This is a genomic window from Methylacidimicrobium sp. B4 (assembly GCF_017310545.1).
Classification (GTDB): Bacteria; Verrucomicrobiota; Verrucomicrobiia; order Methylacidiphilales; family Methylacidiphilaceae; genus Methylacidimicrobium.
Map to the genome: position 1 here is coordinate 1291233 of NZ_CP066203.1, position 226942 is coordinate 1518174.

General features: G+C 63.0%; 197 protein-coding genes, 5 tRNA genes and 3 pseudogenes (2 of these 205 only partly in view). 97 read left to right on the plus strand and 108 right to left on the minus strand.

What is annotated here, in order from left to right; genetic code table 11:
- On the minus strand, window positions 1–793 hold the 5' portion of the coding sequence (locus MacB4_RS06260; protein WP_242529138.1) for a nodulation protein NfeD. It extends 602 nt beyond the left edge of the window; 793 of the gene's 1395 nt are visible here — the first part of the coding sequence; its start codon is at window positions 791–793; its stop codon lies off the left edge, out of view.
- Between the two features lie 214 nt (window positions 794–1007).
- Here MacB4_RS06260 and MacB4_RS06265 point away from each other — a divergent pair, with 214 nt between their 5' ends.
- Complete coding sequence (locus MacB4_RS06265) at window positions 1008–2507, plus strand: outer membrane beta-barrel protein (protein ID WP_242529139.1); 1500 nt, start codon at window positions 1008–1010, stop codon at window positions 2505–2507.
- Window positions 2508–2579: 72 nt separating this feature from the next.
- Here the strand turns inward: MacB4_RS06265 and MacB4_RS06270 are convergent, their stop codons facing one another.
- From MacB4_RS06270 to MacB4_RS06280, 3 genes are all read right to left on the minus strand, one after another.
- Window positions 2580–2912, minus strand: coding sequence for a hypothetical protein (locus tag MacB4_RS06270; RefSeq protein WP_206863046.1), 333 nt, complete (start codon window positions 2910–2912; stop codon window positions 2580–2582).
- A 76-nt stretch (window positions 2913–2988) separates the two neighbouring features.
- Window positions 2989–3984: a methionyl-tRNA formyltransferase gene (gene fmt, locus MacB4_RS06275; RefSeq protein WP_206863047.1), complete on the minus strand. Its 996-nt coding sequence runs from the start codon at window positions 3982–3984 to the stop codon at window positions 2989–2991.
- Between the two features lie 38 nt (window positions 3985–4022).
- On the minus strand, window positions 4023–4208 hold the full coding sequence (locus MacB4_RS06280) for a hypothetical protein (protein WP_206863048.1): 186 nt from the start codon (window positions 4206–4208) through the stop codon (window positions 4023–4025).
- Between the two features lie 213 nt (window positions 4209–4421).
- On the opposite strand from MacB4_RS06280, the gene MacB4_RS06285 reads away from it, so the two are divergent.
- Window positions 4422–5456 carry an L-threonylcarbamoyladenylate synthase gene (locus tag MacB4_RS06285; protein ID WP_206863049.1) on the plus strand — a complete coding sequence of 345 codons (1035 nt, stop codon included), beginning with the start codon at window positions 4422–4424 and terminating at the stop codon, window positions 5454–5456.
- On the opposite strand, the gene gyrA is transcribed toward MacB4_RS06285, so the two are convergent.
- The gene (gene gyrA, locus MacB4_RS06290; protein WP_206863050.1) at window positions 5420–8017 is read right to left on the minus strand and encodes a DNA gyrase subunit A; all 2598 of its coding nucleotides are present in this window, start codon (window positions 8015–8017) and stop codon (window positions 5420–5422) included. The two genes, MacB4_RS06285 and gyrA, sit on opposite strands and share 37 nt — an antisense overlap.
- A gap of 32 nt (window positions 8018–8049) precedes the next feature.
- Window positions 8050–10626 carry a DNA topoisomerase (ATP-hydrolyzing) subunit B gene (gyrB, locus tag MacB4_RS06295; RefSeq protein WP_206863051.1) on the minus strand — a complete coding sequence of 859 codons (2577 nt, stop codon included), beginning with the start codon at window positions 10624–10626 and terminating at the stop codon, window positions 8050–8052.
- A gap of 132 nt (window positions 10627–10758) precedes the next feature.
- Here gyrB and MacB4_RS06300 point away from each other — a divergent pair, with 132 nt between their 5' ends.
- The 8 genes from MacB4_RS06300 to MacB4_RS11245 all read left to right on the plus strand — a co-directional run bounded on the left by MacB4_RS06300 (window position 10759) and on the right by MacB4_RS11245 (window position 17157).
- Entirely contained in the window at window positions 10759–11514 is a 756-nt protein-coding gene (locus tag MacB4_RS06300; protein WP_370569345.1) for a response regulator transcription factor, read from the plus strand.
- Complete coding sequence (locus tag MacB4_RS06305; protein WP_206863052.1) at window positions 11511–12908, plus strand: cell wall metabolism sensor histidine kinase WalK; 1398 nt, start codon at window positions 11511–11513, stop codon at window positions 12906–12908. Before MacB4_RS06300 ends, MacB4_RS06305 begins: the two co-directional genes overlap by 4 nt.
- A gap of 232 nt (window positions 12909–13140) precedes the next feature.
- Window positions 13141–13722 (plus strand): AAA family ATPase, encoded by a 582-nt coding sequence (locus MacB4_RS06310; RefSeq protein WP_206863054.1) that lies wholly within the window; start codon window positions 13141–13143, stop codon window positions 13720–13722.
- 23 nt (window positions 13723–13745) lie between these two features.
- A complete protein-coding gene (locus MacB4_RS06315) occupies window positions 13746–14162 on the plus strand; it encodes a recombinase family protein (protein ID WP_242529140.1) in 417 nt (138 codons plus the stop codon).
- Window positions 14163–14230: 68 nt separating this feature from the next.
- Window positions 14231–16132, plus strand: a complete 1902-nt coding sequence (locus tag MacB4_RS11235; protein ID WP_242529141.1) for an IS200/IS605 family accessory protein TnpB-related protein — start codon at window positions 14231–14233, stop codon at window positions 16130–16132.
- Entirely contained in the window at window positions 16095–16571 is a 477-nt protein-coding gene (locus tag MacB4_RS06325; RefSeq protein WP_242529142.1) for an AAA family ATPase, read from the plus strand. The genes MacB4_RS11235 and MacB4_RS06325 overlap by 38 nt, the downstream gene beginning before the upstream one ends.
- Window positions 16564–16746 (plus strand): hypothetical protein, encoded by a 183-nt coding sequence (locus MacB4_RS11240; RefSeq protein WP_242529143.1) that lies wholly within the window; start codon window positions 16564–16566, stop codon window positions 16744–16746. The genes MacB4_RS06325 and MacB4_RS11240 overlap by 8 nt, the downstream gene beginning before the upstream one ends.
- A 102-nt stretch (window positions 16747–16848) precedes the next feature.
- Complete coding sequence (locus MacB4_RS11245; protein WP_242529144.1) at window positions 16849–17157, plus strand: DUF4276 family protein; 309 nt, start codon at window positions 16849–16851, stop codon at window positions 17155–17157.
- Between the two features lie 38 nt (window positions 17158–17195).
- Here the strand turns inward: MacB4_RS11245 and glmS are convergent, their stop codons facing one another.
- Window positions 17196–19043 (minus strand): glutamine--fructose-6-phosphate transaminase (isomerizing), encoded by a 1848-nt coding sequence (gene glmS / locus MacB4_RS06335; protein ID WP_206864969.1) that lies wholly within the window; start codon window positions 19041–19043, stop codon window positions 17196–17198.
- A gap of 46 nt (window positions 19044–19089) precedes the next feature.
- On the opposite strand from glmS, the gene MacB4_RS06340 reads away from it, so the two are divergent.
- From MacB4_RS06340 to der, 5 genes are all read left to right on the plus strand, one after another.
- A complete protein-coding gene (locus tag MacB4_RS06340) occupies window positions 19090–20397 on the plus strand; it encodes a glucose-1-phosphate adenylyltransferase (protein WP_206863055.1) in 1308 nt (435 codons plus the stop codon).
- 108 nt (window positions 20398–20505) lie between these two features.
- A complete protein-coding gene (amrB, locus tag MacB4_RS06345; RefSeq protein WP_206863056.1) occupies window positions 20506–21489 on the plus strand; it encodes an AmmeMemoRadiSam system protein B in 984 nt (327 codons plus the stop codon).
- Window positions 21486–22817, plus strand: coding sequence for a glutamate--tRNA ligase (gene gltX / locus MacB4_RS06350; RefSeq protein WP_206863057.1), 1332 nt, complete (start codon window positions 21486–21488; stop codon window positions 22815–22817). Before amrB ends, gltX begins: the two co-directional genes overlap by 4 nt.
- Entirely contained in the window at window positions 22814–23428 is a 615-nt protein-coding gene (locus MacB4_RS06355; RefSeq protein ID WP_206863058.1) for a CDP-alcohol phosphatidyltransferase family protein, read from the plus strand. Before gltX ends, MacB4_RS06355 begins: the two co-directional genes overlap by 4 nt.
- A gap of 12 nt (window positions 23429–23440) precedes the next feature.
- The gene (der, locus tag MacB4_RS06360; protein ID WP_206863059.1) at window positions 23441–24862 is read left to right on the plus strand and encodes a ribosome biogenesis GTPase Der; all 1422 of its coding nucleotides are present in this window, start codon (window positions 23441–23443) and stop codon (window positions 24860–24862) included.
- Here der and MacB4_RS06365 read toward each other — a convergent pair.
- Complete coding sequence (locus MacB4_RS06365) at window positions 24792–27170, minus strand: HAD-IC family P-type ATPase (RefSeq protein ID WP_206863061.1); 2379 nt, start codon at window positions 27168–27170, stop codon at window positions 24792–24794. The genes der and MacB4_RS06365 overlap by 71 nt on opposite strands.
- 148 nt (window positions 27171–27318) lie before the next feature.
- On the opposite strand from MacB4_RS06365, the gene phoU reads away from it, so the two are divergent.
- A complete protein-coding gene (gene phoU, locus MacB4_RS06370; RefSeq protein WP_206863064.1) occupies window positions 27319–27987 on the plus strand; it encodes a phosphate signaling complex protein PhoU in 669 nt (222 codons plus the stop codon).
- Window positions 27988–28644: 657 nt separating this feature from the next.
- Complete coding sequence (locus MacB4_RS06375; RefSeq protein WP_206863065.1) at window positions 28645–29688, plus strand: DUF2971 domain-containing protein; 1044 nt, start codon at window positions 28645–28647, stop codon at window positions 29686–29688.
- Window positions 29689–29863: 175 nt separating this feature from the next.
- Here MacB4_RS06375 and MacB4_RS06380 read toward each other — a convergent pair whose 3' ends face one another.
- The 3 genes and pseudogenes from MacB4_RS06380 to MacB4_RS11255 form a co-directional block, all read right to left on the minus strand.
- Window positions 29864–30169, minus strand: coding sequence for a DNA-binding transcriptional regulator (locus tag MacB4_RS06380; RefSeq protein WP_242529145.1), 306 nt, complete (start codon window positions 30167–30169; stop codon window positions 29864–29866).
- A gap of 88 nt (window positions 30170–30257) precedes the next feature.
- Window positions 30258–30383, minus strand: a pseudogene (locus MacB4_RS11250) (hypothetical protein); the annotation flags it as partial.
- Between the two features lie 22 nt (window positions 30384–30405).
- Window positions 30406–31140, minus strand: coding sequence for a class I SAM-dependent methyltransferase (locus MacB4_RS11255; protein WP_242529146.1), 735 nt, complete (start codon window positions 31138–31140; stop codon window positions 30406–30408).
- Window positions 31141–31474: 334 nt separating this feature from the next.
- Between MacB4_RS11255 and MacB4_RS06390 the strand changes: the two genes are divergently transcribed.
- Entirely contained in the window at window positions 31475–32641 is a 1167-nt protein-coding gene (locus tag MacB4_RS06390) for an IS256 family transposase (protein ID WP_206863067.1), read from the plus strand.
- 408 nt (window positions 32642–33049) lie between these two features.
- Here the strand turns inward: MacB4_RS06390 and MacB4_RS06395 are convergent, their stop codons facing one another.
- Window positions 33050–33319 carry a hypothetical protein gene (locus MacB4_RS06395; RefSeq protein ID WP_206863068.1) on the minus strand — a complete coding sequence of 90 codons (270 nt, stop codon included), beginning with the start codon at window positions 33317–33319 and terminating at the stop codon, window positions 33050–33052.
- A gap of 4 nt (window positions 33320–33323) precedes the next feature.
- Window positions 33324–33947 (minus strand): hypothetical protein, encoded by a 624-nt coding sequence (locus MacB4_RS06400; RefSeq protein WP_206863069.1) that lies wholly within the window; start codon window positions 33945–33947, stop codon window positions 33324–33326.
- A gap of 157 nt (window positions 33948–34104) precedes the next feature.
- Here MacB4_RS06400 and gcvT point away from each other — a divergent pair, with 157 nt between their 5' ends.
- The 6 genes from gcvT (at window position 34105) to MacB4_RS06430 (ending at window position 41731) form a co-directional block, all read left to right on the plus strand.
- Window positions 34105–35226, plus strand: coding sequence for a glycine cleavage system aminomethyltransferase GcvT (gene gcvT, locus MacB4_RS06405; RefSeq protein WP_206863070.1), 1122 nt, complete (start codon window positions 34105–34107; stop codon window positions 35224–35226).
- Complete coding sequence (gene gcvH, locus MacB4_RS06410) at window positions 35223–35621, plus strand: glycine cleavage system protein GcvH (protein ID WP_206863071.1); 399 nt, start codon at window positions 35223–35225, stop codon at window positions 35619–35621. Before gcvT ends, gcvH begins: the two co-directional genes overlap by 4 nt.
- Before the next feature lie 53 nt (window positions 35622–35674).
- Complete coding sequence (gene gcvP, locus MacB4_RS06415) at window positions 35675–38551, plus strand: aminomethyl-transferring glycine dehydrogenase (RefSeq protein WP_206863072.1); 2877 nt, start codon at window positions 35675–35677, stop codon at window positions 38549–38551.
- A gap of 208 nt (window positions 38552–38759) precedes the next feature.
- On the plus strand, window positions 38760–39749 hold the full coding sequence (locus MacB4_RS06420) for a lysylphosphatidylglycerol synthase transmembrane domain-containing protein (RefSeq protein WP_206863073.1): 990 nt from the start codon (window positions 38760–38762) through the stop codon (window positions 39747–39749).
- Between the two features lie 15 nt (window positions 39750–39764).
- Window positions 39765–41147 carry a CCA tRNA nucleotidyltransferase gene (locus tag MacB4_RS06425; RefSeq protein WP_242529147.1) on the plus strand — a complete coding sequence of 461 codons (1383 nt, stop codon included), beginning with the start codon at window positions 39765–39767 and terminating at the stop codon, window positions 41145–41147.
- Between the two features lie 278 nt (window positions 41148–41425).
- Window positions 41426–41731, plus strand: coding sequence for an HU family DNA-binding protein (locus tag MacB4_RS06430; RefSeq protein WP_206863075.1), 306 nt, complete (start codon window positions 41426–41428; stop codon window positions 41729–41731).
- A gap of 196 nt (window positions 41732–41927) precedes the next feature.
- Here MacB4_RS06430 and groL read toward each other — a convergent pair whose 3' ends face one another.
- The 6 genes from groL to MacB4_RS06460 form a co-directional block, all read right to left on the minus strand.
- Window positions 41928–43553: a chaperonin GroEL gene (gene groL / locus MacB4_RS06435; RefSeq protein WP_206863077.1), complete on the minus strand. Its 1626-nt coding sequence runs from the start codon at window positions 43551–43553 to the stop codon at window positions 41928–41930.
- Between the two features lie 51 nt (window positions 43554–43604).
- On the minus strand, window positions 43605–43898 hold the full coding sequence (gene groES / locus MacB4_RS06440; RefSeq protein WP_206863078.1) for a co-chaperone GroES: 294 nt from the start codon (window positions 43896–43898) through the stop codon (window positions 43605–43607).
- An 84-nt stretch (window positions 43899–43982) separates the two neighbouring features.
- On the minus strand, window positions 43983–45929 hold the full coding sequence (dnaK, locus tag MacB4_RS06445; protein ID WP_206863079.1) for a molecular chaperone DnaK: 1947 nt from the start codon (window positions 45927–45929) through the stop codon (window positions 43983–43985).
- A 122-nt stretch (window positions 45930–46051) separates the two neighbouring features.
- Window positions 46052–47506: a UDP-N-acetylmuramate:L-alanyl-gamma-D-glutamyl-meso-diaminopimelate ligase gene (mpl, locus tag MacB4_RS06450; RefSeq protein WP_255551649.1), complete on the minus strand. Its 1455-nt coding sequence runs from the start codon at window positions 47504–47506 to the stop codon at window positions 46052–46054.
- A gap of 14 nt (window positions 47507–47520) precedes the next feature.
- A complete protein-coding gene (locus MacB4_RS06455) occupies window positions 47521–48045 on the minus strand; it encodes a hypothetical protein (protein WP_206863080.1) in 525 nt (174 codons plus the stop codon).
- 222 nt (window positions 48046–48267) lie between these two features.
- A complete protein-coding gene (locus MacB4_RS06460; protein ID WP_255551650.1) occupies window positions 48268–48744 on the minus strand; it encodes a nucleoside deaminase in 477 nt (158 codons plus the stop codon).
- Window positions 48745–48928: 184 nt separating this feature from the next.
- On the opposite strand from MacB4_RS06460, the gene MacB4_RS06465 reads away from it, so the two are divergent.
- Window positions 48929–49822, plus strand: a complete 894-nt coding sequence (locus MacB4_RS06465) for a folate-binding protein YgfZ (RefSeq protein ID WP_206863082.1) — start codon at window positions 48929–48931, stop codon at window positions 49820–49822.
- A gap of 33 nt (window positions 49823–49855) precedes the next feature.
- Here the strand turns inward: MacB4_RS06465 and MacB4_RS06470 are convergent, their stop codons facing one another.
- From MacB4_RS06470 to MacB4_RS06500, 7 genes are all read right to left on the minus strand, one after another.
- Window positions 49856–50272 carry a hypothetical protein gene (locus MacB4_RS06470; protein ID WP_206863083.1) on the minus strand — a complete coding sequence of 139 codons (417 nt, stop codon included), beginning with the start codon at window positions 50270–50272 and terminating at the stop codon, window positions 49856–49858.
- A 37-nt stretch (window positions 50273–50309) separates the two neighbouring features.
- Entirely contained in the window at window positions 50310–50663 is a 354-nt protein-coding gene (locus MacB4_RS06475) for a tetratricopeptide repeat protein (RefSeq protein ID WP_206863084.1), read from the minus strand.
- A gap of 183 nt (window positions 50664–50846) precedes the next feature.
- Window positions 50847–52376 (minus strand): uroporphyrinogen-III C-methyltransferase, encoded by a 1530-nt coding sequence (cobA, locus tag MacB4_RS06480; protein WP_206863085.1) that lies wholly within the window; start codon window positions 52374–52376, stop codon window positions 50847–50849.
- Entirely contained in the window at window positions 52373–53308 is a 936-nt protein-coding gene (hemC, locus tag MacB4_RS06485) for a hydroxymethylbilane synthase (RefSeq protein ID WP_206863086.1), read from the minus strand. Before hemC ends, cobA begins: the two co-directional genes overlap by 4 nt.
- Entirely contained in the window at window positions 53305–54372 is a 1068-nt protein-coding gene (gene hemA / locus MacB4_RS06490) for a glutamyl-tRNA reductase (protein ID WP_206863087.1), read from the minus strand. The genes hemC and hemA overlap by 4 nt, the downstream gene beginning before the upstream one ends.
- A gap of 132 nt (window positions 54373–54504) precedes the next feature.
- A complete protein-coding gene (gene ccsA / locus MacB4_RS06495) occupies window positions 54505–55308 on the minus strand; it encodes a cytochrome c biogenesis protein CcsA (RefSeq protein WP_206863088.1) in 804 nt (267 codons plus the stop codon).
- Between the two features lie 18 nt (window positions 55309–55326).
- Window positions 55327–55788, minus strand: a complete 462-nt coding sequence (locus tag MacB4_RS06500) for a GatB/YqeY domain-containing protein (protein ID WP_206863089.1) — start codon at window positions 55786–55788, stop codon at window positions 55327–55329.
- Between the two features lie 58 nt (window positions 55789–55846).
- Here MacB4_RS06500 and MacB4_RS06505 point away from each other — a divergent pair, with 58 nt between their 5' ends.
- On the plus strand, window positions 55847–56965 hold the full coding sequence (locus tag MacB4_RS06505; RefSeq protein WP_206863090.1) for an LptF/LptG family permease: 1119 nt from the start codon (window positions 55847–55849) through the stop codon (window positions 56963–56965).
- A gap of 30 nt (window positions 56966–56995) precedes the next feature.
- On the opposite strand, the gene MacB4_RS06510 is transcribed toward MacB4_RS06505, so the two are convergent.
- From MacB4_RS06510 to MacB4_RS06520, 3 genes are read right to left on the minus strand one after another with little or no spacing between them, the layout of a single operon-like run.
- A complete protein-coding gene (locus MacB4_RS06510; protein WP_206863091.1) occupies window positions 56996–57292 on the minus strand; it encodes a hypothetical protein in 297 nt (98 codons plus the stop codon).
- Window positions 57293–57346: 54 nt separating this feature from the next.
- Window positions 57347–58450 (minus strand): Xaa-Pro peptidase family protein, encoded by a 1104-nt coding sequence (locus MacB4_RS06515; RefSeq protein ID WP_206863092.1) that lies wholly within the window; start codon window positions 58448–58450, stop codon window positions 57347–57349.
- A gap of 6 nt (window positions 58451–58456) precedes the next feature.
- Complete coding sequence (locus MacB4_RS06520) at window positions 58457–60163, minus strand: efflux transporter outer membrane subunit (RefSeq protein WP_206863093.1); 1707 nt, start codon at window positions 60161–60163, stop codon at window positions 58457–58459.
- 237 nt (window positions 60164–60400) lie between these two features.
- On the opposite strand from MacB4_RS06520, the gene uvrA reads away from it, so the two are divergent.
- The 6 genes from uvrA to MacB4_RS06550 all read left to right on the plus strand — a co-directional run bounded on the left by uvrA (window position 60401) and on the right by MacB4_RS06550 (window position 73251).
- Entirely contained in the window at window positions 60401–65959 is a 5559-nt protein-coding gene (gene uvrA, locus MacB4_RS06525; RefSeq protein ID WP_206863094.1) for an excinuclease ABC subunit UvrA, read from the plus strand.
- Between the two features lie 52 nt (window positions 65960–66011).
- A complete protein-coding gene (locus MacB4_RS06530; protein WP_206863095.1) occupies window positions 66012–67667 on the plus strand; it encodes an alpha-keto acid decarboxylase family protein in 1656 nt (551 codons plus the stop codon).
- A gap of 82 nt (window positions 67668–67749) precedes the next feature.
- A complete protein-coding gene (locus tag MacB4_RS06535) occupies window positions 67750–68436 on the plus strand; it encodes a response regulator transcription factor (RefSeq protein WP_206863096.1) in 687 nt (228 codons plus the stop codon).
- Window positions 68433–69398, plus strand: coding sequence for a HAMP domain-containing sensor histidine kinase (locus MacB4_RS06540; RefSeq protein WP_206863097.1), 966 nt, complete (start codon window positions 68433–68435; stop codon window positions 69396–69398). Before MacB4_RS06535 ends, MacB4_RS06540 begins: the two co-directional genes overlap by 4 nt.
- A gap of 240 nt (window positions 69399–69638) precedes the next feature.
- Window positions 69639–70367 carry an energy transducer TonB gene (locus MacB4_RS06545; protein WP_206863098.1) on the plus strand — a complete coding sequence of 243 codons (729 nt, stop codon included), beginning with the start codon at window positions 69639–69641 and terminating at the stop codon, window positions 70365–70367.
- 100 nt (window positions 70368–70467) lie between these two features.
- On the plus strand, window positions 70468–73251 hold the full coding sequence (locus MacB4_RS06550) for a TonB-dependent receptor (RefSeq protein ID WP_242529149.1): 2784 nt from the start codon (window positions 70468–70470) through the stop codon (window positions 73249–73251).
- Between the two features lie 55 nt (window positions 73252–73306).
- On the opposite strand, the gene MacB4_RS06555 is transcribed toward MacB4_RS06550, so the two are convergent.
- Window positions 73307–73867, minus strand: coding sequence for a hypothetical protein (locus tag MacB4_RS06555; RefSeq protein ID WP_206863099.1), 561 nt, complete (start codon window positions 73865–73867; stop codon window positions 73307–73309).
- An 11-nt stretch (window positions 73868–73878) separates the two neighbouring features.
- The gene (gene hpnE, locus MacB4_RS06560; protein WP_370569346.1) at window positions 73879–76185 is read right to left on the minus strand and encodes a hydroxysqualene dehydroxylase HpnE; all 2307 of its coding nucleotides are present in this window, start codon (window positions 76183–76185) and stop codon (window positions 73879–73881) included.
- A gap of 124 nt (window positions 76186–76309) precedes the next feature.
- Between hpnE and MacB4_RS06565 the strand changes: the two genes are divergently transcribed.
- From MacB4_RS06565 to MacB4_RS06575, 3 genes are all read left to right on the plus strand, one after another.
- The gene (locus MacB4_RS06565) at window positions 76310–77281 is read left to right on the plus strand and encodes a deoxyhypusine synthase family protein (protein WP_206863101.1); all 972 of its coding nucleotides are present in this window, start codon (window positions 76310–76312) and stop codon (window positions 77279–77281) included.
- Between the two features lie 23 nt (window positions 77282–77304).
- Window positions 77305–78591, plus strand: coding sequence for an MFS transporter (locus MacB4_RS06570; protein ID WP_206863102.1), 1287 nt, complete (start codon window positions 77305–77307; stop codon window positions 78589–78591).
- A gap of 340 nt (window positions 78592–78931) precedes the next feature.
- Window positions 78932–80083 carry a Re/Si-specific NAD(P)(+) transhydrogenase subunit alpha gene (locus MacB4_RS06575; RefSeq protein WP_206863103.1) on the plus strand — a complete coding sequence of 384 codons (1152 nt, stop codon included), beginning with the start codon at window positions 78932–78934 and terminating at the stop codon, window positions 80081–80083.
- Window positions 80084–80225: 142 nt separating this feature from the next.
- Here MacB4_RS06575 and MacB4_RS06580 read toward each other — a convergent pair whose 3' ends face one another.
- From MacB4_RS06580 to MacB4_RS06595, 4 genes are read right to left on the minus strand one after another with little or no spacing between them, the layout of a single operon-like run.
- The gene (locus MacB4_RS06580) at window positions 80226–81188 is read right to left on the minus strand and encodes an NADPH:quinone reductase (RefSeq protein ID WP_206863104.1); all 963 of its coding nucleotides are present in this window, start codon (window positions 81186–81188) and stop codon (window positions 80226–80228) included.
- Window positions 81185–81691: a molybdopterin adenylyltransferase gene (gene mog, locus MacB4_RS06585; RefSeq protein ID WP_206863105.1), complete on the minus strand. Its 507-nt coding sequence runs from the start codon at window positions 81689–81691 to the stop codon at window positions 81185–81187. Before mog ends, MacB4_RS06580 begins: the two co-directional genes overlap by 4 nt.
- Window positions 81688–82182 (minus strand): cyclic pyranopterin monophosphate synthase MoaC, encoded by a 495-nt coding sequence (gene moaC, locus MacB4_RS06590; RefSeq protein WP_206863106.1) that lies wholly within the window; start codon window positions 82180–82182, stop codon window positions 81688–81690. Before moaC ends, mog begins: the two co-directional genes overlap by 4 nt.
- Window positions 82179–83363, minus strand: a complete 1185-nt coding sequence (locus MacB4_RS06595; protein ID WP_206863107.1) for a molybdopterin molybdotransferase MoeA — start codon at window positions 83361–83363, stop codon at window positions 82179–82181. Before MacB4_RS06595 ends, moaC begins: the two co-directional genes overlap by 4 nt.
- 171 nt (window positions 83364–83534) lie before the next feature.
- On the opposite strand from MacB4_RS06595, the pseudogene prfB reads away from it, so the two are divergent.
- Window positions 83535–84596: pseudogene (gene prfB / locus MacB4_RS06600) on the plus strand (peptide chain release factor 2); the annotation flags it as partial.
- Between the two features lie 22 nt (window positions 84597–84618).
- Window positions 84619–86316, plus strand: a complete 1698-nt coding sequence (gene recN / locus MacB4_RS06605; protein WP_206863108.1) for a DNA repair protein RecN — start codon at window positions 84619–84621, stop codon at window positions 86314–86316.
- A 14-nt stretch (window positions 86317–86330) separates the two neighbouring features.
- Here the strand turns inward: recN and MacB4_RS06610 are convergent, their stop codons facing one another.
- The 5 genes from MacB4_RS06610 to MacB4_RS06630 are packed head-to-tail and all read right to left on the minus strand — an operon-like array spanning window position 86331 to window position 89733.
- Entirely contained in the window at window positions 86331–87455 is a 1125-nt protein-coding gene (locus tag MacB4_RS06610) for a VIT1/CCC1 transporter family protein (RefSeq protein WP_242529151.1), read from the minus strand.
- Between the two features lie 26 nt (window positions 87456–87481).
- Window positions 87482–88018 (minus strand): hypothetical protein, encoded by a 537-nt coding sequence (locus MacB4_RS06615; RefSeq protein ID WP_206863110.1) that lies wholly within the window; start codon window positions 88016–88018, stop codon window positions 87482–87484.
- Window positions 87951–88634 carry a hypothetical protein gene (locus MacB4_RS06620; RefSeq protein WP_206863111.1) on the minus strand — a complete coding sequence of 228 codons (684 nt, stop codon included), beginning with the start codon at window positions 88632–88634 and terminating at the stop codon, window positions 87951–87953. Before MacB4_RS06620 ends, MacB4_RS06615 begins: the two co-directional genes overlap by 68 nt.
- Before the next feature lie 53 nt (window positions 88635–88687).
- Window positions 88688–89464, minus strand: a complete 777-nt coding sequence (locus tag MacB4_RS06625) for a hypothetical protein (protein ID WP_206863112.1) — start codon at window positions 89462–89464, stop codon at window positions 88688–88690.
- A complete protein-coding gene (locus MacB4_RS06630) occupies window positions 89461–89733 on the minus strand; it encodes a polymer-forming cytoskeletal protein (protein ID WP_206863113.1) in 273 nt (90 codons plus the stop codon). Before MacB4_RS06630 ends, MacB4_RS06625 begins: the two co-directional genes overlap by 4 nt.
- 90 nt (window positions 89734–89823) lie before the next feature.
- Between MacB4_RS06630 and MacB4_RS06635 the strand changes: the two genes are divergently transcribed.
- A complete protein-coding gene (locus MacB4_RS06635) occupies window positions 89824–90906 on the plus strand; it encodes an acyl-protein synthetase (RefSeq protein WP_206863114.1) in 1083 nt (360 codons plus the stop codon).
- Window positions 90903–91985, plus strand: coding sequence for an acyl-CoA reductase (locus tag MacB4_RS06640; RefSeq protein ID WP_206863115.1), 1083 nt, complete (start codon window positions 90903–90905; stop codon window positions 91983–91985). The genes MacB4_RS06635 and MacB4_RS06640 overlap by 4 nt, the downstream gene beginning before the upstream one ends.
- Before the next feature lie 466 nt (window positions 91986–92451).
- On the opposite strand, the pseudogene MacB4_RS11380 reads toward MacB4_RS06640, so the two are convergent.
- The 5 genes and pseudogenes from MacB4_RS11380 to mutS form a co-directional block, all read right to left on the minus strand.
- Window positions 92452–93510 (minus strand): annotated as a pseudogene (locus MacB4_RS11380) (IS200/IS605 family accessory protein TnpB-related protein); the annotation flags it as partial.
- Window positions 93473–93631, minus strand: a complete 159-nt coding sequence (locus MacB4_RS11265) for a hypothetical protein (RefSeq protein WP_242529152.1) — start codon at window positions 93629–93631, stop codon at window positions 93473–93475. The gene MacB4_RS11265 and the pseudogene MacB4_RS11380, both read right to left, overlap by 38 nt.
- Window positions 93624–94025, minus strand: a complete 402-nt coding sequence (locus MacB4_RS06650; protein WP_242529153.1) for a recombinase family protein — start codon at window positions 94023–94025, stop codon at window positions 93624–93626. Before MacB4_RS06650 ends, MacB4_RS11265 begins: the two co-directional genes overlap by 8 nt.
- A 177-nt stretch (window positions 94026–94202) precedes the next feature.
- On the minus strand, window positions 94203–94628 hold the full coding sequence (gene hisI / locus MacB4_RS06655; RefSeq protein ID WP_206863116.1) for a phosphoribosyl-AMP cyclohydrolase: 426 nt from the start codon (window positions 94626–94628) through the stop codon (window positions 94203–94205).
- 80 nt (window positions 94629–94708) lie between these two features.
- Window positions 94709–97273: a DNA mismatch repair protein MutS gene (mutS, locus tag MacB4_RS06660; protein WP_206863117.1), complete on the minus strand. Its 2565-nt coding sequence runs from the start codon at window positions 97271–97273 to the stop codon at window positions 94709–94711.
- Window positions 97274–97302: 29 nt separating this feature from the next.
- Here mutS and MacB4_RS06665 point away from each other — a divergent pair, with 29 nt between their 5' ends.
- The gene (locus MacB4_RS06665) at window positions 97303–98097 is read left to right on the plus strand and encodes a thymidylate synthase (protein ID WP_206863118.1); all 795 of its coding nucleotides are present in this window, start codon (window positions 97303–97305) and stop codon (window positions 98095–98097) included.
- A 59-nt stretch (window positions 98098–98156) separates the two neighbouring features.
- On the opposite strand, the gene MacB4_RS06670 is transcribed toward MacB4_RS06665, so the two are convergent.
- Window positions 98157–99278 carry a carbohydrate kinase family protein gene (locus tag MacB4_RS06670; protein WP_206863119.1) on the minus strand — a complete coding sequence of 374 codons (1122 nt, stop codon included), beginning with the start codon at window positions 99276–99278 and terminating at the stop codon, window positions 98157–98159.
- A 152-nt stretch (window positions 99279–99430) separates the two neighbouring features.
- On the opposite strand from MacB4_RS06670, the gene MacB4_RS06675 reads away from it, so the two are divergent.
- The 5 genes from MacB4_RS06675 (at window position 99431) to MacB4_RS06695 (ending at window position 105253) form a co-directional block, all read left to right on the plus strand.
- Window positions 99431–99805: a DUF423 domain-containing protein gene (locus MacB4_RS06675; RefSeq protein WP_206863120.1), complete on the plus strand. Its 375-nt coding sequence runs from the start codon at window positions 99431–99433 to the stop codon at window positions 99803–99805.
- A gap of 77 nt (window positions 99806–99882) precedes the next feature.
- Window positions 99883–102489, plus strand: coding sequence for an ATP-dependent chaperone ClpB (gene clpB, locus MacB4_RS06680; RefSeq protein ID WP_206863121.1), 2607 nt, complete (start codon window positions 99883–99885; stop codon window positions 102487–102489).
- Window positions 102486–102836, plus strand: a complete 351-nt coding sequence (locus MacB4_RS06685; RefSeq protein WP_206863122.1) for a hypothetical protein — start codon at window positions 102486–102488, stop codon at window positions 102834–102836. The genes clpB and MacB4_RS06685 overlap by 4 nt, the downstream gene beginning before the upstream one ends.
- Complete coding sequence (locus MacB4_RS06690; protein ID WP_206863123.1) at window positions 102833–103837, plus strand: exopolyphosphatase; 1005 nt, start codon at window positions 102833–102835, stop codon at window positions 103835–103837. The genes MacB4_RS06685 and MacB4_RS06690 overlap by 4 nt, the downstream gene beginning before the upstream one ends.
- 24 nt (window positions 103838–103861) lie before the next feature.
- On the plus strand, window positions 103862–105253 hold the full coding sequence (locus MacB4_RS06695) for a glutamate decarboxylase (protein ID WP_206863124.1): 1392 nt from the start codon (window positions 103862–103864) through the stop codon (window positions 105251–105253).
- 67 nt (window positions 105254–105320) lie between these two features.
- On the opposite strand, the gene MacB4_RS06700 is transcribed toward MacB4_RS06695, so the two are convergent.
- From MacB4_RS06700 to MacB4_RS06710, 3 genes are all read right to left on the minus strand, one after another.
- Window positions 105321–105391: transfer RNA gene (locus MacB4_RS06700), tRNA-Gly, on the minus strand.
- A gap of 13 nt (window positions 105392–105404) precedes the next feature.
- A tRNA-Arg gene (locus MacB4_RS06705) sits at window positions 105405–105478 on the minus strand.
- 16 nt (window positions 105479–105494) lie between these two features.
- A complete protein-coding gene (locus tag MacB4_RS06710; protein WP_206863125.1) occupies window positions 105495–106208 on the minus strand; it encodes a lytic transglycosylase domain-containing protein in 714 nt (237 codons plus the stop codon).
- Window positions 106209–106318: 110 nt separating this feature from the next.
- Here MacB4_RS06710 and MacB4_RS06715 point away from each other — a divergent pair, with 110 nt between their 5' ends.
- The gene (locus MacB4_RS06715) at window positions 106319–108079 is read left to right on the plus strand and encodes a glycogen synthase (protein ID WP_206863126.1); all 1761 of its coding nucleotides are present in this window, start codon (window positions 106319–106321) and stop codon (window positions 108077–108079) included.
- Between the two features lie 90 nt (window positions 108080–108169).
- On the plus strand, window positions 108170–108742 hold the full coding sequence (locus MacB4_RS06720) for a peroxiredoxin (RefSeq protein ID WP_206863127.1): 573 nt from the start codon (window positions 108170–108172) through the stop codon (window positions 108740–108742).
- 18 nt (window positions 108743–108760) lie between these two features.
- Here MacB4_RS06720 and priA read toward each other — a convergent pair whose 3' ends face one another.
- Complete coding sequence (gene priA / locus MacB4_RS06725; protein ID WP_206863128.1) at window positions 108761–111145, minus strand: primosomal protein N'; 2385 nt, start codon at window positions 111143–111145, stop codon at window positions 108761–108763.
- A gap of 16 nt (window positions 111146–111161) precedes the next feature.
- On the opposite strand from priA, the gene mnmE reads away from it, so the two are divergent.
- Entirely contained in the window at window positions 111162–112490 is a 1329-nt protein-coding gene (gene mnmE / locus MacB4_RS06730) for a tRNA uridine-5-carboxymethylaminomethyl(34) synthesis GTPase MnmE (protein WP_206863129.1), read from the plus strand.
- A 158-nt stretch (window positions 112491–112648) separates the two neighbouring features.
- Complete coding sequence (locus tag MacB4_RS06735) at window positions 112649–113743, plus strand: RNA ligase (protein WP_206863130.1); 1095 nt, start codon at window positions 112649–112651, stop codon at window positions 113741–113743.
- On the opposite strand, the gene MacB4_RS06740 is transcribed toward MacB4_RS06735, so the two are convergent.
- A complete protein-coding gene (locus MacB4_RS06740; protein WP_206863131.1) occupies window positions 113690–114298 on the minus strand; it encodes an RNA ligase partner protein in 609 nt (202 codons plus the stop codon). The genes MacB4_RS06735 and MacB4_RS06740 overlap by 54 nt on opposite strands.
- A 118-nt stretch (window positions 114299–114416) precedes the next feature.
- Here MacB4_RS06740 and MacB4_RS06745 point away from each other — a divergent pair, with 118 nt between their 5' ends.
- Window positions 114417–115427 (plus strand): quinone-dependent dihydroorotate dehydrogenase, encoded by a 1011-nt coding sequence (locus MacB4_RS06745; RefSeq protein ID WP_206863132.1) that lies wholly within the window; start codon window positions 114417–114419, stop codon window positions 115425–115427.
- Here the strand turns inward: MacB4_RS06745 and MacB4_RS06750 are convergent.
- The 3 genes from MacB4_RS06750 to MacB4_RS06760 form a co-directional block, all read right to left on the minus strand.
- Window positions 115410–117533, minus strand: a complete 2124-nt coding sequence (locus tag MacB4_RS06750) for a thioredoxin domain-containing protein (RefSeq protein WP_206863133.1) — start codon at window positions 117531–117533, stop codon at window positions 115410–115412. The two genes, MacB4_RS06745 and MacB4_RS06750, sit on opposite strands and share 18 nt — an antisense overlap.
- Window positions 117530–118285, minus strand: a complete 756-nt coding sequence (locus tag MacB4_RS06755; RefSeq protein WP_370569347.1) for a metal-dependent hydrolase — start codon at window positions 118283–118285, stop codon at window positions 117530–117532. Before MacB4_RS06755 ends, MacB4_RS06750 begins: the two co-directional genes overlap by 4 nt.
- 84 nt (window positions 118286–118369) lie before the next feature.
- The gene (locus MacB4_RS06760) at window positions 118370–119536 is read right to left on the minus strand and encodes an IS256 family transposase (protein ID WP_206863134.1); all 1167 of its coding nucleotides are present in this window, start codon (window positions 119534–119536) and stop codon (window positions 118370–118372) included.
- 170 nt (window positions 119537–119706) lie between these two features.
- Here MacB4_RS06760 and MacB4_RS06765 point away from each other — a divergent pair, with 170 nt between their 5' ends.
- Window positions 119707–120249, plus strand: coding sequence for a pyridoxamine 5'-phosphate oxidase family protein (locus MacB4_RS06765; RefSeq protein ID WP_206863135.1), 543 nt, complete (start codon window positions 119707–119709; stop codon window positions 120247–120249).
- Window positions 120250–120256: 7 nt separating this feature from the next.
- Here MacB4_RS06765 and MacB4_RS06770 read toward each other — a convergent pair whose 3' ends face one another.
- The 5 genes from MacB4_RS06770 to MacB4_RS06790 are packed head-to-tail and all read right to left on the minus strand — an operon-like array spanning window position 120257 to window position 126891.
- A complete protein-coding gene (locus tag MacB4_RS06770) occupies window positions 120257–122737 on the minus strand; it encodes an LPS-assembly protein LptD (protein ID WP_242529154.1) in 2481 nt (826 codons plus the stop codon).
- A gap of 52 nt (window positions 122738–122789) precedes the next feature.
- The gene (locus MacB4_RS06775) at window positions 122790–123983 is read right to left on the minus strand and encodes a DegT/DnrJ/EryC1/StrS aminotransferase family protein (RefSeq protein ID WP_206863136.1); all 1194 of its coding nucleotides are present in this window, start codon (window positions 123981–123983) and stop codon (window positions 122790–122792) included.
- Complete coding sequence (gene rfbA / locus MacB4_RS06780; RefSeq protein WP_206863137.1) at window positions 123980–124882, minus strand: glucose-1-phosphate thymidylyltransferase RfbA; 903 nt, start codon at window positions 124880–124882, stop codon at window positions 123980–123982. Before rfbA ends, MacB4_RS06775 begins: the two co-directional genes overlap by 4 nt.
- A 1-nt stretch (window position 124883) precedes the next feature.
- On the minus strand, window positions 124884–125960 hold the full coding sequence (gene rfbB / locus MacB4_RS06785; protein ID WP_206864975.1) for a dTDP-glucose 4,6-dehydratase: 1077 nt from the start codon (window positions 125958–125960) through the stop codon (window positions 124884–124886).
- 16 nt (window positions 125961–125976) lie between these two features.
- On the minus strand, window positions 125977–126891 hold the full coding sequence (locus MacB4_RS06790; RefSeq protein ID WP_206863138.1) for a sugar nucleotide-binding protein: 915 nt from the start codon (window positions 126889–126891) through the stop codon (window positions 125977–125979).
- Between the two features lie 156 nt (window positions 126892–127047).
- Between MacB4_RS06790 and ychF the strand changes: the two genes are divergently transcribed.
- Together ychF and MacB4_RS06800 are read left to right on the plus strand one after the other, a co-directional pair.
- Window positions 127048–128151, plus strand: a complete 1104-nt coding sequence (ychF, locus tag MacB4_RS06795) for a redox-regulated ATPase YchF (protein ID WP_206863139.1) — start codon at window positions 127048–127050, stop codon at window positions 128149–128151.
- Window positions 128152–128195: 44 nt separating this feature from the next.
- Complete coding sequence (locus tag MacB4_RS06800; protein WP_242529155.1) at window positions 128196–128990, plus strand: L,D-transpeptidase family protein; 795 nt, start codon at window positions 128196–128198, stop codon at window positions 128988–128990.
- 4 nt (window positions 128991–128994) lie between these two features.
- Here the strand turns inward: MacB4_RS06800 and mutL are convergent, their stop codons facing one another.
- Window positions 128995–130785 carry a DNA mismatch repair endonuclease MutL gene (mutL, locus tag MacB4_RS06805; protein WP_206863141.1) on the minus strand — a complete coding sequence of 597 codons (1791 nt, stop codon included), beginning with the start codon at window positions 130783–130785 and terminating at the stop codon, window positions 128995–128997.
- 74 nt (window positions 130786–130859) lie between these two features.
- Between mutL and MacB4_RS06810 the strand changes: the two genes are divergently transcribed.
- A complete protein-coding gene (locus MacB4_RS06810; protein ID WP_206863142.1) occupies window positions 130860–131393 on the plus strand; it encodes a CAP domain-containing protein in 534 nt (177 codons plus the stop codon).
- 3 nt (window positions 131394–131396) lie between these two features.
- Here MacB4_RS06810 and MacB4_RS06815 read toward each other — a convergent pair whose 3' ends face one another.
- Window positions 131397–132269 (minus strand): ParB/RepB/Spo0J family partition protein, encoded by an 873-nt coding sequence (locus MacB4_RS06815; RefSeq protein ID WP_206863143.1) that lies wholly within the window; start codon window positions 132267–132269, stop codon window positions 131397–131399.
- 157 nt (window positions 132270–132426) lie between these two features.
- Here MacB4_RS06815 and MacB4_RS06820 point away from each other — a divergent pair.
- Window positions 132427–132498, plus strand: a tRNA-Val gene (locus tag MacB4_RS06820).
- 20 nt (window positions 132499–132518) lie between these two features.
- Here MacB4_RS06820 and MacB4_RS06825 read toward each other — a convergent pair.
- From MacB4_RS06825 to ppsA, 3 genes are read right to left on the minus strand one after another with little or no spacing between them, the layout of a single operon-like run.
- Entirely contained in the window at window positions 132519–133049 is a 531-nt protein-coding gene (locus MacB4_RS06825) for a PepSY domain-containing protein (protein WP_206863144.1), read from the minus strand.
- Window positions 133046–135841, minus strand: a complete 2796-nt coding sequence (locus MacB4_RS06830; RefSeq protein ID WP_206863145.1) for a bifunctional acetate--CoA ligase family protein/GNAT family N-acetyltransferase — start codon at window positions 135839–135841, stop codon at window positions 133046–133048. The genes MacB4_RS06825 and MacB4_RS06830 overlap by 4 nt, the downstream gene beginning before the upstream one ends.
- Window positions 135842–138289, minus strand: a complete 2448-nt coding sequence (gene ppsA / locus MacB4_RS06835) for a phosphoenolpyruvate synthase (RefSeq protein ID WP_206863146.1) — start codon at window positions 138287–138289, stop codon at window positions 135842–135844.
- 186 nt (window positions 138290–138475) lie between these two features.
- Here ppsA and MacB4_RS06840 point away from each other — a divergent pair, with 186 nt between their 5' ends.
- Window positions 138476–140650, plus strand: a complete 2175-nt coding sequence (locus MacB4_RS06840; RefSeq protein WP_206863147.1) for an AMP-binding protein — start codon at window positions 138476–138478, stop codon at window positions 140648–140650.
- Window positions 140651–140770: 120 nt separating this feature from the next.
- Here MacB4_RS06840 and MacB4_RS06845 read toward each other — a convergent pair whose 3' ends face one another.
- The 7 genes from MacB4_RS06845 to MacB4_RS06875 all read right to left on the minus strand — a co-directional run bounded on the left by MacB4_RS06845 (window position 140771) and on the right by MacB4_RS06875 (window position 149556).
- On the minus strand, window positions 140771–141409 hold the full coding sequence (locus MacB4_RS06845) for a hypothetical protein (RefSeq protein WP_206863148.1): 639 nt from the start codon (window positions 141407–141409) through the stop codon (window positions 140771–140773).
- Between the two features lie 209 nt (window positions 141410–141618).
- Entirely contained in the window at window positions 141619–142416 is a 798-nt protein-coding gene (locus MacB4_RS06850) for a hypothetical protein (protein ID WP_206863149.1), read from the minus strand.
- Between the two features lie 300 nt (window positions 142417–142716).
- Window positions 142717–144837 carry a glucans biosynthesis glucosyltransferase MdoH gene (gene mdoH, locus MacB4_RS06855; RefSeq protein ID WP_206863150.1) on the minus strand — a complete coding sequence of 707 codons (2121 nt, stop codon included), beginning with the start codon at window positions 144835–144837 and terminating at the stop codon, window positions 142717–142719.
- Between the two features lie 7 nt (window positions 144838–144844).
- Window positions 144845–145450, minus strand: a complete 606-nt coding sequence (locus tag MacB4_RS06860; protein WP_206863151.1) for a hypothetical protein — start codon at window positions 145448–145450, stop codon at window positions 144845–144847.
- A complete protein-coding gene (locus MacB4_RS06865; protein ID WP_206863152.1) occupies window positions 145426–147024 on the minus strand; it encodes a glucan biosynthesis protein in 1599 nt (532 codons plus the stop codon). The genes MacB4_RS06860 and MacB4_RS06865 overlap by 25 nt, the downstream gene beginning before the upstream one ends.
- An 86-nt stretch (window positions 147025–147110) precedes the next feature.
- A complete protein-coding gene (locus tag MacB4_RS06870) occupies window positions 147111–148337 on the minus strand; it encodes a class I SAM-dependent rRNA methyltransferase (protein WP_206863153.1) in 1227 nt (408 codons plus the stop codon).
- Between the two features lie 16 nt (window positions 148338–148353).
- Entirely contained in the window at window positions 148354–149556 is a 1203-nt protein-coding gene (locus MacB4_RS06875) for a KamA family radical SAM protein (protein ID WP_242529156.1), read from the minus strand.
- A gap of 269 nt (window positions 149557–149825) precedes the next feature.
- Between MacB4_RS06875 and MacB4_RS06880 the strand changes: the two genes are divergently transcribed.
- Window positions 149826–149908: transfer RNA gene (locus MacB4_RS06880), tRNA-Tyr, on the plus strand.
- A gap of 18 nt (window positions 149909–149926) precedes the next feature.
- On the opposite strand, the gene pssA is transcribed toward MacB4_RS06880, so the two are convergent.
- From pssA to nadA, 7 genes are all read right to left on the minus strand, one after another.
- A complete protein-coding gene (pssA, locus tag MacB4_RS06885) occupies window positions 149927–150748 on the minus strand; it encodes a CDP-diacylglycerol--serine O-phosphatidyltransferase (RefSeq protein WP_242529157.1) in 822 nt (273 codons plus the stop codon).
- Window positions 150745–151386, minus strand: a complete 642-nt coding sequence (locus MacB4_RS06890) for a phosphatidylserine decarboxylase family protein (RefSeq protein WP_206863155.1) — start codon at window positions 151384–151386, stop codon at window positions 150745–150747. The genes pssA and MacB4_RS06890 overlap by 4 nt, the downstream gene beginning before the upstream one ends.
- A 40-nt stretch (window positions 151387–151426) precedes the next feature.
- Entirely contained in the window at window positions 151427–152317 is an 891-nt protein-coding gene (locus tag MacB4_RS06895) for a phosphatidate cytidylyltransferase (RefSeq protein WP_206863156.1), read from the minus strand.
- On the minus strand, window positions 152314–153066 hold the full coding sequence (locus tag MacB4_RS06900; RefSeq protein ID WP_206863157.1) for an isoprenyl transferase: 753 nt from the start codon (window positions 153064–153066) through the stop codon (window positions 152314–152316). The genes MacB4_RS06895 and MacB4_RS06900 overlap by 4 nt, the downstream gene beginning before the upstream one ends.
- Window positions 153056–154324 (minus strand): adenylosuccinate synthase, encoded by a 1269-nt coding sequence (locus MacB4_RS06905; protein ID WP_206863158.1) that lies wholly within the window; start codon window positions 154322–154324, stop codon window positions 153056–153058. The genes MacB4_RS06900 and MacB4_RS06905 overlap by 11 nt, the downstream gene beginning before the upstream one ends.
- Window positions 154325–154342: 18 nt before the next feature.
- Entirely contained in the window at window positions 154343–155632 is a 1290-nt protein-coding gene (locus MacB4_RS06910) for a UDP-glucose/GDP-mannose dehydrogenase family protein (RefSeq protein WP_206863159.1), read from the minus strand.
- A 215-nt stretch (window positions 155633–155847) separates the two neighbouring features.
- Window positions 155848–156777 carry a quinolinate synthase NadA gene (gene nadA, locus MacB4_RS06915; RefSeq protein WP_206863160.1) on the minus strand — a complete coding sequence of 310 codons (930 nt, stop codon included), beginning with the start codon at window positions 156775–156777 and terminating at the stop codon, window positions 155848–155850.
- A gap of 216 nt (window positions 156778–156993) precedes the next feature.
- Here nadA and glnT point away from each other — a divergent pair, with 216 nt between their 5' ends.
- The 3 genes from glnT to MacB4_RS06930 are packed head-to-tail and all read left to right on the plus strand — an operon-like array spanning window position 156994 to window position 161335.
- Complete coding sequence (gene glnT / locus MacB4_RS06920; protein ID WP_242529159.1) at window positions 156994–158409, plus strand: type III glutamate--ammonia ligase; 1416 nt, start codon at window positions 156994–156996, stop codon at window positions 158407–158409.
- Entirely contained in the window at window positions 158393–159577 is a 1185-nt protein-coding gene (locus MacB4_RS06925) for a histidinol-phosphate transaminase (protein ID WP_206863161.1), read from the plus strand. Before glnT ends, MacB4_RS06925 begins: the two co-directional genes overlap by 17 nt.
- 9 nt (window positions 159578–159586) lie before the next feature.
- The gene (locus tag MacB4_RS06930) at window positions 159587–161335 is read left to right on the plus strand and encodes a GNA1162 family protein (RefSeq protein WP_206863162.1); all 1749 of its coding nucleotides are present in this window, start codon (window positions 159587–159589) and stop codon (window positions 161333–161335) included.
- 52 nt (window positions 161336–161387) lie between these two features.
- On the opposite strand, the gene MacB4_RS06935 is transcribed toward MacB4_RS06930, so the two are convergent.
- The 7 genes from MacB4_RS06935 to MacB4_RS06965 all read right to left on the minus strand — a co-directional run bounded on the left by MacB4_RS06935 (window position 161388) and on the right by MacB4_RS06965 (window position 168443).
- Window positions 161388–162797: a cell wall metabolism sensor histidine kinase WalK gene (locus tag MacB4_RS06935; RefSeq protein WP_206863163.1), complete on the minus strand. Its 1410-nt coding sequence runs from the start codon at window positions 162795–162797 to the stop codon at window positions 161388–161390.
- Entirely contained in the window at window positions 162794–163468 is a 675-nt protein-coding gene (locus tag MacB4_RS06940; RefSeq protein ID WP_206864977.1) for a response regulator transcription factor, read from the minus strand. Before MacB4_RS06940 ends, MacB4_RS06935 begins: the two co-directional genes overlap by 4 nt.
- Window positions 163469–163540: 72 nt before the next feature.
- Complete coding sequence (lspA, locus tag MacB4_RS06945; RefSeq protein WP_206863164.1) at window positions 163541–164107, minus strand: signal peptidase II; 567 nt, start codon at window positions 164105–164107, stop codon at window positions 163541–163543.
- Window positions 164104–164493: a hypothetical protein gene (locus tag MacB4_RS06950; protein ID WP_206863165.1), complete on the minus strand. Its 390-nt coding sequence runs from the start codon at window positions 164491–164493 to the stop codon at window positions 164104–164106. Before MacB4_RS06950 ends, lspA begins: the two co-directional genes overlap by 4 nt.
- Entirely contained in the window at window positions 164486–165586 is a 1101-nt protein-coding gene (dnaN, locus tag MacB4_RS06955; RefSeq protein ID WP_206863166.1) for a DNA polymerase III subunit beta, read from the minus strand. Before dnaN ends, MacB4_RS06950 begins: the two co-directional genes overlap by 8 nt.
- 215 nt (window positions 165587–165801) lie before the next feature.
- Complete coding sequence (gene dnaA, locus MacB4_RS06960) at window positions 165802–167121, minus strand: chromosomal replication initiator protein DnaA (RefSeq protein ID WP_242529160.1); 1320 nt, start codon at window positions 167119–167121, stop codon at window positions 165802–165804.
- Window positions 167122–167525: 404 nt separating this feature from the next.
- Entirely contained in the window at window positions 167526–168443 is a 918-nt protein-coding gene (locus MacB4_RS06965; protein ID WP_206863168.1) for a shikimate dehydrogenase, read from the minus strand.
- A 156-nt stretch (window positions 168444–168599) separates the two neighbouring features.
- Here MacB4_RS06965 and epsC point away from each other — a divergent pair, with 156 nt between their 5' ends.
- Window positions 168600–169487, plus strand: a complete 888-nt coding sequence (gene epsC, locus MacB4_RS06970) for a serine O-acetyltransferase EpsC (RefSeq protein ID WP_206864978.1) — start codon at window positions 168600–168602, stop codon at window positions 169485–169487.
- Window positions 169484–170620: a cysteine desulfurase family protein gene (locus MacB4_RS06975; protein WP_206863169.1), complete on the plus strand. Its 1137-nt coding sequence runs from the start codon at window positions 169484–169486 to the stop codon at window positions 170618–170620. The genes epsC and MacB4_RS06975 overlap by 4 nt, the downstream gene beginning before the upstream one ends.
- Here MacB4_RS06975 and MacB4_RS06980 read toward each other — a convergent pair.
- Window positions 170617–171720 (minus strand): complex I NDUFA9 subunit family protein, encoded by a 1104-nt coding sequence (locus tag MacB4_RS06980; RefSeq protein ID WP_206863170.1) that lies wholly within the window; start codon window positions 171718–171720, stop codon window positions 170617–170619. The genes MacB4_RS06975 and MacB4_RS06980 overlap by 4 nt on opposite strands.
- 261 nt (window positions 171721–171981) lie before the next feature.
- Between MacB4_RS06980 and MacB4_RS06985 the strand changes: the two genes are divergently transcribed.
- Window positions 171982–172602 carry a hypothetical protein gene (locus MacB4_RS06985; protein ID WP_206863171.1) on the plus strand — a complete coding sequence of 207 codons (621 nt, stop codon included), beginning with the start codon at window positions 171982–171984 and terminating at the stop codon, window positions 172600–172602.
- Between the two features lie 80 nt (window positions 172603–172682).
- Window positions 172683–173975 carry an N-acetylmuramoyl-L-alanine amidase gene (locus MacB4_RS06990; protein WP_206863172.1) on the plus strand — a complete coding sequence of 431 codons (1293 nt, stop codon included), beginning with the start codon at window positions 172683–172685 and terminating at the stop codon, window positions 173973–173975.
- 76 nt (window positions 173976–174051) lie between these two features.
- On the opposite strand, the gene sufT is transcribed toward MacB4_RS06990, so the two are convergent.
- From sufT to sufC, 4 genes are all read right to left on the minus strand, one after another.
- Window positions 174052–174600 carry a putative Fe-S cluster assembly protein SufT gene (gene sufT / locus MacB4_RS06995; RefSeq protein WP_206863173.1) on the minus strand — a complete coding sequence of 183 codons (549 nt, stop codon included), beginning with the start codon at window positions 174598–174600 and terminating at the stop codon, window positions 174052–174054.
- A 148-nt stretch (window positions 174601–174748) separates the two neighbouring features.
- Window positions 174749–176044, minus strand: coding sequence for a Fe-S cluster assembly protein SufD (gene sufD, locus MacB4_RS07000; RefSeq protein ID WP_206863174.1), 1296 nt, complete (start codon window positions 176042–176044; stop codon window positions 174749–174751).
- Window positions 176045–176064: 20 nt separating this feature from the next.
- Window positions 176065–177489: a Fe-S cluster assembly protein SufB gene (gene sufB, locus MacB4_RS07005; RefSeq protein ID WP_206863175.1), complete on the minus strand. Its 1425-nt coding sequence runs from the start codon at window positions 177487–177489 to the stop codon at window positions 176065–176067.
- A gap of 30 nt (window positions 177490–177519) precedes the next feature.
- Window positions 177520–178302, minus strand: a complete 783-nt coding sequence (gene sufC / locus MacB4_RS07010; RefSeq protein ID WP_206863176.1) for a Fe-S cluster assembly ATPase SufC — start codon at window positions 178300–178302, stop codon at window positions 177520–177522.
- Window positions 178303–178531: 229 nt separating this feature from the next.
- On the opposite strand from sufC, the gene MacB4_RS07015 reads away from it, so the two are divergent.
- Window positions 178532–178606: transfer RNA gene (locus MacB4_RS07015), tRNA-Pro, on the plus strand.
- Window positions 178607–178629: 23 nt separating this feature from the next.
- Here the strand turns inward: MacB4_RS07015 and MacB4_RS07020 are convergent.
- Both MacB4_RS07020 and MacB4_RS07025 read right to left on the minus strand, forming a co-directional pair.
- Entirely contained in the window at window positions 178630–179715 is a 1086-nt protein-coding gene (locus MacB4_RS07020) for an ATPase, T2SS/T4P/T4SS family (protein ID WP_206863177.1), read from the minus strand.
- Complete coding sequence (locus MacB4_RS07025; protein ID WP_206863178.1) at window positions 179712–181004, minus strand: ATPase, T2SS/T4P/T4SS family; 1293 nt, start codon at window positions 181002–181004, stop codon at window positions 179712–179714. Before MacB4_RS07025 ends, MacB4_RS07020 begins: the two co-directional genes overlap by 4 nt.
- Window positions 181005–181142: 138 nt before the next feature.
- Here MacB4_RS07025 and hisB point away from each other — a divergent pair, with 138 nt between their 5' ends.
- Window positions 181143–181754, plus strand: a complete 612-nt coding sequence (gene hisB / locus MacB4_RS07030) for an imidazoleglycerol-phosphate dehydratase HisB (protein WP_206863179.1) — start codon at window positions 181143–181145, stop codon at window positions 181752–181754.
- A gap of 24 nt (window positions 181755–181778) precedes the next feature.
- A complete protein-coding gene (locus MacB4_RS07035) occupies window positions 181779–182723 on the plus strand; it encodes a dihydropteroate synthase (RefSeq protein ID WP_206863180.1) in 945 nt (314 codons plus the stop codon).
- On the opposite strand, the gene ilvB is transcribed toward MacB4_RS07035, so the two are convergent.
- Window positions 182671–184500, minus strand: a complete 1830-nt coding sequence (gene ilvB / locus MacB4_RS07040) for a biosynthetic-type acetolactate synthase large subunit (RefSeq protein ID WP_242529161.1) — start codon at window positions 184498–184500, stop codon at window positions 182671–182673. The two genes, MacB4_RS07035 and ilvB, sit on opposite strands and share 53 nt — an antisense overlap.
- 184 nt (window positions 184501–184684) lie before the next feature.
- Between ilvB and rplM the strand changes: the two genes are divergently transcribed.
- The 7 genes from rplM to argF all read left to right on the plus strand — a co-directional run bounded on the left by rplM (window position 184685) and on the right by argF (window position 191098).
- A complete protein-coding gene (gene rplM / locus MacB4_RS07045) occupies window positions 184685–185116 on the plus strand; it encodes a 50S ribosomal protein L13 (RefSeq protein ID WP_206863181.1) in 432 nt (143 codons plus the stop codon).
- A gap of 7 nt (window positions 185117–185123) precedes the next feature.
- Entirely contained in the window at window positions 185124–185519 is a 396-nt protein-coding gene (gene rpsI / locus MacB4_RS07050; RefSeq protein WP_206863182.1) for a 30S ribosomal protein S9, read from the plus strand.
- Between the two features lie 68 nt (window positions 185520–185587).
- Complete coding sequence (gene argC / locus MacB4_RS07055) at window positions 185588–186619, plus strand: N-acetyl-gamma-glutamyl-phosphate reductase (protein WP_206863183.1); 1032 nt, start codon at window positions 185588–185590, stop codon at window positions 186617–186619.
- Window positions 186616–187827 carry a bifunctional glutamate N-acetyltransferase/amino-acid acetyltransferase ArgJ gene (gene argJ, locus MacB4_RS07060; RefSeq protein WP_206863184.1) on the plus strand — a complete coding sequence of 404 codons (1212 nt, stop codon included), beginning with the start codon at window positions 186616–186618 and terminating at the stop codon, window positions 187825–187827. Before argC ends, argJ begins: the two co-directional genes overlap by 4 nt.
- A 70-nt stretch (window positions 187828–187897) precedes the next feature.
- Window positions 187898–188764: an acetylglutamate kinase gene (gene argB / locus MacB4_RS07065; RefSeq protein WP_206863185.1), complete on the plus strand. Its 867-nt coding sequence runs from the start codon at window positions 187898–187900 to the stop codon at window positions 188762–188764.
- A gap of 46 nt (window positions 188765–188810) precedes the next feature.
- Complete coding sequence (locus MacB4_RS07070) at window positions 188811–190049, plus strand: aspartate aminotransferase family protein (protein ID WP_242529162.1); 1239 nt, start codon at window positions 188811–188813, stop codon at window positions 190047–190049.
- Window positions 190050–190189: 140 nt separating this feature from the next.
- Window positions 190190–191098, plus strand: a complete 909-nt coding sequence (gene argF, locus MacB4_RS07075) for an ornithine carbamoyltransferase (RefSeq protein WP_206863186.1) — start codon at window positions 190190–190192, stop codon at window positions 191096–191098.
- A 10-nt stretch (window positions 191099–191108) separates the two neighbouring features.
- Here the strand turns inward: argF and MacB4_RS07080 are convergent, their stop codons facing one another.
- On the minus strand, window positions 191109–191711 hold the full coding sequence (locus tag MacB4_RS07080; RefSeq protein ID WP_206863187.1) for a riboflavin synthase: 603 nt from the start codon (window positions 191709–191711) through the stop codon (window positions 191109–191111).
- A gap of 10 nt (window positions 191712–191721) precedes the next feature.
- Entirely contained in the window at window positions 191722–192456 is a 735-nt protein-coding gene (locus MacB4_RS07085) for an SDR family NAD(P)-dependent oxidoreductase (RefSeq protein WP_206863188.1), read from the minus strand.
- 38 nt (window positions 192457–192494) lie between these two features.
- On the opposite strand from MacB4_RS07085, the gene MacB4_RS07090 reads away from it, so the two are divergent.
- The gene (locus MacB4_RS07090) at window positions 192495–193499 is read left to right on the plus strand and encodes an L-histidine N(alpha)-methyltransferase (RefSeq protein WP_206863189.1); all 1005 of its coding nucleotides are present in this window, start codon (window positions 192495–192497) and stop codon (window positions 193497–193499) included.
- Here the strand turns inward: MacB4_RS07090 and MacB4_RS07095 are convergent.
- From MacB4_RS07095 to mnmG, 3 genes are all read right to left on the minus strand, one after another.
- A complete protein-coding gene (locus MacB4_RS07095; protein WP_206863190.1) occupies window positions 193421–195676 on the minus strand; it encodes a ComEC/Rec2 family competence protein in 2256 nt (751 codons plus the stop codon). The two genes, MacB4_RS07090 and MacB4_RS07095, sit on opposite strands and share 79 nt — an antisense overlap.
- 67 nt (window positions 195677–195743) lie before the next feature.
- On the minus strand, window positions 195744–196433 hold the full coding sequence (locus MacB4_RS07100; RefSeq protein ID WP_206863191.1) for a rhodanese-like domain-containing protein: 690 nt from the start codon (window positions 196431–196433) through the stop codon (window positions 195744–195746).
- A gap of 5 nt (window positions 196434–196438) precedes the next feature.
- Complete coding sequence (gene mnmG / locus MacB4_RS07105; protein WP_206863192.1) at window positions 196439–198334, minus strand: tRNA uridine-5-carboxymethylaminomethyl(34) synthesis enzyme MnmG; 1896 nt, start codon at window positions 198332–198334, stop codon at window positions 196439–196441.
- A 68-nt stretch (window positions 198335–198402) separates the two neighbouring features.
- Between mnmG and dnaB the strand changes: the two genes are divergently transcribed.
- The gene (gene dnaB, locus MacB4_RS07110) at window positions 198403–199809 is read left to right on the plus strand and encodes a replicative DNA helicase (RefSeq protein ID WP_206863193.1); all 1407 of its coding nucleotides are present in this window, start codon (window positions 198403–198405) and stop codon (window positions 199807–199809) included.
- 386 nt (window positions 199810–200195) lie between these two features.
- Entirely contained in the window at window positions 200196–201071 is an 876-nt protein-coding gene (locus MacB4_RS07115; protein ID WP_206863194.1) for a YihY/virulence factor BrkB family protein, read from the plus strand.
- A 39-nt stretch (window positions 201072–201110) separates the two neighbouring features.
- Here the strand turns inward: MacB4_RS07115 and MacB4_RS07120 are convergent, their stop codons facing one another.
- Together MacB4_RS07120 and MacB4_RS07125 are read right to left on the minus strand one after the other, a co-directional pair.
- On the minus strand, window positions 201111–201893 hold the full coding sequence (locus MacB4_RS07120; protein WP_206863195.1) for a thiazole synthase: 783 nt from the start codon (window positions 201891–201893) through the stop codon (window positions 201111–201113).
- Between the two features lie 174 nt (window positions 201894–202067).
- Window positions 202068–202919: a menaquinone biosynthesis family protein gene (locus MacB4_RS07125; RefSeq protein ID WP_206863196.1), complete on the minus strand. Its 852-nt coding sequence runs from the start codon at window positions 202917–202919 to the stop codon at window positions 202068–202070.
- A gap of 180 nt (window positions 202920–203099) precedes the next feature.
- On the opposite strand from MacB4_RS07125, the gene MacB4_RS07130 reads away from it, so the two are divergent.
- Entirely contained in the window at window positions 203100–204044 is a 945-nt protein-coding gene (locus tag MacB4_RS07130) for a histone deacetylase (protein WP_206863197.1), read from the plus strand.
- A 21-nt stretch (window positions 204045–204065) separates the two neighbouring features.
- Here MacB4_RS07130 and MacB4_RS07135 read toward each other — a convergent pair whose 3' ends face one another.
- From MacB4_RS07135 to nadC, 3 genes are read right to left on the minus strand one after another with little or no spacing between them, the layout of a single operon-like run.
- On the minus strand, window positions 204066–204623 hold the full coding sequence (locus tag MacB4_RS07135) for a cytochrome C (protein WP_242529164.1): 558 nt from the start codon (window positions 204621–204623) through the stop codon (window positions 204066–204068).
- 13 nt (window positions 204624–204636) lie between these two features.
- Complete coding sequence (gene thrB / locus MacB4_RS07140; protein ID WP_206863198.1) at window positions 204637–205533, minus strand: homoserine kinase; 897 nt, start codon at window positions 205531–205533, stop codon at window positions 204637–204639.
- A 52-nt stretch (window positions 205534–205585) separates the two neighbouring features.
- Entirely contained in the window at window positions 205586–206452 is an 867-nt protein-coding gene (gene nadC, locus MacB4_RS07145; protein WP_206863199.1) for a carboxylating nicotinate-nucleotide diphosphorylase, read from the minus strand.
- Between the two features lie 219 nt (window positions 206453–206671).
- Here nadC and MacB4_RS07150 point away from each other — a divergent pair, with 219 nt between their 5' ends.
- From MacB4_RS07150 to argH, 16 genes are all read left to right on the plus strand, one after another.
- The gene (locus MacB4_RS07150) at window positions 206672–207511 is read left to right on the plus strand and encodes a DUF4388 domain-containing protein (RefSeq protein ID WP_206863200.1); all 840 of its coding nucleotides are present in this window, start codon (window positions 206672–206674) and stop codon (window positions 207509–207511) included.
- Window positions 207504–208013 (plus strand): ATP/GTP-binding protein, encoded by a 510-nt coding sequence (locus MacB4_RS07155; RefSeq protein ID WP_206863201.1) that lies wholly within the window; start codon window positions 207504–207506, stop codon window positions 208011–208013. Before MacB4_RS07150 ends, MacB4_RS07155 begins: the two co-directional genes overlap by 8 nt.
- Window positions 208014–208160: 147 nt before the next feature.
- Window positions 208161–208532, plus strand: a complete 372-nt coding sequence (locus tag MacB4_RS07160; RefSeq protein ID WP_206863202.1) for a roadblock/LC7 domain-containing protein — start codon at window positions 208161–208163, stop codon at window positions 208530–208532.
- 92 nt (window positions 208533–208624) lie between these two features.
- Entirely contained in the window at window positions 208625–209212 is a 588-nt protein-coding gene (locus MacB4_RS07165) for a protoglobin domain-containing protein (protein ID WP_206863203.1), read from the plus strand.
- Between the two features lie 93 nt (window positions 209213–209305).
- Window positions 209306–210145, plus strand: a complete 840-nt coding sequence (locus MacB4_RS07170; protein ID WP_206863204.1) for a F0F1 ATP synthase subunit A — start codon at window positions 209306–209308, stop codon at window positions 210143–210145.
- Window positions 210146–210244: 99 nt separating this feature from the next.
- On the plus strand, window positions 210245–210436 hold the full coding sequence (locus tag MacB4_RS07175) for an ATPase (RefSeq protein WP_370568344.1): 192 nt from the start codon (window positions 210245–210247) through the stop codon (window positions 210434–210436).
- A 6-nt stretch (window positions 210437–210442) separates the two neighbouring features.
- On the plus strand, window positions 210443–210988 hold the full coding sequence (gene atpF / locus MacB4_RS07180) for a F0F1 ATP synthase subunit B (protein ID WP_206863205.1): 546 nt from the start codon (window positions 210443–210445) through the stop codon (window positions 210986–210988).
- A gap of 16 nt (window positions 210989–211004) precedes the next feature.
- Entirely contained in the window at window positions 211005–211397 is a 393-nt protein-coding gene (locus MacB4_RS07185) for a F0F1 ATP synthase subunit delta (RefSeq protein WP_206863206.1), read from the plus strand.
- Window positions 211398–211439: 42 nt separating this feature from the next.
- The gene (atpA, locus tag MacB4_RS07190; RefSeq protein ID WP_206863207.1) at window positions 211440–212990 is read left to right on the plus strand and encodes a F0F1 ATP synthase subunit alpha; all 1551 of its coding nucleotides are present in this window, start codon (window positions 211440–211442) and stop codon (window positions 212988–212990) included.
- Window positions 212991–213021: 31 nt separating this feature from the next.
- Window positions 213022–213888, plus strand: a complete 867-nt coding sequence (atpG, locus tag MacB4_RS07195; protein ID WP_206863208.1) for an ATP synthase F1 subunit gamma — start codon at window positions 213022–213024, stop codon at window positions 213886–213888.
- Between the two features lie 27 nt (window positions 213889–213915).
- Complete coding sequence (gene atpD, locus MacB4_RS07200; RefSeq protein ID WP_206863209.1) at window positions 213916–215328, plus strand: F0F1 ATP synthase subunit beta; 1413 nt, start codon at window positions 213916–213918, stop codon at window positions 215326–215328.
- A complete protein-coding gene (gene atpC, locus MacB4_RS07205; protein WP_206863210.1) occupies window positions 215325–215738 on the plus strand; it encodes an ATP synthase F1 subunit epsilon in 414 nt (137 codons plus the stop codon). Before atpD ends, atpC begins: the two co-directional genes overlap by 4 nt.
- Window positions 215739–215743: 5 nt before the next feature.
- Window positions 215744–216067 carry a DUF971 domain-containing protein gene (locus MacB4_RS07210; protein ID WP_242529165.1) on the plus strand — a complete coding sequence of 108 codons (324 nt, stop codon included), beginning with the start codon at window positions 215744–215746 and terminating at the stop codon, window positions 216065–216067.
- Window positions 216068–216197: 130 nt separating this feature from the next.
- On the plus strand, window positions 216198–217109 hold the full coding sequence (gene tilS, locus MacB4_RS07215) for a tRNA lysidine(34) synthetase TilS (RefSeq protein ID WP_206863211.1): 912 nt from the start codon (window positions 216198–216200) through the stop codon (window positions 217107–217109).
- Window positions 217088–217828, plus strand: coding sequence for a pseudouridine synthase (locus MacB4_RS07220; RefSeq protein ID WP_206863212.1), 741 nt, complete (start codon window positions 217088–217090; stop codon window positions 217826–217828). Before tilS ends, MacB4_RS07220 begins: the two co-directional genes overlap by 22 nt.
- On the plus strand, window positions 217825–219216 hold the full coding sequence (gene argH / locus MacB4_RS07225) for an argininosuccinate lyase (RefSeq protein WP_206863213.1): 1392 nt from the start codon (window positions 217825–217827) through the stop codon (window positions 219214–219216). Before MacB4_RS07220 ends, argH begins: the two co-directional genes overlap by 4 nt.
- 32 nt (window positions 219217–219248) lie before the next feature.
- Here the strand turns inward: argH and MacB4_RS07230 are convergent, their stop codons facing one another.
- Window positions 219249–220964 carry a cytochrome c biogenesis protein gene (locus MacB4_RS07230; protein WP_206863214.1) on the minus strand — a complete coding sequence of 572 codons (1716 nt, stop codon included), beginning with the start codon at window positions 220962–220964 and terminating at the stop codon, window positions 219249–219251.
- 182 nt (window positions 220965–221146) lie between these two features.
- On the opposite strand from MacB4_RS07230, the gene MacB4_RS07235 reads away from it, so the two are divergent.
- The 3 genes from MacB4_RS07235 (at window position 221147) to MacB4_RS07245 (ending at window position 223798) form a co-directional block, all read left to right on the plus strand.
- On the plus strand, window positions 221147–222406 hold the full coding sequence (locus MacB4_RS07235) for a bifunctional 3,4-dihydroxy-2-butanone-4-phosphate synthase/GTP cyclohydrolase II (RefSeq protein ID WP_206863215.1): 1260 nt from the start codon (window positions 221147–221149) through the stop codon (window positions 222404–222406).
- Window positions 222407–222494: 88 nt separating this feature from the next.
- Window positions 222495–223166, plus strand: a complete 672-nt coding sequence (locus MacB4_RS07240) for a hypothetical protein (protein ID WP_242529166.1) — start codon at window positions 222495–222497, stop codon at window positions 223164–223166.
- A complete protein-coding gene (locus MacB4_RS07245) occupies window positions 223154–223798 on the plus strand; it encodes a hypothetical protein (RefSeq protein WP_206863216.1) in 645 nt (214 codons plus the stop codon). The genes MacB4_RS07240 and MacB4_RS07245 overlap by 13 nt, the downstream gene beginning before the upstream one ends.
- Window positions 223799–223811: 13 nt before the next feature.
- Here the strand turns inward: MacB4_RS07245 and MacB4_RS07250 are convergent, their stop codons facing one another.
- The 4 genes from MacB4_RS07250 to MacB4_RS07265 all read right to left on the minus strand — a co-directional run.
- Window positions 223812–224120 carry a DUF1318 domain-containing protein gene (locus MacB4_RS07250; RefSeq protein WP_206863217.1) on the minus strand — a complete coding sequence of 103 codons (309 nt, stop codon included), beginning with the start codon at window positions 224118–224120 and terminating at the stop codon, window positions 223812–223814.
- Between the two features lie 224 nt (window positions 224121–224344).
- Window positions 224345–224872 (minus strand): NUDIX domain-containing protein, encoded by a 528-nt coding sequence (locus MacB4_RS07255; RefSeq protein WP_206863218.1) that lies wholly within the window; start codon window positions 224870–224872, stop codon window positions 224345–224347.
- Window positions 224873–225006: 134 nt separating this feature from the next.
- Window positions 225007–226554 carry a CHASE2 domain-containing protein gene (locus MacB4_RS07260; RefSeq protein WP_206863219.1) on the minus strand — a complete coding sequence of 516 codons (1548 nt, stop codon included), beginning with the start codon at window positions 226552–226554 and terminating at the stop codon, window positions 225007–225009.
- A protein-coding gene (locus MacB4_RS07265) for a J domain-containing protein (protein WP_206863220.1) crosses the window boundary here: on the minus strand, window positions 226523–226942 show its 3' portion. It continues 360 nt past the right edge of the window; 420 of the gene's 780 nt are visible here — the last part of the coding sequence; its start codon lies off the right edge, out of view; its stop codon occupies window positions 226523–226525. Before MacB4_RS07265 ends, MacB4_RS07260 begins: the two co-directional genes overlap by 32 nt.

Consider the following 226942-nt stretch of genomic DNA (forward strand, 5'->3'; position numbering starts at 1 on the left):
CCAAGAGCAGGCCAAGCCCCAGCAATAGTGGGCCTGCGGCCATCAGTCCGCGACCAAGGCGCTCGAAACCCGTGGGGCGCAGCTCCCGGAGCTGCTTGCCGCCGATCGTGCCCACCAGGCTCTGGAGATCCGCGACCGTTCCCTCCGACAACAGAGGTCGGGGAGGATTGCCGAAGCGGTGCCCCGCCTCGACGTCGGTCAGCGTCAGGACCTTTCCTTTCGGGAGAAGGGTGGCCCCGTCGATCACCAGGCCGCTTTCCCGATCGACCATGGCTTCAAAGACCGCCGGGGGATGGCCGTGACGCTGCGCCGTAGCCCGGACGAGAGCTTGGTAGGCCGAAAGAATCTTCTTCTCGTAGCTTTCGGGAAGCGGCTGAACCGACCCGCCTCCCGGAGCGACCAAGATCGGGGTGGCGGCACCGATGACCGAGCCGGGGGCCATATAAATATGGCGGGTGGCCGCCGCAAGGAAGGCGCCCGCCGAAAGCGCCTTGGGGTTGACGTAAGCGTAGGTCGCCTCCTGATTCGGGAAATGCTCGACGATCCGAATCGCCTCCTCCATGGCATCCGCCCGCCCGCCGGGGGTATCGAGGTCGAGCACCAGTGCAGAGGCTCCTTGGGCGACCGCTTCTTTCACCCCGCGACGGACGAGGTAGATGAGCGCTGGATCGATTTCGCCATGCACCGGGATCACGTAGACCAAGTGGTCCGCGAACGCCGAAGTCGCTTGGAGCAAGCCAGCGACAATCCAAGGGAGCTTCCAGGAGAGCCTTGATCGAACCCTACTCCACATAAGCTCTCCTTCACCTTCCGCCAATGATCTCCTGCCGTCAATCCCGGCCCCAAAGAGCATTGACACGCCCGCGCCTCTTGGGCCAGGCTTCTGGCGAAAGTCAGGATCCGATCGGGCGATGTCTACCGGCTTCGTTTCTCCGTGCAGGTCTGGCTCCTCGTCGAGAGAGGGCCATCCATTCCTCCCGTCAATCTGTGGGCTCGCCGCGCTTCTGTTGTGGATCGCACCCCCGCTTTCGGCGAGCGCGGCAACCGGCGGTTCCGATGCCTCGGGCGGAACGACCGATGCCAGCTCGCAGAGCTCGCAGGTAGCGGAGCTGATCAAGCGGTTGGAGGATCAGGGGATACCGGTACAGGCGAACACCAAGGGGATTGTCTTATCGGGGTATGTGGATGCGAGCTACACCTACAACGCGATCAACGCGCCATCGTTTAACCAGGTGCCTGGTTTTGCGGCGCCGGCGGGGTATGCGGGGCCGACCAATGCGGCGGGGCAGGCTTTAGGGTATCCGGCGATTCCGGGGCGGGAGCCGGTGGATGGGATTCCGGGCGGGGGCTTCAACATGAACGCCTTCAAGCTGGCCCTGGAGAAGCCGCTTACCGATGAGAACCGGTGGCAGGCGGGGTTTCGGGCGGATCTGATCGTGGGGCAGGATGCTTCGATTGGGGCTCCGGACACGATTGGGGGCTTGGGGACCAACGCCAGTTCGCTGGTGCTCTTCAACACCTCGAGCTTCTGGTTGGAGCAGGCCTACGTGGTCTTCCGGGTACCGGTGGGCAACGGGCTCGACATTCGGATTGGGAAGTTTGTCGATCCGGCGGGCTACGAGGTGGTGGAGCGGCCGGTGAACCTCGACTTCAGCTACGGGCTGCTCTTCAGCAATCTTTTGCCGACGACGCTCACGGGGATGCAGGCGATCTACCATTTTGACGACCAGTGGTCGACTCGCTTCGGGGTGGCCGACGGAGGCTTCGATGTCTCCCGTGGGGGCTACCTCTACAACGGTTATTTGAACAACACGATCGATAGCAACGATGCCTATCTGCTTTTTTGGAACGGGCAGTGGGAGGCCAAGGGGAAGAACGCGATCCTGAGCGCGACTGCGATGTACGGGTTCAACGGGGTCAATCCTCCGGGCTTCGGAGCCTCTCCGATCAATGGGGTAGCCCAGCCCTACGGCATCGCACAGGGGATTCGCGGAGAGGGGCCCTTCAACCAGAACAACGCCTTCTTCCTGGGCGATGTCTGGGGCTCCTGGGCCCCAAAGTTCGCCCACGACCGGCTCCTCCTGGGCTTCGAGTTGACCGGGGGCTTCTACAACAATGACGTGAGCTACGTCTCTCCCGCGGTCAGCGGATTGCCAATGGGCCTCTACAGCGGCCCCTCCAACTGGTATGGCGCCGCCCTCCACATGAAGTACCAGTTCAACTCGATCGTCAGCCTCTCCCAACGCGCCGAATGGATGCAGGCGGGCTGGAACAGCATCCTGGCCGGCCACAACGCCCCCACCGATATCTGGGAGTATACCGCCACCTTGGCCTTCGACCTCGCCGAGAACTTCATGATGCGGCTCGAAGGAAGAATCGACTGGGGCCTCGGTGTCATGGGCTACTACGGCTATCCCTACCAAGGCACTACCTCCCCAAGTGCCCTTCTCTACTCCGGCAACGGCCCCATCTTCCTCGGCGCCCTCGAATTCGTCTATAGCTACTAAGCGGGGGAACCAAGCGAGCCGGGCCCCTCGTTCCCCGCGAGAGCCACCGCCGCCCGGCTCTTTGGGTCTCGTTCAGAGGATCGCGTAGTGAGCCAGGATCGTGCCGTCTCTTGCCTTCCGCCATCGGATCAGGCCTAACGGCAGCCGTGCCCTTCCTTCTGGCGGCTCGTATCCGGAGACCAAGGGGTCCGCGTCCCCATGACCGAATTCCGGGAGCCATCGGATGTGGATCTCCCTCACGCGCCCGCTTTCGAGCGCCATGCGATTCCAAAGTGCATCGCCCAAGAGGCAGATGCCGTGCGATCCCGGCTCAAGGCACCGTGCGAGCTGCCCGGCGGACCGCTTGCGGGTTCGCAGCCCTCCCGCTTGTGCCGGCAGCTCCCAAGGGGTCCACAGCTCTTCCATACTCCCTCCGCCTCCAGTGCGGCAGAGGGTTTCTACGAGGAATTCGGCTCGCTCGGGACGGGTCGAGAGCCGCCCGTCAAGAAAGAGTTCCGCCAGCAGCACGATCATAGCCGACGGGGAGACCTTCTCCTCCGAATACCGACCCGACCGACAGCCGCATCCCCCGCGCAAATTCGGCCGCAGCCATCCGCCGCTTGCCTTCGAGCTGCACCTCGCGCAGCAAGAGACCCCCACTTCCCCCTGCGGCTACGAGGATCCCGTGCGAATCGATCCGTACGACCTCGCCCGGCCTCCCGGAAGCGCGAATCGATACGATGGCGCCGAAGATCTTCAGGATCCGCGCCTGTCCGCCGTCCCGAAGCGATGTGTAGGCGATCGGCCAGGGGTTCATCGCCCGAATGTGTGCGTGAATCTCCCACTTGTCCCGCGTCCAATCAATCTCCGCATCCTCCTTGCGCAACTTTCTCGCGTAGCTCGCTCGGGACGGGTCCTGCGGCACCCGTTCGGCAGCACCCGATTCCAGGCGGTCGAGCGCTTCCACAATGGCCCGGGACCCCAGTTTCGCCAATCGTTGCTGCAGGGTCGCCGTCGTATCGGTGGAGCGAATCAGGATCTTCCTGGTCAACAGGATATCACCCGTATCCAGTCCCTCATCCATCCAGATCACGGAGACCCCGGTCTCCCGGTCGCGGCTTCGAATGGCCGCCTGGATCGGCGCCGCACCCCGATGGCGGGGGAGCAGCGACGCATGCAGGTTGAGCGCAGCGCGGGTCGGAAGCTCGAGCACCTCCCGTGAAAGGATCTGCCCATAGGCGACAACCACCAGGACGTCCGGTTGCAGGAAGCGGATCTGCTCGACAGCGGTCGGGGCACCGATCTTTTCTGGCTGGAAGATGGGCAGCCGGAGCTCGAGGGCGGCAGACTTGACTGGGCAAGGGGTGGGGAGGCGGTGCCTTCCCGCAGGCCGATCGACCTGCGTGATGACCCCTTGGAGCCGATAGTCCCGGTGGACGGCCAGCGCTCGAAGGCTAGGAATCCCGAACTCACCCGACCCGATAAAGACGACTTTCATGTTCCCAGAAGAAAGCCTCACGACGGCCCCTTGCCGCGCTACGCTCGGCGGTGTCCCCGATGCCGATGCCGGTGGGGATGATGCAAAGGTGCCGCCAAGCGCGAAGGCTCCCCGGGCGAAGCAACGACCTCCCGCTGCCCGAGCGAGGCCCCGCAGCCCGTGCAGAGATAATCGTAGATCTCCTTCCCCGGCAAGACGAGCAGGAGTCGTTCCCGGACAGCCATGGGTTTTCCGCACGAAGAGCAGTAAAGGGCAGAAGCCGAAAAGCTTTCGAACGAACCGCTCATGAGTTAAACTTACTCATTGCTCAGGATGAGCCGCAAGGCAATTGGTGGTCGGGCCATCTGGCCCCTCTCCTCTCATCCGGGTGCGGGGATCGGCGCGATCGGATGCACCGCCGCTCGAACCGCCTGGAAGATGGGGTAAGCGAAGTTCCGATGAAGGCAGGCCGCACCGGAGACGGGTCACTGGCACCCGACATCGATTCGATCCTCGATCGGGCCGCAGCGCTCCTACATGCGGGAGAGCTCGTCGGCGTGCCGACGGAAACGGTTTACGGGCTCGCCGCCGATGCGACCAATCCCGTGGCCGTGGCCCGGCTCTTCGAACGAAAGGGGCGCGCCTCCTTCCAGCCGATCAGCGTCCTTTGCGGCTCCTCCGAAATGGCCTTCGGCCTGCTGGCCAACGTTCCCGAGAGTGCGGCTCGTCTCGCGGCCCGCTTCTGGCCGGGGCCGCTCACCTTGATTCTGCGCAAGCGCGCGGAGGCGCTTCCCGACCTTCTCACGGCGGGCCTCCCGTTCGTAGGGGTACGCATCCCCGATCACCCGCTCACTCTCGCCCTGTTGGAGCGCTTTGGCGGCCCCTTGGCCGCTCCCAGTGCCAACCGCTCCGGCCACCTGAGCCCGACCACGGCGCGCGCCGTCGAAGACGAGTTCGGGGAGGAGATCGCCCTCGTGCTCGATGGGGGGCCCTGCCGTGTCGGCGTAGAATCGACGGTGGTCTCCCTTGTGCACCGGCGGCCCATCTTGATCCGGCTCGGGGGGATCCCTCAGGAGCTCCTGGAGGAAGAGATCGGCTCCGTCGATCGCGAGACGGATTCCCCATGCCTCTCCCATCGTCACTACATGCTGCGCACGCCTCTCTTTCTCGTCCGGACCCCCGAAGCGATCCTTCTCCCCGAACGCAAGGAGGCCGGATTCCTCGCTTGGGGGCCCTGCCCGGAAGGGTTTTCCCTCTGCCGCAGCCTCTCCCTTACCTATCGGCTGGACGAAGCGGCGGGGAACCTCTTTCGACAGCTCCACGAGCTCGACGATTGTGGCCTGAGACGGATCTATGCCGTGCTCCTGCCCGATCGCGGGCTTGGGTGTGCGATCAACGAGCGGCTGCGGAAAGCAGCCGACGCCTCTGCCTCCTCTGGAAACCTTCCCGAGGGCGGCTACGCGAGCAGCCCCGCTTCCCCTTCCTCCTCCTGATCGGGCACGATCCGGGCGACACTGATCAGCCGATCGCCTTGATCCAAAGACAGGAGGCGGACTCCTTGGGTATTGCGGCCGACGCGCCGGATCCCCTTGACCGGCATGCGCACCGTCAATCCTCTCTGCGTCAGCAGCATCAACTCATCCCCATCGACGACCGACAGCGCGGCGACGACCTCCCCGGTCCTCTTGGTCATCCTCATGGTAATGACCCCCTTGCCCCCTCGCCCTTGGCGGCGGTATTCGTCGAAATCGGTTCGCTTGCCCAGCCCATTGGAGCCGGCCACCAGGAGCATGGCGGCAGGATCGACCACGGCGGCCGCCACCACTCGATCTTCCCTTCCCAAGCGAATTCCCCGCACCCCCGCAGCGGTCCTGCCCATGGAACGGACGTCTTCCTCGGGAAAGCGGATGCTCAAGCCCTCCCGCGTGATCAAGACGACTTCGCGATCTCCCGTGGTGAACTTCACGTCGATGAGCCGGTCGCCTTCCGAGATGTGGATGGCCCGAATCCCCTTCTTGCGCATATGGGCGAATTCGGAAAGGGGGGTCTTTTTCACCTGTCCCAGAGCGGTGCAAAAGAAGAGGAACCCCGGACGATCCCAAGCCGCCCCGTCCTCGGAAGCGGAGGAGCCGACACGAAGGAGGGCGGCAATCTCCTCATCCGGTGCCAGCTCAAGCACGTTCGCAATGCTTCTCCCTTTGGCCGCTCGCGCCATCTCCGGGATTTCATAGACCCGCTCGATGTAGGCACGCCCCGCTGTAGTAAAGAAAATCAGGTGATCGTGCGTGGAAGCGGTGAACAGATGCTCCACGAAGTCGTTCTCTTCGGTCCTCTCCCCTTCCTGGGCCACCATTCCGATCACCCCTCGGCCGCCGCGCCGCTGCACCCGGTAATTGGCCAGGCCGGTCCGCTTGATGTAGCCCTTGTGGGTCAGGGTGATGACGACCGATTCCCGGGCCACCAGGTCTTCGAAGGCAACCTCCCCTTCCGCCGGAACGATCTCCGTCCGCCGCGGGGTCGCGCGTTTGGCGGCCACCTCCAGGAGCTCTGTTCGAATCAAGGAGAGCACCCGCGCTTCGCTCCCTAAAATCTCCTCAAGCTCGCGAGCCCGCTCCATGAGCTTCCGATATTCCTCGATGATCTTTTCCCTCTCCAGGCCAGTGAGCTGGTAGAGGCGAAGATCGAGGATCGCATCGAGCTGCGCGTCGGAGAGTACGTATCGGCCGCTCTCGAGCCGCTCCGCATGGCGAACGACGATGCCGAAGGCTTCCACCTGTTCCCGGGTAAACTCATATCCCCCCAGCTCGATCCGAGCCGCTTCGCGATTGGCCGCTCCCCGAATGATGCGGAGAAACTCGTCCAGGTTGGCCAGGGCGATCAGATAGCCCTCCAGGATTTCCGCCCTCTCTTCCGCCTTCCGGAGCTCGAAGCGGCTTCGCCGCAGGACGACCTCTCTCCGATGCTCCAGGTAAGCGAGAAGCATCTCCTTGAGATTGAGGGTGCGAGGCCGCCCTCCGTCGATCGCCAGCGAATTGACGGCGAAGATCGTCTCGAGGGGAGTCAGTCGGTAGAGATTATTTTCGACGACCTTGGGCACCGCGTCGCGACGCAGCTCGATGACAACCCGGGTGTTCTCGTCGGATTCATCCCGGACGTCGCTGGCATCGATCAGCTTTTCGGTGATCAGATCACCGATCCGCTCCACCAGGGTCGCGCGATTCACGTTGAAGGGAATCTCGTCGACGATGATCGTTGCTCTCCCGTTCCGCAACTCCTCCACATGGAGACGTGCCCGAAGCCGTATGCTCCCCTTGCCCGTCAGGAAATAATTCCGAATCCCCTCCTGGCCGACCACGATCCCTCCCGTCGGAAAATCCGGTCCCTTCACAAACTCGAGGAGATCCTCCGCGGAGAGCGCCGGGTTGTCGATGAGAGCGCAGACCCCTTGGACGAGCTCTCCGAGATTGTGCGGAGGGATGTTGGTCGCCATCCCCACCGCAATGCCCGTGCTCCCGTTGACCAGCAGGTTGGGAAAAGCCGCCGGGAAGACGACCGGCTCGGTCCGGGTTTCATCGTAGTTGGGGACGAAGTCGACCGTATCCTTGTCCATGTCCGCCATGAGGAGCGCGCCAAGATGCGTCAGACGGGCTTCGGTGTACCGCATCGCGGCGGGAGGATCCCCTTCTACCGACCCGAAGTTCCCCTGCCCGTCGATCAAGGGGTCGCGCATCGCCCACGGCTGGGCCATATGGACCAGGGTCGGATAGATCGCCTGATCCCCATGAGGATGGTAGTTTCCCATGGTCTCGCCGACGATCTTGGCGCATTTGAGATGCTTCCGATTGGGAGCGAGCCCGAGCTCGTGCATCGAGTAGAGGATGCGCCTCTGCGAGGGCTTTAGGCCGTCGCGCACGTCCGGGAGCGCCCGGGCGATGATGACCGACATCGCATAGTCGAGGAAGCAGCTGCGCATCTCCTCGGAGACATCGCGCGCTTCGAAACGCTCTGCTCCCAGCAGGGGCTGCCCATCGCCACCCGTTGTGCCATCCGGCATACGATCTTCGTTCTCCTTACGTTTCGTAACGCTTACACGTCGAGATTGCGAACGTGAAGCGCGTTTTCTTCGATGAACCGGCGCCTCGGCTCCACGACATCCCCCATCAGCGTCGCAAAAATCTCCTGTGCGGTCGCCGCATCGGCGATCTCCACCCGCAAGAGCTTTCGGCGTCCCGGATCCATCGTCGTCTCGTAAAGCTGCTTCGGGTTCATCTCACCGAGCCCCTTGAACCGCTTGATCTCGATCCCGCGCTTCCCGACCTCCTTGACGGCTGTCAGGATTTCGCCCGGGGAGTAGAGGAGCCGGCGGTTCTCCTCCTCCCCTTCGATGAAGGCGTAGAGCGGCTCCCGGGAGCGCGCCTGAGAGATCACCATCCCGAGCCCGGCCAGCTGATCGAGCTTGTCCCGAATGCTCTTGCTCTCGTAGAGCTCGACATGGGTCGCCCGGCGAAATCGCAGTCTCGGCTCTTCCGGAGCTGCGGTGGCTTCGGCTGAGCTCATCTCCCCTGTCGCGGCTTCCCCTTCTCCGGGCGACCCCTCGGGCCCCTCACCGTCGACGGCCCCCGTGTTGCCATTCTCGCCTTCAAAAAGGGCTAAATCGGAATTGGCCTCGGCGAAACGGGCGAGATCCCCGTCGGAGCAGAAGAAATGGACCTCTTCCCGGTTGCCCTCCCGGACGCGGACGAGGTGGAGCGGCAGGGCTCCTGTCTGGGGGTCCCGGCTTTCCAGGTACGTCCCGAAATCCGCCCCGTGGTTCAGCAAGGAACGCGCAAACTTGTCGAGATCTTCCAACCCTTTGAGAATCTCCACGAGCTTTGGGCCGGAAAAGAGATGCCCTCCGCGGAGCTCCTCGACCTTCACCTCCTCCGCTCCCTGCTGAATCAGCATCTGGTTGAGCTCGGCATCGTCCCGGACGTACCACTCCTTCTTCTTGCGCGTGACCAGGTAGAGGGGAGGCTGCGCGATATAGACATGTCCGTTCTGGATGAGCTCCTGCATCTGCCGATAGAAGAAGGTGAGCAGAAGGGTCCGGATGTGGGAGCCGTCGACGTCTGCATCGGTCATGAGGATGACCTTATGATATCGGAGACGGTCGCGCTGAAAGGCCCCCTCTCCGTCGCCACCTCCGATGCCCGTGCCAACCGCGGTGATGATCGTCTGGATCTCTTCGTTCTGGAGGACGCGGTCGAGCCTCGCCTTCTCCACGTTGATCAACTTCCCCCGAATGGGGAGGATTGCCTGGAACTGGCGGTCTCGCCCCTGCTTGGCCGAGCCTCCGGCGGAATCTCCTTCCACGATGAACAGTTCCGCCTCGTCCGGGCTCCGGGTCGAGCAATCCGCCAGCTTCCCTGGCAGACCCTTTCCTGAAAGCGCGGTCTTCCGGACCGCCTCCCGCGCTTTCCGAGCCGCCTCCCGCGCGCGAGCCGCCGTCAGCGCCTTGTCCACGATTCGCTTGGCGACGGCGGGGTTCCGTTCAAAAAAAGACATCAGCCCGTCGTAGACGAGCGACGAGACGACTCCCTCGACCTCGGGGGTGACCAGCTTGACCTTGGTCTGGGATTCGAAGCTGGGATTGGGGTGCTTGAGGGAAAGGACGCAGAAGAGGCCTTCCCGCACATCATCTCCCGAGATGGCGGGGTCTTTGTCCTTCAACAGGTTGTTTGCCTTTGCGTATTGATTGACCGAGCGAGTGAGAGCGGTGCGGAAGCCTGAAAGGTGGGTGCCGCCATCGGGGTTGGGAATCCCGTTGGTGTAGCAGAGAATCTGATCGGCGTAGCCCTCCGTGTACTGCAGCACGCAATCGAGCAGGATATCGTCCTTCTCCCGGGCGATCACGATGGGCTTTGGATGCAGCGGTTCCATGCTCCCCGTGATCTGCTGGAGAAACTCCTCGATCCCCTGCCGATAGAAGAAGTGCTGCACCTTCGGCTTGCCGGCGTCGAGAACCCGTTCGTCGGAAAGCACGATCTCCAGGCCGGGGTTCAGGAACGCGAGCTCGCGGAGCCGGGGTGCAAGAATATCCGTCTTGAACTCCTGCGTGGCGGTAAAGATCTCGGCATCCGGCTTAAAGGTGACGTAGGTGCCGGTACTCCGGCTTTTTCCGATGACCTCCAAGGGCTTGACCGTCTTCCCGCGGCGAAACTCCATATGGTAGACATTTCCATCGCGGGAGACCTCGACCGAGAACCACTCGGAAAGTGCATTGACGCACTTGGCGCCTACGCCATGGAGTCCGCCAGAATACTTGTAGACCCCTTGCCCGAACTTCCCCCCGGCATGAAGGTTGGTGAGGACCAGCTCCACTGCGGGAATCTTGAACTTGGGATGAGCATCGACCGGGATGCCCCGGCCATTGTCGCGGACGGAGAGCGAACCGTCGACATGGATCGTGACTTCGATCCGAGTGCAAAAGCCAGCAAGATGCTCGTCGATCGAGTTGTCGAGCACTTCGAAGACGCAATGGTGGAGGCCTCGCTCATCGGTATGCCCGATGTACATTCCCGGCCGCTTGCGCACGGCCTCCAGGCCTTCCAGCTTGTCGATCTTTGACGCATCATACGGAACCGAATTCGCCGGCAATTGGCGGGATAGCCCTTCGACAGACATCGTAGCAACTTATTCAAGAGCATACTACGGCACCCCGTCCTCGAAGACAAGCCGAACGCTTCCCCCCGACCCGCCGTCTTGGACCTCCGGAGATTGCGCTCCTCCTTCCGTTCGGGTAGCTTCTGCTCCAGCATGATGGCCCTTCCCCGGCCCCAGGTTGTCCTCGTAGTGGAAGACGAGCCCGACGTGCTGGAGCTGATCTGCCTCAACTTGATGGCGGCGGGTTTTCACACCGTCCGGGCCTCGAGTGGAGCGGACGGGCTGGAAAAAGCGATGAGCGACCTGCCCGACTTGATGGTTCTCGACCTCATGCTTCCGGAGCTGGGCGGCCTCGAAGTCTGCAAGACCTTGCGCCGGAATCCGACGACAGCGGATCTACCCATCCTGATCCTGACCGCGAAAGCCGAACCGGCCGATCGCGTGCAAGGACTCGAGCTGGGCGCCGACGACTATTTGACGAAGCCCTTCAGCCCGCGGGAACTGGTCCTTCGGACGCGTTCGTTGCTGCGGCGCCGCGTAGACGGGACCCTGCCTGCGGAGCCGATCCGCCATGAAAATCTCGTCGTCCATCCACGGCGGCACGAAGCATTCGTTCGCAGCCGCCGGGTCGACCTGACCGCGACCGAGTTCCGCCTGCTCAACATGCTGCTTCGCGGACGGGGACGGGTCCATCGACGCGAAGATCTCCTGCGCGAGGTCTGGGGCTACGAGAAGGCGATGGATACCCGCACGGTCGATACCCATGTCCGTCGCTTACGGGAAAAGCTCGGAAGCGCGGCCCACTATATCGAAACCGTCCGTGGAATCGGATACCGCTTCCGCGCCAAGCGCCGGGAAGCGGAAGAGCCCGCTCGCAGGCCCCGCTCTTGGCCCGAGCCCGACGAATGACGTTTTCCTCCTTCCTGATCGTCCTCCTTGGTTCGGCCCTGGCGGTGGCCCTTCTTCAGCTGCTGGCCTGGGCGCGTTCGGCCGCCAAGCTCGAGCGCATTGCCGAAGAGATCGTCCAGGGACGTCATCCGCGCTCCTTCGTCATCTTTGGCCCCCAAAGCCTCTTTCGCGTGGCGAGCCGCCTCGAAACGATTCTCGCCGCACGGGAGAAGCTTTCCGGGCAAATCGTACAGCAGGGTGAGAACTTCCACGGAGTCCTCCGGAACATGATGGAAGGGGTGGCAATCGTCAATCGTGACCACCGGGTCGAGCTCGCCAACGAGGTGCTGGTGCGACAGTTCGGACTCGGCGTGGAGCCGGCGGGGCGTACGGTCCTCGAATCCCTTCGCGTCGCCGAGATCGACCACCTGATCCGCGAAGCCTTTACCCGCCAAGAAGCCGTTTCCGGAGAGATCTCCCTTCGGGGCTTTCCCCGTTCGGAAGCCGCGCTCTTTCTCATCGTCAACGCCGTGCCGATGCGCGGTGAATCGGGCATGCCCTCCCAGGTCCTCCTCGTGCTCCATGACATCACCGAGCACAAGCGGAGCGAGGAGCGGCAGAAGGAATTTCTTGCGAGCGTCTCGCACGAGCTTCGGACCCCGCTCTCGATCTTTCGCGGCTATGTCGAAACGCTCTTGCATTCCTCCCCCTCGCTGGCCCCGGAGGAGGTCCAGCGAGTCCTGAAGATCCTCCGACGCCATGCGCTTCGGCTGAGCAAGCTCGTCAACGATCTCCTCACCCTTTCCGCCCTCGAGCCGGGCCGCATGAATTTGGAACGGGCCCCCGTCTCGCTGCCCCACTTCCTCCGCAGAATCGAGGCGGACCTGCGCCAGCAACTCCAGGAAAAGCGGCTTGACCTCGTGGTCGCCCTTGCCGAGAACCTTCCCAAGGTCGATGCCGATCCCTTCCGTCTCGAGCAGGTCTTCTATAACCTCGTCGAAAACGCGATCCAATATTCCGAGCCCGGCTCCCCGATCCGGATCGAAGCCCATGCGGAGAAGGAAACAGTTTCGATTCGCGTGATCGACCAGGGCGTGGGCATCCCCCCTTCCGACCTCCCCTATGTCTTCGAACGGTTTTATCGGGTCGACAAGACCCGGAGCCGACAGGCGGGAGGAACCGGACTCGGCCTCTCCATCGTGAAGCGGATCGTCGATCTCCACCAGGGACGCGTCGTCCTGACGAGCGAGCCCGGCAGAGGAACGACCGTTACGGTGACCCTGCCCGCCTGGCCCTCCTCTCCTCCGGAAGGAACCACTGCCTGCCAGCCCATCACACGGGTCGCCCAGGGCGAAAGTCCGGCAACCGCCCCGGAGAGCCGCCCGGTCGATCGGCATCTCTCCCGTGTGTCCTGAAGGAGATGCCTTGGTTACGTCCCTTCCGCCGTTTCATGGAAAGCGTTTGACTCGCCATGGAGCGCGGTTGTCTCTATGGAAGCGCAGGGAGATCGTGCACCATCTCCCCAAGGTAGAGGCTCGTGGGCAGGGAGAACCGGCGCGACAACCAAGCCCTTCGATCCCGACGCTTCGGGGAGGGAAGAGAGCCCGGTTCCCTTTCCGCACGCCCAGAAGATGAGGGGAGAGAGACATGCTGAACCGCATCAAGATTCGGGGTTACAAGTCGTTGCGCAAGGTCGAGGTTTCTCTGAAGCCCCTGTCCGTCCTCTTTGGGCCGAACGCCGCGGGGAAGAGCAACTTTCTGGATGCCTTGCAGCTGCTCTCCAAGATCGTATCGAGCCGAACGCTCAAAGAAGCGTTCGAGCCGCCCTATCGGGGCAAGCCGCTCGAATCCTTCTCCTTCCCTCCAAACGGCCTCAAGGGACTGCTGGAGCAAGAACAAGCGAGTTTCCGGATCGAAGCCGATTTTTCCCTCTCCGATGCGGTCGTTGGTGCGGTCAACAAGCAAATCCAGGAGATGAGAAGACCTTCGGGCGGCGGCTCGTCATCTCCCTCCTCTCCAGAACCGATCCGAGAGCCGGTCCGAGAGCGCAATCTCCGCTATTGCGTGGAAATCGAGATGGTGCCGACATCCGGAATCTTGCGGGTAGTGGATGAATCCCTGGCCGCCTTGAACCAAAAAGGGGAGCTTGGCGGGCATCGCCATCCTTTCCTCTCACGGAAAGATGACAAGTTGCATCTGCGGCGCGAAGGGTTGCCAACAGTTGACTAATCGATAGACATAATTCACGTTGCATGGCATTCTTTTCCCATGAAGCTGAGCGTCTGGGCGAGGCGGCAGGGGATTGGCTCCAAGACGGCTTGGCGGATGGGGAAGGACGGGAAGATGCCGGTGCCGTCGAGCAGCTGCCGACCGGGACGGTGATCGTGCATGCGGAGGAGAGGCAGCCCGGCGGAGTTGCCCGCTATGCGCCCGTCTCCAGCGCCGACCAGAAGGCCGATCTGGACAGGCAGTTGGCGCGGCGGACGGAGTGGGCGCTCGCCAAGCGGTTGCCGATCGTCGATGCGCTCAAGGAGGTTGGCTCTGGGATGACCGGCCATCGCAAGGGGCTCTTGCGGCTCTTGCGCGATCCAAAGGTCGGCGTCATTCTGGTCGAGCATCGGGACCGGTTGATGCGGGCGAAAAAGGCGCTGGAGGCTCTCCATGAGTGACCCTGCGCTCTTCACCTGCCAGACGCGCTTGAGGCTGGCGCCAGAGCAGGTCGCGGCTCTGGACGGCTATGCAAATCTCTACGGGCGAGCCCAAGCGGGCCCTCTTTGCCAGGATGCGGGTGGGGATTCCGATGGGCGATCTCAAGTGTGAGTTCCTGCGGCGCTTTGGGATCACCGCCCGGCAGTTCCACGCGATTCGCGTGGGTCTCGAGGGCAAGATCGCCTCGATCCGGGAGCGGCTTCCGGAGTGGATCGTCGAGGCCGAGGCCCGCATCCAGAGAGCCGAAAGGGTCATCCGCATTCTCTCGGCGAGGGAGCCAGGCTCGGAGAAGCTTCATCAGAAGAAGCGGCGGCTTGGGAACCTTCGCGCCAGGCTTGCGGCACGGATCGCCGACCGGGACTCGGGTCGCGTCCGCCTCTGCTTCGGCTCCCGCCGCCTCTTCCGCAAGCAGTTTGCCCTCGAGGAGAACGGCTACGCCAGCCATGCGGAGTGGAAAAAGGATTGGCAATCCGCACGGAGCGCCCAGTTCTTCGTGATCGGCTCGAAGGACGAGACCGCGGGCAACCAGTCCTGCCAGGCTTCGGTCGAGGACGACGGCAGTCTCACGCTGCGTCTGCGTCTTCCCGACGCACTGGCCTCGGATGGCAAGCTTCTGGTCATTCCCGACGTGCGATTCGCCTATGGCCAGGAGGAGATCCTTCAGGCGCTTGCCGCGAGCCGGGTTGTCTGCTCGCAAACCAAGACGGGCAAGCCTGTCCGGAAGCGGGAGGGAGTGGCGGTAAGCTACCGCTTTTTAAGGGATCGGAAGGGCTGGCGGGTCTTCGCGAGCGTCGAGGCCAGGCCGGTTCCCATTGCGACGAGCCGTCTGGCGGGAGCGCTTGGGATCGACATCAACCACGACCATCTGGCCGTGGCGGAGACGGACCGGTTCGGCAACCTGCGGCGGGCCCTTCGGGTGGATCTCAACCTCTACGGCAAGACCGAAGATCAAGCCAAGGCGATCATCGGCGACGCGGCGAGGATGATTGTGGAGATGGCACGGGAGCGTGGTCTTCCCCTGGTCCTTGAGCGGCTGGATCTCAAGAAAAGGAGGGCTGAGCTTGAGGTGGCGAGTCCATCCGCCGCCAGGAAGATCTCGTCGTTTGGCTACTCCAAGACCATCGCCATGCTCAAGGTGGGGTGTTTTCGAGCCGGAGTCGAGGGGATCGAAGTCGATCCGGCCTATACTTCCGTGATGGGTGCCATGAATCATGCGCGTCGTCACGGCATCGGTTCTCACCAGGGCGCGGCCTATGCCGTGGCCAGGAGAGGCTTGGGCCTCTCCCAAGCGTCCGGCCGTGCGGGAGGCCATTGCACCAGCCCGCAATGGCGGCCACCTCACCTTTGCCCTACCCGCGAGGAATCGGGCGAAGCATGTGTGGTCGTTCTGGTCGGAGGTTCGGAGGAGGCTCAAAGCGGCGCATGCAGCGCATGCCCGGTCGGGAGGCTTGCGAGAGCCGCCCGCGCCTTTGCTCCCGGAAACGCGGGCATTGGGCGCAACCTGGGCATTGCCGGCGCAATCCCGGCACGCGAACCGTCGGCAGAACGGTTCGGCCGACGTCATCGACGACCTTCCCTGGTAGTGGGATGGTTGTCTATGGTTTTAGGAACGGCAGGCCCACCCCACCTACTTCGATCTTCATCTCGATCACAGCATCCTCTCCCGGCCGCACTACCCACGGCACTACCCGCATCTGGTGGCGGCACGCCAGGAGCTGGAAAGGTGGCTCTTCTTCTATTTCGAACCCCGAGAGCGGATGCGCGCGGCCAACCCGGTCAAGGAGGTCCGACACATTGGGCTCATGGGGGAGGAGCTCCCCGCCTACCTGAACACGCTGAAAGCTCTCGAACCGCGGCAATTCAACGCGGTCGAGAAGGCGCTGAAGATCCTTTTGCCTCAGATCGACGGGATCGACGTGAGCGTCAATGACCTGGGAGGAGTCGAGTTGAGGCTCACCGAAGCAGGCATACCGATCCCGGCCCGCGTTCTCTCGGAAGGGACGCTGCGAATCTTGGGCATGCTCGCGCTAACCGGAGCGAAGGAGCCACCTTCTCTGGTGGGGTTCGAGGAGCCAGAAAACGGCGTCCACCCCCGACGCATCGAGCTGATCGCGGAACTCCTCAAGACCCAGGCGAGCCTTGGCCAGACCCAATATGTTGTGACCACGCATTCGCCCATCCTGCTCGACCTTATCCCGGACGACTCCCTCTTCGTCGTCCGCAGGTCGGAATCGGGCACACAAATCGAGCCTTTTGTCACCTGGGGCCCCCTGGGTCGGCGAGCCGACGTTGACAAGGCCTTGATGGATCGAAAGGAAGACCGCCTGCCGGTATCGGAACGGCTGCTCCGAGGGGACTTCGATGAGTAAGGCGATCGCCGCCTTTGGGGAAGATCGCGCGCACCGGGAGATCATCGGCGCCCTGATTGCGCGCGTGGCCGAGGAGCTGGGCTTATCCGTCCAGGTGGATTGGCGCAACGCCCGCCGAGGGCATGGCAAGGTCGTCAGCGAGCTCGCAGAATATTTTCGGGATCTGAGGGCGTAAGGCTCCCGGTGCGACCTGATTGTCGTTGCCACCGACGCGAACTGCAAAGGACTCAACGAGCGGGCCCAGGAGCTTCGTGCGCAGTCGATCCCCGTCAAGACCGTGCTCGCGATACCCGATCCTCACGTGGAGCGGTGGCTGCTGCTGGATGGAGAGGCCTTCAAGAAGGTTCTCGGGAAAGGCTGCCAGACGCCGGACCAGAAGTGCGACCGCGGCCGCTACAAGGATGCGCTGAACCGAGCGATCTCGGATGCTGGGAAGACGCCGCTGATCAGCTCCATCGAATGGGCCCGGGACATCATCGATAAGATGGATCTTGCGCGGGCGGCGGGAGCGGACCCTTCGTTGAAGCGTTTTCTCGACGATCTGCGCAAGGCTCTGCAAGAAGTTGCCTCCGATCGCCAACCTTAAAGGGGCGATCGCGGCTTCCGCCAGCGCGCTCGCCGCAGTTACTCGACGGTCACGCTCTTGGCCAGGTTCCGCGGCTTGTCGACGTCCCGGCCCAGAGAGACGGCGGTGTAATAGGCCAGGAGCTGGAGCGGAATGACGGTGAGGATCGGCGCGAGCAGCTCCGAGGTTTGCGGGACGTAGAAGACATCGTCGGCCAGCTCCCGAATCCGGTCATCCCCCTCGCTTGCGACGGCAATCACCGGTCCCCGACGGGCCTTGACCTCTGCGATGTTGCTCACGTTCTTGTCGTAGACGCCGTCTTGCGGGCAGAGGAAGACGCTCGGAAGACGCTCATCCACCAGGGCGATCACCCCATGCTTGAGCTCGGCCGCGGGATGTCCCTCGGCCCGGATGTAGGTGATCTCCTTCATCTTGAGGGCACCTTCCAGGGCGATCCCATATTGAAACTGCCGGCCCAGGAAGAGCATGGCCTCGGCTTTCGCATATTTCTCCGCGATCGCGCGGACCTCCTCGTGCCGCGCCAGAACGCTCCCCACTTGATCGGGAAGCTTTTCGACCGCTTCAATCAGCTTCTTCCCCTGGCGAGCGGAAAGATAGCGCAGTCGGCCGAGCAGCACGGCGAGCAAAAGGAAGATCAGCACCTGGGAAGTGAAGGACTTGGTTGCGGCAACCCCGATTTCTGGGCCCGCGTGCATGTAAACCCCTCCCTCCGTTTCCCGGGCGATCGTGCTCCCCACCTGATTGCAGATGCCCAGGACACGCATCCCCTTCCGCTTGGATTCCCGCACGGCCGCCAGGGTGTCGGCCGTCTCTCCCGACTGACTGACGGCGAAGAGCACCGTCTCGCCGTCGAGCGGCGCATTCCGGTAGCGGAATTCGCTCGCATAATCGACTTCCACCGGAAGATGGGCCAGCGATTCAATCAGATACTCTCCCACGATCCCCGCATGACGGGCCGTGCCGCAGCCGACGATCAGGATGCGCTGGATCCGCAAGAGCTGCTGAGGGTTCATGTTGAGACCGCCCAGCTTGGCGGTCGCCTCCTCTGGATCGAGGCGCCCCCGCATCGCGTTCCGGATCGCCTCGGGCTGATCGAAGATCTCCTTGAGCATGTAATGCGGATAGCCGGCCAAGTCGGTCTCCGCCTCCGACTTGTCGACCTCGCTGATCTCGAATCCGACCCGAGGGCGCGTGAGCGAGGAGATATCGAATCCGTCGGGGCGAATCGCGACGATGTCGCCGTCGCTCAGGTAGACGACGCGCTGGGCCTGTCCTGAGATCGCCGTGACGTCGCTGCTCAGGAAGAACTCGCCATTGCCGATGCCCAGGATCAGGGGGCTACCCCGCCGCGCTCCTACCAGGAGGTTCGGACAATCCACATGAATCACGGCGAGCCCGTAGGTGCCGATCACCTCCGTCAGCGCCGCCCGTACCGCGTTTTCGAGCCTTTGGGGATCGGCGGGAGGCTGCCGATCGTACGCCTCGCCGATGAGATGCGCGAGCACCTCGGTGTCCGTTTCCGATTCGAAGCGGTGGCCAGAATCGGATAGCCTTTGCTTCAAAAGCTGGTAATTTTCGATCACCCCGTTATGGACGATGGCAAGCCGGCGCGACTGGTCGAGATGAGGATGGGCGTTGGCGTCGCTCGGGATCCCGTGCGTGGCCCAGCGCGTATGGCTTACTCCGAGCTTCCCCGGAAGGCCCTGTCTCTGCAAGGCGAGCTCCAGCTCGGAGATCCTGCCCTTGCGCTTGACCAGGCCCAGGTGGCCGTCTTCGAGGATGGCGATCCCACTCGAATCGTATCCCCTGTACTCGAGCCGGCGCAGTCCGTTGAGCAAAAGCGGCTGCGCTTCCTTTTGTCCGAGATAGCCCACAATTCCGCACATATTGGTTTCGACCATTATTCTTCGCGAATCACCCCCGTCAATTCCCATGACTCGCTGGCACGGCGCTAACTATTCTCCTTTCGATGTCCTTACCGTGATCCTGGGCGGAGGTGCCGGCACGCGCCTCTTCCCCCTCACCAAGGAACGGGCGAAGCCCGCAGTCCCCCTGGCCGGGAAGTATCGGCTCGTCGACATCCCCATCAGCCTCGCGATCCACTCGGACCTCAAGCGGATCTTCATCCTGACCCAGTTCCAGAGCTCCTCGCTGCACCGACATATCCAGCAGAGCTATCGGTTTGACGACTACTCCCAGGGGTTCGTCGAGCTCCTGGCCGCGCAGCAGACCATGAAGGGCGCCTACTGGTACCAGGGCACCGCCGACGCGGTAAGGCAGAACCTGAGCCATTTCACGAGCCATCCGCATGAGCTGATCCTGATCCTGGCGGGCGATCAGCTCTATCGGATGGACTTCCGGGCGTTGATCGAGCAGCATGTGGCGAGCTGCGCGGATCTGACCGTAGCCGTGACTCCGGTGGATCAAAGCCGGGTCAGCGGTTTTGGGATCGTGCAAGTCACCGAGGAGCGCCGGATCGCTTCTTTCGTCGAAAAGCCGAAGGATCCCTCGCTCCTCACGAAACTGGCCATCGGCGATCCATTCGTCTCGCTGCTCCGCCTTCCCGCCAAGGAGCCCCAATACTGGGCCTCCACCGGAATCTATCTCTTCAACCGGAAGGTTCTGACCAACGCCTTGACGGGCGGAGAGCCGGATTTCGGCAAGGATGTCATCCCACGGCTGATCCCAAGCCACAGGGTTTTCGCCTACGTCCACTCGGGGTATTGGGAAGACATCGGCACGATTCGCGCCTTTTACGAAGCGAACCTCGATCTGTGCGAGCCCCATCCGAAGTTCGATTTCTACGACAGCCGACTGCCGATCTACACAAGGGCCCGCTATCTTCCTAGCTCGAAGATCTCCCGCGCGGAGATCTCCGGTTCGCTCATCGCCGAGGGCAGCGTCATCGCGGATGCAAAAATCGAGCACTCGCTCATCGGCATCCGAAGCATCGTCCTCCCTGGGGCCACGATCAAGGACACCTTGCTTCTCGGGAACGACCTCTACGAGACCGATTCGCAAGCGCTGGGGGCGGAAGGACGCGGCCTTCCCAGGATGGGCATCGGCCGGAACAGCTTCCTGGAGGGAACGATCGTCGACAAGAACACCCGCGTGGGCGACAATGTGCGGATCTCCCCCAAAGGGAAGCCCGCAAACATGGATGGAGACTGCTTCTTCATCCGAGATGGACTGGTCATCATCCCTCGCGGCGGGATCGTGCCCCATGGAACGGTGATCTAAAAAGCGGGCGTTCGCCTCCCCGGCCCCGAGCGAGGCGCTCCCTTCTGCGATTCGGGCAGAGGCCAACTTTTGCTTTGCCTGAACCTTTTTTCTCGACAAATGATGTGCATGGTCACTTCCGAGCATAGCCGCCGCCGGCAGGCGATCCGATGCCGCTGCGCCGGTACCTGCTACCCGGCAGACGAGCGACGGGCGCTCTCCTATTTCCGTTCGTTCTTTTCCCAGCCGGGTGCAGCCCCTTTGCCCCCCCCTTCTGCGCAAGGCCCAACCGATCTTCTCGGTGTTCTCTCTCCTCACATCGACTTCCGCGTCAGCCCGAAGGCGTACACGCATGCGTTCGCGCCGCTGGCGAACGCTCCAGAAGCGGAGGTCTACCTCATCCTGGGTGTGGGCCACCGGTCGAGGCTCGAATGGAGCATCGACGACCGGGATCTGCTTACCCCGCTCGGCCGTGCCCTCTGCGAGATCGAGTCGATCGAATGGCTGCGACACCAGGTCGAATTTCCCTGCGAGGATCCGGAGGCCCACGATGGCGAACATTCGATCGAGTTTCCCGTCGTGCTCTTGCAAGCGTTGCGCGCCTTCCGAGGCGACGATCGCCCGGTCCGCTTCCTTCCCCTTCTTTGCAGCGGACTCTCCGATTCGGTGGCTCAGGGAAGGGCTCCGTCCGCCGGCTCGTCGTTCGAACGGATCGCGACGGCCCTGCATTCCCTTCGGCGCGCTTACGGAGAGCGCATGCGGTTGATCGTCAGCATCGACGGGTGCCACATGGGCCCGCGCTTCGGCCATCCCTTTACGATCACCCCTCTTCTCTTAAGGCAGACCCGACTTTGGGAGGAGGAGCTTTGGCGAACGGTGGAACATCGCGATCTCTCCGCTTTTTTTACCCACCTCGGGCGCGAAGGCAATGTACGTTACTTTGATGGAGTCGGCGCTCTCGCCCTGCTCCTTCGGATCACCGACACGGATGCAGGGCTGGAACGCACCTATTATGAACAATGGTTTGAGGATTCGGATCGATCCGTGGTTACCTTCACAAGCGGCTTGTGGCGGCGGGCCGAAAGACGAGCGAACGGAGGAGCAGTGGCATGAGTAGCATTCGCGTCCGTTTCGCCCCTTCCCCTACCGGTTATCTTCACGTCGGCGGAGCGCGGACCGCCCTCTTCAACTGGCTCTATGCCCGTCACACGAAAGGTACGTTCGTGCTACGCATCGAGGATACCGATCGGGCCCGAAACACCCCGGAGGCGGTGCGCGTCCTCTTCGAGGGGCTCCAGTGGCTCGGGCTCGACTGGGATGAAGGGCCGCTGCCCGATGGGAGCGTGCGCGGGGACCGAGGCCCCTACTTTCAAAGCGAGCGGAGCGCCATCTACGATCGGGCGCTGCGGCTGCTTCTCGATCGCAATCAAGCATACGAAAGCGACGGGGCGATCCGCTTCCGGATGCCACGGAAGAAGATCGTCGTCGAGGACCTGATCTGCGGGGAAGTCGGGTTCGACTGCACCCTCGAGCAGGATTTCGTGATTCAACGAAAGGACGGATCTCCGGTATTCCATCTCGTCAACGTCGTCGACGATCTGGACATGGGAATCAGCCATGTGATCCGAGGAGAAGATCATCTCTCGAACACGCCCAAGCATCTGGCGCTCGCCGCCGCCTTGGGTGGGACCGCACCTCGCTACGCCCACATTCCGCTCATCTTGAACCGGAGCGGCTCCAAGATGAGCAAGCGCGACCTCGGGGCTTCCCTCAGCGAGTATCTCGACGGTGGCTATCTCCCGCAGGCGGTCCGCAACTACCTCTGCCTCCTCGGGTGGTCGCTCCGGGAGAACCGCGAGCTCTTTTCGATCGAGGAGGCGGTGGAGAGATTCGAGCTTGGCCAGATTCACCGGAGCAACGCCCGCTTCGACGCCGACAAGCTCCTCTGGATGAATGGGAGCTACTTACGAAGCCTGAGCCCTCAGGAGATCCTGCCGCACGCTGAGAGGTGGCTCGAGAGCGCCGGATACCCAACCGGGAAATGGGCGCCCGGCTACCTCCAAGAGGTCGTCCTCTTGGTCAAGGAGAAGGTAAAGACGGGGAAGGAGCTTGTCGAATGGGCCCGCCCGTTTCTCGAGGAAGAGGTCCGTTTCCAACCGAGTGCCGTCAAGCGGTTCTTGAACCCGGACGGCATCCGGGCGCTCCGAGAGCTCCTGGCCGATCTCTCCGCTGCACCCGACTTCGCCCCCTCCGCGCTCGAAGCTCGTTTTCACAGCCTCGCCCAGGTGCACGGAACCAGCGTTCGGACCTACGTCCATCCCGCGCGCGTCGCCACGACGGGCCGCGAAGTAGGCCCGAGCCTCTATCCCACCCTGACGATCCTCGGCAAAGATCGGGTGCTCCAGCGCCTCCGGAGAGCGATCGAGACCGTTGCCTCATGACATGGGCCAATCGAATCACCGTCTTGCGCATGCTCTGCGTCCCAGCGATGGCTGTCATTCTCTGGCAGTACAGCAGGAGCCAAACGGCCGGATCGGCTGACGAGCGCCTTCGGATTGCAGGATTCTCCCTCTTTCTGGCCGCAGCGCTGAGCGACGCCCTCGACGGATTCATCGCCAGGCACTGGAGACAACAGAGCCGCTTGGGAAGGGTGCTCGACCCGCTGGCGGACAAGCTGCTCCTGCTGATCTCCCTCCTCTGCGTGACTACCCTTCCGTCCCCCCGGTCGGCTCCTCTTCCGCTCTGGCTCCTTGTCCTGGTAGTGAGCCGGGACGGCTTCCTCCTCGGGGGAATCGCCTTTCTGCGTCTCCTCAAGAGAGAGGTGCCCATCCATCCGCACTGGACGGGCAAGACCGCTACGTTCTTCGCTTTCCTGACCGTGGCGGCGGCTCTCCTGCAGCTTCCTTGGGCAATCGCCTCCTGTTGGATCGCGGCCGGCTTCCTGATCGCATCGGCCGGAGTGTACTTCTCGACCGGATTGCGCATCCTGGGCCAAAGTGGCTCCTGCCTTCCTCTCCCTTCCTCACGCAGCGGAAGCACCAGCCTTCGGTAGCCGGAATGGCCTATGCGAACCTTCGTCATCGTGGGACGGACCAACGTGGGAAAGTCGACCCTATTCAATCGGCTCTGCGGCAAAGAGATCGCATTGACCCACTCCGAGCCTGGAGTGACGCGGGATCCTCTTTTGACTCGTGTCCGGCTGGGTGGCAAAGCGGCGCTCCTGGTCGACACGGGCGGAGTCACCTTTTCGAGCGAAGGCAAGGAGCAGGCCGTGACCGACCTTGCGTTTGCCGCTCTCGACCAGGCCACCGATCTCCTTCTCGTTCTCGACTGCCGGTCGGGCCTCACTCCGCTCGATCGGGAAATTGCCAGGCATCTGCGCAAGCTTGGCAAGCCGGTATGGGTGATCGCCAACAAAGTCGACGACGAAAGGCTCGACCCTCTCGCCGCCGAGCTATCCGAGCTCGGGTTCGGTGAGCCGATCCTGGTCTCCGCCGCGCATAATCGCGGCATTCGCCGCCTGCGCGAGACCCTGATGGGCGAGCGGGACTCTCTCCCCTCCGCTTTGACTCGCGCGGAAGAGCCGGCGCGACGGCTCGCCCTCCTGGGGCGCCCCAATGTGGGTAAATCGACCCTGGTGAACGCCCTCCTCGGGGAATCCCGACTGCTGGTCGCTCCCGAGCCCGGGACCACCCACGACGCCATCGACATCGAGCTGACTTGGCGCAACCGGCGGCTCCTTCTCATCGATACGGCGGGACTGGCCCCGCGGCACAAGCAGCGCCAGGGGCTGGAGGAGAAAACCGCCGGACGTTCTCTCCACGCGCTCGCCCGATCCCACGTGGCGATCCTCGTGCTCGACAGCCACAAGGGCATCACTCGCCAAGACAAGAAGATTGCCGGCTGGATTCAGCGGATCGGCCGGCCTTGCGTGATCGCCCTCAACAAGTGGGACCTCCTCTCGGGACCGGCTGGACGGAAGGAAACGGAGGCCAAGCTGGCCGATGCGGTGAGGCGCGAGTTGCCCCTGCTCTCCTTCGCTCCCGTTGTTCCTCTGAGCGCCCGGGAGGGCACCCACCTCGACCGCTTGCTCGAGACCAGCCTTCGAGTCGACGACGAAGCCAAGCGGGAGATCTCGACCGGAGCGCTCAATCGGTTTTTCCAAAAAGTCCAGCGCCGCCTCCCCCCACCGAGCTCCGGCGGGAAGCGCCTCAAGATCTATTACGCCCTCAATGAAGCGCCGCGAGACGCAGCCTCCGCCGGTCCCTTTCGTCTACGCCTCTACGTCAACGATCCGAAGCTTCGGGTCGACTCCTACGAGCGCTTCCTGGAAGCCCAGATCCGGAAGGAATTTCCGCTCCTGGGACGTCCCGTTCACTGGAGCTGGAAAAAGGCGGAGGGAAGGGGAAGAGCCTTCAGCGGGAAGCGGCCGGCTCCCCTCCATCCAAGCCGAAGAAGGAAAAAATCCTCGCGCGAACCAGCGTAAGCATGCCCAGGAAGATCGCAAGGACCCCAAGGAGAGCGGTCACGATCGGCCACGGCAAGGGAGCCATGCCGACCCCGATCGTCGCCAGGAAGGCCACGAGCACCATCCCTCCGAGGGAAGAGATCAAGAGCCAGAATCCGGGCCGCGGGCCCGCCATCCGCCGACGCTCGCGGACGACATAGACCATCCCCTGCCCGGAAAAAGCGAGCCAGGCGAAGATGAGAGTCTGCAGATGGTCGGTGTCGAGCCCGAGCCAATGGACCCCGAGCCAGAAGATCGTGCAGGAGAGAGCCAGGAGGCAGATCGCGAAGCTCCCGGCGGCCAGCACGACGGAGCGGATCGGCCAGCGCCGGCAGCGGACCGGAATCCGAACGCGGTCAGAGGCGAGGGACATCGTAATGAAATCGTTCGTCAGGAGGAGAAGGACCCCCAGAAAGGGCGTAAGAAGGAAGATGCCCGCGGAGAAGAGACCAATGGTGAGGAAGACCGCCACTTCCACTGTCTTGATGATCTTGTTCAGAATGTAGGTCAGCATTCGCTCGTAGATTTCCCGGCTCGTCTCGACGGCGGCGACGATATCCATCAGCCCTGGATTGGTGAGGGCGATGCTCGCCGCCTCCCGTGCGACGTCGCAGGCGCTGCTCACCGCGATTCCCACGTCGGCCTGCCGGAGTGCCGGCGCATCATTGACCCCGTCGCCGGTCATCCCGGTGACATGGCCGGCCTTCTGCAGGCGGTCAACGATCTGAAACTTCTCTTCCGGAAAGACATTTGCGAAAATGTCGCACGAATCGAGCGAATCGTTCTCACCAGCCGATGGGGGAATCGGGCTAGGACAGACTCGCAAGCCGATTCCGACTTGGCGCGCGACCGCGAGGGCTGCCGGCACCGCATCCCCGGTCACGAGCAGCACTCGGATTCCCAGATCCTGCAGTCGGGCGACCAAGCTCTGGGAATCATTCCGGACGGGATCGGAAAAACCGAGAAAGCCCGCAAGCCGCAACCGCTCCGGACTGCCCGACGCCACAGCCAGGACACGCAGACCCCGAGACGAAAGGGTTTCGACCGTCTGGGCGACTGCTGCGGAAAAGCCGCCCACAGTGCGCTCTATGGCGCTGGGTGCGCCTTTCCAGACGCGAAAATGGTTCCCCTCTCTCTGGAAATCGGCTCCGGAAGATTTTGTCGAAGGATCGAATGGAATGAAGGAGAGCTGGCTCTCCTCTGGCAAAGAGAGTTGCTCTCTTTTTGCCAGGGCGAAAATGGCGCGGTCGAGCGGGTCCTCGCTCGCTTCCAGGGAAGCCATTGCTCCCCAGGTCAGAAGCTCCTCCCTCGCGACGGGAGCAAGAGGCACCACGTCGAGGAGAACGGCTTCGTTATTCGTGATCGTTCCCGTCTTGTCGGCGAGCAAGATGTCCATCGTCGCCGCATTCTCGACGGCGGCCAGTCGACGGACGAGCACCCCCCTCCTGGCCAGCTCCTGGGCCCCCAGCGCGCTTGCGATCGCAAAGGTCGCCGGCAGAGCGGCCGGTACGGAGGTGATCAGAAGCACCAGCGCGAAGGGCAGGACTTCCGATAGAGGAAGGGCGTGGACCAGCCCGTAGCCAAAGACCAGGATCACCAGGACCGCATCGATCCCGACCAGCCAGCGAACGATCCGAAAAATCGTCTGCTCTACTTGACTCGGGGCCCTGGCCGACGACACGAGGCCCGCGATTCTCCCGAAGGAAGTCCTCGGTCCCGTGGCGAAGACTTCGCCGGTCGCCTCTCCCGTACGGATCACCGACCCGCCGTAGAGGATGTCTCCCGCTTCCTTCTCTTTGGCAAACGGTTCCCCGGTCAAGGAGGATTCGTCGACCGCCACCGCACCCGATTGCAGCCGCGCATCCGCCGGAACCAGGTCCCCGACCCGCAAATGAATCCGATCGCCACGAACAATATCGGTTACGGGAATCCGCTGCCAGCTCCCATCCCGGAAGACGCGAGCCATCCCCACCCATTTTTGGCGGAGAAGGCTCAACGCTCGCTCCGCTCGATTTTCCTGAAAGAAGGCCAAGGCGGCGGTGAAGCCCAAAAGCAAGCCGATGCCGATCGCGTCTCCAACGCGCCCCAGGAGCGTTTCCACCGCGATCGCGGCTTCCAGCATCCATGGCACCGGGGACCAAAGCTTGCCCAGGAAGACGAGAAGGGGAGGAGTGCTCCGCTCCGGAAGCGTGTTGCGCCCCTCCTCGGCCAGCCGTTTCGCGGCTTCCGTACTCGTCAGCCCGACGCTGAGCCCTCCTCCATCCTGCTGGGAAAGATCTCCTTTCATCACCGGCTTTTCCGAGACAGGTTCCGGATCCCTCGATCGAGGCTTTGCCCAAGGCCGCACGGGAAAAGAGTATCCGTGCGGCTCCGCACCATGCTAGATTTCTTCGTTCTCCTCGGCGAAAGAGACGACGAAAAGACCATCGCCCGCGATGACTGCCACTGGTTCCTTCGAGCTTTCTCGCATCCGGGAGACCCTGCTCCTGATGGCGAGCCTCGCCGCCCGCCATCTGCGCGTAGCTCTCCAAGCCCTCATCGAACGGAACGATTCGCTCGCCGATTGGGTCGAAGCGCAGGACTCCGAAATCGATTCGCTGGAGGTGAAGGTCGATGACCTGGTCATCACCTACATCGCGACGCACGGCCCCGTGGCCATCGACTGCCGGTTCGTGCTCGTCGCCTCCAAGATTTCCAGCGATCTGGAAAGGATTGGAGACCAGGCCGTCACGATTGCTCGCCTTGCGCGCCGACTCAACGCGGCACCTCCGCTCAAGCTCCTCTTCGACATCCCTCGGATGGCGATGGTGGCCGAGGAGATGTATCGCGACGCCATCGACTGCTTCATTGACGCCAAGGCCAAGGAGGCCATCGACATCGTTCGACGCGACAAGGAGGTCGACAGTCTCAACAAGAAGCTTTCGGAGGAGCTGCTCCAGGCGATGCGCGACCAGCCGGGGGCGATCCCGCAAGCGACGAACCTCCTCCTGCTGAGCCGGGCGATCGAACGAATCGCCGACCATGCCAAGAATATCGCCGAAGAGGTCTTTTACCTCTACCGCGCCAGGGACATCCGTCATCGAGGACGTACGGAGGCGAGCTAGCCAGCCCGCTCCGCGGGAACCCGCTGCCGAGCGCGGGAGATCGGGGCTCCACTCCTTCCCGAGGACGGAGAGGCAGCCGGCCAGCAGGCGGAGGAGGAAGAAGCGGTTTCGCTCCCACCTGCACTCCGCTCTGTGTTGCCAGCCAATCGCCCGGGTCTGGACGGCTCGGCAACCCTCTTCTGTTCCACGCGAGCGGCGAGGAGGTGTCGCTCCTGATCGAGTGCGCCTATTACAGCGATCGGCCTTGGGAATCCGAAGCACGATGAAGATACAACGCTCGTACTTCATCAAACGAACCAAGAACCCCAGCCCCAATCACTAACCCACCGCGCTCTCATCCACGTAACACCCTCATGATCCCCGGCGGCGAGCAGCATGCTTGCGCTGATCCTCCCGACTAGTACCACCACGACGATCCGATTCTCACCGACCCCGACTTCCTCCGGCTCGCGCATGAGAACGGCGTTCGGCAGATTGCGCTGGGAATCCCGCGAGCTTTCCAGCCTTTTGCGGCGACGCATCTTCGAGACGCTGAGGCTCTCTGGCGCCATCATCTCGACACGGCCGATGGGGATTCCGCTCGGACCTCAAACACGGTGAAGACCCTCGGCCAGAATATATTGCGTCAAGCGAGAAAAACGGATTGCTTCGCCCCAGATGATGAAGCACGCTCATTCTATTATGCTAGCCCATTTGAAGCAGTATACGGATGCACTCCAACGCTACTTCGATCCAATCTGGGACCAGATCCGTTTAAAGGAAGGCTCCCCCACGCCCCTATACCACTACACCACGGGGGAGAATTTCATCAAGATCATTGAAAGCAGAGAGCTTTGGGCCACCCATGTCCGATGCCTGAACGACAAGCAAGAATGCTTGCTTTACTACAACCTCATCGCTCAGAAGGTGAAAGAAAGGACTTCTCAGCCGAATCCAGAGCGACTCCCAGCCAGGATCGCTCAATCTCTCAGCGCTCCTCTAGCTGGGTTACTCGGCGACTATATTGACCAGTCATCCGTCTTCGTCGCCTGCTTTTCAACTCTACACGATGACCTAAGCCAGTGGAGAGCCTATTCGAACGGAGAGGTGGGTTACGCGATCGGCTTTAACGCCGAGAAGCTCACGAAATTGTTTTCCGGTAGATCTTCCGCTTGTAGGCTTATCCCTGATCCGAAGCTGAGCCGTGTTCTTTATGAGCCCGCCGAACACGAAAGCCTTGTCAACCAGATTGTGGATGCTGTAGAAGCTTGCGTCAAAAATGAGAGTATTTTCGAAAGCGATCTTCTGCATGATCCGGATCGGGCCCTGCCCAAGAGTGAAGAAGAGGCTGAGAGGGGGCCGGAAATTGGCGCAGCGGCCGCTTCTTTATTGAGTGCCGTTGCAGCTTTTGCCCCCTGCTTAAAAGATCGGTCTTTCCGGGCTGAACAGGAATGGCGTCTCATTTACATTGCCACTGAAGGAGATGGAGAGCGCATGCACTTTACCCAGCGGGGAGGCTTCCTTTCCCGGCACGTGGCCCTCCCCCTTGATAACGTGGCGCTGGATAGGATGAAGCCGCTGATTGAGAAGATCGTGATCGGCCCCGGTGGTGAGCCAGCCGTTTCGCGTGGCAGGATTGAGGAGCTTCTTCGGGCCAAATGGCATGCGCTGCTAGGCCAAGATCCTATAGAAACTTCTCGGATTCCGTTGCGCTTTGTATGAATTCGCTACGGGTAGAGACAAGGCTGGATGCTGAGGCTTTATCTTCTGGGTCCAATGAAAGAAAGGATCCTCAATGACGAAGTGGCTTTGCTGGGAGAGGTGGCTCGACCCACGGGAAACCGCGTAGGAGCTGGCTTGACGCCCCCAAGCAAGCCAAGGGCGGCTGCGCATCGCTTTAGGCGATTGCCCGCAGTCCTTTCGACTTCACCAGATTGAGCAACTGGAGCGACGGGCCATCCGGCCGTTTCTCGCCGCGCTCCCACTTGCTGACGGCGTCCTTCCGGACATTAAGGTAGCGAGCGAAGACAGTTTGAGAGACCCGCTCGCGTTCGCGCAGCGCCCGGATCTCGTCCGGGGCGAGCGGCTCGACCGGGGCAACGTACAAGGCGTCGAACCCACGCATGGTCTCCTTGTCCAGGATGCCGGCTTTGTGCAGGCCGGCCGCGGTCTTGTGAACCGAGGCGAGGATGCCGCCTTCCATCTTGCTTTTTCTTGCCGCCATCGCCCTCAACCTGGCTCAACTCACCAGCGGCCTGGGCCGCCATGAGCTGCTCATCCGACAATCCGAGAAGCAGGTCCGCCAACCGCTTCAGGGCTTTTCGTTCCTTCGCAGAGACGTTCGCCTTGTCGCTCTTGGCGAAGCCATGCGCGAAGGAGCTGTGGCTCCCGGCGAGCGCGATTCCCAAATACGCCATGCAATCACCCGTGACCCCATTATTACGGCTTAGAGAGGATGGTAATCCAATCGCCGTATCGCGGAACCCCAAACTCCCGGTTCGGTCCCCAGCTCCGTCGCTGCGAGACGACTGCCAACCCGCTCTGCCGAGCTGCTCCTCGTATAAGTTCCCGCGAAACATCCGAACGCCAGCCATCGTCATCGGACGAAATCCCCATGGAAAGCCAGCGATATATCCCGGCACCGCGCGGCTGAATTTTTCGGAGAAATGCGAATGGAAGCGCATAGTGTCGCCGCCCAGCATGGTGAATCGCCGCCCGGCCTTTTGGGCGGAGGACTCGATGAAATTCCTCAAAATAGGCTCGAATGGTCGGAGCATCGATGTGGACGAAAACGTCGTAAGACCAAATAAAGTCAATGGCCGCGTCCCCAATTCCTTTGAGCGAACGACCGTCAGTCTGCAGGAAGGAGATGTTTTGCCGATCCGCAAAGCGGGATCGACAATACTCCAAGCAACTTTCGCTCAGATCCACCACGAAGATGTGGCCGCACAAGCCAAGAATTTCAGATGTCCATCGGCCATGACCCGAGCCGATTTCCAATACCTTCGTTTCGGGACCGATGTTTGCCTTCAGGAAGGTTTCGACGACGCTCTCTTTCCAGAGCGAATAAGGCTTCCCGCAGACTTTCGCCTGTCCCGTCCACTCCTCTCCGTGGTCCTTCCAGTGGTATTCCTTATCCCAAATGCGCCGATTGTTTTCGATTGAGTTCTCCATCCGAACCTCCTTGGATAAGGTTCCATCTTCACCATTTGCTCCGTTTGAGGATGGCGAAGAAGCCCTCCGGCAAAGTGAGCCGTGCTGTCAAGCCCTTAGCGCCATTCGGGGTCTCCGGCCTCATCGGACCTCCTCGATTCCAGACACTCCTACCATCCGCGTGCATGTCAAGCTACATCAGGAACTGACCTCTTGTCGATATGTAGAAGTGGCTCCACTACATGGTCTTCCGAGTTGCGTATCGTTCTTTCTGTAAATTCCTTTTCAGCAGTAGGCTGAAAGCTCGCCGGGCAGCGGTCATGGTGCCAAGGCTTTGAGAAAGGAGTATGTGCTCATGGCAATGCGAATCGAACCCAATCCACTAGAGGCAGCCTATGCGGTACTGCTGGAGCACGGCCTGGAGGGCGCTGGCGAAGCCTTGCGCATCCTCGTCAACGAGGCCGCCAGGATGGAGCGTTCGCACTTTCTGGGCGCCCTGCCCTACGAGCGCAGCGTAAACCGGCGCGATTATGCCAACGGCTTCAAACCCAAGACGGTTCTGACCAAGCTGGGCGAGATTACCTTCGAGGTACCGCAAGTGCGCTCGGGTGACTTTTATCCCTCCGCTCTGGAAAAGGGAACGCGCACCGATCAAGCCGTCCATCTCGCTCTGGCCGAGATGTATGTCCAGGGTGTGTCGACCCGGCGCGTGATCGATGTGTTGCAGCGGCTCTTGGGGCCAGAAATCAAGCTTTCTTCGGCCCAGGTCAGTCGCGCCGCCGCCAAGCTCGATGAGGGGCTTTCCGCCTGGCGTGAGCGTCCCTTGGGCGAAGTGCCCTACCTCTTTCTCGATGCCCGCTACGAGAAAGTCCGCCTGGAGGGAAGAATCGTCGATTGCGCCGTCTTGGTCGCGGTCGGCGTCGAGGCTTCGGGCAAGCGCCGGGTGCTGGGCTGTGAGGTGGCCACTTCGGAAGCCGAGATCCATTGGCGGCACTGTCTGGAGGGCCTCATGCGTCGAGGGCTCAAGGGGGTGAGGCTCATCGTTGCCGACGACCACGCGGGGCTCAAGGCCGCCCGCCGAGCGGTGTTGCCTGCGGTTCCCTGGCAACGCTGCCAGTTCCACCTGCAACAAAACGCCCGTCAGTTCGTCACCCGCGTCGAGGCGAGAATGACGGTTGCCGCTCAGTTGCGCGCCATCTTCAATGCCCCCGACCGGGCCGAAGCCGAGCGGCTGTTGAAGATCACCCTTGCGCTTTGGCATAAGGAACACCCCAAGCTCGCACGCTGGGCCGAGGAGGCCATTGCTGAGGGTCTGACGGTCTTCGACTTCCCGCCCGAGCACCACCTGCGGCTGCGCACCACCAACGGCTTGGAGCGTATCAACCGGGAACTGAGACGCCGCACCCGTGTGGCCAGCATCTTCCCCAATCCCGAATCCTGCCTACGGCTCGTCTCGGCTCTCCTTGCCGAACTCGACGACGAGTGGATGACCAGCAAGGTTTACCTCACCCTCAACCCGTAGCCCTACGCGGATGAGCGCCGACACCGAAATTTACAGAAAAGGGGTTGCACAATCGTCTTCCGAACCGCTTTCGGAGTTCGTGAGGATCCAGAGCTCCCATTGTTCGTGAGAACCGGAGGCGGTCAGGCAGTTCCCGGGAGCAAACGAAAGCTTTCTTTGTCTCGTTGGATGGCCGTATCCCCGACCTCAACCGGCTTCCGCCCCTTTCGACCGAAGGGCTCCAGAAGATCGAGTTCACCCGAACGGATCCCAGGGTGGAGCAAAGCCGCCAAGCCGACCGAGGAGGGAGAGCATAGCGGGCGCCCGGGCGATCGGACCAGTGAGGAGCGATCCCTTGCGCTGCCCGCGTCGGAAAGAGGAGTTGACGCGCGCACTCCCACGCTGACGACAGTGTCGCTCCCACCGCGCTCAGCGAGAGCCGGTTGCCCCGTGCGGGAGATAGGGGCTCCACTCCTTCCAGAGGAAGTAGAGGACCGCAGCGAGCAGAAGGAGAAGGAAGAAGAAGCGGTTTCGATCCCGTCTTCGTTGTGCGCTGTGCTGCCAGCCAAGCGAGTGGCGTCTCGCCTCTGCCAGCCGCGCCTGCGCGGCATCTGCCCCCTCGGAGAGGAAATGACGCGATCCGGCTTCCGGGCTCTGCCTCTTCGGAAATCCCTCTTCCCCGTCCGGATCGAGCGGCATGGTCCTACTTCTTCAAAAACCAGAAGAGAGAGACGGCCAGGAGAGAGAGAATGAGGGGAAGCGAATAGGCAAAGCCGCTCACGACCTTGTGCCAGAAGCCCCTTTCCTCCTCCGCTTCCGCCAGGACCTCTTCCGCACGAGGCGCATTGGCTTCCGGCTCGCGACCCTCCCAGCTCAGCCGGTCAATCCGGCCTTGAGCCTGTCGCAGAGCGGCCCGAGACTGATCGATCAATGCCAATGCCTTGGCCAGCTCCTCGGCCAGGTTCGCGGGTTCCCAGGATGCCGGCTCCAAAGCTTCCAGAGCCGAAAGCTGGCCAGCAAGCGTCTTCCGCATCGAGCGGACATCTTCGAGCTCCCGCTCTCCTTCCTCCTGCTGCTGCTCCAGAAGAGCGATGCTCCGCGTGAGCTCCTCGGTCACCGCTCGGTGCCCGAGCTCGAAATCCCGCTGCTTCTTCCGCAACTCTTCGAGCTGGCGCTTCTGGCGTTCGATCTCCTCGCGCCTCCGCTCCAGGTCGAGCAAGACCTCGTGGGCTTGCTGCACCTTGATGTTCAAATCATCGACGGAGAAACGGGAGCCGCCTTCGCCTTCGCCCGGCAAGGATGCCGCTTCCCCAGCCTTCTTACTCATAAACGTGCGCTAGATTTTATCCTACCGTGTCGCTTCCAGCACGCAAGCATTTGCGAGGCTCAGGGCGCCTTCTTTACGACTAGCCGCCCGGCCGGCCTGTCGGGGATCGAAGAGGTCTTGACAAGAGAATTCGGTCTCGCCTTGACTCGATCTGCGCGTGCAAGCTTCCTCCCCCTTCTCACTCCGTACAAGCCCGCTGGACGACCGCCATCGGAAGTGGGGGGCGCGGATGGGGGAGTTCGCGGGGTGGAGCCTGCCGATCGTCTACACCTCGGTGGCGGAGGAAACATTGGCCGTCCGGCAGAGGGCGGGACTCTTCGACATCAGCCACATGGGGGAGCTCCTGGTCTGCGGTCCCGATGCCCTGGATCAGCTCGACCGGCTTTTGCCGAGCAACGTGACCGCCCTCCCGACGGGTCGAGGCCGCTACTCCTTGCTGCTGCAGGAGGAGGGTGGCATCATTGACGATCTCTTTGTCTATCGGATCGAGCCGTCGCGATTCTGGTTGGTCGTCAACGCCTCGACGACGCAGACCGATTTTCGCTGGTTTTCCGCAAAGCTCGGGGGTTCCGAGACGACCGTCACGGACGAAAGCGAGCGCTGGGGTGGGATGGCCATCCAGGGTCCCGAGGCGAGAAGGATCCTCCGATCGCTCCTCCCGGAGGTTCCGGAAGCCTGGGAGCGACGTGCGATCGTCGCCGCCTCTTGGAAGGGGGCAAGCGTATGGGTAGCGCACACCGGCTACACGGGAGAGGACGGAGCGGAGCTCTTTTTTCCCGTCTCCCTCGGGACGAGCCTCTGGGATGCCCTGCTCGAGGCGGGCGCTTCCTCGGGATTGCGCCCCTGCGGCTTGGCGGCCAGGGACATCCTTCGACTGGAAGCCTGCTTGCCGCTCAACGGTCATGAGCTAAGCCCGGAGCTGACTCCGATGGAAGCCCGCTTGGCCTGGGTCGTCGATTGGGAGAAGGGCGCTTCCTTCCCGGGGAAGAGAGCACTGGAAGAGAAAAGGCTCCGGGGAACCGAGATCTCTCTGGTCGCATTCACTGTCGATCGCCCCGCTCCCCCGCCCAGAACCGGCTACGAGCTTTGGAGTGGAGAAACCGCAGTAGGGAAGGTGACGAGCGGGGGCTTCTCTCCCACTCTGGGCGCGGCGATCGGCATGGGGTATGTGCGCTCGGCCCTGGCCGTCGAGGGGACCCGCCTCGCCTACGTCGTCCGGGGAAACCGCTATGGGGCGGTTGTAAAGGCCGCGCCCCTCTATCGAAGGAGAACCAGATGAACATTCCTACCGATCGTTTCTATTCCGCATCGCATGAGTGGTTGCTGCTCGAAGGGGAGACTGGCGTCGTCGGTATCACCGATCATGCCCAGCGGGAACTATCCGACATCGTCTTTGTCGAGTTGCCGGAGATTGGTGCGCATGTGCGGCAGGGAGAGGCCGTGGCAACGATCGAATCGGTGAAGGCGGCATCCGACGTCTACGCTCCAGTGACCGGAGAGATCCAGGAGGTCAACGCCGGCTTGGCTCAGGAACCCGGCCGGATCAATACCGACCCCTATGGGCAAGGTTGGCTCTTCCGGATCCGTGTCCAAAATCCTGCGGAAACAGCACGGCTCCAATCACCGGAAGCCTACGCAAAGCTTACGGCGGGCGCGGCGGGAACTCCCTCCTAAGAGGCGGTCCGTCTCCCCAAGGAGTGGTTACCGGGGCCAGCCGAGAGACCAAGATGACCAATCGAGAAGAACCCGCCCCCTTTGTGAGTCGCCATATCGGTCCGAGCCCTCTCGAGCAGGAAGAGATGCGGAAAGCGCTCGGATTTTCGTCGGCGGCGGCGCTGGTCGATGCGATCCTTCCACAGGCCGTCCGCACCCGGGCTCCGCTGCGGCTACCGGCCGCTCGCTCGGAATCGGGCGCCCTGGCAGCTCTGCAGGATCTGGCCAAGAAGAACCGCGTTGCGCGCTCCTATCTGGGAATGGGCTATTCCGCCTCGATCACCCCCGCGGTGATCCGGCGGAACATCCTGGAGAATCCAGACTGGTACACCCCTTACACCCCCTATCAGTCCGAGATCAGCCAAGGCCGGTTGGAAGCCCTTCTGACCTTTCAGACGCTGGTTGCCAACCTCACGGGTCTCGACGTAGCCAACGCATCTCTGCTGGACGCTGATACGGCTGCCGCCGAAGCCATGATCCTCTGCTCGCGCGTCAGCGGCATCCCGAGCCCACGCCGCTTTCTCGTCTCCTCCCGTTGCCATCCGCAAACCATTGCCGTAGTGCAGACCCGCGCGGAACCGCTCGGGATCGTCACGGAGCTCCGCGATCCCCTGCAGGATGGCCTTCCCGAGGAGGCTTGCTTCGGCGCTCTCCTTCCCTATCCGACGACCGAGGGCCTGATCCCCGACTACGCAGATGCGATCGCTACGATGCGAGAACGCCGGACGATCGTCGTCCTGCATATCGATCCGCTCGCCCTCTGCCTCTTCCGATCGCCTGGCGAGATTGGCGCAGACATCGCCGTCGGCTCCCTGCAGCGGTTCGGTCTCCCTCTCGGCTACGGCGGCCCCCATCCGGGCTTCCTGGCGGCGCGGTCAAGCTATCTCCGCAAGCTGCCCGGGAGAATCGTCGGCATTTCGCGAGACCGGGAGGGAAGACGGGCGTTCCGCTTGGCCTTGCAAACCCGGGAGCAGCATATCCGGCGCGAGAAGGCCACGAGCAACATTTGCACCGCCCAGGCCCTCCCCGCCGTCGTCGCGGCCTTTTACGCGGTGTACCACGGGCCTTCCGGGCTTCGGAGGATCTCCGAAGGCATTCGGGCACGGACCGAACGTCTTGCGGAGGCGCTTGCGGCAATCGGCGTCCAGCTCCTTCCCGGACCACGCTTCGACACCATCGTCGCGCTCCTGCCCCAATCGCGCTCCGCCTCGCTCCTTCTCCGCGCGCAGGCCAGAGGAATCAATCTCCGGGAACTGCCCTCCGGCCTGGGGATCTCCTTGGACGAGACGACCGAGGAAGGCGATCTGATCGACCTGCTCTCGCTTTTCGCCGAGGAGCTTGAGTGCCCGCTGCCGGCCCTGCCCCCGGCGGATGCGGAGTCATGCCCCATCCCGCCGAATCTCCAACGGAGCCTCCCCCTCCTTCCCCACTCGGTCTTCCGGCGATACCAGAGCGAGACCGAGCTCCTCCGGTACATCCGGCGGCTGGCCGGGCGCGACATCAGCCTGACGACCTCGATGATCCCCTTGGGATCATGCACCATGAAGCTCAACGCCGCCTCCGAGATGCTGCCGATGCTTTGGGACGAATTCTCCCGGATTCATCCCTTCTGCCCGATCGACCAGGCCAGGGGATACCAGGAGCTGCTCGGTGATCTCGAACACTGGCTCACGGAGATCACGGGGATGGCGGCCGTATCCTTTCAGCCGGCGGCAGGGAGCCAGGGGGAGCTCGCCGGGTTGCTGGCGATTCGTGCCTACCACAGGGCTCGCGGGCAGGGGAATCGGGATCTCTGCCTCCTCCCGGTTTCCGCGCATGGAACCAACCCCGCCAGTGCTGCCGCAGCGGGTCTTTCCGCTCAATCCGTGCTCTGTGACGAGGGAGGGCGGCTCGACCTGGTCGATCTCCGGAGCAAGCTTTCCGAGGCGGGGTCCCGCGTCGCGGTGCTCATGGTCACCTACCCCTCGACCTACGGCATTTTCGAGGAGACCCTCCCGGAAGCAATCCGCATGGTCCGGGAAGCGGGCGGGCTTGTCTACCTCGACGGCGCCAACGCCAATGCCTTCCTGGGTCTCTGTCGCCCGGGAGAGCTGGGGGTGGATGTCTGCCATCTCAACCTCCATAAGACCTTCGCCATTCCCCACGGCGGCGGGGGCCCCGGCGCCGGACCGATTGCCGTCTCTCCCGCCCTCGCTCCCTTCCTCCCCTCCCATCCTTTTCTGCCCCGGGCATCGGGAGGTGGCATTGGTGCGATCAGCGGTTCCCCCTGGGGGAATGCGGGAGTCTACCCCATCACCTGGATGTTCCTGGCGATGACGGGAGCTTCCGGCCTGGCGCGTTGCGCGGAAGTGGCGCTTCTCTCGGCCAACTATGTCGCCCATCGGCTCACCCCCTGCTTCTCCGTGGTGTTCCGCGGTCGCTCGGGGCTCGTGGCCCATGAATGCATCATCGATCTTCGCCCATGGAAGGAGTGCGGGATCGAGGCGGAGGATGTGGCCAAGCGTCTCGCGGATTTCGGCTTCCATGCGCCGACGGTCTCCTGGCCGATCCCCGGGGCCCTGATGATCGAACCGACCGAAAGCGAGTCGAAGGAGGAGCTCGATCGCTTTTGCGACGCGATGCTCGTGATCCATGGCGAGATGGAGAAGGTGCGCAGGGGCGAGTTCCCGATGGACGACAACCCCGTCCGGAACGCTCCCCACACCGCCACGGCCGCCGCAGCGGAGGGGTGGAGCCATCCCTACTCTCGCCAGACGGCGGTCTTTCCGCTTGCCTGGCTAGAAGAGAGGAAGTATTGGCCACCGGTCGCTCGAGTCGACAATGTCTTTGGCGATCGCCATCCCTCTTGCACCTGGCCCGTGGAGGAGGAAGCGGCTTCGGAGAAGGGGTAGCCGGCGAAAGAGGATCCGGCCCAGGGCTCCGTAGGGAGAGAGAGGTCCGCCTGTCGCAAGCGGGCGACCGCATTCCCCTTTTTGTCGATTGCTCGACCCTCCGCGACCGCACAGAATGAGCGTACGAGATTCGCACCGCATCGAAGCTGGGGGAGCGCTCCTTCGGACGGGATCCGGCATGCGGTGATACTCCAGCAGATCCTCAGCCATGGCAAAATTGCGGCGTCTCGGGTGGCTTCTCCTTCGCGTCGGTGTCTCTGTGGCGCTTCTGGCGGCGATCGTCTGGCGTATCCCTTGGCCAGAGATCGGCGCGGCCCTGCGAGGCGCCAGGCCGGCCTGGCTGTTGGCAGCCATTCTACTGGCCGGCGCTCAAGTCACCTTTGCCTCGCTCCGTTGGCACGCTCTGCTCTGGGCGCAAGAGATCGCGCTCTCTCTGGGCGAAACCCTGAGGCTCACCCTCATCGGCCATTTCTTCAACGCGTTCCTTCCGGGCTCCACCGGGGGGGATCTGGCGCGGATCTACTACGCCGTCCGCGTAGCTCCGACGCAAAAGGCGGCCGCTTCCCTTTCCGTCGTTTTTGATCGATTCGTCGGAGTCATCGTCTTGCTGTTGATCGGCTGCGCTCTCTGCCTCCCTCTCTATCCCGTATTCTCCAAAAGCTTCCTGGTCCGCAAAGCCCTTCTCCTCTTCCTCTTTGTTGCCGCAGGAATTCTTCTCTTTGCCCTGCTCGCCTGGTTCCTGCCGCCGCTGCTCCGGCGGCGGCCGTTCCGGCTGTGGGAAAAGCACGCGCCTTTCCACCGTCTGCTCGAGGAGCTTTCTCTCGCTCTTCGCCGATTCGCCGCGGACCGGAACGCTGCGGTTCGAGCCACAATCTTTTCCCTGGGAGGCCACACTGCCACCTTTGGATTCGCCTGGTGCACGGCGACAGCGCTCGATCTGCCGATCCCCTTCTGGATCTTGGCCGCCATTCTTGCCGTGGTGAGCGTCCTGGACGCCATTCCGATCAGCATCTCCGGACTCGGCGTACGGGAGGGCTTGTTGATTCTTTTTTTCGAGCCCTTGGGCCTCAGTGGAGCGCAAGCGGTAACCTTTTCTCTGCTCTTCTTTGGCACTACTCTCTTTTGGAGCTTCGCCGGCGGCATTGTCTACTGGCGCGGTAAGGCGAGGCGATCGGCTGAGGAGAGCAGAGCGCCGTAGGCGGCCGCCTCCGGCATGGCGGTGAGAATGGACGGCAACTGGGAAACACAAAAGATGTCGATGTGGCAAATGGGGTTGCATCTGGTGAAGCGTTTACAGAGGGCGGGCTACGTCGCCTACTTCGCCGGAGGCTGCGTGCGCGACCGCCTGCTCAACCAGGAAAGTCACGACATCGATATTGCAACCACGGCGACTCCGGAGGAGGTACAACGGCTCTTTCCTCCAGCTACGGGGTTGCACGGTAAAGTCTTCGGAGTCGTCCGGGTTCCCTCCGGGGATTACTCCTTCGAAGTGGCCACCTTTCGTCGTGACGTTGGGACGAGCGATGGGAGACATCCCGATTGCGTAGTCTTTGCGCGTCCGGAAGAAGACGCCTATCGGCGCGACTTTACCATCAACGCCCTCTTCTATGATCCGGTGGCGGAGCAACTGATCGATTATGTCGGCGGGCGGTTTGATCTTGCCGAAAAGAAGATCCGCGCGGTTGGCGATCCGCACCGTCGTTTTGCGGAAGACAAGCTGCGCCTCCTGCGGGCCATCCGCTTCGCCGCCAACCTCGGCTTTACCATCGAGCCGGAAACTTGGCAGGCGCTCCGAGCACAGGCAACGACCATCCATCTGGTCAGCGTCGAACGCATCCGCGAGGAGCTCGACCGGATCTGGGCCGGCCCCGCACCGGCCATCGGACTTGACCTCCTGGATCGGAGCGGGCTGCTCGTGCAGCTCCTTCCGGAGCTTTCAGCTCTGCACGGCGTCGAGCAACCGAAGGAGTTTCACCCCGAGGGTGATGTCTTCGTCCACACGCGCCTCCTGCTTGGTCAACTCTGCAACGCTCCCCTCCCGCTGGCCTGGGCCGCGCTGCTCCACGACATCGGAAAGCCCATCACCCAAAGGAGAGATTCGAGCGGCCGGATCCGCTTTTTCGAACACGAGGTCATCGGCGCGCGAATGGCCCACGTGATCCTGACCCGCCTCCGCCAGCCCAACCACCTGATCGACGCGGTCGTCCCGATGGTTGCCAATCACATGGCATTCAAAGATGCCAAACAGATGCGTCCTGCCACACTCAAGCGACTCCTGGCGCGCGACACCTTCCTTTTAGAGCTCGAGTTGCATCGAATCGATTGCCTTGCCTGCCATGGGGATCTGTCGATCTATGAGTTTTTGCGTGCCAAGTTAGAAGAGCTTCCCCCTGCGGACATTTCGCCACCTCGACTTCTCACCGGACATGATTTCCTTGCTCTCGGAGTTCCCCCGGGGCCGCGCATCGGCTCCCTTTTGGAAGCGGTCCGCGAAGCTCAGCTCAACGGACAGGTTCAGACTCGGGAGGAGGCCCTTTCGCTCGCTTCCCGACTGATCTCCTCCGAGCCAACCCCGCCGTCACCCGGCTTCCGATAACCCGCTCTGAGCGAGACTCCGCCATCCGAGCCTCATTCGCGCCTCGGATCTCCATTCAAGCAACGAGTTGCAGCGCATTCATTGCCCGGACTTCCCTAATAAAGTATTATCATGCTAAGATATTGCAGAAGAATGGCTTGCATTCCATCTTCGTACCAGACCCTCTTGAATCCGGGTTGCAGTACCGTTTGTTCCTCCTTTTTCATATTGACGACTCTCACTCCCTTTGTCACAAACAGCCTGGAAGCGGATTGAATCCGCTTCCGGAAGGAGAGAGGATGAAAGAGGAAAAGAAGAAAGAGAAGCGTTGGAATCGAGTCGACCTCGTCGAGCATGTCCAAAAAGAGATGGGGAAGGAGACCACGAAGGCGCTCGCCGAATCGGCGGTTGGTGCCGTCTTAGACGGCCTCAAGGTGGGCATACGCAAGGCGAGTACGGTGCAGCTCATCGGATTCGGCACGTTTCGGGTCGTTCATCGAAAGGCGAGGGTCGGGGTAAATCCCAAAACCGGCGAGCGCCTCAAGATCAAGGCCTCGAAGTCGGTCCGCTTTGCACCCGGAAAGGGTCTGAAGGAGAGTTTGTAACCGCGCTCCTATCCCCGCAGGGTCCCCATTCCGTTTCCTTGGTTTGACCACAGGAATCGGAGGAGTGGAAGCATCTCACTCCGTCGTTCGTCGTCCACTAACGACAGGAAGGCCGGAATCCCCTTCGGGGACTCCGGCCTTTTCACTGCGCGAAGCAGCCCGACGCATCGGGCGTTTCTACTCTTCGTCGCTACTCTTAATATTCCTCGCCCATTCCGGGGGCCGGGGGCGCGGCCTTCTTCTCCTTTTCCGGGATCTCCGTGACCATTGCTTCGGTGGTCAGCAGGAGGCTGGCGACGGAGGCGGCATTCTGCAGAGCCGTCCTCGTCACCTTCGCTGGATCGACCACTCCCGCTTTCACCATATCGACATACTCGCGGGTGGCCACATTGAACCCTTCCTCGTCCTTCCGGGCCTTCACGGAATTGACGATGACGCTCCCCTCCAGCCCGGCGTTATTCGACAGGGCACGGAGCGGCTCTTCCAAAGCCCGCTCCACGATGAGGGAGCCCACCTTTTCGTCCCCTTTCAGGTCGAGCTTGCCGATTGCGGTCTGGCACCGCAGGAGAGCGACCCCGCCTCCAGGGACAATCCCCTCTTCGACAGCGGCGCGGGTGGCATGCAGAGCGTCCTCCACACGAGCCTTTTTCTCCTTCAGCTCGGTTTCGGTTGCCGCGCCTACGCTGATCACAGCCACTCCTCCAGCCAGCTTCGCCAACCGCTCCTGCAGCTTCTCGCGATCGTAGTCCGAGGTCGTCTCCTCGATCTGCCGCCGGATCTGGTTCGCGCGCCCTTGGATGGCGCTGGTCGTGCCTGCACCTTCGATGATTGTCGTATTCTCCTTCTCCACGACGATCTTCTTGGCGCGGCCCAAATCCTCCATCTGGATGTTTTCGAGCTTGATGCCCAGATCTTCCGTCAGGCAACGCCCACCCGTCAGGATGGCGATGTCTTCGAGCATCGCCTTGCGCCGGTCCCCAAAGCCAGGGGCCTTGACGGCGCACACCTGCAGAGTGCCGCGCAACTTGTTGACCACGAGCGTAGCCAGGGCCTCGCCTTCCACGTCTTCCGCGATGATGAGCAGAGGCCGACCCGCCTTGGCGGTTTTCTCCAGAATGGGCAGCAGGTCCTTCAAGCTGGAGATCTTCTTCTCATGGATGAGGATATAGGCGTTTTCCAGCACCGCTTCCAGCTCTTCGGCGTTGGTCACGAAGTAGGGGGAGATGTACCCCTTGTCGAACTGCATTCCTTCGACCACCTCGAGGGTCGTTTCGATGTGCTTGGCCTCTTCGACCGTCACGGTGCCATCCTTGCCGACCTTGTCGAGTGCGTCGGCAATGATCTGACCCACGGAGGCATCCCAATTCGCAGAGACTGTGGCGACCTGCTTGATCTCCTCTTTCTCCTTCACCTTCCGGGCGACGCGCTGAAGCTCGTCCACGACCGCTGTTACCGCCTTGTCGATCCCGCGCTTCAAGTCCATGGGATTGGCTCCGGCGGTCACGTTTTTCAAGCCTTCCCGGTAGATCGACTCCGCCAGGACGGTGGCGGTCGTCGTTCCGTCCCCCGCTACATCGCTGGTCTTGGATGCCACCTCGCGAACGAGCTGAGCGCCCATGTTCTCCCAGGGATCCTCCAGCTCGATCTCCTTTGCGACCGTCACACCATCCTTCGTGATGGTGGGCGCGCCGAATTTCTTGTCCAGGATCACGTTGCGACCCGCAGGCCCGAGGGTCGCCTTCACCGTCTTCGCCAGCTTTTCCACTCCACGCAGGAGGGCATGACGAGCCGATTCGTCGAAAATGAGTTGCTTAGCAGCCATAGATATGATTCTCCGCTTGTTCTTGCTTCGTTCTTGGAAACCGTTCTGCCCCTAACCGACCACCGCCAGGACGTCGTCTTCCCGAAGAATCTGATAGGCTTCCCCATCGATCTTTACTTCGGTGCCGCCGTACTTGCTGATGAGGATGCGCTCCCCTTTCTTAAGCTCGATCGGGATGCGCTTCCCCTCTTCCAGTCGCCCAGGGCCGACCGCTACCACCGTGGCTTCCTGCGGCTTTTCTTTCGCCGTATCCGGGATGATGATCCCGCCCTTTTTCGTCTCCTGCTCCTCGATCAACTTGACGAGGACTCGATCCCCCAAGGGTCGAATATTTGGTTCAGCCATTTCTTCTCCTTTCTTCTCCGTTGCTTGGATCTCTCGCGGGCCGGTCTTCCAACCAGCCTCGCCCAAAAAAACGCTTCCGGTCCTCTACGGCTTCTTATCCTTGTCCTTATCGATCATCTCGAAGTCGGCTTCGATCACGTCTCCCTTGGCCGCCGCCCCCCCACCCGTAGCTGGAGGAGGCGTCCCCGCTGCCGTGGGCTCGCCCCCGTGCGTCCCAGAAGCGGTTGCGCGGTACATCTCGGTCGAGATGGCCTGGATCTTCTCGTTGAGCTCGTTCATTGCTGCCTGCAGCGCGGCTGTATCCTCGCCAGCGAGCAAGCCTCGCAGCCGGGCGATCAAGGATTCCATTTCGACCTTCTTGGCCGAATCGATCCGCTCACCATGCTCCCGCAGGAGCTTTTCAGCCTGGTAGGCGAGGTTGTCCGCATTGTTCTTCGCCTCCGCAGCCTCCTTCCGCTTCCTGTCTTCCTCGGCGGAGGCCTCCGCTTCCCGGGTCATCCGGTCGATCTCGTCCTTGGAAAGCCCGCTCGACCCGGTGATCGAGATCTTCTGTTCGCGTCCCGTTCCCAGGTCCTTGGCGGAAACGTTGAGGATGCCGTTCGCATCGATGTCGAAGGTTACTTCTACCTGCGGGACCCCGCGCGGGGCGGGAGGGATTCCGTCGAGATGGAAGACTCCCAGCAGCTTGTTGTCACGGGCCATCGGCCGCTCCCCTTGGAGCACCTTGATCTCCACGCTCGGCTGATTGTCAGAGAATGTGCTGAAGATCTGCGACTTGCGCGTAGGAATCGTCGTGTTGCGCGGAATCATGGGCGTAGCGATTCCTCCCGCCGTTTCGATCGCCAGGGAGAGGGGAGTGACATCGAGCAGGAGCACGTCCTTCACCTGGCCGCGCAAGACCCCACCCTGGATGGCTGCGCCCACAGCCACGACCTCGTCCGGATTGACCCCTTTATGCGGCTCCTTGCCGACCAGCTTTCGAGCCGTCTCCACGATCTTCGGCATCCGGGTCATCCCTCCGACCAAAACCAGCTCGTTGATCTCGGCGGCGGAAAGCTTGGCGTCCGCAAGGCAGCTCGTCACCGGCCGGACCGTCCGCTCCGCAAGGGAGTCGGTCAGTTGCTCGAGCTTCGCCCGCGTCAGCTTCTTCTGGATATGCTTGGGCCCGGTCTGATCCGCCGTAATGAAGGGAAGATTGATCTCGTAGTCGGTGGAAGAAGAGAGAGCAATCTTGGCGCGTTCCGCCTCCTCCTTGAGCCGCTGCATCGCATCCGGCTGGCGGCGCAGGTCGATGCCGTTCTCCTGCTGAAACTCCTGGATGAGCCAGTCCATGACGGCGGCATCCCAGTCATCGCCACCGAGATGGGTGTCGCCGTTGGTCGCCTTGACCTCGAAGACCCCCTCTCCGATTTCCAGCACAGAGATGTCGAAGGTGCCGCCGCCGAGATCGTAGACGGCGATGCGCTCATCCTTCTTTTTCTCCAGCCCATAGGCCAGGGAGGCCGCCGTCGGCTCATTGATGATCCGCAGAACCTCCAGGCCGGCGATCCGTCCCGCATCCTTGGTCGCCTGGCGTTGGCTGTCGTTGAAGTAGGCGGGAACGGTGATCACGGCCTGGGTGATCTTCTCGCCCAGCTTCGCCTCCGCGTCCGCTTTCAGCTTCATCAAAATGAAAGCGGAAATTTCCTCTGGGCTATAGATACGCTTCTCCGCCCCGATCTCCACTTCGACGGCGCAGCCGCCTCCCTTTCCTTCTACGACGCGATAGGGGACCCGCTTAATCTCCTCCTGAACCTCCGAAAACCGTCGCCCGACAAAGCGCTTGATCGAAAAGATGGTGTTGCGCGGGTTGGTGATCGCCTGCCGCTTCGCCGCCTGCCCCACCAAGCGCTCCCCCGCTCGGGTAAATGCTACAACCGAAGGAGTCGTTCTCGCTCCTTCCGAATTCTCCAGGACGACCGGTTGTCCCGCCTCCATGACGGCCATGCACGAATTGGTCGTGCCCAAATCGATTCCGAGGACGTGCGCCATGCCTGTCCTCTCGCAAGATGCATGCCAGATAGGGAAGAGTATTGCTAGTCGTTCTTGAATAGGTACTTATGACATTCCCTGACTCGACCGGCATGGGAAACCGCTGCGTCACAATGACACAGTCATTGAGTCATTTGGAGACAACCCTGCTGCAAAGCGGCTGTCAATTTTTCGTGGATCCCGTCGAACCCGCCATTGCTGAACACCACGAGGACATCGCCACTCCGCACCAGGGTCCGGATATGGTCCGTGATCGCGCTGGCGTCGGGCTCGAAGAATGCGAGCTTCCCCTTCTGCCTGAGGTCCTCGATGACCTTCCGTGGGTCGAGGCGGTCCAAAGCGGGAAGCTGGTCCTTCCTGGCTACATCGGCGAGAAAAATGCCGTCGGCTCCCTGGAGGGCATCGGGGAGCGCCTGCTGGAAGATCGCCCGGCGCGTCGTATTGCTCCGAGGCTCGAAAATTGCCCAGAGGCGCCGTTCCGGAAACCGGAGTCGAAGCGAACGGAGCGTCTCCCGGATGGCGGTGGGGTGGTGTCCAAAGTCATCGATGACCGTCACCCCTCCGACTTCCGCGCGAATCTCTCCACGCCGACGCACGCCGCGAAAGCGGGGTAGCCCGTCCTCGGCGATGGAATCAAGAGAGACCCCACCGTGAACGGCCGCCGCAACCGCCATCGCCGCGTCGCGCACGTAGAGCTCGCCCACCAGAGGGATCCGGAGAAGGCGGCCAAGCATTTCAAACTCGGAGCCCTCTTTGGTGTAGCGGAGGATATGGATCGGAATCTCCGCGTTTTCGCCGAACCCGACGCGGGTCACCGGCGCCAGGCTCCCCTCGCAAACCGCCAGGCTGTTTGGATCATCGGCATTCACGAAGACCCGTCCGGTGCGCGGCACCAAGTGAATCAACCGCCGGAATGAGAGCTGGATCGCCGCGAGGTCGGGGAAGACGTCGGCGTGATCGAACTCGATGTTGTTGATGAGAACGACTTCCGGAAGGTAGTGGAGAAACTTGCTCCGCTTATCGAAGAAGGCCGTATCGTACTCATCGCCTTCCAGGACCCAAACATCCCCTCTCCCCTTGTGGCCGCCGGCACCAAAATTCCCGGGCAACCCTCCAATCAGGAAAGAAGGATCCTTGCCGGCGGCGGCGAAGAGCCAAGCCAGGAAGGAGGCCGTGGTCGTCTTCCCGTGAGTGCCGGCGACCACGAAGTTCCGCGCTTTCCGGAGAAAGAGGAATTTGAGCGCTTCCGGGAGAGAGAGATAGAAGCGCTTCTCCTCCAACACGGCCTCCAACTCCGGATTCCCTCGCTTGATCGCGTTTCCAACGACGATGATCGCTTCGGGATCCTCCGGCAGGTTTTCCGGTCGATATCCTTCGTGCAAAGAGACGCCCCGAGATGCCAGGAAGGTGGAGAGAGGGGGGTAGACGCTTTCGTCCGAGCCGCCGACCTGCCAGCCCTCCTCCTGGAGCATGGCAGCCACCGCACCCATGGCGGTGCCACAGATTCCGAGGAAGTGGAGGCGGGTACGGCTCGCCGGCGTCCCGCCGAGTAGCCAGGATGGGGTGCTGGGAATCAACGCCCGTCCATCCCTTAGGAAAGCCCGCCAAACTCGCCGCTCATCAGCGCCGATTGACTCTTCACGAAATCATTGATGGCCCGGAGCGGAGGAGTAGGTAGCGGGAAAAAACCTTCCCAGCGGCGAACCAGCTTCTCCAAGCCGCAGCTCAGAAGATTGAATCGCCAGCGCACCGATTCGACCACATAGGGGTCGAAGCTGCAGAAGCCGATGTAGCGTTCTTGGCAGGCGAGCCCCTCGCGCGCGCCGTTGCTCCGCCCGCGGCCGAGGTGCTTACAGCAGACGAGAGCGGACCGGTCCACTCCGGAAAAGAGATAGAGTCGATATTTGGCCAGTCGCGGATGGACGGAGACCACGAAGTCGATTTTCGAGCAGCGCTTCGGGGGCGTGCCCGGCGCCCAGACCCGGACACGGCATGGTTTCCGGGCGAGTTGTCCGTACCTTTCCCGTAGTGGCAGAAACGCATCCAGATCCGGAAAGAGTACGATCAGCTCTCCTCCTTCCGACTGGAGCGCCACCTCCTCCACGGCGTGTCCCATCGCACGCACCTGATTGCCTCCGAAAACGTGAAGCTGATCCCCATTGGGGGCTTCTACCAGCGAATGAGGAACGAGCTGCCCGTTTGCGGTCTCGCGCAAGCGAACCGCGTATCGCCCTGGACAATAGAGTGGAAGGGAGCATCGAAACGCCTGCTCGAAGGTGCGAATTACCCCGGTCCCGTCCCCCATAACCGTCGAATACCCTAAGTAACGTGCCCCTTTTCAGGAAGCAACTGCCTTTTTCCGCCGACGAAGCTCTCCGAAGAACTTTTGCAGGAGGGCCAGCGATGGATCCGCCAGCAGCCCTCCCAATACGTCCACTGGCCGATTCGCGCCTTCCCGGAGCCGCCATCGACTCTCCACGGCTCCCCAGCGCGGGTCGGCCAAGCCATAGACAATGCGGGCGATCCGCGTTTGCAGCGCCGCCCCCATGCACATGGGGCAAGGCTCCTTGGTCACATAGAGCGTGCATGCCTCCAGCCGCCAGTCGCCCAAGCGCACTTGCGCTTGCCCGATCGCCCGCATCTCCGCATGTGCGAGCGCGTCCCGCAACCGCTCGACCCCGTTTGCTCCACGGCCCACAGCGTCGCCTCCGCACACGACCAAGGCGCCGATGGGCACTTCGCCCTTGTCCCCCGCCTGCCGCGCCTCCTCCAGCGCCTCTTCCATCCAACGAACATCGTCTATTGCCGCGTCCATCTTTGCGTCGCCGCTCTCCCTGAGGATATGCTATCGTCGGTCCGGCCGCTAGTCGGCTTCTGCCGCAAGATGCCATTTCGCACCTGGAATCGGTGGCACGGGAGTTGCTCATCCTACGCAATGGGCCGGGGAGGGGATCTCTCGGAAGGCGGGAGAATGCCACGAACGGCAACGGGAGAATGCCATGGACCTCGAAGCACTCTACGAAGAAGTTCTTTCGGGCAAGCCCGCATGCGCGGCGGTCGCTCACCGCACGCTGTGGAAGGTTACCGGCAGGGACCGCGTGCGTTACCTAAACGGTCAAGTCACGAATGACGTGTCCGCCCTGAGGGCCGGATCAGCGATCTACGCCGCACTTCTGACCGCAAAGGGGAGGCTGGTGGCGGATCTCTGGATCGGCGCGTCGGGCGATGCACTCTGGATCGACGGTCCGACATCCGAGCGGGACTCGCTCGAAGCCCGCTTGCGCCAATTCCTCGCCGCCGACGATGTGGAGCTCGAGCGACTCGACGGCTGGAGGCTCACCCGGGCTTTTCCTGCCTCGTCGACCTTCACCCTTCCGACGCCTTCCGCGGCTTTTCGCAGCGTGCGGTTCGGCCTTCCCGGGCAGGATCTCTGGGCTCCCGGGTCCGGAGTCGGCGAGATCGGCCTCGCGATCCCGGAAAGCCTGTTGGAATCTCTTCGCCTCGAAGCGGGATTCCCACAATGGGGAACGGAGCTGCATGCCGGGGATCTACCACAGGAAGTGGGCATGGATCCGCTGGCCATTTCCTACCGCAAAGGCTGCTACGTCGGTCAGGAGATCGTGTCACGCCTCCACCATGTCGGCCATCCGAACCGCGCGCTCGTCCTCCTGACCGCCCCCCCAGGTTCGGGACCCCTTCAAGCGGGATCGGGCCTTTGGCAGGCGGAACAGGAGGTTGGCAGAGTCACCAGCGTGGCCTACTCCTTCGTCCGAAAGTCCCCAATCGCTCTCGGCATCGTGAAACGCAGCTCCTCCGTTCCTGGCACTCCATTGCGCGGCAACAACGCGAACCTGCAAGTCATCGCGCCCTTGCGCACGCCCTGCGGAACCTAGTGGGACCGGGCAGGCTCGAGCCCACGCCTTGCTTCAGGCTCCCGAAATCGCCTGCTCCTCGATTTTTTCGGCTCGGACCGGAGTATAGATATACTTTCCATCCGTTCCCTTCTCTAAATGGGCCACTTTCTTTCCCGTCGTGTAAAACCAGCTATACAAGTTGTTTGGCTTTACCCCCAGCTTCGCGGAAAGCTCCTTTACAGAGAGCCCTTCGGATCCGGCTGCCGCGAGCGCATCGAGAACCGCGGCTTTCAGCTTGCCCGGATGCCTTCCGCCCCTTCCGGGAATCCGCCCTCTGGTCTTCGCGACCCCACTGCGGCTGCGGCCATCGGCGGGTAAAAATTGAAGCCTCTTGTTGATCTCAGAGATTTTTTTCAAGAGGCTCTCCTTTTCCTGCACGAGCCTTGCGATCTCGTTCAGCTGTGCACTGGTAATCTGCGTAAGCTTCATGCGCTTAGTAATACTTACATTAGGAATCGATGCAATACTAATTTTCTCGGCGCTCCCGCTCAGTCGTTTCCTGCTTCCATGAATAGAGCCTCGCTTTGAGAGCCGCTTGCTCGGCTTCGGCGATTCGCCCCTGCTTCTGGTAAGCGAGCGAGAGCGTGGTCCAGACGAGGGGCTCTTCCGGCCGCTGAGCTGACGCGCGCAGCGCCGCGTCAATCGCCTCCGGATACGCGCCGATCTTATATAGAGCCAGTGCCAAGGCATGTTGCGCGTCGAAATAGCCGCAATCTTGATCGACCGCCTCTCGATAGGCGGCGACCGCTCCCGCCCAATCTCCGACGGCAAGCGCCTCATTTCCCTTTTGCATCCACTCCTGTGCTCGCCGATCCGTCATGTCGCTTTCTCCCTTATTTCCCTTCTCCACGACCTTTGCCTACCGGAATGGGCCCGATCTTTACTCCGCGGAACCGTCTCCTGCCGGAATCGAGACGGGGATGCGGAGGCGGACCATGCCTGAGCTCTCCCATCCCAAGTCCGGTCGGCTCCACAGCCCCGGACCAAGGAATGCAGGCCGGGCTTATGGTTCTTTCCAGACGTGATCGAGAAGGCATGCGACGAGCCCATCCACCGAGTGGTTCTCGGCCTCGGCAGCAACCGCGATCCCGAGTTGCTCCAGGGCCCGAGTCGTCATAGGACCGATACTCAGAACCCGAGGCAAGGCGGCACCCTTGCGAGGATGAAGGCGCAGCTTTTGCCAATTCTCGGCGGCGCTCGAGCTGGCAAAAAGAATCCAGTGGGCTCCTTCTTCGAGGAATCGATCCCGCGCCCCGGCCGGGTCTCCCGTTTCGGGCTCCGTATCGTAGAGAACCCACTCTTCAACCTGCGCCCCGAGTCGTCGCAGCGTCTCCGGCAAGTCCGGGTTTCCCAGTGCGCTGCGGGCCAGGCAAAACCGGGAGCCGCTCACCTCCTCCGCAGAAAAGCAGCCGGCCAGAGCGGCCGTGGTATAGCTCTCGGGGACCCGCTCGACCGAGAGATGAAATCGTCGGACGACCTCCGCCGTACCGCTCCCGACTGCGGCCAATCGGACACTACCGAGGGCCCGGAGGTCTCCGGTCGTCTCCAGAACCTGCCGCAGGAAGAGCTCGGCTCCCGCAGGGCTCGTCAAGAGGATCCAAGCAAAGTCCGAGGCCAAGCGGCGGACCAGATGCCTCTCTCGATCGCCGAAAGCGCGAGGCACGATCCGGATCGTCGGAATCTCCAGAACATCGGCGCCAAGATCGCGCAACCGTTTTCCCAGACGGCTCGACTCGCTTCGAGTCCGTGTCAGGACGATTCGCTCCCCAAAGAGAGGAAGCCCTTCTCGCCAGGAAAGCCGCCTGCGCAGCTTCACAACCTCACCGATGACGATGACGGACGGGGCCTCGGCGCAAAACGCGCCGCTCGCTGCCTCCCGCAAAGTTCCCTCCCGTACCTCTTGCTTCCCCAAAGTGCCCCACCGGATCACCGCGACAGGACACTGCTCCCGCTCCCCCCCGTCGAGAAGGCGTCGGCTGATGTCCGCCAGCCTTTCCGCACCCATCAGGATCACCTTGGTGCCCGCCAGCCCTCCCAAGGCAGCCCAGTCCACCGACGTTTCTGGCTTCGTCGGATCTTCATGGCCGGTGGCAATTGTCACCTCGGATGCGATGCCACGATGCGTCAGCGGGATCCCGGCATAGGCCGGAACGGCCAACGCCGAGGTGACCCCCGGGACGACCTCGAAGGGAATGCCCGCCGCCTCCAGCGCCTGACCTTCCTCTCCGCCTCGCCCAAAGAGGAACGGGTCGCCCCCCTTGAGCCGCACGACCCGCGCCCCTGCCTGAGCGTGGCGGACAAGCAAAGCCTCGATCTCCTTTTGAGAAAAGGCCTGCCGCCCGCTCGATTTCCCGACGAAGATCTTTTGCGCCTTGGGGTTCGTCCATTGCACAAGCTCGGGAGAGCAAAGCGCGTCGTAGAGGACGCAGTCGGCCTCCGCGAGGAGCTCGCGTCCACGAAGGGTCAAGAGCCCCGGGTCTCCGGGCCCGGCTCCAACCAGATAGACCTTCCCCTGCAACTGACAGAGGCTCATTCGATCCCTCCGCCAGCTTTGGGCCTGCATCCCGCCGCGTTCAGGATCTCCTCCGCAAGAGCTTTTCCCATCGCCTCCGCATCCTCCGCCCGTCCTGTCGCCCGCCCGCGATAGTTGCGCCCGGCCGTTTCGATCCAAATCACGCCGTCCAAGACAAGCTCCCTCCTCCGAGCGGTCGCCTTCGCTCCGACGGCCGAACGGCAGCCTCCGCCCAGGCTCCTCAGGAATGCCCGCTCGGCCGCCACTTCCCAACCCGCGGAATCGTCGTGGAGCCGCCGAAGAAGGTTGCCGATCTCTTCCTCTCCGCTGCGGCTCTCGATCCCCAGCGCTCCCTGGCCCGGAGCCGGCAGCATCGCCTCGAAAGGAAAGAACGCGAAACAAAACCCGCGACCGAGGGCTTCCAGCCTTTTCAAGCCGGCGGCGGCAAGGACGGTGCCGCTCCAGCTCGGGTTCGCTTCGAGCTTCCGCAAGCGGGTATCGACATTGCCTCGGATTTCGCAAAAGCAGAGATCCGGCCGCAATTCATGGAGCTGCCGCATCCTTCTCGGGCTACCGATCGCTACCGTCGATCCCGGAGGAACGGCCTCCCAGTCCGGGAAGCGGCGGCTCACCCAGACATCCCTGGCGTCCTCGCGCACGGAGACAGCAGCGAGCCTCAATCCCTCGGGAAGCTCGGTCGCTAGATCCTTCATGCTATGGACGGCAATGTCAATTTCCCGACGCAGCAGGGCACTTTCGAGCTCCTTGGTAAAAATCCCCTTGCCGGGCAGCAGCGATTCTCCCCGCTCCGACCAGCGGTCGCCTGAGGTTTCAAGAAAGGAGATCGCAAAAGACCATCCCGTAGACAAGCCTTCGAGGGTGCTCTTCACCTGCTCCGCCTGGATTCTGGCCAGACCGCTGCGACGACTCCCGATGATGAGCGGGCGAGTCATGCCGTGCGAAAGTTTCCCATCACATCCGAATCCCGGGACTGTCTTTGCCGTTGCTCCGCCCAATACGAAAAGCGTTCGACATAGGGCTGGAGCAACCGCCGACACCGGACGATTTCGGCCGCTCGATCCTCGAGATTCTGACGGGCGATCGTTTGCAGATCGTCGATATTGTAAAGGTAGACTCCGTCCAAGGCGTGGACCGAAGGGTCGATATCCCTCGGCACCGCCAGGTCGATGAGAAAGAGCGGATCGCCCTTTCGTTTCGCCAGCAGGGGGAGGAGCTTCTCGCGGGTCAGAACGAGATGAGGAGCGGAGGTCGAGCTGATCACGATGTCGACCTCCGCACTCCGATCCAAGAACTCCGACCAGAGAATCGCCTCCCCACGCAGCTCCTTCACCAGCTCACAGGCGCGATCATGGGTTCGGTTTGCGACGAGCAGGAGGCTCACCCCGCGCCCCTCGAGGGCGCGCGCCGTCTTTTCGCTCGTCTCACCAGCGCCCAGGACCATAACCGATCGTCCCGAAAGATTCCCGAAGAGGCGTTCTGCGAGCTCCACGGCGACGGAGCTGACCGAGACGTTCCCCCGAGTGATGAACGTTCTCGATCGCGCCGCCTTTGCGGCAGAAAAGGAGGTCTGAAAGAGACGGTTGAGCCAGACCCCCGTCGCCCGGAGCTGATGAGCGGCTTCGTAGGCCGCCTTCACCTGCCCGAAGATCTCCGTCTCCCCGATCACCATCGATCGGAGCCCGGAAACGAGCTCGAAGAGGTGGTCGACGCAGGCGCGTCCCTGCCGAAATTGGGAGTAGCTCTCCCAATCCGCCCGAATGCCATGGTAGCTCTCCAGGAATCGGCTCCACCCGGCCTGGCATCGGCCCGCGTCCCGGCTGACTCCAAAATATTCGACGCGATTGCAGGTAGAGACAAGAACCCCCTCTTCCAGGGACAGTTCCTGCAGGAGAAGAGGGAGCGCACGAATCAACTCCTCGCGGCGAAAGGCGACGCGCTCGCGGAGCTCCAAAGGGCTTTGCTCGTAATTCAGCCCGCCACCCACGAGAAATTGCATAGCTTCCCGTTTCTCATTTGCCTCTCCGCAGCCTGCCTCCCGGGGCCACACCCATCCACCTTCTTTCTCTGCGCCCGCAGGGGAATCGCGTCCCGAGGCACAAAGAGGGCTTTGCCCTTCGGCTGCGGCCGGTCACATCCGAAATTGATGAGCACGACTCCAGCTATTGATGAGCCAAAACGTCAACATGACGAAAAGAAATCCCCACACCATTCCCTGGGCAACCCTCCGCTGGCTCCAACCGAGCGTCCCGCGAGCACACACCAGGACAAGATAGAGCAGCCAGACCCCCAATGACCAGAAGAGCTTTACCCAATCCCAGCTGCCTCGCCCCGAAAGCAGCACTCCGACCAGCAGCCCGGCCGTGAGCAGGAGGAAGCCGAGGTTGAGCAGCCTTCTCTGCACGACGAGCAGATCTCCCAGAGCGGGGAAGGTGTAGAACCATCCGGCCACGCGCCGGCTCTTGAGCGTTCGGTCCTCGAAAAGATAGAGAAGCCCCGCGACCGCTCCGATCCCGAGCGCCCCATAGGCCAAGAGCAATACCGTTCCATGCACCTCCAAGGGCCAGCCGAGCTTGGGCAGCGGCTTTGCCTGATCGATCGGAGCGATCAGTGCCGCAAAATCGAGCAGGGAAACCACCGGAGCCGTGCAAAACCCCAGGACGGAGAGCCGGTAGGCCGATCCGACGAGCAGGTACATCAGGAGCAGCGCCCAGCCCAGAAACGCGATCGTCTCCAGCAGGTTGGTAATCGGGCAGTGGCCGATCGTCCGGCCCCGGAGGTAGAGAAAGAGCGTCTGGCTTCCCCAGGCAGCCAAAAGAAAGAGGTCGACGAGCCGCCCGGCCCCGTTGGCGCGCGAGCCGAACATGTAGGCTCCCCGCAGCGCACCAAGGAATGCGAAGAGCCCCGCCACCCCCAGCCAGAGCCGCTCTCCCATCCTGCGCTTGGGCTCCCGTCAGGAGCCTTCGGCTCCCAGCATCCGTTCGGCCAGGTCGCGGATCTGCTTTCCGTCGGCCCGGCCACCAGCCTGCTGCAGAGCTGTCTTGATCACCGCGCCCAATTGCGCCTTGCCTTTCGCCCCCGTCTCTCGGATCGCCCGACGAACCAAGGCTTCCCGTTCCTCGGGAGAGAGCGGTTCCGGAAGAAACTCCCGCAAGATGGCGATTTCGTCCTCCTCCTTTCGGGCCAGATCCTCCCTGTGCCCGCTCCGGTAGCGCTCGATCGAATCCTCTCGCTTCCGAGTCTCCTTGGCGATCACGGTCATCACCTCTGCATCGGAAGGCTCCCCAGCCCATCCCTTCTCCAATCCCGCATATTGGATCGCCGATTTGAGCATCCGCAAGGCCGAGGTCCGGAGCGCGTCCCGTTTTCGCATTGACTCCTTGAGTTCCTCGTTGATCCTAAGAAAGAGCGACATCCTTGGAAGCTTAGCACCCCCTCCTCTTCCGAGGCATCCGGAAAATGACGCTGGTTGGATGAAAACGGTCTACCGTCTTCTCTTTCTCGATCTTCTCAAGATCAGCCTCACCAGCACGGCCATTCTGACCTTCTTCCTCGTCCTGGCCAACGTATTTCGCGATGTCGCCGACCTCATCATCAACCATGAGGTCCCTCTCTGGGTGATCGCCAAGCTCGTTCTCTCTCTTGTGCCTTTCGTCCTGACCTTCACCCTGCCTTGGGGCCTGCTGATGGCCGTTCTCTTTCTCTTCGGCCGAATGTCGCAGGATCACGAGCTGATCGCCTTGAAATCTGCGGGAATCGGGATCGGCCCTCTGCTCGCTCCAGTAATCTGGTTTGCGCTGGCGTACAGCCTGTTCAGCTTTTCGATCAACGCCTATGTCGGTCCCAAGAGCCGCCATGCCTTCAAGGAGATCTTCTCGGATGTCCTCTTGCAAAATCCGCTCTCCTTCTTTGAGAGCGGAAAGTCGATCGACCAGTTCGACGGCTTCCGCCTTTATGCGAGCAAGCGCGCGGGCGCCCGGCTCGATGATGTTTACATCTGGGAAGTCGACAGCGCCTTCCGCCCCTTGCGCGCAATCCGGGCGGATGAGGCGGAAATCAACGCCGACATGCCCCACCAGCGGATCGTCCTCACCCTGCGGAACAGCCGCCAGGAGGAACGGAGCGTGGCCAACCCGGAGGACGTGCAGGCCATCGTCGCCGGTTCCCGCGCCCTTCAAGTCCCCTACGAGATCTCGCTTGGCACCCTCTTCGATCGCCTCACTGTCCGGAAGAGCATCGGCCTTGCGACCCTGGGTGAGATCGGGCAGCAGGTCCTGGGTCATCCCTCGATCACGCCGGACAACAATCCGACGCCGATCTTGACCGAGCTCCAGAAGCGCCTCGCGGTCTCGCTCTCCTGCTTTACCTTCGCGATTGTCGGGGTTCCTCTGGCGATTCAGGTCCACCGGCGGGAAACCTCTGTGGGGGTCGCCTTGAGCCTCGTGATCGTTCTGGCGTACTATGCGATCGTCCTCTTGGCCGATGCCTTGAAGGCCAAGGCGCATCTCTTCCCGGAGCTCATCATCTGGATGCCGAACATCGTCTTTCAGACGATCGGCTTTTTCTTGCTCTGGCGGGTGAATCGCCGATGAGGGCTCGCAACCGCCTCCCCTGACCCCCCGTCAGGGGACGTAGGGTTCGTCGGGCAGGAACTGGGGAATCTCCGGAAAGTAGGGCGCCGGCGTAAAGGGCTCTTCCGAAGGCCCCTTCGGCTCTCCCGGCTCCCCATGCTCCCGTTGGGTTTCTCCCGGCTGATGCCCGGGCCTCATTTCGGGCTCCTGACCGGGCTCGGGGTCGTCCTCCGACTGGAGCCGCTGGACGGCCCCCGCAGGAAACCCGAAGAGCTTGCCGGGGACGATCGACGCGGCGCACCCGAGCAGGCATCCGAGCAGAAGGGCGCGAAGCGCACAGGTTTTCATGGGAATTTGCTTCCTGCCGGGCGAAAGAAGTCCAGCACGCGCTCGTGGAACGCGTCAAGGACTTTTAAAGATCTCCGGGGAACGGGTCAGGTTGCGAATGCCGTCCTTCTCGATCACGACAAGATCTTCCAAGCGGACCCCGCCGATCTCCGGATAATAGAGGCCCGGCTCGACCGTCAGGATCTGGCCCGAACGAAAGCGCCCCGCCGCAAAACGAGGGGGCTCATGGATCTCGAGCCCCAGGCTATGGCCAGTCCCATGGAAAAAACCGACCCACCGGCCTCCGCGTCGCTCGGTGGGGTACCCTGCCTGAGCGAACCGGCGGAGAAGCCGGCGATGCAACGCCTGTCCGTCCGCCCCTTCGCGCATCTCCCCCAACACCCACCGCTTGCCTTCCGCAACGGTATCATAGAGATGCTGCAATGCCTCGGACGGTTCGCCTTTGACGAAGGTCCGGCTCAAGTCCCCGTAATAGCCGCTCGCCTGACTGCGAGGAAAGAGGTCGATCACAATCGCTTCGCCGGCGTGCAAGGGTCCGCTCCCCTGCTCGTGAGGATCGCAGGCCTGCACTCCTCCGGCGACGATCGAATGCTCCGCGATCCCGCCGAGCCGCGCGATCACCGCCTCGATCTCCCCGCGCAACCGTTCGGAGGTGAGATCTTCCCCGTTCCACCGAAGAATTCCCCGGGCATCCGGGCGACTCGCCTGGAGGATTTCCCGGGCCCGCTCCATCCCCGCTTCTGCGATCCGCAAGGCCTCCGTGATCCAGTCGATCTCCTCATCGCTCTTTTGCTGGCGCTCGGGGAAAAACGGTCCTCGTCGCACGCGGATCCGCAAGCCGCGCTTTTCAGCCCGATCGGCAATCCCGAGCGGGAAGGACTCCGGGACCTCGACCACGCGGAACCTGAGCCTGCGCCCCAAGGCCAGAAGCAGCTCCACAGGATCGGCTCGCCTTCTTTCGTCGGAGACAAGCTCCTCGGCGGGAATCACCCTGTCGACGCGCGCCATCCTCCGTGCGCGGTCAACCTCCAGAGCGCTGAATACCGCATAGGTCCGCCCACCCTTTTCAACCCACAGGAATGGATCCGGGACCACCATGCGGACGGCGTAGCGAAGATCTGCCTCGCGTTCGCTCGAGCCGTAGAGTACCCGCACCATGAAGGGCTACCCGCTCTTCCTCGCAGCCGAGTGCTGCTCCGACGGCAGGGCGCTCCCTTCCGGCTTCGCCGCCAGGGGGCGCATCGAGTAATCCTTCCACCCTCCCCCAAGAGCCCGGATCAGGGAGACGAGCGCAATGTACCGCTGCCCCAGGATCTGGACGTCGACCAGTTGCGCGGTAAGCCAGACGCGCATGGTCGTGTCCACTTCGATATAGTTCACCATCCCCTCCTTGAAGCGGACGAGGGAGACGTCATACTGCTGCTTGGCAAACGCAACGGTCCGATTCTGCGCTTCCTGCTGATCGAGGAGAATCTTGATGGCCGCCAGGGCGTTTTCCGTTTCCTGGAAGGCGCTCAACACCTGTTGGCGGTAGTTTGCGACGGCCGCTTGGTACGAGGCTCGTGCAAATTCCACTCCGGCGACCAGTCGCCCCCCCTCGAAGAGAGGGATGTTGATGAACGGTCCGATCGACCAGAAACGGCTCCCTCCCTGGAACAGGAGCGAGGCGGCGTCGCTGATGAGCCCACCCACGGCGAAGAGGTTCACCGAAGGAAAGAAGGCCCCAAGGGCCATTCCGATCGTCGCATTCGCCCGGGCCATCTGCCGCTCCGCCTGAGCCACGTCGGGACGCCGCTGGAGGAGATCGGAAGGGAGATAGGCGGGAAGCACCGGCGGGGCGTCCCGCAAGGCATTGGATGCGACCCGCACGGTGGATGCCGGCTTGCCCAGGAGTGTGGCAATCGCGTTTTCCGCCTGCGCTCGCGTGTTTTGCAAGCCGATGTATTGGGACTGGGCGGTTGCCAGATCGGTCTTGGCGCGCGCCAGGTCGAGCTCATTGGCCACCCCGCCATCGTAGCGGCTCTGGACCAAGTAGAGGTTGTCCCGAAAGACATCGACCATGTACTTGTAGACGGCCAGCTGCGCATCAATGTAGCGCAGGAAGAAATACTGAATGGCGAGCTCGGCGTGGAGGGAAAGAATGACGGTCTCGTAGGCGGCTTGCGTCGCCTGCGCATTCGCCTTGGCAGATTCGAGCCCGCGCCGCAACTGTCCCCAAATATCCGCTTCGTAGACGGCGTAGCCCGGAATCGCATACTCCTGCCAGGACTGGGTCAAGCCCACGGGAAATTGCGCCGTTCCGATCTGCTGCCCGTTGGAGCCGATCACCGGTGCCTGTATTTGGTGCTGCTGCAGGAAGAAGGGCTGATTCTGGGAAAAGCTGATGTTGGAGTAAAAAGGGGCGACTCCCACGTTCGGAAAGAAATTGGCGAGCGACTGGCCTACCTGGGCGCGGGAAGCCGTCGCCTGGGCAAAAGCGACCTTGATCTGCTGATTGCCGATCGAGAGCTGGCTTTCCAGCTGATCGAGCACCGGATCGTCGAAAAGCTTCCACCAATCGCCCTTGGCGATGACATCTTGAGGAAGGGCCTTCCTCCACCGGATATTTTGGGCCATCCCTTCCGGAGATGGCCGCGAGGTGCCATTCGCCGTCTGACCGTTCCGGCCTGTAGCCACCTTCTCGCTGGCGGGGGACTCTCCCCACTTGAAGTTGCTCGGGGTCTCCACGGTTGGCCGCTTGTAATCGGGCCCGATCATGCATCCCGAGGAAAGGGCGAGAAGGACGACAAGAAGGGAAGCCTGCCGCGCAAAGGCCCCAATTCGGCCCGCCCTCGGATTCTCTTGGCTTCTCAGTAAACGCTTACTCACCATTGCCGCGCCGGCCTTTCCCCAAACATCGGCATATACGTTCCGTAGCGTAGCCGGGTCAAGCGGAAGCTTCCTTTGGCAGCGGAGCTTGGCCGATTCCCGATGGCACGCTATCTTTCGGTGGCTGCCCTGTCCAAGGCAGCGGCTGAAGCACTCATGGCTCATTTCTCAACCGGTTGCGGCCGTCCACCTTCCTGATCTCCCCATGGAGCCGGCTACGATCCTCCCAGAAGAAAGCGGATGAGATCTCCCGCTTCCTGCTCGCAGGCTTTCATCTCCCTCCGCGGGGTGCGAGTGCACAATCTGAGGTCGATCGATTTGGAGATCCCTCGGGGCAAGCTCACGGTGATCACCGGGCCCAGCGGCTCGGGGAAATCCTCCCTGGCCTTCGACACCCTGTACGCCGAAGGCCAGCGACGCTATGTGGAAACATTCTCGCCCTACGTTCGTCAGTTCCTCGAACGAATGGAAAAGCCGGACTGCGAGGCGATCGAGGGGATCCTCCCCGCGATCGCCGTCGGGCAGAGCGGGGCTGCCGCGACCTCGCGAAGCACGCTCGGAACGATGAGCGGCACTCTCGACTACCTCAAGTCGGTTTATGCCCGCGCGGCAACGCTCGTTTGCCCGCACTGCCGACTTCCGGTGGAAGCGGGATCCTCCGCTTCGATCGCCGAGGAGCTGCTGGGTCAGTTTCGGGGTGAAACGGTTGGAATCGGCTTCCCGGTCGAATTTCCCGAGGGGACCAGCCGTCGAGAGGCCTTTTCGTTCCTCCGCTCGCAAGGGCTTCTTCGCGTCTGGGACAAGGAAACCCTCGTACGGACCGACGAGGAAGCGGCGGACGATGTCCTGACCGACCGTCTGCTCGTCGCGCTGCAGCTCCTGCGCGTCGAGGAGAGGGAAAAGAGCCGGCTTGCCCAAGGGATCGAAGAGGCGATGCGGCTCGGGAAGGGCCAGGTGGCGATCCGGACCGCTCGCGACCAGAGTCGGATCTACACCGACCGTCGGCTCTGTTCCGGCTGCGGGCGGGAATTTCCTGCTCCCGCTCCTGCCCTCTTCTCCTTCAACAATCCGCAAGGGGCGTGTCCCACCTGCCACGGATTCGGCCGGGTCGTGGAGCTCGACTGGAACCGGGTGGTTCCGGAGCCGGGCCGATCGGTGCGGAGTGGTGCGATCCAGCCCTTCCGCTCGGGATCGCTGTCCTGGTGGCAGCGGATGCTCGAGAAGACCTGCCTCCGCCGAGGCATTTCGATCGATACCCCTTTTTTTCAACTCTCGCCTGCGGAACGGGAGTTTATCTTGGAGGGTGAGCGGTCGAAGCTCGAGGCGGAAGAGGCGGTGGAGGCCGGGCGCTGGTGCGGGCTACGCGGTTTTTTTTCCATCCTGGAGAAAAAAGCCTACAAGACGCATGTCCGCGTCTTCCTCTCCCGCTACCGCAATTACCGGGCTTGCCCGGACTGCGGCGGCGCCCGTTTTACGGAGCTTGCACGCGCCTACCGGCTCCCATTGCCCTCCGGGGACCTGTCGATCGCCGAGTTCTGCGCGCTCCCCGCGCAGCAGGCGCGGCGGCGGCTCGCATCCCTTGTGCTCCCTCCGACCGACCCGGCTACCCGCCGCGCCTGGGAAGAGGTCCTGGTCCGCTTGCACTACCTGGAGGAGATCGGCCTCGGCTACCTCTCGCTCGACCGCCCCACCCGTTCTCTTTCAGGCGGAGAGATTCGGAGGGCGAACCTGACCATCTGCCTGGGCAACCAGCTGTCCAACACCCTGTTCGTCCTCGATGAACCGACCATCGGACTCCATCCGCGGGACGTCGACCGGCTGCTGGCTGTCATGCGCCGTCTGCGCGACCAGGGCAATACGGTCGTCGCCGTCGAGCACGACGAAAGAGTGATCGAGGGCGCCGATCATCTTGTCGAGCTTGGCCCCGGCAGGGGAGCGGAGGGAGGAGAGGTCGTCTTCTGCGGCTCACCCGCCGAAATTCTGCGCTCTCCCCGATCCTTGACGGGTGCCTATCTTTCCGGAAGAAAGAGGGTCCCTGTCCGCGCCTCTCCTCGCCCGATCGACTCCGTTCCCCGCCTTCGCTTGTCCCACATCCGTGTGCATAACCTGGAGGATCTCGCTCTCGACCTGCCCCTCCATCGCTTCGTTGCGGTCACTGGCGTCAGCGGCTCTGGAAAAAGCAGCCTGGTCCACGATGCCCTTGCCGCCACGCTCCGCTCCGCCCTCTCCCAACCGGACAAGCCGTCTCCCTTCCGTGGAGAGGTAGCCGTCCTTATCGGATGGGAGGGGATTTCGGCCCTCTACGAAGTCGATCAATCTCCCTTGAGCCGCACCCCTCGCTCGAACCTGGCGCTATATATAAAGGCATGGGAACCCATCCGGAAGCTTTTCGCCCAGACCGAAGACGCGCTCTCCCGCGGCCTCACCGCCCGCTCCTTTTCCTTGAATGCGGGCGACGGCCGATGCCCCCATTGCGAGGGATCCGGGGTCGAGCGTGTCCAGATGCAGTTCCTCGCCGATGTCTTCCTCCCCTGCCCGATCTGCCAAGGCAAGCGCTTCCAACCCCATGTCCTTGCCGTCCGGCTCGGCGGCAAGAGCTTGGAGGAGCTGCTCGCCATGAGCGTGACGGAGGCGGTTGGCTTCCTTTGGCCCAAAGAAGGAACTCCCTCCTCCGAAGAGAGGCTCCGCCGCCAAGCGGTTCGGAGGCTCGGCGGCCTGTCGGAGATCGGTCTTGGCTACCTCCGACTCGGTCATCCCTTGAGCCAGCTCTCCGGAGGGGAGAGTCAACGGCTCAAGGTCTGGAATCATCTGTCCGGTGGGATCCGTGCCGCGGGCGAAGCGGACTGTGGACGAAGCGAAGGCAGCGGTGCGGCACTCTTTCTTGTCGATGAGCCAACGACGGGCCTCCATGCGGATGACATTCCGGCTCTGCTCCGCCTCTTCCAACGGATCGTCGACCAGGGCAACACCCTGATCGTGGTCGAGCACAACCTCGAGGTAATCCGCAGTGCCGACTGGGTGATCGAGCTCGGTCCGGAGGGTGGTGCGGATGGGGGGAGGGTCGTGGTCGCGGGTGATCCGGAGGCAATCGCCTCTCACCCAAGCAGCCACACGGGCCGCTTCCTCCGCCACCGGCTCGGAGTCGAGACCCAAAACGCGGTGCCTCTCGAGGAAGGCACACCCGGGGAGCCTCCCGCGCCTCCCCTCCTCCCGGATCGTCTGTCGATCCAGAACGCACACCACCACAACTTGAAGTCGCTTTCCCTGGACATCACCCTCGGCAGCTTCACGGTCTTGACCGGAGTCAGCGGCTCGGGAAAGTCGACCCTGGCCTTCGATATTCTTTTCACGGAGGGTCAGCGGCGCTACCTCGACTGCCTTTCCGGGTATGCACGCCAGTTCGTCGAGCAGATGGAGAAGCCCACCGTGGAGGCGGTAACCGGCTTGCCCCCGACCGTGGCAATCGAGCAGCGGCTCACCCGACCGGGCTCCAAGAGCACGGTCGCCACCATCGCCGAAATCTTCCCGTTTCTTCGCCTCCTCTACGCCCGGTTGGGCATTCCCGCCGACCCGGCAACCGGAGAACCGGCCCAGCGACAATCCTTGAATGCACTCCTCTCCGAGGTTCTCCGACGTCTGGTCGTTCCCCAGCGCCTCCTCGCCCCCGTAGTGCGCGGCCGGAAGGGCAACTACGTGGCGCTCGGCCGCTGGGCGGCGCGCAAGAAGGTTTCCGGCCTGCGCATCGACGGCCGGTGGGTCGATCCCCAGCGTTTTTCCGGGACCCATCGCTACCGGACCCATTCGATCGACGTCTGGCTCGGGACCCTTCTGCCCGGCTCCACCGAAGCAGAGGTCGAGCGGATGGTGGCCGAAGCGCTCTCGCTGGGACGGGAGACGATCCTCCTGCTTGATCCGCAAGGGAAGGAGTCGCTGTTGAGCACGCGTTACTTCTGCCCGGGCAGCGGGCGCGCGTTTGAAGAGCTCGACCCGCGCCTCTTCTCCTTCCACTCTCCCCTCGGTTGGTGCCCGGACTGCCAGGGACAGGGCTCTCCCTCAGACCGAGTCGATGAGGGTTCCGGAGCGGCGATTCCCTGTCCGAGCTGCCGCGGGACCCGGCTCAATCCCGTTGCGGCGGCCGTGCGTCTTCCCTTTCTCCGGGGAGAAGAGATCGAGGCCGGGCCGACGCTGCCCGAGATCTGCCGGCTTTCGGTCGAGGAAGCCATCGCCTACTTTTCCCAGATTCCCATTGCTGGCCGGGAGGCCCCGGTGCTTGCGAAGATCTTCCCTGAAGTCTTGACTCGCCTCCGCTTCCTGGAGCAGGCGGGCCTCGGCTACCTCGCGCTCGACCGCCCGGCTCCGACCCTCTCCGCAGGGGAGACGCAACGCATTCACCTCGCCGCCCAGCTCGGCAGCAATCTCCAAGGGGTGCTCTACGTGCTCGACGAACCCACGATCGGGCTTCATGCCCAAGAGAACGCCCGTCTGCTCGATACGCTGGACGAACTACGGGCCAAGGGAAACACCCTGGTCGTCGTGGAGCACGACGAGGAGACGATCCGGCGGGCCGACCGCGTCATCGACCTGGGGCCGGGTGCGGGGCGCTTCGGAGGACAAATTGTCGCCGATGGTCCCTGGACGAGCTTCGCTGGGGATCCAAGCTCGGCGACCGGGCGCCTTTTGGGAAGCCCTCTTCGCCATCCGCTCCGCGGCCGCCGGCGACCCTGCGGCCCTTCCGAGCCCTGGCTGCGCATCAAAGGAATCGAGGTGCATAACCTGCACGATCTCTCGCTTGCGCTTCCTCTCAGCAAGCTGGTGGTCCTTTGCGGGGTCAGCGGATCGGGAAAGAGCACGCTTCTGCACCGGGTCCTCTATCCCGCGGCATGCCGATCCGCAGCAAAGCGCAGGTCCGAGGGGACGCGGCCGTTCCGACCCTGCTGGAGTGCGGTTTCCGGAGCGGATGCGCTCTCCGCCGCCGTCCTGGTGGATCAGTCTCCGATCGGCAAGACGAGCCGTTCGACTCCGGCGACCTACCTGGGCGTCTTCGACCAGATTCGCGCACTCTTCGCCTCACTCCCGACCTCCCGTGAACGGGGCTACGGACCCGGCCGATTCTCCTACAATACCCCCTCGGGACGTTGCCCGACTTGCCAGGGGAACGGGACGCTCGCCGTGGAGCTTCCGCTTCTACCCCTCTTCCGAATCCCTTGCGAAACCTGCTCGGGAAAGCGCTACAACCCGCAGACGCTCGAAATCGAATACCGGGAAAAGACGATCGCCGAGATCCTGGAAATGACCGTGGAAGAAGCCGCTTCCTTCTTTTCGGGTGTTCCCCGCCTCCACCAGGCCCTCGAGCTCGTCACCGAAGCGGGCCTCGGCTACCTGACCCTCGGTCAACCGAGCCCCACCCTTTCGGGGGGGGAGGCGCAGCGGCTCAAGCTCGCCGCGGAGCTTGCGGCCTCGCTCGTCCGTTCGCTTCCGCGCTCCCTCACCCCGGTGCCGGCAAGGCACTGCCTCTATCTTCTGGAAGAGCCGACCATCGGGCTCCACCTGGCCGACGTGGAACGACTCCTCCGGCTCTGTCAGCGGCTGGTTGACCTCGGCCATACCGTCGTCGTCGTCGAGCATCATCTCGACGTAATCGCCGAGGCCGACTACGCGATCGAGCTCGGCCCCGGAGCGGCCGAATCCGGAGGCAAGATCGTCGCCGAAGGCGCGCCCGAGAAAATCGCCCGGGTCAGGAAATCGCCCACCGCCCCTTTCCTGGGCCCCGTCCTGAAGCGGGCAGGCCATTCGGGCTGAGTCAACCGATTTTCGCATTTCCCGAACGAAGCCTTTGGGGCAACCTTGTCTTATGAAAGAAACCCCGAGCATCGCGGACTGTCTGGCGAGCCGTCTTCAGAGCGAGGGAATCGAGTATGTATTCGGCGTGCCGGGCGATTACGCCCTGGCCCTCTTCTCCACGTTTCGGAAACGGGGAATCGAGACGATCAACACCTGCGACGAGCAGGGCGCAGGCTTTGCGGCCGACGCCTACGCCCGCATCCGGGGCATCGGGGCCGCCTGCATCACCTACTGCGTCGGTGGCCTCAAAATTGCGAACGCGGTGGCGGAGGCCTACGCGGAAAAATCGGCGGTTGTCGTCATCAGCGGCGCTCCCGGCATGAACGAGCGCAAGAAGGATCCGCTGCTCCATCACAAGGTGCGCAGTTTCGACACGCAGCGGAAGATCTTCGAGGAGATCACGGTAGGGACAACCGTTCTTGACAATCCCGACACGGCCGCATCCGAGATCGACCGGCTGCTCAGCCTCGCCCGCCGCTACCACCGGCCCGTCTACATCGAGGTCCCTCGGGATCTCCTGTCGGCTCCCACTCGCCCATCCTCCTTCCCTCGGGAGCCCGAAGAGAGCGATCCGCAGGCTCTCGCAGAAGCCTTGGAGGAAGCCCGTCAGATGCTTCTCGCCTCCCGCTCCCCGTTGATCCTGGCTGACGTGGAGATCCACCGCTTCGGCCTGCAGAAGGAGCTCGTCGAGCTCACGGAACGAACGGGCATCCCGGTCGCCGCCACCTTGCTCGGGAAATCGGTCATCGCGGAGACCCATCCGAATTACGTCGGGGTCTACGAAGGAGCGACCGGACGCGCCGAAGTTCATGATTATGTAGAGGCAAGCGATTGCCTCCTCCTTCTGGGAGTCTTTCTTACCGACATCACGGTGGGCGGAAGCACTTCTTCGCTCGACATGAGCCGCTGCATCTATGCAACCAGCGAAAAGCTCTCCATCCGTCACCACTCCTTCGAAGGGGTACGCTTGGCGGACTTCGTCCGCGGCCTCCGGAAGCTGGACATTCAAAAGAAGGTCTTGCCGAGCGCCTTCGCTCCTTCGGCCGGGCGGATCCCAAAGACCGCGTTTCGCCGACAGGACCGGATCACCGTCGCTTCTCTCTTCGCGGAGATCAACCAGATTCTGAGCCCGGAGATCGTCGTGGTCGCCGACGTTGGCGAGGCGCTCTTCGGGGCTTCGGAGCTGGTCATTCGGGAATCGACCGAGTTCTTGAGCCCCGCCTACTACGCCTCTCTGGGGTTCGCGATTCCCGCCTCGCTGGGGGCCGCCCTCGCCAATCCACGATTGCGCCCCCTGGTCCTTGTGGGAGACGGAGCGTTCCAGATGACGGGGGTAGAGCTTTCGACTGCGGTTCGCTTCGGCTTGAGCCCGATCGTGGTCTTGCTCAACAATCGAGGGTACTCTACCGAACGCCACATCCTCGACGGCCCCTTCAACGACCTGCTGGAGTGGAACTACTGCCGCCTGCCCGAGCTCTTGGGAGCCGGCCATGCCTGCCAGGTCCGGACCAACCAGGAGCTCGAAGAAACTCTTCACGCCGCATGGAACCAAAGAGATTCCTATTGGCTCATCGAGGTGCGCTTGAGCCCTCACGACCATTCGCCCGCCCTCGAAAGGCTGGCGCAGCGTCTCTCCCCGGACAAGCGTGCGGGACAGGCGCGGTAAGGTCATGCCGGTCCGATCTCTGGTCGCTCCCTAGCGTCCTCTCTGGCCCGAGCGGCCGGAAGACAATCCCATGGATGGGAAGATGAGGATCCTGATTGCCGAAGATGATCGAAAGATCTGGAAGCATCTCAAGGCAGCGCTTCAGGCGGAGGGCTACACGGCCGAGGTCGCGGAGGACGGAGAAGAGGCGCTCTGGCTGGCCCAGAACTACCCTTTCGATCTCCTGATCCTCGATCTCATGCTTCCCGAGCGCGACGGCATCTCCGTGGTCCGCCAGCTCCGGCGCACCGGATCGCGCCTGCCGGTGCTCTTCCTCACGGGTCGCGCCGACGTCGAGGACCGGGTGCGGGGACTCGACGCGGGTGCCGACGATTACCTGGGCAAGCCCTTCTCCACCCAGGAGCTGCTCGCACGGGTGCGCGCGCTCCTGCGCCGGCAAAGCCCGACCTTGGCCAGCCGGTTGCGCTTTGAGGACATCGAGATGGATCTTGTCGCCCGTTCCGTGACCCGGGGGGACCAGCGCATCGATCTGACCAACCGGGAGTTCGAGCTGCTGCGTCTCCTGGTCGAGCACGCCCCCAACCCGGTAAGCAAGGCACTCATCCTCGAAAAAATCTGGGACCGTTGTTTCGATTCGGAAACCGCACTCGTGAACGTCCACGTCAACCATCTACGGCAAAAGCTCCACCTTCCGGGGAAGGCTCCGCTGCTCCAGACGGTTCGCGGAATCGGGTTTGCGCTGCGTGCCGCACCCTCCGCTTCGCCATGAACCGCCGATGGCTCACGCTGACCGCGGTATTCGGCTTGGCCTTTCTCGGGGTGTCCACGATCTTTCATTGGGCGGCCTCGGCGCGCGAGGCGCGCTTTTTGACAACGCCGGAGCATCGGCGGGAGATGGTCCAGTGGGAAGCCGCGTATGCCCTCGCGATGCTCTCCACCTTCCTGGGGACCGCGCTCTTGGTGGCGACCGCCGGCAGACGACCTCTCCGAGCGCTCCGGCGCCAACTCGCCCTGCTCGACCCACAGAACCCCTGGCAGCGAGCTCATGCCGATGAGCGGGATCCGGAGATCGAAGCCTTGGTCCAGGAAATCAACCGGCTGCTCGATCGCGTCCAAGAAACCTTGGCCGAGGTCGACCGCGCCTCCGCGCGGATGGCGCACGAGCTCAAGCTCCCGCTCACCCTGGCACGCCTCCGGATGGAGCGAGTGGTCGAACGGGTCGATCCCGCCATCACCGAGCAGATCGAAGTGGAGCTCGACCGGCTCGGCCATCATCTCGATCGCGCCCTCCTCCTGGCGCGAGCCGAGAAGGGGGGGCTCGTCCTCCGCTGGGAGCGCCTCGACGTCAACGAGCTCTTGGAAGAGCTCCTGGAAGGCTTCCGGCTCCTCGCCGAAGCCGATGGCCGCACGCTCGAGACACGCACGGAGCCTGCGGAGGCCGACGCGGACCGGACCTACCTCAAGCAGATCCTCTACAACCTGGTCTCCAATGCGCTCCACCATGGACGAGGCCCCATCTTCCTCCGCCTTCGCCGCAACCCCGGTTGTGTCGTAGTTACCGTCGGGAACCGGATCAAGCGGAGCGGGGCCCGGGGGTCGGGACTCGGCGTGGGCAAGCGGATCGTCGCAGCCCTGGTTCAGAGCCACGGCAACATGCGAATCGCCTACCGGTCCTACCGCGAGTGGCACTGTACACGACTGACGATCTTCCCGAAGACGCTGCAAGGCTGAGGCTGAGTCATCCTGCCCCTGGGTCTCGCCGAGCTCCCGCGGAGGCGATCGCCGTTCCGTCGGATTCCGCAACTTAAAGAAAAGTTAAACTCCCGCCCCCGCTTTTCTTAAAGCGCGCAGGCATAACCTGAGTGCAGGTTGAAAGAGCGCTCAGGTTGATTCTCTCGGGATCTGCCGACCGGTCGTCGGTCTCCTCTCGGAGAATCGACGCCGAGCAAAAAAACAGGAAGGAGGCTCGCCATGATCCTTCTCCAAGAGCGCAAGAGTCAGAACGTCGGGCACCGGCTGGTGAAGCTGCCGATCCTGTTCGCCAGTGCGGCGCCAAAGGTGGCCGCCCCCATGGGGCCTCGTCTTTCGGAGCCCCAGGGAGTTTTTCCGTTCGCGGAAGACCCAGTCGAGCGGCGCGAGCGAACCGCCGGGTGGATTCTCTCCCTGGCTTTCCATGCGGCCCTGATCCTGGGAGCCGGGATCAGCCTGGCACCCAAGATCAAGCAGGCCGCAACGTCCATGTCCTTCTTTCCACCCGCGACGGTCGATCTCGTGGCGACTCCGGAGCCAACCACGCAGGCCGTGCCGGAGCCGCTGCCGCCCAAGCCGGACGACATGGCCCAGGCCGTCGTGCGCAAGGTCCAGCCCAAGAAAGCCACGCCCGCCCCAAAGCCGGCACCTGCGGCCGTCTCAGCCGCCCGACCGACCCGGCTCGCGCAGCCCGACTACCTCCGGAATCCCCCTCCGGTGTACCCCGACGCGGCTCGGCAGAAAAAGGAGCAGGGCGTCGTCTACGTCTGGGTGAAGATTTCGCCAGTGGGTGGGGTGGAAACGGCGCGGATCGTGCGCAGCTCGGGCTTTTCGGATCTCGATCAGTCAGCGGAGACCGCCGTCGAGCATTGGCGGTTTCACCCCGCCCTGGCGGGAGTGAAACCCGTCGAGTCTCAAGCGGTCGTCCCGGTTCGCTTCTATCTCCAATGACGAGGCATAGTCTCGGAAGGGCTTCCCGATCCGTAAGAATGGTTGACAAGGAAGCCCTTCCCGGCGCAGAGAGGCTCCAGCCGCGCAAGGCGCCCGCGATATGCCCATGCTGCTCCGCTCCTGCCTCGGCATCCTTCTCTCCGTCCTCCTCCCCGGAATCCTTCTCCTTTTGATGGGCGATCCGGCTCCGGCGCTCGGCGCAGAGCCGGGACCGAGCAGCGGCTCCACCGAGGAGGCATCGACTCCTTCCCCGTCCGCAGCCCAACCGGAGAGCGCACCCGCTCCCTCGACCGGCCAAGCTCCGCCGGAGGCGGCTCCGGAAAGTACGGAAGCGGGCCCCGAAGCAGCAGCGCCGGGGCCGGGGGCCGCGGCGGCCCCTCCCCCTTCCGAGGCCGCTCCTCCCATCACCGTTCCTCAGGGGCCCCTGCCCGCGGGAGAGCTCCCGCCTGGCTTGGGTCCGGTTCTGGGCGAAGTGGATGTGGGGGCATCCACCCCTTACGAATCGGTCGAGCCAGCCGAGCAGCCGGTCGGGGTCCTCGGCCCCGAGATGAGCGTCATGGAGACTCCGCGAACGGTTCAAATCGTCAACAAGGAGGAGATTCAGACCACCAACGCCCAGTCGGTCAACGATCTGGCCGCCTTCGTCCCGGGCATCAATCCGACCCAGATGACCGGCAGCCCCGTGTCGGAGCCGGTGATTCGCGGCCTTCCGGGGACAGCCTACCGCAACGGAATGCTCGTCGGGTTCAGCCAGTCCGCCCAATGGGGTCCGCTCATGAACATGAACGCCTACGACAACCTCGACGTCGTCACGGGCCCCGTCAGCATCGTATTCGGTCCCCAAGAGATGGCGGGAGGTTTCGCCAACGAGGTCACCAAGCAGCCCTATTTCGACCAATTTCGGGGAACCGCGAGCTACACGGGCGGCATGTACAGCACCAACTTCTGGAACATCGACATCGGAGGACCGATCCTCAAGGACAAGCTCGCCTACCGGGTCGACTACTTCGGGCAGGACGGCTACGCTCCGTACAACTACTACGATGGAGCCTACCTCCAGCGGCAATGCGCCCTTTTGGCACTCTCCGCCAAGCCCTACGACAACCTGACGATCGACTTCAATACCGAGCTCGACCTCAACCATCTCAACACGGTGGCGGGCATCAACCGTCCCGACCAGGCCCTGATCAGCGACGGCCTCTATCAGACCGGCTCGCTCGCCGGTTGGTACGGCCCACCGGGAGTCCTCCATCCCGGGCTCGGGACCGCTCCGCCCGGAGCGGGCTATGCGATGAACTGGGGCCCGCAAGTACCGATCAGCCGCCGTTCCAACCTCTTCGCCAATTCCGAGAACTCAACCCAGCAGCTCTACTATGTCGCCCAGGCGATCGAGACCCTCAAGATCGATGAGGGCCTCTCGCTCGTGAACAACTCGATGTTCGAGTACTTCAGCACCTACATCGATCAGGCCATCCCCTCGACGTTCTGGGCGATCTTGCCGGCGGGGTACGACTTCGACGACCGGCTCGAGCTCCGCGCCTCCTTCGACACCCCGATCGGAAGGAGCGGCCAGCCCGTGGCCTCCAGCGACTCGAGCGCAGAAGCCGAGAAGGGCCCCGGGGCGAAGCTCCACCATGCGATCGATGCCGGCTTGGAATTCCGCTTCTTCAGCGATACGGAGTATTCGGGAGCCTGGCATTCGCCAATCAACATCTGGAACATGACGCAACCCCTCACCTCGAGGGACTACTCTCCGCTCGTCCCCTTTTCCACGGCGACTGCGGCTCCCTACAGCAATCCCTACCTGACCGACATTCCGGTCCCCGGTTATCCGGGTGCGTACTACAACGTCTTCAACTACCTCTCGACCTCGGATACCTTTTACGAGCTTTCGCCCTTCTACCAGCACAAGGTCGACTTTACCGATCAGTGGAGCCTCCTTCTCTCGGGGAGGATGAACGCCTACTTCATCCAGGCTTCCCCGCCACCGGGAACCCCAGGCGACATTTCGGCGGCGGCCCCCTCCTTTGGGCTCCCGACCTTGACGCCGACCTCGATGAGCATCGTCCAGCCCGAAGTGTCGATCAGTCCCAGCTACAAGCCCTTCCCCTGGATGACCAACTACTTCACCTTCTTCTACGGGCAGACCACCCTCCTTTCCCAGTTCGGGAGCTTCGGCCCCTCCTATCCCTCCTCCTACTACCATCAGAACAATTTTCTCTACGAGCTGGGAACCAAGCTCAACCTTCTGCATGACCATCTCTTCCTGGGCTTTTCGGCCTACATGCAAAGCGGCTACATTCCGGCACAGGTCATCCCGGGGGGTCCCATTGCGACCGCCCAAGCCAACATCCAAGGGATCCAGCTCAACGGCAGCTACCAGCCCAGCCGGAACTTCTGGCTCAACTTCGGCTACGCCTACATCGCCGCACAAGAGCAGTGGGCCGGACTCCCCCAGGGGCCTTTGGCGGAGCAGCCCTACTCCACCTCCGTGGCCCGTCAATACGGGCTGCCGGTCGATCCGATGGTCAACCTGGCGGCAGCCAACTACCCGTTCATCGGGTTTCCGACCAACTACGGCAACCTGATGGCGACCTACAAGTTCAACAACGGCTTCGGCATATCCCTCTGGGGCATCACCGAGAGCGGCAATTACATCTTCTACACCTATTCGACCCGGATCCCGACCTGGTATACGCTAAACGCCCGCCTCTTCTATGCCGCCAAGCGGTGGGAAGCGAGCCTCTACGTCTACAACCTGACCAACGAGGAGTACTGGCTTCCCGGAGCTCCCGGTTTCAGCAATGCGCGGTTCATGAACTACGACTATATCGTTCCGCAGCTCCCCTTCTGGATCCAGGGCACGGTCCAGATCAACTTCTGACCGCGGCACCTTACCGCTTTACCGCGGTGGCAGAGCTCCGCTCTGTCCGCCAGCGCTACTTGCGGGAGGGGCTCGCCGGAGCATTCACCTCGGCTGCCGCTTCCTCATCCGCCTTCAGGATCAGCTCATCGAGCAGGGGCGCCATGGCAATCTCGAGGCGAAGCAGGGAAGGCTTGCGCGGATCGCCTTCTCCGCAACTCGACGTTCCGGCGAAGAGATAGGAGGCCAGCTCCTCCCGATCGGTCTCCGAGAGCGTGCGCAGCACTCGCACCGCCAGCTCCGGTTCGGCCGCGACGGCGTAGGCGGCCAGCATGGCCGCTTCCACGTCCTCGATGGCGAGCAGCTCTTTTGCGCCCAGAAGCACGCCCCGCATGGTCGCCTCCGCCCTGGGCCCTCCCTCGATGAGCGAAGCCCGGACCCGCCGCAGGAGCGGCCGAAGCTTCTGATCGAGGACGCCGGGATACTCGGGAAGAGGGGCTTTCCGAAGGGCACCGCCCACGCTCTGGAACTCCGCTTGAAAATTCGGCACGCTCTCCGCCGCCCGGAGAGAGCCTCCCGCTCCCGCTATTAAGCCGATCCAGCACAGGCCAATGCTCACCCACCGTTTCTTGCTCATGGTACTCTCCGCTACCCCCTTGCTTCCGCCATCGCCCATTTTCCGCTGGGAGAGGGCGACAATGCCTTCTCTTCTTCCGCCCGGTGCATCATCCGGACGGCGGAAATCCCGCTCTGGACCGCTCCCTCGATGGTGGCGGGGAGGCCCGTGTCGGTCCAATCCCCCGCAATCCAGAGATTAGGCCATTGGCTCCGCGGACCCGGTCGCAACCCGCATTCCGCTGGGCTCAGGGAAGGAGTGCCCCCTTGTGCCCGATAGAGAAAGGAATGGAGGAGCCGAGCCTCGGCCGCTTCCGGCAGCCGATTCCGAAGCTCTGCCATCACCCGGTCCGCTACGGCCTCCCGTGATAGCTCCTTCCAGGACTGAGCGGCGCTGATGACCACCGCGTATGCATGGCCGCAAGCCGAGCTCCTCCCCAAGATGCGTTCACGGGAAAAGAGCCAATGGAGGTCCGAGTCGAGGAAGCCGACTACGGTTTCCCGCGTCAGCGGCCGATCGGTCCAGAGGTAGAGATTGAGGATCGCTTCCTCCCCGATCGATCGGCAGATTGCTTGGAGCCGGCTCTCCGAGGGCAAGAGCGCGCGGAGGGAGTTCCAGGGCAGAGCGCTCACGACCTGGTCGACCTCCCGACGCTCCCCGGAGGCAAGTTCGATCGCCTCCAGCCGATCGCCAGCAAAGAGGAGCCGCCTCACCGGAGAACGACAGACGAGGCTCCCGCCACAGTAACGCACGAGCCGCTCACACTCCTTGGCCAAGAGATCGCCCAGATCCACACCGCAAAAGGCCAGAGCCGAATCCTCCCGGCCGCCCAGGAGAGCCCGGCGGATGACGACCGTCAGCATCTGGGCCGAAGCTCGGCCGAGCTGCTGGTTGCAAGCGGCCAGGCAAAGAGGTTCCCAAAGGGCCCGGACGATCCCAGGGGACTGCTTTCTCCGCAGCACCCAGCGCTCCGCCGTTTCCCCCGGGAGAGGCTGTTCTCCGAGAATGAGCGAGCCGATCAGCCGGATGGCCGCCAGGCGATCTCCCCAGGATATCTCCCGATATCCGAGCAGGGCCCCCAGCAGATGCCAGGGAAAAGGAAGGGGCCAAGCCGCCAGGACACTCTCCCCGGCACGACTGCGAAACGGAATCCGGAGGGGATCAATCCAGAGCAGCTTCCGCTCCGCACCCAGGGAACGGAGCAACCGGAGGGTCTCCCGGTAGCAGCCCATCAGAAGGTGCTGCCCGGTGTCGAGCCTCTCCCCGGTCTTGCCCTCGAGGAAGCTCCCCGCTCGGCCCCCGGCCTCCGCCCGCGCCTCCTGGAGCGTCACCCGGTCGCCGGAGATCGTCGCCTCCACCGCCGCCGCCATGCCCGCCAGCCCGGCTCCCAAGACAACCAGGTTCCGAGGCGGATTCCAGGAGAGGCGGCGATCTCGAAAGAAAGCAAGGAGGGCGGCCACCATCCTTCCGGCGCGCTCAAGCTTCCCCATCCGGCCGGCACCAGAGAAGACCTGAAAATCCGCCTTGCGAATCTTCTCGAGGATTGCCTGATAGACCGCTCGCATCGCCTCGGAAGCGACCAGCTTCCGTTGATCCTCGGGATGGATCCACCGGCGCGAACGGGCAAAGTAATGCTTGGCGCGAAGGTATTGGAAGAGGCAGAGATCGTGCATCTCCCGGCTCCACTTGCCCTGAAGAATGTCCTCGACGCCGAGCCCGAACTCGGCAAGCTCCTCTTCCGGCAGATAGACCCGGCCGATGGCAGCATCCTTCTGGACGTCGCGCAGAATATTCGTGATCTGGAACGCCATGCCCAAGTCTTCCGCGTAGGAGCGGCTCTCGGGCCTTTGGCAGCCAAAGATTTCGATGCTCACCAAGCCCACCGCGCTGGCGACCCGCCGACAATAGACCTCGAGCTCGGCGAAGGTCCGGTACCGGCTCTGCCCCAGATCCATCTCGACTCCGTTGACGACCTCATCGAGGGGCTCTCGGGCGACCCGATAGCGACGAAGGACCGACGCCAGCTCTTTGCCCAGCGGCGAGAGGGGCTCTCCCTGGTATGCCCGATCGATCTCGCCGCGCCAAAACGCAATTCCCTCCTGCTTCTCGGCGAGAGAGAGGGAAGAGGAATCGGCCAGGTCATCGACGATCCGGCAGAAGCCGTAGAAGACGGCCATGGCTTGCCGTCTTTCCCTCGGGAGGCAAAAGAATGTGGCGGCCAGATTTGACCCGCTGCGCGCCGTGAGCGATTGCCCCGTCTCCGTTTCCATCGATCGCGTCTCCTTATTAGCGATTCTTGTGGAAATGCCGAGAACGGATTTCCGTTCGCTTCCCCGCATTCGATCCGGAGGCGGAGAGAGGCCAGCCTCGCTGACGGAAGGCTTGCCTTTCTCGATGCCTGGGAAATAATCGCATCGCTTGCACGAGCATCGTGCCGGCGCGAACGCTTTTCCGATGCCACCTATGGGACAGATTTCCGACTTTCTCGACCGGGAGTTCCGCCACTTCAACGCCGCAGCACTCGTCGACGCCGCCCGCGCCTACCGGGACCACCTTGCGGCGGGGGGAAAGATGCTGCTCGCCTTGGGAGGAGCCATGAGCACGGCGGAGCTCGGGATCTCGCTCGCGGAGATGATCCGCCAGGACAAGGTGCATGCGATCTCTTGCACGGGAGCCAACCTCGAGGAGGATCTCTTCAACCTGGTTGCCCACGACTCCTACGTCCGGGTTCCGCACTACCGGGAGCTTTCCGCCACCGACGAGGAAGCTCTCTACCGGCGCCACCTCAACCGGGTCACCGACACCTGCATCCCGGAGGAGGAAGCGATGCGCCGGATCGAAGCGGCCGTGCTCGAGGAATGGATTCGCGCCGATCAACAGGGAGAACGGCTCTTTCCCCACGAGTTTCTCTGGAACGTGCTCCGTTCCGGTCGACTGCACCCCTCCTTCCAAATCGACCCCAAGGATAGCTGGCTTCTGGCTGCCATGGAGAAGGAGGTCTTTCTCATCGTTCCGGGCTGGGAAGACTCGACCCTGGGAAACATGTATGCGGGCCACTGCCTGCGGGGCAAGATCCGGGATCCGCGGACCGTCCGCGGCGGCATCGAGTACATGATGCAGCTGGCAAAGTTCTATCAACAGACGACCGCCCGCCACTCCCTCGGCTTCTTCCAGATCGGTGGCGGGATCGCTGGCGATTTCCCCATCTGTGTCGTGCCGATGCTCCACCAGGACATGCAGGAGGAAAACGTCCCCTGCTGGGGATATTTCTGCCAGATCAGCGACTCAACGACAAGCTACGGCTCTTATTCCGGTGCCGCCCCGAACGAGAAGATCACCTGGGGGAAGCTCGCCTCATCGACGCCCAAGTTCGTGATCGAGTCCGATGCGACGATCGTCGCCCCACTCCTCTTCGCTTGCGTGCTGGGACGCTAGAGTCGTCCGCCGCCGCTCGCCCCATGATCGCCGCCCCGGGTCGGGATCTTCGGAATACGGTGTGGCGCATCAACCTGTTCCAGCTCTTCAACACCGCTTCCTTCACCCTCGTCAACGGGGTCCCCATGATCCTCTTTTTCCGGGAGCTGGGGGCCTCCGACTTTCTGCTCGGGATCGTCGCCTCCCTCGGCCCCCTGCTTAATCTCCTGCAGATTCCGGCGACCCGCTACCTGCCCCAGATCGGCTACCAGCGCCTTGTGGTTGGAGGATGGTCGCTTCGCACCGGCTTTATCGCCGGCATGGCGCTGCTCCCATGGGCGGTCCCCCGGATCGGCCACGAAGCCGCAACAGCGACGATGCTCTTCTTGCTCTTGGCCTACAACGCCTCCCGAGGAGCCTCTCTCTGCGGCTTTCTCCCTTGGATGGCCTCGTTGATTCCGGAAGGTTCGCGTGGATGGTATCTGGCTCGGGATCTTTTTTTCTCAGCCGCGGCCAACCTGCTCATCCTGGCGAGCTCCTTCCTTCTCTTTCGTGGGCCTTCTTCCCTCACGACCTTTTCCTGGATCTTCTGGGGAAGCTTCGCCGCTGGGATCTGCAGCCTTTCCCTTCTCCAGAAGGTGCCGGACGTTCCGGTCGCCGTCGCCGACCGGAGTGGGTTCAAGGGTACCCAAAAGCCTTGCGGGAGTCGTGGGTTGCTCGATCTCCTTGTCTTCAACGCGTTGACCGCAAGCTCCCTCGCGGCGGGCGCGGTCTTCTGGGTTCCTCTGCTGCAAGCCGAGTACCGGTGGAGCCCTGCCGCTCTCTTCGGGCTCTTGGCCAGTCAGAGCGGAGTAATCCTGCTCTGCCTCGTCTTCTTGCGGAACCGGATCGACCGGTTCGGCAACCGGCCGGCTCTCTTCGCGTCGGTCTTTGCCATGGTGATCTGCTTTGTCCTCTGGATGGCGATCGCTGCGCGTCAGCTCCCCATCCACCCGATCACCCTGGCGATGCTCGTCGGTTCCTGGGGCATCGGGTTCTCCTGCTTTCAAGTCGGGAATGTCCATCTGGCGATGCAGCTCGCTCCTCGGGAAGGCCGCAGCGAATATTTTGCCCGCTTTAGCGTGGTCAACAGCCTGGCATTGGGAGCGGGTCCCATCCTCTGGGGAGGCTTCCTCGCTTCCTTCCGGGGTGGACATCGCTCGATCGGCCCCTGGGAAATCGACGCCTACGCCATCCTCTTCCTCTGCTTGAGCCTGCTCATGGCGGCGAGCCTCTTCTTTTTGGCTCGTCTTCCCGGCGAGAAGCCTTCGGAATCGCCCCCCGCACGATGAGCGCCGGCTCGTGGAGCCGACCTCCAGAAGGGTTTGAACAGTTGATTAATTATTTGATCTTTTTCAATCTTTCTTGTAGATTTCAACTGACCGTGGCCGTCCTGGACGGCCCTACGGCGAGTTCCGCCGGAAGTCACGCCTGTGGAGAGGAGGGCTCTGGCTCGGCACGCAAGCGCCGGGTGAAACCAGCCTCGACGAAGCAGGAAGTCAGCTTTGTTCCTGTTTAGGCAGGAATGAGCAAGTCTGACGGAACGGTTGCGAAAACTCTTTTTGCTCCCTTGATTCCCGAAGAGGCGGCATCCTATAGTGGGTGCCCTTTTCCAAGGAAAGGACCGACCGCATGATCTTGGCAACTTGTCGCGAAACGCTGCCAGGGGAAAACCGGGTTTCTTTCATTCCCGAGGGAATCCCCGCCCTGACCAAGCTGGGCTTCGAAGTCATGCTCGAATCGGGTGCGGGGGAGGCCGCCGGATTTTCCGATCATGCCTATCAGGAAAAAGGCGCACGCCTGGAAAGCCGCGGCGAGGTGCTCCGGCAAGCCCAGATCCTTTGTCAATTCCATGCTCCCTCCTCAGGGGACATCGAGGCGCTCTCTCCTGGGGCCGTAGTGCTCTCGCTTCTCTACCCCTTATCCCGTCTTCCACTCGTTGAGGAGATGGCCAAGAGGGGGCTCACCGTCTTTGCCCTCGACCTGCTTCCCAGGATCAGCCGGGCCCAGTCGATGGACGTGCTTAGCTCCCAGAGCACGGTGGCGGGCTATCGTGCCATTGTGCTGGCTGCCTCTTCCCTGCCCCGTTTCTTTCCCATGCTGATGACTCCCGCCGGAACGATCCCGCCGGCACGTGTCTTTGTCATTGGTGCGGGCGTGGCCGGATTGCAGGCGATCGCGACGGCGCGACGCCTTGGGGCCGCCGTCGAGGCACACGACGTTCGTCCGGTGGCCAAGGAGCAGGTCGAAAGCCTGGGTGCCAAATTTGTCGGGCTCGAGATGGAGCGGGAGAAGGCGGAGGACAGATCGGGTTACGCCAAGGCTCAATCGGAAGAGTTCCTCCGGCGCCAGCGCGAGCTGATCGCCACCCAATGCCAAAAGGCCGATGTCGTCGTCACGACAGCCCTCATTCCAGGCAGGCGAGCACCCGTTCTCATCTCCAAGGAGGCCGTGGCAAGGATGCGAACAGGGTCAGTCATCGTCGACCTGGCGGCGGAGCAAGGCGGAAACTGCGAGCTCACCGAGCCCGGGCTGACCGTCGTTCGCTCCGGAGTCACCCTGCATGGCCCCCTCAATCCGGCATCCGGGCTGGCACCGCAGGCGAGCCTCTTTTATTCCAAGAACCTCCAGGCCTTTCTCGCCCTCCTGGTCAAAGACGGAGCGGTACAGATTCAGCCGGAGGATCCGATCTTCGAGCAGACGCTCATCTGCCGGGACGGGCAGATCGTTCATGAAGCCGTTCGCAAGGCGCGCGAAGCCGCTCGCCCCGCATCGGCTGCGTGATCGTTCGCCAGTCGGCGAGAGCCTTGCTCCGGGATTTGCGGGCATCGAGAACGTTCTGCCCCCTCTTCCAAAGGCCAGGATGGTCTTCGGCGACGCGAAAAAGCCTCCACCACCGAGCCCACTGCCCCTTTCTGGCCGTATTTCAGGGGATCAGCACGATCTTGCCCAAGGCTCCGGGCTCCATCACCCGCCGGTGGGCCAAGGCTGCCCGCTCGAGCGGCAGCTCTTCCCGCACGATCGGCCGGAGGGTCCCGCCCGCGAGCCCCGCTTCGAGTGCCGCACGAATGCTCGCCATCTCCCTGTCCGAGGCGCGAAAGAGAGAAACGCCCAGGATGCGGGCCTCCCGGGAGAGAATGGCACGGGGATCGACCTCGACCGAGCCCCGGGAACCGATCACGACGGCCCGCCCTCCGACCGCGAGAAGATCGAGATCCTTGCCGAGGTTGACGTTCGCAAGCATCTCCAGGATGACGGCGACACCTTCCCCCTGCGTCCACTCCCGGATCTCTTCTCCGTGCGTCTCCGACCGATGGTCGACGACCGTCTCGGCCCCCTGCTCCCTTGCGAGCTTGCGGCCCTCCTCCGTTCCTGCGGACGCAGCCACACGACACCCGGCAGCCGTGGCCAGCTGAATCGCTGCGAGGCCCACGGCACCGCTCCCTCCATGAACGAAGACCCTCTCGGAGGGCAGGGCCCGAGCCGTTTGAAAGAGGGCGCGATAGGCGGTGGCGTACGGAATGAAGACTCCGGCGCCTTCTGCATAGGAAATCGATTCCGGAAGCCTGCCGATCTGCCCTTCCTCGCAAAGAGCGCACTCGGCGTAGGTTCCGGAGAGGCTGCCCCCGACATAGACCCGGTCGCCCGGCTTCACGCCCAAAACCCCTTCTCCCACCCTTTCGACCCGGCCTGCGGCATCTCGTCCAGGAGTATAGGGTAGAGAAGGAAGCACGCCGAAACGGCCGGAGCGGATGTAGGCATCGAGCGGATTCACCCCTGCGGCCTCAACCCGCAACAGAACCTGGCCGGGAGCCGGCTCCAAGTCCGCCACCTCCTCGAGCACCATCACCTCGGGCTCTCCGAACGCATGAACCCGAATCGCCTTCATCCTCCCTCCTTCTGCTCCCGCAACCGCGGTCGGAAGCCTTGGATATGGTCGAGGCATTCGGCGATTGCCGGTCCGAGAAGCGCAAGGCATTCGCGCACCGCGGAAGGTCTCCCCGGCAGGTTGATGATCAGGCAGCGACCGCGAATGCCGGCGGTCGCCCGAGAGAGTATGGCGGTCGGAACCCGGGCATACGAGAGAGCGCGCATGATCTCTCCAAACCCGGGCAGCTCCTTGTGCAGGACTTGGCGGGTCGCCTCCGGGGTCACGTCGCGAGGAGCGGGGCCCGTACCCCCGGTCGTGATGGCCAGGGCGCACTCATCCTGATCGGCAAGGCGGCGGAGTGCGGAGGCGATCCGCTCCTCTTCATCGGGAAGCAGGATTCGGACAAACTCGATCGGTTCGGCAAAGAGCTCCTCGACCACCCGCTCGATCTCCGGGCCGCTGCGGTCCTCGTAGATCCCACTGTGCGCGCGATCGCTCAGGGTAATCCGGCCGACCTTCATTGCCCTTCCCTCCCCGCAACCGGCTCCTTCTCCTTCTTGAGGAGGCGCACCCCCTCGATCGACATGCCCTTGTCGACCGCCTTGCACATGTCGTACAAGGTCAATGCCGCAACCGCAACGGCCGTCAGCGCTTCCATTTCGACACCGGTCTTTCCCACCGTCTCCGCTGCGGCGAGAATCCGGACCCGATCCGGCTCGACCGCGAACCGAACTTCTACATGGTGGAGAGGCAGCGGATGACAGAGAGGAATGAGGTCCGCCGTCTTCTTTGCCCCCAGGATCCCGGCTACCTGGGCGACGGTGAGCACGTCCCCTTTGGGGAGGGCCTCCTTCCGGAGCTTTTCGACCGTCTCCGGGGCCAGCCGCAAGATCCCCTCCGCAACCGCCCGGCGATTCTGGTCCTCCTTCTCAGTCACGCGGACCATGCGTGCGCGCCCAGCGTCATCGAGATGGGAGAAGGAGGCGGAGGAAGGGGTCGAGGAGGGCTTCATGAGAAGGAGAAAAAGGAGAGGAGCTCCTTGGCCGCAAAGGGTCCCCTTCCTTTCCGGAGTCGGGCGAACCCTTGCGCGTGAGCCAGGACCCGTACCGAGGCCGACCCGGTCCAAGGGATGGGCTCAAGCCAGACCGACCCTTCTTGAATCGCTGTCGTGACCGGCCAGAAGGTCTCGCGGAGCAGCGGGCGGCAAGGAAGATCGACGCGGAGGCGTCCGGTCTGCCAAGGAATGGCGAAGGGCGCCCCGGAAAGAGCGTCGAGCAGGGGCTTCACGAAGAGCCAGAAAAGCGCCAGATGAGCACCCGGATTGCCGGGCAGACCCAACACCAGCGTCCTTCCCCGAGAAGCGAAGAGAGCAGGCTTCCCCGGGCGAATCTCCACCCCGTGGAAATGGATCGTGCACCCCAGGGACGCCAGCACCTTCGGCACGAGGTCGGTTTCGCCCGGTCCCAGGCCTCCGGAAAGGATGAGGAGATCGACCTCGGGAATCCACTCTCCGATCGTCCGTTCCATTGGCTCCGGAAGATCCGGGACCCATCGCTGTACGATCCGATCGACCCCGCTCCGCGCCAAGAGAGCGGCCATCATTGGCCCATTGACATCGTAGATCGTACCCGCGGAGAGAGATCCCCCTGCTGGAGCGAGCTCGTCCCCGGAGAGCAGATGCGCCAGGCGCAGTCGCCGGAAAACGGAGGCTTCGCTTCTCCCCAAGCTTGCCAGGAGGGCGACTTGACCCGCCCCGATCCGGACCCCAGGGCCCAACAAGAGCTCGCCCGTCCTTGCATCCTCGCCCTTGGATTGGATATGGGAGGAGCCGGGCGAAGGGCGAACGAAGACCGCTCCATCCGCAGGCTCCACCTCTTCCTGCATCACGACTTGAGTCGCACCTTCCGGAACCATCGCCCCCGTCAGGATCCGCACCGCCTTCCCCGGAGGGAGCGTTCCAGAGAATGGCCGACCCGCCGCAGAGATCCCGCAGACGGGGAGCGGGCCAGGCAGATCCTCGGAGCGCACCGCATATCCATCCACCAGCGACCGGGAAAAGGGAGGGAGTGGGGTTTCCGCTCGAATCTCCTCGGCCAGCACTCTGCCGGAGAGATTGCCCAGTGGCACCCGTTCGGTCTCGATCGGCTGAGCCCAGCTTCCCAGGATGCGCCATGCTTCTTCCGCCGCTACCATCGCTTCAAGAAAGCCTTTGGTGTCTTCCCCACGCAAGCGGAAAGCATGGCCAGGCTTCCATCCCACACCTTGCGCCACCCAACCGGAGCGCTTATGCTCGCGACATGGACGAGAAGAAGAATGGCTCTGGCCAGTGGGTAGTGTTCGAGGCTCGCCTCCGCGAACTGCGGAGGTTTCTTTGACGCTGATCGCCTTCTCGCGGAACATCGGCAGCTCGAGGAGCGCATGGCATCCGTCGGATTCTGGTCCAACCGGGAAGAGGCGGAACGGACGATCGCCCGCAACAAGGAAGTCCGCTCCCGGCTGCAGGATCTCGGGGGCCTCGAGCGGCGGGTAGCGGATCTCCGAGCGCTTGAGCAGCTGCTGGGCGAGCATCCCGATCTGGCGCTCCAGGATGAGCTCGACCGTGAGCTCGCCGCGACCGAATCCCACTTTGCCGAAGCGGAGCTCCGTCTCCTGCTGGCCGGCCCGCTCGATGCCAAGAACGCCATTCTCGGCATTCATGCCGGCGCCGGGGGGACCGAGGCTTGCGATTGGGCGGGGATGCTCCTTCGCATGTATCAACGCTATGCAGAACGTCACGATTTCCGGTTCGAAATTCTCGACCTCCTCGCTGGCGAGGAGGCCGGGGTCAAAGCGGCCACTGTCCTGATCGAAGGCTCCTACGCCTACGGCTACCTGAAAGGCGAGAGAGGGGTCCACCGGCTGGTTCGCATCTCTCCCTTCAACGCCCAGGGGAAGCGGCAGACGAGCTTCGCTTCCGTCGACATCGTCGCCGAGGTCGACGAGGAGGTCGCGATCGAGATTCCTCCTTCGGATTTGCGAATCGACGTCTTCCGATCGGGTGGCCACGGAGGCCAGGGAGTCAACACGACCGACTCCGCCGTGAGGATCACCCATCTGCCCACCGGGATCGTGGTCACCTGCCAAAACCAGCGCTCCCAGCTCCAAAACCGCGCTACGGCCCTCCGCGTCCTTCACTCCCGTCTTCACGAGGTCGAGCTCGACCGGCGGCGGGCGGAGCAGGAGCGGATCTACGGGGAAAAGGGAGAAATCGGCTGGGGACGCCAGATCCGCTCCTACGTCCTGCAACCCTATCAGCTCGTGCGCGACCTGCGCACCGGAGAGGAGAGCTCGGATGTGGAGGGCGTTCTCGATGGAGAGATCGAGCCGTTCCTCTCGGCGTTTCTCAAAGGCAAAAGCCGCTCCACGGCGGCGGAGGACGCGCCATAGCCACCATCGTCAGGGGGAGATCGTGCTCCGTTTTCTCCGCGTCGAACACCTGCCTCTGATCGGCTGTCTCGAATGGGAGCTCGATCCCGGATTTACGGTGGTCACCGGCGAGACCGGCGCCGGAAAATCCCTGTTGATCGGGGCCTTGGGCCTCCTTCTGGGCAATCGGGCAGACCGATCGCTCTATCTCGATGGCGAGAAGACCTGTTCGGTCGAAGGGGAATTTTTCCTGGAAGAAGGAGCGGCGGAGACCTTGAGCTCTCTTCTGGAATCGAGCGGCGCGGACCCCTGCGAGGAAGGGCGGCTGCTGGTGAAACGGAGCCTCCCCGCATCCGGAGCGAGCCGACAGTTCGTCAATGGCTGCTCGACCACGCTGACCGTCCTGCGGCAGGTCGGCGACTCCCTCCTCGACCTCCACGGCCCGCATGAGCACCAATCTCTTCTCCAGAGGAGCTCCCAGCTCTTCCTTCTCGATGCCTTCGGCGGCTTGCAGGCGCTGGTCGCCCATGTTGGGGAGATCTATGAGAAGCTCGAATGGGCACGAAGGCGGGAACAGATGCTCTCCGATCCGGAGCGCGAACGCCGCCGTCTCCTGCGCATGAACGTCATTCAAGAGATCGGAGACGCGGCCGTTCGCCTGGAAGAAGAGGAAGAGATCCTCCGGGAGCTCGAGCTTTCCCGTCATGGATGGAAGCTGCTCGAGATGGTGGGTGAGCTTAATGCGCTCCTCTTCACCGAGGAGGGCGCCCTCGAGCGGGTCTCCCGCGCGCGCCGGGTGCTGGCGGGCTGGTCGAGCCTCGATGCTCCAGGTGCTGCGAAAGCCGAAGAGCTGCTGGAAGCCGCTGCCGTCGGCCTTCGGGAGATGGAGACCCTCCTCATCGATTACCGGGAACGGCTCGAAGTCGATCCCGAGCGGCTCAATGCCCTGGAACAGCGGAGAAGCGTCCTCGAGGGGTTGAAGCGGAAATATGGCCCCACTCTCTCCGACGTGCTCCGGACGCTGCGGGCTGCGGAACGGGAGCGCTCCGAAGAGGAGGAGGAGCTCCGGCACCATCGCCAGCTCGCGGAAGAGCGGCCCGGGCTCGAGCGTCTCTTCGAGGAAGCGTATCGCCAGCTCAGCGAAGCAAGGCGGCGCGTAGGGGAAACGCTCACCCAAAAGGTTTCCCACGAGCTTGCCGAGCTCGGGTTTCCTCGGGCGGAGTTTTGTGTCGACTGGATCACCCGACCCCATCCGGGAAGAAGAGGTGCGGAAGAAGTGGAGTTTCTTTTTGCGCCCAACCCTGGTCGGCCGCCCCTCCCTCTCCGGGAGGCCGCATCGAGTGGCGAAATGGCCCGGTTCATGCTTGCCCTCAAGACCGTCCTCGCCGCGGTCGATCACGTTCCGATCCTCGTCTTCGACGAGATCGACGCGAACGTGGCGGGCGAAACCGCATGGAAGGTGGGTGCCCATCTCCGGAACCTGGGCAGGCAGCATCAAGTCATCTGCGTGACTCATCTCGCCCCAGTCGCGGCTCAGGGCGACTCGCATTTTCGCGTGAGAAAAGAGCACTCGGCTGAGGGGACCTCAGTCTCGTTCGAACGCTTGAGCCTCCTCCAAAGAAAAGAGGAGCTGGCGCGCATGCTAGGAGGCAAAAGCGAGGAATCGCTCGCCTTGGCCGAGCGCATGCTTTCGGGAGGTCCGCGTCCGGCATCCTCCTCTATTCGGCGGCAGGAGGACTGAGAGGTTCCCGGCGGCTACGCATGGACACGAAAGAGAAGGCCCAGCATGTACGTCGCGACCGCCTCCAACACACCCACCGCCGTCATCTCGAGCCCGGAGGACCACCATGGGCGAGTCGTGATCCAGGATTTGGCCGCACCGACGAGGAAGTGAGCGATCAGGCTGATGGCAAACGAGAGCGAGATCGCCCAAAGTCCGCCGCAAAAAAAGAAGGGAAGGAGCGGAACCAAGGCGCCGATCCCCGTGGAGATCGATGCGGAAAGGCAGGCGGTCGCCGGGCGGGGAAACGATTCCTCGGCAAGCCCCAGCTCCGACCGAGACATCGCTGCCAGAAACTGGTCGGGACGGGCAAAGAGCTTCCCCGACATGGCTTGCGCTTCTTCCCGATCGAAGCCCTGGAGCTCATAAAAGAGCGCCATCTCTTCCCTTTCTTCCTCAGGGTGTCGTGCAATCTCTTCGGCTTCCCGGGCCATTTCCGCCTCGTAGACCTCCCGTTCGCTCTTTGCCGCGAGATAGGCGCCCGCACCCATCGAAAGAGCTGAGGCGAGCATGCCCGCTAACCCGGAAAGGAGTACATAGTGGGTCTGGTTCTCCGTGGCGCTCGCCACTCCGGAGACGATCCCGAAGACCGCACCCAAACCGTCGTTGACGCCATAGATCGCGTCGGCCACCCATCCGCCGCCCCGCTTGTGCCAACGTTCCCGGGCGAGAATCCCCTCGGCGACGCTCTTGGGTCGGCTGGACGTGCCGAGTGCCTGCAGGGCCTGGGCGTGGGCGCGCTCTTCGGCCGCCATCTCTCCGTAGGCGGCGCTCAACTCCTCGGGGATCAGGCCAGCCTTCCGGTGCCCCAGGTATTGCTCTTCTTGTCGATCCTCGGCCCTCTCCAGATTCCGGATGATCAGGGTCGGATCGACCGCCCGCCGCCACCAGCGGCGCCACTGCCGTCGCCAGCCTCCCGAGAGGTCGGGAGGCGGGACTCCCCGTGCGTGCAGCTCTTCCTCCCACCGGGCCGCGTGTCTCTCCTCGGCTTCCGCCAGGCGGAGGAAGACCTCCCTTCGGCGGAGGTCGTTCTCCCGCTCGGCCAGATCCCGATAGGCCTCCGCACTTCTCTTTTCGGCAAGGCAGTACTTCCGCAGCATGCCGGTGTCGTCCCGCTTTCCGCTCTTCACGGTCCATAGCCTAAGCGGCCAAACTCCCGCGGGAGCATGCCCAGTTCCCGATACGCCGCCAACTGCCATGTAGTCATCAGGGAAGGCCGGGAAAACCACATGCGCGCCCAGTCTCGATCCTTGAACTCGCTCTTTTCGAATCGCGCAAAGACAAGGGCGATCGTCCGCTTTTCCCCGTCGCTCAGCCGAAAGCGATCCGGGATGCGATAGGGCAGATCGTCGAGGAAGAGGAACCGCGCATCGGTCTCTGTCGTTTCGAAGACCATGACCCCGCAACTCGATTCGGTCGTCAGCTCGATCTCGAGGATCGACTTCCCGGTCGTGTCCGGAATGGCGCCACTCCCGATCAGATCATAGGAGAGCTCGGCGCGAAAGCGCCGCGCAATCTCCTGCTGCGCTTTCAGGGGCAGCTGCTGCAAATACCGCGCCAGCCGAGGGCTCGTATTGGGCAGGAGAATGGACGACTCATCGGCCAGAGCTTGGCGACAAAAGGCTGAAAAGAGGAGGGCGGCGGCAATCCAAAAGACTCTCACGGGTTTCTCCTTGTTCCTTCTCCGGGCTGCGAATCACGCGAAAAAAGACGACGTCGAGCCCCAATCGGGTTTCGAAATACTGTCTCCACTTCCGGAGAGACCAGCTCGGGACAAAAAGATGATTCTGCGCCCAGTTTGCATAGATCTCGAAATCGGGATGGTTGCTGATTTTTCTTCCGATGATTCCCGCTTGGCCCGAGACGGTGAGCGAATGGGGCGAGAGGATCAGATCGCCCGGTCGCAATTGGCGCATGTCTGTAATCCGCTTTCCATTCGCTTCCAGCCAATGCTCGAGCTCCGAGAGATAGGGACTTACCTTGGGCGAGCCGAGAACCCGGTTCAGCACGAAGCAGACCGCCGACGCACACGAAAAAGTCCCGCCCCCGGGCAAGCTCCCCGTGTCCATGCCCGCACTATAGATGGCCTCCCGATAGATCCGTGCGCTGAAATCCCCTCCCGGCCCCACCCCGTCTTCCGGCCCCGGAAGCTGGGCTCCGGGAACCACAGGCGGTGCCTGCTCGGGCAAAATGTCCGCGCGGCTCGCCGGCATCCCGAGCGCGAAAATCGAGAAGCCTACGCTCCAGGTCCATAGCAGATAGATCAACGGCTGCAGCATAAACGGCCATCACCATACGAGGTCGCCCTCCCGACCGCAACCCGAAGGGAGCCTCACCAGCCGAAAAGCGGCTCCTCCGGGGCAATCCGTCGGGCCACCTCTTCCAAGGCCGGTAGGGAGACCTCTGGCGGTTCCGGCAGAGGCCGTACTTCGACTCTTCCGAGAAGGGAGGCCCGCCCGACCAACCGAATTTGCGGAGTGAGAATGCGCGCCGCCCGAAGGCTCCCTCCGTCCTCTACCTCCAGGCCGCGCACCGCCACGATCCGATTGCTTTCGAGTCGACCCGCCACCCGCAGGGCACAGGCAACGATGGCAGCGGAGGAAGCACTCGTCCGAGAACAGACCTCCACATCGGGAGCAACGACTCCTCCCTTGACGTCTCCCTCCTTCCGGAACTGCACGGCTTGGCTTCCCCGCACCTCCGCGTCGATCCGGCCACTGATCCACACCTGGCGCGCCTCCACTCGTGGCCCATGATACTCACAACCCGGATGAAATTCGACGTCCCCGAGCGTCTTCAGCCGCTCCGAAGCCCTGCCGCGAACCTGGTAATTGACCAGGTTCAGGTCGATCCCGCAGGCAATGCATCCCGAGGAGAGCGCGGCGGAGTAGACATACTGACCCGCCCCGCAATCGGGACAGCGGACGAACCGGTCCCGCACCGGGCGGCGTTTTCGAGAGGAATCGCTCCCTCTCTTCGGGGAAAGAGGAACATATTGATGGCACTTCCGACAAATCGTCGAGAGCGCGGCGGGCGCCTCCCACTGCTCGTGTCCGCAATGAGGACAGCAGATCTGCTTTTGACCGATCCGAATTCTCCTGTCGGTCATTCGGGCCCCTCCGCTTGCCGGTACCGCCTCCATTCCTCGACCCCATGAGGACCGACGAAGCACACACCCTCAACGCGAGCGCCTCGCTCGACGTCCATGCTACCCGCGACGAGCACTCCGCGCACCTCGGCCGACTGGGAAACCACAAGCCTCCCGGCGACCACCAGAGTCCCGGAGAACTTCCCGCCGACCCAGCCATCTCGATTGGCAAAGATCTCACCCTGGAGATCGGACCCCGGCATGAGGCTCATTCTCTCCGCGCCGTCCATTGCCAGAAACTCCTTCTCTGCGTCGCTCGGAAGCAAATTTCCCCACTCCGTAGGGCGGATGCCTTGCTATGATCGCCGAGAGAACGAAGAATGGCAAAAGAGAAAAACGGACCGATCGCGCTCCAGGATCTCCTTGGCCTCCCGGAGGGCCGAAGGCGCTGGGGCGAGCTCCTTTTGGGCCTTGGGCCGGGTGAGGAGAACCGTTTTCGTCGGCTGGCGCTCACCCTCTGCAAGGTGCAGGCGAGGCACGTTACGCCTCTGGAGCGGCTGTTGCGGGCCCAGGGCGGCGACCCCCGCGATTGGCGTGAGATTCCTCCTCTCCCCCAAGAGCTCTTCAAGAGGGCGTCCTTGTTTGCCCATGAGCCCCGGACTCCCCAACGAGTCTTCGAAACGAGCGGAACGACCGCTCGAGAGCGCGGACGCCACTCCCTCCTTGAGGTCGATCTCTATCGGGTCGTGAGCACCGAAGGAGCCAGGAGAGCGGGCGTCCCCTGGGAGGCGGTTGAGCTCCACTTCCTCGTCGCTTCCCCCGAAGAAGCTCCTCGCTCTTCGCTATCGGCGATGTTCGGATTCTGGGCGGAAGCCAACCCCCGGCCGTCCCATTTCTGGATTCGCCAGGGTCTGCTCGATGAGACGGGGCTACGAGCCGCGCTCGCGCGCGCCGTTCGCGAGAACCGACCGGTGGGACTCTGCGGGACCGCCTTTGCGTTCGTCCCTCTTCTCGATTGCGAAAGGGGGGCACCCCTGCCGCTGCCTCGGGGAAGCTTCCTTTTGGAGACGGGCGGCTTCAAGGGACGGACCCGCGAGATCTCCAAGCGCGACTTTTATCACGCCCTGGAGACGACGTTCGGCATTCCGACAAGTCAGATCTGGAGCGAATACGGGATGACCGAGCTCTCGAGCCAAGCCTACGCGCAAGGCGTAGAAGGAACCCACCGGACTCCACCCTGGACACGCGTTCGGGTCCTCGACCCGCTCACTGGCCTGGAATCCCCGATTGGAGCCAGAGGCTTGGCGGCCTGGATCGACCTCGCCAACATCGATTCGGTTCTCGGGATCCAGACCCAGGACGAAGCGATTGCGACAGGAGACGGATTCCGCCTCCTCGGTCGATCCCGTGCGGCCCCCTTGCGCGGCTGCTCCCTCACCGTCGAGGACCTTCGATCGCAATGACGGCGGCGGATCGCATCGAGCAGCTGGCTCCGACCTGCCGTCTCTTCCCCGAGCTCGGGATCTCGGGTCCCGACGATCTCCGCACGCTCCTGGAGATCGCCTTGGGAAGCCCGAAAGCCCTCGATGGCTTCGTGCCATACGGCGGCATCTGGAGCCACGCGGTCGCACCGCGACGGATTTACCACGTCTTGGCGAGCACCCTTCCCGTTTCGGGATGGCGCTCTCTCCTGGAAGGCCTGCTTCTGGGATCGGAGAATCTTCTCCAGTGTCCCGAGGAACAGCGGGATGCGATGGCCCGTTTTCGCGCGGCTCTGCCGCCGGCTCTCCGGAAGCTGACCCGGATATTGCCATCGTATTCCGAGGAGATCCTCGCCTCGGCTGACGCCGTCGTGGTCTTTGGGAGGGACGAGACCATCGATCACTTCCGGTCGCGCTGCCGGAACGGGCAGATCTTCGTCGGCTACGGACATCGAGCGAGCCTGCTCTGGCTCGGGGGGATCCGCCAGCCGACGCAGGTCCTGGCGCAAGCCCTCGCTCGAGACCTGACGGCCTATGATCAGCTGGGCTGCCTCTCCCCGCAGTGCCTCATCGTCGAGCCCGGAGCCGCGGTCCTCTCCTTGGCAAAGCTCTTGATCCGTGCGCTTTCCGAGGAGGCTCGGGCTCGACCCGTTCGCCGCCGCGCCGAGGAGGCCGCTCGGATCCGCGAAGCCCGCACGGTCGCTCGCGCGCTCGGCTGGCCCACCTGGGACGACGGGGAGGAGCTCCAATGGACCCTCGCGGTCCGCGATCTCCCCCAATTTGCGCCCACCTGCGGCCATCGGGTTCTCTACCTCGACCCGGTTCCGAGAAAACGGCTCGCGGATTGGCTGGCTCCGCTCCAGGGTCATCTCTCCTCGGTCGGAGTCGGAGCAGCATTACCGGCTTCCCTCCGCAAGCTCTTTTGCCGTCTTGGAGCGAGCCGCTTCTGCCCGGCGGGAACGATGCAGTCCCCCTCTCCCCTCTGGCATCACGACGGAAGGCCACCGCTGACCGACCTGATCCGCTGGATCGATTGGGAAGGACCGTTCCTAAAACCATAGACAACCATCCCCCCCTAGCAGGGAAGGTCGTCGATGACGTCGGCCGAACAGTTCTGCCGACGGTTCGCGTGCCGGGATTCCGCCGGCAATGCCCAGGTGGCGCCCAATGCCCGCGTTTCCGGGAGCAAAGGCGCGGGCGGCTCTCGCAAGCCTCCCGACCCGGCATGCGCTGCATGCGCCGCTTTGAGCCTCCTCCGAACCTCCGACCAGAACGACCACACAGGCTTCGCCCGATTCCTCGCGGGTAGGGCAAAGGTGAGGTGGCCGCCATTGCGGGCCGGCGCGGGCGGCCTCCCGCACGGTCGGACGCTTGGGAGAGGCCCAAGCCTCTCCTGGCCACGGCATAGGCCGCGCCCTGGTGAGACCTCATACCGTGATGACGCGCGTGGTTCATGGCACCCATCACGGAAGTATAGGCCGGATCGACTTCGATCCCCTCGATTCCGGCTCGAAAACAGGCCGCCTTGAGCAGGGAAATGGTCTTGGAGTAGCCAAACGACGAGATCTTCCTGGCGGCGGATGGACTTGCCACCTCAAGCTCAGCCCTCCTTTTCTTGAGATCCAGCCGCTCAAGGACCAGGGGAAGACCACGCTCCCGGGCCATCTCCACAATCATCCTCGCCGCGTCGCCGATGATCGCCTTGGCTTGATCTTCGGTCTTGCCGTAGAGGTTGAGATCCACCCGAAGGGCCCGCCGCAGGTTGCCGAACCGGTCCGTCTCCGCCACGGCCAGATGGTCGTGGTTGATGTCGATCCCAACCGCTCCCGCCAGACGGCTCGTTGCAACGGGAACGGGCTTGGCCGGGACGCTCGCGAAGACCCGCCAGCCCTTCCGGTCCCTTAAAAAGCGGTAGCTTACCGCCACTCCCTCCCGCTTCCGGACAGGCTTGCCCGTCTTGGTTTGCGAAAAGACAACCCGGCTCGCGGCAAGCGCCTGAAGGATCTCCTCCTGGCCATAGGCGAATCGCACGCCGGGAATGACCAGAAGCTTGCCATCCGTGGCCAGCGCATCGGGAAGACGTAGACGCAGCGTGAGACTGCCGTCTTCCTCGACCGAAGCCTGGCAGGACTGGTTGCCCGCGGTCTCGTCCTTCGATCCGATCACGAAGAACTGGCCGCTCCGCGCCGCCTGCCACTCCTTTTTCCACTCCGCATGGCTGGCATAACCGTTCTCCTTGAGGGCAAACTGCTTGCGGAAGAGGCGGCGGGAGCCGAAGCAGAGGCGGACGCGACCCGAGTCCCGGTCGGCGATCCGTGCCGCAAGCCTGGCGCGAAGGCTTCCAAGCCGCCGCTTCTTCTGGTGCAGCTTCTCGGAGCCCGGCTCCCTCGCCTCGAGAATGCGGACGACGCTTTCGGCTCTCTGGATGCGGGACTCGGCCTCGACGATCCACTCCGGAAGACGCTCCCGGATCGAGGCGATCTTGCCCTCGAGGCCCACGCGAATCGCGTGGAACTGCCGGGCGGTGATCCCAAAGCGCCGCAGGAACTCACACTTGAGATCGCCCATCGGAATCCCCACCCGCATCCTGGCAAAGAGGGCCCGCTTGGGCTCGCCCGTAGAGATTTGCATAGGCGTCCAGAGCCGCGACCTGCTCTGGCGCCAGCCTCAAGCGCGTCTGGTAGGTGAAGACCGGACGATCACTCATGGAGAGCCTCGAGCGCCTTTTTCGCCCGCATCAACCGGTCCCGATGCTCGAGCAGAATGACGCCGACCTTTGGATCGCGCAAGAGCCGCAAGAGCCCCTTGCGATGGCCGGTCATCCCAGAGCCAACCTCCTTGAGCGCATCGACGATCGGCAACCGCTTGGCGAGCGCCCACTCCGCCAGCCCCGCCAACTGCCTGTCCAGATCGGCCTTCTGGTCGGCGCTGGAGACGCGCGCGTAAAGGGCAACTCCGCCGGGCTGCCTCTCCTCCGCATGCACGATCACCGTCCCAATCGGCAACTGCTCGATCGGCGCGGGCAGCTTGCCGTCCTTCCCCATCCGCCAAGCCGTCTTGGAGCCAATCCCCTGCCGCCTTGCCCAGACGCTCAGCTTCATGGGAAAAGAATGCCATGCAACGTGAGTTATGTCTATTGATTAGTCAACTGTTGGCAACCCCGCCCGCCGGATGGCGGAGAAGCAAGAGTCGGAAGTGGCCGCTAACCGCGCTCTTCCCAGGCGCTCTTCCAACGCACTCTTCAAAACGCGGAACGGAAGCCCGAGCCGCCTTTCCGCTCAGGAGCCTTGTCGGTAGACCTTCTTGGGATCGAAGACCTTTGCGGCTTCGACGAATTCAAGATCACCCGAAGGGCCCGGCTTGAGCCGTCGATAGAAGCAGCTCCGATAGCCCACATGACAAGAGGCCCCGCCCTTCACGGAAACCTTCAGCAAAAGGCAATCCTGGTCACAGTCGACCCGCAGCTCTTGGACCCGCTGGACGAAGCCCGACTCTTCCCCTTTCACCCAGAGCTTCCGGCGCGAGCGGCTATAGTAGGTGGCCAAGCCCGTGCGAATCGTCTGGTCGAGCGCCTCCCGGTTCATGTAGGCAACCATGAGCACCTCGCCTGTCTCGGCGTCCACGGTGATGCAAGGGATCGTTCCGGCCGCATCAAACCGGGGTTGGAGACGGGTGCCCTCCTCGATTTCCGAACCCACGCTCATACGTTACGGCATCCTCGCATCGGCTCCGAACCGGGACAAGGAGAAAGCCGTGCGGGGCCGCTCCAGAGGAGCGGGCGGCCTCATCCGACGCGATCTCCCTCCTTCCCGTTCTGCCGCTGCCAGCCGGGGAAGAGGGGGAGATCTTCGGCCTCCTCGCGGCGCCGGCGACGGCGAGCCTCTACCGCCTTGCTCCCCGGATCCTCCTCCTCGGCTTCGAGCCCCGATAGCACCTCCGCCGCTCGGGCGATCGTCCGCTCGGGCAAGCCCGCTAGCCGGGCCACCTGGAGCCCATAGCTCTTGTCGATGACCCCTTCGACGACCTTTCGCAAGTAGACCGCCTCCCCATCGATCTCTCGAACGGCCAGGGAGAGATTGCGTACCGCACTCCGGTTCCGGGCCAGCTCGGCCAGCTCGTGGTAGTGGGTGGCAAAGAGGGTGAGGCAGCGGTTTCGGTCGCAGAGCTCCTCGGCCACCGCCCAGGCGATGGAGAGGCCGTCGAAGGTGCTTGTCCCGCGGCCCACCTCGTCCAGGATCACCAGGCTCCTTTCGGTGGAGTGGCGGAGAAGATTGGCCGTCTCCTGCATTTCGACCAGGAAGGTGCTCTGGCCGCTCGCAAGGTCATCGCTGGCCCCGATCCTCGTGAAGATCCGGTCAAGGATTCCGATCTTTGCTCGCGCTGCGGGCACGAAGGAGCCGATATGCGCGAGCAGGCAGATGAGGGCGATCTGCCGCAAGTAGGTGCTCTTGCCGGCCATGTTCGGCCCAGTAAGGATGGCCAAGCGCGCATGGCGGCCATCGAGGTAGGTGTCGTTGGGAACGAAACGTTCGCCAACCAGAGCCTGCTCGACAACCGGATGGCGGCCACCGACGATTTCGACGATCGGTTCTTCCACCATCTCGGGACGAACATACCCCCTCTCCCGAGCGAGCTCGGCCAGAGCTGCGGCGACGTCGATCTCGTTGAGCGCCCGCGCAGCCCTCTGAAGAGCGGGGAGCCGCGCGCAAAGAAGTTGCTGCAGGGATCGGAAGAGCTCCCGCTCGAGCTCGCGCGCACGACCCTCCGCACCGAGGATCTTCTGTTCCATCTCCTGCAGCTCCGGCCGCGTGAATCGTTCCGCATTCGCCAAGGTCTGCCGCCGGACATAGTCCGAGGGAACATGAGAGAGCTGGCCGCGAGGCACTTCCAACAGGTAGCCGAAGACCGGATGGTAGCGGAGCTTGAGCGACCGGAGGCCCGTTCGCTCCCGCTCGCTCCGCTCAAAGGCCAGGAGCCACTCTTTCCCGCTCTCGGCCGCTTCGCGCAGGGCGTCCAAGGCAGGGTCGAAACCCGATTGAAAGATGCCTCCTTCCCGGCAGGAGAGAGGGAGGTCGGCCACAAGGGCCCGCTCGATCTCCGCTACCAGGTCCTCCTGCGGCTCGAGATCGCCCCGCCGGCTTGCCCACTCTCCGGAAAGAGCCAGAAGATCGCGGATCTTCGAGAGCGGCTTGAGAGAATCCTTGATCGCTCCAATCTCCCGGGGGCTCGCCGATCCCTGCGCAACCTTCGCAAGCAGCCGCTCCAAATCCCGGATGGTCCGAAGAAGCTCCCGAAGCTCCCGCCGGCTCCGATCTCGCTCCGCCCAAAACGCGATGCCATCCTGGCGGGCCTGAATCCTCGTCCGGTCGCCGAGAGGCTCGCAGACCCACTGGCGCAAGAGCCTTCCCCCTCCGGGCGTCAGTGTCCGATCGATGGCCTCCAGAAAGCTCTTTCCTTGGCCCAGGGCGGAGAGAAGCTCCAGGGTACGCTGCGCCACGGCGTCCAGGACGAGCAGGTCGGCCCGGCAGATCGGGGCGATGTCCCGCACGTGAGAGAGATCTTGCCGGAGCTCCTCCCGCAGGTAGTGAAAGAGCCCCCCCGCGGCCGATAGAGCCAGCGGGGCCGCAGCCAGCCCGAATCCCGCCAGGGATTTCGTTCCGAAATGAGAGAGCAAGAGCGTCGAAGCATGCTCCTCTGTGAAGGCCCACTTCTTGTGCCGGGTCAGCACGGGCTTGGCGCAGGCTCCGAGAAGGGCTTGGAGCCCCTTGTCCCGAGTCCGGCACGTCCGCGGATCGGCCGCCTCTTCCGGCAGGAGGATCTCGCTCGGCCGCAGGCGGCAGAGCAGGTCGGCCAGCTCCCCCTCTCCTCCCAGCTCCCCCGCGCGAAACTCGCCCGTTCCCAAGTCGATAGCCGCCGCGCCCATCTGATTTCGACCAGGAACCAGAGCCAGGCAGAAGTTATTCTCCTTCGAGCGGAGCGAGCTCGGGTCGAGCAGGCTGCCCGGGCTGATGACCCGGGTGATCTCTCGCCGAACCAGCCGTCCGGGCTTCGGGGCTTCCACCTGCTCGCAGACCGCTACCCGCCTCCCCGCCTCGACGAGCCGGGCGATGTAGCCGTCGGCCGAATCGACCGGCATTCCGCACATCGGCATCCCCTGCCTGTGGGTCAGAGCCAGCCCCAGAAGGCTCGCCCCCGCCTGGGCGTCTTCCCCGAAAAGCTCGTAGAAATCCCCCAGCCGGAAAAGGAGCAGGACATCTGCGGGCAGCTCGGCTTTCCTTTCACGGTACTGCGCCATCATCGGCGTCTCGGGCGAAGCCTTGACCTCTGGTTGGGATTGTGACGACTTCATTCTTCTCCTACAGTCGGTCCTGACCCGGCATGAGAAATTACCTCGAGCTGCTGAAAACCGTTCTCCGCGACGGCGCCTATCGCCCGGATCGCACGGGAACCGGCACCTATTCTCTTTTCGGCGCCCAGCTTCGATTCGACCTAACCACCCACTTCCCTCTCCTGACCACCAAGAGAATCCATTGGAAGTCGGTCGTCCATGAACTTCTCTGGTTCCTCCGCGGGGAAACCAACGTAGCGAGCCTGCGAGCGAACGGGGTCACGATCTGGGATGAATGGGCCGATGCCAAAGGGGATTTGGGTCGGATCTACGGGGCGCAATGGCGCGACTGGCGCGGCGCCGACGGAAGCGCGATCGATCAGATCCACGAGCTCCTGGAGCAGATCCGCGGCAATCCGTCCAGCCGGCGTCTCCTGGTCACCGCCTGGAATCCCGCCGAGCTCACCCAGATGGCGCTTGCCCCGTGTCATGTCCTCTTTCAATTCTATGTGCAGGAGGGCTTTCTCTCCTGCCAGCTTTATCAACGGAGCGCCGATCTTTTCCTCGGCGTGCCGTTCAACATCGCCTCCTATTCCCTGCTCACCATCCTGATTGCGCACGTCTGCGGCCTCCGACCCAAGGAGTTCGTCCATACCCTCGGCGACGTCCACCTCTATGCCAACCACTTGGAACAGGCTCGAATCCAGCTCACCCGCTCCCCGCGGCCCCTGCCTCGCGTGGAGATCGATCCCAAGATCTGCCGGCTCGAGGACATCCATTACGAAAACATTTCGCTGATCGGCTACGATCCCGCGCCCTCGATCCGCGCTCCGGTCGCCGTATAGCACAGGGCCTTCTCTTTTTCCGCCAAGGCCCAAAGCGAGGAGAAGCAGGGATCCTCCGCCTAGATGGTCTGCAGGAAACGGATGAGCTCCTCGCGGGTCGGGCTTGCCGCATGCCGGACATAGAAGCCAGCGCAGGCGATTCCCAGCTGCAGGCAGTAGTCGGCCTTCCAGCCGAGAAGCCGGCCGGCGGAAAATCCGGCATTGAAATGGTCTCCGGCTTGAGATACGATTTTCGGCCTTGCCGTATGGAGGCATTCCAACCCCTCCTCGCTTTCCCCGTCCGCGGCGACGGCAAACCTGGGACAGTGGATCACGACGGTAGAGATGCCGACCTTTTCCCGGATGGCCGCAGCCAAGGAGAGCGCACTCGCAAGATCGAGGTCGGTCCTGGGCAGATGGAGCACGCGGGCAACCGTTTCGCTTTCTTGATCGTTCAAGCTCAAGATTGCGTCGTGGCGTGCCTGGAACTCCTCAAGAATCTTGAGCGCCGACAGGAGGTCGGCATCGGTGGGGTGGCGAAGATCCCCGAGGTCGAAGAGGAGGAGCTTTCGCGGCGCACCGGACGCATGGCAAAGCTCGGAAAGCAGTCGTCTCCAGAGGAGAGAAAGATGGGTGAGCCGTGACCAGTTCAGGAACGCGCCAAGATCCGCCTTGGCCCAGAGATCGCGCAGCGCCGCCTCCCCGACACGCTCCTCCACGAGCTCCCAGGTGATCTCCTCCAAGGGGCGGTAGTCGCCAAAGGAGATGCGCTCGTCGCCGAATTCCAGGACCCGCTCATAGGCGGGGGGAGCCACGGGATGAACCGAGGCCCGCTTCTCGACCTCGGCAAACGCCCCATGGACGCATCCCTGCTTTCCGCAGGCACCGACGAAATGGACTTGAGCTCCCAAGGCGCCGAGGGCCGACGAGAGCCAGGGAGCACTCCCGCTCATGCGGGCACGGCCCTCGACCAGCTCGAAAGCCGGATCGGCTCCTCCTTGCTCCTCGCCACGGAGCCGCGCCAAGAACTGTCCGACCGAAGCAAGAACGGAGTATTGCGCCTGCGATCGGCGATGGTCGATCACTCGAAACGACTCCTCCACAAGCCCGTCAAAGCCCACCAGGCAAAGCCGCTTGAGGAGTTGCGCCCGAGCTCCCAAGAGCCGTTCCCGGGTCTGTCGGGCGATCTGCCGCTGGGACATGGCGATTCTGTTCTGCTATACGCCTTTACCGATTTCTTGACAATGCTGCGGCGGAAGGAAATGGCTCGGTCTTCGCCCTTGGGCTCGGAGAGTGCAAAATCGGCTCGACAGGCAGGGGCAATCTCACGGACAAATCTCGCAACAGGCATCCGATGAATCGTCTTCGGGGAGTCGCTGCCGGGCTGCTCGGGTTTCTGGGGATCGCCGCGGCGACCTACGGCGCCCATCGGCTCTCCGTCTCTCCCCTGCTGCCCCACGCCCAGGAAACCTGGAAAACGGCCGTCCTCTACCAGTTCGTCCACACGCTCGCCCTGCTCTCCCTGAGCCGATATCCGAAAGGCTTTGTCCTCGCCTCCCTCTGCTTCCTGATCGGCGTCCTCCTCTTTTCGGGGAGCCTCTACGCATGGGTCCTCACCGGAAACGGCGGATGGACCCGGGCAACCCCGTTTGGCGGCGGTCTCCTGGGCATCGGCTGGCTCGCTCTCTCCCTCGAGACGCTCTTTCGCAAGCCTGACTCGGCGGGTTAGCGACCTGGACGGGATTGCAAAAGCTTTGCGCTTTCCCATCGGCCTCCGCTAACTTGCCGGAGCGGGCCTATTATCCTATGAATCGATTTACAGAAAAAGCGCAGGCGGCGATCGCCGAGGCGCAAAATCTAGCCGTTCGCCACTCACACCAGTCGGTGGACGTCGAGCATCTCTGCGAAGCCCTCCTGGCGGAAGGGCAGGGGCTCGTTCCCCGCTTGCTCGAGGGCGCGGGAGTCGATGTCGGCGGGCTGCGGGAACGGCTCGGTCAGGAGCTGCTCCGGCTGCCCCGCGTGACCGGGGCCAACACCGGCGCCTATGTCACCCAGCGTCTTCGCGAGGCCTTGGTCAAAGCGCAAGAGGAGGCGAAGCGGTTAAAGGACGAATTTGTCAGCGTCGAGCACCTGATGCTCGCTCTCCTGGACGAACCCTCTTCGACGGTCACGGGCCGTCTTCTGCGCGAAGCCGGGATCAACCGGGAGACCTTTCTCCAGGCGTTGACAGAGGTGCGGGGTCACCAGCGGGTGACCAGCCCCAACCCCGAGGAGACCTACGAGGCTCTCAAAAAGTATGGGCGGGACCTGACCGAGCTCGCGCAAAAGGGAAAGCTCGATCCGGTGATCGGGAGGGATGCCGAGGTCCGGCGTACGATCCAGGTCCTTTCCCGGCGGACGAAAAACAACCCCGTCCTGATCGGAGAGCCGGGGGTCGGCAAGACCGCCATCGTCGAAGGGTTGGCGCAGCGCATCGTGGCGAGCGACGTTCCGGACAGCTTGAAGAGCAAACGGATCGTGCAGCTCGACATGGGGGCGCTGATCGCGGGAGCCAAGTACCGGGGCGAGTTCGAGGAGAGGCTCAAGGCGGTCCTCAAGGAAGTGACGGCGTCCGAAGGACAGATCATCCTCTTCATCGACGAGATCCATACGATGGTGGGCGCCGGGAAGGCGGAAGGGGCGATCGACGCGGGCAACATGCTCAAGCCCCTCCTGGCGCGGGGCGAGCTCCACTGCATCGGAGCCACGACCCTCGACGAGTACCGGAAGCATGTGGAAAAGGACGCCGCTCTCGAGCGCCGCTTCCAGCCCGTCCTCGTCTCCGAGCCGTCGATGGAGGATACGATTTCGATTCTCCGCGGGCTGCGCCAGCGGTACGAGCTCCACCATGGGGTGAGGATTCAGGACAGCGCCCTGGTGGCGGCGGCGATGCTCTCCCACCGGTACATCACCGATCGCTTTCTTCCCGACAAGGCGATCGATCTGATGGATGAGGCGGCAGCCAAGCTGAAGGCCGAGATGGAAAGCATGCCGGAGGAGCTCGAAGGACTCGAGCGGCGCGTGCTCCAGCTGGAGATCGAAAAGGAAGCTCTCCGGAAGGAGCGCGATGAGGCCTCTCGAAAACGGCTCGAGATCCTCGACGGAGAGCTCGCCAACCTGCGAAGCGAGAGGGATCGGATCCGTGCCCAATGGCAAGAAGAGAAGGGATCGATCGGCGGGCTACAGAAGGTGCGCGAAGAGCTCCAGGCCGCCGAGCACGAGATGGAGATCGCCCAGCGCGCGTACGATCTCAACCGCGTGGCCGAAATCCAGTACGGAAAAATTCCCGAGCTCAAACGGCGCCTCCAGGAACAAGAGGAAAAGCTCGCCAAGGGACAGGCGGGCGGAGGGCTGCTTCGCGAGGAAGTGACCCCTGAGGAAATTGCGGAGGTCGTCGCGCGATGGACCGGGGTTCCTGTTTCCAAGCTCCTGGAAGGCGAAAAGGAGAAGCTGCTCCGGCTCGATTCGATTCTCCACGAGCGGGTGATCGGTCAAGACGAGGCGGTCGCCGCCGTCGCCGACGCCGTGATTCGTGCTCGCTCCGGTCTCAAGGACCCCAAGCGGCCGATCGGCTCCTTCTTCTTCCTGGGACCCACGGGCGTCGGAAAGACCGAGCTCGCCCGAGCTCTGGCGGAAGCGCTCTTCGACAGCGAGGAGAACATGATCCGCCTCGACATGAGCGAGTACATGGAAAAGCACCAGGTCGCCCGCCTTATTGGGGCCCCACCGGGCTATGTCGGATTCGAAGAGGGAGGGCAGCTGACCGAGGCAGCCAGGCGCAAGCCCTACAGCGTCATCCTGGTCGACGAGGTGGAGAAGGCCCATGCCGATGTCTTCAACGTCTTCCTCCAGATTCTCGATGACGGCCGGCTCACCGACAGCCAGGGCCGCACGGTCGACTTTCGCAACACGATCATCATCATGACCTCCAACATTGGGAGCGTCTACCTGACCGAAGGCATCGGTCCCTCGGGAGAGATCCCGGAATCGGTACGGGACCGTGTGATGGAGGAGCTCCGAGCCCATTTCCGTCCGGAGTTTCTGAACCGTCTGGATGAGATCGTGCTCTTCAAGCCCTTGCAGATGCCCCAGCTCCAGAAGATCGTCGATTTGCAGCTCGAGGAGTTGCGCAAGCGACTGGCGGAACGATCGATCACCGTGGAGCTGACCGCCGCTGCCAAGGAGCATCTCGCCCGTATCGGCTATAGCCCGGTTTACGGCGCACGCCCACTCAAGCGCGTCATCCAGAAGGAGATCGAGACCCCGCTCTCCCGCAAGATCGTCTCGGGAGAGATCCTGGAGAAGAGTGCGCTCGCCATCGATTATGCCGGTGGACAGCTCATCTTCCGGGCAGAGCCGGAGGCTGCCGGATGAAACGGTTTCCCCGGTTGCTTGCGCGGCCGAGCGGATCGAGCGAAGTGGAGCAAGGCCTGGCCTCCCTCTCCTTCCTGCTCGAGGAGACCGCCGCGCACTACGTGGCACGCCTGCAGCGAGAAATCCGTCAGCTCATCCTGATCGCCCGCGACCTGGAGCGCTCCGAGGGCCCGCCGGGGAAGCGAGGGCAGAGGCTCTTGGCCAAGGTCGCCGCCAAGCTCGAGTCCTTGCCGATCGCCTCGGAAAAGGGCCGCAGGAAGGACTTGCGAAAGATCGACCAATTGATCGGCGAGCTCGAGGAGCTGCTCGAAGAAGCCTCTCAGGAAGGAGGAGCCAGATCGTCGTGACGATCGAGCCACTCCTCCCCGCTTGCGAAGGAGGCTGGCAAGAGCTTCCTCGGACGCCTCTTCCCCTGCAGACGGCATCGGCTTCGCCCCGTTGCGCGGTCTTCGACATCGGGAGCAATTCGGTCAAGTTCCTCGTCGCCGAATGGGAAGGAGGCGATCTTCGGGCCCTCGATCATTGCAGCTTTACGACCCGGCTGGTCGAAGGAGTCCTCACCACGGGCGAGCTCGCGCAAGACGCCGTGGAACGGACCGAGGCAGCGCTCCGAACGCTCCGAGCGGCTGCCGACCGGTGGCGGGCCGAGCGCCGCATCGCGGCAGCGACCAGCGCTGTTCGCGACAGCCGAAACCGAAAGAGCTTTCTGAGAAGGGTCGGCCAGATCCTCGACTGCCCGGTTCTTTTGCTTTCCGGCGAGGAAGAAGCAGAGATCACCTTTCAGGGCGTTGCGGCCGACCGTGCCTTCCACCACCAAGAGCTTCTGGTCACGGATGTCGGGGGTGGGAGCTCGCAATGGACGCAAGGCCGGGACGCGACCATCGGTGCCCGGTTGAGCCTTCCTCTGGGGTGCATTCGCGTCCGCGACCGATTCGTTTCCGGATTTCCGATTGGCGGGAAGATCCTGGCTTCGATGCTCCTCACCCTGGAGAGGCAGATCCGGGAAGCGCTCCGCGACTTTTCCGCTCGCAATCGCACCCTGATCGCCGTCGGGGGAACCGCAACCGCCCTCGCCGCACTGGTGCAGGAGCTCCCGCGATTCGACGCGGAGAAGATCCATGGGTTCTCCCTCCCCGCCGACAGCCTGGAGTGCATCCTGGAAGACCTCGCGCGGCTTGACCTTTCGCGATTGCAAGGTCTCCCCGGGGTTCCCGCCAGGCGGGCGGACATCTTCATCCCGGGAGTCGCCGTTCTCTTTTCCACGCTCGCAGCCTTGAGCACGGATCGCTTGACCGTCAGCGTACGCGGTCTTCGCCATGGCCTGGTCGAGCGACTTCGGAACGCCTGACCGCCAACCAAGAGGTTCATCCCGATGCACAAGGTCATTTTCCACCCTCAGGACGCCCCGGAATCCTTCCTTTCCCCGGCTTACGCGCGGAGAGCCATGAGCCAGCCCGCGCCAAGCCATCGCCTGCCGGAAGGAGAGATGCCCCCTGAGGTTGCCTATCAGCTGATCCACGACGAGCTCTTGCTGGACGGGCAGGAGCGGCTCAACCTCGCCACCTTTGTCACGACCTGGATGGAGAAGGAAGCCCGCGATCTCATGATGGAGAGCTTCCCCAAGAACCTGGTCGACAAGGACGAATACCCCCAGACCGCGGAAATCGAGCAGCGCTGCGTCAGCATCCTCGCCCATCTCTTCCACGCCCCCGCTTCCGAGGAGCCGATGGGGACCTCGACCATCGGCTCCTCGGAAGCGGCGATGCTGGCTGGCTTGGCGCTCAAATGGCGCTGGCGGCAGCGGCGGCGGGCGGCCGGATTGCCGACCGATCGACCGAATCTCGTGATGGGTGCGAACGTCCAGGTTGTCTGGGAAAAGTTCTGTCGCTACTTCGAGGTCGAGCCGCGGTTGATCCCCATGACCCCCGGCTGTTACGTCACGACTCCGGCCGGGATCTCCACGTACATCGACGAAAGCTCGATCGGCGTGATCGGCATTCTGGGCACGACCATGAGCGGAGAGTACGAGCCCATTGAGGAGATCCACGATGCCCTGGTCGCCTTAGCGAGAACCCATGGGTGGGAAGTACCTCTTCACATCGACGCGGCCAGTGGAGGGTTCGTCGCTCCCTTTCTCGATCCGCACCTCCGCTGGGACTTCCGTCTCCCCCTCGTCCAGTCGATCAACGTATCGGGGCACAAATACGGCTTCGTCTACCCCGGCGTCGGATGGGTGCTCTGGCGCTCCCAGGAAGCGGTGCCCGAAGAGTTGATCTTTCGCGTCAACTATCTCGGAGGAGAGATGCCAACCTTCGGCCTCAACTTCTCGCGGCCCGGCGCTCCGGTCATCGGCCAGTATTACAACTTTCTGCGCCTCGGCCGCGCCGGATATACCCGAATCTTAAAGGCGATGCGCGAAACGGCCCTCTTCCTTTCCGATCGAATCGCCAGGATGGGCCCCTTCGAGCTGGTCAGTGATGGCTCACAGTTGCCGGCCTTCGCCTTCCAGCTCAAAGAACCAGAGCCAATGTCTGCGTTTGTCCTCTCGGAGCGCCTCCACGAGCGGGGCTGGCAAGTGCCGGCGTATACGATGCCCCCCGATGCCCAGATGGTTTCCGTTCTCCGCATCGTTGTCCGTGAAGGATTTTCCCGAGATATGGCGGACCATTTCCTCAGAGATCTCCACTGGGCCAGCCAAACCGGCGAGGGCAAGCCCGCCACGCATCCGGGAAGGCGAAAGCGGGCGAACCGCTTTTACCACTAGGCTTTAGTCACTCGGCGGTGGGATGCGATCGGGCCGCGTCGGCTCTTCGCACCGCGCTCGCGCGGAGAGCGGGTGAAGGGAATCGAACCCTCGCATGCAGCTTGGAAGGCTGCCGTTCTACCATTGAACTACACCCGCAGCATCTCCCGCCTGGGCCCTGTAGGATTTGAACCTACGACCTTCTGATCCGTAGTCAGACGCTCTAATCCGCTGAGCTAAGGGCCCTGCGGCCGATGCTCCATCATGCACCGGGCAGCGAGCTTGGCAACCCGATTTTCTCGTTTCCGCTCTGTCCCGGAAAGGGAACGCTCCCCGAGAGGCTCTGCGGCTGACCTGCGGCGGCCGATTCCTTCCGTCTTTCCAGGACGCCCATCCGGGAGAAAAGACTCCGGTAAGACCCCCAGGGCAGACGTCCGCGGTAGATGGCATAGCGGCCGAGGATTTCGCGGACGTACTCCTTCGTCCTCGGAAAATCGATCCGCGCGAGGAAGGCACGGCTGCTTTTCGGGCGAGCCGGATCGACCCAACGAATGGCGTTCCGGCGACCGGCATTGTATTCAGCAAGGGCGAATACGTAGGGATTGTCGGTCTCCTGCCAGTGGCGAAGCGCTCGTGCCAGGTACCAGCTGCCGGCCAGGATGCCGATCTGGGGGTCGGTGAGCTGCTCCGGCCGGAAATCGGCTCGCTTCTCGCTGCGGGCCCAATCGAGCGCGGTCGTCGGACGGACCTGCATGAGACCCACCTCCCCAACACGCCCTATCTTGTTGGGACGAAAATGGGTCTCCTCCCAGATTACCGAGCGGATCAGCAGGGGATCGACCCCGTAGCGCATGCTCGCCTCCCGAATCTCCGCGTCATAGCGGCTATCCGTCCGCTCGATGGAGCTTCGCCAAACCCAATAGCCGAGCAGCAACAGAAAAATGAGGGCGGCGGCCCCTAAGAACGCCCGGCGCACTCCGGCATTTTCCGCCGGCCGCCTTGCCAAGCAAGCCAATTACGGGAAGCGTCGGACTCGACAAAAGCTTGCCGCCGCTTTGCCTGCGGGCGGAGAATAGCTTCGCAGCCATGAAACCATCCGAGCGTTCCAGCAAGAAACAGAGTCGACCGAGCCAGAAGCGAGGAAAGTGGACCGCCGCTCCGGAAAAGGAAGAGGCGGCCCTTCCGACCAAAGCCGAGTTGCAAGCGGTGGCCGACGAGGCGCTTCCAGCCGTGAAGAAGAAGCCCGCTCGCAGTCGGAAGATCTCTCTCCGCGCGGCCACCCCTCGTCAGGAGCAGCCTCCCCTTCCGCCTGCGGCCATTCGGGGCAAGATCGCCTTCGTCGCGGCGGAATGCGCGCCCTTGGCCAAGGTCGGGGGGGTGGGCGATGCGGTGGAAGGGCTGGCGCTGGCGCTGGCCCGACGGGGCCACGACGTTCGCGTCATCCTTCCCTTCTACGCCGGAATCGATCGCGGAAAGGCGGCCGCCTCGCTCTTGGGCTCGTGTTGCGTCCACATGGGAGCCGGCCAAGAGCATTGGATCGCCGTCTGGGAAGCCTTTCTCGGTGCGGAACGGGTGCCGGTCTGGCTCGTCGACTATCAGAGCTATTTCGGACGGGCCGGGGTCTACGACGAGCCAAGCGGGGAGTACGCGGACAATGCGTTCCGTTTCGCCCTCTTGGCGAAGGCGTCCTTGGAAATCTGCAAGTCTTTGGCCTGGATTCCCGACGTCTTTCATGTCCACGACTGGCCGGCAGCGCTCGTCCCGGTCTTCTTGAAAGCCTGGCCGCATCTTCTCTCTCCGTTCCGGACGAGTGCCAGTGTGCTGACCCTCCATAACGTCGGTCATCAAGGGAAGTACGCATCGGTGGTCTTGCCTTATCTCGGATTGGAGTGGGAGCGATTCCGACCGGATTTCATCGAGGACCACAGCCAGGTCAACCTCCTCAAGGCGGGGGTGCACGACGCCGACCTTCTGACCACTGTTTCTCCCGCCTACGCCGAAGAGATCCTGGAGCCGGTCGGCGGCTGCGGGCTCGCCCCGTTTTTCTCCGAACGGAAGGCCCTCCTGCGCGGGATCTTGAACGGCGTCGACGAGTCGCGATGGGACCCCACCTCTGACCCTCTCCTTCCGGCCCACTTTTCGGCACAAGACTTGACGGGAAAGGAGCGCTGCAAGGAAGATCTCCAGCGTCATTTTGGCCTGCCAGCCAGATCTGACCTGCCGCTCTTCGCCATGGTCAGCCGCCTCCACCTGCAAAAGGGAATCCACCTCGTCCGGGAAGCCCTGCCCTCCCTTCTCCGTGAGGAACCGATCCAGTGCATCTTCCTGGGATCGGGAGAACGGGAGTTCGAGGAGTTTCTCCGCTGGCTCGCCCGCGAGTTTCCCGACCAGGTGGCCGCATCGATTGGTTTCTCAGAAGAGCTCAGCCACCGGATCTTCGCGGGAAGCGACTTCTTCCTGATGCCCTCCCTCTACGAGCCTTGCGGCCTGAGCCAGCTCTATGCGATGCGCTACGGCTCGATTCCCATTGCACGGGCTACGGGGGGAATCAAGAATACAGTGATTGACACCGAGGACCCGCGAGGAGAGGGAACCGGGTTCCTGTTCTTCGACCCGACAGGAGAAGGGCTCGGAGCCGCCTGCCGGCGCGCGCTCCAGCTCTGGAAAGACTCGCCATCGACCCTCGCGGGGCTGCGCGCCGCGGGGATGAGGAGGCTCTTTTCCTGGTCCGAGACCGCACGGCAGTATGAAGAGATCTACGCAGAAGCGCGGCGCAGTCGCCTGACGGCCGCAGATTCCTTGGCTCACGGCGGGATTCGCTTGGCTCGACCCCATTCTGGCGCGTGATGCGCCCATAGCAACGGGTCCCTTGATTCGACGGCTTGTTTGCTTTCTTGTTGTGTCCTAAACCAAGGCTCTACGAAAGGAGACTCCAGCATGCTGACAGTAGGCGATCATTTTCCCAAGTTTACCCTGAAAGCCGTCCAGGGAGGGCCGGAAGGCCTGGAGCTCGATACGGCGTTCCTGGACATTTCCGACGAAACGCATAGCGGCAAGTGGAAGATCCTCTTTTTCTGGCCGAAGGACTTCACCTTCGTCTGCCCAACCGAGCTCGTCGGATTCGGCAAGCTGATGAAGGAGTTCGCGGATCGCCATGCCGTGCTCTACGGCGTCTCGACCGATAGCGAGTTCGTCCATCTCAATTGGCGGCTCCACCATCCGAGCCTCAAAGGGCTTCCCTTTCCGATGCTTGCCGACATCAAGCGTGAGCTTTCGAGCGCGCTCGGCATTCTGGACCGGGCCGAAGGAGTTGCGCTCCGGGCGACCTTCGTCGTCGATCCGCACAACGTCATTCGGTTCGTGTCGGTCAACGATCTCTCGGTCGGCCGCAATCCCGCGGAAGTACTGCGGGTGCTCGACGCGCTGCAATCGGGCGAGCTCTGTCCCTGCGACTGGCAGAAGGGCGAGGAATTCGTTCGGCCGGACGCGGTCTCAAGCGGTCCCCGGTAATCGCGGGCGACCATCGGGCTACAGGAACTCGACCGGATCCACGTCTACGACGAGATCGACGTCCGTGCGGCGCCCTCGCTCCTCCGTCCACCGCTTGAGCAGGCGGGTGGCCGCGGCGATCCGAGCCGTCTTGAGGAGCAGTTGATAGCGGAACGCACCCTGAAGCCGCGCGATCGGAGCGGGCAGGATCTCCCCGGCCTCCGCCACGCCCGCGAGCCTCCGGCGAATCTCCTCGGCCTCGACTTCCGCCGCCTGCCGGCAGAGACCCTCGTTCGGACTCTTCCAGACGAGAAGGACTAGCCGGACCGCGGGAGGATAGCCGAGCGACGTTCGAAACTCCAGGTCCTGCTCGGCAAAGCCGCGATAGTCGTGATGGCGGGCGAACTGAATCGCCGGGTGAACCGGACAGCGTGTCTGGATCAAGACTACTCCCCGCTCTTCCCCGCGCCCGGAACGGCCCGCGACTTGGAGAAGCTGCTGGAAGGCCCTTTCCGCCGAGCGGAAATCGGGCATGTGGAGCAGCCCGTCGATCTGGACGACCCCGACCAGGGTGACACCAGGAAAGTGGAGCCCCTTGGCGACCATCTGCGTGCCGACCAGGAGATCAAAGCCGCGCTCAGCGAAAGCCCGCAACGCTTCCGCGAGCGAGCCTTTCCTGGCCATCGAGTCCGAATCCATGCGCAAGATTCGAGCCGTGGGGAAGGCTTCCTCCACCGCCTCGACCACCCGTTCGGTTCCGAGCCCGAGTCGATCGAAGCCCGCGCCACCACAAACCGAGCATGCCTGGGGATAGGGCTCGAAATGGCCGCAGAAGTGACAGCGGAGGGTCTCTCCCGCGCGATGGTAGGTCAAGGCGACGCTGCAGTGCGGACACTCTCTTACGGCACCGCACCCGGCGCATTGGAGGACTCGCGCATATCCCCGCCGATTCACATAGAGAATGGACTGCTCCCGCCGGGCGAGCCGCTTGCCCAGCTCCTCCCGGAGCTCGCGCGAAAGCCAGGGGCTTTCGCTCGCCGCGCCGGCCGGAGCCGCCTTCCGCCGCCTCCCCCTCCCGCGGAGATCGACGATGCGGACCCAGGGGAGAGAGCGATCCTCGACGCGGCGGCTCAGCTCAAGGAGACGATATTTTCCGGCGAGCGCGTTGGCGTAGGACTCGAGGGATGGGCAGGCGGAGCCCAAGAGCACGGGAATCCCTTCCCGGCGGGCGCGCATCACCGCGACATCCCGCGCATGGTACCGCGGAGTCTCCCCTTGCTTGTAGGCCGGCTCGTGCTCCTCGTCGACGACGATGAGCCCGAGGTCCCGCAGCGGGCAGAAGATGGCGGACCGTGCGCCCACGACGATGCGGGAACGACCCGAGCAGACATCCCGCCACTGGTCATGTCGCTCTCCGGCCGAAAGCCGGCTATGCCAGAGCGCCACCCTTCCGGGGAGATCGCCGAAACGGCGCTGCACCTGCTCCACCAGCTGCGGGGTCAGGGCGATCTCCGGGACCAGGATTAGGGCGGAGCGATCATGGGCGAGTGCTTCGGCCGCGCATCGGAGATAGACCTCCGTTTTCCCGCTGCCGGTCACTCCGAAGAGGAGATAGGGTGCAAACCCGCTCTCCCGGATGGCCGTGCGAACCTCTTCGAAGGCTGCGGCCTGTTCCTCGGTCAAGACCGGAAGCACCGCCCTCTCGGGAAGAAGGTCCCTTAACGGATGCCTCGGTCTCTCCGCTTTCTGCAAATCGACGAGTTTCCGCTTCGCGAGTCTCTTCCAGACCTGCGGCCCGATTCCGGTGCCGGTGCAAAGCTCGGAGAGCCAAGTCGGCCCGAGCGCGTGCAGCCGCATCCACGCCTGCTTCTCGCGAGGGGAGCAGCCCAGTCGGTCGAGCTCCTCCTCCTGCTGCGGAAGACAGCTCACCCGCAGCTGCTCCCGCGCTTGCGCCCGCCTCACCGGCGCGGGCAGAAGGCAACCGAGCGTGGCGGCCAAGGGGGCGCAGTAGTAGCCTGCGACCCATTCGGCAAGTCCCAGGAGCGTCGCGGGAAGAGGAAAGGGTTCGGAGGGAATCCCGGCAAGCTCGCGCAAGCCCTCGACGGCGGGCTTCTCCGGGAAACCGATCACCCAGCCGGTGGCCTGCCCTCCCCGCAACGGCACCCGGACGTGGGAGCCGATCCCGATCTGATCTGCGAGCCGTTCGGGAACGCCATAGTCGAGCAGGCAATCCCGCTTTCTCTCCAGGAGCACCCGGGCGATGGCTCCTCGCCGTTCCGACCGGAACCCCTGACCCTCGAAAAGCTCGCTTGCCATGGCCTGGGAGCGGGTATCGTACCCCGCGGGCAACCCCGCACCAATCTTCTTATCCGCCCGCTCGAGCGCAAAACCGGGAGATGACAGACGGGAGCATAGGCTCCACATTGGACCAGCAAATTCCATGAACGACACCATTGCGGCCCTCGCCACCCCGGCAGCACCGGCTGCCCTGGCCGTGATCCGCGTCAGCGGCCCCCGGTCGCGGGAGATCACCGACCTTTTGCTGCGGAAGCCCGTCCGGTGGCATCCCCAGAAGGCTTGGCATCGGGAGATCTGGGACGGAGCGGAACGATTGGATGACGTGGTCCTCCTCTATTGGCAACAGCCCCGCTCGTACACCGGAGAAGAGATGATCGAGGTCTCCTGCCATGGGAATCCCCTCCTGGTCGACCGAATCCTGGCCGCCTATTTCACCCGCGGCGCGCGCGCGGCCCTTCCCGGAGAGTTCACCCAGCGCGCCTTCCTTCACGGCAAGCTCGACCTGACCCAAGCGGAGGCGATCGCGGATCTGATTCACGCCGGAAGCCTGCGCAGCCTGACAGTCGCCCAAGAGATGAAAGAGGGAAGGCTGGGCCGAGTCCTGGCGGGGGCGCGCACGACACTCCTGGAGCTCGTCGCCCACGCGGAGGCCTTCCTTGATTTTCCAGAAGAAGATATCGATCCTGAGGTCGGAGCGGGAATGCTGCATCGCATCGACCGGTTGAGGGACGAGCTGCTCGGCTTGGCGGGCAGCGCGCCGACGGGCCGGCTGCTCCGCGAGGGGATCGTCGTCGTTCTGGCCGGCCGGCCGAATGTCGGCAAGTCGAGCCTTTTCAACGCGATCCTGCGGCAGAGCCGGGCGATCGTCTCTCCCCATCCGGGAACAACCCGGGATACGATCGAATCCCTCTGCCAGATCCATGGCTTTCCCGTCCGCCTCATCGACACGGCAGGTCATCGGACCGCCGAACACCCGGTCGAGGCGGAAGGAGTGCGCCGGGCGGAGGAGGCCCTGCGCTCCGCAGACATCATCCTCCATGTGTCGGTTGCGCCCGAGCCGCCGGAAGCCGATCCAGTCTCCCGCGCCCCCCTTCTTCCCCATCAACGGCTCCTGCTCGTCGCGAACAAGGGCGACTTGGGCATCCATCCGGAACGCCGGTCGCAGCTCTGTGTCTCGACGCTCACCCGCCAAGGCTTGCCCGAGCTCGATCGTCTCCTCCATCAAGAAATCGCCTCCCTCGCTCCCGATGCGTCCACCGGGAGTGCGGTCAATGCCCGGCAGGAAGCTGCCCTCCGGCGAGCCGCAGCGGCATTGGAGCGGGCCTCCGCCGCCTTTCGAGCGGGTCTGGCGTGCGAGCTCTGGTGCCTGGAGCTTCGCACCGCCCTGCAAGCCGTGGGAGAGGTGATGGGGGCGGTCACCAGCGAAGAAGTTCTCGACGAGGTCTTTCGGCGCTTTTGCATTGGAAAGTAAGCCCGGGTCCTCTTTGGCGCTTTCGAGAAGTTCTTCATTTGACCGGTCGGCCGGCCGGATCGGCGAACAACGAGGCCGATCGCGCGGCTTTCCTCCCGAACGCTCGCTTCCTGATCCTTTCCAGTCCATAATTTCCTCGAGGACTCCAGCGGGTAACGGTGGTTTCAGAGTCAGAAATCGGTGCGGCGGTCGCCGAGAAAAAGGCGAAGCGAGAATCCTTCGGCGGCTGGGAATATGCCCGCCTTCTCCACGGTTGGCAGGGATGGCCCCGCGGCACGATCCTGGCAGAGGGCCGGGTCATTCCCGGCTATCCGAAGATCGGACGGGTGCACACCCTGGCGGGCATCCCCGCGCTCTTTCACGCCCCGTTCCAGGCCGAAGAAAAGGTTGACGGCTACAATGCACGCCTTTTTCGAGCAGGGGATTCCCTCTACGCCGCCACCCGAGGCGGTCAAGTCTGCCCCTTTACGACCGACCGGCTGGCCGACCTGATCGATCCGTCGGTCTTTTCCGCGCACCCGGAGCTGATTCTCTGTGGGGAGGTCACCGGACCCGAAACTCCCTACGTCGAGGGCACTTCTCCCCTGGTGCCGGAAGGCATCGGCTTCTTTCTCTTCGATCTGATGCGGCAGGGGGCGGAGGGCTTTCTCTCGATCGAGGAGAAGCGCGCGCTCACCCGCTCCTTCCGCCTTCCTGCGGTCCCGGATCATGGCCGGATCGATCCGAAGGCTCTGAGCACTTTCCGGGAAATCGTGCGCCGGCTCGACGAAGAGGGCCGAGAAGGCGTTGTCCTCAAGGAGGACTCACCCCGTGGCTTCCGCGCCAAATATGTGACCGGAAGTGCCGAAATCACCGACATCGCGTCGATGGCCCAGCGCTACCTCGACGTCCCTCCGGAATATTTCACGGAGCGGGTCTTGCGGCTGGCTCTCTTTCTCGAGGAGATGGCGGCGACGGATCGGGAAGGGTGGAGCCGCCGGTTGGGAGAGGCCTTCCTCACCGCTCTCCAGGATCGAATCGGCTTAGCCCGACGAGGTCAATGCGTCGGCTCCTTCCGCTGCCGCTTCCACTCCCGAGAAAACGCGCTCCGGCTGCTCGACTCCCTCGGGCAGATCCGCGGCCATGAAGGGGAAACCCGCTTGGTGAACCTCCGGGAGGAAGAGGGATTTTGGGTTCTCCGATTCGAAAAGCTCTACCGATCAACCACGGGCTTTCTCCGCAGCGCCCTCGGCGGTTCTCTTCGTTTCGATTAGGTGGCAGAGCAGCTCCCGAAAATGGCGCGCATCGACGACCGCCACCCCCATCCGATCCGCCCACTTGCGCATCCCCTCATCGGCGGCGACCAGGCTGCCGTCAAGCTCAAAGGAAAGCAGCACCACGTCGACATCTCCTCGGCTGTCGAGAATTCCCCTCCGCAGCGTTTCCCGGTAGCGCTCCCGGAGCTGGTGCAGCAGCTGCCCGATCTCGGCCGCCTCTCCCGCCCGCTTGGCATGTTCCTCGGCGATCCGCAGCCCATGGTCGATCCGCTTCCGGACCTCATCGATAAAGTCGTAAAGAAAGTCCCCAGGAATCTGCAGATCCGATCTCCGCGGGGAGCGGATCTGAATCACCGACTCGAAGTACCCGATCAGGGAGTCGAGATCGCGCATCTTCCGCAGCTCTTCGTAGACCGAGAGCGGCATGTAAAACTCCGCGGGGACCCTTCGCGCCAAATCGAGAAAGCTCCCCACCGCCGCCTCGTCTTCTCCGAACTGCGAGGCGACATCCGGATTGGTGAAGATGCTTGTATCCAGGACGAACCGGTGCATGATCCCCATCCGTTCCTAGACTAGGATGCCCGGCACCGGCAATCCAGCCGTTTGTTGCTCCTTCCGCTTCTGAGGCTTGCGGATTGTCAACGCTTCCCAACTCCCCGAAACTACCGTTGTGCTCTACCGCCTGCTCCTTCGCCGTCTCCTCTTTTTTCTTCCTCCGGAACGCGCCCACCACCTCGCCCTCTCCCTCTGCGCAAAGGGCTGGGCGGAACGGCTGCTGCGGCGGCTCTTTCCACCTCTCCCCTCGGGTCTCGAGCGGACCGTCTGGGGACTCCGTTTCCCGAGTCCGCTCGGGCTCGCCGCCGGATTCGACAAGAACGGAATCGCGCTCGGCGCGTGGGAGGCGCTCGGATTCGGATTTTGCGAGATCGGCACGGTCACACCTACCCCGCAAGCCGCGAACCCCCCACCCCGCCTGCGCCGGCTCCCGCGGTCGGAGGCCCTCTGGAACCGACTGGGATTCCCGAGCGAAGGGGCGGAGCAGGTCGCCCGCCGGCTTGCCTTTCTTCGGGCCGAGGGGAGATGGCCAAGCTTCCCTGTTGGAATCAACGTGGGGAAATCCCGGCAGACGGAGCTCGACCGGGCCGCCGAGGACTACGCACGCGTCTTCTCCCTCCTCCGCGCCTACGGCGACTTTTTCGTGCTCAACTTGAGCTCGCCCAATACCCCCGGCCTCCGCTCGCTCCAGCAGGAAACCCATTTGCGATCGGTGCTCGAGGCGGTTGCCGCGGTCAACCCCCCTCCCGCCAAACCCATCTTGGTCAAGATCGCTCCCGACCTCGAGGAAAGGGCGCTCGGGCGGATTCTGGAGGTGCTTTTGTCCGGCGGCTGCGACGGCCTGGTCGCCACGAACACGCTGCCGGCCCCGGACCCAAAGGGCCTCGTGGGAGGGCTGAGCGGCAAGCCGCTGAGCCAGCGGAGCACCGCGGTTGTCCGCTTCCTGGCTCGGGAGAGTGGCGGACGACTGCCCATCATCGCCGCTGGAGGAATCTTCGATGGCGCGGATGCCCGAGAAAAGCTCGAGGCGGGTGCCAGCCTGCTCGAGGCCTACACCGGCTTCGTCTTCCAGGGACCGGGATTTGCCCACGACGTCGGAGGTGCGCTCCTAGGAACGGTTCCGTAGGCGCATCCGGAGGATTTCCGGATCGGAAATCGGCTCCGAGCAGGAAAAGGATTGGCAGAGGTAGGCGACCGGCGTTCCGTCCGGCAAGGGGAGGGAGAGGTAGAACTCCTCCTTCTCCCCCAAAAAGGGGAAGCGTCGGCCCGGCTCGATTCCCAGGATTAGCCTCCGCCAGGAGAGCACGCTCGCCCCGGCGGCCAGAAGAGCCCGGGCCCGCGGATCGGATCGCGCCCCCACGACGACCACGGATGCGGGCGGCCGGGCCGAGTCAAGATAAGCCGCGAGGAGGTGCGGCAGAGCGGTCGGGCCGTGGACGAGCTGGTCCGCCTCCGCACGGAAGAGGGCATCGAGCCGCCCCGGCCACCGCTCTTCCGGAAGAAGCGCGGAAAAGCGAAGGAGGTTAGTCGCCGCCAGCGAGATGGGTGCTGGCTCCGCACCGTCATGCTCCTCCCGCAGCCGGAACGGAACGGCGCTCGTCCCCTCTCCGCTCGTCCAGTAGGCGCCGGATTCCGGATCCCGGAACAGGGCTTCCATTCGGTCTTGAAAAAAGACCGCCCTTTCGACCCAGCCGGCCTCCTGCGTCAGCTCGAAGAGATCGAGGAGCGCTTGTACGAGCATCGCATAGTCTCCCGCAAAGGCCTCGACCTCGCCCCGCCCCTCCCGATAGAGGCGAAAGAGCTTTCCCGTTGCCGGATCGAAAAGCGTCGAAAGAAGGAAGTCGACCGTCCGCTCCGCCGCTGCCCAATAACGCTCCTCACCCAGGAGCAGGCCCGCGCGGGCGAGAGCCGAGACGGCGAGGGCATTCCAGCCGAGCACCACCTTGTCATCCTTCGCGGGCCTCGGCCGTTGCCCCCGTGCGCGCAAGAGCTTGGCGGCCGCCGCCTTCCGCTTCCGCTCCATTTCTTCCCGGGGAAGACCGTGCCGGGCGGCGAGCCCCTCGATCGGCTCCTGCTCGAAAAGAATGTTCCTTCCGGCCAGCTCCTGGTGTGGATCGCTGGCCGCCGGGATGTTTCCTTCCGGCTGCACTCCCCAAAGATCGACGGCTAAGGCCAATTCTGCAGGGTCGAGGAGCCCCGAGATCTCGCTCTGCCTCCAGAGATAGAAAGCGCCTTCCCGGGCCGGGCCGCCTTCGGGAGGGAGGCTGTCCGCATCCTCACCAGAGGCAAATCCCCCGCCGGGAAGCTCCAGGTCACGCAAGAGATAGTCGAGGATCTCCCGAACGATTCCCTCCGAGCGGGCGTCCCCATCGGCTCCAAAGCGTTCCAGGTAGATCGAGGCCAGCTGCGCCTGGTCGTAGAGCATCTTCTCGAAATGAGGCACCCGCCAGAAACGGTCTACCGAATACCGGTGGAACCCTCCGCCGATCTGATCCCGGATGCCCCCACGAGCCATCGCTTCCAGGGTTTGCTGGACGATCGACCGAGCACGCTCCCCCTCGGGCCGACGGGACCGGCTCGCGCCATAACGCAGGAGGAAGTGGAGGGCCGCGGGGCGCGGAAACTTGGGCTTGGGGCCGAACCCGCCCCACTCGGGATCGAAGGCTCTCGCAAACTCCTCGAAGGCGCGTTCCACCGCCCGCTCTCCATCCACGATGGCGGGACGGCTTCCAGCCAAGGCCTCTCGGAGCCGCCCCGCGATCTCCTCGCCGCGACGCACTAGCTCCTCCCGATGGCGCAACCAGAGTTCCTCGATCTGGCCCAAGACGGAAAGGAATCCCACCATCCCCCACCGATCGCTCTTCGGGAAGTAGGTTCCTCCATAAAACGGCTGAAGATCCGGGGTCAACCAGACGCTCATCGGCCAGCCTCCTTGTCCCGTGGTTGCCTGGACGAAGGCCATGTACGCCTGGTCTACGTCGGGTCGTTCCTCCCGGTCGACCTTCACCGGCACAAAGGCACGGTTGAGGAGCTCCGCGACTTCGGGATCCTCGAAGGACTCGTGGGCCATCACATGGCACCAGTGACAGGTGGCGTAACCGACCGAGAGAAAGATCGCCTTCCCCTCGGCCTTGGCCTTGGCGAAGGCTTCGCCCCCCCAGGCATACCAGTCGACCGGATTGGCCGCATGCTGCCGGAGGTAGGGGCTCTTGGCCGTCGCCAATCGGTTCATTTCCCCTCCGAGGAGCGGCCGGCTCGCGGAACGATCAGCGTTCCCCCGATCGGCAGGAGATGGAGATTGAGCTCCGCCCGCGAAAACGCCTCCAGCGCCGCGCGCCTGTCGATCCGAATGCCCTCAAAGGTGTCGTAGTGAACGCCCATCACGTTCCGGCAGTCGAGAAGCTCCGCCGCCCGAATCGCCTCCTCCACTCCCATGGTAAAGGTGTCTCCGATCGGCAGAATGGCGAGAGCGATCGGATGATACATCTCCCCCAGCAGCTTCATGTCTCCGAAAAGAGCGGTGTCCCCGGCATAGTAGACCGTCCCTTCGGCCGCGCGGATCACGAAGCCCCCCGCCGGGCCGCCGTAGCCGCCGTCCGGAAGGCTGCTGGAATGGAAAGCGGGAACGTAATGGACGACTCCGAACGGCCAGCTCTTCTTCCCACCCAGATTCATGGCGTAGACACCTTCGACCCCTTGCCGGAGAAGCCACTCCGCCACTTCGAAGCTCGACACGACGAGCGCCCCCGTCCGCTTCGCGATGTCGGGGCCATCGCCGATATGGTCCGCATGCCCATGAGAAAGAAAGAGATAGTCTGCGGGAATCTCTTCGGCGCGCAGAGTCGACGCGAGGGGGTTACCGGTGAGAAAGGGATCGAAGAGCAGGCGCGTCCCGCCGATTTCCAGCCCGAAGCAGGAATGTCCGTAGTAGGTGACCTCCATGAAGGGCACTCTACCCGTGAGCCGGCGTCCAAACAAGGACATGGGCAAGGCTGAGGCTGACCCACGAGTAAGGATGGTGCAACTCCTTTTCTGTAAATTTCCGCGCAGCAGATCATGATGCCTGGGTTACGGGTTGGGGTTGAGATAGACCTTGCCGGTCATCCACTCGTCGTCGAGTTCGGCCAGCAGGGCGGAAATGAGCCGCAGGCACGATTCGGGATTGGGGAAGATGCTTGCCACCCGGGTGCGGCGTCTGAGTTCCCGGTTGATGCGCTCCAGGCCGTTGGTGGTGCGCAGCCGCACGCGGTGCTCGACAGGGAAGTCGAAGACGGTCAGGCTTTCTGGTATGGCTTCCTCAGCCCACTCCCCGAGCTTGGGATGCTCCGTGCGCCATTGCGCAAGCGCCTCCCGTAACAGCCGCTGGGCCTCGCTTCGATCCGGCGCATTGAAGATCGTGCGCAGCTGCCGGGCAACGGTCTTCTTCGCTTCTTGGCGCGTGACAAACTGACCGGCGTTTTGCTGCAGGTGGAACTGGCAGCGCTGCCAGGGCACGGAAGGCAACACTGCACGGCGCGCGGCCTTCAGTCCCGCGTGGTCGTCGGCAACGATGAGCTTGACCCCCTTCAATCCACGGGCAAGGAGGCTTTCCAGGAAGCGGCGCCAGTTGATCTCCGCTTCCGATGTAGCCACCTCGCAGCCCAGCACCCGGCGCTTGCCCGTTGCCTCGATACCCACTGCAATCAGTACCGCGCAATCGACGATCCGTCCTTCCAGGCGCACCTTCTCATAGCGGGCGTCCAGAAAGAGATAAGGCACCTCGCCCAACGGGCGTTCCCGCCAGGCCTTGAGCCCTTCATCGAGTCTGGCGGCAGCGCGACTGACCTGGGCTGAAGAAAGCTTGATCTCCGGCCCCAAGAGCCGCTGCAACACGTCGATCACCCGCCGGGTGGAGACGCCCTGGACGTACATCTCGGCCAAGGCCAGATTCACCGCCTGATCGGTGCGGGTGCCTTTCTCGAGCGCAGAAGGATAGAAGTCGCCAGAACGCACTTGCGGTACCTCGAAGGTGAGCTCGCCCAGCTTGGTCAGCACCGTCTTGGGCTTATAACCGTTGGCCCAGTCGCGCCGGGCTGCGGTGCGCTCGTAGGGCCTGGCGCCGAGAAACTCGACCCGTTCAATTTTGGCCGCTTCATTCACCAAAATGCGCAAGGCTTCGCCTGCGCCATCCAGCCCATGCTCGAGTAGCACCGCATAGGCTGCTTCCAAAGGGTTTGTTTCGACTCGCATTACCATGATCGTTACGCTCCTTTGTCAAAGTCATGGCATCATGATTGCGCTGGGCAAACCAGCCAGCCAGCGGCTGGAAGAGAATTTACAGAAAGGACGATACACAACTCGAGTAAGCGGCTTCGACGGCCAATCTGCCGCTTGTCTGCGCTCATCCGCTATGGCTCGTTTCCCTCATGGGCAAACGATACGCACACCTCTCCACGGAGCTGATCGACTTCATCGTCGCGCAGAAGCTCTTCTTCGTAGCGACCGCGGCCGTGGAAGGCCGGATCAACCTTTCGCCCAAAGGCTTGGACACCTTCCGCGTCCTCTCCCCTTCTCAGGTGCTCTGGCTCAATCTGACGGGGAGCGGGAACGAGACGGCCGCTCATCTCCGGGAAGACGGACGGATCACGATCCTCTTCTGCGCCTTTGAGGGTCCTCCGCGCATCGTCCGCCTTTTCGGCCGGGGGCGGGCGATCCATCCACGCGATTCCGAGTGGGTCGCTCTCTCCCGACTCTTCCCCCCGTTTGCAGGGGCGCGTCAGATCATCGACGTGAGTGTCGACCTGGTCACGACCTCCTGTGGCTTCGGCATTCCCTTCCTTCGGTATGAACGAGACCGGCCAACGCTTCCGGAGTGGGCGGAAGCCAGGGGGGAGGAAGGGATCCGCCGCTACTGGCACGAGAAGAACGCGCGCACGCTCGATGGAAAGCCGACGGGCATCGAGCCTTAGCCTTCGCCTACTGGCTGCCGAAACTGTAATTGGGCTTGAGCGACGGAAACGCCTTCAAGGTCGCCCCGATCGAACCCATGATGATCGACTGGGCTCCCGGAAAACTATAATCCTGGAAATTGAACGAAACCATCCAGTCCCCCAGATCCCGATAGATCGAGATCGTCTTCATGATCACCGCGCCAACTTCGCTCATGTACAACAAACTCCCGCTCACCTGCCAATTCTCATTGATCCTCCAGAAATCCGACAGGTAGATGCTGCTCTGTATGTTGGGAGAAATTTGCGCCAGGATCGGCGGCAAGTTATTGATCGGGAGATACCCGCCGCCGATCTGCTGAACCGGAAAAAAGCTGCTCGGAATGGTCACATGATTCAGGTACTGGTAGCCGACCGTGATCATGTTCGATTTGTGAAAGTTCCAGGACACGCTGTTGTTGATATTGGTAAAGCCTTGGTCATACGTCGGTAGTGCCAGATCGGCGTGGTACATCAACCAGGGGACGGGCCTGAAGTCGAAGGTGCCATAGACCTCGTTCACCGTATCGGTCGTCGGCATGAGAAGGGTGTTGTATTTCCGGTCCCAGTTCGCATCCGTGAAGAGGGTCAGCTCCGCCAGATCGTAGTTCTGGCCGTTGCGCTTGGTCTGAATCCGCTGGGTCATCCCCGCGCGCAGGTAGGTCATGCCAAAAAAAGAGTCGACCGATGGATAGTCGATCGGATTGATGAGCGAAGGCGTAATCGTCGGCATGAGGCTGTCAAATCCCAGGATGTCGTAGGGATTGCCGTAGGGGTTCGGAATATACTGGAAGGTGGCAAAGGGCTGAATCACGTGGCGCAAGCCATGGATCCCCAAGGCTTCGTTTTCCACGTCACTCCAGGTCTTCGACAGCTTGAACGATGCATCCAGGCCTGCGATGAGCAAGCCACGATCGAAGGTGAGCTGCGATTGGTTCATCAGTGGCATCGGCGCATTGAACGCGTTGCCGTAGACGTTCTGATCCGACCAGTAGGTTCCCTCGACGCCCAGACGGGGGGTGAGGGAAAGCCAATGGAAATACTCCCTCGGGTAGGAGATCTGCTGCAAGGTGTCCCAGCGCCAGCCCCCATAGTTGCTGAGGAGGTAGGCGTTCCCCAGCCCCTGCTGCTGATAAAACCGATTCAGCGGGAACCAGGGGTAGTACATCCCGAAGAGATTCCCGGTCAGCGGATTCAAGTTGGAGAACTGCTGTTCGAAGTTGACCATGCTCCAGCGGCTTTCGTAAGCGATCGGGCTATGGAAGATCTTCGCGCGATTCGTTTCGAAGTCGAGCTCTGGCAGACGGTTGAGCCCGTTGAAGAAGGACATCAGGTTATCTTGGACGAGGAGGTCGAGCGTGAAGCCGGTATGATAGTAGTTGAGCCAGACTACGTCGTTTGGCTGCCGATTGTAGGGATAGAGTCCGTAAAAAAAGTCCTCCATGATATAAGGATCAGTCCAATAGTTTAAATCGGTTGTCAGCGTGAGATCCTGGCCGAGCTCGTACCGCTGCTGCAGGCTCGCCATCAGTCGATTGGGGCCCACGTCGTAGCGAGGGAGCGAGGAGTAGTTGAGCAGATAGCCGTAGTCGTAAGGCAAGCCGAAGAAGCGCAAATCCGCATAGCCGTTCTTGGGCCGAAACCGAGCGAGGCCGCCGAGCCCGATGCCACGGTCTTGATAGTAGGTCAAGTTGAACCGCGCGGAGAGCTCCTGGTTAAATTTCCACGTGTATAGGATGGAGGCAAACCAGCCCCAGTAGGCATTGTCTCCGGCCGTAAAAAAGATGGTTTCCGAGTCGCTGTCGAGCGATTGGCTGACGGCGGGAAGCCAGAGGATCGGAACATGGCTTACGTAAATGACGACGTCACGCATGACAACCCGGTCCCCGGAATAGATATCCATCGTCCGGGACTTTACCTGGAGCGAGGGATGCTCTCGATTCTGCACCGTGTACATGCCGTGATCGACGTGATAATGATCGGCTTCCGGTGTCGTGAGCTTTTCCCCACTCGCCAGAAGCGGAAGGTCGACCGAGCCCCAGTCGTTCGCCGTAATCGCCTTGGTATCGATGTTGAAAACCATGTGTGCGGCTCGGAAGATCTTTTCGCCCGTGTAGACACGGACGTTCCCGTCGGCGAAGATGTTGCGCGTCCGGTTATCGAAGCTGACCCGATCGGCGTAGAGAGTGGTCTCTCCGTAATGGACGACCGCATTCCCCACCGCGGTCGCAATTCCCCCGACAAAGTGGGTCTCCTGGGCGTTGATTTCGACCGGCACCTGGCCGGGAGGGCTGTTCGGATCGGTCGCCGGGAGAGCCGGGGCAGAGCAGGGGAGCTCCCCGAGCCAGATCGAGAGGAGAAGAAGGAGCCAAGCCGACGCGGTCCGGAGAGAAATTCCTCGCCAGAACGGGGAAGAATGGATTCCACCCCGCTCCACGGGCGATTGCCTCTGGGCTCGCATGGCTGCCATCGGTGCTCTTCCCTCTCGCGAAAGGCCGGAAGCGACGGGCGCCACTCCGCTTCTACGCCGTCCTGACCGGGCGCAAGGCAAAACGAACGATGAGATCGACCACGCGGCGGATCTCGTCGGGCGTCAGGCCGGGAAAGATCGGAAGGGCGAGCGACTCACGGGCGAGAAGCTCGGCCACCGGAAGCTCCTCGACTTCTCGCTCCTTGTCAAGAAAACAGGGCTGCCGATGGAGCGGCAAGGGATAGTAGACCTCCGTCTGCACCCCTTCTTCCGAGAGGAACTGGCGAAGGCCGTCCCGGTCCGCCGGATAGCGGATCACGTATTGGTTCCAGGTGTGCTCGCCCCGAGCGTTGCGCGGTAAGAGAACCGGGTATCCACCCCTCGGGGCCGCCGTCTCCTCCTCGTGGCAGCAGCAGGGATCGGGACAAGGGGCGGCCGCACCGCTCCTCAGAAACGCCTCCTCATAAAGGGCGGCATTCCTCCGGCGCATCTCCAGCGCAGCGCCGACGTTCGGCAGTCGCGCCCGAAGAAACGCCGCTTGCAAGGCATCGATGCGAAAGTTCCCTCCGATCCATTCGTGCCGATACTTGACGCGGGAGCCGTGAACGCGGAGGGCGCGGATCTTTTCGGCGAGCGCTTCGTCCCGCGTCGTGACAAGGCCCGCGTCGCCCAAGGCCCCCAGGTTTTTCGTCGGAAAGAACGAAAAGCAGCCCAAGAGTCCTCTTCCGCCCACCGGTGCGCCTTCGGAGCGGGCCCCAAAGGCTTGCGCCGCATCCTCGATCAGCGCCATGCCGGTTTCCTGGCTCAGCCCAAGCAGCGGGTTCATCGCCGCCGGCTGGCCGAAAAGATGGACCGGAATCATCGCCCGGGTCTTCGGAGTCCGCTTCCGCACGACCTCCTGCGGAGAGAGATTCCAGCAGCCAGGGCAGGAGTCGGCAAAGACAGGCTTCGCCCCCGTCCGGGCGATCGAGCCCGCCGTGGCAAAAAAGGTGTAGGCCGGACAGATGACCTCATCGCCGGGACCAATCCCCAGAGCCGCGAGCGAGAGGAGCAGCGCGTCAGTGCCAGAGGAGACCCCGATCGCATGTGTCACGCCCAGAAAATCCGCGCACTCCCTCTCAAAGGAGGCCACCTCCTCTCCCAGGATGAACTGTCCGCTTCCGAGCACGCGGTGAAAGGCTTCTGCCAGCCGCGCTCTTTCTTCCGGAGCGGTCCGTCCGAAGTCGAGCAAAGGAATTCTCCTCATAAAGACCCCGCAGCTGTCCGATCTTCTTCCTCCACGAGCTTCCGGAGATAGTCCCCGTAGGCCGAGCTCCCCATCCGCCCGGCTTGGGCAAGCACGGCTTCGCGGTCAATCCACCCCTTGCTCCAAGCGATCTCCTCCAGGCAGGCGATCTTCAATCCCTGCCGGTGCTCGATCGCCCGGACGAAGGCGCTCGCATCGGCGAGCGCATCGTGGGTTCCCGTGTCGAGCCAGGCGATCCCTCGGCCCAGTTGCTCCACCCGGAGGGTTCCTTCCGCCAGGTAGCGGCGGTTGAGATCCGTGATCTCGAGCTCCCCCCGAGCCGAAGGGAGAAGGGAGCGGGCAAATTCCGACGCTCTTCCGTCATAAAAGTAGAGGCCGGGAATCGCATAGGCCGACTTGGGCCGCTTGGGCTTTTCCTCCAGCGAGAGCACCCGGCCGCTCTCGTCGAACTCGACGACGCCATAAGCGGTGGGATCCGAAACCCGATAGGCGAAGATCGTCGCTCCCTCGGAAGCCGCAGAGATCCGGCCAAGGGTCCCGCTCAGGCTGTGCCCATAGAGAAGATTGTCTCCGAGCACGAGGCAGGAGGGTCGCCCTGCCAGGAACTTCTCCCCGATCACAAAGGCCTGCGCCAGCCCTTCCGGGCGCGGCTGCTCCGCGTAGGAGAAGCGGAGGCCGAGCGCCGCTCCGTCCCCCAGGAGCCGCTCAAAGAGAGGCCGATCGTGCGGAGTCGAGATGATCAAGATCTCGCGAATGTCGGCGAGCAGGAGAACCGACAGGGCATAGTGGATCATCGGCTTGTCGTAGATCGTCAAGAGCTGCTTGCTTACGGAAAGGGTGGCTGGATAGAGACGCGTCCCGAGCCCCCCGGCGAGTACGATGCCTCTTCGCTCTCCCATATCAGCCTCGAAGGACTCCCAGCCGCTCCCGCCCAAAACCGTCCCTCCGGACCCCCTCGCACCAAGCCCCATTCTCCCGGTACCATGCGATCGTTTTGCGAAGCCCGTCTTCCAGGGTTTCTTGCGGCTTCCAGCCCAGCTGTTGCCGGATCTTGCTCGAATCGACCTCGTAGCGGAAGTCATGTCCAGGACGGTCGCTCACGTAGGTGATCCGGTCGCGGTAGGATCGATCCGAGCGGAGGGGCTGGATCTCGCCCATCAGATCGCAGAGCTGTTCCACGAGCTCCCGGTTCGAGCAGCTGGCGCCGCTGCCGATATGGTAGGTTTCTCCGGGCTTTCCCCGGAGGAGCACCTCGCGGAGAGCCCGGCAGTGATCCTCGACGTAGAGCCAGTCCCGCCGATTGCGGCCATCCCCGTAGACCGGAAGCGGCTTTTCCTCCAAGAGGTTGAGGATCATGAGCGGAATCATCTTCTCCGGGAACTGCCGGGGCCCGTAGTTGTTCGAGCAGTGGGTCACCATGGCGGGGAAGCCGAAGGTCTTGGCGTAGGCCCGCACGAAATGGTCCGACGCCGCCTTCGACGCGGAGTAAGGGCTCGATGGGTCGTATGGGGCTCCCTCCCGGGTCGGCGCTTCCTCCCGATCGAGCGACCCGTAGACTTCGTCGGTGGAGACATGGAGAAAGCGAAAGCGCTCCCGTTCTTTCCCTCGGAGCTCCCGCCAGTAGCTCCACGCCGATTCGAGGAGGCGCCAGGATCCGACGACATTGGTGTCGACGAAGGGCTCTGCGCTCTCGATCGACCGATCGACATGGGTTTCGGCCGCAAAGTGGACGATGGCTTCGATCCGATTCTCCCGCAAGAGATGGCCGACGAGCGCTCGATCCCCAATCTCGCCCTGCACGAACTCATGGCTTGCATCGGGGAGACCGGTCAGGTTCTCCCTTCTTCCCGCGTAAGCGAGCTTGTCGAGCGTCACCGCCCTCTCCGGTCGCGGTCCCTCCTGAAAAAGAAGATGGAGGAAGTTCGACCCGATGAATCCGGCCCCACCCGTTACCAGCCAACGACCCGTTTGCTCCATCACCGGTCTTTTCTCCCTACGTCGCCGCCTCGGGCTGCCACTGGTTCCACGCGCGCGCCACCGCTTCGTGAACCTCTTCCAGAACAATCCCGAGGCTCAGGAGCTTCGCGCTATCGAGCACGCAATTGGAGCGCGGGGCGCGCGTCACCTTTCGGAACTCTTCCTCACCCGAAAAAAAGACGAAGCGCTTGCCCGCGGCGACCAGCTTCCGGCCGAAGGGAGAGTCCTTCAGCAGTTCGATGACCTCGCGCGTCGTCACCGACCCCGGGTTGACGACATTGTAGATCCCGAAGGGGGCGCGCCTCTCCCAGCATTCGAAGGCCGCCCGAACGAAGTCGTCGAGCTGCGAGAGCGAGTTGCGGGCGTCGAGGAGCCGGTCGTAGCGCAGTAGCTTGGTCAGATAGTTCTTGGATGAATCTACCTCGCTAAAAGGAATGCGGAGCCTCCAGAGATAGCAGCTCCCGGCGTCCGCCAGGATTTCTTCCCCAAGCGCCTTGGTTCCGCTGTAGAAGCTGCCGTTGTTGGTTCGGAAGCAGAAGTTGGGGGGATCCTCTTCCCGGAAACCGAGCCGCTCCCCATTCGGCCCGGCCCCCCGATCGCCCGTGTAGAGACAGCCCGAGGAGACATGGCCCCAGGGAAGCCCCCGCTCCGCGCAAACGCGCGCCAGAACTCCGGGAAGAACCGCGTTCCCCAGGAGACATTCGTCCTTATGGTCCTCGCACGCATCGACATTGGGTCGGCCCGTATATCCGGCTGCGTTGATGAGGAAGGTCGGCTTGACCTCGTCGAGAAGGCGGGCGATGGATTCGGGGTGCAGCAGGCCGACTTCCTTGCGGGAAGGTGCGACGCAGGGGAGCTCCCGGCGGCGAAGATACCGCTGGAAGGCGCTTCCCACATATCCCGAACCACCAAAGAGCACGATCCGGTCCAATGTCGTCTTTCCTCCTGATCTTCCGGCAGCCTGAGCCAGGCCGCCATCGACGGCGGATCATTCTCTCCAAGAGCGCTCCTCCACGCAAGCAGCCATCGCTGAGGAAGGAATTGCCTCCTCTGGCTAAATCGCTTATCTCATAGAGCAGCAAACGGTATGTTGCGCGCCGGAATCGTCGGACTGCCCAACGTGGGGAAGAGCACGCTCTTCAACGCCCTCACGAAAAGCCACAAGGCGGAAGCGGCCAACTACCCCTTCTGCACCATCGCTCCCAACGTCGGCGTCGTCGAGGTGCCCGATCCTCGGCTCGATCGGCTCGCCGAGCTCTTCCGCTCGCAACGCGTGATCCCGGCCGTGATCGAGCTCGTCGATATCGCAGGGCTCGTGGCGGGTGCCAGCAAGGGAGAGGGCTTGGGAAATCAGTTCCTCGCGCATATCCGCGAGGTCGACGCCGTCATCCACTTGGTCCGCTGCTTCGTGGGTGCGGAGGTCCATCACGTGGCGGGCTCGATCGATCCGGTCCGTGATGTCGAGGTCATTCACACGGAGCTCGCTCTGGCCGATCTGGCCACCCTGGACCGTCAGCGGGAGAAGAGCCGGAAAGGCCCACCCCGCACGGACGCACGCGCCTCACTTCGGAATGAGCTGCTGGAGAGGGCGATGGAGATCCTCAACCGGGGCGCCCCGCTTTTCTCCGAGAGATGGACGGCCGAAGAAAGGGACGCTCTGCGGCCCTTCACCCTTCTCACGATGAAGCCCACGCTCTACGCATGCAACGTGGGAGAGGAGGAGCTTGCCCAAGGAGTCAAGAACCCTCGAGTCGAGGCCATCGCGCGGTTCCTGGGAGGCCGGAGCGATTCCGAGCTCGTGGTTCTCTCCTCTCAGCTCGAGGCCGAGCTCCCCAACCTCCTTCCGGATGAGCGACGCTCCTACCTCAAGACTCTCGGCGTTTCCGAAAGCGGCGTGGAAAGCCTGATCCGCGCGACCTACCATCTGCTCGGCCTTCGCACCTACTTTACCGCAGGCGAAAAGGAAGCGAGGGCCTGGACGATCCGCGCCGGGGATCGAGCCCCACAAGCGGCCGGGGTGATCCATTCCGACTTCGAGCGCGGATTCATCGCGGCCGAATGCGCCTCGTTCGAGGACATGGACCGGTACGGTTCCTTTCCCCGGCTCCGGGAAGCGGGGAAGCTCCGCGTCGAGGGCAAGGACTACGTCGTCGCGGACGGCGATGTGATCGAGTTTCGTTTCAACGTCTAGCCCTGCTCCCCATGTCCGCCTTCCGTGTTTCCCGCCGGTGCAGGGTGCCCCTCGCCCTCGTCCTGACACTCTCCCTTCAGGCGCTGGCGAGCACGGTCCTCGCCGATCCCCCTCTCCCCTCGGCCGCCCCGATGGAGAGCGACGGGGTCGACGCCGAGACGCTCCGCAGGCTGGAAAAGCGGGCCGAGCAAGAGAAGGCGCGGCAGGAGAAAGAGATGCGGAAGATCGCGGAGCGCGAGCGAAAGCGCTTGGAGGTGGAACGCCGGGATCAGGAGCGGGAGATGCGGCTCCATCCGAAGCCACCCTCCGCTGGCCAGCTACCGGTTCGGGTCGCGATCCCGGTGCGGCCCGTAGCGCCGCAAGCCTCTCCCCGGATCCTCGCGGCAATCTGGTCGCAGCTGATTCCCTCAGAGAAGATCACCTCCCTGGTTGTCCATGTGCGAGCGCAGAAGCTCTACGTCTACCAAGGGAAGAAGCTCGCCGCCATCGCTCCCATCTGCACCGGGAATGCCACCCATCCGACACCCATGGGTCGATTCACCGTCATTCAGAAGGACCGCAACCACCTTTCGAGCCGTTACGGCTGCTTCGTCGACAATACCACGGGCCGAATCGTCGACGGCAACGCGGTGATCGGGCAGCGTCCGCCTCCAGGCACGCACTATGAAGCGGCCGAAATGCCCAACTTCTTGCGGATCACCTCGGACGGTGTGGGGCTTCATGGCGGCTACCTTCCCGGGTTCGCCGCTTCGCATGGTTGCGTCCGTCTGCCCAAGAGCTTCGCCTCCGAGATCTTCGAGCTCGTTCAGGACGGCACTCCCGTTACCGTCGTCGAGTAGGCGGCTATCCGAGAAAACCGCAGCCGCCGGGGGAGCCGGCTCTCCCGAATCGACGCTCCAGCTCTCCGTAGGAGAGCTCGATCCAGGTCGGGCGCCCATGGGGACAGGTATCGGGGTTCCGGCAGGCAAAGAGGTCCGCGAGCAGCCGCTCCACCTCCTCGGAGGAGAGCCGGTCATGGGCCTTCACCGCCCTTCGGCAGACGATCCCGGCCAGTGTCTCCGCCTCCGCTCTTCCGATTGCGCAGGGTCCCTTTCGAGACGCCAGATCGGCGGCCAACCGTTGCACGAAGGGGACCCAGTCAAGGGTGGACAACCGGGCCGGGACCGACTCCACCGAAAAGGCACCCCCACCCATCTCATTCATCTCCAACCCCAGGCGATGCAGAACCGGAAGCTCCTCGCACAAAGCTGCGGCATCCCGCGCCGGCAGAGTCACGACGACCGGGTGAAGAAGGGGCTGCATGCCGCCCGCACCGCTCTCCCAGGCAGAGAGCAGCCTCTCGAAGAGAACCCGTTCGTGGGCGGCGTGCTGATCGACCAGCATCAGTCCCCCACCCGTTTCCACCAGGAGGTAGAGCGAGCCCAGGACGCCGAGGGGACGCCTTCCCTTCCTCGGATCGTCCGCCCCTTCTTGACGACCGGGTCCGACCAGCGGAGGCAACTCCTCCTGGATCGCATGCGCAGGGGGGGCTTCGTCTTCCCGGAACCGGGGGGAGACCCCCCGATCTGCGAACCGGTAGATCGCAGGGGCCCTCTCGGTCACAGCTTCGGGGAAAGCGGGTGCGGGGAAAGCGACTGAAGGCCACCGGCCCAGGCTCTGGCCGACCGCGTCGACGACCAGGCTCCAAACTTCCCGTTCCTCGCAAAAGCGAACCTCCCGCTTGGCCGGATGAACATTGGGATCGATCCGGGCGGGATCAATCTCGAGCCAGAGGACAGCCGTCGGGTAGAGGCCCCGCAGGAGCGAGTGGCGGTAGCCCTCCTGGAGAGCTGACGAGAGCATCCGGCTTTCCACGGGCCTCCGGTTGACGAAGAAGAACTGCTCTTCCCGGCTCGGCCGTCCGATGCCCGGACGGCTCAGGAAGCCGGAAAGAGCGAGGCCGGGCCGATCCCCATGCACAGGCAGGAGCGCTTCGATCCATTCGGTCCCGAAGATGGAGGCCAATCGATCTTCTCGGGCGGCCGCCGCCGGCCAGACCGTCCCCTCTCCGCGGCTCCCGTGTCGGAAGCGAAACGTGGTTGCCGGCTGCGCGATCGCTGCGAGGACGAGCTGCCGCTGCAGGTGCACCTGCTCCCGAGAGGGGGAGCGGAGAAAGCGGCGGCGGGCGGGGAGATGGGAAAACAGAGAGCGGACTTGAACGGTCGTGCCCCGATCTCTCCCCATCTCCCGCACCGAGAGCAACTTTCCGGCTTCGACCCTCACCTCGGTCCCGACCGGTTCCTCCTCTTCTCGGGTCTGGAGGAGAAAGGAGCTGACCGATGCGATCGTCGGAATGGCCTCCCCGCGAAAGCCGTACGAATGCAGCCGCGTCAGGTCCTCGAAGCGCGCCAGCTTGCTCGTCGCGTAGCGCTCCAGGCAGAGAAGCGCATCCTCCCTTCCCATGCCGCAACCGTTATCCGAGACCTGGATCAGGGCGGAGCCGCCGCCTTGGGTGACCAGATCGATCTCGGTCGCGCCGGCATCGAGCGCATTTTCCAGGAGCTCCTTGACCACCGATGCGGGCCGCTCAACCACCTCTCCGGCGGCGATCTGAGAGGCGAGAGCCTCGGGCAGAACGCGAATCTTCCTTGCCATGCTTTCTTTCTTCCTCAGCTTCGCGCGGCCGCTCGACTTGTGCGATCCGTTTTTTTTCGCTTCTCTTCTCCTCGATGCCCCGCTTCCTTCGGCGATTGCTGCTTACGGCGGCAGCCATGCTTCTGCTTGCGCCTCGGGGCTCGCCCGGAGCCGCCCCCTCCTCCGATCTTCCTTCGTTCCGCGAAGCATTGCTGGCCCGGATCAACCAGTTTCGTGTGGCGCACGACCGGGCGCGCCTGGAGGTCGATTCCCGGCTCGAAGCCGCCAGCCAGGAGTGGGCCGAGCGCCTTGCGGTCCTCCGCCGCTTGCAGCACCGCTCAGACGACTCCCTCTCTTCCCTCCTCGAAGCGGGAGGCTGGGAGACGATCAATGAGAACCTCTACTACAGCTCCTCCTCTCCGGATCCGGAACGGATCCTCGCGGATTGGGAGAAGAGCCCTTTCCACAGAAAGAACCTGTTGAATCCAGTCCTCCGGTTCGCCGGACTCGGGCGGGCGAGCGCCAGCGGTGGGGCCACCTACGTCGTCTTCAACGGGGCCGGAGGCGAGCGGCGAAAGGGCTGGGAGGACCTTTGGAAGCATCTGCCGCTCCTCCATCGAGGAGAATAGCCGCTAGGCGAGCCCGAGAGAGCGGAGCAGCCGGTCGAGCTCCTCTGCGGAACCATAGCGGATCTCGATCTTTCCCTTCTCCGCCTTCCCGCGCACTCGCACGCGCGTGCCGAGCCGCTCTCGCAGCCTTCTTTCCAAATCCCGCCAAGCCGCGGTCGCTTCCCGCCCCTGCTCCTGCTCGGTCGGCTCCCGATGGCTCTCCCGGCGGATCTTCTCGACCAGCGCCTCTGCCTGCCGAACGCTCAGCCCCTGGCGCGCGATCTGTCGGGCCGCACGCAGTCGATCGGATGGGACGGCCAGGCCGAGGATCGCCTTACCGTGGCCGCCCGCCAGCTTGCCGCTCGCCAAGAGCTCCTGCACTTCCTTCTCCAAGGAAAGGAGCCGAAGCGCGTTGGCCACCGTACTCCGGTCCTTCCCCACCTTCCGGGCGATCGCTTCCTGGGTGAGGGCGAACTTTTCCTGGAGCAGCGCATACCCCTGCGCCTCCTCGAGAATCGGCAGATCGCTGCGCTGGAGATTTTCCACGAGCGCGAGCTCGAGCATCTCCTGATCACTTGCCGAGCGGACGATTGCGGGCACCTCGGAAAGCCCGGCGCGCACGGCCGCGCGCCACCGGCGCTCGCCGGCGATGATTTCGTACTTCTCGTCACCTCGCCGGACGATGAGCGGCTGCAGGATCCCCCGCTCCCGGATCGAGCTGGCCAACTCTTCGAGCGCTTCCTCGGCGAAGGTCTTTCTCGGCTGAAACGGGCTGCTGACCAACCGGGCGACGGGAAGATTCTCGATGCGCTCCCCGCTCTCTCGATCTGGTTGCGGGCTGGAGACGCCACGCGCGAGAAGCGCCTCTAGTCCACGGCCAAGCCCTCTCTGTGCCATATTTCCCGCTGCTTCTCCGCGCTCTGGACTCGGAAGTGTGCGCGGGAAAGCTCCTCGTGGCAAGGCAAGAGGAGGCGCCTGCGCATCCTCCCCCGAGCCTCGCGCCCTCGGATTCACCCTTGCCCACGCACCGGAGCTATGGCATCAAGGGAGGGAGGCGCGGTTAGCTTAGTGGTAGAGCGCTCGCTTCACACGCGAGAGGTCATAGGTTCGAACCCTATACCGCGCAAGGAGCAGGTCCCGAGGCGCTCACTCCCGCTCCTGCCCGCCGATCTCGTATTCTTCCTCCCGCATCTCCCGGATCGAGCCGCTTACCGCGTCGATCTCGACTTCGCGCTCGCCGCCGCCACCTCGTGGGACGATCTCCACCTCGTAAACGGGTGTCCCCTCGCTCTCGAGCTTCCGCTCCACCTCCTTCACCTTCCCCGGAACTCTTTCGAGCGCGATTCGACGCGCCTCGTCCAGGGAAATCTTCGCACCGCTCTCGAATGCCGGATTGCCCCGATCGACATCCTCCTCGGTCTCGAGCAGGCGGCCGGACCGGGCCTGGACGAGCAGCTTCCACTCCTTCCCTTCCCGATCCTCGACCTCGAACTTGTAGAGCTTCGTTCCCCGTTCGTCTCGCTCGATCTCTACCTCTCGGACCTTCCCTGGCTTCACAGCCAACGCGGTCTTCAAGCAGGCCTCGAAATCGCTCGCCGCTGCCGGCAAGGAGGAGCCGGAGCCGCCCACGACTCCGAGGAGGATCGCCCCGATCGCGACTTTCTCTCGAACTTTCATCGCTCCTCTTGTGATTCTGTCTTTCTCCCCTCTCCCGGCAACCGCAAGGCAAGAATCGCTTCGTTCTCCCCCGTTTCCTCGTTCCTCCGGACCCGGTAGCCCAGGCCGAGGCAGATCCGTTTCATCCGCTCATTTTCGGGCCGGAGCCGGCCGAGGATCCAGCGAAGGCCTTCCCGTCGGCCGATCGCGGTCAGCCGATCCAGGAGCATCCGTCCGATGCCCTTTCCTTGCCACCGGTCAACCACCAGAAGGGCGAACTCCGCGCCCGAGAATCCATGCAGCTTCCCCAGGCGCCCGACCGCGACGATCTCCCCCGCTTCTGGATGGGGAGGAAGAACCTCCGCCACCAGCACCGTCTCGATATTGTAGTCGGCCAGGCAGATTCGGGCGAGGCGCTCATGCGCGATCCTCTGCTCGAGCTTCAGATGCTCGAAATAGCGGGAGAAGACGCTCTCTTCGGAAAGCCCCCGATGAAAGGCGATCATCTGCGGCTCATCCTCGCCCCGGATCGGTCGGAATCGGAGCGGGGTTCCGTCGCCCAATCGGATCGTCGCGATCTGGTCAACGGGATAGGGCCGAATCGCCGGACGCGGAAGGTCGCGTGCGGGAACGCGGCCAGGGAAAAGCACCATTCGCGCGTCGAGCGCGCGGATCTGGCCGCCGCCGGAAGCCAAGAGGGGATTGATGTCGATCTCTCGGAGCCGGGGAAGGGCGAGCGTCAGGGCGCTGAACCGAATCAAGATCTCCTCGAGAACCGCCTGGTCTACCGGGGGAATCCCCCGCATCCCGCGCAGGGCGCGTGCGACGCGCGTCTCCTCGATCATCCGGCGCGCCGAGGTGGTGTTGAGCGGGGGCAGGCCGCTCGCCCGATCTTGCAGGAGGTCGACGAAAATCCCGCCTGCGCCAAAGACCAGAAGGGGTCCTAGCTGGGCGTCAGCGGCACTACCCAGGATCAGCTCGATCCCCCGGTCCGCGGCCATGGCCTGGACCGTCACCCCGAGGAACGCGTCAGCTCCCGAGTGTGCGACGACGGCCGCTCGGATCTCCCGGAAGGCGTCGCGTACGCTCGTTTCCTCCACAAGCCCGAGGCGTACTCCCCCGATGTCGCTCTTGTGGGAGAGCTTGTGGGAACGGAGCTTCACGGCTACGGGAAACCCGAGCGCCCGCGCTTGCGCGACCGCCTCCTCCTCGGTCTCCGCGAGTCGGGTGGCGATCACGGGAATCCCGAACGCGCGGAGAATCTCCTTCGACTCCCACTCGTCGAGCAAGACGCGGTCCTCCCGTTCCGCCCGACCGAGGATCTCCTCGCTGCGGCGGATCGCCTCGCCCAGGGTCTCCGGATCCACCTGCAGGCGAGGGGTCTCGTAGAGAAGCTCGAGATTGCGACGATGTTGCCAGATGAGCGAGAAAGCGCGTGCGGGGGCCTCCGGATAGCCGAAGCAGGGGATTCTGGCTCGATGAAAGACCTCTCTTCCCCCCTCGACCGCCTCCCCACCCATCCAGGCCGCGAGCACAGGCTTCCCGTAATCTTTCACCGCCTCGCAGAGGAGCTCTGCTGTCTGCGTGGGTTGGGTCATCGCCTGCGGACAGAGGAGAACGAGCATCCCGTCGCTCTGCGGCTCCTGCATGAGCAGCTCCGCCGCTAGCCGGTAGCGACCCGCATCCGCGTCTCCGAGGATGTCCACCGGGTCGTTGCGGCTCCAGCTCGGGGGCAGGATCCGATCGAGCTCCTGCCGGGTCGGCTCGGAAAGGGGGGCGAGCTCTCCACCGGAAAGAAGCAGGGCGTCGGTCGCCAAGACACCGGCCCCGCCGGCGTTCGTCAGGATGGAGAGGCGGGGACCGGCGGGCCGGGCGTTGCCGCCCAGAGCCTCCGCCAAGGAAAAGAGCTCCTCCACCGTCTGGACGCGGATCACGCCGACCCGCCGGAAGGCCGCATCGAGTGCTTCGTCACTGCCGGCGAGCGACCCGGTATGCGAGAGAGCCGCCTGGGCCGCCGCCTTCGTCCTGCCGACCTTGAGGACGACGATCGGCTTTTGTCGGCCCATCGCCCGGGCGGCCGAAAGGAAGGAGGCCGGATCGCCAATCGACTCCATGTAGAGGACGACGCTGCGGGTCCTCGGATCGTCCGCCAGGAAAAAGAGGACATCCCCCCAATCGACATCCGCCATCGAACCGAGGGAGAAGAAGGCGCTGAAGCCGATCTTTTCCTGAAGGCTCCAATCGAGGATGGCCGTCCCCACGGCACCGCTCTGGCTCAGGAAGGCGATGCTTCCGGGCAGAGCCGTCTTCGCGGCAAAGGTCGCGTTGAAATGCGCATGCGGGAGCATGAGTCCCAGGCAGTTGGGTCCGATGAGCCGCATTCCCCTGGCTCGGGCGGTCGCGACCATTCGCTCTTCCCGCTCTTTCCCGGCCGGGCCCGTCTCCTTGAAGCCCGCGGAAAGGATCAAGGCCGCCTTCACCCCCGATTCCGCGCACTCCTCGACGATTCCGGGAACGGTCGGTGCCGGAGTGGCGATGACGGCCAGGTCGGGAGCGGGCGAGAGATCCCGGACGCTCGGGTAAGCGGGGATGCCCAACACCTGGGTATGCCGGGGATTGACCGGAACCACCTTCGCGGCGCCCTCCGACAGATTCTCCAGCACAGCCCGGCCGACACTCCCCGGTCGCTCGCTTGCTCCAATGACCGCCACCCGCTGGGGCGGAAGGAAGGCGGCCAACCCGTACGCACCCGCAGAGAGTTCTGAGGCCAGCCTCTCCTCTGCCCCGTCTTCTCCTTCTCCTCCCGCCGCCATCTATCCTCGCCCCTGCAGAAGCTCTTTCTCTTTCTGGAGAACCAGCAGAGTGGTCTTGACCACCGTGTCGGGATTCAAGGAGATGCTATCGATCCCCTGCTCGACCAGGAACTCCGCGAATTCGGGATAATCGCTCGGCGCCTGTCCGCAAATCCCGATCTTCCGCCCCTTTGCCTTGGCGGTCTGGATCACCTGCGCGATCATTCGTTTCACCGCTTCATTCCGCTCATCGAAGATGGGTGCAACGATCTCCGAATCCCGATCCACCCCGAGGACGAGCTGAGTGAGGTCATTGGAACCGATCGAGAACCCATCGAAGATCTCGGCAAACCGTTCCGCCAGGATGACGTTGCTCGGGACCTCGCACATCATGTAGACCTCGAGCCCGCGCTCCCCTCGCACCAGCCCGTTCTTCTCCATCTCGGAGAGGACCCGTCGTCCCTCCTCGACGGTTCGCACGACCGGCACCATGAGCTTGAGATTGGCCAGCCCCATCTCCTCGCGCACTCGCTTGGCGGCGGCACATTCGAGCGCAAAGCCTTCCTGGTAGCGGGGATTGTAGTATCGGGAGGCGCCCCGGAAGCCGACCATGGGATTGCGCTCCACGGGTTCAAACTGCTTGCCTCCGATCAGATTGGCGTACTCGTTGGTCTTGAAGTCCGAAAGCCGGAAGATGACGTCCTTGGGATAAAAGGCCGCGGTGATCATCCCGATCCCCTGGGCGAGCTTCTCGATGAAAAACTCCCGCTTGTCCCTGTAGCCGGCCGTCAGCCGCTCGATCTCGGCCCTCGCCTCCCGATCCTCCAGCCGATCGAAGTGGATCAGCGCCAAGGGATGGACCCGGACATAGGTTGTCAGGATGAACTCCATCCTCGCTAGCCCGACGCCATCGTTCGGAATGAAGGAGAGCGAAAATGCCTGCTCGGGATTCCCCACGTTCATCAGGATCTTGGTCCTGGGCCGCGGCAGCTCCTGGAGGTCGACGCGCTCCACCGTGAAGGGGAGCTTCCCTTCGTAGATCGTCCCGACCTCACCCTCGGCACAGGAGACCGTCACGGCCTGACCGTCGTGCAGGACCTCCGTGCCGTTGTCGGTTCCCACGACCGCCGGGACTCCGAGCTCCCGGCTCACGATGGCGGCATGGCAGGTGCGCCCGCCCCGGTTGGTGACAATCGCCGCGGCCCGCTTCATCACCGGCTCCCAATCGGGATCGGTCTTCTCGGTGACGAGAATCTCCCCATCCCGAAAGTCATGCAGGAGCTGAACGCTCTGGATCACCCGCGCCCTGCCGCTGGCCACCTTCTCCCCGACGCTTCGCCCCCGGACAAGCGGCCTGCCCTCTTCCTGCAGCCGGTAGACCTCGAGAACGTTCCGATTTTTCTGGGATTGGACCGTCTCCGGCCGGGCCTGCAGGATGAAGAGCTCGCCCGTCAGCCCGTCCTTCCCCCACTCCATGTCCATCGGGGTGGGCTTCCCACGCTTCTTGCCGTAATGCTCCTCGATCACGCACGCCCACCGGGCGAGCTGCAGGATCTCCTCATCCGCGATCGCGTACCGCCGCCGCTCTTCGGGTGGAACCGGCACGTTCTTGACGAACTTCGAGCCGCCGAGATCGTAGACCAGCTTGAACTCCTTGGAACCTATCGTCTTTTGAAGGATCGGACGGAAGCCGTCCCGCAGGGTCGGCTTGAACACGTAGTACTCATCCGGGTTGATGGCCCCTTGGACCACGTTTTCGCCGAGCCCGTAGGAGGCGTTGATCAGCACCGCGTTCGAAAATCCGCTCTCGGTGTCGATCGAAAACATGATGCCCGAGGCCGCCAGATCGGATCGGACCATTTTCTGGATCCCGATCGAAAGCGCGATCCGAAGAGGATCGAACCCCTTGTCGATCCGGTAGGAGATGGCCCGGTCGGTAAAGAGGGAGGCGAAGCAGCGCTTGCAAGCGACCAGCAGCTGGTCCTCCCCCTGGATGTTCAGATAGGTCTCCTGCTGGCCCGCGAAGCTCGCCGTCGGAAGGTCTTCGGCCGTGGCGCTGCTGCGGACGGCGACGTCCGCTGGTTGCCCGCCATTCCCATCGAGCTTCCGGTAGGCAGACCGGATCGACTCGGCCAGGTCCGCCGGGATTTCCGCGGAGAGGATCGCCTGCCGCGCCTGCTTGCCTCGCCTGCGCAGGTCCTCCAAGTCACGACTGTTCACCTCCCGGAGAATTTCCTTGAGCCGCTGGTCGATCCCGGCCCTTTGCAGGAAGTAGCGGTAGGCTTCCGCCGTCGTCGCAAAGCCGTTGGGAACCTTGACCCCTTGGGGTGAAAGCTCTCGGAACATCTCCCCAAGCGACGCATTCTTTCCACCGACGCTCGGCACGTCGTCAATGCCGATCTCCGAAAACCAGCGGACGAAGGAATCTTGGGCGGCGGGCGTCTTGGGAGAGGACGGATCGGATTTCATGAGAATCTCCTTTTGGTGCGAAGAATGGATTGGCGAAGATCGCGAGGAGGTTTCCCCGCGTCCCGCCCCATTCTACCGCCGAGCCTTCCGCGGCGGCAAGCTCTGCTCCGGGCGCCCGTTGTTTTGGCTCGTGAATGGACGTCCCCCTTCCTTATCGTTCTTTCCTGGGGAAGGGAGACGCCGGCCATGGCCATCGAGGAGGCGCAAAAGTCCACCCTGGCGTCCTCCGTCCAGGCGATCGCCAGGATCCTGGCCCGCTTCCTCTTCCGGGTGGAGGTCCGCGGCTCCTCGGAATTGCCCTCACGGGCCATTTACGTCGCAAATCACCTTTCCCTGATCGATGCCCCCATCCTCTTTCTTTTCCTCCCGATTCGGCCGGTGTTCGTGGTCTACGCAGGGCTTCTCCGCAACCCCTTTTACCGGTGGGTCATCGGTCAAGCCGACCGCTTTCTCATCGACGGAGGCCATCCGTTCGCCTTCAAGGAGCTCTTGGGCGTTCTGCGCCGCGGCCATTCGGTCCTGATCTTTCCCGAGGGACGCATGTCCCTTACGGGAAGCCTGATGAAGATTCAGGAGGGCGCTGCGTTCCTTGCTCTCCGCAGTGGAGCTCCCGTTGTTCCGCTGATCTTGCGGGGGACCGATCGCTTTCTTTGGGGCAGTCCCGCTCCGATCGCCAAAAGACTCTTTCCGAAAGTCTCGATCACGGTAGGCCGCCCCGTCCCGATCGAGGCTCGGGCCGGCGTCGGCCGTCGAAAAGCGCGTCGGCTCGCCTTCCTCCGCCTGCAGGAGATCATGGAGGCAGGCTTCTTCCAATGCACAGAGCTTCTTCCTCTCTTCGAGGGGGTGCAACGGGCGGCGCGACTTTCCGGGTTTTCCCGGATCGCCCTCGAGGATCCGATCGTGGGCTCCTGCTCCTATGGCCGGCTCCTGACCCTATCCGCCCTGCTCGGCCGTTCCCTCGGCCGGCGCAGCAGGCCGGGAGAGAGGATCGGGATTCTGCTTCCCACGAGTATTGCCGGCGTGGCGACGGTTCTCGGGCTCTGCGGGCGGCGGAGAGTGGCGACCCTGCTGAACCCGGCCACAGGACCGGCCGGCCTTCGACACGCGGTGGCCATCGCCTCCCTGCGCCTGGTGGTGACCAGCCGGCGGATGCTCGCCGAGCGCGCGCTTGCCGGAGTAGCCGAAGACCTTTCGGCCATTTCCGGACTCTCGCTCCTCTTCCTCGAAGATCTGCAGGAAGAGATTCGACTCCCGGAGGCCCTTTTGGCTCGGCTCGAAAGCCATCTCGCTCCAGCCGGGACGAACAGGCCCCTGCTCGACGAGCCGGCGGTGATGCTCTTTACCTCCGGCTCCGAAGGTCCGTCCAAGGGAGTTCTGCTCAGCCACCGAGCCCTGGCAAGCAATGCCGCCCAATCTCTGGCCGTCGCGGGGGTAGGCGCTGGCGACAAGCTCTTCTCCCCGCTGCCCCTCTTTCATGCCTTTGGGCTCACCGTGGGAGCGCTCGTGCCCCTTCTCGGAGGCTTTCCCAGCTTTCTCTACCCTTGGGTTCTCCGCTCCCACGCCATCCCGCAGGCCTGCTATGCTTCCGATGCGACGATTCTCCTCGGCACGAATACCCTTCTCTCCTACTGGGGCCGGTATGCGGCCCCCTTCGACTTCGCGCGGATCCGCATGGTCATTGCGGGAGCGGAGGTGCTGCGCCCCGAAATACGGCGATTCTGGTCGGAGGAGCTGGGCTTGCGGCTCCTCGAAGGCTATGGGGTGACCGAAGCCGCTCCCATGGTGGCCGGTAACACGGTGGCCCTCTCGAAAGTCGGCACCGTCGGGAGGCTCCTTCCCGGAATCGAAGCTCGCTTGGTCCGGATTGCGGAGATCCGCGAAGGCCAGGAACTCTGGATCCGGGGCCCGAACTTGATGACCGGCTATCTCCCGGAGGGAATCGCCGGAGGCGGCATCCGGGAAGGCTGGTATGCCACCGGCGATCTGGTCGAGCGGGACGACGAGGGCTTCCTCCGGATCGTCGGCCGGGTACGCCGCTTTGCCAAGATCGCAGGCGAAATGATCTCTCTCGACCTCTCCGAAGAGCTCGCACGGAAGATCGCTCCGCAATCGACCCATGCAGCGGTTGCTCTCTCGTCTCCGGATCGGGGGGAGGAAATCCTCCTGGTCACGACCGATCCCTCGATCACTCTCGCCGATCTGCGGCAAGCTGCGGACCGGCAGGGGGCGCCGCATCTCGCTCTCCCATCCCGACTTATTCGCCGGAATGCCCTGCCCCGCCTTCCCAACCAGAAGATCGATTACCCCGCCTTGAGCTCCTGGTTGAAGGAAGCCCTCGCCTCAGGCCCGGGGCATTCCTGAGACGCATCGACCGCCCCCGTCTGGTCGTGCTCCATCTTTCCACGGGTGCGTAGCGGAAGCTCCGCCCCTCCTTCGACACCGATGAAGCCAGCTCCCCCACTGACGCCGCTGCGGCTCCCATCACCCCTGCCGCCGCAGGGCGCGCTCGACGAGCGCCTCGACCGCGCTGTACTCCTTGGGCTCGAGGTTCTGCCACCGGGCCAGCTCCATCCCGTAGCGGTCGTAGACTGTCGCCCGAAGGCGCCCACGGTCCGCCCGCCAGCCCAGGCTGCGGACCGTCCGTCCGTTAAAATCCGGAATGGCGCAGACGAACGGATGCCAGCCCGGATGACTCGTATCCTTCGCGCTCAGCATCTGCATCCGGGCCGCCTCTCGCCGGAGGTCCTCCTGCATCCGGCGCGACACAAACCCCGGCATCCAGGCGGCCACCGAGCCGTGCAAGTCGACCAGCACGATCAGCCGGAAGCCTGGCGTCGTCTGAAAATGGTCGAGCGCCCCGGCTGCTCTTCGCGTCGCCTGCTGCGTCTTCTCGGTCGAGCTCAAGACGACCGTCACGTAGCCGGGGGCATTGAGCACCACTTCGCGGCCAAAGGCATCGCGCGCCGCGATCGGGACGTTCGTCCGCGGGGCAGCGGCGCCGATCCCCCATTCCGAGGAGAGGAGGAGGCCGGCGAGGATGAGCGCCCCTCCGGTTCGGGAGAGGAGCCCCCGCGGTCGAAGCCGCCCGCCTGGCCGGATGGCCCCACATTGGCCGCGCATTGCGCTAACCTAAACGGAGCCGCCTGGGGAGCGCAAGCACCGAGAAGGCGGCCGCTCTCCCTTCGGCCCTTCGTCCACGCACCAGCTCACGAGGAAAGTGGCCCGGGAACCGCAGCAAGCAGAGAGGGCGGCGAGCCCTTTTGAGGCCCGTCGCCCTCTTCCCGCCACCACCCCACCGGGCGATGGCTTGTAACTCTTGTCTGTGTCCTTTAGAACGCGTAGCCAATCGTCATCATGACAATCGGCTCGTAGATATAGGAGCTGCCATTCGCAGTATTCACCGTATTTCCGCCCAGGTTCTGATTAAAGCCATTCATGTCGCCCAGGAAGACGAACAGGGCCTCCGCACCGATGAACCAGTGGCTATTCGGGATGAAGTAGCGCATGCCGACCGCAGGCGAGAACCAGTAGCCCCAGACATTCCCAAAGCTGCCGCCGTAGCCGTTCACGGTACCGCTGAGGTTACCGATCGCACCGCCACCGTAGAACCCGATGAAGGGCTCGAAGGACTTGGCGATCCGGTAACCGATCGTTCCGCCGAGACCGAGCAGGCCAATGTTTTCACCGGCGCTTGCGCTCAGGCTACCCGCTTGAGCGCTCACTGTGGCGCCGGTAAAGAGACCGATCGCCTCCGCACTGAAGCTCAGGTTGCCCCACTTGTCGGGATCATGCCAGTAGTAGCCGCCCTGCAGGCCGCCAGTAAAGACCTGATTCGCATTGGCGCCGAACTGGGTCCCGCCGATCGAACCATTGTCGAACTGCGACCAGCCCATGCCTGCCGCACCGGCCAAGAACCAGGCTCCGGACTTGTGCTCTTCCTTCGGAGCCTCCTTCATCTGCTCCTTGGCCGCCTCGTAGGCCTCCTTATGGCCCTGGGGCACGGTCACTCCGTCTTCCTCGTTTTCCTGGGTAGCGGCCGTTCCCGCACGCAGCGGCAGAGCTCCCAGCGTCAGCAAGCAACTCACCCCGGCGAGCAGGGCCGTCGCTTTCCATGTTCGTCGCTTCATTTCTTTCCTCCTTCTTTCCCTCATCCTTCCGTTCGTCCGCTGGCTATTTCCACCTGCGGCTTCGCATCGGCGAGCTCGATAGCCTCCGAGCGATTTGAGGGACACAATTATATTTTCTTTGACCGCCGTCAATAACAATTTTGCTAAGCCCTTCCCGCGCTCAGCAAGGGATCGGAGCGCCGCGACTCCCGCCCCGTCCTTGCCGCCGCCACCCTTCTTCCCATATCGTACAGGAGGGGCCACGCCTTGGGAAATCCGGAAGCGGCCCCGCGCGGCGGACCAAGGGATGCTTGCGCCATCTTAACAGGAAGAGGACCCGCTCCCCGGCGCGCGAGCCGGTCGCGGCGCAAAGGCCGTTCCCCAGAATGGATGGAGCCGGCTTCGTGGCCGCCTCCAGAGGCGGAAGTGCAAGGATCGGACGGAAGCCGGGTCGGAAAGGAGGGTGGCGAGCTCGCGGGGAGCCAGAGCCTCCGGGCCTTCTTCCAAGAGGCGCCTCTCCAAGGGCCGCAGGGCCTCCCTCACCCGCTCGGACCGTTTCCCCATCTTCCCCAGGAGAGCCAGGTGGAGGGCATTGGCAAAGGGATCGCCCACGAGGGAGAGGAGTGCCTGGGCATTGTCCCTCTCGGCCTCGTTCCCCAGCCGGTCGAGCCCGGCGAGCTCGGCGGGCGGAGTCGTCTCCTCCGGTGTGAGGAAGAGGCCCGCCTTCCGGGCAAGGTCCCCGAGGCGGGAGCCGCTGGTGAGCCATGCCAAGGGGGCCGCACAGAGCCAGGCAAAAAGAATGGGAAAGAGCGGCCAGAAGAAGAAGGGCATCCCCCAGCTGACCAGCCCGAGCGCGAGCCCCCCGGCCAAGCTGATGGCCCCGTAGTCTCGCGCCACCGCTCGGAGCGGCAGAGCCTCGGCCTCGCCGCGGCTCTGGGTCCGCCACGGAATCTGCCGCCCGAGGCTCGCGAGCAGGACAAACCGGCTGTAAAAGAGCATCAGGATGGGAGCGAGCAGTGCGGAGAAGCAGAGCTCCAGGAAGGCACTGGCAGTCAGGCGCAGGAATCCGCCGAAGCGTTTCCTTTGGAAGAGCCCGCGGATCAGCCCGAAGAGCTTGGGCAAGAAAAGGAGAAGGAGGGTAAGCCCCAGGAGCTCGGCGGTCGCCCGGTCGGCAAGGCTGCCGGAGCGGCGCACCAGCGCGCCCAAGGCGGCGAAGCGCTCCACGTCGTAGGCCTCCCAGGTCGTGAGCCCGAGAAAGAGGAGCCAGAGCGGGGAGCTCAGGTAGGAAAGGAGCCCTACATAGACGTGGATCCGGCTCGAGAAGCGGAGTCCGGGGGCAAAGAGGAACCAGAAGTGCTGGAGATTCCCCTGGCACCAGCGCCGATCCCGCCCCAGGCTTTCGGTCAGGTGAGGGGGCCCTTCCTCATAGGAACCCTCCTGGGCATAGGCGAGCCAGGCCTGGTAGCCCGCCTTCCGCATCAGGGCGGCCTCCACGGTGTCGTGGCTCATGATGTGCAGCCGCAGCCTCCCGGGCCCGGGAAGATCGGGAAGCGCACAAGAGGCGATGAAGGGGGCCAGCCGGAGGATCGCGTTGTGGCCCCAGTAGGGTCCGCTCGCGAAGTGCCAGTAGTGGGAGCCCGCGGCGAAGATCGGCCCCATGAGGGATGCCGAAAACTGCTGGATTCTCCGGAAGAGGGTCCGCCCATGCACCAGCCTGGGAACCGTCTGGATGATCCCCGCCTTGGGATTGGCCTCCATCGCCTCCACCAGCCAAGCCAAGAGCTTTCCCGAAAGAACGCTGTCCGCGTCGAGGACGATCATATATCGGTACTGGCTCCCCCATCGCCGGCAGAAGTCCGCGATGTTGCCGCTCTTCCCGTGGGTCGAGAGCCGTCGCTTCCGATAGAAGATCCTCCCAAAGGCATCCTCCTCCTTGCAGAGGGAAAACCATGCCTGTTCCTCGGCGGCCCAGGCTTCCGGGCTCCTCGAGTCGCTCAGCACGAAGAAGTCAAAGCCCCCGCTCTGGCCGCTAGCGGCCAGCGAGCGCCACATGTTCCGGATGGCGCCGAAGACGCGGGCGACCGGCTCGTTGCAGATCGGCATCACGATCGCGGTGGCGGGCAAGGCCGGCTCACTTCCGGCGGATCCTCCACTCAAGAGCCGGGAGGGCTCGTAGGCGTCCCCGCCCCTCACCCACTCGAGAAAGCCAAAGAGGGCCAGGCAGCCGCCAAAGACGATCTGCGAAAAGAGGAAGACGAAGAGCCCCAGCAGGAGAAGACGCCGGAGGCTGAAGCCAGGCGCTCCCAGCGTTTCGAGCATGAGCCAGCTCCCGATGCCGACCAGCAGGAGGAAGAGTCCGAAGAAAAGGGCGCGTCGTACGGGCAGGACATCCCGGGGGACGAGCATGGCCGGGGAGGAGAAATCGTCGGGATGGCCATTCATGGGGAAATCACGACGCAAAGAAGAGAAAGTAGAGCGCGCAGGCCAGGCCGAAGAGGCCGATCCAGAAAACAAGGATCGCACCCACCTCTTTCCAGCCCACCTGCTCCCACGCTTCCCTGGCCAGCCGCGCGAAGGGACCGTAGTCGATCGGCCTCGAAACCATGTGCGAGATCCGGAGGGCCGGCCCGGCTTGAAAGACAGGCTCACGCAGCCGCTGGGCAAGCTCGGGCGGAATCTCCGGAGAGAGAAAGACGCGTGGCCACCGGTCCAAGCCATCCATCCGCGCAAGGCCCACGGCGGCAACGGCCGCCCGCTCGAGGCCTCCCTCCTCCGAGGCCGAAGGGAGCCCTTCGAGCCAGCTGGTCACCTTCTCCTGCGCAAGCTTGAGGGTGAGCTCGACGGGCGGATGGCCCGGGCTCCTCTCCTGCTCCCGGATCGCCAGCGCCAGGAGGCTGGCTCCCACGATCCGCTGGTAGAGCGGATCCGCAAGCCGCCAGCGAGCCAGGTAGGCATCGAGCCGCTCCGCCGCCTCTCGCCAATCGGCAAGGGACTCCCTCGGCAACCGAGCTGAATCGACGGCTTCCCGGGTCAGGGAAAGAAGGGGTAGATCCATGTTTCGGTCAGCGTCTCTTGCTCGAGCTCGAGCCGGCACCGGAGCCGGACAGGCGAGGAGGAGCCGGGCCGCCCGGCGGTAAAGACCACCTGCCAGGACTGGTCGACCGCGTTTTTCAGGACATGGATTTCCCCGATCTCCGCCGAAGGATCGCTTTCTACAATGGCGCGCAGCGGAGCATCCTCCGCCAAGGCGCGGAGCCGGTTCCCGCTGAAATCAAGGACGAAGCGACGGAGCGGCTCCCCGGCGAGCCGCTCCACGCGGGTCGAGAGGCAGCGGCCCATGGGAGGAAGCTGCGGATGGTCCAGGAACCAGTGCAAGGTGTACCCCAAGGCAAACGGTTCGCGGGGCTTTGGCCGCTCCTCGGGAACGAAGTAGGCAACGATGTTGTCGAGGTTCGCATCGACGGTCGAGAGCTCGACCAGGCGGAGCTTGCCCGAAGGCCAGCTCCCCCCCGGCTCCACCCAGCAGCTCGGCCTCCGCTCGTAGCGCATGTCAAGGTCGTCGTAATGCGCAAACTCCCGGTCGCGCTGGAGCAGTCCGAAGCCGCGCAGATCCTCCGCCGGAAAGTCGCTCACCCTTCGCTCCTTGCCCGATTCAAGCGGGCACCAATACCAGCGATCCTCTCCCTGCCCAAAGAGAAGACCGTCCGAATCATGAACCTCTGGGTGTCGGTTGCCGGCCGGGATGTCCGTATTCTCTCCGTACCAGAACATGCTGGTCAAGGGGGCGAGCCCGATCTCCTCGCGGTCCCGGCGCAGAAAGAGAACCGCCCGGACGTGGAGAAGGGTTTCGGCCCCCGGCTCGAGCTCAAACCGGTAGGCTCCCGTTACGGATGGTCCATCCAGGAGGGCGTAAAAGAGCAGGCTATGGGCCCTCGGCGCGGGCTCGCAGAGCCAGAAGCGGGTAAAGGCGGGGAACTCCTCGCGGCGCTTGGCCACCGTGTCGACCGCGAGCCCACGGGCCGAAAGCCCAAAAGCCATGTTCTTTCCGACCATCCGGAAGTAGCTCGCTCCCAGGAAGGAAGCTACTTCGGCCAAGCGATCGCGCTTCTCCAGGGGATAGTAGATACGAAACCCGGCATAGCCCAGGTTCGCGGGCAGCTTCTGCACGGGCACCCCTCCGCCGAAATCGAAGAACCGCGGCAGGTAGGGGATCGGCTGCACTCCCTTCCGATCGACCTCGAAGCAGCGGATCGGCTGGTTGAAGAGATACCCGGGATGGAAAAACCCGATCTGGAAGGGCAGGGCGGCATCCCGCCAGAGGAGGTCCTCATCGCGCCAGCGGATCTGCCGGTACTGATCAAAGCTCAGCGCCGAGAGGAAGGCGGGCACGGTCGCCGCAGCATAGGGCTCTGAGCACTTTTTCCGGGCCTCCTCGATCACATCCTCGAAGCGCAGCGGTGGACGGTATCGGGTCTCCCGGACAATGAAGAGAAAGAGCAAGAGCGCGGCCGTTCCGAAGACCAAGTGGATCTTGACCGTCTTCCGGGAAAGGAGCGCCATCGTAATCGTGTCCGTTCGTGCGAGCCCGAAGGCTCCCAAGGGAGATGCCAGGAAAAAGGCCGCCGGCAAGAAGAAAATGACCGACTCCTCCCCCCTGGGCTCTTCCTCCGGCGGCCCAGCCCCTTTTTCAGATGGTTACCAGATCATCCCCGCGGCTACCTCCTCTCGACGAGGCACCCCTTGAGGTATTCGGTTTCCGGGATGGTGAGCACGATCGGATGATCCGAAGACTGGCCGAGGGTTTTCCGAAGGCGAAGGGCCACATCGGCCTCCCAGGAAGCCCGGCCGATCATCTCCTTCCATTCGGCAAGACCGAAGTGGTGGGAGCAGCAGAAGCTGGCCAGGACTCCGCCCGGAGCCAGCAACCGCAGGGCCCGCAGGTGGAGCTCGTGATAGCCCCGGAGTGCTGCGGCACGTTGGACCTTGGTCTTCGTAAACGAAGGAGGATCGAGGGTGATCAGGTCGTACTGCTCCTTTGCCCGCAGCGCCCTTCGCAGCCAGTCGAAGACATTCTCCTGTACCCAGTCGATCGCCATGCCGGCCTTTTCGGCCGCCGCGCGGCCGGCCTGAAGGGCGGCATCCGACTGGTCGACCGCCGTGCAGGAAATCGCACCCGCCATGGAGCAGAAAAGAGCGAAGGCCCCCTGGTAACAAAAGAGGTCAAGCACCCGCCGCCCCCCGGCCAACGCCCCGACTGCGGAATAGTTGGCCCTCTGATCCAGGTAGAGCCCAGTCTTTTGCCCCTCGAGGAGCCGCGCCGGCAGGCAAATCCCGTTTTGCCGGATCCAGAGCGGGTCGTCGTACCTCCCCGAGAGCACCTTCTTCTCGAGAGGAAGATTTTCCTGCAGCCGGACCGGTGCGTCATTGCGCAGGATGACGCGGGAGAGGCCCGTCTTTTCCTGGAGCAGGGAGACGATCCCCTCGGCCCTCCGCTCCATGCCCGCGGTGAGAAACTGCACGACCAGCCAATCCTGATAGCGATCGACCACCAGCCCCGGAAGCCCGTCGGACTCCGACCAGACCAAGCGCGCCGCATCGGCGTCCTGCGGCTTCAAGAGGCCGAGCGCATTCCGAAAGGCGAGGGCGGCGTCGAGCCGCCGGGAAAGGAGAGGGCCGTCCAAGGGTTCCTCCCGAAGCGAATAGAGCCGGATCGAGATCTGCGAGCGGCCGCTCCAGATACCGCAACCGATCCGCTCCCCACGGGCGCTTTTGACCTCGACGCAGTCCCCATCGGCGGGATCGCCCTCGATCTGGGCCAGCTCGCTCCGATAGATCCAGGGGTGCCCCTGAAGAGATCGGTGCGTCCCCTGCTGCTGGAGCAGGACTCGGCCAGAAATCCCCGAGGGAAGAGGAGGAGGGTTCGGCGACAAATCCACGGGCACGAGTCTTCTTGCTTCCTCATCCGATCGGGGAATGCGCGCTTGAGGAGGCGGGATTGGACCGGTTCTCTCCAAGAGCCTGCCGAGAGGAAGGGGGAGAAGGGTACCGATACTCTCTCCCCAGGAAATTCCGAAGCAGGATCTGCCCTCCCTCTTCCCCGACGATATATTCGGGGTTGAGCGGGATCTTTCCTCCGCCGCCCGGCCCATCGACGACGTACTGCGGGACGGCGAAGCCGGTCGTATATCCCCGAAGCTGGCGCACGATCCGGATGCCCTCCTCGACGGGCACGCGCAGGTGGTCGGTCCCCTCGATCAAATCGCACTGGTAGAGGTAGTAGGGACGGACCCGCGCCCGAATCAACTTATGAACGAGATCGCGGACGGCGTCGGCCGAGTCATTGACACCGCGCAGGAGAACCGACTGGTTGCCCAGGGGAATACCCGCATCCGCCAGACGCCCGAGCGCATCGCGGACCTCCGCGGTCAGCTCGGCGGCATGGTTGGCGTGAATGTTCATCCAGAGCGGATGAAAGCCCCGCAAGAGATCGCAAAGGTCTTGGGTCACGCGCTGCGGAAGGAAGATCGGGACCCGGGTGCCGATCCGCACGATCTCGATGTGGGGAATCTCTCGCAGGCGGCCGAGCAGATCCCGGAGCCGGGCGTCAGAGAGGAGCAGGGGATCCCCTCCGGAGAGCAGGACGTCCCGGACCTCCCGGTGCTCCCACAGGTAGGCCAGCGCCGCTTCGACGTCGACCGCCAGATGTTGTTCGCCCACGCCACTCACGATCCTCGAGCGCGTGCAGTAGCGGCAGTAGCTCGCGCAGCGATCGGTGACCAAGAAGAGAACCCGATCGGGATAGCGGTGGACGAGCCCCGGAGCCACCATGCTCCCATCCTCGCCGCAGGGATCGCTCATCTCGTAGGGAGCTCGGAGAAGCTCTTCGGCCCGCGGAATGACCTGTCGCCGGACGGGGCAGTCGGGATTGTCCGGGGAAAGGAGCGTGAAGAAATACGGGGTAATGGCCAGAGCCAGCTTTCTCGACGAAGCGAGCAGGATACCCTTCTTTTCGGAGTCGGTCAGCCTCAGGCGCCCGTCGATCTCCCCGAGCGACGTGAGCCGATGGCGCAGCTGCCACCGCCAATCGTTCCACTGCTCATCCGGAATGTCGGCCCAGAAACCTTTACCCGCCGATCGAAAGTCGCAATCGCGGCAGCTCAAGAGAAGGTCCTTCCGTACACAGAAGCCAAAGCTAAGTCTTTTAGCATCCTTGTCAACCGCCGGTTGCCTCAAAAAGGCGGGGCTGGTCGCTTCGTGTCAGGGCGTCGGCGGCAACAGAGACCCAAGGAACCCACGCCCGGAGGAGGAGGGAGCGGAATGGCGCCGACCCCTTCTTCCTCCTTGCCAACCCGATGCCAAGGTGCTTTGCTTACCCCCTATCGCTTGGGGGGAGAGGGGATCCACCGTCTTCTTTTCTCCTTCGGCAAGACGGGCAGATACCGAAGCGGCCAAACGGGGCAGACTGTAAATCTGCTGGCTCACGCCTTCGCTGGTTCGAATCCAGCTCTGCCCAACCAACGATCGCCGCTCATCATTCCGAGGAAGCTTCCCGTTCCTCGGTCTCTTCCTCTAAAGCTCGTCTCCAGTGCGGGGAAAGGAGCGGTCGGACGATTCCGAAGAGAAAGTAGGCGAGGAAGTCCACAGCGAGCATCCACTTATAATAGACGACCGTCAGCGCGACGATCGTCAAGACCAGCAGGAATTTCGGCATCGAATGCTGGGTCCGCAGTCCCACCCCCTTGAAGCTCGGGTAGCGGAGCTTGCTGAACATCATGAAGGAGAGGAGGAGGAGCAGGCCGGCCAGAACATAACGACCCCACCCTTGCTTGAGATCCCGATCGGTTTCGGAGAGGGAGAGCAGGAAGAGGGTGAGGGAGGAGACCAGACCCGCTGCGGCGGGGATCGGAAAGCCCGTGAACACCTCCTTGCTCTCCTCGGCCTGCGCGGCATGAACGTTGAAACGGGCCAGGCGAAGCGCGCCGCAGACGAGGTAGGTGGCCGCGACGATCCATCCGAGCCGATGAGGAAACTGGTAGAGGACGATCTCAAAGACCAGCAGAGCTGGGGCCACTCCGAAGGAAATCAAGTCGGCCAGGGAATCGAACTCGCGCCCGAATGCACTCTCCTTGCCGCCGAGGCGAGCGACCCGTCCGTCGAGCAGGTCGAAGACGAAGGCGGCCAGGATGAAGTCGAGGCTCGTCTTGTAGGTGTGAATCCAGCCGGAAAGCTCGCTGTCGCGCAGGATGCTTCCTTCCAGGATCTTGAGGATGGCAAGAAACCCGCAAAGCAGGTTCCCTGCGGTCATGAGGCTCGGCAGCAGATAGAGCTTGCCCTCGTTTTCGTGCTCTTTCACGGCCACCGGCCTACCACGGTCTCGCCTGCATGAACGACATTTCCCGGTTCGACGAGAACGTGGCACTCCTCGGGCAAGTAGAGCTCCGTGCGGGAGCCGAACCGGATCATCCCGATCCTCTCCCCCGCCCGCACCGAATCTCCCTGGCCGACCCAGCGGACGATCCGGCGAGCTACCAAGCCCGCGATCTGGCGCACTCCGACCGTTCCACGTGGGGTTTCGATCCACCAGTCCTGTCGCTCATTGCGCTCCGCCGCCTCTTTCCGGCGCGCATCCAGGAAGCTTCCTCGGGCGTACTCGATCTTCGTCACCCTTCCTGCCGACGGGGCCCGATTCACGTGCACATCGAAGACCGAGAGAAAGATCGCGACTCGGCGCATGGGCCGGGAGGAAAACGGGCACTCCGGGACGATGTCGACCACGACCACCTTCCCGTCGGCAGGCGCAAGGATCGCGTGCGGATCCCGACTCGGCCGCCGTTCCGGATCCCGGAAGAAGAAGACGATGAAGCCGAGCAGGAGAAGAAGCAGGCTTCCGCAAAGCCGGCTCCAGCGGAAGGGGAGAACGAGAAAGAACCCCGTCGCAGCGGCCGCGATCCCCAGGAGCGGCAATGCGTCTCTGAGCGCAGGGGGAAGCATGATATTCGTCTCTTCTTCTCTCCGCTCGTCTTCCAAATGCCTATCGGGGAATCCACGACGCCGCGGCTCCGCCGAATCGCGCCAAGCCGTAAAAGTAGAACGCCGGCGCCGCGAAGAGCAAGCTGTCGACGAGGTCGAGCGCTCCCCCGATCCCCGGGATCCAGCGGCCCGAATCCTTTACCTGCGCATCGCGCTTGGCCGCGCTCTTTGCCAGATCGCCCAAGACGCCGAGGAAACCGAGACCCAAGCCCAGGAAGACCGCATCGAGCAGACGAAAGCGGACGAGACCGCCGCAGAGGGAGACGATGGCCAGGCTGGCCAGAAGCGCTGCCATGACGCCGCCCACCAGACCCTCCCACGTCTTCTGAGGACTGATCCGAGGGAGAAGTCGATGCCTCCCCAGAAGCGAGCCGGCGACGAACGCCCCGGTATCCCCAAGCTTGGTGACCAGCATCACGAAGAGCACAGCCGCTCGCGGATCGGCGTAGTTGTTCGGCTCCAGGGCAATCCTGCACAAGAAGCTAAACAAGAAAGGGATGTAGACTACTCCCAAGAGGGTGAGGCCTCCGGTCTCCAAGGGCAAGAGACTTCCCTCGGAACCCAAGACGACTCGGAAGAGCAGTGCCACGACCGTCAGCACGAAGAGCGCCTCCTCCCAGGCCAGGAACGTCTTTGCCGCCTCGGGGAAGGCGACCCAGCAAAACCAGAGGATCGCGTAAAACAAGAGCCCGGCGATGATCCCCAGGCGTTTGAAGACAATGGCCCCCTTCTGCTCCTGCATGCGGTAGAATTCCCACTGAGCGATCATCGAGAAGGCGGCGACGATGAGGATCTCCCCCGTGCGCCATCCGAGCAGGACGGTGCCGAGCGCAACACTCCAGAGGACGACGGACGAGCTGATTCGGGCAAGCCAGCCGGGTCGCCGGTTCATTCGAGAGGCTCCCTCTCCTCGAGGCGACCGAAGCGCCGCTGTCTGCGCCCGTATTCTTCCAGGGCCCGCAAGAATGCCTCTCGACGGAAGTCGGGCCAGAGAATGTCGGTGAAATAGATCTCGGAGTAGGAGATCTGCCACAAGAGAAAGTTGCTGATCCTCATCTCCCCGCTCGTTCGAATCAGCAGGTCGGGATCGGGCTCCTCGCCCGTATAAAGATATCGGCGGAACAAGGCCTCGTCGATCTCCTCCAGTTGCAGGCTCCCCTGCAAGACCTCCCGGGCCATCCGCCGGGCTGCCGTCACGATCTCGATTCGACCGCTGTAGCTGAGGGCGAGCGAAAGGGTAAGCTTGCGGTTTTGGGCTGTTCGGCGGCCCACCTCTTCGATCTTTTCCCGCAAGCCCGCCGGCAGATCGGCGAGCCGTCCGATCACCTTCAGGCGGATATCGTTTTTGAGCAGATCGGCTTCCGCCTCCTCGACAAAGCTGTTCAAGAGATCCATCAAGGCGTTGACCTCCTCGGGCGGCCGTTTCCAATTCTCCACCGAAAACGCATAGAGAGTGAGGAACGCGACGCCGAGCTCGGCCGCCGTGCGCACGACCTCCCGAGCCGCCTCGAAGCCCGCTCGATGTCCTTCGACGCGGGGCAGGCTCCGTGCACGGGCCCACCGGCCGTTTCCGTCCATGATGATGGCCACGTGGGTCGGCGGTTTTACAAGCTCGCCCGACCTCGTCTTTCTATTCGACAAGGAACGTCTGCTCCCTTCCTGCTCCCACGGAGACCAGGTGGACCGGAGACCCGGTCAACTCGGAGAGCGCATCCAGATATTCTTTGGCGAGATCCGGCAAGTCGGCAAAGCGCCGGACACCGGACGTCGGTTGTTGCCATCCGGGAAATTCCTTGTAGACGGGAGAGCATTCCTGCCAGTGTGCGGCGGAGGTCGGCGGATGGGAAAGGCGTCGACCCCGCCACTCGTAGGCGACGCAGACCGGGATCGTCGCGAGGGTATCGAGGCCGTCCAGATTCGTTACCGCGAGCTCATCGAAGCCGTTGATCAAGCAAGCATAATGGCTCATCACCCCGTCGAACCAGCCGCACCTCCGCGCCCGGCCCGTAGTGGACCCGTATTCCCGCCCGCTCCGATGGAGCAGATCCGCCAGCTCGGCGGACTCCACCGGCATCGGCCCTGCGCCGACGCGCGTCGTATAGGCCTTGAGGCAGCCGACGACCCGGTCGATCCGATGCGGGGGCACGCCAGTTCCGGTGACCGCTCCTCCGGCCGTCGTATTGGAGGAGGTGACGTAGGGATAGGTGCCGAAATCGATATCCAAGAAGGTGCCTTGGGCGCTTTCGAAGAGCATGTCTTTGCCCTCCCGGATCGCATCGGCCAGCCAGATCGCCGTATTCACGATCATCTCCCGTAGGAACTCCGCCGCCTCGCAGCAGCGATGAACCACCTCCTCGGAGTCGATCGGCTGCCCGCCAAGAAAAGAAAGCAGCCGATTCTTCTCCTCGATTCTCACCTCGAGCTTGCTGCGAAGCTCCTTCGGTTCCAGGAGATCGTGAACGCGGAGCCCGGTACGGTTAACCTTGTCGACGTAGGCCGGTCCGACACCACGACCGGTCGTTCCCAGCTTCCCCTTGCCGCGCAGGCTTTCCAGCTGCTCGTCCATGCGCCGGTGGTACGGAAGCACCAAGTGGGCCGAGTCCGAAACGAAGAGCCTGCCCTTGGGCGCGATCCCTCGAGCGGCCAAACCCTCGATCTCGCTTACGAGCGAAGTCGGGTCGATGACCATCCCGTTCCCCAGGACGCATTCCTTTTCGGGCCGGAGGATGCCGGAAGGAATCAGGTGGACGACAAACTTTTCGCCTTCCACCTTCACCGTATGGCCGGCGTTGTCCCCCCCTTGGCAGCGGACGACCACGTTGGCATTCTCGGTGAGGAAATCGATGATCTTCCCTTTGCCCTCATCCCCCCATTGCGCCCCGACAATAACCGTATTCACTCCGCTCACCGACCCCCGTCATCGACCGATGCCGCGATAAGCAAACCCCCAGGCGGCCATCTTTTCCCGGTCCAGAAGGTTGCGTCCATCGAAAACCAGCGGGCTCACCATCCGCTTTTTCATGGAGAGCCAGTCGAGCTCGCGGAACTCTTCCCATTCGGTCGCTACGACGACGCAATCCGCTCCCTGAGCTACCTCCTCTCCCTTCGAGCAGAGGTGGAGCTTCGGAAGAGCCTCCTTTGCCTTCGCCATTGCCCTGGGATCGAAGGCGCGAACCACGGCACCTTCCTGGAGAAAGCTCTCCGCTAAGGCCATGGCGACGCTTTGTCGCGTATCGTCGGTATTGTTCTTGAACGCCAGCCCGAGCAGGCCGATCGTCTTGTCCCGCAGGAGCCAGATCTCCTCTCGAATCTTCTTCAAGAAGCGTTCCCTCTGCTGTCGGTTGATCGAAGCGGCCTCCTTGAGCAGGCGGAAGTCGCAGCCGAGCTCCTCGGCGATCCGAATGAAGGCCGAGACATCCTTGGGGAAGCAGGAACCGCCCCATCCTACTCCCGCCTGCAGAAAGGAGCGGCCGATCCGGCGGTCGAGACCCATCCCCTCCGCGACGAGAAGCACGTCGGCCTTCGAAGCCTCGCAGATCTGAGCAATCATGTTGATGTAGGAGATCTTCACTGCAAGGAAGCTGTTAGACGCATGCTTGATGAGCTCGGCGGAGTTCAAATCGGTGAGCAGCATCGGCGTCCGAAAAGGCTCGTAAATCTCCTTCATGATCGCAGTCGCTCGATCCGAAGAAGCTCCGATCACGATCCGATCGGGGTTCATCAGATCGCCGATCGCCGAGCCTTCCCGGAGAAACTCGGGGTTGCTCACCACGTCGAATTGCGCCTTCTGCCTGCCGTAGCGTTCGATCGTCTGCGCCACCTTCTCTCCGGTTCTTACGGGGACCGTGCTCTTATCCACGATGACCCGGTACTCCTGCAGAGCCCCAGCAATCTCCCGGGCCACCCTCTCCACGTAATGCAGGTCGACGCTCCCGTCCTCATGAGGCGGGGTCGGTACGGCGATGAAAAGGGCAAGGCAGCTCTCCACCGCTTCCGCTACCGACTCCCCGAACCGGAGTCGGCCCGCCGCCACGTTCCGCGAAATCATGGCTTCCAAGCCCGGCTCGTAAAAGGGGACACTGCCTCCGCGCAGGCTCTTCACCTTCGCCTGATCACTATCCACGCAGAGCACGTCATGGCCGACTTCGGCGAAACACGCCCCGGTCGTGAGACCCACATACCCGGAACCGATGATCGCAATTTTCATAGTAGGAAGCGAAAGTCCCCGCCGGCTGGCCGGGACGCGACGCTCCAGCCCCTCCCTGGGAGAGATTATCTCCTCTCGTTTACCTCATCCTGTCCTTCCGGCCCGGCGGACTTCCGCTGCCGCGCCCCCGCCCCCTCCTGCCGGCGGCTCCCTGCCGGAAGGCTTCGTCCTGCCCAAGAGGGCCAAACCCCAGGGAGCGGTAGAGTCGATCTCCCTTACGTGGCGCTCCAATCGAGCATCCGCTGGATCGGCAGGCGGGCCCGCTCCGCGATCTCCCGAGGCACGACAATTTCCGGCTCGCCAGATTGCAGGCTTCGACAGACCTTTTCCAGCGTAATTTTTTTCATGAAAAGGCAGTTGGCGCAGGCGCACCGCTCGGTGGGAGCGGGGAGGAACGCTTTATCCGGAATCTCGCGGCCCAGGCGGTGGAGCATTCCCGACTCGGTAGCGATAATGAAGCTCTTGGCGGGACTCTTGCGGCAGAAGTCCACCATCTTCTCGGTCGAGCAGATCTCGTCGGCGAGCATCCGGACGGCCGCATCGCATTCGGGATGGGCGACCACCGGTGCTCCCGGATGAAGCTGCCGCATCCGCACGAGGCTCGCATGGGTAAATTCCACATGGACGTAGCAATGCCCCTGCCAGAGACGCATCTTCCGTCCGGTCCGCTGCTTCACCCACTCCCCGAGGTTTTGATCCGGGACAAAAAGGATCTCATACTCGGGAGGGATCCGGTTGACGATCGTCACCGCGTTCCCGGAGGTGCAGACCACATCACTCAGTGCTTTCACCGAGGCGGTCGAATTGACATAGGTGACGACGAAGAGGCGATCGGAAGTCCGGCGAACCTCGGCAAGTTCTTCGGCGCTGCAGGAATCGGCAAGAGAGCAACCGGCTTCCAGATCGGGAAGAAGAACCTTCTTCTCCGGGTTGAGGATCTTCGCGGTCTCCGCCATGAAGTGAACGCCGCAAAAGACGATCCAGTCGGCTCCAGTTCGGTGAGCCTGGTAGGCAAGGCCGAGCGAATCACCCACGAAGTCGGCGACCTCTTGCACCTCCCGCACCTGATAGTTGTGCGCCAGGATGACGGCGTTCCGCTCCCTCTTGAGGCATCGAACCTCTTCCTGTAGCTCTTTTGTGTCCATCGTGGAGGGGCAGGCTCTCGTCCCCTCTACTCTGTCCGCTCCAGGAAAGCTTGTCTAGCCGACATCTTTCGCGGGTGCGCCCGCAGCGTCTTTCGCATCGGATCTTCCCTTCGACCTGGATGGCGCACTTTTCCGCTTTGCGGACCGAAGAATGAATACAAATTCACCGCGATTTCGTCTCCTCTTCATGTTTGCGGGAGAGGATGAGGCAAGCTCATGCCCGCCTCGCAGAGCGGGGCTCTGCCGATGATCTTTCTCCACGCAGCCATGCATCTACCTTCGAAAACCCAAGAAATCCGAGAGGCATTCCAACGCAGGAGCATCCGCTACTTCCTGCCCGCCTTCGTCGATATCCATGGCGTACCCAAGGGGAAGCTTCTGCCTCTTTCTGCCATCGAGCGATCGATCCGTCGACGCGAGCTTTTTTCCGGCCACGCGCTCGACGGCCTGGGTTCCCACCCGGAAGACGGAGAAGTAGCTGTGGCACCCGACTGGGAGCGTGGCTTTCCTGTGCCCTGGAGACCGGAACAGGCCTGGGTCCCTTCCCATCTCACCTTCGCGAACGCTCCGTTTCCGGCCTGTACGCGGGCGGCCTTGAAGCGATCTCTGGAGAAGGCCCAGGATCGAGGCTTCCAGCTTCGGCTCGGCATTGAGTGCGAGTTCTATTTTCTTCGCCGAGGCGACTCCGGATGTCTTCACGTTCCTCATGCGCGGGAAATCCTGACAAAAGGAAGTTATGACGCCGGAAGGCTCTTCGACGGCTCGAGCCTCATCGACTCGATCTTGGAGGCGCTCGAGCAGCTCGGCTGGGAGGTCTTCTCGGTACAACACGAAGACGGACGGTCTCAATTCGAATTGGTCTTCAGCCATTGTGAGGCGCTCGAGATGGCCGATCGGTTCGTCTTTTTCCGCTGCCTGGCTGGACGGATTGCTGCGCAGCAGGGCCTGACAGCTGTCTTCATGCCGAAACCGTTCACCGACCAGCCGGGGAATGGCGCCCACTTCCACCTGTCGCTTGCCGACTCCCGCACCGGAGCCAACCTCTTTTCGGTGGAGCCGGGCGACGACCCGCACGGGCTGGGGCTTTCCTCCGTGGGGTACTCTTTTCTTGGCGGCCTGCTCCGGCACGGCCGGTCGCTCTGCGCAGGATTCGCCCCCACGGTCAACAGCTATAAGCGCCTGATCAAGAAGGGAGCGATGAAGTTCTATTCCTGGGCTCCCGTCTTCAACTCGCTCGGTCAAAACAATCGCACACACGCCTTCCGGGTTCCACTAGGCGGCGGCCAATGCGAAATCCGGATTCCGGATGCTTCGTGCAACCCCTATCTTGCGGCGGCCCTTGCCCTGGAAGCCGGCCTTGAAGGCGTTCGACAAAAGCTCGATCCGGGCTTACCGGAACCGGAGAGCATCTATTCCTGGGAGGAACGCCGGGAGAACTGGCGACCGCACGAAGCCCTGCTCCCCCGGTCGCTGGGAGAGGCGCTATTGGAGTTCGCCGCTGACCCGCTCGTCGAAAGCGCATTGGGCCCGGCTCTGCGGGAAGAGTTCCTTCGGTGCAAATTCGCCGAATGGGATGAATTCAACACTGAGATCACCCAGTGGGAGCTCAATCGCTATGCCTCCCTCTTCTAGCTCGCGACGAAGAGAGCCGCGGCCCGAAAAGCCGCCGGGCCCCCTCTCTCCCAACCCTTGGATTCTCAAGCTTCTGTTTTCTTCGTACCGCGAGCTCTGTCCCCTCCAAGATCTCCTGCCCCGCCATCTCTCTCTTGTCCGACTCGACGCCAACGAAAACCCTTTGGGGCCCTCCCCGCTGGCGCGGGAAGCGATTCGCCGCGCGGCTGAAGAGTCTCACCGCTATCCCGAGATTGCCGGTGCAGGACTCCGAGAGCTCGTCGCGGCAGAGCTTGGGGTCAGCCCGGAGCAGATTGTCTTCGGCAGCGGCTCGACGGAACTGCTCGAGCTACTCTTTCATGTTTTTCTCCGGAGCCGACGTGACGAGGTCGTGGTACCGCGACACTCGTTCCCTTTGTATGAAATGCTCGCACAACGCTTTGGATGCCGAGCGCGTGTGGCACCGGACCGAAACTTTGTCGTAGACCTCGAGAGTCTCCATGCCGCCATCACGCCCCGTACCCGACTCATCTTTCTCGCCAACCCGAACAATCCGACGGGAACTTACGTGGACAATACAGCCCTGCTCGATTTTGCGCGGCGTCTTCCCGCGCATGTTCTCTTGGCGCTCGACGAGGCCTACGCCGACTACCTGGAGGATCCGCCGCATCTGGCCTCGGCCATTCGGGACGGAGCTCCCATCGTGGCTCTGCGGACCTTTTCCAAGCTACATGGCTTGGCGAGCCTCCGGATCGGCTACGCTCTGGCATCCCCTGCAATGGCTCATGCCCTCCAAAAGGCCGCTCTTCCCACCAATACGAGCGGGATTGCTCAGGGAGCCGCAGCCGCCGCGCTCAAGGATCGGCGACACCAGCAAGAGTCGAAGAAGGTGGTTCAGGAGGGGCGGCTTCTTCTCGAACGGTCTTTCCAGGAATCCGGTCTCACTTGGGTGCCCTCAAGCGCCAACTTCGTGATGGTCCGCCTTCTCCACGCGGAGCAAGTCTGGAAGGCGCTGGTCCGGAGAGGCGTTCTCGTTCGCAGCCTGGATAGCTGGGGCCTGCCCGGCTGGCTGCGCGTGACCGCAGGACGTCCGCACGAGCTCCTTCAGTTTGCCGGCGGCCTTCACGCTACGCTCCGTGAGCTTCACGGGAAACCGCCTTCTCCAGCGCAAGAGGTGGGAGTCGCCTAGCCGGCTGGAATGAGGAGAAGACATTCGGCTGCTGCTGACCTGGAGACGCTCTGGCTCTATCTCTGCCTTGGATTCGGGCTTTGTGTCCTGGCCGTTCCCCTCCTGGCGGCGGAAGAGGCCGGAGATCAGCGTCTCTTCCTTCCGGAGAAGGGAGCCGACTCTCACGGTCGAAAGCGTTGGTACGACTATGTCATGGATCCCGATCCGGGATCTTGCACCGTCTGGACCAGCCCGGATTTCGCCGAGCGCGCTCCTCGCCGGATCGCCGTACTTCCCTTCATCGACGAGGGAGCGGGGAATTATGTCCTCAACGAGATCCAGTGGCCTGGCCGGAAAGGAGAGGCCTTGGACGTGTGGCGGTGGACGCACTCTCAACGGCTGCGTCGCATGGTCCACGGCTATCTCGCCGCGAGGGAGTTCGATCTGATTCCAGTCGCCTTGGTCGATTCCATGCTCGCCGCGCACAAGATCTCGTCGGATCGTGTTCTCAAGAGCACCGAACCTCAGATCCTGGGCCGTTTCCTGGATGCGGATGCCCTAGTTTACGGCTCGGTCTCCGTCTATCGCAGCTATTACCTGCTTCTGGCGGCGGGATGGCGGGTGAAGCTGGCAATCCGGATGTTCTCGGCGATCACCGGCCGCGAGATGCTTACCGGGACCGCCACCCGCAACATCCTGGGCCTCCGCATTGCGACCAACCCCGTCGATCTTGCCATCGCCTCGATCGGCAACCTGGTCCATCTGCGTGACGTGACGCTGCGGCGCGGGGAAGACGAAGCCTGTCGCGAGCTCGTCCTCCGCGTGCCACATCCCCCGCGAACGGCGCGTGCAGAGCCTCGCGGGATTCCAAGGGCACTCCCAGTGGCGACCGCTCCCGCGCTCTCCCCGGAGGAGCGGGCGCTTCCGCCCGCCGCCTTCACCCTTCCTTTCCGGCCGAGGCCGCCCGCTCCCCATCAGAACCTTCCCCCGGAGCGCTTCTTCCTCCCCGAGCAGGAGGAATCGACCCATGGGAAAAAGAATGCCCTGGACTATCTTATCGATCTGGATCCGTCCCGATTCGAGACGGTCGCCTCCCCCAGTCTGGCAACCGAACGCCCATTCCAACTCTCCGTCCTCCCTTTCGTCGACAACGCGACCAGAGGGCACTTTCTCCTCGATGGAGTCCCGGCAACGCCGCGTTCTCGCGAGGAGCGGGAGCGATGGCGGTGGACGACCGCCAACCGCCTTCGGCGGGGAATGGCAGCCTATCTGGCGCAACGTGACTTCTGGTTGCAGAGCCCTGCCCTCACGGACAAGATTTTGCAGGAAATGGGCTGGCGAACTTCGGCGGACCTCTCCCGCGAGAAAGCAGAACGGGTGGCCGACTGGCTCGGCGTCGACGCACTCGTCTACGGAGAGGTTCAGGACTCGGTAGCGATCTATGCCTTTCTCTATGCCGCTTGGCGGGTCGGGCTGAGGCTGCGGATCAGATCCGGACGGACCGGACGCTCCCTCATCGAGGTGAGCGGCCAGCGGCAGGATGCGACGCTCCTTCCCGCCTTCTTCCCACTCGATATTGCGATCTCATCGGTCATGGCCGCCGGATTCCTTCGCGACATCACGCTCAAGAGAGCGGAAGACGAGCTCTGCCGAGAGATTGCTCTCCGCATCCCCATCCCGACGCCTCCCCCATTTGCCTCCACGACCGAAAGCGTCCGGACGGCCTCTCCTCCCCCTCTGCCCGCCCCAGCGCAGAACGACCCCGCCAAGACCGACTAAGCGGATCGACCCGCGCGGGAGGCTTGCGCCAGCTTCGGTTCCTTGCGCGAAGCTACGCCCGTGCCGAAGAGGAGGCAGACGGCGCGTCGCCGACTCTCTCGGTGAGCGGATGGGCGGACGAGGCTTTCCCCTTTGGGAGCCAGACCGTGAAGCGATTCCAGCCTTCGGTCGGATTGTCATACTGAATTTCCCCTCCGTGGGCAGCAACGATCTCCCGACAGAGGCTCAAGCCGAGCCCGCTGCCCTTTGCATGGCTCCCCCTGGCGCTCTGCACCCGGTAGAACCGCCGAAAAATTTCTCTCTGGTCCTCCTTCTGGATCGTCGGTCCCGTGTTGGCGACGCTCAAGGCGATCCAAGGACCCTCCTCCAGAAGCGTAATCCAGATGAAGCCGCCTGGGGTATTATATTTGACTGCGTTATCCACCAGATTCCAGAGCAAGCGCATCAGCAGATCGCTGTCCCCATGAATCCATTGATCCGGAAGGATTGAGGTAGCGACTGAGAGCCCTCCCGGAATCGCGAGAAGCCGGGCATCCTCCACCACCTCCTCTACCATTCCGCTCCACGCTAGGGCTTCTACTCGGAGACGAAGCTGACCGCTTTCCGCATGAGAGAGAAACAGAAGATTTTCGGTGATCGTGCTCAACCGTTTGACTTGCTCCAGAAGGGAAAGAAACACTTCTTCCTCGGGGGATTGCCGATTTTTGGCTTCGGCCAAAGCCGCCTCCAGCTGGTTTCGGAGGATCGTGAGCGGCGTTCGAAGCTCGTGGGAAGCATCGGCAGTTAGCCGCTTCTCATGTTGAAACGCCTGCTCGATTCTCTCCCACATCGCGTTCAGGATTTGCGCTAAACGCGCAAGATCCGGATCCTCCGACGGAACCTCGACTCGACCCTGAAGCGCGTGGGGGCCGATCTTCTCGGCTGCCGCAGCGATTGCCCTCACCGGTCGCAAGGCGTAGCCCGAAACGAGCCATCCCCCCCACACCGAGACAACCAGTGCGAGAGGAAAGGAAAGCAGGTAGGCGAATTCCGCCTTCCGCAGGATCTCTTTCAGCCGGCGCGTGTCTCGAGCAAGGACGAGTCGTTGCCCGTCCTGACTCTTCACCAAGACGCGAAAGGTTCGTTTGCCCAGGGAGAAATAAAGGAAGCCGTCCTTGGAGAGGCGATTGCTCGCTTGAAGGAATGGCGCCCGATAGAGGGTCCTCCCTCCCACGCGATCGACCTCCCAGATGCTGCTCTCCTCGCTCTCCAAACCCTCAGGAAGGCGGCCCGGCGAGAGCGCCCGCACCTTCTTCAAAGCGCCAAAGATTTCCCGCGCATCCGAGATCATCTGGAGATCGGCCTCCTGAGCGAGCTGCCGATCGAGGGTCCAGCCAGCTAGCGCTCCGATTAGCGTGAGTGCGAGCCCTACGGTCATCCCGGCCAGAAAGGCGAGCTTCCAGCGCAGAGGAATGCGTTTCATGAGGCCCCCTCGATCTTGTACCCAATGCCTCGGACCGTTTGAATGAGCCTCCGGCTCTCTCCCTCATCGACCTTCTTCCTCAATTTCTGAATGTAGACATCGACGAGATTGGTTCCAGGGTCGAAATGGAAGTTCCAGACATGCTCACAGATCTCGGTTCTTGTAAAAACCTTTCCGGGAGAACGCATCAAGAGCTCCAGGAGCGAAAACTCCCGTCCCGTCAGCTCGATTTTCCTCTCCCGCCTCACCGCAACCCGGCTCACCAAGTTGAGCGTAAGGTCGCCTACTTGGTAGAGAGAAAGCCCGACCCCAGCGGCTCTTCGAAGGAGCGCACGCAACCGCGCAACGAGCTCCTCCATCGCGAACGGCTTGGGGAGGTAGTCATCGGCCCCGCTCTCGAGCCCTTCCACCCGTTCGTAGAGCTCGCCCCTGGCAGTCAACAAGAGCACCGGGAGATGGATCCCACGTCGCCGAACGGCTCGAAGCACGCTAAGACCATCGCGACCGGGCAGAAAAACATCAAGGATCGCCGCGTCATATGGTTGGTTGACGAGGGCAAGGAGCGCCTGGTCCCCGCGGGCCAGCGTGTCGACGGCAAGCCCTTGCTCGTGCAAGCCCTTTCGAACAAAGGTCGCAATCTTCTCTTCGTCTTCGACAACCAATATGCGCATGGGAGGATCGGCTTGCCGATAGGGTCGAGGAAGAGAAATCAACGTTCTTCTCCTCGGCCCATCCCGCCGGGATCAAGGCCTACTCTTAGGAACGATCACCCATCGAAAAATGATCCAGAGCGAAGCGACACAGAGGCAGCTGTCGGCGACGTTGAAGCTCGGCCAGTGCCATGACCCGACATAGGCGTCGATGAAGTCGACGACGAATCCATGAACGACCCGATCGATGATATTTCCCGTCGCACCCGCCGCTAGAAGGGCGGCGATCACATTGGTCTCCCGCCGGCTCCAGTCGAGGCTTTTCCCAACCAGGAATCCGGCAAGCAGAAAGGAGGCGCCCACCCCGATCCATAGCCAGTTATGCCCCGCGAAGAGACCGAAGACGATTCCCGTATTCCGAACGGAAACAACATTCAGGAGCCCAGGAACCAGAGAGAGCGGAAGATCCATTCCGTGCTCGAGGATCCACCCTTTCGACCCCTGATCGAAAAGAAGCAAGGCGAGGAAGAGCCCCCAGAACAATGGCCGCGGCGCCCTCCGTCGCAAAAGTCCCGGGCTTTTCCACAGCGCCTCCGGCTCTCCTTCTCTCGGCGAAAGGGCTCCAGGAGAAGCGCTGCTCAGGCGGGGAAGCGACCTCATAAGATCCCTTCCTGCTCCAACTCCGTTAAGCGCGCTTCATTCTTCTCATCGATGATTTCGTGAATCCGTGGGAGCTCGAGCAGGACCTCCAGGCAAAAAGGAATTCCGGACGTCGAAAACCCGGTGGTCTCGACGCTCTTCCGGCGCAGGGAGAGATAGACCCAGGTAAAAGCGTCTCCCTCGGTGATTCGGAACTGGGGATATTCCTCCCAGAAAATATCCGAAGCCCGGTGGATTTCCATCGTCGCCGTCCCTCCTCTTTCGCCTACGGGCAGAGCCTGCTCGACCCTTTCGAATCGGGCAATCCAGTGAGCAACCATCTCCTCGACCCCTTCCCGGTCGAGCGGTTCCTCGAACAGAGCGACGAATCCGGATCTCTCAGGCATTGCGCATCGGCATCACTACGTAAAGGAACGTTTCCTCATCCTGGAAGATACAGGGTCCGGAGGCTTCCCCGACCTGAAGAGTGATTTCGTCGGCCGTGCTCTCTCGTAGCGGATCCATGAGATAGGCGACATTGAAGGCTGCTCGGATTTCCTCTCCTCCATAGCGGATCGAAATCGTCTCCTTGGCCTCCCCGATTTCCGCGGAGCTGCACGACAGCTCGAGCTCGTTCTTCTGGAAATGGAGGCGTACGGGAACGACCTTTTCACCGGCAACAATGGAGACCCGCCTCAATCCCGACAAGAGCGCCTCTCGCGACACGTACATCTTTTCCCGGGCACCTTCCGGAATTGCCGCACGATAGTTGGGATATTTTCCGTCGACGAGCTTCGAAGAAAACACGAGGTCTCCGGATTGGAGAAGGAGCCGGTTCGACTCGAGCCATACGGTCAGTTTCCTCTCATCGGTCCCCAGAATCCGCAGCAGCTCGGTAATCGCCCGTGCGGGGACGATCCCCTGGATCTCCTCTTCTGCCTTCTCCGCAACCGGCGCGGTCATAAGAGCCAGCCGCTTCCCATCTGTCGCCACCACGGTGAGGGTTTCTCCTTTCCAACAGAAGAGCGCTCCGTTGAGGACGTAGCGCATCTCGTCGTTCGACATCGCATAGGCCGTTCGGCGAAGCAGCTGGACGAACGAATCTTGTGGAATATCGAACGAGCGGGAATCGCTTGAAGCCGGGGGAGCCGGGTAATCGGCAGCCGGCAATCCGAAGAGACGAAAAGAGGAGCGGCCACCCATGACGGTGCTTTCCTCTTTCTCATTGCAGCTCAAGGCCAGCTCCTTGGCCGATACCTCCTTGGCGATGGCAAAGAGGCGGCGAGCCGGCAGGGTCGTCCGTCCTGCTTCCTTCACATCGGCGTCGATGCGGAGCTGGAGCGTCGTCTGAAGATCACTGGCGAACAGGGAGAGCTTGCCCGCCGGATCGGCCTCGAGAAGGACATTGTTCAAGATCGGCAACGTGGTTCGGCTGCCGACGACGCTTTGTGCAAGGCCAAGAGCGTCCAGGAAGGAGGTTCGAACGATTTCGCACTGCATGGCTGTGGTCAGTTTATAGGAAGGACAGAGAGAAGCTCATCATCTTCTTCTTATCTCCCAGCAGAGAGTAAAAAAAACCCATAACCCATTGGAATAGAGTTTATTGTGTTGTGAATTAAATTGTGAACAACCGATGGCGTCTCGCCGACAGACCTGGCGAAAGAATCTGGTCTCAAGAAAATCGGCCGCGTTATTCACCGTTCCTCTTCGCCTGTTTAACTGGGGTTCTCCAGTTTTTCAATCAACTCGCGAACCATCGTTTCAAAACGCGGTTCCGATTGCAGCTTCTCCGCAACCACCCGTTGGGCGTGCAGAACCGTGCCGTGATCTCGCCCGCCGAAGTTTTCGCCGATTTCCGCGAGAGAACAGGTGGTGAGCTTCCGGCTCAAGTACATGGCGACCATACGCGGAAGGGTAATATGAGCCAAGCGGCGTTTGCTTGTCATGTCGGCGAGACGAATGTCGAAGGTTTCGGCAACCTGCTTCTGGATCGAATCGATCGTGACGCCCTGGGCCGAATTACTGCGGAAGAGATCCTTGAGAAGAAGCTGCACTTGTCCCGAAGTCAGCTTTTCCGGATGGAGCGCGGCGAAAGCCGCGACGCGATTGAGGGCGCCCTCGAGTTGGCGGACGTTGTTCTGAATCCGCTCCGCAATCGTGGAGAGGATTTCGTCGGGTACGACGATCGATAGGCCCCGCATCTTGTGACGCAGAATCGCTAACCTCGTTTCTAATTGAGGAGGAAGAACTTCTGCAGTCAGCCCCCATTCGAATCGCGAGGTGAGTCGTTTTTCCAGCGTCTGCATGGCGCTTGGAACCGCGTCGCTGGTCAAGACGATCTGCTTGCTCCCATCAAAGAGGCAGTTGAAGGTATGGAAAAATTCTTCCTGCGACCGCTCCTTCCCCGCCAGGAACTGGACGTCGTCGAGAAGGAGAACGTCGACCTCCCTGTACTTCTTGCGAAAGCGGAGCAGGGAGCCCTTTTGGATGGCGTCGATGAACTCGTTGGTGAACTGCTCGCAAGTCACATACTGCACGTGAAGGGAACGCTGGAGCCGGCGGATCTCATTGCCGATGGCCTGCATGAGATGCGTCTTTCCGAGGCCGACCTTCCCGTAAAAGAAGACGGGATTATAGGCTCGGGCGGGCGCGTTGGCCACGGCGTGCGCCGCTGCGTAGGCAAATTCGCTGTTGGCTCCGACGATGAAGGTCTCGAACGTGTACCGGGGATTCAAGCCGCCGGAGGGGAGCCCTTCGCCATTACCATTCGCCCGCAGCTCCGTCTTTGCTTCCTTTGCAGGACGCTCTGGAGTACCCGCCTTGCTGCCAGGCTGGGAGCCAGGGAAGCCGACTCGGACCTGCCGCCCAAGGATCTTCGCCAGTGCGCTCGTAAGCTGGGGGAGGTAGTTTTCCTCGATCCAATAGCGATAGATCGAGTCGGGAGCTTCCAGAGCGACCTCCTCCTCGGAGAGTGCGAGGATTCGGAGCGGGGAAAACCAGCGTTCGACGGCATCCCGTGAGGCGATGGTTTGCATCTCCGCGCAAACTCTTTCCCAGATCCAGCCAAGATCAACGGACGAGTTGTTCACAAGTTATTCACAGAAAACGTCTCTTTCTCGCTCTTCTTGCAGCGAGAATTGCAAGTGATTGATAGCAAGTAAATTCTCAGCTTAGAAACGGCCAAGAGGAGCCGGGGCGAATCGAAGAGAGTGCTCAGATTGGGCTTGGTTATTCACGGCGGTAGAAAAGCCGGTTTGATTCGGCTCTCGTAAGAAAATGGATCGTAAAAGTTGAAAGGGCATCGGACAAGGGAATCCCCCAATCGGGAAACTTTTTTTCCTTTCCGTTGACGATCGAATTTTTCGTGCTCCTGCTCTGTGCGAAAGGGAGAGGAAATCCCCTCACCTGGAGCCGGACGCGAGGACGGTGCTGCGCTCCCTCACCGGACAGGTCCTTCCCGCTTGCGAGCCGAGAGGGCGGCGGCGAGCGCCTCGCGCATGAGGGAGAGCGGGGCGGGAGTGGACGTCCAGAGCTCGAAAGCCAGCGCGGCTTGGTGGAGAAGCATTCCGAGCCCGTTCGCGCTCCGGGCTCCCCGTTCCCGGGCGGCTTCGAGCAGAGGCAACTCGGGAGGCCAATAGCGCAGGTCCAAGACGAAAAGACCGGGACGAAGGAGATGGTCGAGGAAGCTCGAATCTCTTAAGAAGGGAGGATCCTCGGCGAGAGAGGAGACGAGAAGGTCAGCGTTCGAAGCCGCTCGAAGAAGGGCAGCTTCCTCCCAGGGGACCAGCTCGACTCGCGCTCGCGAGTCGAGCTCTCTGGCAACGGAGAGTGCGGTCGCAGCCGTACGGTTCGCAAGATGAAGGAGAGGGCAGCCTTCCCAGGACGCTTGGCGCGCTAGTGCCGCACCCGCGCCGCCGAGCCCCAGGAAAAGAACGCGCAAGTCCGAGAGGGAGACCGAAAAGGCCTCCTCCACGGCGAGCACCCATCCTCGCCCGTCGGTGTTGTGGCCCTCGAGAACTCCCTTCTCGTGTCGCACCGTGTTGACGGAGCCAAGCCGGATCGCCGTCGTTTCCCGCCGATCGCAGAGCCGAAACATCTCCCGCTTGAGAGGAGCGGTACAGTTCCATCCAGCAAAGCCCAAGGTCTTCAGATGATCGACGACGGGTCCGAGCCTGGCGATGTCCACCTCGACGCGGCCGTATCCCCCGGGCCAGCCGATCGCGGCAAACGCGGCTCGATGGATGGCCGGGGAGAACGAATGGGCGATCGGGAAGCCGAGAACCGCATAGGATTTCGGCCACGGGAGCACCCGAGGGAGGCTAGGGGGACGCCAAATTGCGCTTGCGACGTCGGCCATATGGGGGAATCCTCTGACTGTAGGGGAGAAGAGAGGGATCGACAACGGTCTCTCGCCGAAAATGTCCGAGCATTCGCGCAGTCCGGGCCGGCGGGCAGGGCCCCAGAAAAGAAGGAAATCCGTTGGAGGGACGAAGCAAGGCTCGTCCGATCGGTGATGCCACTTCCGGGAATTTCCGAAGCGCTGCTCCGCTCCTACGAGAAGGATGGCGGAATTAATCGGGCCGATCGCGCGAATTTTCCTTCCAAGCCAGCGGTCGCACGGATGATGGAGGATCTGCTAGCTCTGCTCTTCCCCGGATTCCATTCTCCTCCTCCCCGCTCCTCCCGCGAACTCTCGGACTTCGTCGAGGAGCGGCTGGCACGCCTCCATCGGAGCTTGACCGAGGAACTTCGCAAGAGCCTGGGCCCAAGGGCCCGAGACGGTGGGGAAGATGAAGCGGTGGCTACGTGGTTTCTGGCTCGGCTTGCCGAAACGCGGGAGCGGCTCGCCACCGATGTAGAAGCGACATTTTCGGGAGACCCGGCCGCGGCAAGCACCGAGGAAGTCTTGCTCGCCTATCCCGGAGTCGAAGCCATCGCCACCCACCGGCTGGCGCATCTTCTCTACTTGCGCGGGGTGCCGCTGCTCCCGCGCATGATGACCGAGTGGGCCCACGGGCGGACCGGAATCGATATCCATCCCGGAGCGGAGATTGGTCCCTATTTTTTTATCGACCACGGCACGGGCATCGTGATCGGTGAGACCTGCCGGATTGGCAAGGCCGTAAAGATCTATCATGGCGTTACCCTTGGCGCCCGGTCGACGGCCGGGGGGAGAAAGCTTCAGGGGAGCAAGAGGCATCCGACCATTGAGGATCACGTGACGATCTACCCCGGCGCTACGATCCTCGGAGGCGAAACGGTCATCGGAGCGCACAGCGTGATCGGAGGCAATGTCTGGCTCACCGAGGCGGTACCGCCCTATTCCGTGGTGACGTTGCTCCAGCAGGAGGCCCAAGTGCGGAAACGGGGATCGGATCCTGGAGCCTCCGCCAGCGCATGAAGCGGATCTACCTCGACTATAATGCGACCGCCCCGCTCGATTCGCGGGCCAGAACAGCGATGGAGCCCTACCTCGATCTGCGCGGGAATCCGTCGAGCTTACATGCGGAGGGAAGAAGGGCGCGCGCCGCGATCGATCTGGCTCGCGAACGCATTGCCACCCTGTTACGGGTGAGGCCGAGGGAGATCATTTTCGTGTCGAGCGGCAGCCAGAGCGACTCCTTGGGCATCGTCGGGCTGGCACGCGCGCTGCGAAAGAAGGGCAGTCACCTGATCTGCTCAGCGATCGAGCATCCCGCGGTGGCAAAATCGATGGCATTCCTGGAAACGGAGGGATTTTCCGTGTCGAGAGCGCCGGTCGATCGATTTGGGAGGGTCGATCTGGAGTGGTTGAAAGCAAGCTTTCGGCCAGAGACGACCCTGGTCTCCATTCTCTCGGCCAGCAATGAGACCGGCACGCGTCAGCCGATGCGGGCGATCGGGCGGCTCTGCGCGGAAAGAGGGGTCGTATTCCATAGCGATGTCGTCCAGAGTGCCGGAAAGGAAGAGCTCTGCTTTGCGGAGTGGGGAGTTTCTTCTGCCAGCTTGGCGGCTCATAAATTCGGAGGGCCGCTGGGAGCGGCCTTGCTCTACGTGCGCGCTGGCCTCTCCCTTGAGCGCATCGTCTTCGGAGGGGAGCAGGAAGAAGGCCGCTGGCCGGGAACGGAGAACGTCGCGGCGATCGTCGGCATGGCGGAAGCGCTGGGCCGGGCCGAGGAAGAGCGAGAGGGCGAATCGGCGCGCCAGCGGGAACTCACGGAGCGGCTTTGGCAGGGGATTGCGGACCTTCCCGGCATCCGGAGATGGGGCCATCCGATTGAGAGATTGCCCAACACTCTGGCGATCGGCTTTTCGGCGTTGGACGGAGAAAGCCTACTGATTGGCCTCGACCTGGAGGGCATTGCCGTTTCGGGAGGGTCCGCATGCTCCTCCGGCGCCTTGCAACCCTCTCCCGCTCTCTTGGCGATGGGGGCAAGCGAGGCGCAAGCCCGTTCGATGGTCCGCTTTTCCCTCGGAAAGGGGGTCGGCTGGGAGGAGATCGAGGAGACGATTGCTCGGTTCCGCAGAGTCGTCCGGAATCTGGCCTCCAACTAGAGCGCTTCTTCCCCGCTCCAGAGGAAGCTCAAGAGGCCTTCCCGGAACGGCAGGAACTCGATGCCCAGGTCCCTGGCGGCGAGGGACGGATCGCCGATGTTCCCTTCCTCGAGCATGAGAAGCGGCTCGCGCCCGATGGGCAGGTTCGAGGGAAGCCCTTCTGCGAAACGCGCCAGGGTGCGTGCGAGCGGCCAGGGAACGGGAAGGAAAAGGATTGGACGCGGGCGAAGGCTCAGCAAGCCCATGCCGCCCCAAGTGGTGAGGAGGACGCTCCACCCCTCTGGAGGGAAGCCGCCGGCCAGTCCGAGGAGGGCAGAGAGGGGAAAGAGGAAGAAGATCGTTGCGAAGAGGAGAAGGCGCGAGCCGAGCCGAGCCGGGGAGGGGACAGAGCAGACCGGCTGGTGCCCACTTTTCAACAGAAGGGAGCAGATCTCCGAAAGGCTCACTCGATCCGGTCCGCAGATCACATATTCCCTTCCGATCGTTTGCGGGAGAATCAATGCCCGGGTGAACGCTGTGACGACATCCTCTACAGCGACCGGTTGGAGAGGGCTCGCTCCGCCTCCGGGAAGGGGAAGGATTCCGAAGTACCGAAAGAGAGGCCGAGACAAGAGATCCCGGAAGACGCTTAAAAATTGATCACCCGGCCCGTACACGATCGAAGGCCGAAAGATCGTCCAGTGAAGATCGCTCGATCGCACCAGCTCTTCGGCGGTCCACTTGGTCTGGTGATAACGGGAGGGTGCGTAAGGACGCGAGCCCAAGGCGCTCATGTGGAGCCAGCGGCGCACGCCGTTTTCCTTGGCCGCCGCCAGGAGGAGCCGGGTGGTCTGGACATGCGCTTCCCGGTAAGAGCTGCCCCGGCTCTCCCTCAGGATCCCAATGAGGTGAATGACCGCATCGATTCCCTGGGTCGCCCGGCGGCAGGCATCCGGATCGAGCGGGTTGCCTTCGATGATCGTGCAGCGTTGCAAGGGAAGACCCCTTTTGTGACCAGTCCCGCGAGTGAGGACCCGGACTTGGTATCCGAGCTCGACGAGGCGACGGACCAGGCGGCTCCCGACGAAGCCGGTGCCTCCGGTAACGAGAATGGTGGCCATCTTCTTGCCTGCTCGAGCTGCCCAGAAGGAAAGCCCGCCGCGGTTTCTCAGCGAACGGCCTCGGCGGCTAGGAGCTTCGGTACCCCCGGACCCGCCCCGCTGGCAAGCGAGAAACTCGGGTTCTTGCGGAGACGGAGTCGGCACGTCTCGCCCATTTCACGGCGCAGGGTCGGACGCCACGGGCAGGAGGAGGCCGGCAAGAAAGGCAAATCGGAAAGGAGGTTTGCGAAGGAGGTCGATTTTCGCTATTGGGCAGATTCTATGAAACGACAGTTTGTCCTGATCACTGCGTGCATTCTTCTTGCGCAGATGGATTCCTTTGCCAAAGCCCCGCAGGCCCCCATGCGGAACAGGGATGCAGCGCCGACGGCTTTTTCGGCGCTCCCGGTAGCACAACAGTATGCCCCGGAGGGGTCGCAAGCCAAGATGCTCGCCATTATCGGCCCGCGCAGCCGGACCGCCCTCACCCCGACGACTTGGGAGTTCCTCTATTGGAACCCGGGCGGATGGAAGAACCTCAAGCGGGTCACGGTCATCGGCGGCCAAGTACGCGACGTGCGGGAGGGCGTTATCGAGATCGGACGGCGGGGCCTGGTTCGCTACAAGGAGTCGCAAGCTTTCGATCCGAGCCGGTTAAAGGTTGACTCAGACCGTGCCCTACAGGTTATCCTCAGGACGGGAGCGGTCGGGAAGGCCACTTTGAGCACCGTGCTCTTCGAGCTCGCTCGAACCGGAGACGAAGGCGAACCGAGTTGGCAGATGCGTTTCTACGCGGATCGCCGGGGAGTGGAGGCGGACATTGGAGTGGCGCGCGTGGGAGCCGTTTCCGGAAAGATTCTCGAATTGCGCTTGAATCCAAGCCGAGCAACGGACGGAGCATAGTCGCACGACGAAGGGCGAGCGGCCCCGGAACGCCTGGGTGCGCGCACGTCAAGCGAGCTCCGGGGGCGAAGACGGCAAGAATGAACTCGATCGTACGAAGTCTCGCATTCGCGGGAGTCGCCCTCATCGTGTGCCTCTCTCCTCTTGCCTCGCAGGCGGAATTGAGCCCGCTGGCGCCCGATCCCGATTGGAGTGCCTTGGATGCCTTCCAGGAAACGATGACGCGAGAGGAGTTTGTTCATTGGATCAACACGCTCTTCTGTCCGGATGGCTCCTTTTGGAAGTTCACGGTCATCAACGGCAACGAGGTCACTCTCTTCGGAGACACGGAGCACACGCGCCTTCTCTATCGGCTCCGGTTGGCACCGGATCTGGACTCGCAGCTTCCGCTGCGAGCCACGACGGTGAGCGGCTGGAAGCTTTCCAAAGCCGGGACGTCGAGCGCGAAACCGCTGCGGGGCTTGGTGATCTGCCTCGATCCGGGACACATCGGGGGTCGTTGGGCGAAGATGGAGGAACGATTCTTCCAGATTGGCTCGGATCCCCCGGTGATCGAGGCGAACCTCAACATGCTTGCCGCCCGGCATGCAGCCAAGCTCTTGGAGACCGCAGGCGCCACAGTGGTCTGGACCAAGCGATTCTTTGAACCGGTCACGACGATTCGCCCGGCCGGCCTACGCGAGGAAGCGCTCGCCTCCCTCTATCCCTCCGGCGGGCCCGCCGCTCTGCCCGCGAGCTTTTCCCCGGAGCTGGAGCAACGGGTGGTCCGGGAAGAAGAGCGTCTCTTCTATCGAAACGCCGAAATTCGGGCGCGCGCGGAGCTGGTGGCGAAGCTCAATCCCGATCTGACCCTCTGCATTCATTTCAATGCGGACAAGTGGTCGAGCCATCCGACGCGTACCGAGCTCATCCCGCAGAGCCGCCTCGTGGCGTTCGTCCACGGCAATTACTCCGAGGAGGAGTTGCGGTGCGACGACCAGAAGTGGGATCTCCTCTACAAGCTCCTCTCCCGCACGAGCATTCCGGAAGCCGAGGCGGCGGAATCGATTGCCAAGCAGATGGAAGCGACGTGGAACTTCCCGCCGGAGAGCTACTCCAATTGGGCTGCGGCTCGGCGGGTGGGGCCAAGCCCCTATGTGTTCGCACGGAATCTCCTGGCAAACCGAATTTATCACGGGCCGGTCGTTTTTGTCGAAGGCCCCTACATGAATGCCCAGGACTCCTATGACCGGATTATCGCGGGCGATTATGAGGGAACACGGATCATTGGGGGGCGGGCGTATCGGAGCCTCTTCGCCGAGTTCGGCGAGATCCTGGCGCGGGGCGTCACCGCCTGGGCGGGCGGATCGACCTCGACCGTAGTGAATCACTGAGGCTGGGCCCCGGCGACCGCAGAGCTTTCGGAGGTCTCCCAGCCGCAGGAAAGAGACGGTCAGGGATGGCAGGAGGCTAGATCAGCCCGAGCTGCATCTTGCCCTGCTCGCTGATCATGCCGGGATTCCAGGGGGGGTCCCAAACGAGATCGACGCGAGCCTCGGTTACGTTGGGAATCTGTCGGATCCGGGATTGAGCATCCTGCGCGATGACGACGCCCATGCCGCAGCCGGGAGCGGTGAGAGTCATCTTGACCACGACCTCGAAGGCACCCTCCTCGCGAGGCAAAACCTGGCAATCGTAGATCAATCCCAAATCGACGACGTTGACCGGGATTTCCGGGTCGAAAACCTGTCGGAGCCGGTTGTAAACCATCTCCTCGTCGACGTGCGCGCCGGGGGACGGCTGCTCGGACAAGCCCGCGACGGGAGAGAGTTGGCCGATCGCGTCGGCATCCTTGGCATCCAATCGGACTAGGCAGCGAGAATCGTACAACAGGGTGTACGATCCTCCGAGCGATTGCGTAATCACCACGGGTCTGTCCTTTTCCAGCTGGATCGGAGCCCCGCTCGGGATCTGCACTGCGTCGACGGAACGAGTTAAGAGGATAGACTCTTGTGCCATAGTTTCCCTTGCTCCTCCAATCGTGCCTTAACCGAGGGGCTGCCCATCCCTCTCCCTCGCTTGCTGCAGGCTACCTTCTCTGCCGGCGGGACGCAAGGATCAAGGGACGAGCATTGCCGAGGTCCCGGACACGTGGCGAAGGATGCGGCTACCGCAGGGAAGCCTCCAGCTCCTCGGTGAGGGCTCCTTTGGTGGGCCCATCGTCGAGACGATCGAAGACGTCGGTTAAAAAGCCGAGCACAAAGAGGCGCTGAGCCGCTGCGAGCGGGATGCCGCGCTGCAGGCAGTAAAAGAGCTCTTCCGGATCGACCTGCCCGACCGTTGAGCCGTGGGTACAGCGAACGTCATTGGCCAAAATCTCAAGGCCGGGCAGCGAGTTGGCTTCGGCATCAGGACTCAAGATGAGATTGCGGTTACTCTGGTAAGCATCCGTCCGTTGCGCCGCGGGATCGACATCGATCATGCCGGCGAAGATCGTACGGGAGGCGTCATACAAGGCGCTTTTGTAGAGAAGGTCGCTCTTCGTGTCGGGTGCGACGTGTTCTTGGAAGGAACGCTGATCGAATTCCTGCCGACCACGTGCCAGGGTGGCCGAGAGCATCACGCTCCGGGCACCAGGCCCGAGCAAGCGGCTTCGGCTTTCCGTTCGCGTGTAGCTTCCTCCTTGATTCAGCTGGAAGGTCGTGGCGCTCGCGTCGCGAGAGAGGCGAACGGAGGCGAGGTCGAAGGAGCAGACTCCTTCGGCCCAGTTCCGGTGGGTCAACAGGTCGAGCCTGGCTCCAGGTCCAAGGAAGAGCTCTTGCACCGAGCAGGCAAAGCCACCCCGGGGGTTGGTGGAGCCGAAGCGGAGGTGGATCCGGGCGCGAGCGTTCTCGTGGAGGATGACGAGGATGTGGGGGAAGGTCGCGGCATGCGCCTCCGTCATCCAGAAAGAGAGCTCGACCGGCTGCGTCAGCTCTACTCCGGCAGGGACGGAGAGGACGGCTCCGGCGGTCGCACAGGCGCGATGGAGGGATTCGAGCTTTTCCGCCCCGAGGCCGACTCGTTCCTCGAAGAGGTGACCTCGGACCCGATCTGCCTCCCGGCTCGCTGCTTCGAGGAGTGGGGCAAAGACGACCCCCTTTTCGTTCGCCTCCCGGGAAAGGCCCCGGGAAAAGAGAAGAGTATCATTGGCAAAGAGCAGGGAGGGCGCCTCTCCGGCGGCAAAATACCCTTGGAGGCTGGCAAGCGCGGGCTTGCCGACCGGGACTCCCGCCGTGCAGCCGTTGAGAGCCACCTTGCTCAAGTCGCTGAAGCGCCACCCCTCGTCCTTTCGGCTCGGCATGGGCAGGCGCTCATAGTCGACCCACGCGGCATCCTGTATCTCTTTCCACCAGGCGGGAAGAGCCGCCGCCTTCTCGCCCTGGTTCGGAGCCTCCGTGATCACTCGTTTTGGCAGATCCACTTCTCCTCCATGGGCACCGGTCAGCCGACAGAACCTTCCATTTCCAGATCGATCAACCGCTTGAGCTCCACACTGTATTCCATCGGGAACTCGCGGACGAGGTCGTTGATGAATCCATTCACGCTCAAGCTCATGGCTTCAGATTCCGGCAGCCCGCGCTGCTGCATGTAGAAGATCTGCTCGGCGCTGATCTTGCTTACGCTGGCTTCGTGTTGGACGGCACTCCGGTTCCCGCGCAGCGTGATGGCCGGATAGGTGTCGGTGCGCGAAGTCGTGTTGATGAGGAGGGCGTCGCACTCGGTGTTGTTCTTGCAACCCTTGAGGTGGCTGGGAATCGTCACCTGGCCGCGATAACTGGAACGTCCCTCGCCGATGCTGATGCTCTTGGCAATGATGTTGCTGGTGGTCTCGTCAGCGAGGTGGATCATCTTTGCCCCGGTATCCTGGTGCTGGCCGCTGTTGGCCAGCGCAATGCTCAGCACCTCTCCGCGCGCCTTGCGGCCGCGCAGAATCACGGCAGGATATTTCATCGTCAGGCGCGAGCCGATGTTGCAGTCGATCCAGCGGATCTCCGCATTTTCCATGGCTGTCCCCCTCTTGGTGACGAGGTTGAAGACGTTCGGGCTCCAGTTTTGGACCGTGATATACTGGATTTTCGCTCCGGCGAGAGCCACCAACTCCACGACGGCGCTGTGAAGCGTGGCCGAATCGAAGCGCGGAGCGGTGCAGCCCTCCATATAGGTCACCTCCGCTCCCTCGTCGGCGATGATAAGGGTGCGCTCGAACTGGCCGAAACTTTCCGCATTGATCCGGAAGTAGGCCTGCAGCGGGTGGCTCACCTTGACCCCGGGAGGGACGTAGATGAAGCTTCCGCCGCTGAACACCGCGCTGTTGAGCGCAGCAAATTTGTTGTCCCCGGGAGGGATGACCTTGCCGAACCATTTGCGAAAGATTTCGGGGTGCTTGTGAAGCCCCTCGGTGCTCCCGACGAAGATGACCCCCTGGTCGCGAAGCGCGTCCTTCATATGGGAATAGGCCGCTTCGCTGTCGAACTGGGCCTCCACTCCCGCGAGAAACTTGCGCTCTTGCTCCGGTACGCCGAGGCGTTCGAAGGTCCGCTTCACCTCCTCCGGGACCTCTTCCCAAGTCCTGCCCGCCCGCTGCCCATGCGCCAAGTAGTAGCGGATTTGCGAGAAGTCGATTTCCTCTAATTGCTTGCTTGCCCAATGGGTGGGCAAAGGCTCGCGAAGAAAGATGGCCAAAGCGCGTTTGCGAAAGGCGCGAAGCCATTCCGGATCTCCCTTGGCCTCGCAGATGTAGTCGATCGTCTGCTCGGAAAGGCCCGTTCCGGCGTCGAAGGCGTACTTTACATCATAGTGAAAATCGCCCAGGTTTCGGTCGAGCTGGAGCAGATCCGTTCCAGCGATGGCTTGCTCTTCTGTCATGATCGCGTCTCCTTCTTCGATAACCTACGCCTAGGCTCCCGTCTCCGCCAGGGGAGAAAGGTTCGGGGACCCGTATCGTTCCTCCAGGGAGCCGTACCCGCGCCGCTCGAGCTCCTGGGCGAGCTCCGGTCCACCGCTCTGGACGATTCGTCCTGCCACCATGACATGAACGAAGTCCGGCGCGACGTAATCGAGGAGCCTTTGATAATGCGTGATGATCAGAAAACCCACTTCGGGGCCCCGCAGACGGTTGACTCCATTCGCAACGACCTTGAGGGCGTCGATGTCGAGACCGCTGTCGGTCTCGTCCAGGATGCCATACCGGGGGTGGAGCATCGCCATTTGCAGGACTTCCGCGCGTTTCTTCTCCCCTCCCGAAAAGCCGGCGTTCAAGGGGCGCGAGCTGAATTGGCGTTGCATCCCGAGAGCATCCATTTCGTGATAGAGCTTCTGATAAAACTCGGTCACAGAGAGAGATTCTCCTTCGGGGAGCCGCGCCTGCACCGCTGCCCGCAGGAAGTTGGCGATGCTCACCCCGGGGATTTCGCAGGGGTATTGAAAAGCGAGGAAGAGGCCCATCCGGGCGCGCTCATCGGGCTCGCGATCAAGAAGCGGGACGCCGTCGAGCGAGACGGAACCCTGAGTCACGTCGTAATCGGGATGGCCGGCGAGCACCTTGGCCAGCGTGCTCTTCCCCGACCCGTTGGGTCCCATGATGGCATGAGTCTCTCCCGGCCGAATCTCCAGGGAAATGCCCCGCAGAATTTCCCGTTCGACTATCCTTGCATGCAGGTCGCAGATTTGAAGGCTCATGACTCGCGTTGTCGTTTCCTGTTCTCTCGTCGCATGGAGCAAAAACTGTGCCGACTGGGCTTCTCCGGGAATTCCCGATCGCTCTCGGAGAAAATGCTACACTTTGTCGGAAGAGAAACATGGCAAAAAGAAGCGGGGGCAGCAATGTGTCTTTTTTTATGCCACGGATGGGCTATGGTTGGATGCAGATCCGCCGCCGGGATTCGGAAGGCGGCTTCGGCCGGCAATACGGAGTGTAGCTCAGCCTGGTCAGAGCGCTTGCTTTGGGAGCAAGAAGTCGCAGGTTCGAATCCTGCCACTCCGAGTGCGGGCGAACGGGTCGGTTCCCTAATGCTTTGACACGAGGCCACCCGCCAGCCCGGTATCGAGCCGGGCAAGGAAGCGCTCCTTGTCCCGAGCATGCCCAAAGGCCTCCTGGGCGCCGACGATCCCGGAGTGACAGAGATCCCACAAGGCATCGTCAACGTGCTTGCCTCCCTCCGATCCCACTTGGACGAACTCTTTGAGGGTGGAGAGGGATCCGCCCCGAATCGCTGCCGCCACGGCAGGATGGACAGGAAGGGTTTCGTAGAGAACGGCGACTCCCCTCCCGTCGAGGCGTGGCAGGACGGTTGGGGACAGGACCAGCCGCAGCATCGCGGCCACGCGCTCCGCACCCGTATTCGTTTCGCTTTGCCGCAGGGTGCGGAGCAAGCTTGCCACTCCGTCCGCCGCTCCCTCGGCTTCATGGGTCGCGAGCACAAGCTTTCCTGATTCGGCCAAATCGAGAGCCGCCTCGATCGCCGGGGTTTCGCGCAGGGGATCGATGGCCACCATGTCTGCGTCGCGAGCGAGGGGTGAGCCGAGTGCCCTCGCCATGTCGGGGAAGTCCCGAGGAGTCTCCCAACGGCTGATCCAGCTCCGTCCGGGTGGATAGGAGAAGCGGGCGGGCTCTTCCTCCAGTGCGAGGATGTGCCAGCACTCGATGTTGCCCAACCAGGCAACGAGGCTTGCAAGGAGGGTGCTCTTCCCTGCGGCGATTCCGCCGGCAAGCAGGACCAGTCCCCGGAGGGCGCCCAAATGGCGAAGAGGGGGAGGAGCGGCCCGCGGGCTGAACGGGGGAGGAGGAAGGAGGGGGAAGAGGATCATGCCGGCTGGCGGCTTTCCCGCGGAGAAGCGACCGCGAAAGAGGATGCCGCCGGGGCCCGGGTAGCATGGGATCCGGCCGCTCCCTACGCGCTCTGCTGCGCTCCAGTCATCTCTCCGGGCCAGGGATTGTAACCAACGGTTCGCTTGCTCGGGAGAAACGGGAGGGAAGGGCAAGGGGCCGAGCTTCCCGTTCACCCGCGCCGCAGGCGCCTCGCCCCCGAAGAGATGAACGGCGGTCGCTCCGTTCGCAAGAGCCGATGCGAGAATCTTGTGGAGATCGTTCACAAAACGCCAGGATAGTCGGGTGCGTGCATCCTCGCTACCCATCGCGGTCGATATCGAGCGCGCGCATAGGCCGCCTCCATCGTGATGCGGCTCTCTTGAAACAACCGCCACAGAGAGTCGTCGATCGGCTGAAAATGCCTTCCTTCGCCGACGTCGAGAACGCTCTCGATCCGCTCCGGCCTCGCGCTCGTCAAGGAAGCCGCGGCCGCCGGAACGTTCCGGAAGAGCTCGGTCGCGGCCACGCGCTCCTTGCCGGTGGCTCCAGGGACCAGCTCGAGCGCGATGATGGCCCGCAGCGTTCGAACGAGCAAGGAGCGGCTCGCCTCTTGGGGCATCTCAGCGCAGAGGCTCCGCAGTACCTCCGCCACCCCGCGAAGGCCGAGGGTCGCCATTACCAGCGCACCGCTGCGAGCCGTCTCCTCCACCAATAGCGGGAGAGTGCTCGGGCCTACGGAGACATCCAGAAGCAAGACGTCCGGATCCATGGCAAAGGCTGCGCGAAGCACTTCATCCCTCTCTCCGTGGAGCTCGGCGAAGGCGATGCGGACGGGTCGAGGTGGGTCGTCCTCCCAAGCGTGCTCCGGCAGATCCTCCAGAATGACGACCCGCCCGGGCCTCGAACGGCGGACTTGCCGGGCGAGTGCGGCAAGGAGCGTTGATTTTCCTTGGCCGGAGCCGCCGGCCACGAGGATCAGCCCCGAGGGAATCGTTGCCAACGGCATGGCTTCTTCCATTCCGAGATCGCGTAGCTCGGGTGCATGAGGAAAAAGGAGGCGAAAGCTAAGAAAATAGCCGGTTGCATCCCGGCCCACGGTCAGCCGGGTACGCAGCCGACCTCCGGCGTACGGGAGGGAAGCCCACCCCTGTCGGGCCAGCGCTTCTCTGCCGCAGGCCGGGAGGGTCCGCTCGACGATCTCCGCAATGTGCCGGACGGAGAGAGCGCTCCAGCCTCCGCCCAGGCTCCGGAGCCGTCCCTGGCGACGGCAGAGAGGAGGATGATTCGGGGCCAAATGGAGGTCTGAGCATCCCTGCAGAGCGGCTTCCCTCAGGCATTGATCCACAAAGGGTTCCCCAGGAGCTCCGTGCGGCTCGCTTGTCTCTTGCCGCCGCAGCCAAGCCCTCTGAGTCGAATCGATCAATCCCTGCTCATGCAGGAGATCCGCCGCGTTCGCCTCGGGGAGGGTCGCCAAAGCGGCGCGTATCGCGGGAAGACGAGCCTCTTCGAGCCAGCGATGGCCGATGGCGGTCGCGAGAATGCGCTCGTTGCCTGAATCTTCCACGGTGGGCATCCGACTCCGAACTCTAGCGGAGCGAGCAACCGATTCCAAGGCTGCGGCGGGGCCGAGGGGATGCGGCAAGAGCAGGGACCTGGGTCGCCTCGCCCGAAGACCATTGTTCTTTGCGGGGGAGGCGCCTTCTGCTACGGAATGGGTGTGGCACCCCATCGAACAGCAAGGATTGAGCGATCGACGAAGGAGACGGAAATTTCCCTCTCGCTCGATCTGGATGGTTGCGGAAGAGGCGAGATCGGGACGGGCATTCCCTTCTTCGACCACATGCTTGCGCTTTTTGCCCGCCACGGGCTCCTCGATCTCCAGGTGCGCGCCCGTGGCGATCGAGAGGTAGACTTCCATCACACGGTAGAGGATGTCGGCATCTGCCTTGGCCAGGCTGTGGAAGCGGCGCTCGGCGACAAAATTGGCATTCGCCGCTATGGATTCGCCTTGGTGCCGATGGACGAGGCATTGGCGCAGGCGGCGATCGACGTGAGCGGCAGGCCGTTCTTGGCCCTGAGAACACCCGATCTCCCCCCCCTCGCCCTTCTCCACGCGGGCGCATTTCCCGCGCAGCTGCTCGAGGAATTTCTCCGCGCAGTGACCGTGCACGGCATGCTGACGCTCCATCTGGAGATCCGGGCCGCCCGGGATCCGCATCACCTGCTGGAAGCGTCATTCAAGGCCGTGGCGCGTGCGCTTGCCATGAGCGTGGAAAAAGACGGACGGATCGTCGACGTCCCAAGCACCAAGGGGGTCTTGTAGCGGAAAGGGGGAAAGGATCCGGCCGTGCTCTCGTTGCGTGATTTGGGCGCTCTGGCCAGCCGCCACGCTCCGCTGCTCGATCGGCCATCCCACGAGTTCGAGCTCCGGGGTCGGACCTTCGGAGGCCGAGACGCAGCCGCTTGCCCCCAGCTCATGGGGGTGATCAATCTCTCTCCCGACTCCTGGTATCGCGAGAGCGTCGTGCTCACGCCCGAAGCCGCGATTCGGCGCGGGCAGCTCTTGGCCGATACGGGGGCCGTCCTTCTCGACGTCGGGACCGAGTCTTCCCTGGATTACGCCGCTCGAGTTGCGCCCGAAGATCAGATTCGCAAATTGATGCCAGTCATCGAAGGCCTGGTCGCCCGGCAGCTCCTGGTTTCGATCGAAACCTACCACCCTCTGGTGGCGCAAGCCGCCCTTCGCGCGGGGGCGGCGGTCATCAACTTCACCGGAAGAGAAGGTCTGGATGAGCTCCTTCCGCTCGTGGCAAAGGAAGACGCGGGGTTGATCCTCAACTTTGTGGAAGGCGCCCATGTGCGCGACCCTCGTGCCGTCCGCTTATCGCACGATGCAGTCGGCGACTTGATGCCGTATTTCGCAGAGCGTTGCCGCCTCGCCGAAAGGGCCGGGGTACGCAGGCTCTGGATCGATCCGGGCCTCGGGTTTTACTATCCGAACCTTCAAGACGGGGCGGTGCGGATCGAGCGGCAGATGGAGATTTTCCTGGGAAGCTTCCGCCTGCACGAGCTGGGATGGCCGGTCTGCCATGCCCTGCCACACGCCTTCGAATGTTTCGAGGAGGAGGTCCGTTGCGCGGAACCGTTTTTCGCAGTTCTCGCCATTCTGGGACAGACCGATCTGCTCCGCACTCATGAAGTTGCCCGAGTGCTGGGGGTCGTTCGCGCGATGAGGCTTTTCAGCACTGGGCGGATGTCGGATCCTTCTCGTCGGGCAGGCTTCCCAGGATGATGTCATGCACGGTCATGCCCGCCGGGATCATCGGCAAGACATGTTCGGTGTAGGGCACGTGAACGTCGACGACGTAGGGGGTTTCGGCCGCCAGGAGGCGCTCAAGGGCGGGGCGAAGCTCTTCGGGCCGGCGAACTTCTTCTGCGGGAACGCCAAAGCCTTCGCAGATCCGATGGTAGCTCGGATAATGCCGCTCCACGTTCCGGGGATCGCCGAGAAAGGTGTGGGCGCGATTCCCGGCGAAGAAACGATCCTCCCATTGGACCACCATGCCCAGATGCTGGTTGTTCAGGATGACCGCCTTTGCCGGGATGCCCTCGGTAACGGCCGTGGCCAGCTCTTGGATGTTCATCAAGAAGCTTCCGTCGCCGTCGATATCGATTACCTGTCGGTCCGGAAAGGCCACCTTTGCCCCTAAGGCCGCGGGGAATCCGAAACCCATCGTGCCCAGGCCTGAAGAGGAAAGAAAGCTGCGCGGCTGGATAAATTGGTAGAATTGAGCTGCCCACATCTGGTGTTGCCCCACACCCGTGGTGATGATCGCCTCGCCCTTCGTCAGGCGGAAGAGCTCCTCGACGACCTGCTGCGGCAGGATGGCGCCGGGCACGGCCCGGTAAGAGAAGGGATAGCGCGCCTTCCACTGGGCGATTTGCGCATGCCAGGGCTTACGATCCTTTTGCGGGTGCCGCTCGGCCTCGAGCATCGTGTTGAGACGCTCCAGAGCATCCCGGACATCGCCGAGAATCGGTAGATCGGCTCTCTTGTTCTTATTGAGCTCGGAGCTGTCGACGTCCAGGTGGATGATGGTCGCGCGCTTGGCGAACTCCTCCACGTTGCCGGTCACCCGGTCATCGAATCGGACGCCCATGGCCAAGAGAAGGTCGCAGGCGTCGGCAGCGTAGTTCGCATAGACCGTTCCGTGCATGCCCAACCAACGGAGCGACAATTCGTGCGTTTCGGGAAAGCAGCCGATTCCCATGAGGGTCGTTGCCACTGGCACACCGGTCCGTTCCGCGAAGCGCCGGAGCACTTCCCAAGCCTCGCCGGAGAGAATGCCGCCCCCGACGTAGAGCAACGGGCGCTCGGCTCTTTCCAGGGCAACCAAGATCGCCTCCAGCTCCTCGTCGGAAGCCCGTGGCACCGGCTTGCGTCCGCCGAAGGTTCCTTCGCGCGCCCTCGGCTGAACGGAGGCTTGCTGCACATCTTTCGGGATGTCGAGAAGAACCGGGCCGGGCCTCCCGGTCCGCGCGAGCAGAACCGCCTCCTGGACGATCGACGGAATATCATCCGCGGAGATGACCAGGTAGCTATGCTTGACGATCGGAAGCGTGAGCCCGAAGACATCGGTCTCCTGGAAGGCACCCCTTCCGATCATCTCCCGCTTCACCTGACCCGTAATCGCAACGAGCGGCACGGAGTCCATGTACGCATCCGCAATTCCGGTCACGAGGTTGGTGGCGCCCGGGCCACTGGTCGCCATGCAGACCCCCACTCTCCCGCTGGCGCGAGCGTAACCCTCGGCCATGAAGGCCCCGCCTTGCTCATGGCGGGGCAAAATCGTGCGAATCTTTCGGGAACGGGTCAGCGACTGATGGAGCACCATGCTCGCCCCGCCTGGATAGGCAAATACGGTATCGACCCCCACTTTTTCTAACGCGGCGACGACGGCGTCGGCGCCGTTCTTGTAGCTTGCTCCAGCAAGCGCTGCCGGATGGGGAGAGAGGTTGCTGTGAGGGGAGGTCTTCTCCAAGTCCTTGCGGCTCATGATTAGGTCCATCCCGAAGGATCTGATTCTCCTGACATGTTTTCTTTCCGGGGAAAGAAATGGCTATATTAAGCGCGAAATTGTTCTCCGTCCAGGCCGGACTTTTGCGGAAGGTCGGCTCACCGGAAGGGGAGAGGGAAAAGGCGGCGGATCGCCCTTGACAAACATTCCGGTGTTCCCTAGGGTTTTCCTTCCCGTGAAAACGTTCAGTGCGAAACCCGCCGAAGTTCGGCGTTCTTGGTATGTCATCGATGCGGCGGGCCAGCCGGTTGGCCGGGTCGCCATGCGAGCGGCGGTCTTGCTCCGCGGCAAGCACAAGGCGGAATATACCTCCCATATCGACACCGGCGATCATGTGGTGGTGATCAATGCTGCGAGGGCGGTTTTTACCGGGAAGAAGGATGTGACGAAAACCTATATGCGGTATTCAGGCTTCATTGGCGGGCATCATTCCGATACGGTTCGGGAAGTCCGGGAGAAGAAGCCCGCGTTCTTGATCGAGCACGCCGTCAAAGGGATGATCCCTCACAATCGTCTCGGGAGAAGAGTCTTCCAGAAGCTCCACGTCTACCCGGGACCGGAACACCCGCATGCCGCCCAGCAGCCTCTGGCTGCGCCCAATTCGTAAGCACCCTATGACGACGCAAAGTGAATGGAAGGCGACAGGTCGACGGAAAACGGCCGTTGCCTCAGTGAGGCTCCTTGCGGGGACGGGAACATTTCAGGTGAATCGACGGGCGCTGGAGGACTATTTTCCGGAGGCGGCTCAGCGCTTGGCGGTCTACAGGCCGCTGGAGATCAGCGAAACGCTCAAGAAGTTCGACCTTGAAGCGCGCGTGCGCGGCGGTGGCCTGACCGGCCAGGCCCATGCCTTGAGCTTGGCGCTGAGTCGGGCGCTCGTTCGCTGGCAGCCCGAGATCCGCCCGAAGCTCAAGGAGGCCTCTCTCCTGACCCGAGATCCTCGGATGAAGGAGAGAAAGAAGTCCGGCCAGCCGGGCGCTCGGAAGCGGTTTCAATTTTCCAAACGGTAGGGCGGGTCGGCTTTGCCGAACACGCCTGGGCGGGAGGCTCCTGCCGCGGTTGCGAAACGGATGGCATCATGGGTTCGTGCCGAGTCGCCGTAGTTGGTGCGGCCGGGTATGCGGGGGAGGAGCTCGTACGGCTGCTGTCCCGCCATCCAGGGATTACTCTCTCGCTCTTGACCTCCCGAATGCATCAGGGAGAGCGGGCGAACGAGGTGATTTCCGGGCTTCCCGACTCGGCCGGGGAACTCGTGTTCGAGGAGCCGGAGGTTCGTCGCCTGTGCGAGGCCGACGTGATCTTCTTGGCCCTGCCGCATGGGGCTGCTGCGGAATATGTCATTCCGCTTCGGGAAAAGGGCAGGATCGTCGTCGACCTGAGCGCGGATTTCCGGTTGCGCAATCCGCGCCACTACGAGACGGACTACGGTTGGGCTCACCCTGCGCCCGCACTCCTTTCCGGGGCGGTTTACGCTTTACCGGAGCTCCATCGGGAGGAGATCCGGCGGGCGGATCTGCTCGCGGTGCCGGGCTGTTATCCGACGAGCGTCCTCCTGGGCCTCTACCCCGCGCTCACCGCCGATTGGCTGCGCGAGGAGGACATCGTGGCGAACTCCCTTAGCGGCACATCGGGGGCGGGCAGGCGGCCGGAAGTGGCGCTTCTCTTCAGCGAAATGAGCGAAAATGCCCGCCCTTATGGGGTCCCACGGCACCGCCATGTGGCCGAAATGGAACAGGAGCTCGATCGATTGGCGGGCAGGAAGGTCGGACTTGCCTTCATCCCACACCTGATTCCGCTCGCCCGCGGCATGCTTTCGACCATCGTCTGTCCGTTGCGAGCCGGAATCGGAGCCGAGGAGGCCCATGCGCATTATGCTTCCCTCTATCAGGGTGATGCGTTCGTTCACGTGTTGCCTCTGGGGACGCTTCCCGCCGTCCGAGATGTCGTTCGGACCAATCGTGCGGATATCGCCGTGCAATGCGATGAGGCTGGAGCCCGGCTGCTCGTGTTTTGCGCCATCGATAATCTCGGGAAAGGGGCTGCCGGACAGGCGGTGCAAGGGATGAATCTCCGGCTCGGGCTTCCCGAGGAAGAGGGGCTCTTGCGGTGAAGGAAGACATTGCGCCGGTGGAAGGGGGGGGCGTAACGACACCCAGAGGGTTTCTCGCCTCGGGAGTGGCCTGTGGAATCAAGGCTGGCGGGGAGAAGGATCTGTCGCTGATCTGCTCCGAGCGGGCCGGGCACGTCGTCGGGCTCTTCACCGAGAACCGGGTTCCGGCGGCACCCGTGGTGCTCTCGCGGCGTCATGCGGCGCTGGGGAATGGGCGCGCCGTCGTCATCAACTCCGGGAATGCGAATGCTTGCACCGGTCCCGCGGGGATGGCCAACGCGACCGAGATGGTCAATCGGGTAGCTGCCGGAATCGGCTGTCCCCCCGAGGAGGTCTTCGTCTGCTCGACGGGACGCATCGGGATCCCCTTGCCGATGGCGAAGGTCCGCAAGGGTATCGATCTGGCGCTCGGTCGGTTGAGCCCGCAAGGCGGGAAGGATGCGGCCCTGGGAATTCTCACGACCGACACCTATCCCAAGACGATGGGGCTCCGAGTCAGCTTGGGAGAGCAGGAACTCTTCCTGGGCGGGATGGCCAAGGGTGCGGGGATGATCGATCCTCGTCTAGCGACGATGCTCTGCGTCGTTACGACCGATGCGGACGTCTCGGACGAGGCCTTCACCCTTGCCGCGCGTCGGTCGGTGGCCGAGAGCTTCAATCGGATCAGCATCGACGGGGATTGCTCGACCAACGACACCGTGCTGGTATTCGCCAACGGCTTGGCGCGCAATCGTACCTTGACGCCGGAGAGCGGAGAGTTTCGCCTGTTCCAATCAGCCCTTTCGCTGCTGATGGGCCGATTGGCCCGCATGATCGTAGAGGACGGCGAAGGAATCTCCAAGGTGGTCGAGGTTCTGGTTCAGGGAGCTGCCGATGAAGAGGACGCGGAACGAGCGGCGCGCGCGGTGGCTCATTCGCTTCTCGTCAAATGTTCGTGGTATGGCGAAGATCCCAATTGGGGCCGAATCCTCGCCGCCATTGGCTATTCGGGGGCGTCGGTGGACGGGAATCGCGTGGACATCTTCTACAACGGAGTGCAGGCCGTGGCGGCCGGCACGCGCGCTCGCACGTCGGCACGGCTTGTGCAGGAGGCCGTGCGTTTGCCGCAATTTACGATTCTCATCGATCTGGGGATCGGTTCCGGCCATTGTCGGCTCCTGACCTCCGATCTGACCGAACGGTACGTTCGTCTCAACAAAGGGGAATAGCTGCTGCTTTTTCTTGTGAGGAGCGGGCTCCGTTACTACGGTAATCGCGCGCCGCTTTTGGAACGACTCTATGACACCCGCGGACAAAGCCAAAATTTTTCTGGAAGCGCTCCCCTACGTGCAGCGCTTTCGCGACGCCTGCTTTGTCGTCAAATATGGCGGGGCGGCCATGGACGATACCGAGCTCGTGCGCCATACCCTTCGCGATGTGGTTCTTCTGGAGGCGGTGGGGATTCACGTGGTCCTGATTCATGGCGGGGGCCCTGCGATCGGTCGGGCGTTGAAGGAAGCGGGCATTTCCTCGTCGTTCGTCGACGGCCTGCGGATCACGGATGCAGCGACCCTGCGGGTGATCGAACGGGTGCTTTCGGGAGAGGTCGGCCCCGCAATCGTAGAGATTCTCGAGGGCCTGGGCGGGCGGGCGCAACAAGTTCTCGGTCAAGGGGTGTTTGAGGTCAAGCCCCTTGCGGCGACTGCCTCCTTGGCCGGCAAGGGGTCCTTGGGATTCGTAGGCGAGCCGACTTCCATCGATGGGCAAGCCATTCAAGCGCTTCTGGCGGAACGCGTCATTCCGGTCGTCTCTCCGATCGGACGAGGCGAGGATGGGCAGCTGTACAACATCAACGCCGACATTGCGGCCGGCTGCCTGGCGGGAGCCTTGCGGGCCGAAAAGCTGGTCTACCTGACCGATGTCAACGGCGTGCTTCGGGACCCGCAAGATCCAAAATCGACGATCTCGGTGTTGACCCCCAAGGACGTGTCCGTCCTCCAGGACCGTGGAGTCCTGCAAGGAGGGATGTTGCCCAAGGTCCAGTCGGCCTTGTCGGCCCTCCGGGCCGGAGTCGGCAAAGTCCACCTCCTGGATGGACGAATCCCCCATGCCCTTCTTCTGGAAGTATTCACCGATTCCGGGGTTGGCACGGAACTGGTCCTGTGAGGGAGGCCTTCGCCGCACCGGTGCTTGCTTGGCCGGATTTCGTCTCATGACCGACCGCCGATCCAGTCCGGGTACCGCGGAGATCCTGGAGGGCTATCGCCAGTATGTCGTCCCTTCTTACGCCCGTTTCCCCGTGGCCTTCGTGCGGGGAAAGGGCTCCTACGTTTGGGACGCGGAAGATCGTCGCTATCTCGACTTTTGCTGCGGGATCGCGGTGAACGTTTTGGGCCATGCGAGCCCCGTCATCGCCCAGGCGCTGGAAGAGGCGGCAGGGCGGTTGATTCATTGCTCGAATCTCTACTATCACCCGATGGGAGCGGAGCTCGCGGAAACCCTCGTGCGCTGGATCGGAGCGGGAAAGGTGTTTTTCTCGAACAGCGGTGCGGAAGCCAATGAGTGCCTGTTCAAGCTCGCCAGGCGTTTCGGCGAACCGCGCGGCGCCTTCGAAATTTTGACGGCGCAGGGCTCCTTCCACGGGCGGACGTTGGCGGCCATGGCGGCGACTGGACAGGACAAGGTCAGGCGCGGATTCGGCCCGCCGATTCCGGGCTTTCGGCACGTTCCCTTCCTCGACCTGGCGGAGATGGAGCGGGCAATCGGGCCGGCGACGGCGGCCATTCTCGTAGAGCCGATCCAGGGGGAAGGCGGGGTTCGTGCCGCGACCCGGCCGTATCTGCAAGGCTTACGTGAGATCTGTGATCGGCATGGTCTTCTCCTGTTTTTCGATGAGGTGCAAACGGGCGTCTTCCGCTCCGGGCGCTTCTTGGCCTTTCAGCGGCTCATGGAGGGCTGCGAGGAGGAGGTGGGTTTCCTGCCGGACGGGATTGCGATGGCAAAGGGACTGGCGGGAGGGTTTCCCATCGGGGCGACCTGGATTCGCGATCCGTATGCGGATCTGCTAGGCCCGGGCTCCCACGCGTCGACTTTCGGCGGATCGCCGCTGGCGTGCACGGTGGCCTGCGCCGTTCTCCATCATTTGGAAAAAGAGGAACTCGGCAGGCAGATCCGGGAAAAGGGCGAACGGCTCAGTCTCGAGCTGCAGGCAGCGGCTTCTCCGGATCGGGGATGGATCGAATCGATTTCCGGAGTCGGGGGGCTTTTGGGGGTGCACGTTCGGCGGGATGCGCGTTCCCTCGCCCATGAGTTGTTGGCTCAGGGGCTGCTGGTCGCACCCGCGGGAGAACGCGTGGTCCGGCTGCTTCCCCCGCTCAACGTAGCTTCGGAAGAAATCTCGGAGGCAATTGCGATCCTCCGCGCAGCGAATGAAAGGGAGGCCACCCCTTGATCCACTCGTGGTGGAGTTGGCGCCTGGCCGGGGCATCCAAGTGCGGACCAATCGGAGCGGGACGCGATGGGCTGCGGAAAGACGTCGGCCGGCGGATGGCGGGCGCGGGACGCAAGCAACCCACATAATGTAACGCGATCATGGCATCATCCCTTCCTCCCCGTCATCTCCTTTCTGTTACCGACATCAGCGAGGCCGCAGCCCATGCTGTTTTCGAAAAAGTGAAGCTCCAGAAGAGGAGCCTGGGGAAGAGCGGCAGTGACGATCTGCCGTTGCGGGGGCAAGTATGGGCGCTTCTCTTCCGCAAGCCATCCACTCGCACCCGGGTCTCCTTCGAGCTTGCGGTCCGTCAGCTGGGCGGCTCCGCCCTCTTTCTGAGCGCGACCGAGCTGCAGCTGAGCCGTGGGGAACCCATGGAGGACACGGCGCGCGTCCTGGGTCGGATGGTCCAGGGTGCAGTGATCCGGACATTTGCTCAGGAGGAGGTTGCGGCATTCGCCCGTTCCAGCGGCATCCCCACGGTGAACGCGCTGACCGATCAGGAGCATCCCTGCCAGGTATTGGCGGATATCTTCACCTTTGAGGAAAAGCGCGGTCCGCTCGCGGGCAAAACAGTCGCCTTCCTGGGAGATGCTTCCTGCAATGTGGCAAGATCGTGGGCGCTGGCTGCACCAATCTTCCGCTTTCATCTGCGATTGGGTGCCCCTCGTGCGTTCTTCTGCGACGTGGAAAATCCGTGGATCGTGCAAACCGAATCTTCCGAAGAGGCGGTCCGCGGAGCAGATCTCCTCTACACCGATGTGTGGATCTCCATGGGAAGGGAAGAAGAAGGCGTTCTCCGGGAAAGGGCCTTTTCCCCGTATCAGCTCAATCGCCAGCTCGTCGAGCGGGCGAATCCCGAGGCGTTGGTGCTCCACTGCTTGCCGGCCTACCGGGGCAAGGAGATCGATGGAGAGCTGTTTGAGGAGAGGGCCCAGGACATTTTCGACCAAGCGGAAAATCGCCTTCACGTCCAAAAGGGCCTCCTTCGCTGGCTCGTGAACGGGTAGCGAGGAGAGCTCAGGCGCGCTCGGGGAGAGGTTTGCCAATCTGGGCGGCCACGTAGCGGGCGAGGATATCCACCTCAAGGTTGAGCAGATCGCCCTGCCGCTTACCCGGAAGATTGGTTGCCTGCCAGGTGAAGGGGGTGATCCAGACCGAGAACCGGTCTTCCCGGACGACGCCGACCGTCAGGCTGATGCCATCGAGGGCGATGCTCCCCTTCGGAACGATCAGCGTCTCCCATTCCTTGCCGCGTTCGAACCAGAGTTCATGCTCGGCCCCCGGGTTTCGAATCTCCAAGAGCCGTGAGAGCCCATCCACGTGCCCGGTAACGAAGTGGCCGTCGATACGGGATCCGACGGCGACGGAGCGCTCCAGGTTCACGAGATCGCCCTTCTCGAGGCGGCCGACGTTGGTTCGTCTCCGGGTTTCTTCGAGAGTGTCGAACCGGAGTGAGGTCGCTTTCCTTTCCGTAACCGTGAGACAACAGCCGTTGACGGCCAAGCTGTCTCCCGGCCGAAGGGTTTCCGCGAGCGCCCCTCCGTCAATCCAGAGGAGGGGACGATCCGGCATGGGCTGCTCTTGCACCCTCCCTAGCGCTTCCACGATGCCCGTGAACATGGGTTGGCTCCTATCGGAGGTTCCACCCGCCGCTGACGATGATGTGAGAACCGGTGACGTAGCTGCTTCCTTCATCAATGAGGAACTGGATGGCTTGCCATAGATCCTCGTCGGTGCCGAAACGGCCCGCCGGGATCTTGGAGGGCGGGGGAAGGTTGACGCTCTCCTCGAGGTAGCCGGGAGAGACGACATTCACGGTAAGGCCGTGGCGGGCCTCTTCCCGGGCAAAGGAGCGGGAGAGGAGGTAGACACCGATCTTTCCAATGTGATAGCTCAGCGCCATCTCCCGTGCGCCGAGCCGGTCACAGGCCGAGTCGCCGATGTTCACGATTCTTCCCGCACCGGAAGCTCGAAGCAGGGGCAGGGCCGCCAGGGTCGTGAAAAGCATCGCTGTCGCCGTTGTCTGCCACCCGAGCTGCCAGTCCTCCTCACGAGTCTCGAGGAGGCCGACCGGCGGGTAGATGCCCGAGTTGTTAATCAGGAGCCGCAAACCGCCGAAACGCTTCTCCACCTCCTGCAAGAGGCGTTCGGCTTCGGCTTGACGTCGCAGATCCGCTCGGAACGGCTCGGCATCTCCGCCCTCCGCTATCAGGTGCTGGACGAGCTCCTGAGCGCCCTCCACGCTTGCGTGGTAGTGCACGGCGACCGACCAGCCCTCATGGCCCAGTCTGCGAGCCAGAGCCGCCCCGAGGCCGCGTCCGGCTCCGGTCACAAGCGCCACCTTTTTGCGTTGCGATCCTTCCATTCTCCTGCGCAGCTTCTTATAGAAAGGGGAAAAGTGCCATGAAAAACGGGTTCACCAAGATCGAGGTTGCCGAGTCGCATCTGCCCTCGGCGTGGCTGGATGCCAAGCGCGCCTCCCTCGAAAAGGGGGAGATTGCCCCACCCTTCCACTACGCGACGGCCAGGCAAGCCAATCTCTGGATGGCCCTCTTCCACCGCTACTCTCCCTTTTCTGCGCAAGAGGGGAAGGCGCTCTACCTCCGCATGGCTCGGGATGCGTCGACTCTCCTCGCGGAAACACCCGCCCAACTGGTTTCTCTGGGTTGCGGGACCGCGGAAAAGGATCTGCTCCTGTACGGGGCGCTTCGCGCTCGATCCTGGAGACCGGATTGGATCTGCGTCGATGGCAGTCTCTCCCTGCTGCTCGAGGCGGGACGCGTGAGTCGATCCGACGGAGAAGGGGCCCGACTCATTTTAGCGGATGTCTTCCTCCCGGCTCTTTTCGATCGGCTGGGACGGCCGGAGGGAAGGCCGCGCCTGGTGACCGCGTTTGGCTTGATTCCGAATGTCTCTCCCGAGCTCTTTTTGCAAGGGCTGCGGGCCCAGCTCCTCCCTTGCGATCGACTTCTCTTGGGCGCGAATCTCGCTCCGGTTGCGACGGAGAGCACCCAAGCCTATCGGGAGTCGGCCGAGCGAATCCTGCCGCAATATGCGAACCGCTCGACCGAGCTCTGGTTGACGGAGCTCCTGCGGGATTGGGGCCTGCGCGAGCGGGTCGAGGGCTATGCCATGGGCGCGGTCGAACGGGATGGATGGATCCGGTATGAGGCGACGGTCCGATGGAAGAGAAGCGGGAAGGTGCCACTCGAAGATGGTTCTTCGCTGCCCGTTCGGGCGGGGTCGATCCTTCGGCTCTTTTCGAGCTACCGCTTCACCCGGGAAGGAATCGGCCGGCTTCTCCGGACGAATGGATTCGAGTCTCTCTCCTACTGGACGGTTCCCTCGGGCGAGGAGGGAGTCTGGTTGGTAGCCCCTTCCTCCTCTGGAACGGGGCGGATGGGATAGGAGATGGGCTCTCCTCGATAGGGCCGAAAGTCGATTTGATCGAGACCGAGCCGAACCTCGATGGCCGAGTCGCCTAGCCTGCGCACGCTTCCGGGTTGGTTCCTCGAGCGCGGGTTCCCAAGCCATGCCCCACCTGGCTTCAAGGCGAGGCAAAGGCGCTCTGTGGGGCTCTCCTTCGTCGGGCGGATGAAAAGATTCATCGTGGCTTGCGGAGTCGCTCCGCCGGAGGGCGAGGTGAGAGCGAGAGCAAGAAGAGGCAGGCGCTCTGCCACGATGAGCAGTACCGAGGATGCATCGCTCCACTCTTCCCTTTGGGCAGCATCGAAGATGGGCTGCAGGCAAAGAGACGCCGTCGGGCAGAGTTGCTCGAAGGGCACGAGGGGCCGCCCGCTCCCCCACGGCCGCCGCGGGGCGGCCACCCAGCTCTCCCCCTCTCCTCGCAGCTCCCCATCGAGCCAGTTCCACCCGTAGAAGCGGCGGATCGGTTCGACTTTGGTGAGGCAAACTCGGCTCTCGCCTCCATGAACCAGGAAGACCCGTCCTTCGGAACGGATCAGGCAGGCCGAGCCGAGTGGGATCGCCGGAAAGAGGAGGTGGAGGCGCGAAGATCGGGACAGGAGGGTGCTGGGGTCCGCGGTGGCGATGCCTGCTGCGGGGAGGTGCGAAGCGAAGGCCACGGTGGCCAGGAGGCTGCGAGCGAAGAGCCAGTTGGCATTGTTGAGGAGCGCGCTCAGCGTGGACCAGAGGCTGCCGAAGCAGAGGGAGAGCGTTCCCGCGGTTACGGCTAGCTCCGCCAGGGGGACTACAAGCAAGTTGGCGAGGGGGCCTACGAGGCTCACAAAATGGAAATGGATGACCTCAAAGGGAAAAGCGCCCAAGGACGCGGCAAGGGACGGCGCCAGGAGGAAGGCCGAGCCCGCTCCGAGGCCCTCCATGACCCGGGCGGTGCGGGGAAGGAGGATGCGGGGGATCAATGGATCTGGCCGGAATGGAGCCGCCATCCATCGCGAGAGCGGAGCGCTTAGCAAGAGGAGCGCCAAGACGACGCCAAAGGAGAGTTGGAGGCTGACGTCTCCGACGGAAAGCGGATCGAGGGTGAGGAAGAGGAGGAGAGAGAGCCCCCAAAGGTTGAGGAGATGGATCGGGCGGCGCAGCAGCCAGGCAATCAGGACGAGGGAGGAGAGGAGGGCCGCCCTCCCCACGCTGGCGGAGCCGCCGGAAAGAAGCGCGTAGGAAATGACGACAGGCAAGAGCGCCCAACCCCATCTCCATCGGGAGACTCTTCCTGCCTCGAACAAAGCGAGGCCTACGGCGAGGACCGCGCCGACATTTTGTCCGCTGACCGCGAAGATGTGATAGGCGCCGGCCAGCCGAAATTCTTCCTCGGTTTTCGCGGGCAAGCCGCCCGTTTGGCCGTAGATCATGCCGGCAAGCAGGGCCGCGGCTTCGGGATCCCCTTCGATGCCGGTCCGCAAGAGCCGGGAGGCCCACCGCCTTGCCGCCGCGATTTCCCGCCCGAGCCAGCTACCGGTATCGAGCGGCTGGACCTCGCTCCAAGAAGCCCTCAGGCGGTAAGCAATGTGGCGGACCGAGAGGATCTTGCGCCAATCGGGGTCTCCTGGATTGCGCGGTTCGCCGGGTCGTCTCAGGCTTCCCCGAACGCAGAGGCTCTGCGAGAGGACGATCGCACCGGCGGGAGCGGAACGGACCTCGAGGAGTACTCGTCCGGAGGCGGGCCTCCAGGTTCCGGAGATCCATACGCGGCGAATGGCGAGGATCGCCGTCGTGGCCGATGCCCCTTCCCGCTCCTTTTCGACGGGCACGCTCTGGATCGTCCCTTGCCAGCGGCACTCCGCTCTGAACTTCGCCTGGGGGAGACGACGAAGATCGTCGACGGGTCTCCATCCCAGATGGAACGAGGCAGCAGCGACGCCCAGGAAGAGGACGGTGCCGAGGAAGGGGAGGAGGGAACTTCCTCTCCGACGGAAGCGAACCCAAAGGGCGCCCAGGAAGGCGGTCATCGCGAGGCCGGGCAGGAAAAGGCTGGTTGAGCTGGAACCGCAGGCGCAACCCGTGGCGAAGACGAGGGCGGGAACGAGGAGGGGGGCTCGAACGAAGAGCCTGGGGCGGCTTACGGAGGGAGAGAGCGAAGATTCGGCGAGCCGGTGTTCCCGCATCCCATCCCCAGGTTACGTGCGAAGGCTGGTCCGCATCCGCATCGGGTGTGGTGTCTTGAGCGGGCCCTCACGGATCCTCCGCTGGCTCCGGAGGCTTGCGGCGTTGGAGAGTCCGAATGTTGAACTCGCGGATCGCGTGATCGCTCGGCCATGAGGGGCCGAGCGCTCTCCGCAGTTGGGTTATGACTTCCGCGTCTGATCCGGCGGCAAGGACGATCTGCTCCATGGTCTGCGGGTCAACGCAGAGAAACTCCATGACTGCGCGATCCTCTTTGCGCACGAAGGGAGCGATGGAGGGGGCGAATCCCGCGGAGAACTGCCGGATCGAGTCGATGAGATGGGGAAGCTGCGCGATCCCTGCCAGACGCTCGTCAGGCCGGCGGCAGGCGGGGAAGGCCCCGGCCTCGACCGGAAGTCCCGCGTTGTGCCATGCCTCCCAGCCGCCAGCGAGGGAATGAGCGGTTGCGAAGCCCATTTGCACGAGCCAATCCGCGGCGAGGAGGGATCGGTCACCGACGCGGCTGTAGCAGAGGATCGGGACCTCTCCTTTCGGGAGTTTCGACTCGATTTCTCCGGGAAACTGGCCGAACTCCCAGTGGATCGCCTTTGGGAGATGTCCAGCGATCCATTGGCGTGGGTGGCGCAGGTCGATGCAGATCCCCCTCCCCTCCCGCACCCAGTGGAAGGCTTGCGCTGGGGAGAGCTCCGGGATGCGTTGCCGCAGAGAGTCGAGGAGGAGTCGATAGCGGGGAGCCATGACCATCATCCGCCGCTGGAAAGGCTTACCGTGGGTGCGGAAGCTCCGTGGGGATTCCCTTTCTTCAGGGCGACCATCAGCACCGCGAGGTCGGCAGGGTTGACCCCGGGAATCCGGGCGGCTTGCCCCAAGGTCGCCGGACGGATCTGTTGCAGCTTCTCCCTTGCTTCCTGCTTTAGGCCCGAGACCTGCTGAAAATCGATCCAGGGAGGAAGAATCGCTTCTTCCATCGAGCGGGTTCGTTCGATCTGCTGTCGTTCTCGATCGATGTAGCCCGCATATTTGACTTCGCATTCGATGTGCGCGGCGATCTCCGGTTCGACATTCCGGAAAGGCTCTGGCAGATCCACCCAGGCAAAATCAGGACGGCGAAGCCATCCCAGGAGCGTGCTTCCTTCCTTTCTGGCTTCGTGCAGAGCCCTTCTGAGCTCTTCGATTCGCCGCATTTTCGCAAGCCACTTCTTGTGCCGCTGCGGAGAAAGAGTGCCGACGGCGAAGCCGATCTCGGAAAGGCGGACATCCGCGTTGTCCTGACGCAAAACGAGGCGATGCTCCGCTCGCGCGGTGAACATGCGATAAGGTTCCCGGATAGGGCGAGTGACCAGGTCGTCGATCAAGACTCCGATGTACGCTTGGTCGCGCCGCAGCAGGACCGGCGGCTCGCCGCGCACGGTACGGGCGGCGTTGATTCCCGCGATGATCCCCTGAGCCGCCGCCTCCTCGTAACCGGAAGTCCCATTGATCTGGCCGGCCAGGAAGAGACGTCCGATTCGCTTGGTTTCCAGGGAAGGGGAGAGCTGCGTCGCGGGGCAATAGTCATATTCCACCGCATAACCGGGCCGCAGGATGTGAGCCTTTTCGAGCCCGGGGATCGTCTGAAGGAAGGTGCATTGGACCGAAAAAGGGAGGCTGGTCGAAGCGCCATTGACGTAGAACTCTTGGGTCTGTCTTCCCTCGGGCTCAAGAAAAATCTGGTGGCGTTCGCGCTCGGCAAAACGGACAACCTTGTCCTCGATCGAAGGGCAGTAGCGCGGGCCTACGCCTTCGATTTTTCCGGAGTACATGGCGGAGAGATGGAGATTGTCTCGGATCACCCGATGGGTGTCCGTTGTCGTATGGGTGATCCAGCAAGGTAATTGTTCCACGTGGAACCATCGACCATCCCACCGGTTGAGGGTGAATGGCTCTCCCTCTCTTCCGAACAGCTCGTCGGGAAAAAGAGAAAACGTGGGCGGAGGGACATCTCCAGGCTGTCGCTCGCAGGCTCCGAAGTCGATCGTCCGTCCGTTCACGCGCGGCGGGGTTCCGGTCTTCAGGCGACCGATCTCAAACCCCAGCCTCTTCAGCTCGAGCGACAAGCCGCTGCTGCCCTCTCCCGCCCTCCCGCCGGGACGCTGCTCCGATCCCACATGGATCAGCCCACGAAGAAACGTCCCTGTAGTAATGACAAGTGCCCTTCCCAGGAACTCGACGCCGAGGTCGGTGACCAGACCCACCACGGCATCGTCCTTTACGCAAAGTTTTGCGACCGAGCCCTGCTGGAGGTCCAAGCCGGGCATCGACTCGCAGATCGCCTTCAGCCGGAACTGGTAGGCCTTTTTGTCGCACTGGGCTCGGGGAGACTGTACGCTCGGTCCTTTTCGGCGATTGAGCATACGAAACTGAATGCCAGTCGCATCGGTGTTTTGCGCCATGACGCCGCCCAGCGCATCGATCTCCCGAACCAATATCCCTTTTGCCACCCCGCCGATCGAGGGATTGCACGACATTTGACCGATCGCATCGAGCTGGAGGGTCAGGAGCAGGACGTCACACCCGATCCGAGCCGCCGCCAGGGCCGCTTCCACGCCCGCGTGCCCGCCCCCGACCACAATCACATCGTATTCCTTGGGCCAACGCATTCTTTTCCCCGGGGCTGAAAGAGAGTTTCGCTCTCGGTGCCGCCGTCCCTCTCTGTTATCCTGGCCTTGTGTCCCGAGCCAAGGCCGCCGTCAATGAGTTTCCGTCCGATGCCTCCCTCCCTGCCATTCTCTATAGCGCAGAGGCGGAGCGAGCCGTTCTCGGCTCTCTCCTCCTCCACCCGGATCTCGTACTTAATCAAGCTTTCGAGACTCTCTCCTCTGACGACTTCTTCGTCCCCGCACACCGGGTGCTCTTCGACCTCTTCCGATCGATGGACGCGCGTCATCAAGCGATCGACGTGCTCACCGTTCACCAGAGCCTCGTCGATACCAACCTTGCCGCCGAGGTCGGAAGCCCCGCGCTCCTTGCGGAATTAACGGCCTCCTTTTCGAGCCATCTCAACATTGGCACCTACCTTCAGCTGGTCAAAGACAAAAGCCTCCTGCGCCACCTCCACCGGGCTTGCAGCAACATCGTGCAGCGCATCGTGGACGAACCCCAATCGACCAGCGCCGTGCTTGACCATGCCGAGCGAGAAATCTTTCGCGTGACGAACCTTTCCCTGACCCGATCGAGCGTGCCGGTCTCCGTCGAGCTCCGGCGCGCTCTGGAGTTGATCGACTCCTTTCATCAGCGGAAGGGCAAGCTCTTCGGCATTCCGACCGGTTTCTACGAGCTCGATGCCCTGACCACGGGTTGGCAAAAAGGGGATATGGTCGTCCTTGCCGCCCGGCCGGGAGTCGGGAAGACGGCACTCGGGCTCACTCTTGCGCGGCAGGCGATTCGTCAGCGGTACGATGCCGAAAAGGACGCCTGGGTTCAGCCCGGACACCCCGTCGGCTTCTTCTCCCTCGAAATGACGAATCCCCAGATCATGCTTCGCTTGCTCGCATCCGTAGCCAGCGAAAGCCTGCAGAAGATCCGACGCGGAGAGCTCGACGACTCGGCGCTCGAAAAGCTGCGTCGCATCTCGGCTGACGCTCAGGAATGGCCCCTCTATCTCGATGACTCCAGCGGGCTGACCATTCATCAACTCCGTGCCAAGGCACGCCGGATGAAGGACCAGTATAAGATCGAATTGCTCATCGTCGATTATCTCCAGCTCCTTCGTTCCGACTCTCCACAAGCCCGGGAAAATCGCCAGGTCGAGATCGCGGAAATTTCGCGCGGCCTGAAGGGGCTTGCCAAGGAGCTCGACATCCCGGTGATCGTACTGGCTCAGCTCAACCGCCGAGTGGAAGAGGGAAAAGCGGAGCCGGCCCTCCATCACCTCCGCGAATCGGGTGCGATCGAGCAGGATGCGGACGTGGTCTTGTTGCTCCACCGACTCGACGCCGAAGAGGAACCCTCTCCGACGGGAATCCCCTATTCTCTCCATGTGGCCAAGCAGAGGAACGGACCGACCGACAAGATTGCGATTCGCTTCAATGCCCTGTTCACCCGTTTCGAGGATCCCGTGCGGCACAACGGTTGAGCCGCACGGAGGGGCACGCCGCTTCCGGGATGCGACTGAGGCTCGGCGGTGGCCTCCCGTTTTTCTCCGTTTGGAGGTTGGAAGGATTTCTCGGATTGCCTATAAGTTGGCACCCAGCAGCCACCCGGCGCTTCTCGCCAATCGGCTGTCCGGGGCAAACGCCTGAGCGGCGTGGATGCGAGGCGGTCTGTCAGGCTAACGTGGGAGACGTTCGAAGGGAGGGTGCAGTATGGAAGACCGACCAGAGCGCAGCAGACAGACCCATCATGCCCTCCTTGGGAGAAAGCTTGCGAGACATGCCGTCTAAACACGGGAACGCCTTGCACTCCTTCCTCTTCCCGCGCTCCAACGCTCGTTCTCCCTTTCCGACAAAGCTCCGGCGGCGGATGCGCCGCTTTTCCTTGCGCGCCCAGTTCCTTTTCGGAGACGCCTTGAAGGCCTGGCTTCGCCACAAATCCCCCAAGATGGGAGCGGCTCTGGCCTGCTATACGATCTTTTCGATCGCGCCGATGATTCTCTTCCTCCTTTCCTTCACGAGCATCCTCTTCAGCATGAAAGAGGCGCAGTCGTATCTCGCCCAGGCCCTCCACGATCTGGGCGGAGCACCCATGGCGTCAGCCGTTCAAATGCTTCTCACGACGGCATGGCCCCCCCATCCCGGCACACCGGCGGCACTCACCGCAACCGTCTCTCTCCTTTTTGGCGCCTCTGGCGTCTTCGTCGAGTTGCGGGACTCCCTCAACACGATCTGGGGGGTGACCGAAAAGCCGCAAGGCCCCCTGCTCGCACTCATCTGGGATCGAGCGGTTTCCTTTGCCATGGTCGCCGTGGTGGGCATGCTCCTGCTCGTCGCTCCGCTCGCGGTGACGACCATGGATGCGCTCTCCCAGCCGCTGGCGAGCGCCTTCCCTTGGTATCCCGCTTTCTACGACCTCGCTCGGGTGCTCACCTCCTTTCTGGTGGTGGTGCTCCTTTTTGCGGTCCTCTTTCGTGTCCTCCCCCAAGGGCCCGTGACGTGGAAGGAAGCTTTCTTCGGAGGGTTCGGCACCGCCCTCATGTTCGAAGTCGGTCGCTCGGGCTTAGGCTTCATTTTGAGCCACAGTTCGATCGCTTCGCTCTACGGTGCGGTGGGTTCGCTTCTCGTCCTGCTCCTCTGGATCTACTATTCCGCCCAGATTTTTTTTCTGGGTGCGGAGTTGACCCGGGCCTACGCCTATCGCTTCGGTTCCGGTCGTGCCACGCATCGCCACCACCCGACCTGAGGAAAGGCGGCGCTTCCCCGACCCTCCGAGAAGAGCGGATCAGAGGAACGCGGTGAGAGGGCTCGTCGGGACCGCTTGGGGCTGTCGTTGCGGCCGGCCGGAACGGTAGGCGATCCGCCCGGCTTCGACGGCCATCCGGAAGGCCCGTGCCAGGGCGCACGGATCGTCGGCGATGGCGATCGCCGTATTCACCAGGACTCCGTCGGCACCGATCTCCATGGCGGCAGCCGCATGGGAAGGGGCGCCCAGGCCGGCATCGACGATTACCGGAATCCCCGCCTGCTCAATGATGATCTCCAATTGGGCGCGGGTCTCCAAGCCGCGCATCGAACCGATCGGGGAGCCTAGCGGCATGACCGCTCCGACCCCGACCTCTTCTAGTCGCTTCGCCAGCACCGGATCCGCATTGATGTAAGCGAGCACGACGAAACCCTCCCGGACCAGCAGCTCGGCCGCCAGAAGAGTTTCCACCGGATCCGGCAGCAGATAGCGGCTCTCCGGGTGAATCTCGAGCTTCACCCAGCGTGGCATACCGGCGGCGGCGCCGAGGCGAGCCAATCGCACCGCCTCTTCCGCATTGGCCGCCCCGCTCGTGTTTGGTACGATCAGGTATCGTTCCGGGTCGAGGTAGGAGAGGATGCTCTCTTCTGGGCGAATTTCCCCGATTTCGGCCCGGCGTAAGGCAACGGTCAGGATCTCGGTTCCGCTCGCCTCGAGGGCTTCCGCCATCAGCGTGTGCGAACCAAATTTTCCGGTGCCGATCAGCAGGCGCGAGGCAAAGTCCCGACCCGCAATATGGAGTGGTTCCTGGTGGTCTTTCATCCGCTTTGGCTCGTCCTGCCGGCCCGGCATCCCTTTGCGCCAAGTCCTCGAAAGCCTCGAAGCAGCGCTTTGTCTCACTTATAGCACATCTCGGAGACAAACGGCAGTGGGGCTGCAACCGAGTGGGAGTGGACGGGTCTCTTTGCGAGAAGGGCAACGCCTTCTTCCTGCATCCTATGCCGGTACCCAGTCGACTCCGGCGCTGGTGGGCAACATCCCTAGCTCCCGACCCCGCCGCAAGAACTCTTCGATGGCCCGCCGGCCATCGGCGCCATAGTCGAAGGTCCGTTCGTTCGCGTACATCTCCACGAACTCATCCACTCTTTTCGGACTCAATCCTCGGGAGAACCGGGCCGCATACTCCAAAGCCTCGCTCCGGTGCTCCAGGCCCCATCGGATACTCTCCCGGAGGAGCCTTGTGCATTCCGAGGCGATGCCGATTCCCAGCTCTTTCCGAACGGCGTTGCCACCCAGGGGAAGCGGGAGGCCCGTCTCTTGCCTCCACCACTGGCCGAGATCGACACAAAGGGAGAGGCCCTCGTCCGCGTAGGTAAGCTGGCCTTCGTGAATCACCAGGCCAGCCTCCGCCTCTCCCGACCGCACGGTTTCCAAGATGCGATCAAAGGGATAGACTTCCAGGTGAAGCTCCTCCGGACGGACACCGAGATAGAGGCTGAGGGCCATTACCGCGCTCGTCTTGAGTCCGGGAATCGCCATCCGAGCGCGTACCAGTTCCTCCCGGGTCCTTTTTTGCCCCGAGACGACCCGGGGTCCATAGCCCTCTCCCATGCTACCGCCGCAAGGCAGAAGCCAGTAGTCGTCCCGTAGAAAACCGTAGGCGTGAATGGAAACCGCGGTCAGATCGATCGCCTTCTTCCTTGCCAGCTCGTTGAGGCTCTCGATGTCCGTCACTTCCTGGCGAAACCGAAGGGTTTCACTGGAGAGCTTCCCAGCCACCAAGGCGTAAAACATGAACGCATCATCCGAATCCGGAGAATGCCCCAGACTGATTTCCCTGTGTGTCATTCCTTCCCTATCCCAGCGGACCCTGCGTGAAGTCAACCATCCGGTGGGTCCGGCCTTCCTGTGCCGCAATCCGGTGGCTGCACAATTCTCTTGGCTCTCCCTTTGTCGTGCGGCACAAAAAGAGCAACGCGAGATCATCGTCGATTCCCTGGAGCAGTCGACGCGAAGCTCAGTAGATTTATGCCCTCTCCCACCATTCTTGTCACGCATCCCGCCTTTGCCCTGCACCCCACCCCGCGTGGCCATCCGGAGAGTCCGGAGCGGATCAGCGCAACCCTTCCATTCCTCCGCTCCTCCCTTCCGAAAACCATCCGTTGGATCGAGCCTGGCCCGGGAACCAGCGATCTACTGCGGAGCGTCCATACAGAAGGCCATATTCGGCGGATCGAAGAGGCTTCGCGCGACGGCTTGGTCCTCCTCGACCAAGGGGATACCTATGCCGGGCCGCACTCTTTTGACACCGCGCTCCTGGCGGTCGGTGCCGTGACGACGGCAATCGACCGGGTCGCTTCCGGCGAGGCGACCAACGCCTTTGCCCTCCTCCGTCCGCCCGGCCATCACGCCCGAGCCAATGCTCCCATGGGATTCTGCCTCTTCAACACCGTAGCGGTCGCGGCCCGCTATGTCCAGAAAGAGCATGGGTGCCGACGCATCCTGATTCTCGATTGGGATCTTCACCACGGGAACGGCACGCAGGAGATCTTCGAGGAGGAGGCATCCGTCCTTTATATCAGTCTCCATGAGCACCCGCTCTATCCGGGCACGGGAAGCGCCCGGGAGCAGGGAAGAGGGGAGGGAGAGGGCTTTACCTTGAATCTGCCGATGAAACCCGGATCGGGGGACGCCGAATACAGGGCCGCCTTCGAGGAGAAGGTCATTCCCGCCGCCGATGCGTTCCAGCCCGACTTCGTCCTCGTTTCGGCGGGATTCGACGCACACCGGGACGATCCCTTGGGGAATCTGCAGCTCAGCGAAGAAGGGTTTGCCGCAATGACAAGAGGGATCCGAGGGGTCGCCGAGCGGCACTGCCAGGGCAGGCTCGTTTCCGTGTTGGAAGGGGGATATCAGATCGATGCGCTGGGCCGCTCCCTCCACGCGCACCTCTGCGCCTTGGAGGAGCGGTAAGGGCCGCTTGCGGTCCGCCCCTTACGGCTGTCCGGGCTGCGCTCCGGCCGGCGGAGCCGCTGGATTGCTCTTGAGCCCTTCCAAGTAGAGCGTGATGGCCAAGGCATCCGCATGGCTCATTCGGTAGGGTGGCATCGGCGGTTGTGGATATTTGCCGGCCGGGGTCATCCCCGTCTCCAAGAATTGGACCATGTCCGCCTGGCTCCATCCCTCCGGCAGGCCCGCCACGGGAGGAGCCGTTCGAGCGAGGGAACCGGCGTTCTCTGTGCTGAGCCACGGGACGACACCTCCTTGCAACCATTTGTCGCGAAGCAGCTCTCCCCGTTCGTTGCGGGGAGTGTGGCACTCACCGCAGAGGGCGACGGCCTCTACCAGATACTTTCCATGCTGAATTCTCTCCCCGGCGCGATCTCCCGGGCTCTTTTCGGCCGGCCGCTCCTTTTCCGCATTCGCCGTTTCCATCGGTTCGTCCGGTATCTGTCGCAAGAACTCCTCATCCTGCGCGAAGCAGGCTTCCCAAGAGAGAATCCCGACCGCCCCAAGAATGAGTCCGATCCGACTGGCCCAGCGAAGAAACATGCTTCGGTCCTCCTTATGCAAGGCGGCGGGAGGGCCGACGCAGCCAAGCCTTCGCTCCTCGATTCTCCGCCTGGATCCGCCGGCAAATTCCTTTCAACCCTCTCTTGGCAGCGACGCGCGTCAGCGCCGTCGCCACCTCCCCTCCCCTCCCGACCGCAAGCGCCATCAGGGTCGAGCCGGCTCCACTGAGATAGAATCCGATGGCCCCAGCTCCATAGGCTGTCCGCCGCATCTCCTCCCATGCCGCAATGCGTTTGACCCGAGCGGGTTCATGCCAGCGGTCCTCGAAAAGCCCGCTCAGCTCTTCGTATCGGCGCAAGCAGATGGCGGCGGCGATCCGGGAGGCCCGCTGAAGATTCCAAACCGCATCTTGCAGGGACACGGTTTGCGCAACGACCGACCGAGCCCATTCGGTTTCCATTTCCATATCCGGGATGAAGGCCACGAACTCCAGCTGGCTCCCGAGCGCGACTCGGGTCTGGCCGTCATCGGTCGAAATGGTGAATCCTCCGAGAACGGCTGCCGCAACATTATCCGGGTGGCCTTCGAGCGCGCTGGCCAATGCCACCAGCCGCCCGCGCGAGAGGGGCCTTCCGCGCAGCTCGTTTAATCCGACAAGGACTCCTACGCGCACGGTGGCACTGCTCCCCAGGCCTCTTGCGCAGGGAACCTCGCCGGAGATTGCGCACTCGAAGGATGGGATCGGCTCACCCACCGCCTTGCCAAACGCTTCCGCCGCTTCCTGCACCATGGGCGGAAGGCTCTCGGCGGAGCCGCCATTGCCGACCCGCAGCGTTGTCCAGTTGTACAAGCGCAGGGCAGCACCAAACGCATCGAAGCCTGGTCCGAAATTCGTGGTCGTCGCCGGCACTCGGACACGACATTCGATAGGGCCTCTTTCCTCTTCCATAGGTTGCCGACGAGGGGAATGCATGCTTCCCGCAAGGATCAGTAAAGGTCAATTATGCGATGATTCCCAAAGAAAAATCCATCGCCTTCGCGCTGTGGGTCAGCGCTCCGACCGAGATGAAATCGACTCCGGTGTCAGCGATGGCGCGGATGTTCTCCAGCGTGACCCCGCCCGAAGCCTCGAGCCGCATGCGGCCGCCGACGAGGTCGACCGCCCTGCGCAGCTCTTCGACACTCATGTTATCCAGCAACAAGAGATCGAGCGGGAGGGCGCGCAGGGCCGTTACCTCCGCCAGGTTCTGCGCCTCCGCTTCGATTCGGGCAAGTGGTCGCAGGCGGCGGATCCTTTCCGCTCGCAAGCCCAGCTCTTTCGCCCATGAGCCGGGAAAGGCCATCTTGAGCAAGGCGAGGTGATTGTCTTTCAGGAGAACATGATCACCGAGGGAAAAACGGTGGTTGGAGCCCCCGCCGCAACGGACCGCGTACTTTTCGAGAGAGCGCAAGCCGGGCAGCGTCTTTCTTGTGTCCAGGAGTCGAGCACCGGTTCCGTCGATCGTTTCGACGAAGGCTCGCGTGAGGCTGGCGATGCCCGAAAGATGCTGGAGGAAGTTGAGCGCGGTTCGCTCGCCGGCCAGGACTTCGGCTGCTGGGCCCGATAGCGACAGGACCGTCGTTCCGGCTTCAATGGCATCTCCTTCTGCGCAAGTCCATTCCAGGTGCAGATCCCCACCGGAGACCTCTCCGAAGACGCCCTGCGCCAGAGGCAGCCCGCAAACGACGCCTTTCTCCTTGGCGGAAATTTCTGCCCGGCAGGCGATTCCTTCCGGAAGAAAGGCGCTCGAGGTCACGTCGCCTTGGCTCAAGTCTTCCTGCAGGGCCCGGCGCACGGCCTCCCGAATCTCTTCTCCGAGAAGCTCCATTGCCTTAGGCTAATGAACCGGCCGGGAAGAGGGAAGCCCATCGTGTCCCAATCACCCTCTTTCCGCTTGCGGGAGAGGGGACATCATGCCAAAAGATGAGCTTACCTGCAGGCTCTTGGAGGCTTGTGCACCTCAAGCCGACCGAGCAAGACGCGATGGCTCCGGGCTTGGGAGGCTGTAGCCGAACAACGGCTTCTGTCACAATAGAATCGATTCGTCATGCCTCTCTCCGGCAATCTGAAGGAACTGCCTTTCCCCGAAGTCCTGCGCCTGCTGCGCGATCGAACGGGCACTCTGGAGATCGTAGATAAGATGGCCGGGGATCACTTCTCGTTCTGCCTTTCGGCGGCAAAGCTCGTCTCCGCTTCCGAGAGGGGCCAGCCGATCCCCGACGCGCTCGTGCTCCACTCGGTGCTGCAGCGGCTTTCGGACAACCATTCCGCTTCCTTCGACTTCGAAGAGCGGGGCGCGGAGGATCTTGCGGGCCCGTTGAGCATTCCGATCGACCGCATCCTCTTGTCCGCCTTGGCCGCAATCCGTTCTCCAGAGCGCTATACCGACTATCTCCCGCACCCCGACACGCGGTATCGCGCCGGGTCTGAGACGACCCCTTGGCTGACCGAGGACCTGCTCGCTTTCTGGGTCAACTCGGAACGACTCTTTCGTTCGGGGATCTCGGCGCGCGAGATCGCTGCTGCCCTCGGGATCCCGCTGCCGCAAGTCCTGCTCGATCTCTTCAAACTGCGTCTCTTGGGGATGATTGTTCCTGTCCGAGCCGAGCCGTCGCCATTGGCACCGGAGCCCTTCGGCCCCGCGCTTCGCTCTCCCGAGCTTCCGACAACTCCGGTAAGGACCAGTCCCTTGCCGCCGCAGCCCCTGCCCGCCCTCTCCCCCGAGCCGATTCCGCCAGCGCCTCGTCCTCCTCCTACAGCAACGGGTCCCCGCTTCCATCCGGCCAAGGATGCTGAGGGACCGAGCCAACCGATCGGGCGCCGACAGGGCGTTTTGGCACGGATCGCCGCCGGGCTGCGGGGAATTCTCGAAAAAATGTATGAATGAAACTACGATCAAGATCCTTGTGGCCGGCCCTTGCGGCGCCGGCAAGACGACCTTCATCCGGACCCTGAGTCAATCTCCGGTCGTCAACACCGACGTTCCGTGTTCGACCGCGAATCGGACGACGACCGTGGCCATGGATTTCGGGCAGCTTCACCTCGACCGATATGCCATTCATCTCTTCGGCGCTCCCGGCCAGGATCGCTTCGAGTTTACGTGGGAAGTCCTCCTCGAGGGCTCCTTGGGATTGCTCCTGCTCGTTTCCGGGAAGGACGCCACGCACTTTCCGCAAGCTCGCCGCATCTCTGACTACCTCCTCTCCCGGAACCCGGTGCCTCTGGTTCTCGGCGTGACGCATCAGGATCACCCCAACTGCTGGGATTGCAGGGAGGTGGCGTCATACCTGGATCTGGATCCGACCGCGGCCGTGCCGATCGATGCCACCAATCTCGAGAGTGCCACCGAACTGTTGGTGCGCCTCTTCGAATTGGTGGAGCGCGTCTGAGGCGGGTGGGCGAGGCCTCGATTCGCCTAGATTTGGCTTGCCAAAATGATCTCGCTCTCATGCAATGCACCCTCCCCCCCCCAGCGAGGCGTCGGGCTTTGTACGATCGTTCCGTGGGACGAGGGAAGTGGAGAAAGGGAGAAGGACATGGCTGTTGCCGATGAATTGAATCACATTTTGGGCCGGGTCCGTGCCGCCATTCCGGAGCTGAACGCCGCGCTGGTCGCCACGACCGATGGGCTTCCCATCGCTCATTCCCTTAATTCGGGAGATGCGAATCGTCTGGCGGCCATGGCGGCGACCGCGCTGGGGCTCGGGCGCCGCATCTGCGAAACCTTCGGGGGTGGCGAATTCCGGGAGACGAGCGTCTCCGGGGATCAGGGTCAGATGTACATTTATTCTGCGGGACCCAAGGCTGTGCTCGGGGTGGTTGCCCGATCGGGGGCCAATGTGGGGTTGATTCATCTGGAAGCTCGGGATGCGGCTTCCCAGGTCGCACAGATTCTCGATCGACGATAGCCGGAACATCGGTTAGGGTGGTTCGTCGTGGGAGAGAGGGAGAGGAGGACGTTCGTTGAGGGGAGGGATCCGCGCCTGGGAATGAGGTAGGCATGTCGTCTCGTCTCGCCGAGGTCACAGAAGCCGTTTTTGCGCAGTTGCCTCCGGCCGCTCGCTTCACGGAGGAGGACGAGGCGCTCTTCCTTCGGCTCGCTCCTGGCTTGGCCTCCTTGGAAGATCCTCTGGTGAAGGTTTTTTACGATATCCTTTTTGCGCATCCGCAAACGGCACGCGTCCTGAGCTCGGGCGAGCGGTCGGAACGAGAGAATGCGCTGCGCCGCTGGTGGCGTCGCACGCTCCAGGGCCCATTCGACGCGCAGTACTGGCAGTGGCAGGCGGCCGTCGGCCTCATCCATGTCCGCCAGAATGTGACCAACCCGATGATGATCGGCATGTGGGGAGTCATCCTGAACACCCTGCAAGTGGCCCTTCTCGAGACTCTGCGGCTTTTGCCTCACGAGGCGGCGCGCGCCATGGAGTCGCTCCATCGCCTGGCTGCCACGGTGCAGGCTCTGACCGCGGAAAGCTATCTGCGCCACTATCTGCTCGCCCTATCTCATTCCACCGGGGTTTCCACGGAGCTGATCCACCGGCTGGTCGTGGTCGAGCTCTCCTCCCTTGATCCTTCCGCCCAGGTGTAGGAAGGTCGAGCCATCTCCGTCCTTTCGCCTCTCGATTTTGTCGTATTTTTTTCTTTGCATCGGCTGCCCTCCTCCACTAAGGGAGGAAGCTCAATGTTTTTCCTAGCTACGGCCGAGCCTACCAGCCATGCCCCGCTCGTTCATCCAGCGGCCCCCACGCTTTTTCATCTGGGCCCGCTCCCGATTACTGCGTCGATGGTCCATAGCTGGGTGATCCTTTTGCTCCTTTTTCTCGTGATCCGCCTGGGAACCGCCCGACTGGAGATGGTGCCCTCGGGCCTCCAGAACGCGATCGAGGCCGCGGTCGAAGGTTTGGAACGCCTCACGCGAGGGCTGCTTGAGCCCAAGGTCGCCGACTGGTGCTTTCCCCTCGTCGCCACCTACTTCATCTTCATCGCGGTCTCCAACCTGACCGGGCTGGTTCCCGGTGTGGGCACGATCGGCTTTGGAACCGTGAAGGCTGGCTCTCATTTGCCCTACTCCGTCGAGCACCCCCATGTCTCTCTTTTGCGACCGCCGACGTCCGACGCGAACATGACGAGCGCGATGGCCGTGATCTACTTCTTCGTGAGTCTCTATTGGGCTCTCAAGTACCACCACGGCCCCTGGGGCCTCCTCGTGCATATCTTTGGGGTGAAGGGCGGAATGAAGGGATGGATCTTGATCCCGCTCGCGGTCCTCTTCTTCGCCGTGGGTCTCATGGAAGCCCTTTCGATCGTCATTCGGGCCATCGCGCTGGCCATGCGGCTCTATGGGAACGTGTACGGGGGCGAGTCGGTGCTGGTGCTCATGACCGGCATGCTCGGCGGGCTCGCGGCCGTTCCGTTTTACTTCTTCGAATTTGCCGTGGCGCTGATCCAGGCCTTGATCTTTACCCTTCTTGCGATCGTCTTCACGGGGACTCTTTGCTCGCACGAGGAGTCCCACAAGTGAGATGCTTTCAGGCCGCAGCATCGGCCCGAAACAAGAAGCAGAGAAAACCAGCTACCATAATCATCTAGGAGAGTGACAAGTATGATGTTCCTTGCGGAAATGAGTGGAAATATCGCGGTGGGTCTTGCGGCTACCGGCGGCGCCATTGGCGTTGGCCTCGCCGCGTTGGGGGCCGCCGGAGCCATCGGTCGGAATCCGGGCTCCTTCGGGCTTGTCTTTACTACGGCGCTTTTGGGGATGGCCCTTTCCGAAGGCCTCGCTATTCTGGTCTTCTTCGTCGTCGGGAGGTAGTTGCTCATGGGCGACGCACTCGTTCAGCTCGGAATCGACTGGCCCAGGTTCATCGCGCAGACGATCAACTTTGCCATCGTTCTCTGGGTGTTGAATCGGTTCGCCTATCGACCGGTCCTGCGGCTCCTGGAAGAGCGCCGAACCCGCATAGCGGAGAGCCTGCAGAACGCCGAACGGATTCAGAAGGAGCTCGCGGCCGCGGAGGAAGCGCGGCGAGAAATCCTCCACCAAGCCAACGAGCGGGCTTCTCAGCTCATCGCCGAAGCCGAGCAAACGGCGAAGTTGCAAGGCGAGAAGCTCCTCAAAGAAGCGGCGGAAGAATCGGAGCGGATCCTGGCGAAGGCACGAGCGCGAGCGGAGCAGGAGCAGCAGGAGAGCCGGGCGGTCGTTCGCCGGGAAGTGGGGGAGCTCGTGCTCGCCCTCACGGCCAAGGTGTCCGGAAAGGTTTTGTCCGTCGAGGATCAGGAGCGCTTGCGCGCCGAGACGATGGCTCAGCTGCCGGCGGAGCCACGGACCGATTTCCCCCCCGCGCCCGACTCCCAGAGGAATTAAGAAGGATCGATCCAGCGTGAAGCTCTCTCGACAAGCTCGCCGCAAAGCAAAAGCCCTCTTCCGACTCTGCTTCGAAGGCGCAGTTCTTGATCCGGGCAGGGTCCGTCAGGTCGTGACGGTGCTGCTCGACCAAAAGCCGCGCGGCTATCTCCCGATCCTGCAGCGCCTGCGTCAGCTGGTGGCCTACCGGATCGCCGAAAACACGCTTTCCATTGAGAGCGCTACCCCGCTCCCTGATCAGGGCGGCTCCCTCTTCGCGGTGCTCGAAGCCCGATACGGTGCTGCGCTCGAGAAGCGCTACCTGGTGCGCCCGGAACTGATTGGAGGCATGCGCATCCAAAAAGGGAGCACGGTCTGGGACGGATCGATCTCCCAGAGGTTGCAAACGCTGGAAGCCACGCTAGTCTGATAATCGCCACTTGTTGTACTCAACCCACCTCACTGCACTACGATGAGCACCTTACTCGAAGAGATTGAAAATCGCATCGCGGACCTCCGACGGGAAGTCGCCAAGACCGATGTGGGCACCGTCCGCGAAACGGGCGACGGTGTGGTCAAGATCGAGGGGCTCGGGAATGTCGGCATGAACGAGATTCTCGAGTTTCCGGATCGCCGGGACACCTTCGGTCAACCCATCCGCGCCTTGGCGCTCAATCTGGAAGAGACCGAGGTTGGTGGGGTCATTCTGGGAGAGTTCACGCAGATTCGCGAGGGCGACCAGGTGCGCTCTACGGGAAAGTTGCTCCAGGTCCCGGTGGGAAAGGGGCTCTTGGGGAGGGTGATCAGCCCCTTGGGCCAGCCGCTCGATGGAAAGGGCGCGATCGAAGCATCTCTCTCGTATCCGATGGAGCGGATCGCGCCCGGCATCATTCAGCGCCGCTCGGTCAGCCAGCCGGTCCAGACCGGGATCGCCGCCATTGACAGCATGATCCCCATCGGCCGCGGCCAGCGCGAGCTGATCATCGGGGACCGTGCGACCGGAAAGACGACGATTGCCGTGGATTCCATCCTCAACCAGGCGCGGATCAACCGTGCCAACGAGAGCAATCCCGACTATCGGCCTCTCTATTCGATCTATGTCGCCGTTGGTCAGAAGAATGCCAACGTCGCCCGGGTTCTCGACGTGCTCGAATCGCACGATGCGTTGTCGAGCACGATCGTCGTGGTGGCGGCGGCGTCGGATCCGGTGACTCTCCAATACCTCGCCCCATTTGCGGGTGCGGCGATCGGTGAGTGGTTCATGGAAAACGGAATGGATGCACTGGTCGTCTACGACGATCTCTCCAAGCATGCTGCGGCCTATCGGCAGCTTTCCCTCGTGCTCAAGCGGCCTTCGGGCCGTGAGGCCTATCCGGGAGATGTCTTTTACCTCCATTCCCGCCTGTTGGAGCGGGCGGCCCGGCTCGGCGAGCGCTATGGCAACGGGAGCTTGACAGCCCTGCCAATCATCGAGACTCAGGCTGGCGACGTTTCGGCTTATATTCCGACCAACGTCATCTCCATTACCGACGGGCAGATCTATCTCGAAACCGATCTCTTCTATCAAGGGATTCGCCCCGCGATCAGCGTGGGGCTCTCGGTATCGCGTGTGGGATCGGCCGCCCAAGTGAAGGCGATCCGGCAAGTTGCGGGAAAGGTGAAGCTCGAGCTCGCCCAATTCCGGGAGCTTGCGGCCTTTGCGCAATTTGCCTCGGACCTCGATCCGGCGACCAAGGCCAAGCTCGATCGTGGTGCGCGGATCGTGGAAATTTTCAAGCAGCCCCAATACAGCCCGGTGCCGGTGGAAGTCCAGGTGGCCACTCTCTGGGGGGTGCAGAACAACTTCTTTGATTCCGTCCCAGTGCCGCAGGTAAAGGCGTTTCAGGAAAAGCTGGTCCAATTCCTCCAGAGCCGACACCCGGGCGTTCTCGATGAGATCCGTCAAAAGGGCGTCCTGGACGAGGGGATCACCAAGTCTCTCAGGTCGGCGTTCGAAAACTTCACTCAGGCCTACACCGCCTAGAGCCGCCACCCGCCCCCGTCGCTCTTCCGCCATGGCCAGCACCCGTGAAATTCGCCGAAGGATCCGTTCGGTCAAGAACACCGCTCAGATCACCAAGGCGATGCAAATGGTAGCCGCCTCCAAGATGCGCCGCGCCCAGCTCCGTGCGCTCGAGGGAAGACCCTATCAGAAGCTGCTCGAGGAGATCACCCACAGCCTCGTTCCTCAAGTGGGGCAGCTGCGGCACCCGCTGCTCAACCCGCGGCCGGTACAACGCCGCGCGGTGCTGGTCATCTCGACCGACAAAGGTCTTTGCGGCTCCCTGAATACGAACCTCTTTCGCGAGCTGCTCCGCCGTCACAGCCCAGACCGGGCCTATGTGAGCGTGGGGCGGAAGGCAAGGAGCTTCCTCGCCAGCCTCCCGAGCTCGACGGGGGAGACGTTGCTGGCCGATTTCGAGCTGCGGGATAACCTGACCTTTCGCGATGGCAAGCGGATCAGCCGATTCCTTCTGGAGAAGTTCTCCGCCGGTGAGATCGACGCGATCGACGTCGCTCACACCCATTTCGTCAACGCGCTCGTGCAGACGACGGTGATTCGTCCACTCGTGCCGATTGCGCCGGAAACCCTGCCGCAGGGCGAGCCGTCCGCAACCGTGGTAGTGCCGGACAACTTCGAGCCCTCTCCTGAGGAGCTGCTCGATGCCCTGTTGCCCTTCTTCGTCGATTGGAATATCTATCAGGCCCTGCTCGATAGCTTGGCATCGGAGCACAGCGCCCGCATGATCGCGATGAAGAACGCGACCGAAAATGCCAAGGAGCTCGTCGGCGACCTTACACTCGAGTACAACAAGGCGCGTCAAGAGGGCATCACCCGCGAAATTCTGGAGATCGCTACGGCGCAGATCGCGCTGGAGTGATCCGTGCGCGGACAGGAGGAATCGTTCATGAGCACAGGTAAAATCGTTCAAGTCATCGGTCCCGTCGTCGATCTGGAATTCCCGGAAGAGAGCGTCCCGGCAATCTACAATGCCCTGCTGGTTCACCTGGAAAGAGAGGGCAAGATGATCGAGCTCACGCTCGAAACGCAACAGCATCTGGGAGAAGGGTGGGTGCGCGCCGTGGCGATGTCGAGCACCGACGGGCTCCGCAGGGGCATGGAGGCGGAGGATACGGGGCAGCCCATTTCGGTGCCGGTTGGGCCCGCTGTCCTCGGTCGGGTCTTCAACGTGCTGGGCGATCCGGTCGACGAACGGGGACCGGTCGCGGCGAGCAAGCGCTACCCGATCCATCGCAAGGCGCCCGACCTGGCAGCTCAGAGCACCAAGACGTCGATCCTCGAGACTGGGATCAAGGTCATCGACTTGATCTGCCCCTTCCTGCGGGGAGGAAAGGCGGGCGCTTTCGGCGGAGCCGGAGTGGGCAAGACGGTCGTGATCATGGAGCTGATCAACAACATCGCCAAGGCGCACGGGGGATTTTCGGTCTTTGCCGGCGTGGGCGAAAGAACGCGCGAGGGAAACGATCTCTACAACGAGATGGCGGAGGCCAAGGTCATTAACCTCGAAAATGTCTCCGATTCCAAGGTGGCATTGGTCTACGGCCAGATGAACGAGCCCCCGGGCGCACGCCTCCGGGTCGGGCTCTCCGCCCTGGCGATGGCCGAGTACTTCCGGGACGAGATGAATCAAGACGTTCTGCTCTTCATCGACAACATCTTCCGCTTTTCCCAAGCCGGTTCGGAGGTCTCCGCCCTTCTCGGGCGCACGCCCAGTGCGGTCGGCTACCAACCGACCCTCGCCTCGGAAATGGGGGCGCTGCAGGAACGGATCACCTCGACGCGGACCGGCTCGATCACTTCTTTCCAAGCCGTCTACGTCCCGGCCGACGACCTTACCGATCCCGCGCCCGCGAACACCTTCGCGCACCTTGATTCGACGATCGTCCTGGAGCGGGCGATCGCCGAGCAGGGGATTTATCCGGCGGTAGACCCTCTCGCCTCGACCTCCAAGGCGCTTGCGGCAGATATCGTGGGAGAGGAGCATTACAACGTCGCCCGAGGCGTACAGCGCGTCCTGCAGCGCTACAAGGATCTGCAGGACATCATCGCGATCCTTGGGATGGATGAGCTCTCGCCCGAGGATAAGCAGACGGTCTATCGCGCCCGGAAGATTCAACGGTTCCTGAGCCAACCGTTCCATGTGGCCGAAGTATTCACCGGGACCAAAGGGGAATACGTGCCTGTAGCCGAAACCATTCGGGGCTTCCGCGAGATTCTCGACGGGAAGCATGATGAGGTGCCTGAAGGCAACTTCTACATGAAGGGAACGATCGACCAGGTCGTCGCGAGTGGCAAATGAGCCTGCTCCACGTGGAAATCGTTACTCCGGAAGGAGTGCGCTTCGCCCAGGACGTGGAGATGGCAACCTTTCCCGGAGAGGAAGGGGAAATGGGCGTCTACCCCAACCACGAACCGCTCATCACGCGCATCGTACCGGGAGAGCTCGTCCTGCAAGCGGGAGGGGAGCGTAAGGTCCTGGCGGTGGGAGAAGGCTTTGCCAAGATTTCTTCCGCACGCCTCGTGCTTCTGTCCGACATGGCCCTCTACGAAGAAGAGATCGAGGAGGCCAAAGTGGCCGAAGCCGTCGAGCGCGCGCAACAGGCTTTGCGCCAGAAGGAGCTTGGAGAGGAGGAGCAGGCGGCCACGGCGGCGCTGCTGGCTCGTTCGCTTGCGCAGCTCAAGGTCAAGCGCCGCCACCGCTCGGCCTGATCCCCGTGCCTGCCCCTTTGGCTCCGGTCGATGTTCAACTCGTCGGCACCGAACTAGCGATCCGATGGCGGGACGGCAGGGAAAGCTACCTCCCGCTGGAGGCCCTCCGCCGCAACTGCCCTTGTGCGCTCTGCCAGGGCGAGAGCACGGCAACGACGACCTATTCTCCCAAGAAGAAGGACTACTCTGCGGAGAGCTTCGTCGTGCGGTCCCTCCAAGTGGTCGGAGGCTATGCACTCCAGATCGTCTGGGCCGATGGGCACGCAACCGGCATCTATCCCTACTCCTATCTTCTCTCCCTCGGCGAGGAGTCCCCACCGCCGCGCTAATCGGCTTCTTGCAGGCAAGCTGCCCGGACCCGAGCCCTTGCATCGCTGCGTGAGACTCCCTATGCTTCTCCCTGCTACCGTGAATGCGGCCCTCGTTCCCGCTCCAGCTCTTGATGCAACATGCTCGGCGGTGGAGAACCTTCCGGTCCAGCTCCTGGCTGCGGTCTCGGGGGGGCTCGATTCGTGCGTTCTGCTCGATGCTCTGGTTCTCTGCGGCAAGCATCCGACCGTGGTTCATTATGATCATGGTTGGCGCTCCGACAGTCGGGAGGATGCCGCCTTCGTCGGGCAGCTTGCGGCATCGTATGGCCTCCCCTTTTTGGAAGAGAAGGGCGGCTCGCCTGGGATCAAGTCGGAAGGGGCGGCACGGAACCGGCGGTACGAGTTTTTCGCACGCGCTGCCCGCACGACGGGCTGTTCTGATCTGGCCTTGGGACACCACGCGGAGGACCAAGTGGAAACGCTTCTCCTGCAGCTGCTGCGCGGCAGCGGCTCCCACGCGCGGGGCATGCGGGAGAGCGAGGTGCGCGCCGGACTGCGTCTTCACCGCCCCTTTCTCTGGCTCGATCGGAGCCAGGTCCGGGAGCATGCGCGCGTTCGGGGTTTGCACTGGCGGGAAGATCGCTCGAACGACGACCGACGCTATCTTCGGAACCGGATTCGGCACGAACTGCTGCCCTTTCTGGAAGAGCGCTTTTCGCCCCATGTCCGACGGTCTCTGCTCCGCTTCTGCCGTATCCGCATTGCGGAAGAGGAGTGGATGACCGAGCTGGTTCGCAAGGAGGCGGAAGGAAACAGCCTTTCCATTGCAGACCTGGGCCATGCTCCCCTCGGCCGACAGCGACGAGTGGTCCACCTTTGGCTTCGTCGGCGAGGCGTTCCCGACATTTCCCTTGCGGATGTCGAGTCGGTCCGTGGCCTGGCTTGCGGCGAGCGGAACGGAAAGGAATATCCCCTTGCTGGCGGCTGGCATGCCGTCCGAAAGGATGGCGCAATCTCCCTCAAGCATCTGGCACTCTCGTGCGCCTCAATCAATACCTAGCGCGCTGCGGCCTCGGATCACGGCGGGGAGTAGAACGGCTCATCCTCGATGGCAGGGTGACCGTCAACGGCCACGTCCAGGATCGCCTCGCGATCCAAGTCTCGACAGAGGATGCTGTCGCCCTCGATGGTCGACCGGTCCGTCCATCCTCCGCCCTGACGGTGCTCCTTCATAAGCCGAGAGGTTTTCTCTGCACCTCCTTCGATCCCCGAGGACGCAAAACCGTCTATGACCTCCTGCCTCCCCGCTGGAGAAATCTCCGTTACATCGGTCGTCTCGATCGGGAGAGCGAAGGGCTTTTGCTCTTCACAAGCGACGGTCTCCTCATTGAGCGGTTGGCGCATCCGCGCCATAAGGTTCCCAAGCTTTATGAGGTGGAATGCGACCATCCTCTCGATAGCGCCAAGATCGCTACGCTCCTTCGCGGATGCCGTATTGAAGGCCGAACCGCCGCGATCGACTCCTTCCAGATCCTTGGAGCGCGGCGTGTCCAGGTCGTGCTCCATCAAGGGATCAAGCGCCAAATCCGGCTCATGTTTCATTCCCTGGGATATTCAGTAACTCGGCTGGTGCGCGTAGCCTACGGCCCGCTCGTCCTCGGCTCGCTCCCCGTCGGCCAATACCGCCTCCTTTCCGGCGCAGAGGCGGAAGAGCTCCGTAGCGCCGCGGCTCCCGCTCCGCCGGCTGCCCGCAGAAGAGCGCGCGCTTGTCCTTTATGAATCCCTCGACCTCAGCCTGGGGGGGGCGCTTTCAAGAGGCGCCCGACGCCCTTCTCAAGCGCTTTTCCGAATCGGTGAGCTTCGATCGGCGCCTCTATCGGCAAGATATTCTTGGGAGCATCGCCCATGCGACCATGCTGTGCGAAGTCGGGCTGCTCAGTATCCAGGAGCGGGAGGAGATCGTGCACGGGCTGCGGGAGATCGAGGAGGAGATCGCGCGGGGAACCTTCCCTTGGTCGACCGACTGGGAAGATCTCCACATGAATATCGAACGCGCCCTGAGTGCGCGCACTCCCGCCGGAGCAAAGCTGCACACGGGCCGGAGTCGGAACGATCAGGTCGTCACGGGCTTGCGGCTCTGGCTCAGGGAAGAGATTGATGCGGACCGCAAGGCGATCCGCGCCGTCCAGCAGGTTCTCATCGATTGGGCGGAGAGAGATTCCGACGTCCTTATCCCGGGGTACACCCACCTGCAGCGTGCGCAGCCCGTTCTCCTCGCTCACCATCTGCTCGCCTACGTCGAGATGCTCTCCCGCGACTCGGAGCGCCTGACCGACGCCCGGCGAAGGGTGGACGTTCTTCCCCTCGGGAGCGGCGCCCTCGCCGGGAGCACTCTTCCTCTCCATCGCCAACGGGTGGCGGAGCTGCTCCACTTTTCTCAAGTCGCTCGCAACTCCATGGACGCGGTGAGCGATCGCGATTTTGTCGTCGAGTACCTCGCTGCTCTCGCCCTGCTGGGAACCCATCTTTCTCGGCTCGCGGAAGACTTGATCCTCTGGTCGACCAGCGAGTTCGGATTCGTGTCGCTTCCGGAAGCGTTTACCACCGGGTCGAGCTTGATGCCCCAAAAACGGAATCCGGACTCGCTGGAGCTGGTCCGCGGGAAGGCCGCCCGGCTCTCCGGCAACCTTATCTCTCTACTCGTTCTGCTCAAGGGACTTCCACTCAGCTACAATCGCGACCTCCAAGAGGACAAGGAGCCCCTTTTCGATAGCGCCGACACCATTTTGGGCTGTCTGCAGATCCTGGCGGCATTGATTCCCGGGATTGTCGTGCATCGAGACCGGTGTGAGCAGGCTGCTTCCGATCCCGCACTGCTTGCCACCGACCTGGTCGATTGGCTCGTCAACCACGGGATCGCTTTTCGCGAGGCCCACCATGCGGTCGGCCGCTTGGTTGTGCGCGCCGAAGCCCAAAGGGTTAGCCTCTCCGAGCTCTCGTCCGAGGAAGTCGCCCCTCTCCACCCCGATCTTCCCGGAGAATGGTCCCGGCTTTGGAATCCACGAGAGGCGATTACCCGGAGGCAGACCGAGGGCTCATCCCGCCCGAGCTTCGTTCAGGCCGAAATCGAGAGATGGCGACGGCAATGGAGCGGAGAGCCCTCGTAGCCGCCGGCCGGCTCCGATGAGGGAAGGCGGGATCAGGAGCGGCCGATGCCCGAAGCCGAGAGAGGAAGAGCCGGACCTCTCTCCCCGGCTCGGCGCTTCCGCCAAACCCAGCCACACCAGCAGACGAAGAGTAGCTCCGCGAGTGCGAAGGCTGCTACGGGACCGATCGCTCCGCTGCCAAAGCCATAGCTGTGCAATCCCTTGCCCAGCACAAAGTTCACTCCATACCAAGCCATGAGGACGCTCAAAAAGCAGACCACCGCGCCGACGGCGAGGCCCAGCTCACCCCACCAGCCGGCGAGCCGGCCATGAAGCAGAGCCAAATAGCAGAGAAGGGCCACCAGAGCCCAGGTTTCCTTCGGATCCCAATCCCAAAATCGTCCCCAGGAGTAATTGGCCCAGACCGCCCCGAGCACGACCCCGGATGCGAGGAAGAAGACGCCGATCTGCAGGCAACGGTAGATGTATTGCGTAAGAATCCGCTCACCTCCATCCGCGCCGGCACCTCGCCGCAACCATCTCCACAGATAGAGGTCGCCCAACCCGAGAGCCAAGCCGAAGGCGGCGTAGCTCAACGTCACGCTCAGAACATGCACGGTCAGCCAAAAGTTGTTCCGGAGGACCGGTACCAGGGGCTGGAGAGAGGGATCGAAAATCAAGGGTTGAGTCTGGACGAAGAGGAGACAGAGGACCGCAATCGGCATTGCCGCCAGCAGGAGATATCGAGAGCGGTAGACCGCTTCGAGCAGGAGCGCAAAGAGGACGACCCCGAAGGCGACCCAGATCACCGACTCGTACATGTTCGTCACCGGAGGCCGCCCGGCCAATACGACCCGGCAGTAGAAGCCGTAGACTTGGAAGAGAAAGCCGGTCAAGGCCAAGCCCCATCCGATGCCGTAGCCGAGCCGACGACCCCATGCGCTGGTCAGGGCGAGGCAGATCGCCGACGCCGCATAACAGATCCACGCCCACCGCCAGGGCTCAAGCTCGTGGTAGGCTTCCTCGAAACGTAGCTTCGAGGCGTCCGGATAGCGGGAGGGATCGAGGCTCCTGATCTCCTCGCCAAGACGGGATGCGGCGGCGCCGGCCTCCGCGCTCTTGCCCGCAAGGAAGGCCGCCCGCATCGCTTCCCAAGCCGCGTCGAGCTTTGCCGTCACCTCGGCGGGATAGACCGCTCTCGCTTCCGGGAGGGAAAGCCAACCCCCCTCTCCCCCCGGCGGCTCCGGAATGATCCGCAAAGCGTGACCGGAAACGATGCGGGAGAAAAGGTCCATGCGTTCCGTCAGGCCGCGCACCGCCCGCTCCAGCTGCGCCTTGGACGAGTCCTCCTCCGCCGCCATTCCCCGGGCGCCGAGGCGGAGAACAAGTGCCCGCAATCCTTGGTTGCGTTGCAATTCCTCGTAGGAGTAGCGCGTGCGAGAGGGCGGAAGACCGAGGGCATCGCGCAGGATCGGCTCGCCGACCAGCAGGATGGGCTCCTTTTCCCATCCCTCGGGAGAGAGCCAGAGCGAGAGCAGCAAGGGGAGCGCACCCATCTTTCCCCCCCGGTCTGGTAGAACGACGCTCTGCTTGCCGGAGAGCAGCAGACAGCTTTCGCCGGCAAAGCTCGTCAGGGGCTTCTTCCTTCCATGATCCTGCACGGCGATCTCCGCAAAACCCCGCTCCCAGGTGGCTTGGGCTTCCCCAAGGGTAGGAAATGCGACCCATAGCGAGAAAAAACAGGCCCAAGGAAGGAAAAGAGCGCGCATCGATTTGCCCCGAGAATAATCTTCCGCTATATAGTACGCAATCTCTCAAAAAGAGAGAGGCTTCTTGCCATGGGCTCTGCTTCCGCCGTCCGCTTCAGGTCTTCCGGTCTTCGTCTCCTGCGACCGGCCTCCCGGTTGCGCGCTCCCGGATCGCGGGCGGAGCGCAGGATCTCCCTTCTCCCATGACCCATTCCTCCTTTTCCTCGATCGAAGAAGCGTTTGAGGATCTCCGCCGGGGCAAGCTCGTGATCGTCGTCGACAACGAGGATCGGGAGAACGAGGGAGACTTCATCGCGTCGGCGGAGCTGTGCACGCCGGAGACGATCAACTTCATGGCGCAACACGGCCGGGGGCTGATTTGCGTTCCCATCACTCCGGAGCGAGCGGACGATCTCAAGCTTCCTTGGATGGTCTCCCCACAGCAGAATACGGCCCTCCAGGGAACCCCCTTTACGGTTTCGGTCGATTATACGATCGGTACCAGCACCGGGATTTCGGCGGCGGACCGTGCCAAGACGGTTCGGGCCCTGGCGGATTTCCATGCCGCGCCGGCCCATTTTTGCCGCCCGGGCCATATCTTTCCTCTCCGTGCGGCCGAGGGAGGAGTGCTTCGGCGCGCCGGCCACACCGAGGCGGCGGTCGATCTTATGCGCTTGGCCGGACTCTTCCCGGCGGGAGTGCTGGTGGAAATTTTGAACTCCGACGGGACGATGGCGCGAGTGCCGGATCTCCAGCGCGTGGCTTCCGAGTTTCATCTCAAGATCGTGACGATCAAAGATTTGATCGCTTATCGGCTGCGAACCGAGTCCCTGGTGGAGAAGGTTGTCACCGTCTCTCTGCCGACCGTCTTCGGCGAGTTTGCTCTGACCGCCTTTCGCGACGTCCTGACCGGGGATGAGCAGTTGGCGCTCACGAAGGGAAGCTGGTCTCCGGAGGAGCCCGTGCTGACTCGCGTCCACTCTCAGTGTCTTACGGGAGATGTCTTTCACTCGTTGCGCTGCGATTGCGGAGAACAGCTCGCCCTCGCCTTGTCGCGGATTGAGCGGCAGGGCAAGGGTATCCTTCTCTATCTGCGCCAAGAAGGCAGGGGCATCGGTCTGCTGAACAAGCTGAAGAGCTACAAGCTGCAGGAGGCAGGGCTCGATACGGTGGAAGCGAATGCAGCCCTGGCTTTCGCCCCGGACAACCGGGATTACGGGATCGGCTGCCAGATTCTCCGCGCGTTGGGGGTTCATCGCCTGCTCCTCTTGACGAACAATCCCGTGAAGCGGATCGGGATCGAAGGCTATGGCCTGGAAATTGTGGAGCGCATCCCTCTCCATGGGGAGCCGAATCATTACAACTGGCGCTACCTGCAAGCGAAAGTGGACAAGCTCGGCCATCTCATCCCCGCCGAGCTTTTCGAAGCCGCATCCCCTGAGGCGAAGCCCGGCGATGGTTGACTCTTTCTCTACGGCCCTTCGCCGGCGGCGGCGGAGCCGTGGAGGCCGCCGGCTGAGCTTGGCACTTCTGCCGGCGCTCCTATTATGGATGGGCGGGCCTCTGCGGCTATCGGCGCGCGATTGCGCACAGCAGGAGTGGATCGTGATCAGCGGCGGTCCCGCACTTCGATTTTTCGAGCACGGCAAAGCCGATTCTCATGACAAGTACTGGGGCAACTTCATCCGCGCCGCTGTCGCCCGACTCGAGCAACTGGAGCTACAAGCGGACGGGAAGCCTGGCATCACGCTTACGTGGCTCGTCTATCGACCCGCCTATGCCTCTCGCGGTCGGGAGGAGAAGCTCGACATCCTTTCTGATATCGTTAGCCAGGCAAATGCGCTGAAGATCCCTCTGCTCTGGTTCGATACCACCGAACAGCTGATCAACTATCTCAACGCGGGACATGATCGGAAGGTCATGCCCATCGGCGGCTTCGATTACTTCGGGCATTCGAATCGAGCCTGCCTGATGTTCGACTATAGCACCTACTTTGACAACATGTCGAAGGAGTGCCTCCATGAAAAGGATTTGCGTCAGATCGAACGGAAGGCGTTTCTCCGGCGGGCCGTAGTCAAGAGCTGGGGCTGCCATTCCGGGGAGGATTTCGCGCAATGGTGGAAGCGCCGGCTCGGGGTTCCCATGGTCGGCGCTGTCGGACGAACGGACTATGCCACCGCCAGCCTCCCCTATCTCTCCAAGGGGGCGAAGTGGACGCAATAGCCGGCAGGTCTTGCAAGCTTTCCGCGGCGGCGAGCTTGGCCTGCTGCCTCTGTGTCCTTGTCTCCGTCCATGGCGAGGAGCTGGCCTCGCCAGAGGGCTCGTCGCTTCCCGCAGCGAGTCCCAACGGGGCTCCGTCTGTGGCGGCTGCGGAGCCGCCTGTTGCCCCCGCTCAGCCTGCTTTGGCGCCCCCGCAGCAAGCCCCGGAGCCATTCATTCCCCCGCCAGGCATCCAGGTCGAGGAGTTTATCGGACACCGGTCATTCGACAAGGATGGGAGCGGGTGGGGTTGGGTGAGGCGGGCCAATGAGCCCTGGTCTGCGGCCAAGTGGGTCGTGTTGGAGGAGACTCCTGGAGGCGTAGTGGCTCCCTGGCGGCTACTCAATAAAAAGCGGACGGCCGACAACGATGTCGAGTATCGTCTCCGTGGCTATCTTGCTCCCTTTACCGCCTATGATCCTCATACCGACGAGTTTCTCGCGGTCTTCGTTCCCGAACGGGTAGAACCGATCGGTCCAGCCGCAGCACCTCCGGAGCACCCTGGCGCTCCCTCCCATCGAGTGCGGGTCCCGGACTCTACCTCCCCGGTAAACGTGGAGGATCCGAACATTCAGGCTCCCCCGGCCTTGCGGTGATCCCCCGGCCGGCTCACCGGCTCCTCCCCTCTCCCGGCTCCTCTTTCTGGCTCCAGCTTCCATCCGGCTTCTGGACGAGTTCTCCGGGGAAAGCATCGTCTCTCCACCGCTTCCCGTAGAGTATCTCCACCCCAGAAAGGCTTTCTCCAATCTTTTTCGCCTCGTGTGCGTAGAGGAGATAGCGAGATCGATTCTCCGCCTCGACGATCCGATGGACATAGGAACGATAGCCCGCATCCTTCGGTTCGGTGACGATTTGGAGGTAGCCGTTTCTCGTCTCTCCGATGACGCGGGCATTCTTTAACGCTTGCACCTCGCCCATGCGCATCCGCCTTCGCTGCTGCAGGTCACCGACGGACGTCGCCGTTCCGGATTGCAGCGGCGGGCTCCGGATCTCCGTATCGAGGTCGACATCGAAGAGGAGGGGCTCGGGGGATTGAAGACGGAGCGGGGCGCAGGCTCCCAATCCGGAAAAAAGGGAAAGTGCGGAGAGCAGGTGGCAAAGCCGCGCCGGGCGGGTCTGCGTGCGACGCGGCCGAACAGGTCCTACCTTGCTTCGCGAAGGAGAAATCGATGTCGTAGTCGGCTCCACAGGTGGACGAATGCCGGAGAGAAACGTCCCGGAGCCGCCTGCAGCTCCTCTTCGAGCGCCGTGATCGCGAGGAAGCGGCCCTCGGAGATCTCTTCCGGATCCAGGACGAAGGGCCCATCGCATTGTCCCTGGTAGACCCAGATGAACTCGTTTCCGGTCTCCTGCCCGGCGGCGAGCTTGCCGACCGGCCGAAGGGGAATCGGCTCGGCAAGGCCGAGCTCCTCGGTCAGCTCTCTCCAGGCGGCCTTTTCGTACGCTTCTCCCGCGTGGAGGTGCCCGCTGCAGGAGGAATCCCAAAGCCCGGGGTTGAGATCCTTCGAATGAGAACGCTTTTGCAAAAAAAGCTCTCCATGCGTGTTGAACAGGAGGGTGTGAACGGCGCGGTGGCGTAGGCCGAGACGGTGCACCAAGGAGCGCGGCTGCTGATCCACGACGCGATCGTTGAGATCCACGACGTCGAAGATCTCGGGAAGATCATTCATGCGATTCCATTTCTCCTGTCGCTTCCCTGCCATGCTCTCCCTCCCGCCGCAAGGCAAGAGCCGCGCCGGGTCATCTCATGGAGCCATTTTGGTTGGTTACCTCCGCTTGCCAGAAGATGGGAGGAGTCGCTCGCTCATCTCTCCCCAGGGAGGCCATTTCTTTCGGTCGGACCTCCCCGCCGCCTCCGCTCTTCGAGGCGCCGCAAGGCGCCTTGCAGGCGCGTCAAGGAGGAAGAGGGAGGAGGAGTGGGTTTTTCGGGAGGCTCAGAGGGGGACCAGACCGGCTTGACCTCGATCGGGTCGGATGCATGGACGGGAGGCTCCGTAGCAGAAGCGACTTCCACCACGATTGCCGGGGGCTCGAACGCCTCTTTCTGTCGCAACGGAGTAAAATTCCAGAGACGCGCGGCCGTACCGCAGATTACGGCGCCGAAGGCGGAGAGGAAAAGAGTGACGAGGGGAAGTGCTAAGCCGACGAAGAAAAAGGTGACGATGGAAACGACGACCGTACCGGCGAAGAGGACTCCAATGATCGGCACCGCGCCAAACGCAGGCAGCCGGACGAAAAGCCGCGCACCCCAAAGACAGAGGACAAAGGTCGCCGCCGCCGTGAGAAGCCAGGGCAGAGGACGGATGAACTCTCCGTCGACGATCTGCCGGGTGATTTGCATCTGGAGCTCCACCGGTGTCATCTTGCCAACCGGAGTAGAGAGCTTCGGGACGATCTCCCCATCCGTTACTCCGATCCAGACCTGTCGGCCGCGAAGCGGGGGAAGCTCATCGCCGCTCAACTGACCATGGATCGCCTGATTGGCGTAGACCAAGTAGCTGTCGTAGTCGACGCGGGGGATGGTTTTGGGAGACAGGCGATAGCGTAGGGCGATCCGCCCGTCGGCATCGATCGGGATCGTGCGGATTCGCTTCCCCCGTCGGTCGCGAAGAATGATGGCGTGGCCCAGACGGACGGTCGCCTGCCGCAAATCCGCTCCGAGGAAGACGGCGGACGCCTGCAGGGGGAGGGAGGGGACGAGGGCATCCCTGACTCGGAATACCAGGGGTAGCGAGCGGACTTCCCCCGAACCGATCTCGAGGTTAGCCAATCCAACCGGGCAGTCTCTGGCGAATGTCGCTCCTGGCCAGATGACGGATCGATACTCCGTCAGCCGCTCGAGCCCCGGCGAGCCGGGCAGTCGGGCCGCGTCGGGTGGGAGTGGGTCCCCCTGGCGGTCGCCCAGCAGGGCATCTGCCGCGAAACAGACGCGATCCATGCGTCGGACCAGAGAGGCGAACGTCTGGTCGAAGGAACTCATCTTCGGCCCGTTCTCGCTGAGGAGGACCTCGAAGACGACGCTCTGGGGCAGCTGCGCAAGCAGCCCGCGAAGGCAGAGGGCGTATTCGAGCCGGGGCCAGGGCCAGGGCCGGTCCGCCGGAATGTGGTCGATGGCAATGAGAGCGAAATGGACGCTCTTGGACTCGGAAGGAATGAGATCTTCCCAGCGGGCAATTCTTTCCTCCCAGTCTGACAAGAATCCTTCATAGGCAAAGATCGCCAGAAGAATCGACCAGAGCGAAGCCAGCAGCACGGCGATCCGAAGCCGCTTTTTCTCGTTCTGTCGCGACTGGGCCGCGGCAGGCGAGGGAGCTCCCTCGTCAGCGGACGTCCGAAACCCTTGGTCGTTCACGATCTTGCTCCGCGCGGAGCATCCGCTCCGACTCCCGCTGCCATTGCCGGGTTCGACTCTTGAGCTCGCGCGTCTCCTTCCGTATCTCGGCGAGCCTCGCTCGAAGCCAAGCCTCGACCTTGGGTCCCACCGTCGATTCCCAGCCGCCCCGTCCACAGCCCCACGCCGGATCCCTGCGGTAGCTCTGGAGCTCGCGAAGGGCGCGCGCCAATGTCTTCTCCGTCCGGGATACTCTCCCGGTCAGCCAGGAAAGCGACTCCCCCTGGCCGAGGGTGCCGTCGTCCTGCAGGCAAAAGGATTCCAAGAGATCCAAATCTCCCGCTTGATAGGCGAGTTGGACGGCCCTCCACCGCTCCATGCGCTTCCCGTCTCCGCCCCCGTTCACGTC

Coding starts and splice junctions, on each gene's coding strand:
- MacB4_RS06270 (WP_206863046.1), bottom strand. CDS start 2,912: ATGGAAGAGCTGTGGACCCCTTGGGAGCTGCCGGCACAAGCGGGAGGG.
- fmt (WP_206863047.1), bottom strand. CDS start 3,984: ATGAAAGTCGTCTTTATCGGGTCGGGTGAGTTCGGGATTCCTAGCCTT.
- MacB4_RS06280 (WP_206863048.1), bottom strand. CDS start 4,208: ATGGCTGTCCGGGAACGACTCCTGCTCGTCTTGCCGGGGAAGGAGATC.
- MacB4_RS06285 (WP_206863049.1), top strand. CDS start 4,422: ATGAAGGCAGGCCGCACCGGAGACGGGTCACTGGCACCCGACATCGAT.
- gyrA (WP_206863050.1), bottom strand. CDS start 8,017: ATGCCGGATGGCACAACGGGTGGCGATGGGCAGCCCCTGCTGGGAGCA.
- gyrB (WP_206863051.1), bottom strand. CDS start 10,626: ATGTCTGTCGAAGGGCTATCCCGCCAATTGCCGGCGAATTCGGTTCCG.
- MacB4_RS06300 (WP_370569345.1), top strand. CDS start 10,759: ATGATGGCCCTTCCCCGGCCCCAGGTTGTCCTCGTAGTGGAAGACGAG.
- MacB4_RS06305 (WP_206863052.1), top strand. CDS start 11,511: ATGACGTTTTCCTCCTTCCTGATCGTCCTCCTTGGTTCGGCCCTGGCG.
- MacB4_RS06310 (WP_206863054.1), top strand. CDS start 13,141: ATGCTGAACCGCATCAAGATTCGGGGTTACAAGTCGTTGCGCAAGGTC.
- MacB4_RS06315 (WP_242529140.1), top strand. CDS start 13,746: ATGGCATTCTTTTCCCATGAAGCTGAGCGTCTGGGCGAGGCGGCAGGG.
- MacB4_RS11235 (WP_242529141.1), top strand. CDS start 14,231: ATGCAAATCTCTACGGGCGAGCCCAAGCGGGCCCTCTTTGCCAGGATG.
- MacB4_RS11240 (WP_242529143.1), top strand. CDS start 16,564: ATGAGTAAGGCGATCGCCGCCTTTGGGGAAGATCGCGCGCACCGGGAG.
- glmS (WP_206864969.1), bottom strand. CDS start 19,043: ATGTGCGGAATTGTGGGCTATCTCGGACAAAAGGAAGCGCAGCCGCTT.
- MacB4_RS06340 (WP_206863055.1), top strand. CDS start 19,090: ATGACTCGCTGGCACGGCGCTAACTATTCTCCTTTCGATGTCCTTACC.
- amrB (WP_206863056.1), top strand. CDS start 20,506: ATGGTCACTTCCGAGCATAGCCGCCGCCGGCAGGCGATCCGATGCCGC.
- gltX (WP_206863057.1), top strand. CDS start 21,486: ATGAGTAGCATTCGCGTCCGTTTCGCCCCTTCCCCTACCGGTTATCTT.
- MacB4_RS06355 (WP_206863058.1), top strand. CDS start 22,814: ATGACATGGGCCAATCGAATCACCGTCTTGCGCATGCTCTGCGTCCCA.
- der (WP_206863059.1), top strand. CDS start 23,441: ATGCGAACCTTCGTCATCGTGGGACGGACCAACGTGGGAAAGTCGACC.
- MacB4_RS06365 (WP_206863061.1), bottom strand. CDS start 27,170: ATGAAAGGAGATCTTTCCCAGCAGGATGGAGGAGGGCTCAGCGTCGGG.
- phoU (WP_206863064.1), top strand. CDS start 27,319: ATGACTGCCACTGGTTCCTTCGAGCTTTCTCGCATCCGGGAGACCCTG.
- MacB4_RS06375 (WP_206863065.1), top strand. CDS start 28,645: ATGATGAAGCACGCTCATTCTATTATGCTAGCCCATTTGAAGCAGTAT.
- MacB4_RS06380 (WP_242529145.1), bottom strand. CDS start 30,169: ATGGAAGGCGGCATCCTCGCCTCGGTTCACAAGACCGCGGCCGGCCTG.
- MacB4_RS11255 (WP_242529146.1), bottom strand. CDS start 31,140: ATGGAGAACTCAATCGAAAACAATCGGCGCATTTGGGATAAGGAATAC.
- MacB4_RS06390 (WP_206863067.1), top strand. CDS start 31,475: ATGGCAATGCGAATCGAACCCAATCCACTAGAGGCAGCCTATGCGGTA.
- MacB4_RS06395 (WP_206863068.1), bottom strand. CDS start 33,319: ATGCCGCTCGATCCGGACGGGGAAGAGGGATTTCCGAAGAGGCAGAGC.
- MacB4_RS06400 (WP_206863069.1), bottom strand. CDS start 33,947: ATGAGTAAGAAGGCTGGGGAAGCGGCATCCTTGCCGGGCGAAGGCGAA.
- gcvH (WP_206863071.1), top strand. CDS start 35,223: ATGAACATTCCTACCGATCGTTTCTATTCCGCATCGCATGAGTGGTTG.
- gcvP (WP_206863072.1), top strand. CDS start 35,675: ATGACCAATCGAGAAGAACCCGCCCCCTTTGTGAGTCGCCATATCGGT.
- MacB4_RS06420 (WP_206863073.1), top strand. CDS start 38,760: ATGGCAAAATTGCGGCGTCTCGGGTGGCTTCTCCTTCGCGTCGGTGTC.
- MacB4_RS06425 (WP_242529147.1), top strand. CDS start 39,765: ATGGCGGTGAGAATGGACGGCAACTGGGAAACACAAAAGATGTCGATG.
- MacB4_RS06430 (WP_206863075.1), top strand. CDS start 41,426: ATGAAAGAGGAAAAGAAGAAAGAGAAGCGTTGGAATCGAGTCGACCTC.
- groL (WP_206863077.1), bottom strand. CDS start 43,553: ATGGCTGCTAAGCAACTCATTTTCGACGAATCGGCTCGTCATGCCCTC.
- groES (WP_206863078.1), bottom strand. CDS start 43,898: ATGGCTGAACCAAATATTCGACCCTTGGGGGATCGAGTCCTCGTCAAG.
- dnaK (WP_206863079.1), bottom strand. CDS start 45,929: ATGGCGCACGTCCTCGGAATCGATTTGGGCACGACCAATTCGTGCATG.
- MacB4_RS06455 (WP_206863080.1), bottom strand. CDS start 48,045: ATGGGACACGCCGTGGAGGAGGTGGCGCTCCAGTCGGAAGGAGGAGAG.
- MacB4_RS06460 (WP_255551650.1), bottom strand. CDS start 48,744: ATGGACGCGGCAATAGACGATGTTCGTTGGATGGAAGAGGCGCTGGAG.
- MacB4_RS06465 (WP_206863082.1), top strand. CDS start 48,929: ATGGACCTCGAAGCACTCTACGAAGAAGTTCTTTCGGGCAAGCCCGCA.
- MacB4_RS06470 (WP_206863083.1), bottom strand. CDS start 50,272: ATGAAGCTTACGCAGATTACCAGTGCACAGCTGAACGAGATCGCAAGG.
- MacB4_RS06475 (WP_206863084.1), bottom strand. CDS start 50,663: ATGACGGATCGGCGAGCACAGGAGTGGATGCAAAAGGGAAATGAGGCG.
- cobA (WP_206863085.1), bottom strand. CDS start 52,376: ATGAGCCTCTGTCAGTTGCAGGGGAAGGTCTATCTGGTTGGAGCCGGG.
- hemC (WP_206863086.1), bottom strand. CDS start 53,308: ATGACTCGCCCGCTCATCATCGGGAGTCGTCGCAGCGGTCTGGCCAGA.
- hemA (WP_206863087.1), bottom strand. CDS start 54,372: ATGCAATTTCTCGTGGGTGGCGGGCTGAATTACGAGCAAAGCCCTTTG.
- ccsA (WP_206863088.1), bottom strand. CDS start 55,308: ATGGGAGAGCGGCTCTGGCTGGGGGTGGCGGGGCTCTTCGCATTCCTT.
- MacB4_RS06500 (WP_206863089.1), bottom strand. CDS start 55,788: ATGTCGCTCTTTCTTAGGATCAACGAGGAACTCAAGGAGTCAATGCGA.
- MacB4_RS06505 (WP_206863090.1), top strand. CDS start 55,847: ATGAAAACGGTCTACCGTCTTCTCTTTCTCGATCTTCTCAAGATCAGC.
- MacB4_RS06510 (WP_206863091.1), bottom strand. CDS start 57,292: ATGAAAACCTGTGCGCTTCGCGCCCTTCTGCTCGGATGCCTGCTCGGG.
- MacB4_RS06515 (WP_206863092.1), bottom strand. CDS start 58,450: ATGGTGCGGGTACTCTACGGCTCGAGCGAACGCGAGGCAGATCTTCGC.
- MacB4_RS06520 (WP_206863093.1), bottom strand. CDS start 60,163: ATGGTGAGTAAGCGTTTACTGAGAAGCCAAGAGAATCCGAGGGCGGGC.
- uvrA (WP_206863094.1), top strand. CDS start 60,401: ATGAGATCTCCCGCTTCCTGCTCGCAGGCTTTCATCTCCCTCCGCGGG.
- MacB4_RS06530 (WP_206863095.1), top strand. CDS start 66,012: ATGAAAGAAACCCCGAGCATCGCGGACTGTCTGGCGAGCCGTCTTCAG.
- MacB4_RS06535 (WP_206863096.1), top strand. CDS start 67,750: ATGAGGATCCTGATTGCCGAAGATGATCGAAAGATCTGGAAGCATCTC.
- MacB4_RS06540 (WP_206863097.1), top strand. CDS start 68,433: ATGAACCGCCGATGGCTCACGCTGACCGCGGTATTCGGCTTGGCCTTT.
- MacB4_RS06545 (WP_206863098.1), top strand. CDS start 69,639: ATGATCCTTCTCCAAGAGCGCAAGAGTCAGAACGTCGGGCACCGGCTG.
- MacB4_RS06550 (WP_242529149.1), top strand. CDS start 70,468: ATGCCCATGCTGCTCCGCTCCTGCCTCGGCATCCTTCTCTCCGTCCTC.
- MacB4_RS06555 (WP_206863099.1), bottom strand. CDS start 73,867: ATGAGCAAGAAACGGTGGGTGAGCATTGGCCTGTGCTGGATCGGCTTA.
- hpnE (WP_370569346.1), bottom strand. CDS start 76,185: ATGCGGGGAAGCGAACGGAAATCCGTTCTCGGCATTTCCACAAGAATC.
- MacB4_RS06565 (WP_206863101.1), top strand. CDS start 76,310: ATGGGACAGATTTCCGACTTTCTCGACCGGGAGTTCCGCCACTTCAAC.
- MacB4_RS06570 (WP_206863102.1), top strand. CDS start 77,305: ATGATCGCCGCCCCGGGTCGGGATCTTCGGAATACGGTGTGGCGCATC.
- MacB4_RS06575 (WP_206863103.1), top strand. CDS start 78,932: ATGATCTTGGCAACTTGTCGCGAAACGCTGCCAGGGGAAAACCGGGTT.
- MacB4_RS06580 (WP_206863104.1), bottom strand. CDS start 81,188: ATGAAGGCGATTCGGGTTCATGCGTTCGGAGAGCCCGAGGTGATGGTG.
- mog (WP_206863105.1), bottom strand. CDS start 81,691: ATGAAGGTCGGCCGGATTACCCTGAGCGATCGCGCGCACAGTGGGATC.
- moaC (WP_206863106.1), bottom strand. CDS start 82,182: ATGAAGCCCTCCTCGACCCCTTCCTCCGCCTCCTTCTCCCATCTCGAT.
- MacB4_RS06595 (WP_206863107.1), bottom strand. CDS start 83,363: ATGGTAGCGGCGGAAGAAGCATGGCGCATCCTGGGAAGCTGGGCTCAG.
- MacB4_RS06610 (WP_242529151.1), bottom strand. CDS start 87,455: ATGCTGCGGAAGTACTGCCTTGCCGAAAAGAGAAGTGCGGAGGCCTAT.
- MacB4_RS06620 (WP_206863111.1), bottom strand. CDS start 88,634: ATGCTGCAGCCGTTGATCTATCTGCTATGGACCTGGAGCGTAGGCTTC.
- MacB4_RS06625 (WP_206863112.1), bottom strand. CDS start 89,464: ATGACCGACAGGAGAATTCGGATCGGTCAAAAGCAGATCTGCTGTCCT.
- MacB4_RS06630 (WP_206863113.1), bottom strand. CDS start 89,733: ATGGACGGCGCGGAGAGAATGAGCCTCATGCCGGGGTCCGATCTCCAG.
- MacB4_RS06635 (WP_206863114.1), top strand. CDS start 89,824: ATGGCAAAAGAGAAAAACGGACCGATCGCGCTCCAGGATCTCCTTGGC.
- MacB4_RS06640 (WP_206863115.1), top strand. CDS start 90,903: ATGACGGCGGCGGATCGCATCGAGCAGCTGGCTCCGACCTGCCGTCTC.
- MacB4_RS11265 (WP_242529152.1), bottom strand. CDS start 93,631: ATGAGTGATCGTCCGGTCTTCACCTACCAGACGCGCTTGAGGCTGGCG.
- MacB4_RS06650 (WP_242529153.1), bottom strand. CDS start 94,025: ATGAAGCTGAGCGTCTGGGCAAGGCGGCAGGGGATTGGCTCCAAGACG.
- hisI (WP_206863116.1), bottom strand. CDS start 94,628: ATGAGCGTGGGTTCGGAAATCGAGGAGGGCACCCGTCTCCAACCCCGG.
- mutS (WP_206863117.1), bottom strand. CDS start 97,273: ATGAAGTCGTCACAATCCCAACCAGAGGTCAAGGCTTCGCCCGAGACG.
- MacB4_RS06665 (WP_206863118.1), top strand. CDS start 97,303: ATGAGAAATTACCTCGAGCTGCTGAAAACCGTTCTCCGCGACGGCGCC.
- MacB4_RS06670 (WP_206863119.1), bottom strand. CDS start 99,278: ATGTCCCAGCGGCAGATCGCCCGACAGACCCGGGAACGGCTCTTGGGA.
- MacB4_RS06675 (WP_206863120.1), top strand. CDS start 99,431: ATGAATCGTCTTCGGGGAGTCGCTGCCGGGCTGCTCGGGTTTCTGGGG.
- clpB (WP_206863121.1), top strand. CDS start 99,883: ATGAATCGATTTACAGAAAAAGCGCAGGCGGCGATCGCCGAGGCGCAA.
- MacB4_RS06685 (WP_206863122.1), top strand. CDS start 102,486: ATGAAACGGTTTCCCCGGTTGCTTGCGCGGCCGAGCGGATCGAGCGAA.
- MacB4_RS06695 (WP_206863124.1), top strand. CDS start 103,862: ATGCACAAGGTCATTTTCCACCCTCAGGACGCCCCGGAATCCTTCCTT.
- MacB4_RS06715 (WP_206863126.1), top strand. CDS start 106,319: ATGAAACCATCCGAGCGTTCCAGCAAGAAACAGAGTCGACCGAGCCAG.
- MacB4_RS06720 (WP_206863127.1), top strand. CDS start 108,170: ATGCTGACAGTAGGCGATCATTTTCCCAAGTTTACCCTGAAAGCCGTC.
- priA (WP_206863128.1), bottom strand. CDS start 111,145: ATGTGGAGCCTATGCTCCCGTCTGTCATCTCCCGGTTTTGCGCTCGAG.
- mnmE (WP_206863129.1), top strand. CDS start 111,162: ATGAACGACACCATTGCGGCCCTCGCCACCCCGGCAGCACCGGCTGCC.
- MacB4_RS06740 (WP_206863131.1), bottom strand. CDS start 114,298: ATGCACCGGTTCGTCCTGGATACAAGCATCTTCACCAATCCGGATGTC.
- MacB4_RS06750 (WP_206863133.1), bottom strand. CDS start 117,533: ATGAACCGATTGGCGACGGCCAAGAGCCCCTACCTCCGGCAGCATGCG.
- MacB4_RS06755 (WP_370569347.1), bottom strand. CDS start 118,285: ATGTCCTTGTTTGGACGCCGGCTCACGGGTAGAGTGCCCTTCATGGAG.
- MacB4_RS06760 (WP_206863134.1), bottom strand. CDS start 119,536: ATGGTAATGCGAGTCGAAACAAACCCTTTGGAAGCAGCCTATGCGGTG.
- MacB4_RS06765 (WP_206863135.1), top strand. CDS start 119,707: ATGGGCAAACGATACGCACACCTCTCCACGGAGCTGATCGACTTCATC.
- MacB4_RS06770 (WP_242529154.1), bottom strand. CDS start 122,737: ATGGCAGCCATGCGAGCCCAGAGGCAATCGCCCGTGGAGCGGGGTGGA.
- MacB4_RS06775 (WP_206863136.1), bottom strand. CDS start 123,983: ATGAGGAGAATTCCTTTGCTCGACTTCGGACGGACCGCTCCGGAAGAA.
- rfbA (WP_206863137.1), bottom strand. CDS start 124,882: ATGGGAGAGCGAAGAGGCATCGTACTCGCCGGGGGGCTCGGGACGCGT.
- rfbB (WP_206864975.1), bottom strand. CDS start 125,960: ATGGAGCAAACGGGTCGTTGGCTGGTAACGGGTGGGGCCGGATTCATC.
- ychF (WP_206863139.1), top strand. CDS start 127,048: ATGTTGCGCGCCGGAATCGTCGGACTGCCCAACGTGGGGAAGAGCACG.
- mutL (WP_206863141.1), bottom strand. CDS start 130,785: ATGGCAAGGAAGATTCGCGTTCTGCCCGAGGCTCTCGCCTCTCAGATC.
- MacB4_RS06810 (WP_206863142.1), top strand. CDS start 130,860: ATGCCCCGCTTCCTTCGGCGATTGCTGCTTACGGCGGCAGCCATGCTT.
- MacB4_RS06815 (WP_206863143.1), bottom strand. CDS start 132,269: ATGGCACAGAGAGGGCTTGGCCGTGGACTAGAGGCGCTTCTCGCGCGT.
- MacB4_RS06825 (WP_206863144.1), bottom strand. CDS start 133,049: ATGAAAGTTCGAGAGAAAGTCGCGATCGGGGCGATCCTCCTCGGAGTC.
- MacB4_RS06830 (WP_206863145.1), bottom strand. CDS start 135,841: ATGGCGGCGGGAGGAGAAGGAGAAGACGGGGCAGAGGAGAGGCTGGCC.
- ppsA (WP_206863146.1), bottom strand. CDS start 138,289: ATGAAATCCGATCCGTCCTCTCCCAAGACGCCCGCCGCCCAAGATTCC.
- MacB4_RS06840 (WP_206863147.1), top strand. CDS start 138,476: ATGGCCATCGAGGAGGCGCAAAAGTCCACCCTGGCGTCCTCCGTCCAG.
- MacB4_RS06845 (WP_206863148.1), bottom strand. CDS start 141,409: ATGCGCGGCCAATGTGGGGCCATCCGGCCAGGCGGGCGGCTTCGACCG.
- MacB4_RS06850 (WP_206863149.1), bottom strand. CDS start 142,416: ATGAAGCGACGAACATGGAAAGCGACGGCCCTGCTCGCCGGGGTGAGT.
- mdoH (WP_206863150.1), bottom strand. CDS start 144,837: ATGAATGGCCATCCCGACGATTTCTCCTCCCCGGCCATGCTCGTCCCC.
- MacB4_RS06860 (WP_206863151.1), bottom strand. CDS start 145,450: ATGGATCTACCCCTTCTTTCCCTGACCCGGGAAGCCGTCGATTCAGCT.
- MacB4_RS06890 (WP_206863155.1), bottom strand. CDS start 151,386: ATGCTTCCCCCTGCGCTCAGAGACGCATTGCCGCTCCTGGGGATCGCG.
- MacB4_RS06895 (WP_206863156.1), bottom strand. CDS start 152,317: ATGAACCGGCGACCCGGCTGGCTTGCCCGAATCAGCTCGTCCGTCGTC.
- MacB4_RS06910 (WP_206863159.1), bottom strand. CDS start 155,632: ATGAAAATTGCGATCATCGGTTCCGGGTATGTGGGTCTCACGACCGGG.
- nadA (WP_206863160.1), bottom strand. CDS start 156,777: ATGGACACAAAAGAGCTACAGGAAGAGGTTCGATGCCTCAAGAGGGAG.
- glnT (WP_242529159.1), top strand. CDS start 156,994: ATGCCCGCCTCGCAGAGCGGGGCTCTGCCGATGATCTTTCTCCACGCA.
- MacB4_RS06925 (WP_206863161.1), top strand. CDS start 158,393: ATGCCTCCCTCTTCTAGCTCGCGACGAAGAGAGCCGCGGCCCGAAAAG.
- MacB4_RS06930 (WP_206863162.1), top strand. CDS start 159,587: ATGAGGAGAAGACATTCGGCTGCTGCTGACCTGGAGACGCTCTGGCTC.
- MacB4_RS06935 (WP_206863163.1), bottom strand. CDS start 162,797: ATGAAACGCATTCCTCTGCGCTGGAAGCTCGCCTTTCTGGCCGGGATG.
- MacB4_RS06940 (WP_206864977.1), bottom strand. CDS start 163,468: ATGCGCATATTGGTTGTCGAAGACGAAGAGAAGATTGCGACCTTTGTT.
- lspA (WP_206863164.1), bottom strand. CDS start 164,107: ATGAGGTCGCTTCCCCGCCTGAGCAGCGCTTCTCCTGGAGCCCTTTCG.
- MacB4_RS06950 (WP_206863165.1), bottom strand. CDS start 164,493: ATGCCTGAGAGATCCGGATTCGTCGCTCTGTTCGAGGAACCGCTCGAC.
- dnaN (WP_206863166.1), bottom strand. CDS start 165,586: ATGCAGTGCGAAATCGTTCGAACCTCCTTCCTGGACGCTCTTGGCCTT.
- dnaA (WP_242529160.1), bottom strand. CDS start 167,121: ATGCAAACCATCGCCTCACGGGATGCCGTCGAACGCTGGTTTTCCCCG.
- MacB4_RS06965 (WP_206863168.1), bottom strand. CDS start 168,443: ATGGCCGACGTCGCAAGCGCAATTTGGCGTCCCCCTAGCCTCCCTCGG.
- epsC (WP_206864978.1), top strand. CDS start 168,600: ATGCCACTTCCGGGAATTTCCGAAGCGCTGCTCCGCTCCTACGAGAAG.
- MacB4_RS06975 (WP_206863169.1), top strand. CDS start 169,484: ATGAAGCGGATCTACCTCGACTATAATGCGACCGCCCCGCTCGATTCG.
- MacB4_RS06980 (WP_206863170.1), bottom strand. CDS start 171,720: ATGGCCACCATTCTCGTTACCGGAGGCACCGGCTTCGTCGGGAGCCGC.
- MacB4_RS06985 (WP_206863171.1), top strand. CDS start 171,982: ATGAAACGACAGTTTGTCCTGATCACTGCGTGCATTCTTCTTGCGCAG.
- MacB4_RS06990 (WP_206863172.1), top strand. CDS start 172,683: ATGAACTCGATCGTACGAAGTCTCGCATTCGCGGGAGTCGCCCTCATC.
- sufT (WP_206863173.1), bottom strand. CDS start 174,600: ATGGCACAAGAGTCTATCCTCTTAACTCGTTCCGTCGACGCAGTGCAG.
- sufB (WP_206863175.1), bottom strand. CDS start 177,489: ATGACAGAAGAGCAAGCCATCGCTGGAACGGATCTGCTCCAGCTCGAC.
- sufC (WP_206863176.1), bottom strand. CDS start 178,302: ATGAGCCTTCAAATCTGCGACCTGCATGCAAGGATAGTCGAACGGGAA.
- MacB4_RS07025 (WP_206863178.1), bottom strand. CDS start 181,004: ATGCCCACCGTGGAAGATTCAGGCAACGAGCGCATTCTCGCGACCGCC.
- hisB (WP_206863179.1), top strand. CDS start 181,143: ATGGGTGTGGCACCCCATCGAACAGCAAGGATTGAGCGATCGACGAAG.
- ilvB (WP_242529161.1), bottom strand. CDS start 184,500: ATGGACCTAATCATGAGCCGCAAGGACTTGGAGAAGACCTCCCCTCAC.
- rpsI (WP_206863182.1), top strand. CDS start 185,124: ATGACGACGCAAAGTGAATGGAAGGCGACAGGTCGACGGAAAACGGCC.
- argC (WP_206863183.1), top strand. CDS start 185,588: ATGGGTTCGTGCCGAGTCGCCGTAGTTGGTGCGGCCGGGTATGCGGGG.
- argB (WP_206863185.1), top strand. CDS start 187,898: ATGACACCCGCGGACAAAGCCAAAATTTTTCTGGAAGCGCTCCCCTAC.
- MacB4_RS07070 (WP_242529162.1), top strand. CDS start 188,811: ATGACCGACCGCCGATCCAGTCCGGGTACCGCGGAGATCCTGGAGGGC.
- argF (WP_206863186.1), top strand. CDS start 190,190: ATGGCATCATCCCTTCCTCCCCGTCATCTCCTTTCTGTTACCGACATC.
- MacB4_RS07080 (WP_206863187.1), bottom strand. CDS start 191,711: ATGTTCACGGGCATCGTGGAAGCGCTAGGGAGGGTGCAAGAGCAGCCC.
- MacB4_RS07085 (WP_206863188.1), bottom strand. CDS start 192,456: ATGGAAGGATCGCAACGCAAAAAGGTGGCGCTTGTGACCGGAGCCGGA.
- MacB4_RS07090 (WP_206863189.1), top strand. CDS start 192,495: ATGAAAAACGGGTTCACCAAGATCGAGGTTGCCGAGTCGCATCTGCCC.
- MacB4_RS07095 (WP_206863190.1), bottom strand. CDS start 195,676: ATGCGGGAACACCGGCTCGCCGAATCTTCGCTCTCTCCCTCCGTAAGC.
- MacB4_RS07100 (WP_206863191.1), bottom strand. CDS start 196,433: ATGGCTCCCCGCTATCGACTCCTCCTCGACTCTCTGCGGCAACGCATC.
- mnmG (WP_206863192.1), bottom strand. CDS start 198,334: ATGCGTTGGCCCAAGGAATACGATGTGATTGTGGTCGGGGGCGGGCAC.
- MacB4_RS07115 (WP_206863194.1), top strand. CDS start 200,196: ATGCGCCGCTTTTCCTTGCGCGCCCAGTTCCTTTTCGGAGACGCCTTG.
- MacB4_RS07120 (WP_206863195.1), bottom strand. CDS start 201,893: ATGAAAGACCACCAGGAACCACTCCATATTGCGGGTCGGGACTTTGCC.
- MacB4_RS07125 (WP_206863196.1), bottom strand. CDS start 202,919: ATGACACACAGGGAAATCAGTCTGGGGCATTCTCCGGATTCGGATGAT.
- MacB4_RS07130 (WP_206863197.1), top strand. CDS start 203,100: ATGCCCTCTCCCACCATTCTTGTCACGCATCCCGCCTTTGCCCTGCAC.
- MacB4_RS07135 (WP_242529164.1), bottom strand. CDS start 204,623: ATGTTTCTTCGCTGGGCCAGTCGGATCGGACTCATTCTTGGGGCGGTC.
- thrB (WP_206863198.1), bottom strand. CDS start 205,533: ATGGAAGAGGAAAGAGGCCCTATCGAATGTCGTGTCCGAGTGCCGGCG.
- nadC (WP_206863199.1), bottom strand. CDS start 206,452: ATGGAGCTTCTCGGAGAAGAGATTCGGGAGGCCGTGCGCCGGGCCCTG.
- MacB4_RS07150 (WP_206863200.1), top strand. CDS start 206,672: ATGCCTCTCTCCGGCAATCTGAAGGAACTGCCTTTCCCCGAAGTCCTG.
- MacB4_RS07155 (WP_206863201.1), top strand. CDS start 207,504: ATGAATGAAACTACGATCAAGATCCTTGTGGCCGGCCCTTGCGGCGCC.
- MacB4_RS07160 (WP_206863202.1), top strand. CDS start 208,161: ATGGCTGTTGCCGATGAATTGAATCACATTTTGGGCCGGGTCCGTGCC.
- MacB4_RS07165 (WP_206863203.1), top strand. CDS start 208,625: ATGTCGTCTCGTCTCGCCGAGGTCACAGAAGCCGTTTTTGCGCAGTTG.
- MacB4_RS07170 (WP_206863204.1), top strand. CDS start 209,306: ATGTTTTTCCTAGCTACGGCCGAGCCTACCAGCCATGCCCCGCTCGTT.
- MacB4_RS07175 (WP_370568344.1), top strand. CDS start 210,245: ATGAGTGGAAATATCGCGGTGGGTCTTGCGGCTACCGGCGGCGCCATT.
- atpF (WP_206863205.1), top strand. CDS start 210,443: ATGGGCGACGCACTCGTTCAGCTCGGAATCGACTGGCCCAGGTTCATC.
- atpA (WP_206863207.1), top strand. CDS start 211,440: ATGAGCACCTTACTCGAAGAGATTGAAAATCGCATCGCGGACCTCCGA.
- atpG (WP_206863208.1), top strand. CDS start 213,022: ATGGCCAGCACCCGTGAAATTCGCCGAAGGATCCGTTCGGTCAAGAAC.
- atpD (WP_206863209.1), top strand. CDS start 213,916: ATGAGCACAGGTAAAATCGTTCAAGTCATCGGTCCCGTCGTCGATCTG.
- atpC (WP_206863210.1), top strand. CDS start 215,325: ATGAGCCTGCTCCACGTGGAAATCGTTACTCCGGAAGGAGTGCGCTTC.
- argH (WP_206863213.1), top strand. CDS start 217,825: ATGAATCCCTCGACCTCAGCCTGGGGGGGGCGCTTTCAAGAGGCGCCC.
- MacB4_RS07230 (WP_206863214.1), bottom strand. CDS start 220,964: ATGCGCGCTCTTTTCCTTCCTTGGGCCTGTTTTTTCTCGCTATGGGTC.
- MacB4_RS07235 (WP_206863215.1), top strand. CDS start 221,147: ATGACCCATTCCTCCTTTTCCTCGATCGAAGAAGCGTTTGAGGATCTC.
- MacB4_RS07240 (WP_242529166.1), top strand. CDS start 222,495: ATGGGCGGGCCTCTGCGGCTATCGGCGCGCGATTGCGCACAGCAGGAG.
- MacB4_RS07250 (WP_206863217.1), bottom strand. CDS start 224,120: ATGGGCGAGGTGCAAGCGTTAAAGAATGCCCGCGTCATCGGAGAGACG.
- MacB4_RS07255 (WP_206863218.1), bottom strand. CDS start 224,872: ATGAATGATCTTCCCGAGATCTTCGACGTCGTGGATCTCAACGATCGC.